We start from the raw sequence: 230,686 nt of genomic DNA on the forward strand, positions 1-230,686 counted from the left end.
GTTACGCATGATATTACAGTGAAGGTGTCCGAGAGATTGCAAAAATGGATATTGAGATGCTACTATAGGGATGTAAGAAAGATCAGAAGAAGACTGACATTCAAAAATGTAGAACCAATCATGCTTAAAGTGGAGAATGGATTGTTCAATTCCTTATTTGAGGATCAGAATTATTATAACAGTAAAGAAGAACTGTTGGCCGATCTAATGGAAGCAAGAAAAGGGTTGATTGAGTTTCATGAAGGTTTGTTTTTAGAGCAATTGGATGAATTTATTCTCAAGGTGAAGATTTTTGGCTTCCATTTTGCCAATATGGATGTGCGTCAGGACAGTAGGAAGCATGATGGTTTATGGGATGAAATTCTTGAAATACAACTTGGTAAAGAGGGAATGGAGACCTATAATAAATTGAGTGAGGAGGAGAAAGTCCAATTTTTGTTGGAATTTGAGACTCTTCCAGGGGTTTCCGATTTGAAAGATGAATTTCATCAGGAAATGCTCAAGAGTTTTGATGCCATACAGTCTGTCCAAAAAAATAACGGTGAAGACGGACTTCACCGCTACATCATTTCCAATTGTCAATCTGCCCTCCATGTTTTGGAAGTATTCCAACTGGCTAAACTTAGGCTTGGAAAAAAACAAGCCGCTTTACCCTTAGATATAGTTCCTTTGTTTGAAACCATTGATGATCTGGCAGAAGCGCCAAAAATTATGGAGAAGCTTTATCAAAATCCAGAATACATCAAACATTTGAAGGATAGAAAATTCAAACAGACCATCATGTTGGGATTTTCAGATGGCACAAAAGACGGGGGATATATACGTGCCAACTGGTCCATTTTAAGAGCCAAAGAAGAATTGACAAAAATTTCCAGAAAGTATGAGGTTAGTGTTGTATTCTTTGACGGTAGGGGTGGGCCACCTGCCAGAGGAGGTGGGAATATGCACAATTTCTATGCTTCCCATGGTCCCCAAGTGGAAAACAGAGAGATTCAGATCACCATTCAAGGTCAAACAATTTCTTCCAATTATGGCAAGCCCGTGTCCTGTAGCTATAACCTGGAGCAATTGTTGTGTGCCGGGATAGAAAATGAACTGTATCCTTCTTCTGAAAAAACATTGAATGCGTATCAGAGGGCTTTGATTGATGAAATGGCGGAAGTTTCCTATCAGTTTTATAAGGATTTTAAAAGCCATCCCCAGTTCCTGCCTTACCTAGAGCATGTGACCCCATTGAAATATTTCGGTCAGGTCAACATTGGTTCAAGGCCTTTGAAAAGGGGTAAGGATTCGGGTTTAAAATTCGAAGATTTAAGGGCGATTCCTTTTGTTGGCTCGTGGGCTCAGATGAAGCAAAACATCCCTGGTTTCTTTGGGGTAGGGGCTGCTTTGGAAGCCTTGAAAAAGGAAGGGAAGTTTGATGCTGCTAAGCAACTTTACAATGATTCACTCTTTTTCAGGTCATTGCTTGGAAATTCCATGCAGTCTTTGGCAAAATCTTTTTATGGAGCCACGGCCTATTTAAAAGACAACCCTCAGTATGCTGACCTTTGGCTTTTGATGTATGGAGAATATGAAAGGACCATCCGATTGTTGTTGGAGGTATCAGGAATGGATACCCTACTTCAAGATAATCCAACTTCCAAAGAATCCATCGCCATCAGGGAAAAGATAGTCCTACCGGTAATTACAATTCAGCAATATGCCATTCAGACCATGTTGGAGAAAGGAGTGGACGATCCAGTATTGCAAAAACTGATTTTAAGAACCATGTTCGGTATAGTGAATGCTGCTAGGAATGCGGCATAGCTTCCTTTAATTTGTTTAAGAAAAAGTAATAATGGATTGAGGTGTTTCCAAATGGTGGTTTTTGGAAACACCTCAGTTTTTTTGGAATTAAGCCAAAGTTTGTTTTTTAATCTTCATCATGAAAATCAGGAATTGGTAGATGTAATACTTCGTAGACACCTTTAAGGTTGTCATAGGAATCTGCAAGAACAATCAAAGTGTCTCCTCCTAAAATTTCTGTTGTACCATTTGGGGTTAGGTACTTATCTAATCTCTTCAACATGGCAATGATGGCATTTTTGGGAAATCCCAACTCAAGGATTTTTTTGCCTACAATAGGGTTATTTTCAGGGATTTGTATTTCCACCATGGCTGTTTTAGGACCTTCACGTAAAAATGTATCCAGGGGAGAGCGGGGCTTTACTTTTTCAGGTAAGGAAACTTTTAGCAAATCAGCCACCTTTGTTAAGGTTGTTCCTTGAATCAAAACGGAGGTAACTGAAATGAAAAACACAATATTGAAAATCAAGGGTGCTTTTTCAATACCAGCAATTAAAGGATAAGTTGCAAATACAATGGGAACAGCTCCACGAAGTCCAACCCAAGAGATATACCATCTCCTTCGATTTTTCATTTTGAAAGGTATTAGAGAAAGAAAAACCCCCAAAGGTCTTGCTACAAAAATCAGAAAAAGAGATGCCGCCAAACCAATTCCTGCCAAAGGGATTACTTCATTTGGATTGACCAGCAATCCTAAAGTTAGGAACAAAACTATCTGCATCAACCAAGCCAATCCATCATATAATTTCAATATTGTTTTTTTATGGATAAAATCCTGATTTCCAAGGTATACTGCACAAAGATATACAGCAAGGAAACCATTTCCACCTAAAAAATCAGTGAAAGAAAATGTGATGAACATCAAAGAAATCAGCAAGACAGGATAAAGTCCTTCAAAACCCAAATTGATTTTATTGATGGCCAATTTGCTTAACCATCCAAAAGCAAGACCAAGGGCAGCACCCAAAATCATTTGTTGGAAAAATAATGCCAACAGGGAAAAAAATGACATATCAGGATTAGTCACCAATCCTAAAAAAGCTATTGTCAGCACATAAGCCATTGGATCATTACTTCCACTTTCAAGTTCCAGCGTTGACCTTAATTTGTATTTTAGGGCAAGACTTTTGGATCGGAGGATTGAAAAAACAGCAGCGGCATCTGTAGATGAAACAATAGCTCCTAGCAATAAGGATTCAAAAATTGTGAATTCAGAAATGGCCCAAAAAAAGACTCCCAATGAAATAGCGGTAATCAAAACACCCAATGTAGACAAGACAATCCCTTGACCTAAGACAGGTTTTATTGACTTCCAGTTGGTGTCCAGACCTCCTGAGAAAAGGATGAAATTGAGTGCAACAATCCCGATAAATTGAGCAATGGTAGGGTTGTTAAATTCAATTCCCAATCCATCAGTACCAGCAAGCATTCCTATTCCCAGAAATAGTATGAGGGTAGGAACTCCAAACCTATAAGAGGTTTTTCCAGCCAAAATACTCAGGAAAAGTAAAATTGAGCCAACAAAAAGAATATTTTCTATCGTTAAGTTCATAGATTCAGGTTCTTATTGTCATGTTGATAAAAGTATATTCCATATCCATTTTGCCTGAGTAGATTATTGACTAATTCTTTCTTTTGAAATTAGGTGTTCAAAATTTTTAATGGGACACCATTTTAAGGAGTTTTTTTTCCGACAACTAAAATCTCTATTGTTTGAAACCTATGCAAATTATATTTTTCATCAATATTTTTATATCTTGTTTTCATGGTTAGTTCAAAGACAAAAAAGCAGATTATTTATGTACTACTGGATTTTTCAGAGTATTCAAAGACCGAATTGCTGTTTGCCAAATCTTGGATTGAAAACCGTGAATTTGAGATTAGAGCTCTTCATCAATTTGATTTTATTTATCCGACATTATTAAATAATGATTTGAGATTAAAAATTGCTTATGACCAAAAAAGGGTAATATGGAATAAATGGTTTCAATTGAAAAATGAAATATTTCCTGAGGAAATTAAGGTACAATTTGAAATTTTGGACTATTCTCTTGTTGAATATCTCTCATCAGCTGCCCAAAATGAGACATTTTATTTGATTATGGGATTGAAAGGTGGTGGGAAAATGAAACAGATATTCATTGGAAGTATGGTCAATGAAGTAATAAAAAAACTTAATTTGGTCACTTTTGCATTACCTAAAAAATTGGAAAACTTTAACCCACGGAAAATTACAATAACTGTCCATCCGGAGTTTTCCTTTAATTTAAAGGCTTTGGAAGAGGTATTGGTAAATGCTCCGAAATCTGTGGATTCCATTAAATGGGTAAGTATTGCAAGAGAGGAGGACAACCCTGAAGACCTTTCAGATTATCTTGATTATTTAATAAAAAAGGTAGACACCAGCCTTCACCAAGAGTTTTTTGTTTTTTCTGGAGAGGATACTTTTGTTCAGGTTAAAGCATTTTTTCATTCCCATAATGACAATATCCTATTGGTTCAAAAAGGTGGAAGAACTTTCAAGGACAAGCTTTTTAGAAAATTTCTCATTAATGAATTGGTTTATGACGGGTCAATTCCCTTAATTATTTTGCCTATATGAGTTTGTTTTACAGTTTACTTAATAATCCCTTTCTTGAATTTTCTGTCATCCTTTTTTTGGCAGCACTTTTTGGAGGAATTGGTCAATTGTTAAAACAACCCCTGATTGTCATGTTTATTTTTTTGGGGATTTTCGTAGGACCCTCATTCTTGAACATCGTACACTCTAAAGATAATATACATTTATTAGCAGAGATAGGAATTGCAATTTTATTGTTTATAGTAGGGTTGAAGTTGGACCTGCGTTTAATAAAATCTACTGGGAAAATCGCATTGATGACGGGTTTGGGGCAAGTTCTTTTCACTTCACTATTCGGTTTTTTTATTGGAATAAGCCTTGGGTTTTCCAGTTTAGAAAGTTTTTATATTTCTGTAGCCCTTACTTTTTCAAGCACCATTATTATTGTAAAATTGCTTTCAGATAAAAAGGAAATTGATTCACTGCATGGCCAAATAGCTATTGGATTTCTTATTGTACAGGATTTGGTGGTGATTTTGGTCATGATTGTTTTGTCCACTTTAGGAAGGACAGGGGAATCCTCCCTTCTCGTAGAAATAGGATTGACAGTGTTATACAGTGTTTTGTTTGTAGGTGTAACAATAATATCAATGAGATATTTTATTCCACATGTTACCCCTTTTTTAGCAAAATCAACAGAATTGTTAACCTTATTCTCCATTGCTTGGGCAGTTACTCTTGCCGTTGTAAGTGACCTGATTGGATTCAGTGGTGAAGTAGGTTCATTTCTAGCAGGTGTCACACTTGCTTCATCCCCATTTAAAGATGTTATTGGTAGTAGATTGATTAGTCTTAGAGATTTTTTGCTACTTTTCTTTTTTGTTAATCTTGGAGCAAATCTGAATTTAGCTGTAATTAGCTCCCAAATTCCATCTGCAATTATTTTTTCATTATTCGTCTTAATTGGAAATCCCATTATTGTTTTGGTCATTATGGGATTAATGGGTTATCGCAAAAGGACTTCATTTTTTGCAGGATTAACTGTAGCGCAAATCAGTGAATTTTCCTTAATATTTGCGGGGTTAGGCCTTTATCTTGGCCACATTGATGAAGAAATTTTAGGGTTGATAACTTTGGTGGGCTTAATTACAATTGCACTATCAACTTATATGATTTTATATTCAAATTCACTCTATGGTTTTCTTTCCCCAGTTTTAAGGATATTTGAAAAAAGTGGATTAAAAGATGAGGAAAATATCATAAAAAATTCGTTGAATGGAATTAACATTTTAATTATAGGATTGGGAAGATTTGGAAATGAGATAATAAAAAAAATTGAAGACAACCCTGACCTTAATTATTTTGGTGTGGATTTTGATCCAAGTGTGGTTAAAAAATTTAGAGAATCAGGGAAAAATGTAATTTTTGGAGATTTAGAGGATCCTGATATTTTCAATTTAATTCCATTAAACAGCGTAGGGTATGTGATTAATACTGTTCCAAATTCAGAGTTGGCAGAGCACATGGTAATAAGGTTAAGAAGATTGGGGTATAGCGGAAAGATATATTTGACCGCCCTCAATAAAAAGGATCAAAAAAAACTTGAGGAATTAGGTGCTGACAGGGTATTGGTAACATATCAGCTTGCCGCTTCGAATTTCTTTAATGAATATTTAAATCCACAGATACAGAAAAAATAAAGGATTGCGATTATGGGGAAATTAGTATCATTTTTTCATAAAACTAAAAAGTATTGGGAATCTGATGTTTCATTCAGTTCACTTTTAATCATGCTAATGCTAATTGTTTTTGTATTGCCCATTTTGATTGATAATGAAAAGGACAATTCTCTTTTTTTAAATTATATGTTCATTGCCCTTTTTTTTATAGGTATTTTTTCAGCTAGGGAAAAAGGATTTGTTATAGCCTCCATGATAATGCTTACTTTACATTTGGCTTTGAGAGCTATCCGATTTGGGGACAATCCGTACGAGTTTTACACTATCGAGCGGATAGTAATTATTCTAAATCTTGTCTTGTTTATAATTATCAACATTAGATTGCTTTTTAGAGATCAGGAAGTAAATGCCTATCGAATAATTGGAGCAATTAATGTTTATTTATCAGTAGCCTTGGTAGGGGCTTTTGGATTTGAACTGATCCAATTGTTTGAAGGTTCCTCCATTCAGGGTAACATAACATTCGTAGGCCATGACCAGGATTACAAAGAGTTTATTTATTTTAGTCTGACCAGTATCAGTACGGTAGGATTTGGTGATGTGTATCCGGTGAATATGGAGGCAAAAATGCTTTCAACCTTTTTGTCTGCAATTGGGATAATTTACCCAGCAGTAGTCATCTCAAAACTCATTTCTTTTTCAAGTTCAAAAACTCAAAAAGACCTTTGAGATTGCAAGACTGCCCTCAAAGATCTTTTTGACTTGTACTAAGTAACTTTTTAATTCAAAGTATATTCCACCACAATTTCTGTGTTCAGTAACCTAGATATTGGACAGTTTTTTTCTGCGTCTTTGACCAATTCCGCAAATTTATCTTCAGAAATTCCTTCTACTTCTGCTTTCAATACCAATTTTGATTGCTTGATAGTACCTTCTTCAAAAGTAATGATACATTCAGTGGTCAGTTGTTTTGGAGGAAACTCTGCTCCTGTAAGGTTAAAACTGAGTTTCATGGTAAAACATCCTGCATGTGCAGCTGCAATCAGTTCTTCCGGGTTGGTGCCTTTACCGTCTTCAAATCTGGAACTGAAAGAATATTGGGTTTTGTCCAAAACCCCTGTTTCAGTGGAAAGATGTCCTTTTCCTTCTTTTCCTGTTCCTTGCCAAACGGCTGTTGCTTTTCTTTTCATGATAAGATTGTTTTTGATGGTATGAATTTTATAAATTTTTCCTTCCTAAATTTAAGCTTTATCTTGGTTAATGAATGTATGAACCACAGTTAAATATAGTTTGTTTATCGGAATCCCACCAAAAACTGGTAATGGATTTAATGGTGAAGGTTTTTACTCTTGAACAGAAAATTCCTGAAGATTATCTTCCTGTTAGCATCTATCCCCAAAATTCATGGGGTATCATAAGCCAAAATAATTTGATTGCTTTATGTATTGCATGGAAAGAAGAAGAGTTATGGCATTGGGGGAGGTATGCAGTTGATCCGCAATGGAGGGGAAAAGGGCTAGGAAAAAGGCTAGCATTCCGTAGTCTTAATGAAATGTTTGAATCAGGAGTGGAAGAAATCCATATTGATGCAAGGGATATTACTTTAAAATTATTAACTCAATTTGGTGGCAAAGTAATAGGGGAGTCCTTTGATTTTTATGGTCCTGTAACTCCGATGAGACTGCGTGCAAAGGATTTTTTGAATAATACAGCAGAGCAAGGGGAAAAATAAAATTTCCAATTACCAATTACCAATTACCAATATCCAAATTTCAAGTTCCAATCTCAAAATCCGAAAAGTCCCAAGATGCAATAGTGATTTTTGATCTTGCTGAAAGAAGAACTTTTATAACATTTTATGGAAAATCGGGCAAAAAATTATCAGATAAAGAAAGGTGATTCTTATCTGAAGTGAATTGTTTTAAGTATTTTTGGTAAGGGTATTTCTTCCTGAGATTAATTCTAACTTACTCCGCATCTATGGAAAACCAAATTATCCATACTGATCAATTTCAGCTTTCCCAAACGGATTTTGTTATAAGGATTTTGGTTGCAATTGGAATTGGTTTAATAATTGGATTGGAAAGGGAATATTCGGCTAAAAAAGAAGGGGCTGAAAGTTTTGTAGGAATCAGAACCTTGGTTTTTGTGTCTTTATTGGGATTTATGGGGGGCATGATGTATTATTTACTTACCCCAATTGTTTATTTGGTGATCTTTATTGCTGTATTCATTTTGATAGGTATTTCTTATTATGTCACTGCTTCAAAAGGTGATATTGGAACAACAACCGAGTTTTCTGTCCTTCTGGTTTTTATCTTAGGTTCTTTGTCATTTTTAGGGTTTATTGAAATCAGTTTGATGGTAACAGTAGTGACTGTGGTAATCCTTTCCTCAAAGTTCAGACTGCATTCCATTGTAGGCAATATTTCTGTGGAAGAGTTTTACGATTTTATACGATTTGTCGTCATCACGTTATTAATATTTCCTTTTTTACCCAATGAATTTTATGGTCCTTATGATGTTATCAATCCTCGTGAAATTGGCCTAGTTATAATTTTAACCTCAGGTTTGGGATTTGTTGGGTACATTCTGATTAAATTATTAGGTACTCAAAAAGGAATTCTGCTAAGCGGTATTTTAGGAGGATTGGTCTCCAGTACGGCTATCACTTGGGTTTTTTCCAAAAAAAGCAGGGAAAGCCCAGATATAGCCCATCCCTGTGCAACGGCCATTTTGGCAGCTTCATCTATCATGATTATCCGTGTTCTTATTTGGACCTATATTTTTAACCGGGTATTATTCCATGAAATATACATTGCTATCCTGATCATTTTTTTAATAGGTATGGCTGTTACTCTTTATTTTTATTTTAAAGAAAGTAACCAAAAATTAACTACTTCAAATATTCCTTTAGGCAAACCTTTGGACCTTCAGGGAGCTTTTTCATTCGGGGTGATTTTTGCCATAATTTTGTTGGTAGTGAGTTATGCCAATGACCAATTAGGTGATAAGGGGATAATCCTGTCCAGTGGGATTGCAGGACTCACGGATATAGATGCTATTACGATTACCGTATCAAAATTGACCGGGGTTTCCCTCGGTTTACCTTTAGCAGCCAACGCTGTCATTGTGGCAACAATTTCTAATACTTTGGTCAAAATGGGCATTTCCGTTTGGAAGGGTAGTGCTGCATTAAGAAAAGACCTTTACATAGGATATGGAGTTGTTTTAATCAGCTTATTTATTTCCCTTATTTTTTTGAATTAAATAGAGAAGGCTAAATACCTGAATTATTGGTAATTTATCATTTGTAATTGGCCAGTGCTAAAACTTCTAACTTATCATTTCTTATTTTCCATCAAGTCAAAAACTCGGATTTACAATTCTTAGTTTCCAATGTGAGGTACTGATTTTACTTGGCACTATGTCCAAATCCGAAATCCTAAATCAAAAAAAACCACCCCTTGCGAGGTGGTTTTTGGTTGGTTGTTAGTGAGTGATTAAATTCTTAATTCAGGAATTCATCAAAAGTAATGGAAACAAAGTAGGTTGTTCCAACGGTTGGGTTGCCCCAGGCCTGACGGTATCCAGAACTGTTGAATAAGTTTTGTCCTCCAAGTTTGATGATGGACTTGATCTTTTTCACCTTATAGCTCACCTGTGCATCCAAGCTGCTGAAGGCAGGCATCACAGAAAGTTGTTGGGTGCTCACAATTGGTGAAACAAAGGAAGATTGCCAAACAAATTGATCCTGCCATCTCCAGGCCACTGCAAAACCAATGTTTTTGTTATTGATGTTCCTGTTACCGAATGTAAGGTTGGTCCTGTATTCTGGAGTATTGAAGGCAGGCTGGAATCCTTGTAAGTCTTCAATATTTGCCAATTTATTATAAGATACGTTACCACCTAAGGTATATCCTTTGGGAAGTTGGTAATCCAATCCTAATGCCCAACCATATGTTTTAATGATCTCTTTTCTGTTGACAGGCATAGAGAAAATATTTCTTCCTCCAGGTCCCACACCGATTAGGTTAAGCCCTGTGATTGGATTTGGTCCGGCTTCACCTGCAGCAGAAGCATCCTGTACAAGGATCTGACCTCCAATGAAATTCTCAAACCTGTTATAGTAATAATAACCATCAACCAATAGCTTATTGTCAAAAAGTAGCCCTTTGTAACCAAATTCATAGGATTTAACAATCTCAGGTTTGAATTCTGTAAACTCATAAGGTACTAATTTATCCAGATTTTCTTCAGACGCTACAACCGGCACAAGTTGAGGAACCAAAGCCTGAATGGCTGCAGGTGCTTGGTCAGGTGGGATTAAACCTGCTCCAACTTGTTGCAATACTATTGCCGTTGCCCTTGTAATTGCTGTTTGTAACACCCCTGGATCAACATTTGGCTGAAGAAGTCCGGCTACTCCTGCACCGAATTCAGAAACGGTGGATAAAGCATACGGTGGATTTCCAGTGAAATTATACCTTTCTCTGAAAAGTGGTAGACCGCCGATCAACCTTGCCTGAGGAGTCAATAAATCTATATACTGGTCCTGAGTGGTTGGAATCCTAAAGCCTGTCTGGTAAGAAAGTCGGAAGTTATGAATCTTGTTGGCAGTATAAACTGCTGAAACCCTGGGAGACCACTGTCCTTGAAAGTTTTCGTTTTTGTCATAACGTACAGAAGCAGTTAATTTCAGTTTATCCTGAATTAATTTTTTACTGCCTTGTGCATACCCACCATATTCCCTGATGTTGAATTCATTGCCATCATCATCCAGTGCAAATAGGGTTCCTTCAGAATTCAATTGGTAATTTCTGTAATTAGCTCCCACTACAAAATCAGCAAATTTGATGTCTTTGAAAGTGTAAGAGCCCTCTAGGTGATATAAATTGGTCTTATCAACAAACAAGGCACCTACACCTTGGGCATTACCAGGAATAGGCCTGGATCTCACATCTTGTAGTGCTTGGTTGAATTGGGGAGAACCCGGTAAATATCTTCCCTGATCTGCAAATGCTCTGGCTGCAGTATGGGCTGTATTTTCATCCGCTCCCTGTGATCTGGCACCCACAAATGCCCCCACATATTCTCCAAACCACTGTTGACTGGTTTTCCAAGCCTCATTGATACCTTGGGCAGCAATTCCTACAGCGTATGAATCCCCTGATCTCTCCTGTGTAGTATAGGCTCTCAAAAACCAATTGGCACCTCTTAATTCAGCTTTATATTGTCCAATATTGAAGCCTGTGATGGAATATCTGTCTGCTCCTGTATAAACGGTTGTACCTGCACCATAATTCCCCTGGAAAATGGCTTCCACCCTGTCATTGATTCTCCAGTGTAAAGCGGCATTTAATTTCAAGGATTCTGTATTGTAATCAGCCAAATCCCTTTCCATATAACCTGTTCTTGAAACGAATGTGCTAGGAACAAGAGGAAGGGCAGCTGAAGGAAGTAAACCTGCACCGACCAAGGAATTGGCGACACTTTGCATATTCACATTGGTTTCATCACCATAGGTGTTTACCCCATTATATCCAGGGTTATTTTGCCTGTTACCTCCTTCAATGGAAGACCCATTCAATAGGGATTGGTCCCTGAAATCATTGGCCTGCCAATCGTCCGCCCTGATATAGTTTACATTTACTTTCAATGCAACTTTATCGCTGAAAGCAGTGGCATAACGGGCAGCAAAATCATAAAATCCAGTGGTTGGGTTTGTTCTTTGTCCTTCATCCATGATACCCGTCTTTACCTGAGCAGAAAAACCTTGGTATTGGAATGGATTTTTGGAATTCATCAACAAGATGCCGTTGATGGCATTTGGCCCATACAAAGCAGAAGCTGCACCTGGAAGCAATTCCAGGTATTCCAAATCCAGTTCAGAAATACCTGCAATGTTACCAACCGAGAAATTCAGACCTGGGGCCTGATTGTCCATACCGTCAATCAACTGGACGGTTCTTACGTTACCATTGGCATTGAAGCCTCTGGTATTGAAAGATTTAAAGGTGAGGGATTGGGTACTCATTTCGACACCCTTCATGTTGTTTAGGGCATCGTAAAAACTGGGTTGGGGAGCCTCCCTGATAGAGATGATATCCATCCTTTCAATGGTCACAGGAGATTCCAGGACACTCTCCTCAACTCTTGAGGCAGACACAACAATTTCCTGCCCCAATATGGAGGCTTCTTTCAAGATTACCTGAAGGTTAGAAACATTGGATTCATTGATAGTGATTTCCTGTGTGGTAAATCCTATCATTGAAAATACCAAGGTTAGAGGAGGAGCTTGATTCACCCTTAAGGTGAAATTACCATCCAGGTCTGTGATGGTTCCAACTACTCTTCCTTTGACCACAATATTCACCCCAACAAGGGTTTCTTTGGTAGATTCTTCCGTTACCTTACCGGAAATGGTAGTGGTCTGGGCAAAAACCTGCGTGGAACCAAAGGAAACTAAGACAAACAACAATAAGATTGCAAGTCTTGTGCATTTAGTAAATTTTTGCATAAGCTATAGTGGGTTAATTGTTTTTTCTTTAAAATGCCAAGCATTACTATGTTAATAATTGTGAAAATTAGAATAAAATCCCAATTATCTACAAAAATGTAAAAAAAATATTTTGTCAAAATCAAATCAAAAAATTGGCGCAAAAGGAAACCCGCTCAAATTCAATGAAAAACATCCTTAATTAAATAATTTCAAGCTATTAGTAAAGTTTTGATTACATGGATTCTACCAAAATCCATGTAATCAATTAGAAGCACTCATTAATGGATTTAACCTTAAATAATACCCTACCACTAAAGAAGTTGTCACTCTTTATTTTTGGGCTTTTTTGTTTTCCTCATTCACATGCTTCACCAAACGGTCACAAAGGTCTTTGATTTCTTCTGCCATGTATTCATCACCGGTACTGTTGAGAATGGACTGTCCCATACCTCCCAAAATATCAATGTAGAATCTTTTCATTTCAACAACTGACATATCTTCGGTCCATAGGTCAATTCTCAGAGTGCTATGGTTTAAATTATCCCATACATTCAGGCTAATACTTTTGGTAGTCTCCATGCCACCGTCTTCTTTATCCGTTGCATCCCATTGAATGTTTTTGGGAAGGTTCTTTTCGTCTAGCTGGACAAGGAATTTTATTTCTGAATTTTTCATTATTGATTTGATGATTTCGTTGCAAAACTAGTTAAAATAAATTTTTGTCCATTTTTGTTCCCATAATGATTTGCTTTATTTCTATTTTTAACCATGCATTGGACAATTTCATTTGATATACCTGAAGGAGGATCGAAAATCAATTATAAATCTTCTGTTTTTTCCATTGGTTCCTGTTTTTCTACCACAATGGGGGAAAAATTGGCTGAAAGGAAGTTTACGATTTTAAATAACCCTTTTGGTACCTTGTTCAATCCTCTTTCAATTGCGCAAGTTATGGAGGATTCAATATTAGAAATGCCGGTGAATACCGATTTGGTATTGGTCAGGGACAGTCTCTACCTACATTTTGGAATGCATTCGGATATAGTGGCATATTCTCAGGATTCCTTGGAAAGACTCATCCAGAAAAAGCAGCGATTGACAAAGCAGCTTTTGGAAAAAGCCAGCCATATTTTGATCACTTTTGGGACGGCTTGGGTATATGAGTATGGAAATGCCGGTCAAGTTGTAGCCAATTGCCATAAGCAGCCTGCAGGGCTATTTGAAAAAAGATTATTACACCAAGAAGAAATACTTAAAGCTTACAGTTCATTTTTTAAAATATTAAGCCAATTCAATAAAAAGGCCAAGGTGTTGATTACCGTAAGTCCTGTGAGACATATTAAGGATGGAATTTCTGAAAATCAATTGAGTAAATCCATTTTACGGTTAGCAGCCCATGAACTTTCGGAAACTTATGGATTTGTGGATTATTTTCCCAGTTACGAAATAATGATGGATGAATTAAGGGATTACAGATTTTATAAAGAAGATATGATTCATCCGAGTGCACAAGCGGAGGAATATATTTGGGAAAGGTTTAAGCAAACCTGGATTGACCCGAAATGTTTTACGCTGATCCAGGAATTCGAGGCTATCAAAAGAGATTTAAACCATAGACCCTTCAATCCTGATAGTCCTGCCCATATCAAATTTTTGGATGGTCTACAAAAAAAACTGGATAGATATAGCAAGGATTTTGATTTTTCAAAAGAGATAGATGCCCTAAGAAAACAGGTACACCACAGGGGAAAGTGAGAGTTGCATAATTTATAAAAGCAAACTTATAAGGCCAAAAACCAGACCCATCCCCATTCCTATGGCCAATTCCTGCAGTGAATGTCTTCCTAATATTAACCTGGACCAAGAGGTTCCCAATGCCAGGATAAAAAACATCATTGCAATCCATAAGGAAAGACTGATAAGGCTTATACTGATATAAAAGGAAATCCCGGCATGTAAGGAGGCTTTGGTTTTAAGGTTTATAAAAGCCATGATCAGCATCATGACTAAAAAATTCAGGGTATTGACTGTCACCGACCAAGGAAATCCGAATAGGTAGAAGATAATCATCAAAAGGATAAATAAGGAAATGGCAAATGGATAGAAACCTTTGCGTTGCTTTTGATCTGATACATCAAAGTTAGAATATTCTCCTTTTCTTAGTTTTTTGAGATTATGGATGATAATGGGTAGGGGAATGAACCCCACAGTTAGAAGGCTGACCTTCCATGCAGTTTCGTTGCTTAAATTTTCAAAGCTCATTAATACCACATATACAGTCCCTATTAGCAGGGGGTGTCCCAAAAAAGATAATAATTTAGCCAGGCTCATTTGGTAACTTCTCAATAAGGTAAAATTTAAATAATTATTCATTGTTTTTTGTCATTAAAAATAGTCCTATGTACCCCTGTTTTACGTATATAATAATGAAAGGACAGAAGACGAAAGCAGCAAAGTCAATGATCCTAAAGGTTGTTTGTGGGATTTTTTTAACTGCTTAAGGTGGCTATTTAAATAGCCACCTTTTTCGAAATTTCAACAGCCAGCAATTTATATCCCAGGTCGGAAGGATGGATACCATCTTCTGAGAAATATTCAGGCGGATAGCTTTCCTCGATATTTTCAAATTCCAATTCCGGTATTTTTTTCTCTAAATTCCTTAATTCTTTGGTCAGAATTCGTCTATGCCAACCAAGAAAAAACCGGATAATCTTTGGCAGTGATGGAAATTGATGAACAGGTGGTATAGGGAAGAGAATTATTTCCCCAACTCCTGGGACTTCTCTTATGAACAGCACAAATTCCAGTATATGCTTGTTGAATTTTCCTGGAGGAGTAAATTTAAAGCAGTCATTGGCCCCTACCATTAACACAGCAGTATTTATTTTATTAGGGATATCAGGTTTTCCGTGTAATAGTAATCTTTTCAGATTTTCTGCTCTAAGGCCATTTTTTCCCAGGTTATACACGGAATGTTTTTTTTTCAATTGATTAAATACATGGTGTGAAATGGTATGACTGGGGGAACTTGCACCTACGCCAGCTACGGTTGACTCCCCAAGGATAAGAATAGATGATTCCTCAATATCACTTTTGAAAACCAAAAAATTGGAATAGGCTGTAAGTTTTGAGATTTTGTTCCTTACCTTTTTACCCTGGTCATATAGAACTGGAAGAATGGGCAGTAATGAAAGCAATTCTAAAAAATAAAACAATCTGTTCCACATATTGGATTTTTTTGATTTGGATTTTAAAAAAAACAAAGGGGATGAAAATTCAACCCCCTGATTTTTTTGCTTTGTACCCTTCCTGGGTCAGTATTTGCACAATTTTATCCCGATGGTCACCCTGAACGAGAATTTCTCCATCTTTGGCACTTCCTCCAACCCCACATTTATTTTTGAGAAACTTTCCCAGCTCTTTGAGGTCATCTTCTGTCCCAATAAAGCCCTCAATTAAAGTTACCTGTTTGCCTCCCCTTGATTTTTTGTCCAGCAATACCTTTAGGTTTTGTTGCTGTGGAGGTAGGGTTAGGATTTCAAAATCTTCTTCTGTATGATAATCAAAGTCCTGACTGGTAGAATAAACTACTCCATCCCGCTTTTTCCAGTCATTATTCTTTTTTTTACCCATGTTATTTTTTCGATTTCATGGTCCATACAGGTCTTTTGGCGGCATTTACTACGTCTTCTGCAATACTTCCGCTCAACAAATGGAGGAATCCTGTGCGGCCATGTGTGGACATAGCAATCATGTCAGCGTTGATATCATCTGCATATTCCAAAATGCCATCTTCTTCCGAAGAACTGTTATAGACCATCATGGAAGTAGGTTTTATTTCAAAATCCTCAATAAAATTGTTGATTTTTTCCATAGAAGTCCGAGTGCTTTCAAACATACTTGGCGTATTGATTTTGACCAAATGTAATTCCGCATCAATTGTTTCTATGGCAGTTTTTAATCTTTTGACTACATCTCCTGGAACTTCATTGAAATCACTTGCGAAGACCACTTTTTTGATGTCATCCGGTGTCACAGATCCTTTAATGGTAATTACAGGACAGGCAGCATTTCTTACCACTTTTTCTGTATTGCTTCCAATGAGCACCTCTTCCAGACCGGAAGAACCTTTACTGCCCATGACCACAAGGTCTGCTTTTATGTCAACTATTTCTTTTGCAATTCCGGCAAATGGATTGCCAAATGCCATTTTGGATTCAAATTTAAAATCCGAGTCTTTAAATGCTTCCTCAAATTCCTTCATTTGCTGCTTTCTTTTTTCAATGAGTTCTATCATAAAAATCTGGGTACCCTCATTACTAAAAGCCCCAGCTTCTCCGAATGAATTAAAACTCTGTGGTGTAGGCAACTCAATGACATGGAAAAGTTTCAATTTGTTTTTTGTTTTCTTTGCAAGTCCTTTTGCAAATTCAAAGGCATACTCTGATTCTTTTGAAAAATCATAAGGTACAAGAATGGTTTTCATATCTTCGGGTTTTGATTGATGTTGGAAAATACAAAAAATCCATCAATCCGAATAAAAACCACCATAAATAATCAAAAAAATAAAAGTCCTATACCAAACAAAATCACCCACATTAAAGTGGATATGGCCATTTTTTTTAGATAAGGATCCAATTCATGGGCTTCCTTTTTTATTTGAACGGATTTGCCAATGAAAATCATCAAGGGTAAAGTAAGAAATGCCAACATACTTCCTTCAGCCTCATTTGTCAAGGCAAATAGCAGTAGGGAGATATTTCCGGCTAAGAGCAAAATCCAGTTATAAAGAATGGCTTTGTTCCTTCCAATCCTGACCGGGATAGATTTTTTGCCTGCTTTTTTGTCGGATTCAATGTCCCTTATATTATTGATATTTAGGACTGCAGTACTGAAGCATCCCAAGGATATGGCTGGCCAAAAAACCTCAACAGATAAATCCATACTATGAAGAAAATAAGTTCCGGCAACACCAAGGAGACCAAAAAACAGAAAAACGGATATGTCGCCAAGCCCCATATATCCATAGGGATTTTTACCTGAAGTATAGGTTATAGCTGCCCAAATGGCCAGAATCCCAAAGCCAAGAAATAAGAAGAAAAGCTTCCAATCCTGTAAAGAAAAGTACAACAAAGAGAGCCCGGAAAATAAGGATAAGGCAGAAAGAATAACAATTGCCCTTTTCATTTCTGAAAGCTCAATCATTCCGGATTGTACAGCCCTGACAGGCCCCTTCCTATCTTCGCTGTCTGCGCCATGTATACTGTCACCATAATCATTGGATAGGTTGGAAAGTACCTGTAAAAAAATAGTCGTCAAAGCCGCCAAAATAAAGACATGCCACCTAAAATTATTGCTGTTGGCAGCAAGAAGGGATCCCATTAAAATGCTGGATAAGGCCAATGGTAAGGTTCTTAACCTGACGGCATGTAACCATGCCTGTTTTTTGTTGGAAATGGTGACGTCCACAGCTCAATTTTTGCAATAAAACTAACAAAAAAACCTGACTCCCTAAGGAGTGCAGGTCTGATTCAAAGTAAGGAGGAATTAGGCGTTAACCAATTTCAAAATTTCCTCATCCATTGGTTTAACCGATGAAGGGAAAAATTTCACCAATTCTCCTTTTTCATTGATAAAGTATTTACAGAAATTCCAGGAAGGTTCTTTATCATTCCAGCCGTTCAAATCTTTGTCAGATAACCATCTGTATAAGGGATCTTTGTCTGCTCCCTTAACTGAGATTTTGTCCATCATGGTGAAAGTTACCCCATAATTTTCAGAGCAAAACTGTTTGATTTCCTTATTGGTTCCTGGTTCTTGCCCACCGAAATTATTCGCCGGGAATCCAATAATGACTACTTTCTCTCCATGGGTTTCGTGTAACTTTTGCAGATCTTCATATTGGGGGGTATAGCCACATTTAGAAGCCACATTTACCAACAAGAGTTTCTTTCCCTTATATTGGGAAAAATCCACTTCGTTACCATTGATGTCTTTCATTTTAAAATCATAGATTGACTTTTGCATGATCAGTTGATCTAAGGAAGTGATGTTTTGAGGGTTTTGTTTTTGTACGCTTGAGGTACATGCAAATGCGATGACCGCAAGCACAAATAATAGTTTTTTCATATTACATTCTATCTGGGACTTTTATACCTAACAACTGCATTCCTCTTTTGATTGTTTTGGCGGTTAAAGAGGAAAGTGCAATTCTAAACGATTGTACTTTAATGTTTCTCTCATTGAAGATAGGCAATTCAGCATAAAATCTATTGTATTCTTTTGCCAAATCAAACATATATTGAGCAATGACTGAAGGGGAATATTCTTCTGCAGCAGTATGGATTTTTTTCTCAAATTCGTTGAGAATAACAATCAGTTCTCTTTCTGCATCTTCCAGATTTTCCAGACCCTCCAAGGCATCTGAACCGTAATTGATGTCAATCTGATCCGCCTTCCTTAAAATGGAGGCAATCCTGGCATGGGAATACTGAATAAAAGGGCCTGTATTTCCCTGAAATTCTATGGATTCCTGTGGATTGAAGAGCATTCTCTTTTTTGGATCAACTTTCAGCAGGAAATACTTTAATGCCCCCATGCCCAAAATCTCATATAATTCCTCAGCCTGTTCAGGGGTGAATCCATCAATTTTCCCCAATTCTTTGGTGTGGGAAGCAGCAGTTTCTATCATTTCCTGCATAAGGTCATCGGCATCAACGACTGTGCCTTCCCTGGATTTCATTTTTCCTGATGGAAGGTCGACCATACCGTAAGAAAGGTGGTAAAGGCCATCCCCATAGGGTCTTCCAAGTTTTCTCATGATTTTAAACAGCACATCGAAATGATAATCCTGTTCGTTTCCTACCACATAAACTGATTTATCAAACCTGAAATCCTCGTACTTAAGTTCGCAGGTTCCCATATCCTGAGTAATATAAACAGAGGTGCCATCTGCCCTTAGTACCAATTTTTCATCCAGACCCTCCTCACTTAGATCAACCCACACAGAACCATTTTCTTTTTTGAAGAATACGCCTTTTTCAAGACCCTCTTCCACAATATTTTTACCTAAAAGATAAGTGTCAGACTCATAATAGAACTTGTCAAAATCAACCCCCATTTTTTTATAAGTCACATTAAATCCATCGTAAACCCATGAATTCATAGTTTTCCAAAGGTCTACCACTTCCTTTTCCCCAGCTTCCCACAAGCGCAACATTTCCTGGGCTTCCAACATAAGGGGAGCGTTTTTCTTGGCATCTTCTTCACTTTGGCCCTTTTCGATCAATTCCTGGGTTTGCTTTTTGTACTCTTTGTCAAAAATTACATAGTATTTTCCTGCCAGATGATCACCTTTTATGCCAGAAGAATCAGGAGTTTCACCGTTCCCAAAGTGTTTATATGCCACCATGGACTTACAGATATGGATTCCTCTATCATTGACAAGGTTGGCTTTAATTACCTCATATCCATTCGCCTTGAGGATTTCAGAGACCGAAAAACCGAGAAAATTGTTTCTCAAATGGCCCAAATGAAGCGGCTTATTGGTGTTAGGACTGGAGTATTCCACCATTACCTTTTTTCCATTGGAAGGGAACTGGCCAATTTGAGGTTTGGTGTAAAGATTTTTGAATACACCCAGCCAGGAAGTTTCATTTACAGAAATATTCAAAAATCCTTTGACCACATTGTACCCCTCAACCGATTTACAGTTGGATTGAAGGAATTCCCCTAATTTAGTACCTGATGCTTCAGGGTTGAGTTTGGTAACTTTCAAAAAGGGAAAAACCACAAAAGTATAGGTGCCTTCAAATTCTTTCCTTGTAGGCTGGAGAGAAAGTTCATTGATCCCAATTTCATGATCAAAGAGTTCTTTGAAAGCTTGTTGTAGGGTTGATATTATTTGTTCTTCAAGATTCATTCTATATTAACTCAGCTTAGGGTACAAAGATTTTAAAATTTTCATTCAAACCGCCAAGAGCGCAATGTTTTTTTGACCCCAATTTCAATTTTCTACTATTGATCCTGGAATAATACAGGATCTATCAATTATTTCCTGATTTCTGATCTTTGTATCCTTTGCGGTTAATCTTTTTAAACCGCCTAATGTAAAGTTAAATAAACCTTTTTAAGCTTAAGAATTGGAAAATTATTGACAGACGCATGCCTGATTTGTTTTTTTTGAGGCTAATTGATTTTCTGTTAAAAATTGTCCACTAAAGATTTGGTAGTGGCTTCAAGAATATCGAAAGCATTTTCAGCCATTAAGTTTTCAGTATCTAAAGTGGGGTTAACTTCAACAATTTCCCAACAGCATACCCTTTTATCCTTTATTAGTTCCTCATTCAGTGCCAGCGCTTCTTCTACTGTAAGTCCATTCGGAACAGGTGTACCCGTTCCCACAGATATGGAGGAATCCAAACTATCTACATCGAAAGAAATGTATATTTGGTCACAATCCTTCAACATCTCAAGCGCCATTTCCGCCACTTTTCCCACTCCAAGCTTCCGGACTTCTTCAGTGGTAAAATTTTTTATTCCATGTTTTTTCATTAAATAATTTTCAGGTTCTTCTGTATCCCTAACCGAAATAAACACAATATCCTCGGCCTTGATTTTTGGGGAATCTCCTCCTATTTTTTTTATTTTTTCCCAATATTGTTTGGTTTCTTCAGAAGGATCATTGACCTGGCACTCAAAATTGTCGGTTTGTATGCACATGGCAAGTGGCATGCCATGCATATTTCCGGAAGGGGTTGTGTAGGGGGTATGTAAATCAGCATGGGCATCAATCCAGATGACACCAAGGCGTTTTTCCGGGTCAGCTGCTTTAATTCCCATGATGGTTCCTGCTGCGGTTGAATGATCCCCTGCCAGTACTATGGGGAATAATTTTTCTAATCTCAATGACTCAATGGTGCTGTAAACGTTTTTCAGCACCTGGTAAACGCCATCTATATATTTGGCATGGGGATGCTTATTACCTTTCCAAAGGAAATTATTTGCATCCTGTACATTTATAGGGTCAAATTTGGTAAAAAAGTCAGACGTTTTATCCAGGCTGGCAATTTTTAAGGCATCAATTCCTAAGCTTGCCCCTCTGGTGCCTGCAGCAATTTCCGAGCGTACTTCCACTAACTTAATGTTTCTCATTGTCGGATTGGGTTTATTTTAATTCAGCTCTAAAGTGGCGCAAAAGTAGCTATTTGAAGCCCAACAAACAAGTTGAAAGAAATGGCTAAGAATTCCCAATGACCAATTACTAATTAGAAATATTCAAAACAAAAAGTGCAGAACTTAAATTCTGAGACTCAGTGCTTGATTTAAATTTAATGCATTTTGCTTTTTAATGATCAAGTGTCCTTATATGAGAGGGTATGGGAGAGAGGAGATTTTTATTTTTTAGAATAAAGAAATCACAAAAACACCTGATGTAAAAATTTTGCATTTTTAATTACATTGGATAAAAAATGAGGTGCTTTTTAACAAGACCTGAAAAAATCCATTAATTAAACTTCGAGCACTTGAAAATCAAAGATAAGATAGGGTGGAAGACGGCTGCCAGTTTGGTGATTGCAAACATGGTAGGTACTGGAGTATTCACAAGTTTAGGTTTTCAGGTAGCAGAAAGCCAAAATACTTGGAGTATTATTTTGTTATGGTCAATTGGAGGTGTAATGGCTCTGATCGGGGCATTTATATATGCGGAATTGGGTACCCACTTCAAAAAATCAGGCGGGGATTACATATTTCTTTCAAGAACAATTCATCCTTTGGCAGGCTATCTATATGCATGGATATCACTTACGGTTGGTTTTTCTGCACCTATCGCTATTGCTGCAATGGCTATGGTACAATATTGGGAGCCTTTAATTGGATATAAAAACAGTCTGACTCTTGGGGTCAGTTCCATTCTTTTGATGAGTATGGTCCATTCCATTTCTGTTTCTCAATCAGGATTTGCCCAAAATATCCTGACCACCATTAAATTATTATTTATTTTATCTTTGATAATTATCGGAACAGCCTATGCATCTGCCTTAGCAGTAAGCAGTTATGATTTTGGATCCTCTTGGACAAGAGAAATTATTTCACCTGGTTTTGCTGTATCCATGATTTTTGTTTTTTATGCCTATACAGGATGGAATTCAGCTGCATACATAGTGGAAGAGATTGAGAAGCCAAGGAAAAACCTTCCCAAGGCACTCATTTCTGCCACATTTCTGGTAATGGTTCTTTACATATTCATTCAACTCGTCATGCTCAAACATGCCAGTATTGAGCAGTTATCAGGTAAAGTACAGGTAGCCACGCTGGCTTTTGGGAATTTATTTGGCAATCAAGGAGTATTTTGGGTAAGTCTATTTATAGGTATACAGTTAATAGCGACCATCAGTGGATATACCTGGGTTGGTCCAAGAATCACCAATGCGATGGCTAAGGAGTTTAGGTTTTGGCGTCCTTTGGCTATTACAAATCAAAGTGGAGTTCCTGTTAGAGCAATTTGGTTCAATACAGGTATCAGTTTGATTCTTATGTTTTCAGGTTCCTTTGAGGCGGTGCTTTTGTATGCCGGATTTGTATTGCAACTCATGGGTACTTTGACCATTTCCGCCTCATTGGCCTTGAAAAAAGCAGAGGGTTTCCGTAGTCCCTTTAAACCATGGCTACAGATAATTTATATCATATTTAGCATATGGATTATGGTATTTATGTTATACGACAGACCTATGGAAAGCCTTTTTGGACTCGGGATCATTTTTATAGGTTTTATTGTATTTTTGTTTGATAAGAAAATTACTGAATAGTAGCTTATGATTGCTTCCAAATTACCCCATGTGGGGACGACTATATTTACTATCATGTCAAAAATGGCATCAGATTACAATGCCATCAACCTTTCCCAGGGTTATCCGGGATTTGATTGTTATCCTTATTTACGGGATTTGGTCAGTGAATATATGCGTAGAGGTTTCAATCAATATGCTCCTATGAGCGGAGTTCCGATATTGAAAGCAAGGATTGCTGAAAAAACCAAGCAAGTCTATGGTGTTCAATTTGAAGCGGAATCGGAGGTTACCGTTGTTTCCGGTGCAACTGAGGCCCTTTTTTCTGCGGTGACAGCTGTAGTAAGGAAAGGAGATGAAGTGATTTTGCTTGAACCAGCCTATGACAGCTATGCTCCTGCTGTAGAATTAAATGGAGGCATACCGGTCTATGTTCCCCTAAAGCTTCCTGATTTTTCTGTAGATTGGGAAAAGGTCAAAGTAGCCATAACAGAAAAAACAAGGTTGATCATGATCAACAGTCCCCATAATCCCTGTGGATATGTTTGGACCCAAAATGATCTGGAAATACTTGCCGAATTGATAAAAGATAAGGAAATTTTCATCATAAGTGACGAGGTTTATGAGCATATTACCTTTGATGGAAGAAAACACCTTCCTCTTTTTTCCCATGAATTATTGAAAAGTAGAACATTTGCCTGTGGTTCTTTCGGAAAGACTTTCCATATTACAGGATGGAAAATTGGTTATTGTCTTGCTCCAAAGGAATTAACAACAGAATTTAGGAAAATCCACCAATTTGTTACTTTCAGTACGTCTACACCTATGCAATACGCTTTAGCTGATTTTTTGGAAGATCCTAGCAGGTATATGTATTTAAATGAATTTTACGAAAGGAAAAGGGATTTATTTTGTGAAGGTTTGAAAGAAACAGCTTTTTCATTCACACCAGCCCAGGGTAGCTTTTTTCAATTGGTGTCCTACAGTCATTTGACCAATGAAAGTGATTTCGATCTTGCAATAAGAATTACCAAAGAAAATGGGGTGGCCAGTATTCCTGTCTCTGTGTTTTATCATAATAAATTAGACCACAAATTATTAAGATTCTGCTTCGCCAAAGATGATGAGGTTTTGGAAAAGGGTCTGGAATTATTGGCTAAAGTCAAATTTTGAAGAATTATTTTAGGTTTGCCGTCAATACTACTAGGGAATGGGCTTTTACTTTGTAAATAAGAGATCCATAGGGTTTGGCTTCATTGAAAGGGCATATGTCTTCAGGTGATGGCAAGCTAGTGTCCAACCATTTCTTCCATTTGATTATTTGATAATCCAAAGTTTGGGGAAGGTCGAAATCCAGGTCATGATGGTATGCATTCACCATATAATGCATGGCAATTTTACTGTTAAATGCAATTGTAGTTACAGCTATGGAAAGCGAATCAGCGCTCCAGTTTGGTTTGTTTTCCTTTACCCCATGCCAGATTATTCTTGATTGCTTTAAAAGATCAATGAGACTGATGCTAAATTGTTCCTGTGGCGTTGTTGTGGTCACTGTTCTTCTTTGAATCAGTAATTGGACAAATCTGTAAACATCATGGTTCTTGATAGTCAAATCCCAATCAAACCAGGTCAGTTCATTATCCTGACAATAAGCATTGTTATTCCCCATTTGGGAATGGCAGACTTCATCACCCATTAAAATCATTGGAACTCCTACGGAAAGAATATTGATGGCATGGAAGTTTTTTACCTGTCTCCTTCTGATTGAAAGGATAGTTTCATCATCTGTTGGTCCCTCCACACCACAATTCCAGCTATAATTTTCATTATTACCATCCTTGTTAAATTCTTTATTGGCAAGATTATGCTTGACATTATAGGAGACAAGATCATGGAGAGTAAAACCATCATGGCAGGTAACAAAATTTATACTTTGTTCAGGACCCCGGTTTCGATGGGCATAAATATCCGGACTTCCGATTAGTCGGGTAACAAAATCACCTAATTTCCCTTTATCTCCCTTTAGGAAACTTCTGATATCATCACGGAATCTACCATTCCACTCCTTCCAGCTGTCCCCAGTAAAACTCCCAACCTGATAAAGCCCTGCTGCATCCCAGGCTTCAGCAATAAGTTTGGTCCCGGCAAGGATTGGGTCAGATTCAATATCCCATAAAATCGGAGGATTCTCAATGGGGTTTCCTCTTTCATCCCGAGATAGAATTGAGGCAAGATCAAACCTGAAACCATCCACATGCATGTCCCTGACCCAAAAATGGAGACTGGATATAATCATCCTTCTGACGATAGATTGGTTGGCATTCATCGTATTACCCGTTCCCGAATAATTCTTGTATTTGGATTTATCGTCTTCTAAAAAGTAATAAATACTGTTGTCAATTCCTCGAAAGGTATAGGTTGGTCCTTTATCATCATTTTCTGAAGAATGATTAAATACTACATCTAGTATAATTTCTATTCCAGCTTTATGGAAAGCTTTCACCATATCCCTGAAATCATCCAATACCTGTAAGGGATTATCAGGATTACTGCTATACCCCTGATGGGGTGCAAAAAAAGAAATAGGGCTATAACCCCAATAATTAGTAAGCCCTTCCGGAGCATCCTGTTCATCGAATTGAAAAACCGGGAGAAATTCTACAGCTGTAATTCCAAGTGCGAGTAAATAGGGTATTTTTTCAATCAATCCCAAAAATGTCCCCCTCTTATTTGGATCAATACCAGAATTTGGTCTTTTGGTGAAACCTCCAACATGCATTTCATAAATTACTGTTCTTGAAAAAGGCCTTTTTGGTGGTAGCACATGTTCCCAATCATAAATGGATAGGTCAGCCAATACGCTTTTCAAGGAAGGAAGTTCAACATGACCGAATTTACTAAAGGCTTTTCGGTTGTATTTTTGTGGAATGCTTACTGCTTTTGCATACGGATCCAAAATGATTTTATGGGGATCAAATCTATGTCCTTTTTCAGGTTCATAAGGGCCATGGATTCTGTAAGCATACAATTGGCCAGGGTCTATGCCTTTGATGCAAATATGCCAATAATGATAGGTCTTGTTTTTATTTTTGGTTAATTGAAAGGTTACCTCAGGTTCTATATCATCTTTGTGATTAAAAAGGAGTAATTCTACAGCTGTTGCATGTTTAGAAAACAAACAGAAATTCACCCCATCTTCAGTGAAACTGGTGCCTATAGGAAAACTGACTCCTGATGAGATATTGTAAACCTTTTCTTCCGCTTGCATAATGGATTGATAATCTAAATAGCAAAAATATTTTGACGGGTGTTAAAATATGTTTCCAATATTGGATAATATTTACTTAAAGTACAACAGATTGAAATGAATAAAATGAATGATTATTTGATTAATCTTAAAACAATGAAGAAATGGTTAATAGGGTATATGGGTAAAAACAATTTAATGATTGAAAAAAAAAAACTCCATAAAAACCTATAAAAATTATAGGGTAATTAGGATAATAAAATTTCTTTCTTTATGTTTGGACATTCATTTAATTATTTTCAATTATGTCATTACCTGCAGCAATTTCCAGATTTCAATCCAATGAAGAATTTTCCTTTTGGAAGGTTTCAAAAAAAGATTCGTTAACAGGCAATATCATTGATCCTGTGCAAATATTGGAAAGTTGCGGAATGGTGGAGCTTGTAGGGACCGCATCTTTTGATTTTCCAAATTTTCCAGAGGCAAATAAATCCTTTAATTTGATAAATTTTAAGCTGACAAATGGATTTACCGAATTGAAGGGTTTGCTGAATGGCCTGATAAGTATTGGAAAGCCAATTGGAGTAATGGCAGAATTTGAAAAAGAGCGTGGGATTTATTCGTTAAAATATTATAAAGCAGATGAACCCACTGTAAATGCTTATTTGAAAAAGATTTTTAGAATTGTTTCGGAAGAAATAAGATTTAAGCTTATTCTTAGGAAACTCATTGAAAACCAAAAGGCATTTGCCAAAGAAGAGCAATTATTAAAGGCTGAGCTTTTCGCATAAGGTCAAGTATATTCAATATTTGGTGAATTGAGGGAATTTCCATTTGGATTTTCCCTTTTTTCGTTTGAATTCCCAATATTTAAAGCAAGTTTTGTACTTGGTTTTCATGCTTTAATCCAACTATTAAAAATGAACAAATACATCGATCTCATCCAACAAACATTTGATTTTCCTACCAAAGAGTTTCATGTAGAAAACAACGAACTTCATTTCAATGGTGTTAACCTTATGGAGATCATCAAAACTTATGGTACGCCCTTAAAATTGACTTATTTACCCAAGATTTCTGAAAACATACAAAATGCCAAAACTTACTTTGGCAATGCCATTGAAAAGCATGATTACAAAGGGAAATATACTTACTGTTATTGTACCAAGTCCTCTCATTTCAGTTTTGTGTTGGATGAGGCATTGAAGAATGATATCCATATTGAAACTTCCTCTACATTTGACATTCCTCTGGTCAGAAGTCTTTATGAAAAAGGCAAAATCACCAAACAGACCTACATAGTTTGCAACGGATTTAAAAGGCAATTGTATAAGCAATACATTACCGAGCTTTTGAATGATGGCTTTGTGAATTGTATACCTATTCTGGATAATTTAGGAGAGGTAGATTATTACCTTGAGCATGTGAAAGTTCCTTTTCAGGTAGGAATTAGAATTGCTGCAGATGAGGAACCAAAATTCGGATTTTATACCTCCAGACTAGGGGTGCGTTACAATGACATTATAAGCTTATATGAAGAAAAAATAAAGGATAACCCAAAAGTTTCCTTGAAGATGTTGCATTTTTTCCTCAATTCCGGAATTAGGGATACCGCCTATTATTGGTCAGAATTGACCAGGTTTATCCAAAAATATGTAGATCTGAAAAAAATAGCTCCGACTCTTGACTCTATGGATATTGGAGGGGGCTGGCCTATTAAGTACAACGTGTTTTTTGATTATGACTACCAGTATATGGCAGAGCAAATAGTCAAAAATATTAAATGGATGTGCGCAAAAAACCATACAGATGAGCCTAATATTTTTACTGAGTTTGGAAGCTACACGGTAGGTGAAAGTGGCGCGGTATTATATTCCATCTTAGATGAGAAACTTCAGAATGATAAAGAACTTTGGTATATGATCGACGGAAGTTTTATCACACAGTTGCCGGACAGTTGGGGATTGAACCAAAAATACATCATGTTGGCGGTTAACAATTGGGAAGAAGAATACCACAATATCAATTTGGGAGGTCTTACCTGTGACAGTATGGATTATTATAATTCCGAAGCCCATCAGTTCAATATCTACCTTCCCAAAATTCTGGAAGGGAGAAAGCAATATATTGGGTTTTTCCATACAGGTGCTTATCAGGAATCTTTAGGGGGGTATGGAGGGATACAGCATTGTCTTATTCCGGCACCTAAGCATGTGATAATAGATAGGGATAAAGACGGAAGCATCAAACACTGGTTGTTTGCTCCTGAGCAAAACAGTGAAAGTATGTTAAAAGTCCTTGGTTATTAATGATTTAATAAGCGTGTTTCTAAAAAACACGCTTATTTTTTGAACTATTTTTCTTTTGATTTGGTATTACTTTTGTGACTTTTGTCACAGAATCCTAATATCCATGAAAATCCTCCTTGCTCTTACATTTTCTTTCCTGCTGAATTTAGGTCCTACAAATGGGATAAAAATCATCTATAAATCTGATGTACCTCAGGATAGATCAAAAATGATTTATTACAAAAAAAAGGGACATGATTATTTTGAAAGGGCTGATGGAATTCTTAAAGAAGTTGAAAAAGATATTGTTCACTACGCTCAGGGAAAGGATGCGGATTTAATTGAAGTTTACATATTGGAAAAGGCGAACGGGGAAATTCCAACAGAGTCTCAGGAAGGTAAAATCGGTTATGTTGAGATTTTGTTTTCCATAATGAAGAATTAAAGATATTAAAAAAGTACAATAAAATTTCTTAATAAAAGCTGTAATAATCAGTATTTTAATTATGTTTTATAGATTTATTTTTAATGATAAAGAAATTAAATTTTGTTTATTTTACAAAAAAGTAATTTTGTAAGCTAATAATGGTACTTTGGCCTGGTATTTGGTGAGCTTATGAAAAATAGATTAAAATCATTTATAAATATAAACAAACCACTATTTACCAAAAGGATAAAATTGAAATTTTGTCTATGAAACATTTACTCCTTTTAATTTTATTTGTCATTTCACCTCTAATTCTTTTTTCCCAAGAGGTTTATAAAGGGAATTACCAATTTAATGGGTTATCCGGAAGTGGAAATTTTGAATTTGTAAAAGGGGAGGGCAACACGATTATCAAACAAGGAGAATTTAGATTCTTAAGAAAAGAAAGAGATCCTCAGGACAAGACAGTATTGTATAAGACAGAGATTTTTGGTCTTTATGAAGAGGATAAGAAATCAGGAATTTGGGAATATCAGGATGAAAAGCATGAAGTCACTTTGAATGATATTGATGCTTTCAAATTAATTTATGATATCAATAGTCAGCAAATAAAGTTAAAGGCAAATTACAAAAGTGGAGTACCTGATGGGAGGTGGGTTTTTGAAGAAAATGAATTCCGTGAAGGGAAGTTATTTAAGAAAGCCGAGGCTGAGGATTTTTTGTTTAGAAACGGAGATATTCAGGGAAAATTTCAATACAAAACCTTTGTTGGAGATAAGACTCATTTCATTAGAGGTGAGCTCAATAAAGAGGGCTTTATGAATGGAGAATGGACTTTTGTATACCAAAAGGATGGGAAATTGGTGAGTGAAGTTCGAAATTATGAAAATGGGTTTTTATTGGGAGTCATAAAAAGGGATCTGGTATCAGATGAATTATTGGAAGAAGTCGTTTTTTTCCAAACCATTAAAAAACTGAAGCTGCTCAATAGTAATGAGAATAAAGGGTTCCGTGAATCCGATGAAAAATTCGGCATTTTGTTCAATGACGGATTTCTTTCAGGCTCTGAGCATTTCAGGGTGCAGGAAGACGGCAATAAGTTTATTACTGAATTTTTAACTAATGTTTTAAGATATGATGATCAGTATGTGTCCCAAAATGGAGAGCTGGTGGATTATCCCTTACATACTAAAAAATTTGTTTTTGAACTAAGTAGATCCCAACAAAGGATAGTGGAGGATCTACCTTCGAAATTTGATAAACTACAAACTACTATAAGGGATTATTCAGAGCGAAATGCTTTGAATTTGAACAAACAAAAATCAGATACGCTCTCTTTTGCTTATGCTTTTTTCCAATTTCAGGTGAAGAAGTTGGATGAATTTACTGAAATTATAAATCTTCTTCGGACCAAAGAAATTCAGTACTACGATATTCAAAATCTAATTGAAGAAGGGTTGCCGTTTTTGACTGAAAGGGATAATGTCAATTACATTTTCGAAAACAGGCAAATTCAAAAACAGCTGGAGTACAAAGTTGGGGATGTCTCTTCGGATTTTTATGAAGCCTTGTCATCTTATATTGATCAGGTAGAACAAAAGACTTCAGAGTTAAAAGCCTATGTAGATAAATCACTGTCCAGGATTGAAAGAGATGAGGATCTCCGCAACATCCAAAATCAGATTCAATCCAAAAAAGATGATTTGGAACAAAAGTATTATCCCTCTCATGACTTTGATGAATTGACAAATAATTTGATTAAAGCTGTATATGATAATATTCTGGTTGAAGGCTTCAATAATTTGAATGAGCGCTATGCGAAGGAAGAGAATTTTGGTGGAAAGAAAGAAATTGCCAGAGTGATGTTGGACCTGTTAGATGAGATGGAAAATCAGTTCAGACCCATAATAGATCTCAGCAAAAAAGTCAATCAAATGGATGGACTTTATATGGAGGAAGTATTCAATCCATTTACCTATACGCGATATGATCAAAGGGCAAAAAACAGATTGTATGAGAGTGGAGAAAAGGTTTTGACCCATTATTTGGATGGCATCAAAGGGGAGAAAGAATATACTGAGATCAAGGTTTGGCTCAATAAAACTTCCAAACTGTTTGAAAGAATGGGAGAGTTACGGGAAGCAGATACCAGAAATTTGGAAAGAAAGATAAATAGGAGATTATCTGTAAGTAAGATTGAATCATTGTTGGAATTATAATCAAAATCGAATGAATTTAATTGTTAGGTTAGGATTGATCGGGATTGGTTTCTTTATATTTTTTATTTTTAATCCTGTATATTCTCAAGAAGAAATTTTTGTTCCGACAGAGAAAACCAACCTTCCGGCGACTACTGAGTTATGGAATGGGCTTTACCTGAAATTGAGGATGACGGAGAAATGGTGGTGGTATCAGGAAACCCATTACAGAAGGAAAAACAGCTTGGATAACAGGTCGGATTTTGTGGGAAGAATGGGTCAGATCTACAACCGATTCGGATTTACTTATTTATTTACAGATAATTTTGAGGTCACTTTTGGACCAACTCTAGTATGGAACTTTACCCCAGAGCCCGGAAATCCCGAATATCTGGATTCTGTACTTGAACCCAGGTTTTGGCACCAATGGTTACTGACCCAAGGGGTTGGAAGTGTTAAAATCCTACACCAATTCCGTTTTGAACATAGGTTCAAGAGAAGCAATGAAGTTGGGGCTGAATATTTGTTTACAAATCGTTGGCGGTATAAAATCACAGCCTACATTCCATTAAACAAACCTAAAATGGAGAATAAAACATTTTTTATAGCTCCTTCCAATGAATTTTTCTTTCAGTCAGGAAAACATGTATGGAATATTTTCGAAGAAAACCGATTGTATACCGCTATAGGATATACTTATAATAATTACATGTTTTTTGGAGGGCATATGTGGACTTATGGTCCAACTGATACCCCAGGAACTTACCGCAATAGGCATATTATACGTTTGAATGTCATGTATACATTTGATTTCAGACCAAATAGGCGTCCCATAACAAGAGATTTTGCCTTCTAGGGATTAATTAAGATTAAAAAATGAAGAAAATAATCATAGTTGTTTTTATTTTAATTTTTTCACATTCTGTTAAAGCCCAATACAAAGGGCAGTGGAGAGCTATCCATGCTTATGAAATGACATCCGGTAAGGGATTCTTCGGCATGACATTAGAGGGGGAGTATTTTCCATTAAATTATTTCTCCCTTACCTCTGCAGTAAGTTTTTATATTCCTGCAACCGGAAATGCCAGAGGATTTGATATCAATGCAAGGTATTACCTTACTGAAAAGGCTAGGCAGTGGTATGCACTTTTAGGTTATGGTCATTATACTAGAATTTACGAATTTAATCCAAAGGGTTCTGTAAAGTATGATTCCATCAACTTGGGAGTAGGTGGAATGATCAAACTCATCGATGAAATTGGTTTGAACCCTGAAGTTAGGTATCAACCTATCGGAAGGGACGAGTTTATTTTTAAACTTGGGGTGGTTTATTTTATTAATTAAAGTTGCCAATCTTGGAAAAGTCAATCGTGGAAGTTGCCAAATTGTAAACTCCAAAGATTAGAATCAATTTTTTGTATTTTGCTCAACATGGTCGATTACTTCACCATCCAAGGTTAAATAACTTCCCATACAATCCGCTGTCATACAGCTGTGAATGGGAAGGATTCCTAAGACATCACCCACTTTCACCCGGGCAAGGAGTTCATCGGAGGCCTTGATGATGCCATGTTCCTGGGAAATACTTTTCAAATAGGATCTCTGTAAAGGGATTGTCCAGCCATTTTCTCCCAGATATACCACTTCCCCGAAGTTCTTTGAACCATCAGGTTCGGTGAGAACATCTTTAGCCAAATGCACCCCGCCCCCGTGTACCAAAATTTCTTTCCTATCTTTTTTGATGTCTACAACAGGAACTGCCAAAGCCACTGCCACGTCTTCCATAGAACAGCTCCCTAGATTCACCTGCATTATATCATAGAACACAAAATTTCCCGGGCCCATTTCATCAATATCCCCAAAGTCTTCCATGACCGAACAGCCCGGCGTGTCACCAGTTCTGGTAACCAGTCCAGGATATTCTGTCCGGTATTTATTTTTTAACATAGAAAGGGCAGCTTTGGTCTGTTCATATACGGCCTTTTTGTCCGGTTCATAGTAGGTATGCCCTGCATGCAGGTAAAATCCTTTAAATATTAATTTATCAGAAGATTTGGCAGCCCGCATAATTGCCTCCATCAAACCAAAATCGGTAACTTCCACGCCGGTTCTTCCGTATCCTGCATCAATTTCAATAAAAAATCCCACGGGATACTCCAGCTCTTTGGCCAATTTTTCTGTAACCTCCACATTGATCAATTGAACTGAAAGGGATTGATTTTTTGCGAGTTCATTTAGTTTTTTGGTTTCAAGGGGATTGAAAGGAAAGGCAATATGGATATTTTCCCATCCATGTCCGCAAAAGTATTCCGCCATCTTGATCGAAGAAACAGTGATTTCAGTGATCCCATATTCTTTTGCCCATTTGCCCACCTGATGGGATTGGGCTGTTTTGAAGTGAGGGACCAATTTCATTTGGTGCCTTTTAGCTTTTTCTGCCATTTTTTGAAGGTTATGACGGCAGATTTTTTCATCAAGAAGTAATGTTGGGGAGGTTATTTGGTTAAGATAAGACATGGCATTGAGTTAAATTTTAAAAATGAAAATTATGAATAAAGATAGACTTCCCCAAAGCAAATATGTAGATGGAGGATTTTGCATGGGAATAACAAGGATGGTTATTGCTTTTAAAAACACGAATTACTCATCACCTCATTCAACCAATCAAATAGTTTGAGCAATTTCAAAAAAGTCAATAAAAGAATTGTATGTGTTTTTTCTCTATATTTCAATTTCATTGCAAAAACCTGAAATTAACCTATGAAAACTATTGAAAGATCCCTTCAATTCAGTTTGATGGCCGGACTCTGTCTAACCATTTTTTGGTCCTGCAAGAAATCCCCTTCCGAACCCATTGATTTAAGAATCAAACAGATGGATCATGTGGAAGTTAAGAGCATGGCAGCTGAAATTGAATCTTCCATGAACCCTACCTTAAAGGAAGGTCTGAACATGTCCATATGGGCTGTGGATTCATTGATTGTGGATCCAATTTCTATTCATATGAGTGACGATGGGACCCTTTATTATACCAGTTCAGGAAGATTGGGAAAAGTAGAGTTTGATATTCGGGGTCACCAGGATTGGGAGATTGAATCTATTTCTCTCCAATCGATAGAGGATAAGAGGGCATTTTTAAGGAAAGAGCTTTCACCTGAAAGAAGTGATGAGAATATTTGGCTCAAGGATTACAATGGTGACGGTTCCCATGATTGGAAGGATATGCTTGAAATCAAGGAGAGTATTTATAGGGTAAAAGATACCAATGGAGATGGATTGGCAGATTGGTCGCAGAAAATGATTGAGGATTTTCATGAAGAGGTAACTGATATTGCTGCTGCGGTAACAGAGTATGAGGGGGACGTCTTTGTTGGCGTAGGGCCAGACTTTTGGAGATTAAAAGATAGCAATGGGGATGGGATCATAGACGAAAAACAATCCCTTTCCCATGGCTATGGCATTCACATAGGTTTTGGTGCACATGGCATGTCTGGAGCCAGAATCGGTCCTGATGGAAGGATGTACTGGGCCATCGGGGATATCGGGTTCAATGGAGTTGATCAAGATGGGAACCAATGGAAATACCCCAATAGGGGAGTAGTGGTCAGAGCTAATCCTGATGGATCTGATTTTGAGGTGTTTGCAATGGGAGTGAGGAATACGCATGAATTTATTTTTGATGATTACAATAACCTGATATCAGTGGATAATGATGGCGATCATCGGGGAGAAAGTGAACGTTTGGTGTATTTGGTCAATGGTTCGGATACAGGATGGAGAATCAACTGGCAATTTGGCAAATACCGTGATCCGGATAACAATACTTACAAGGTTTGGATGGATGAAAATATGTACAAACCAAGACATGAAGGTCAGGCAGCCTATATTACTCCTTGCATTATTAACTATGTGAATGGTCCGACTGGAATGTTATACAACCCTGGAACTGCATTGAGTCCCCGTTGGAAAAATACATTTTTTGTAGTTGAATTTGTAGGTAGCCCGGCAAGATCCGGTATACATGCCTTTAAGTTGAAGCCACAGGGGGCCACTTTTGAGTTACAGGAAACTGAAATGATTCAAAGTGCGATGTTACCCACCGGAATTACCTTTGGCCCTGATGGTGCCCTATATGCCGCTGACTGGATCAATGGATGGGGTAACAAAAATTACGGAAGGATTTGGAAAATTGATGATGAGGAAGGGACAAATTGGGAAGCAAGAAAAGAAACACAAAGATTGATATCCCTTGACTTTAGTAAAATGTCCGTTGGAGATCTGGAAGGACACCTGTTCAATGAAGATCAGCGGATTAGAAGGAAAGCACAATTTGAGTTGGCAAAGCGGGGAAGACAAGGAGCGGAGGTTTTTGAAAAAGTGATGAACCAAAGAGAAAACCAGTTGGCAAGGATCCATGCCATCGTTGGTATGAGTCAGATTGCCCGGATGACAGATAAACAGCAAGCCAAGAAAATTATGCCTTTGTTAAAGGACAGTGATCCTGAGATACGTGCCCAGGCTGCAAAGTGGTTGGGAGACATCAAATTTACCGAAGCAGGATCTTCCATGTTGGCTTTATTAGTGGATGAATATCCAAGAGCAAGGTTCTTTGGAGCAGAGGCCATTGGCAGGATGGATTACAAGCCAGGATTTAATTCCTTGGTGGATTTGCTTGAAAATAATAATGATGAGGATGCCTATATCAGGCATGCGGCTTCATTGGCACTTGCCCGATTGAATGAACCGGAAAAATTGGTGGCATTGTCCAATCATTATAATAATGCAGTCCGATTGGGGGCAGTATTGGCATTGAGAAGACTGGAGTATCCTGGTATCAAAGCATTTCTTTTAGACCAGAATGAATATATCGTAACAGAAGCTGCCAGAGCAATCAACGATGATTTTTCCATTGAAGGAGCTTTGCCAGAATTGGGTAATTTATTGTTGTCTACCAAATTCACCAACGAGCCTCTCATTAGGAGGGCCATCAATGCCAATTTAAGGGTGGGTACCGATCAGGCCATGCAAAACCTGATTTCTTATATGTTAAAATCGGATGCGCCATTGGCAATGAGACAGGAAGCCATTGAGGCTTTGGGAACTTGGGCCAAACCTTCAGTTTTGGATAGGGTAGATGGGAGGTATAGGGGTGAGATAACCCGTGATGGCACTTTGGTGAAAACTGCTGCCGGAGATGCATTAATTGAGCTGCTGTCATCCAATCAAATGCCTTTAAAATTGGGAGCTATCAAAGCCATAGGAAAATTGGGTATAATTGAAACCGAAGAAAGATTGCTGGCTATGCTAAGTGGGGGTAATCCTTCTGAAGTGAAAACTGCAGCTTTACAATCTTTGGCCAAGATGCAATCCAATAAAACCCCACAGGCTATAGAAAAAGCAATTGCTGATTCGGATAAAACTGTAAGGGTAGCAGGTCTGAATCTGATGGATCAATTGGTAATGGATAATTCTCTGAAAGTCAAATTGTTGATTGATGTTATTGGAAAAAGGACTACAGAGGAAAAGCAGGCTGCCTTGAATGCATTAGGAAAAGTTCCCGCGGAGTTTTCCAAATCTGGCTTTAGCCTTTTGTTTGAACAAATGGGGAAAGGGCAATTGAATCCGGAAATACTTTTGGAATTGGGTGAGGCAGTTGAGAAAAGTGGAGATAACGAAATATCGGCATTGTATCAACAGGCATCAGATAAGCTATGGAAAGGGGATGTTTTGGCTTCTTATCAAAGCAGTTTGAACGGTGGGGATATCAATGATGGAAGAAGGATTTTTTTCCAATCCCAGACAGGTCAATGTATGCGTTGCCATGCCTATGATGACATGGGTGGCAATGTGGGACCTGCCATGAACGGGATTGCCAATAGACTGAGCAGACAGGAAATATTGGAGTCTTTGATTGATCCAAGTAAGCGAATAGCCCCAGGCTATGGTATAGTAACTTTGGAGTTGAAAAATGAAAGGAAGGTCATAGGAATCCTGGCAGAGGAAAATTCCCAAACCTTACTGATCAAAAGGGGCGCTGAGCCTGATACCTTGATCAATAAATCTGATGTTTTGGAAAGAAAAACAGCCCCCTCCAGCATGCCTGATATGAAGAATTTACTGAGTCGAAGGGAAATCAGAGACTTGGTAGCTTATTTGGCTACATTGAAGGAGAATTTCTGATGAAGCGATTGAGCATTATTTTATTGATCACGATCATAATTATGGGAGTCCTCAGTGTCGGTTTGGTTCTGGGTGGAAGGTTTTTGCTTCATGATAAGGGAATTCCATTAAGAGAGCAATTGATTGAAGAAGAATCTCCTCAGAAAATCATGACTTTTTTTGCGCATCCTGATGATGAAATTGCTGTGGGTGGGTCATTACTAGCAGCGAGAAAAGCAGGGCATAAAATAATCTTGATATGCCTTACTAAAGGAGAAGCAGGTCCAACAGGAGGTTTGGTGGAAAGGGAAAACCTTGGGGAAGCCAGGGCTTTGGAATTAGGAATGGTTGCTGAGATTTTGGATGCAGAGCAATTGGAATTATTTGATTTCCCGGATAGTGGATTAAGTGGTGTTTCTTTAGATACAATAAAAAATCTTGCTTTGGATATGATCCAAAAGCATCAGCCTGATTATATCATCAGTTATGACAGCCAGGTGGGATTGTATGGACACCCTGACCATAGAAGCGTATCCCTTGCCATGGAGGAACTATTTCAAGAGAAGTTTGGGAATACTGGATTTCCTGTTAAAAAGCTATTTCAGGTTACCTTGTCACCCAAACAGATTAAAATAGCATTACAACTGGCCCCCGGATTCCAGAAGAATTACCCGGTTGAAGGCCCAGGTTTACCATTTCCGGACTTTGCCGTCAAAACAACTCCTTACTTTTTCACTCTTGAAAATATGATGGATGCTCATGCAAGCCAACAAGAGGTATTTAGGAATTTATTACCTTATAGGGAGGAAATTCCTACTGTGATCTATTCAAGGATTTTTGACAGAGAATATTTCAGTGAAGTAAAGGTGTTCAAAAATTAAAAACCCATTACACTAAAATTAATATACTTAAAGTACCTTTAAAAAAACACAATTTACTCAATTACCAAAGGTAGAACTTATAATACACCTGCAACTGAACGGCAATGTCTGCATTAACTGCTTTTTGTTGCTTACCATTTCCTTCCATATTCCCAAATGGACTGATTAGTAATGACCCCTCAATTCCAAGATCATTATAAGTATCCGGTATTCTAAAAAAACTTCCAACTCTTAAAGGGAAGTAGACATGGGTATCGGAATCCTTGTATTCAATGTCAATATAATTGTCACCTTCATAAACCCTTTTTTTATCTGTCCGCATGGAGTGAAAAACTCCGACTCCCAATCCTGAATAAAATTTAAATGCAGTAGCGACAAAACCTCTTCGGTCTGGATTAAATATGTAATAAGGCATGACATCAGCAAAAAATAAGTTTCCTTTAAATGCATGTGGATATCCGTCTTCAGCAATTCTTTTGATTAGATTATCATCATAATAATCACCACTATTGATCATTTGCCATCCCAGGGTAGCTTTGATATCTATGAAATCATTGAAACTGGTAATATATTCCCCACTAACTACTGGTAATATTTTGAATTTGAATTCGCTATGTATACCTGTATTGTCCCCATATAAAAAAGAGGGACCTAAGCCCACACTGATCCTGTCCCCCCTTTCACCCCCGCGGTTATACTGACCGAAAGATGTAATTGAGATAAAAAAGAACAATATTCCTATTACCAGGGTCTTATTCATGAACGTATTATAAATCGGGTTGCAATTTACCAATAAAAACATAAGTTAAAAAACAAACTTTGGTGAAGTTAGTTTCATTTTAATAATAAAATCTTGTGCTTTTTTTTAAAAATAAGCTGTTACTTGAAATAGATTTGTTTTGGTGAATGGTGCTAATTTACAAATTCTGTTTTTTATCCTGATTAGTAATTTTATTTTTTTTCAATCTTTTGAAATTTTGATCTAGATAGAATTTAGAATTTTTTGGCAAAAATCGCAGTATTGAAACTGATCCGAATGAATATATTTATTTCTTTAATATGATTGAAAGCTTCCTTATTTGATCAATTTTAGACCTTCCAATGCCGATGCATCATCTGGATTATTCATCAATACTTTCTGAAATAGAACTTTGGATTCTCTTGTCTTTTGCAGGTTTAATTTGTTCCAGGCCAATAATATCAATCCATCATAATCAAAAGGAAAAAGGTTAACTACTTTTTCAAGATAGGGATCTGCTTTCTCGAAATTTCCTCTGTTATAATAAATAAGGCCCAATCTATAATTGACCAAGGTATTTTGAGGATCAATCTGAAGGATTTTTTGATAGATTTCTTCTATTTCGTTCCATTTCCCCTGTACAGATAATGGAAGTACCAGTCCCAATTTGGGTTCAATTGCATATGGTTTAAGGGAAACCGCTTTGCTATAATAATCCAATGATTCAGGGATTTGTCCAGCCAGGTAAGTTAGCCATCCCAACCTAAGGTTAATTTCATAAGCATCCGCCTGGTAAACTTCTTTTAAAGAGGCTATTGCTCCTTTATAATTCTCGCTTTTTTCTAAAGCATAGCTTTGCTTGAAAGCATCAATGATTTTGTCCTGAGCTAAAGTGCTGATGCCCAAAAAACCACTGAGTAATAGGGTTAATATGATGATTTTGGGGGAAGTTTTATCCCCAACCCAACTCGTTAATGTTGATTTCATGATATTTAAATTTTAGAATGTCCATGAGATAATGCCTGTGATAGCTTGTGATTTATAAGATTGAAGGTTGAAACTTTCGCCCCCTAGTACGGGGAAAAACTCGCTTTCGTTTTGGAAAAGAGAATAGTCAATCGTGAGTTTTAATTTTCCATTTGGAAGAAGCAATAATCTCCCGCCAAGTCTTTGCCTAATGTTGTCCATCCGGTTAAACACCATCAGACCGTCATTCATGAAAAAATTATTCATGTTACCAAATGTTCCATATCCTTCTATCCAAAGCCAAAGGGTTGTTTTAAGACCGATTTGTTGGTCTAAAATAATATTTAGGATGCTATTACCTTGTCCAAATTCCTGTTGATGAAAAGAAATGGTGGAATAGGTATAGAAATTAAGATTACCGAAAGGATAAAGGATTACCTTTGCGTCTATTTGGTTTTGGATGAAATTTCCAAGAGAACCCCTGTAATAAGATGCTCCAAAGGTAACTTTGTTGAACCTTTTATATATAGATAGAAATCCATTGATGTCATTTTCTCCCATATTGGTAGTTACCGTGGTCTCTACTGGAGGACCAGGCGGACCTGAAATGATTGTTTCGGATACGGGAAAAAGCCTTCTGATAAAATGAATACCTCCCAACAAGGTCAAACCTTTATCAAGAAGCATATTACCGGCAAGATAATATTGGTGTAAAGTTGATGTGTAGTTTTTGTCCAAATTCGGTTCACCCTCAGATTGACTGTATGCCAAATGATTGACCTGTAAATAAGAATATCCTTGGTAAAGGTTAAACTTTGAAGAAAAATCCAAACCCAATCCCACATAATAGTAAGTGCTATTATCTGGGATAAATTGGCTTCCATTAACTTCTGATGGGATATCTGCTTTAAAATTCTCTATAATCGAGGGGTCGGCCTGGGAAATATAATTGTATGCAAAATCTAAATTGGAAAGTAATTGAATGTTTTCTGTACCAGTTTTCCTTTTCAAATAAAGGTCAAATTCTGACGCAACAAGCTTTGCCTCTGAAGACCTGCCCGAAAACAAATAAGCATAATAAAGATATTCCAATAGGTAGGCTTCGGAATTATTCATAGACCTGGCTATTTCAAATTGGCGGATAGCTTCATGGTAATTTGCTTTTTCAAAGAAGGCTATCCCCATTCTAACCCTTAAGTAATAATAATCTATTTCATTTCGTATGGCTTTGTTTCCAACCTGGATCAGTTCAGTCCATGATTTTTTCAGGTAAAGCTGATAGGTCAAAGAATCAACCTGAGGGAGACTTTGTTGGGCATTTACATGGCCAAATGCCAAAACATAAAACAAAACAAAGGTTAAAGTCAGTTGGCGATACATTTGGCAATAGTTTGGGTGTGTTGATCTTGGAATTGGAAATATTGAAGTCCGCTTGCATCGATTTGGAAATTGAAAATGTAAGATTCCATTTCCTTTCCAAATGCCTTTTTTAATAATTTCCCTTCTAGTTTGATGGGCTGAAATCCAAGTTCTCTGGATTTTTCCGGATAGGATAATACATATTCTCCTTTTAGGAATCTATAGAAAGGTGCTACTAGGTCCTGAATGAATATCCTACTTGGATGGAAAATCATATTAATTGCAATGCTGTCTTTGAGTTGTAGCCCATGTGAAAAACCAAAACTAATTTTATATGCAGCTAGGAAGAATTTGTAAAGTAGGGATTGTCTGTTTCCGGTGAAATGGATGAAATGCATGGTCCCATCGTCCAATTTGAAAAAGGCTTTTCCTTTGGTTTTTTGGCATAACAGGTAAGTATTGAGCCAATAGTCCCTTTTGACTTCCCAAACTATCTTTTCTCCATTTTCAGTTTCCCATTTAATTTGATTACCGATGACAAATGAAAATGCTTTTTTAAGTTGATGGTTTGGCGTCAAGCTGGAGACCAATGCATCAAGCGAGGGAGTGCCTACAGCTTCCAGACTCTCTTTTCCCTGAAATCTCATCCAAAAATCTGAAATGGGGTAATCGATGGTTTTCGAACCAATAAACGGAGTAGCCTGAAGTTGAAAATGGAGATGGGGAAATGCTGAATTCCCTGAATTTCCTACCTTTCCAATAATATCTCCTTTCGAAATCTTATCACCAATTTTAGGGAGTATGGATCCTTTCTTTAAATGACTGAGTTTACTATAAAGGAATTCCGAGTGTTTGATTACAATGGAATTCCCCCAATTTTTTTCCAAGTTCCTGGTTCCAATGGTATTATCTTCAATGTCCTCTACCAATGTTTCCACTATACCATCTGCAGGAGCCAATACATTTTTGTCAAAACAGTAATAATCTGAGGCAAAATCTCCCTCATTTCGGAAGGTCTTTCCCTGTTCATCTTTGATTTCAAAGTCCCAAGCATGTTTCCAGTCATCCTTATGGGTATAGGCCCCATTATGGCCTTGGGTCACGGACCATTCTCCATAAAAAGGGAGATAAATTGGGATAGGACTTTCTTTTCCAAACCGTTCCTGGTAATTGATAAAATTGTAGAGGTTTTTTTCAGGGGATTGCTGTTGCCAAAAAATAGTACTCAGACCGATTCTATTGTCAATCCTAAATTTCAATCCATACAAATACAATAAGACAATGACATTAAAAGGAAAAGCATGTATCGGTAAAAAAAACAGGTTAAATACCTGTTGAAGAGAGATCCCCACAACTGCAGTAATGGGAATAATAAAAAGAAGACTTAGGTAAGTGCTTTTATTGGGGATAATAAAATATCCTCCCAAAGCAATCGCGATCAATATATAATTGAAGCCTATATAGCTATATGAAACTTCCGTAAACGGTACGCCCAATAACTGATAAAAAAAATAGGCGATATAAAAGCCGAAAATGGAAAGAAAAAAGCCGATCCTGGAATAAATCAGCAATCCAATTGAAGCCAATATTCCGGAAAAGATATTTTGTTGGAAAAGTATAGCTCCCAAAGAAAGCAAATAGGCTTTTATCGAGGTATGTAAAGGGATTTGATTCCACCATTCGTACATGTTGACCAAAAATTTACCACCCAGAAGGTAAAGATCATTCAAAATATACACGCCTCTTTCACTTAAACCCAAAGCCTCAAATTGCCGTGAGGCCAGCCTTAAAATCCAAATGACCAATATAAAAGGAATGCTCAGGAAAGGCAGTCCATATTTCCCCAAAATACCTTCAAATGCAAGGGCTACAAAAACTGTAAGCATGCCGGAAATTATTACCAGACCGAGCAAAAGTGGGCCTGTTTGGAAATAAATAGATAATCCAATGCCAACCAACAAAGAATTGAATCCATAATATCCTTGACGTACATTGAATTCATGTAGGCCAAGGAAATACCCGGTAAACAGGGCAGTACTAACCGCAATCAACCCATGGATTCCCACATTAAAATCCACAAATGTCAAGGCCAATAAGATGATGCCAAACCATTTGTTATTGGAAAAGAATACTTGTGCGTAACTGTTGAAAAGGGCTTCGGGAAACCATGCTAATTTTTTCATGGTCAACTTTGGGGTTTTACAATTCAAATTTTTCCAGGTGTGGAGGCATCAGTTCCTGAGAATTGATGGTTTCAAGTGTTTCTGATTTTCTGATCAAATGGGCTTTGCCCTGGCTATCCAACAATACCACATTGGGTCTCATGCTGATAAATTGTAGCCATTGGGTATTGTTGTAGGCACCCACCCGCCGGATGACATAATGATCTCCTTTTTTCAGTAGGGGGAACATCACATTGCCCCTGATGACATCAATATTCATACAAAGTGGGCCATAGATAGTGGTGTCCTCGGATTGTTCAGAAACCGGTTCAACCGGTCTGATGTCATGGTCATACCAAAAGGCAGTGAAAAGAACATTGACACCTGCATCAATGATGGTGGCTCTTCGGCCATCTGCCAATCTTTTATTGGCTATGACTGTACCCGCCAAATATCCAGCTTCATCAATCAATGCCCTTCCATTTTCCAAAATCAGCAGTGGGAGCTGATCAGGTTTGATTTCACTGCTCATCAATGCTGAGGTAATAGCATCTGCGTAATCATCAAATGAAGGGGTGGTGTCTGTACCCGGATAATAAGCGCCTCTCAAGGTATTCTTAGAAGCAAAACCTCCTCCCAGGTCAAGATATTGAAGGGCATGGCCATATTTTTTTTCAATTCTTACTGCCAATTCTGCCAATTTGGATGCTGCTATTTTATAGGCTTCGGTGGTCATGATATAGGTACCGATATGGGTATGAAGTCCCAAGAGATCTAGTTTTTTACTCGCCATGATCCGGTTAAGGGCGTCCCATGCTTCCCCATTTTCATAATTAAATCCAAATCGGTCCCATTGGGGATAAATACCTGTATTCATGTTTACCCTAATGGCCACCTTGGGCCTTATTTCTGTTTCTTTGGTGAGTGAAATGATTTCATACAACTCATCAAAGTGATCAATATGGATGAGAGAACCATTGTTGATGGCTTTTAATAGGTCTTTTCTGCTTTTGTCGGGTCCATTGAACACGATCAAGTCACCGGGAACACCATTTGCCAAAGCCTTATCATATTCAAATCCTGAGACCACCTCCGCCCAGGCACCTTCCTGATGGAATATATTGCATACTGCACTGAGGTAATTTGTTTTGTAGGACCAGGCAAATTGTACTTTTGGATATCTTGAACTGAATGCTCTATGGGCTGCTTTGAAGGTTTTACGGATGGTAGGTTCAGAAATGACAAATAAGGGGGATCCGGAGGATTCCAACAATGACTTGATCGAAACCCCGTCAATATAGCTGATAGGCTCCAACTTGTGGGACATGCCATACTTACTGGGAAGACCTGCATTAATTCGTTGTATGATGGGCCTTTCAAAGGTTAATTTGGTCATGGCTAATTTTTTTGTGGTTTAAAGTTCTCCTTTCGTAGAGAGTTGTTCGAATTCTTTTAAATCACAGATCATGTCATAGGAATACCTGATAAACATTTTCCCTACCTCATAATGAGTGAAAGGTTTTACTTCCATTCCCATTGCGAGTAATACCAAAGCCTCGGGTAGGTTTTGTCCTGCGGCGACAGCGAGGTAAACCCAAGCAGGAAGTCTGGGATTGATTTCTATCATATAGAGGTCATTGTCAGAAGTCCGGATAAGTTCCAGTTCCATGCCACCTCTCCATTTGGTTTGGGAAATGATCTTATGGGTTAAATCCAGCATAACAGGGTCTTCCAAAGTGATTCCTCCCCAGCCTTTTCCTTTGTCTGTAATATAAGTTTTGCGCATGGGCACAGCCCCGAAGGTATTGCCTCTCCCATCCCCAAGGGCTACAACATTGACTTCTGTACCCCGGACGAATTCCTGGATGACGATAGGCAATCCCCATTTGGCTGCGATTTTATTAAAGTAAATTCCCACTTGCTCGAAATCATAAGCAATGTAGGCGTCGTAAAATTTACCTTTCACTACCACAGGATAGTCAAATTTATCTTCGATTTTCCTGAAATCCATGATGCTACCAATAGGTTCGCTGTAAGGTACTTTGACCCCATATTTTTTTCCGTATTGTGGAAGATTAGATTTATGCCTTTCTTCAAATTGCTGAAGGGTAGGAAGGAAGGTCCTGATGCCCATGTCATCAAGGATTTTTTCCGACTTCATAAAAGTGAATAATTCCGAATCAAAGTTTGGGATCAATACATTGATATGTTCTTTTTCCTGGATATACCTTATTCTGTCCAGCAATGGTTCCACACCATCTGAAGGGTAGGGGACCTTGTAGGTCTTGTCTACGAGTTCATGCATGTAAGGTCCCGGTTCCAAATTATCATAAGCCAATCCAATGATTCTGGCATCGATTTTTTTGGAATCTTTTATTCCCCTGATCACTGGGATTCCTGGCCCGGGACTGTCGATATTGTTGAGTCCCGATAAAGCAATATTTAGCTTAATCTTCTCCATTGGGTTCTGTCAGCCTCAATTGCTTGAGGGTAGCTGTAAAGTCATAAAAGTACCTTTCAAAAGATTCTTCATCCACCTCATATTTTTCCAACATTTCGTGTAGGATTTCCTGAAAGTTTTTTCCTGATTTGATCAATTGCACAATTTCCAGACCGGTGGGATTAAGGGAATAAGAATCACCTGTACCTGGGTCAAATACAAATCCGGAATCACTAATGGCTATATTTTTCTTGATTTTTTGCATGACAAAGGGTTTTATAAGTGTACTCATCCAAAATTGAAGCTAGTGAAATCCAGATTAAATTTTTATGACTTTTGTCACTTGATGGAATAAACATGGGTTTAAAAAAATATGGTTATCTGATTTTTATTAACCATTATTTGCAACCCTTGTAAATTGGGAATGAAGGACGATTAACTTGCCTTTAGGTGATTGGCCTTATACTGAGGGTATTGGTATTGAATTATTAAAAAAGCATTTAATTTAATCAAGGAATGGCAAAATTGAGTAAAACCATCTATATAATCATAAAACCAAATTTGATTAAATGTTGTATTTTTGAGGGATGAAAAAAGCTAAATCAAAAAATGATTAAAAAGAAGCTTACCAAGGGAGAAAGAACCAGGGAGTCTATACTCAATGAAGCAAGAAGGGTATTTAATGAAGAAGGATTTTTTTTAACACTGAGTGCCATATCAAAAAAAATTGGAATAACCTCAGGGGGTATTACGAACCACTTTCCAACCAAAGAACACCTGATTGTTGGATTGGCTGAGCAATATGAATTGGAGATTGAACAGTTGACTTCCACTCTGGATTATGGTTCTGGCCTTGATTTTAAAAAAATTGTTACTTTTTATGGAAGAATTATGGACATACAGTTCAAGCACCGTTCGGTGATTCTTTATTTTTCAGCAGCTCATCAATCACAAACCGTATTATTTAGTCAGGTTACCAAAACTTGGGTTTATCGTCAGAGCAGATTGGAACTGATGGCAAATGCTTTTGTAAAAGCCGGACTTGTAGACAGTAATATTTTAGACCCTCAAGAATTTCCGATTTTTAGGTTTCAATGGATTAATCTTTTCACCACCTGGCTCGTTTCTTACTCTCTTTATGATTCAGGCAAAGAATATGAAGAAATGAAACCCATCTACCTATCCGGAATTTTAAGGGTTTTTGACAAATACCTGACTGAAAAGGGAAGAGCACAAATGTCAGCGATCCACCTGACCTAGAAAGTTTCAGGTATCCAATTGATTTTTTTTGATGAGGTCTAAAATTCCCTCTCCATAATTTCGTATGATTCCGGTCATCTTAAAATTAGACACAGTTAAGGGACTAATTTTGGTAAGGGGTACGATGACTATTTCACCTGTAGTGAAAGAAGGGGCTTCAGGTATCATCAAAGTAGCCCATTTGGAATTATTTTCTACTAAGAAGCATACCCTTAAAATTCCATCTTCCTTAAGCAAGCAGGGTTTTAGAATTTTATCCTCATTACTAGAAGGTGTTTTAATCAATGCCTGGTAAAATTTATATCCTGGAATATAAAAAAGTAGCCTATTTTCGAAATTGATTAAATATTTTTTAAATACATGTAACCGCAGCGCTATTCCTACCAGAAACACAAACAAAATCAAAATAACAATCCCTAATGCATCTGAAAAATCTGAATATCCAGACCAAGTTCCTAGTTTTTTAATAACCGAAGCCAAGATATTGGTAAATAATGTTAAAATTTTCCATGCCAAAAAAGCAACCAAGAGAAGTGGAAGTAAAAATGAGACTCCTACCCAAAAAGTTTTGAAAAATTCAAGAGATCCTTTTTTCAGCATATTTTTACCGGAATAATGTTACTATTTAATAATTCAATCTGAGGTTGTTAACAATCAATGTACTATTGACTCCACCCTCAAAATTAGCCCCCTCTGCACTGGAAGCTAATACGAAGCTGAGATGAGTCACCTCCGCATTGGCATCGGCGAAAAGCCCATTGGCCGGGAACCAATGTGCAGGAGAACCTGGAGGTAAAGTTCCATAAGTCAAAGGGATGGTGATTTCCTTCGGTTCATTGACTGTATCCTCACTTCTAAACCATGCTGTTGCGACCCGGCGGACGATATTTCCTTCCCTGTTTTCTAGCAGCATGTATATGTCGGCTTGGTCTGTTTTGGTCAAAATCTGGCCCGAACCGTTTTTATAAACGGCTCCTGGAGAATAAGTATAGCTGATTGTGAAGCTTTTTGGACGCGCAGTAAAGGGGGTTCCAAACTTGGCAGAGTTCAAGGGATTGGCAAAATCGAGAACAAAATCCCCGGTAAACATTGATCCGGCCGCCATACCTTGTTTAACCAATTGGGCCAAGGGACCCAAATCCCGGGTAATCAGTTTGGCACCAAAGTCCCCTGTCCCGATTTCGGTTTTCTCCACATTGGCCTGACCCAAAGTGACCACACCTGGATTGCCTGAAGCCCAAATAGTATTTTCATCTTTGCCTGGCTCAAGGTAGTTTTTGCCCGTTGGGGTATGCCAATCATCAAATCCTGAGTTTTCGAGCTGGGGTGTTTCTGGTTCTTTTTCAATAATGACCCGGTAATTGACCGATGAACCGTCTTCTGCAGTAACCTGATAAAACACTGGTTGTCTGAAATCCATCAAATCCCCTTTGCCTGGGGCGATGCTGGCATAGGAACTGAGGCTGATCGAATCTGCAAACAATCTCGAAATATCGACTTTTGCACCCACTGTAATTCGGATTTGGAGGCTGTCGTTTTGGATAATCGTATTGCCGACCTGTCCAGGTACCGTAAAGTACAGGATTTGTTTCAAAGAGGATTTGCCGAAATGATGTTCATCCAGGCAGGAGAACGTCAGCAACATGATGCCAAAGACAAGTCCAAGGGAAGAGAGGTTTTTGGTTTTTTTCATAGATATACTGAGAATCCGAGGGATAATTCAAACAGGTTGATCTTTAAGCTGAGGTCATTTGAGACCACTTTGGAGTCAGGCAGGTTGGTGGCGGTTCCCCGTGTGACAGAGTTGCTGAGTCCAAAGGCACCGACATTGACCTCAAAGCCAAAGTTGCGCTGTACAAATACCAACATCCCGGGGCGCATTTCCAGTCCGTAATAGACAGAATTGGAAAATGTGCGCGTGAGGATTTGGTTAGTGGTGACTTCTTTTACCTGACTGCCGTATCCGATTTGGATTTCGGTAGGGACGATGATATAAAACCTGTTGCTCGTTCCCAAAGGGATAAAATTCTTAATGTAAGGACGGAAGGCCATTTGTCGCTCGGCAAGCCAAACGTCCGAGATGGTGCCATCGCTTGCTTGTTGGGTACTAATTTCCTTGGTGCTTCCATACAAAAGGCCAAGTCCTATACCCAAGTTGTCCTTGATCGCATAGCCTGGATCGAGCCGTATTGAGAATGAGCGACGGTCATCATTGAGATAGGTAGCGAATAGCTGTCGGTCGTTTTCTGCCCGTTTTTGGGAGGCAGAGAGACTCAAGCTGCTGAACCAGGTACCTTTGGTGATAGACACCCCGTCAGACTCGGATTTTGATTGTTGGGAAAATAGGGGATGGGCTGCAAATACCAGTAGGCAGAGCCACAAAACCCTCATCAGCATGTTCATATTTTTTGGATGGATTGAGAAAACTCCCTTTTCCAGCTATGCCAATACTTGGGAGAGACTGGATTATTTCTTGTTTTCGAAAAGCGATTTTTTGGTCTCGAAGTCAACGACGGCAGCGACGATTCCGGCAACAATCCCTGCGATAACGGATGCAATAGGCAGACTGACTTCCACTTCCCCTGCAAAGCGTTGTAGTAGGATTGCAAATATGACCACGAGACCAAAGGCGTAGACACTGTGCTTCAGTGCTTTTACAAAGAAAGTCGGGAAGTAAGAGGGTTTGTTTTCCATTTTGGTTTGGAAAAACGCGATGGAGGTCAGGATAAATGCCAAGGAAATAGCCAAGGGTACCGCCCCTGAAAACACGGTATGGGTAGTAGAAGAAATCTGATCTTGGGTTAAGAGTACCGTGGGATGGGTCTTGTCCAAGGTAAACCAGTTGATGATGCCGTTGATAACTGCATTGACGAAGCCGTTGATAGCGGCTCCTTTTTTGATTTCGTTGAGTGTCATGGTGTCGATTGGAATTGAGATTAGTAAAACATAAAGAAGGACGCCTGGAAGCTCAGCCAATCGTAGACATCTGATTCAAAACTGCTCTTGATGGCAGGGCCGGGGCTTGCCCAGGAAAACAGTCCTAGGAATAGATAGTTTCCCTTAAGGAAATAACGGTAGGTCATTGTGAATTCATGGCCGTAATTTTTTTCGGTCAGGTTCGCGATCGGAGTGAGTGAGCCAAGATTGCTGTAGGAATCCGCCTGTAGGAAAAAGTAGTCGAAACTCAGGTCCATGTTCTTTTTCAGGTATCCTTTGACCTCCACCCGGTGGGTTATCAAGTTGCCGTCGCCTATGATTTTCCGGAAATTGATCCCCTGTACCCAGTTGCCGAGGCCACCTGTTTGAAGTGCGTCGAATCTTTCAAACCTTGAAGTATTTGGGTCATCTCCCTTCATGAAGGCATATCTGTAATAGAAAGAAGGGCTGAACTTCCAGGCTTTTTTGAGAAGACCGCCCCCCAGATACCAGGCGTTTGAAACCATATCTGCGTTGTTGTGCCATTGATAGGCCAATTCCGACTTTATAAAGAGGCCTTTCCCGGCGATATTGTTGATCCACACCTTTGGATTGAGGGTTTGTAGGCCCTCTAAGGGGATTCTTTCGTTTGGCGTCGCATAGGAGGACTTGGAGGACTGAATGGCAATGTGGTGCAGACCGAGGTCGAGGTGTTTATTGTCGTTGAAAAGAACACCCCCTCCGAGATAGCGTGTGTTGGCTTGCCTTTCTTTAAACAATTCCTGCGGTTCCAGGAAAAAGGCAGAGAAGTTGAACTTTTTCCAATGGACCTTTCCCCAAGCGGTCATTTGGTAGGCCGTTCGGGAATTCAAGTACAGGCTTCCCCTTTCTCCTGCATTGGCAGATCCTGAAAAACGTGAGAAAAGAAAGCCGTCATTGAGTTGGAAAAATTGCCGACCTGCAGAGAGGTCAATTGAAAGATTCCTGTTTTTTCCGATCTGTGGGATTAAAACGCCAGCGTACAGACGTTCAAACGCGCCGTAGATTGCCATGTCTTCAGAATAAATATCACTTGTATTCCTTGCCGATATCAGGAAAGAGGCAGCTCCGTATGGAAATATTTTGGATTTTCCTATTTGGGTAATGCCTCCGATACCCGGCTCCAAAAATGTTTCTCCCCAAAACCTTGGGCCCTGTACGGCGGCATTGTCAGCGACTGGATTTCCTTGGGTAAATTCAGGGCCTTTGGAAAAAAAGGCATTTTGATCATGATAGAATCCGAAAGCACCATTAAGAATCAGGGTGAGCTTGCTTCGGTCAGTCTCCAACAGTACTGGAAACTTGGTCTCTTTTTTGCCAGGGATGGATTCCTTTGTTTCCCCGGGATCCAGAAACGCAGCATAAATGACAAGCACGACGGGCCCAGAGATTTCAGGTGTGTAGACTTTGTAATTGGCGGACTTGATTTGGGGCTGACGGAGAAAGGCGCTGATCGCTAAATCAGCTGTCATTTCCCTAAAGACGCCTCCCGGTTGAATTTTGAAATTATCATACAGTGCCTTTAGTTCGAGAGAGTCAGCAAGGTATTGCTTTCCCTCTTTTTCCAACAAAATCACTACGGAGCGTATCGGAGAGCCTTCGACTGTGTTTGGCACGACTTCGACACCAAAAATCTGATTAACTTGGGCGACAGCTTCGGGGGGGGTAGAGAACAGGACTACCAAAAGGAGAAAAACCCAGTAAATGTTCCTCATAGGCGAATAACAAAAAACAGTGAAGATACCAAGAAGCATCCCACCGTTTTTTGCTTGTTTAGTCTTTTTTAGTTGGCATTTTACTTTTGTAAGATCCACCACCATCGATTCTTAGGTCAATTCCGGTTATCCATTGGGCGGCATCACTCATCAAAAACATCATCCCATAAGCAATCTCTATGGGAGCACCTCTTCGCTTCATCACAAACATGTCCGAAAGGGCTTTGAGCATTTCAGGAGTATATCCTGCTGCTAAAGTGCTGTCCCCATTGTCCACTGATCCGATAAGCACAGTATTGAACCTGACGCTTGGGCCGGAAACCACCGCCATACTGCGGACCATATTCATCAAGCCAGCTTTTGCGGTGCTGTATTCAATAAATTCAGGAGAAGGAGAGACCCCCACCATTGAGCCTGAAAATACCACAGAGGCATTGGGTTCTTTTTCCAGATAAGGCATGCAGAGTTTGGTCAGATTATAAGAACCTACTGTATTCAGTAAATAGGATTTTACCATTTTTTCTGAATCTGACCCCCAAATAGGCGTATTGGCACCCCAACCGACATTATTGATCAATCCTGATATTTTCCCGAATTGGTCTACAGTTGCTTTTACCAGATTTTCCAGGTCTGCCTCGTTGGTAGCATCTGTTTTGATTCCTAATGTCTTTTTGCCTGATTCTTTTTCAATTTCGGCAGCTACCTTGATGGCGCCTTCCCCATTGAGATCTGAGATGACGACATTGGCACCCAAGGAAGCAAAAAGGTGACCTGCGGTACTGCCGATAGCTCCCGCAGCACCTGTGATGATGATTACTTTTCCTTCAAAGGAAAAAAGTTTTTCTATGGCTGTCATAATGGTTTATTTTTTTCGCTATGTATCAATCTAAAGTTTGAACTCCCCCTCCATTTGCAAAAATGACCTGACCACTGATCCATTCGGAAACCGGGGCTGCGAAATAAAGTACTGCTCCTGCTATATCCTCGACTTCCCCTAAACGCTTGATTGGGGTATGTGCCAGCATTTTGGCCTCTATTTCCGGCGTCAGGACTGAGGCCAATGCAGCTGTTTTTGTAGCTCCCGGACCGACGGCATTGACACGGATGCCATCCACTCCATAATCCATGGCAAGGTTGGCGGTCATGTGGTTCATGGCTGCTTTGGAAGAAGCATAGGCGCTCATATTGGGGCTTTTGTTTATGCTTGCCATCGAGGTGATGTTGATGATTGAGCCATACCCACCTTCTTTCATGAGCGGGGCGCAAAGTTGGGAGAGCCTCCATGCGGAATACACATTGAGTTTAAATCTCCATGCAAAGTCATCAACTGAGATTTTGTAAGGGCTTTCGCGGCCTCCACCACCACCACCGGCATTGTTGACCAGAATATGGACACCGCCCAATTCAGCCTTGGTTCTTTCCACTAAATTGACCAGGTGATCATCTTCAGTTACATTGGATTCTACAGCAATGGCTTTGCCACCCATGGCAATTATTTCATCTGTTGCGGATTGGGCATCTGCCAATTTAAGATCGCTTACAGCTACTGAAGCACCTGCTTTTGAAAGCATGATAGCACAGGCTTTTCCGATTCCATTGCCTCCTCCGGTGACAATGGCCACCTTATCTTTAAGGCTGAATAATTGATTGATTTCCATTTTGAATAAATTTTGATATTTCAATTATTGTTTTGAATGTTTTTGGATTTCACTAGGTTCAAACATTCATTCTTCTTCATTTGTAAGCACCGAGGATAGAATGAATAACAAATCGTATGGCTTTTTCTGGTCGATTTTTAGCAATCCAACTAAATTTTTTAATGCTTCTTTTTGCATCCAAATTTAATTTTTTTTCTAAAAATAAAAAAATTATTTTTTTTAAAAATAAATAATTTAACTGAGACATTAGATGGAGAGATTTATTTTTCAAAAGAATTTTTGATTTTTTTAAATTAACACAAATGCAATTCAGATAAATAAAAAATAAGTTTGTTGGGTTTTAAGAAGATATATGAAGATAAAGGCTTTAACCACCAACTCATGAAATTGTATTTAGCTATTATTTTTGCTAATTTGTTTTCATGAAATCTGAAAAACCCACTTCAGAAAGTGGTGTCAATCAAGTGGATTTCTTAGAGGAACTATTAGTTTTTCAGGAGCTGATATTGACGCTGACCACTGAATTTATTCATATTCAACCTGAAGCGTTTGAACATGCCATTGCAAAAATATTGAGGACTGTAGGAGAAGAAATAGGTGTGGATAGAGTCTATATTTTTATAAGAGAAGAACAGAATCAGTATTTAGTTAATACTTATGAGTGGTGCAGGGAGAATGTTAGCCCTCAGATTAAAAATCTTCAGCATATTCCTTTCGAACTTTATCAGCCTATAAGAGATCTTATTCAAAAAGAAGGTTATGCCAATATTTATGATATTTCTGTCTTTAGTGATAATAGGGAATTATTTAAACATTTTTATAATCAAGATATAAAATCTTTTTTAATGCTTCCACTTTTTGGAGGTGGCTCCAAGATCGGATTGATTGGTTTTGATTCGGTTTTTAAGAAGCAAGTCTTTTTAGAAAAGGAAATTTCCTTATTAAAAGTACTTTCAAATGTTATTGGTAATGCCATTGTAAAAAATGAGCAGGAGATGAAGATTATGCAAAGTGAAGCTGAATTTTCAAATCTATTCGAATCCATGTCCCAAGGGGTAATCTATCAGGATAACTCAGGTACAATTATTAAAGTCAATAGTCAGGTAACCCGCTTATTGGGATTGTCAATTCATCAACTTAACGGATTGGAAGAAATACCCCGACAATGGAAAGTTATTAAGTCAGATGGCTCGGTATTTCCGGATCAAGAATTTCCTCCAACTTTGGTGCTTTCTACTGGAAAACCCCAAATCAATGTCGAAATGGGAATTTATCGTCCAGACCTTAAGGATTATGTATGGATCTTGGTCAATTCAGTACCGGAGTTTTCAGATGATATCAAAAAGTCAATAAGGGTTTTGACAACAATTACTGACATTACTGATAAAAAGAAGGAACAGGAAATTACCAGAGCAAGTGAATATAAATTCAGAAAATTGGTAGAAAATCTTCCAGGTGCAGCTTATTTGGGTAAGTTTGATGGGAATTATTCCAATGATTATATCAGTGATAAGGTTTTTGATATATTGGGCTATACTCCCAGTGAGATTTTGGTGGATAATCCGTCATTTGAAAGGTTGTATCACCCCGCTGATTATCTTGAAGCAAGAAGGCAACTTAAAGAAGCCATTAATAACAGAAAACCTTATCAGCTTACCTATAGGATGCGTCATAAAAACGGGCATTGGGTAAACATTGAAGAGTTTGGAGAAGGAGTTTTTGAAAATGGTGAACTTTTATATCTGATTGGTTTTTTTGTGGACATTTCCAATCGGAGGAAAAATGAGGAGCAGATTTTCTTGCATAGCAAACTCCAAGATCTTCTGATGAAAATCTCCTCTACCTATATTTCTGTAAACCCTGAATTATTTGATGATGCAATCAATAACTCTTTGGCTGAATTGGGAAGGTTTATTCAAGCAGATAGGTTTTATATATTCAATTACGATTTTGAGAATTTGACTTGTTCCAACACCCATGAGTGGTGTGAGGAAGGGGTGGAGCCACAGATAAAAATATTGCAGGATGTACCTTTGGATGAAATACCAGATTGGGTGAATACGCATAAAAATGGTGAAACCTTGATTGTGTATGATGTAGATGGTCTTGAAGATGATAGCTTTTTAAAAAGTGTCTTGGAGCCTCAGGGGATTAAAAGTCTAATTACAATTCCCCTTATGGATGATGATAAATGTATTGGTTTCATTGGTTTGGATTTTGTTAAAAATAAACACCAATATTCTTCCTTGGAAGAAGACTTGTTAAAGGTTTTTGCTGAGATGTTGGCAAGTGTGAAAAAGAAGTTTAAAGTCTCTAATGAACTGATGGAAAAACAACAGTTTTTAGCGGATATCATTGAAAACAACGAATCTTTATTATATGTCAAAAATTTAAAAGGAGAATACCTCCTGGTAAATAAAAAATGGGAAAAGACTACAGGAGTTAAAAGGGCTAAAGCACTTGGTAGAAATGATAGGGAAATTTTTTCGTTAAAAAACGAAAAAAATGTCAGAGTCATTGAAGAAAATGATGAGTTGGTTTCCAAAAGAGGAAAAGTTCTTTACAAAGAGGAGGAGTTATTTATTCAAGGTGAAAGGAAATTTTATGAATCCATTAAATTTCCTTTTAAAGATAAAGAAGGAAATGCAGTAGGTGTTGCGGGAATCAGTACAGAAGTCACCAACAGAAAAATTGCTGAGCTTAGTCTGAAAGAGAGTGAGGAGAGATTTAAAACTATTTTTGAAAAAAATGCATCCCCAATGTATTTGTTCAATCCCATTTCCAAGCGTTTTGTTGATGTCAACCAGGCAGCCGAATCTTATTATGGTTATCCCAAAGAAAAATTTCTAACTCTGAAATTGGAAGATATTAATGTTTCCGAGACTGATCTTAACGCCAAGATCAAATTAGTCAGGAAGACAAAAAGGCAAAGATATGAGTTTAAAAATAGGTTGTCGGATGGAACTATCCGGGATGTAGAGGTTTTTACAAGCGTTCTTATTATTGGAGGAACAGAACTTATTCATTCCATAGTACATGATATCACAGAGAGGAATGACTACCTGAAAACTGTTGAAAATCAAAATAGAATTTTTCAGGAGATTGCCTGGGAACAATCCCATGTAGTGAGGGCTCCTTTAGCAAGAATGATGGGATTATTTGCAATGATTGATGAGAAAGACTTGGATACGAATGAGAGAAAATTCCTAAGAAAAGAAATTTTGAATTCTGCCAATGAAATTGATGAGATCATTAAACAGATATCCATTAAAACAGGAAATCTTAATTTTCATGAATCCATTCATACAAGTTTTATAAAAAATAAAGGCAATAAGCATACTGAAACCGAATTGCTATTAATAGACGATGACTTGGTCGTACAAATGGTTCACAAGAAAATGATCACAAGAAATGGGCTTCATGAAAATCCCAAAGTTTTCATATCTGCTAATTCCGCTCTTTCTTATATAAAGGAAAAAGATTTACCTAATTTCGGATTTATAGTACTCTTAGACATCAATATGCCGGAAATGAACGGTTGGGAGTTTTTGGATGAGTTATCCAAAATTGATTTGCTTTCCCATATTGAAGTAATTATGCTTACATCTTCTGTAGATCAATCAGACAGGATCAGGGCCCAACAGAATCCTTTTGTGGTAGATTATTTAACGAAGCCTTTGAATTCTGATACGCTGGAAATTTTGAGAAAAAAGATTATGCTGAATTGAATTAACGAAAAGTTTTGTAAAAATCTTTTTAAGAATCTGCTTACAAAAATGGGAATTCTGATGATATCAGCGATTAAACTGACTAATCTTTCATAAATAGATATTGTGATCTTGGTTTAAAATTGGGGTATTTATGAGGAATTGCAAATTTCAATAATCTGTCAACTCGATTGATTCTCAAGAGGAGCTTGGATAATTAAAAAGACAGTTTAAAATTCACTAAAGAATGGGTAGGGTTTGGATTTAGGCCTGGAATATTTGTTCTTCCAGCCATCTGCTTATTGACAAAGTAATTTTCAGGAGTCACTTTTAAAGTATAATCAAACTTCCTATCCTTCCCAAGTTTTCCTGATAGGCTTTGGTTGGCAAGGTTTTCTTGTTTAAATCTTTGAAAAAGAATCTGTTGGGCACCCAAACCTAGCAAAGTAGGTACAGCAATCCATACAGTCGGATTTTGGGATTCCGCAATGGCCACTATTCCAAGGCCAATCAGGGCAGCTCCTGCAGAGGAAAACAATATTGTACTTCCCTGTTTATTGGTAAGGTTGACACCCTTTACGGAACGTTGACCAAGCCAGGTTCCCAGTACTGTACCGGCCATCGGAATCAGTAATGCTGCACCTCCGACATCATCATTTCGCAGGATTTCTGTCATCACCGCAAGGCCAATACCTGTGGAAGTTACCGTCAATGAGGTAATATTGTCCACATCACCTCTGGTATAGGGGTATTTCTGGGAAACCTTATTGCCAACAATCAAGCCTCCGATTCCTCCCACCAGGAAACCTGCTCCAAAAACATGTGAATTTTCAACCCTCAGGGCCCCTAAAGTACCTCCGGCAAGCCAAGGGCCTATAAATCCATATAAACGCAACATTTCGATGTGTCCTTCTGAAAACCGTTTTTTCTTCTGTGTCTGAAATCCAACTTCTCCTAAGGCAATACTGCCCAAAGTTCCTAAGCCCAAAGCCAGCTTCCAGGTATTATCTCCTTCTCCCCCAAACATCAATCCTGCAGCAGCACCATAACCATAACCAAGCAGCTTTCCGGTATTGCTGGCCCTTAGTACAGACCTGTCAATATCCTCATACTTTTTAGGGTTCATAATTGGGCCTAAAGCCCAAAGTCCACCTGTGATCAGTGGGATACCCAAAGCTGCCGCATTATCTATTTCTGCAATTGCTGCAATACTGACCCCGTATATAATACCGTAACCGATATTAATAGCCCTATCCCGGCCTCTCCATTCGAATTCCTGCGCGATAGGTCCAGCCAAATGAACAGTCTTCAGAAGTTCACGGTCCCACTGTTCTTTCATTTGTTGATACTTTGCTTTTTCAACTTCAGAAAGTCTTTGGTAATAGTTGTTTAAATATTCCTCAAAGTCTGTAAGGTAAGAGGCTTCATCTTCAGTCAAGGGATCCCCAACCAGTTGTTTTTGTTTAATTTCCCGGTAAATGGGTTTATTAGATTCTTCCCAATATCCCCTCGCCGTGTAAAGACCTTGAGCATGACTGACAAATGATAATGTAAACACTGCAAAAAATAAAACTGGCACAAAACTGCTTAAAAAATTTTTCATAGTGGTTTTAAAGTAAGTTTAGTTCAAATATATAATTCCAACAAAGGAAATGCTAATAATTATAAATATTACTTGAATATCAATGATTTATTTTTCAATAACACCTTTTTGTCAGGTTAATTTCATTAGAATTTCAAGATGAATTCCTGAAGGTTTGCACTTCTTTCCAGTTGGAGTTTTTTTCTTAACCGGTACCTGGCAATTTCCACCCCCCGAGGACTTATATTCATCAAGTATGCGATTTCCTTTGTAGATAGGTTCATTCTCAAATAAGCTGTCAATTTGATTTCTTGGGGACTTAAACTAGGATGTACTTTTTTAAACCTGTCCATGAAATCCCCATGTACTTGATCAAAGTGGATCTCAAACTGATGCCAGTCATCATCTTCTGCGATGTTTTTATCTATGCTTTGGACAACTTTTTGGAGCTCATTTTTGACCTCCTGGTTTTTGCTTTTCTTGATAATCTGGGACAAATGGGATTTTGTTTGATCGATAAAGCCGTTTTTGTTCAACAAGTGCATAGTGGCAGAGGCCAACTCCTTATTTTTATTATGGATTTCAGCTTCTAATTTTTCAGTTTTCAGTTTTTTCAATTCCTTTTGTGAGTTTTTGAGATCGTTGGATTTTTGTTCCAATTCTTTCCTTTGCTCTGCTGTAATTGCCTGTGTCTTTTTCTGGTATAGTTTATCAACCCTCTTGAATGTGATAAACGTGATCAGAATAAACACCAACAGGTAAATAAACCAGGCAATTTTTGTTCTGTACCAAGGGGGCAAAACAGTAAATGTGAAGGGAATTGCTTCAGAAATCTGACCATATAGATCTTTGCTTTGTAGGTAAAAAGTGTAATTTCCTTCGCTCAAATTGGTATACGCTTTATCTCTTTTGTATGTCCATTCTCCTAATTCTTTTTCCAGTCCTTCCAACCAAAACCTGAATTGGGTAGTGTTTTCATTGTTGGGAATACTATTGGTAAATTCAAAACGTATATCCGCTTGGTCAAATTGGAGTTTTAGACCCTTGTCTTTACTTCCTGTTCCGAATTTTTGTTCCATCAACTCAGTGTGCTTACCAAGGGCCAAAAGAGAATCTCCCGGCTTGGTCAAATAAACGGCTTTAATAAATGCAGGATAGGAAGGAGGCATTACTTTATTGATGTCAAGTTTGTACCAAATGAATCCTTCATTGGCAGCAAATAACACCTCATTAGACCTAAGCAGTGACACATTCTGAAGGTCATCATTCAACAGTGGGATAATTTTGTTGAAAATCTGATGGTTTTTTTGATAAGAGCCATCTGCTTGTTTTTCCAATACCCCCACTTCCTTGTTTCCGATGTAAAAAATATTACCGATAGGATCTTCTACCAAGCTGGTAATCAGGAAATCATTTTCAAAATAGGGATTTAAAATCTGATCTTTTTCAAATCTGTCTGATGATTGGTTGTAAACGTAAATTCCATATTCTGTTGTAAAGACTACTCTACCACCAATTTTCCACACAGAATTTAATAAATTAGTAGGCAAACCTTCTTTATTCCCGTAAAACTTGGAACTTACCTCAGTAAGATCCTTAGAAAGGAATAATTTATAAACCCCTTTGTAGCCATGAGACATCCATATGTTTCCAATTTCATCTTGTTGGATTAATCTGGAAGATTCTTCAAAACCTTTTAATTTTCTGATGAATCTGTATTTTCCTTCCTTTGCTTCGAATAATGCTAAACCATTATATGTGCCTGCTATGAGTAGATCAGGATTTTCTTTTAAAGGAAGGAAACACCAGATTCCTTTTACCCCCGATAGGGGCTCAGCGATGTTGTTGTTTATTAAAAAAGCACCTTCATTATGGCCCAATAGGAGATTTTTTTCAATAAGCCCAAAACTATAAGCCTGACCTTCGGAATTTAAAATTTTGCCTGAGTTTTCACCATTTCCAGATACTTTGATGACCTCTACATTAGTACCTAGGTATATTTCATCCTGATAGAGCTTTGCGGTATAACCAGTGCCGAATACGCCTTTTTGTGGACCTATTAACCTGAATGGCAAGCTTAGCTCGAGAAGGGTAATTCCATTGTTATGTCCTATCCATAAATTTCCTCCTCTGTCCTCGAAAATTGAAATAACAGTGTTGTTCTGTAATCCCTTTTCCAGATCCATATGGAGTTCAAGGCTTCCATTTTCTTTGAGTATATAAATACCATTATATTGTGTGCCGATTGCAATATTTCCGTTTCTAAGTCGAATAGCCTTATTGACTTTACTTAATTTTGGAAGAGAAGAAGGGTTCCATGGAGAAAGGTTTTGGGTAGATAAAAGGAAAACCTCACCTTTTTCTGTGAAGATTTGTAATGCGCCTAAGGTACTTTCAAGCACCCCGCTAATTAATTCGGTTTTTAGGCTGGGTTCATTTGAGATCAAAACAGCTTCATTTTTTTCGAGTTTCATTAAACCACTTTCAGAATCTTGGAAATAGAGTTGGTTATTACTCATATGGAAGCTTATAAAATCCCCCACACTTTCAACCATGCTTATTAAAGAGCCATTTTGATCGAAAATAAAAATGTTTTTGAAAGTGCAGAATATATGTTTTCCATTAATTTTAAAGACTTTCCAAACCTCCTCCACATTTTGGTATTTCAAAGGAAGCTGAGGAATCCATGAAATGAATTCAAGTTTTCCGATGTCATTTGGCCTAAAATAGCCCAACTGACCCTGACCCGCAACGTAAATCCTCCCATTATTCTCAATAAGCAAGTCACGGATCTTAGTACTGTTAGGAAGGGCATACCTATCCCATGAAGTTCCATCATATTCCAAAAGGCCAAAATTATTGGCTACGTAAATTAGGCCATTTTTATCTTGACCAATAGAGAAATTCTGAATGCCCCCACTGTATTCTTTGCTTGAATAATATTTTGAAAAAGGAATTCCCAATTCCTGGGCTTGGATTTGTATAGTGAGGATAAAGAAGGGAATTATCTGCAATATTTTTTTCATCGGAAAATTTAGCGATGGATTGGACTGAAATTTACAAAAATCATTTGATGTATTAATAAACTCCTCTGATGAAATCCAAGTTTGAATTAAAATGGCTCCTTTTTCAATCCAAAATATAGTTATTTTAGATTATTGATGAGTTTTTGTGAAATGTCAACTATTGTGTTGATGTAATATTGATGTAATACTTTTTTTTGTTTGATGAAATTAGTTTTCGTGATTGTGCGAGTATTATAAATCCAAAATACATGAAAAAAATATTTACATTACTAATTATGCTGTGCATTCATTTTTCATTGATTGCGCAGACAGGTTCCATCAGGGGCCAGGTATTAGACGATAGGGGTGACCCTATTCCGGGTGCCAGTATTTTGAAGGTTGGCACGACCTCTGGTACAGTGACCGATTTGGACGGTTATTTTACAATTTCGGTAAGTCCAGGTGATCAGTTAAGGGTCAGCTTTGTAGGTTATCAGACCAGTATAATTACCGTAGGGTCAGAATCGTCAATTGTGGTGAACTTGGTGTCTGAAATAACCTCTTTAGGGGAAGTGATTGTGGTAGGTTACGGTACTGCCACCAAAAAAGAATTAACAGGTGCCGTTTCACAGGTTAAGGGGGATGATGTTGCCAGAATGAATATGCCTAGGGTTGATCAGGCCTTACAAGGTAAGCTTTCCGGAGTCACGATCACTACCAATTCCGGTGCTCCAGGAGCAACTTCGAATATCAGAATCAGGGGCTTGGGTACTTTTGGAAATAATAATCCATTGATCTTAGTAGATGGGGTCATTTTTGATGCTGCAGGACTTAATTCTCTCAATCCCAATGATATTGAATCTATCAATGTTCTTAAAGACGGTACTGCCGGTATCTATGGTGTAAGGGCAGCCAATGGGGTCATTATTATTGAGACGAAAAAGGGAAGTCTAAACAGCAAGGCATCGGTTGAGCTAAGTGGATATTACGGTGTCCAGGAAACTGCCCGGAAGCTTAATCTTTTGAATGCCAGAGAATACGCAATTCTGAAAAATGAATCTTTTGCTGCAGGAGGAATGGAACCCCCATTTAATAACGTTAATTTAGGTTCGGGAACCGATTGGCAAAATGAGGTATTCGAAACGGCTCCTATTCAGGAATATAACCTAACCGTGACAGGTGGTTCGGAGAAAACCTCGTATTCCATTGGTGGTTCATATTTTGGGCAACAAGGAATTGTCGGTGGACCTAAGTCCAATTTTGAAAGATACAATGCCAGGTTGAATTTTGTAACTGAACTTGCTCCTAAAGTAAAGCTGACAAGTGTTTTTCTCTATACCCATGAACAGGCAAGTGGTATTGCTCAGGGAGGCATAGGCTCAGTATTGTTCAATACCATCAATGCATACCCAACAGAACCGGTTTTTGTAGGTGATCGTTTCTCCTATCTTGAGAATGTTGCTGATATAATCAACCCTCTTGCTCAAATTGAAAATACTTTCAACGAAACCTTCGTGAACAAGATTGTTGGAAAAGAGGAAATAACATACAACATCAATCAACATTTTAGTCTTAATGGTAGGGCGGGCTATAATTTTGCTTTGGTAGATGGAAAGTCCTTTTCCCCATTGGCATGGTTTGGGCCTGGAAAGTTTGCTAACACAGCAAGAAATGAAAATTTGGATCCTGTTTTGGTAGATGTCGGAGGCACATTGATCGAAAGAGGAGCTTCAGTATTTGAGAACAGGGATTCATTCTTGGATTATAACTTGGAGACATTCTTAAATTATGAAAGAAGATTTCAGGATATCCATAGGGTTAAAGGAACATTGGGATTAAGTTATTTCGGCAACCGAAATTTGGGTCTCAATGGAACAGCATTTAATATTCCAAATAATGATCCTGCATTTGCCGATATCTCTGCTAACCAGGCACCAGGAGGATTTTTGAATCAGACAGGTTCATTTCAAACGAGACAAAGGTTGGTTTCATCTTTTATTAGAGGGGAATATGAGCTCAAGGGGAGGTACATGTTTTCTGCGATTTTACGAAGGGATGGATCTACCAATTTCGGACCCAATAACAGGATTGGTTACTTTCCCTCCGTTTCAGCTGGGTGGGTGATTTCAGATGAGGACTTTTTTGGATCCAATGCAGTGGATTTCATGAAGTTAAGAGCAAGTTTTGGGGTTTCAGGTAATGACCAAATCGGATTGTTCAGGTATAGAGGTTTGATGAATGGCTTGGCTAGATATGTTTTCAATGACTTCATTGTCAATGGAGCAGCTATTGGTGCCACAAGTAATCCGGATCTCAAGTGGGAAACAACATTACAAACCAATATTGGTTTGGATTTCACCCTTTTCAGAGCAATTGATTTTACTGCCAATTACTTTATTAAGGATACCAGAGACCTTCTTTTTCAGCCAGCAGTTTCTGCTTTGCTAGGTTCCTATGGACCAGGTGGTTCCCCTCCAGTTATCAATGCAGGCAACGTGACCAATCAGGGCATTGAATTAGAAATTGGATACGGCACATCTAAGCCTCAAGGAGTAAATTTTAGGGTAGACTATAATTTTACTTACTTAAAAAATAGGGTTACGAAAGTGCCTGAAGGTCTTGATTTCATTCCTGGTGCTGCTTTTAGTGTTGGAGGAAACGTAGCGACCAGATTCCAGGAAGGATTTCCAATTGGTTACTTTATAGGTTTCCAGACAGATGGTATCTGGCAAAGCCAGGAAGAAATTGCTTCCAGTCCATTCGTTCAACCTGATGCAAGGCCTGGTGATCTAAGGTTTGTAGATGCCAATGGAGACGGTATTATCAATTTCAGTGATGATTCCGATCGAACCTTTATAGGTTCACCCATCCCCGATTTTATCATGGGGCTCAACCTTAGTGTAGATTATAAGGGCTTTGATTTTTCTGCAAATGTGTATGCAGCAATTGGTCAGGAAATAATTAGAAACTATGAGAGACAGCAGCCATTTGCCAATCAGCTGGCATATAATGTTAACCGCTGGACGGGACCAGGTACCTCCAATGACATACCAAGATTGACCACAGGACAGACAAGAAACACTGTTTTTTCAGATTTCTTTGTGGAAGATGGGTCCTTTGTGAGGCTTAGAAATGTTCAATTGGGCTATACCCTTCCTGAACAGATTTCCGGAAAGATAGGAATCAGGGCTATGCGTTTTTATGTAGCCGCCAATAACCTGATTACTTTGACAAAGTATATGGGCTTTGATCCTGATGTGGGATCTGGTAATCCACTTTTTGCAGGTGTGGACAATGGGATTTTCCCGCAGGCAAGAGTAATCATGGGTGGTTTGAACTTTAGATTTTAAAAAACATGAAAAAGCTATATATCATCATTTTGGCCTTAACCATGTCCTTGGTCTCTTGTGACCAATGGTTGGATATTGAACCTGAGTATGCTCAGGATGCCGAAAATTTCTTCAATACAGAGGAGGATTTTCAAAGGGCTGTCATCGGGGTTTATGATTTGATGCAGACAAATTATTTACAGATATGGATTGGGGAAATTGCTTCAGATAATTCTATAGCAGGAGGGGAGAGTGTCAATGATACCCAAGGGTTGCATGAAATTGACAACATGGTTCACGGAGGTGTAAATAATGAATTACGCGATGTGATGCGTTTCAATTATTCAGGAATTGCAAGAGCAAACTTCATTTTTGAAAACCAGGATAAATTGGATTTTCCTGCTAAAGAAAGGCTTTTGGCAGAAGTTTCATTTATTCGGGCCTATTTTTACTTTACCCTTGTCAACTATTTTGGCGACATGCCACTTATAGTGGACAGGAGAATTTCCATTAATGAAGTTACACAGGTGGAACGCACCCCTAAAGAACAGATTTATGCTCAAATTGAACAGGATTTGGATAGGGCAATTGAGGTGCTTCCTTGGACAAATCCGGAAGTGGGGAGAATTACCAAAGGAGCTGCTATGGCTTTGAAAGGAAAAGTTTTGCTATACCAGCAGAAATTTTCTGAAGCTGCACAGGTTCTGGATGAATTGATCACTACCAACCAGGCCGGATATGCTTTGTTCACAGACATGAACAACATGTGGCTTGCCATCAACCAAAACACAAGCGAGGATGTATTTACCATTCAGCACTCTGGCCTGCAAGGTGGAGATTATGGTTGTTTGGTTTGTTTGCAAGGTAATCCTGCCCCGGGTTTCCATGCCATTAGAAATTATGTTGGCCCTCTTTATGGAGATGGCAACAGCTACAATTTACCAACACAAAACCTTTATGATTTCTTTGGTAATGATCCGCGAAGGGAAGTAACCATTTTGGATTTAGAAGCTTTTATAGCCGCTCAACCAAATCCATCTGATATTTCTTTCGCCATTGGGGGAGGCGGGCATACCGGTTATTACAATAATAAATATATCAAAAGGAACGATGAAAGAGGTTTGCCTGATGATGATTTGACAAGTCCTCTCAACTACAGAGCTATCCGTTTTGCCGATGTGCTGTTAATGGCTGCTGAAGCTTTTGCGCAGACAGGGAATGATTCCAGGGCAAGAACCGAGTTGAACAAAGTAAGACAAAGAGCCGGAGTTCCTGATATCACCAGTTCCGGTACCCAGTTGTTGGAGGATATCTATTCCGAAAGGAGATTAGAGCTTTCAGGTGAGGGTTATAGATTTTGGGATTTGGTCAGGACCGGAAAAGCAGCAGAAGCTATTTCCGGGTTTCAGGTTGGGAAGCATGAGTTGTTCCCTATTCCTCAGGTAGAGATTGATTTGGCAGGTGGAAGATGGTCACAGAACCCAGGTTATTAATTCAAACAAAATGAAAAGAATATTCAAATTAACAGCATTCTTATTACCTGTCCTTTTTATGTGGGCATGTATAGAAGATTATAGATTAGATGCTGAACCTCCTACAGTTCAGGAGGCAGGCTTTAGCTTTATTCCAACTGACGAAAGTGACAATATCCTGCAATTCACAGCAGATAATGATTTTTTCTTGATGGTTTGGGATTTAGGAAATGGTGTAAAAGCGGAGGGAAGAAAAGTCACAGGTTTTTACCCATTAGCAGGTACATATACAGTTTCTCTAACAGTTTATAGTAAAGGAGGAAGTGCAACATTTACTGAAGATATAGTTATTGAAAACACAGATCCAACCTTGTTGGATAGACCTCTTTTCAATTTACTGACAGGAGGTATTGATGCGGTTGACGGTAAAACCTGGGTGATTGATTCAGCTAGAGTAGGCCATTTTGGTGTAGGTCCCAACCCTTCACAGAATGGAGATTTTCCGGAATGGTACCAGGCACAGCCAAATGAGAAAAGAGGAAGTGGAATGTATACTGATGAGTATACTTTTAAGCTACGTGATTTCTATTTTGGATGGGAAACCAATGGATTAGTTTATCTCAATGCAGCTCAGGGAGCCAACTTTCCAGGTGCTTTTGATCCAGGAGTGGGAGATTTATCAGCTCCGTTTGTTTCTCCTGGTGGATTAAACTGGAATATTGTAGAAGAAGAGGGACAGCATCCGGTTTTAAGTGTAACTTCTCCAAGCTTTTTAGGGTATTTTGCCGGAGGCAGATCCTATCAGATTATTCATTTAGAGGAAAATGAAATGTTTCTTCGGTTTGTTGACCAAGCTAATAATGATCTTGCCTGGTATATTCGGTTGATTCCTGCAGGATTTGCACCACCGGTTGACCCGGGACCAGAGCCGGAAAATCCAGACGTCAGTTTCTCTTTGAATGATTTGGTAGGAAATGGTCAGAAAACATGGAAATTGAAACCTGCAGCTGGTGCTTTTGGAGTAGGTCCAGCGCCGGGAAGTGATGCTTTCTTTCCAAATGGAAATGATATTTCGGGCGATAGACCTTGTTTATTCAATGACCTCTATGCATTTAATGAAAATGGTACTTATACCTATGATGCTCAAGGAGATATATTTGGAGAATTCTATATGGGCGTGGCTTCAGAAGGATGTCAACCTGAGTCCAATCTTGTGGGTACTCCAGGGGCTGCCTGGGCTTCAGGCCAACACCAGTTTACCTTTACACCGGGTACCCCAACTGAATTTCCGAAAATTACAGTTACCGGAACAGGTGCATTTATTGTGCTTCCGAAAGCCTTTAATGGGGGAGAGTACCAACAAGGTCCTCCTAGGGAAAATGAATCTGTAACTTACAATGTCATAGGATATGATGCTTCCACAGGAGAGCTTAACTTATCTCTTGATATCTCTGGAGACGGAGGAGTGTTCTGGAATTTCACCTTGATTCCTACCGAAGGAAATGGAGAAGTATCAGATGGCTCTTTTAGCTTACAGGACCTAACCAATAACGGTACTCAGGCATGGAAATTAAAGCCTGGAGCTGGGGCATTTGGAGTAGGCCCCGCACCTGGTAGCGATTCTTTTTTCCCAAATGGCAATGATATCTCAGGAGACCGTCCATGTCTTTTCAATGACCTATTTATTTTCAGCCAAAATGGTGATTTTGAATATGATGCTCAGGGAGATATTTTTGGAGAGTTTTATATGGGAGTGGCCTCTGAAGGCTGTCAACCTGAATCCAATCTGACTGGAACTCCAGGTGCTGCATGGGCTTCAGGAAATCATCAATTTAGTTTCCAGCCAGCGAGTGGCAATTCGAAACCTAAAATTACCGTGACGGGAACGGGCGCATTTATTGTGCTTCCAAAAGCCTTCAATGGCGGTGAGTATCAACAAGGTCCTCCTAGGGATAATGAATCCGTAACCTATGAGGTTTTTGGTTATGACCCGGAAACTAAGGAATTGACTTTGGTTTTGGATATCACAAATGATGGAGGGGTTTGGTGGACATTTGTCCTGATTCCAGCCAGTTAATATGATTTTGATGATGATAAAAATTAAATATATAGTCTTACTTCTTCTTGCTGCATGGATGAGTAATGCATGCAAGCAAGAAGAAGTAGATGAAAAAGTTCAACTTCCCACTAATTTACAAGTGGCGGTTTCCCAAACAGACAGAGGCTTGGTGACAGTGGTTTTTTCTGCTCAAAATGCCAACTTCTTTCGGGTGGGTTTTGGAGTGGATGGCAAGGTTCCGGAATTGGTGCAAGGTAATCAGGCCAGTTTTACATACAGGCAAGCCGGCCGGTACACTATAACTGTTCAGGCCCATGTGACGGAAAATGATTTTATCAAAGAGGAAAGGGAAGTAACCATTTCAGAGGCTGTTTTCGGATTGAAAATTCCTGAGTCCGGTTTTGAAAGCCCCATGACTTACGAAGGGTATAACCTGGTTTGGAATGATGAGTTCGATGGGAATCAACTTAGTCAGGATTGGGTCCATGAACTGGGAGATGGTTGTCCAAATCTTTGCGGTTGGGGAAATAATGAGCTTCAATGGTATAGGAGGGAGAATATCAAAGTTGAAAATGGACTTCTGATAATTCAAGCGAAACAGGAAAGTGCTGGAGGAAGAAATTATACATCTTCCAGAATCAAAACTCAGGGAAGAAAATCATTTAAATTCGGAAGAGTGGATATCAGAGCAGCACTACCAAAAGGACAGGGGATATGGCCAGCTCTTTGGATGCTTGGAGACAATATTGATCAGGTAGGATGGCCCAGGTGCGGTGAAATTGACATCATGGAAATGGTGGGCGGTAATTCCAATGGTAGAGACAATACAGTTCATGGAACAGTCCATTGGGACAATAATGGCACATATGCCAACTTTGGAGGCTCAGTCACACTGGATCAGGGTATTTTCAATGATAATTTCCATGTGTTCTCGATTATCTGGGATGAGGAAAAAATTGTGTGGCTTTTGGACAATACACCTTACCATGAAATTGATATCAGGCCAACAGGGCTAGATGAATTTAGGGAATCCTTTTTCTTTTTATTCAATATAGCAGTCGGTGGTAACTGGCCGGGAAGCCCTGATGGGACCACTTATTTTCCACAACAGATGGTCGTGGATTATGTGAGGGTTTTTCAAAAAGAATAACAACCTATTAAACCTTATAAAAAGTAAGGCTGTCCCTATTAATGGGACAGCCTTACTTTTTATAAAGGATTAACTATCCGGAAAAAACTCATCTGGTAAAATCTCAGAGTTTTCTTTTGATTAATGAGCAAGAATCGTTTGGTAGGAATAAAAAAGGCCCGGAATCCCGGGCTTTTTTGTTTACTTTTAATCTTAATTATTTACTAATTCTTTTTGTTTGAGACTCCAATCTTCCCAGCCACCAGAGTAGTTTTGAATGTTATCAAAACCATTGGCTTTAAGGATCGAGTAAGCAATAGCAGCTCTTGCACCACTTTGACAATGGATAATGACCGGTTCCTTTTTGGAGATTTTATCCAGATTTTGAGGAAGTTTTCCTACAAAGAGATTGTCAGCTCCTTCAATATGGCCTTTTTTGTATTCGGCTACACCTCTAACGTCTACCACCTGAACATTTCCTTCTGCCAATTTTGCTTCCACTTCAGTTTTGTCAATAGGAGAATATGATTCAAGATTTCCTTTTTCAAACTCCACCAATTGGGTAGGAGTGATATATCCGTATAAGTTGTCCAAACCTATTCTCATCAATTTTCTGGTCAGATCTTCCACTTGGTTTTCTTCAGCGATCAAAACAAATTTTTCTTCATAATTTAAATACCAACCCATCCAGGTAGAGAAGGAGTTATTGTTAGTAATGTTGTAAGTACCTCTAAGATAACCTTCTGCATATTCCTGCCAAGGCCTGGTGTCAATAATTTTAAGTCCATCTGCTTTTACTTTCTCAAAATCAGTTTTGGAAAGATTCTGAACTTTAGGCACTTCAGTCAATAACTTTCTGTCCACCTTGTTCAGTTTCTTCATCATGGCGAAGTACTTGGGGGGTTCTGGTTGATCAGCCAACAGTTCTTTAGTGAATGCAGCTTTGTCATTCAATAACTGAAGGGCCCAGTTTCTGATTTTTTCATAACCCACGGTGGTCATAGGTACGGCACCAAGGGCTTTGCCACAGGCGGAACCTGCACCGTGTCCAGGCCAAACCTGAATATAATCTCCTAATTTGCTGAATTCATGAAGGGAGTCATACATCTGGGCAGCGCCAATATCCTGAGTACCTTTGATGCCTGCTGCCTGCTCTAACAGGTCTGGTCTTCCCACATCCCCAACGAAAACAAAGTCTCCGGTAAATAACATCACAGGCTCTTTCGTAGCAGGTTTGTCCGTTAATAGGAAACTGACACTTTCTGGGGTATGCCCTGGAGTATGGATTACTTCAAAAGTCAGGTTACCCATTTTAATGACATCTCCTCCTTTGATTTTATTGTGAGGAAATTCATATTTCCAGTTTTCATCCCCTTCATCAGAAAGGTACATTTCTGCCCCTGTCAATGCCGCCAATTCTCTTGAACCACTCAGGAAATCCGCATGGATATGGGTTTCCAAAATATGAGTAATTTTCATGTTATTGGCTTTGGCAATATTGAGGTAGGTATCTACATCTCTTTTAGGGTCGATAACGGCAGCTACTCCACCTGCCTGACATCCGATTACATAACTGGCTTGGGCCAAACTTTTGTCATAAACTAATTCGAAGAACATATACTATTTCTGTTTTGATTTTTTCGTTTTATTTGAAATTATGTGACAAAAATCAGTATTTTCTCTTATTGGTTCTGTGAGATTTGTTACGTTCCCTTATTTTTTCTATTAACTGAACTAATCCATTTTCTTTCCTTCATTCCGGGCAAGATTTCTTTGGTAATGTGCATCAAAGCCAAAGTATTTACAGCTATGGTTTTATGGATGTGTTCAGGGGCAATTTCCCAAAAATAGCCACCTTGAATGATGCCGGCATTGTTGAATAATAGAATATCAATTTCAAAATCGATCTAACGAATATGGTCCAATGCTTCTTTGATTTGATTCCAATAAGATACATCAATTTTTATCGTTTTGACATTCCTTAAACGACTAAATTCCTTAGTTGTACAGGTCAAGGATTCTTCATTAATATCCCAAATCATTAACTCCTTTGCTCCTTTTTTCAGGACAATTTCTCCCATCAGCTTTCCTATGCCAGATGCACTCCTGTTATCAAGATGTTTTTACCTTTTATTTTGATCATTTTTAAACGTTTTTTAATGATTCGACAATTCAAAGTACTCAAATGGGAATCTTTAATTCAGGACGTTAATTCAATAAAATTTACAAAACTTTATTGGTTTTTTGATGGAATGACTAAAAAAAAATACCTTAAGCCCTTAAGATGGAAGCGCCAATAGAAAACCTTATCCAAGAAATAAAATCCTGCCGTATTTGTGAAGCTTACTTGCCTTTAGGCCCTAAGCCAGTATTTACAGCAGGTGAGAAAAGCAAGATATTAGTTGTTGGTCAGGCTCCTGGTACCAAAGTGCATGCTACAGGGATACCCTGGAATGATCTGAGCGGAAAGGAACTGCGTAGGTGGCTGGGAGTTGACCGTGAATTATTTTACAATACCGAGATCTTTTCAATTGTCCCCATGGGTTTTTGTTATCCGGGTAGGGGAAAAGGAGGGGATCTTCCCCCAAGACCTGAATGCGCACCGACCTGGCATGCATCTTTATTAGGTCATATGCCTCAAATTGAATTGACACTTTTGATAGGTCAATATGCGCATGCCTATTATCTGGGTAAAAATAGAAAAAGAACTTTGACCCAAACAGTTCATTGTTTTGAAGAATACCTTCCAAAATTTTTCCCATTGGTACACCCTTCACCTAGGAATAAGTTCTGGCACAAAAGGAATCCTTGGTTCGAAGACAGAGTTTTGCCTGTTTTAAGGGCTAAGGTAAGGGAGGTATTGGACGGAAGGTAGCTATAAAAAAGTAGAAGCGAGAGACTCGAATTTTGGATTTGGGAGGGTGGATTTTGAAAATAATGAAAATGATGAAATAAGAATGAAGTATGAAAAAACAGAACATAAGTGATCTAAAAACGAACTGAGTACCTGGAGGAAAGGCAGGATTAAACCATTTAAACTTTGTCAAGTAATTTCAGGGCGTGACATTTGAATTTCAGAAGGTGGAGAAAATGAGGAGGAATGTGTTGCGATTTATTATTTGGAAACTTTTCCACTTTGGGGCATCTTTACTCTTCAACATAACAATCTTTATTTCAGATTATGACCAATAATGACATCCTGCGCAGCCTGAGATACACTTTTGATTTCAGTGATGATAAAATGATAACACTCTTTGGTTTGGGGGGGAAGGTTGTTACTAGGTCTGAAGTAAGCGATTGGCTGAAAAGAGAAGAAGACCTTGATTTTAAAGGTATTTATGATAAAGATTTGGCCCATTTTCTAAATGGTCTGATCATTTTCAGAAGAGGAAGGAGGGAAGGTGATCAACCTGTAGCTGAAAAAACCCTTTCCAACAATATGATTTTGCGTAAACTGAAAATAGCTTTGGATATGAAGGATGAAGAAATTCTTGAAGTCCTTCGCACTATGAATATCCAAATTAGTAAACATGAATTGAGTGCATTTTTCCGTAAACCTACCCAAAGTCAGTACCGTCTTCTCAAAGACCAGATCCTAAGAAATTTCCTGCGAGGACTTCAGATAAAATTTAGACCAGAGTGATATTTTAAAGAACATCCCTTGTAGAACATCCTGTTTTTTAAAATTGATTTAATTCTTTTTTAGGATAGGTAGAGGATTACTTATCTAATTAAAGAAGAAAGGATATATTCTAACCTGATTAATTGAAATTTGAATCACTTTGGATTCACCAATGGTTATTTATCTCTAGAAGTTCGATTCAAACCACTTTTTAATTTTTTAAGATGAAGAATTTATGCTGAAAATTTTTCAAATTAGCCCAATGCACCCCTTACTCCAATCTTATTTTCAGGAACGGACTTCCATCAGTATGGAAGAACTAGATTCCATTTCACCATATTTTATGGAGAAAAATTGTAAAAAAAATGAGTATTTATTGAGGGAAGGAGAGGTATGTAAATACAATTACTTTGTGGTTTCAGGTTGCCTGAGACTTTTTTCAGTCAATAAACAGGGAATAGAAAATACACGATATTTTGCATTTGAAGGAAAATTTGGGACTTCATTCACAAGCCTGATTACCAAAGAACCTTCTTTTGAATATATACAATGCCTCGAGAATTCCAAAGTCCTTTATATCCAAAGAGATGATTTTTATTTTTTGGTAGAGACAGTACCTGCTGTTAACAAGATCTATAGAAACATTATGGAATCGGCCTATATTACCACGCAGAAAAGAATTTATGACTTGCAGGGATCCGACAGCCTGGATAGAATCAATTGGTTATTAAAAAATTACCCTCAAATATTAAACAGGCTTTCTAACAAGATAGTGGCAAGTTATTTAGGAATTACCCCCTATACTTTAAGCAGACTTAAAGCTAGGCTCAAATAAGTGATTCATTGACTTAAGGCAATATTTTTTCCTTTTTAATTTCTGAGTTTTGCATGGTAATAACCTGCAAAAACTATGGAAATCCTGACTAAAATAAATTTTGGTTGTAGAATTACGCTACTTTTTACAATGATTTGTATTGGGGCGGTTCAAATTACCCTAGCACAGGAGTCCCGTCCTGTAGTTCCTACACCTGTTGAGTTTATGGCTGGCCATGAACGACTATATTTTCAGATGGTGGTCAAGAAAAAATTTTCACCTGAAAGTAAATTCGGTTTTTTGAGTGTTTCTGCATTATCTGCAAGCTATGATAATGAAATGGATGAGTTGGATATTGCTGTACCCATACTATTCAATTACAATTTTTACAAGGATTTTAGTTTTGTTTCAGGATTATCTGTTAATAATGCAGTTGGAATTTCTCCTGTTGTAGGTGCACAACATTCCTATTCCAATAAGGAATGGGTAGCTGTATCCATCCTCAACTATTTTCTCAATGGTACCAATAAAGTAGAATTTTTCGGTATTTATGAATACAAACCCCAACTTGGACCCAAATTAAATTTATACACCAGATTGCAGCTTTTATATATTTATGGGCTTAATGCTGATCAACATACAAGAAGTTACCTCCAACTCAGAGTCGGGTTGAAACAAAATGCTTTAAGTTATGGAATTGGGGCCAATTTAGATCAATACGGACCTGAAAAACAATTCAAACCCAATTATGGTATATTTGTTGGCTGGGCTTTTTAAAACTGACCAAAATCATATTTTTGAATAAGGGTTTCATTCTTTTTTCTTACAATTAGCGGATAACTTTGTCCACTTAGGAAAGATATTAAAATATCCTGTTTTTAAAGATTGAAATTAGAATGATAGATTTACCCCACCATATCCATATCCCGGTCATGGGATTAGGTTTCACCGTTGATTCACCATTAAAAGTAGCGAAGTTTGGAATTTCATCCGTAGTTTCCATTATGGATGACCACCTTTTGGAGGACATGAGGAGGTTATATAGCCGTAAACTTTCCATCCCTTATCAATTCATTGATTTAAAAGCAGAGGATTATCGTGCTAAACGGATTACCGCATACCTGAACCTTCTCCATAAGGTAGTTCAAAAGCAAGTTGAAGACCTCAAGGCTGAGGAATTTGGTGAAGGAGGGAATATTGACCGATATTTCGAACTATTGCCATTCTCCCACCCTTTGAGTTCTTTATACCGGGAAATGTTGCATGCAGAAGGGGAGGTAAAAGTTAAACTACAGGGGGCTTTAAGAAAAGCCATTGTCCCTGGAAAAATTGATGTCAATATCATGACCAAAGTGGACAAGATCAATTTTGACAAAGAAGGAAATGAACTCCCCAGGGAATATTCAGATGCCCTTTCCTCATTGAGAGGGTTTGCAGTCAGTGAGGTAGAAGGATCTGTGGTATTTTCTGCAGGAATGAATCCAGCATTGTTCAGTTATACGGAACAGTTTGCTGATTTTTTTCCCGATGAAAACGGAAAAATCAAAAAAGGAATCATTCTAAAAGTTTCCGATTACCGCTCCGCTCTCATTCAGGGAAGGTTTTTGGCCAAAAAAGGACTTTGGGTATCTGAGTTCAGAATTGAATCCGGATTAAACTGTGGAGGACACGCTTTTGCAACAGAGGGTTTGCTTATTGGACCTATATTGGAGGAATTCAAACATAACAGAGAAACATTAAAACAAACGCTTTGGACAAGCTGTCAACAAGCCCTGCAGGAAAAGGGAGCACATCTTTTACCAGGGGACCTGAAGACTAAAATTACATATCAGGGCGGTATTGGTAATGCCGATGAAAACCGTTTCCTTATGGAATATTATGAACTTGATGGTACCGGTTGGGGAAGCCCTTTTCTGTTAGTTCCTGAAGCCACCAGTGTGGATGATGACACCTTACAAAGATTGATCAATGCGAGGAAATCAGATTTCTATCTGAGTCAAGCTTCTCCACTTGGAATCCCATTTAATAACCTACGGACCAGTAGTGGAGAGGAACAAAGAAAGTCTAGGATTGCCAAAAACAGGCCAGGGAGTCCCTGTTATAAAAAATTCCTGGCATTTAGTACCGATTTTTCCACAAAGCCGATTTGCACCGCATCCAGGGAATACCAGCATCTAAAAATAAAACAATTTCAAGCAGGAGAAACCAATGAAAAGGATCTGGATCTGGTGCTTGAAAAAGATTGCCTTTGCGAAGGTTTAAGTGCCCCGGCGATATTGAAATCGGGAGAAACTCCAAAGAGGAATTTGAGGGCAGTGACCATCTGCCCGGGGCCAAATCTGGCATATTTCAAGGGGATATTCAGTCTCAAGGAAATGATGGATCATATTTATGGCAAAATTAATTTAAACCTTGACCCGGAAAGACCACATGTTTTTGTCAAGGAGTTACAGTTGTACGTTCAACATCTTAAATCAGAAATTGAAAAATCCTTTCCTGAAAAAACAGCCAAATTTGATTCCTATGTGGAAAGATTTAAAAACAATCTGAATGAGGGGATTCAATATTACAACCAATTGGCTGAAAACTTTGCAAATGATACGGAAGAAATCCTCTTAAAATTCAAAAGCCAGCTACAGGAAATCAATGAAGAAATTAATGGTTTGGTGCCTAAGCTCTCTTCTTAAATGAAGGATGGAATAGAGGGATTTTGGTTTTTTTATATTGAAAAAAATTAAAATAAGGGCAAAAATAATAAAGGATATATTTGTCCGATAATAAATTAATCCTATATTTGAAGTAGAAATCAGAGGGAATTGTAAAGTTCCCTTTCTTTTCAAAATAATAAAAGATAAAAAACCCCTTTATTAAATTCTTTTCGAATAATGAGAATTTTTAAAGGATTCAAATTTAAATCGGGGAGAAGTAAACTATAAAAAACGAGTTATGAAAGTCCTTCAGCCTATCTATCTCTTTCCATTAGTTATAGCTTCTTTGATTCTTGGAATTGCAGGAGGATGGATAAGGTTGGGTTATTTGGAATATAATGTTACAGGTTCAGCTGCCAATCATGGCCTACTCATGGTAGGAGGTTTTTTGGGGACCTTGATTTCTCTGGAGCGCGCCATGGTCATGAAGCATAAGGCCTGGTTATTGGTTCCTATGTTAAGCGGCATGTCCATCCCTGTTCTTTTATTTTTAGGAAAACCTGTTTTGGGAAATGGTTTGTTATTTTCAGCGAGTGTAGGTTTGATCGCTATCATGTATTTGCAATCAGTCCGACACCAGGAAATTTACCAATTTATCATGAGTGTAGGAGCCATATCTTGGATGTTGGGTAATTTTATGATTTTATATACGGATTTTATAGCCTCTGCAGTTCCTTGGTGGGTTGGCTTTATTTTGTTTACTATAGTTGGAGAGCGATTGGAGTTAAGTAAATTTTTGCCAACCCCAAAAATTGCAAAAAATGCACTGATTTGGCTTTTGGCTTTGTTTTTTTTGGGAATGTGGACTCCGTTTCACGGAATTGGAAATTGGTTGATGGGTACATCTGTCATTTTTATTTCCTTTTGGTTGCTTCACTATGATATGGCCAAAATAGCCTCAAAAAAGGAAAATCAATTTAAATATATAGGGATAGGTCTTAGAGTGGGGTATGTATGGCTTACCTTACATGGAATAATTTTATGTTTTATGGAGAATCATCCTCTATATTATGATCTATTTGTGCATACATTTTTCCTTGGATTTACCTTTTCCATGATTTGGGCCCATGCACCCATTATATTGCCGATGGTTTTAAATATCAAGCATAACCCATATCACCCCATACTTTGGATAGGTTGGGCAGTTTTCCAAATAAGTCTATTGGGTAGGGTACTGAGCAGTATAGTATTTAATCCCGATTTGAGGTTATGGTTTGGAGTCATTAATGGTTGGACAATTCTCCTCATGTTTGGTTTGATGGTGATCATCATAATTCATAAAATCAAAAGGGATTATTCCCTAAAAAGAAAATCTTCCGTTCAGGAATTTGTGTGAACTAAGTCACAAAGAAACATAAGGAAATTATAATATTTGCCGCTGGTTTATGCCTAAATGGATCCTAAATATCACCCTTTCTATGATCATCCTTTTGAATGGAATGAGTTATTCTCTTATTCAATTGGATTTTAGCATACACAGGGAGCGGATAGCGGAGCTTTTTTGTGTGAATCAGGAAAAACCAGAACTCTCCTGTAATGGGCAATGTGAATTAAACCGAAGGTTGAATAATGCCCAAGATCAAGAGGAGAATAAAAAGACTTTTGTTCAGGAAGAAATATCACTGGTATATATACTTCCGGAAAAATCAAATTCACCTTTAAGGATTTGGTTTCAGTTTCATCCTAAGTTTGGGGTTATGGATGAATTGGATTTTATATTCATTAATTCTTCCGAATTTTTTCATCCTCCCTGTATTTAATTCTTTCCTGTTTCCAATGTATTGATTTCCAATTAGAAATGCATGTACCGATTTTCCTTGGATTGAACCACATTGACATTTTTAAACAAATGACTTCTGCTGCCGGGAGTCCAGAGGGATTCTACATCCCAATCCAATAAAAATTAAAGCATATCAATTATGAAAATCAAAACTGATTACCTGAAAAATATTGGTTTGGTAATGCTCTTGTCTGTTTTGACTTTGAACGTTACCCTTGCCCAAAATGGCCGTTCCTTTCAGATTTTAGATCAGGCTACCAAAGATCCCATTATTGGTCTAATGTACCATTATGCAGAGCAAAAGGGTGTCTCGGATGACAATGGTTACTTATATCTTACCTATATATCCGGTGAGTCCTTACATCTCAGCCATATCAATTATGGAAAATGGGTCATTGATGAAAAAGAATTACTTGAGGTATTTGAAAAAGGAAAACTTTTCAGAAGAGAAAGCATTGTTAATTTACAGCCTGTTTCAGTTATTTCCCTTAAAATAACAGAGGACAAAGACCAAAAAATCCATATATCAGAGCAGGAGAGACTCCACCATGATGCCGGTGCCATATTGAATCTCAATCCAGTGGTGGCATCCATCCGAAAAAGCGGTGCTTTCGCCTTCGATCCGGTTATGAGGGGTTTTAAATATGAGCAGCTCAATATCGTCATTGACGGCCTTCAGTCAGCCAATGCAGCATGCCCGAACCGAATGGATCCTCCCACTTCTCAAATCGCACTTAACCGGATTAAACAAATTGAAATCCTCAAAGGTCCCCATGCACTACGATATGGAATCGGTTTGGGAGGAACCATCAATTTTTTACAGGAAGACCCGAGATTTTCAATAGAAAGAGGATTTTATGGCAGATATTCTACCATGTATGAATCCAATGGAAAGGTATTTAGAAATGAGGGCAGGATAGGGTTTACCGGAGAAAACCATGATATTGGAATAATGGGATCCTATTCAACCGGCTCCGATTATGTGGACGGTAATGGGAATATAGTTCCTGCAAATTTCAAGAGGGGTACCTTAGGTATGTATGGGGATTTCCATATTTCAAATTCAGACTTATTGCAGATTACCGTTAACAGAAATTTTGCAAGAGATGTGGATTTCCCTACTCTGGCAATGGATTTGCGATCTGATGATACTTGGATGGGATCTGTCCGCCATACAAGAAGTTTTCAAGGACGTTCTCTGCAAAGTTGGACTACTTCTGGTTATTTTACCCTCGTGGATCATTTAATGGATAATGGATTAAAAGCGCTTAATCCGCGGATGATGAATGCCCGGACACCAGCTAATACCCAAAATTTGGGAGCAAGAACTGAAGGTTTCTGGCATTATGGAAAGTCCAAATTGTATGCAGGTCTGGATTTTAAGACTGAAGCTGCACAGGGAATTAGAGAAAGAGAGTTTTTGATGGGACCAAATGCAGGAAAAACTTTTTATGACAATGCCTGGCAGGACTCAAGAATCAATAAAACAGGTGCCTTTACCTCTTATCATGTGCCTGTAGGTCCTTATTTGTTCAGTTTGGCAGGAAGGTTGGAAATCAACCATGCCATTGCGCATGATCCAGCTGAAGAATTTTCTAATGTTAATACAGGGAATGAAATAACCCAGTTAAATCCGGGGATATCTGCTGGTCTAAAACGTAATTTGGGTGAGGATTTCAGCGTGGGATTTTGGCTGGCCAGGGTAAGTAGAAGCGGAAGTATTACGGAACGTTATATCAATTATTTCCCTGTTGGGGTTGATCCATATGAAATGTTGGGAAATCCTGATTTGAATCCAGAAACAAATAATCAGATGGATTTGGTCTTGAGCTATAACAGGTCCAAAATTTCAGTAGAGCTAAATTTATTTGCAGCTTACCTTACCAATAACATCACAGCTGAAAAAACAGAACTTACTCCAAGATTGCCAACTAGTCCGGGTGTAAGACAGTTTGTAAATATTGATCAAGCGTTAAAAACAGGTTTCGAAACTTCCTTCAATCACTTAATAGGATATGGCTTCCGACAACAGTTGATGTTTGCTTATACTTATGGCCAAAATCTGGTACTTTCCGAGGCATTACCGGAAATTGCACCTTTTGACTTAAGATATGCGATAATTGGCAGTCATTTCAATAACAGATTGAATACTGCAATAAGATTAAGACATGTATCGGCCCAGAACAGGATTTCTGAAAGCTTTGGAGAAACGGTCAGCCAAAAATTCACCTTGATTGATATAGATGCCAGTTATGATATTACTTCATTTATGGCCGCAAAAGTCGGCGTACAGAACCTATTTGACCAAGCTTATTATGAACATTTAAATAGGCCAATTGGCATCAATAGGGTGCCAATGTATGCACCAGGGAGAAACTTCTTTTTTATGCTCAATTTTAAGTTTTGATCTTTCATGAAGAATTAAAAAAAACCGATTCAGAGATTGAGCCGGTTTTTTTAATTTTTAAAAATTCCATTTAAAAGCTGCTGCTATTTGGGATCCCGCCTGGGCAAAAATAGAATCTGAAGCTCCGATAAAAAACTGGCCAATAAGCAAAACATCGATATGTTTGATCAAATCCCCTCTGAGGCTTGGACTGATGAAAACGGTGTTTTCGCTGGGATAATAAAAACTTGCGAGACTTACATTTAAGATGGGGTTGATGGGGTAGGAGCCTTGCAGGAAAATCGAGTGGTCTGTAAATGAAAGGTTATCCGCCTGCAAGGGAATGTTCAAAAGCAGTGGATTTTGTTCCACACCTTCTCTCTGTTGGTTATAAAGATACTCCAGTACTAAAAATGTTCCGTTAGGAAGCATATGGTCAAAGGAAATAGCCGTGACAATATTGGATTTTTCTCTTCCCTCCATAGGATTTAAGTCAGTAAAATAGCTGATTTCTCCCTTGAATCCGGTTTCCTTGATACTCCCAGCCCATCCCAAACCTCCGGTCCATCTATCCTGAAAATATCCGGAAATAAACTGTATATCATACCCTTTTTGGTTAAATGAATATAAAAATGCTGCGACCGTTTCCTCTTTGGTTTTCCCCGGTGCTACGGCAAATTCCAGCCTTTTCATTTCTCCTAAAAAATACTCAAAGCGGACCGCATCTGTTCCTGGTCTCTCTTCATAATCAAAATCGAAGAAGGAATAGGTGTTGAATAGATCATTTGGGTTGGAAACCAGGTTGATGCCCCAATTGATCCTTTGTCTTCCGAATCTTACCTGCCACTTTTCTGATTTGTATTCTGCATAAATCCTGTCAATGACACTATGCAAAATATAATTATCACCACTCCACAGTACCTTGGTTAAATCCCAATAACCAAAATCTTCCTCCAAGAAATCTTTGAAATTGGGGAATTGCTTCAATATATTTCCATAAAAAAACCTCGTCCTCAAGCTTGCATTGGCCGTCCATTTACTGCTTAAATTTGCTTTGAAGTTTAACCTGTTATGTAGTAATTGATCGAAACTTGGTTTTTCCAACAGATCACTGGTTCTAATAGAAGGAAGGTATTTAATATACCCGTTAAGGTGAAGCTGGGGAAATTTTTCTTTTCCGATTTCGGGAATAGTATCCTGAAAACCGTCAATTAAGTCAGTTTTTCTATTTTCGTTTAAATCGGAATTCGTTTTATTATTGTTTGATGGGGCCAGGTTAGATTTTAAGGAATCCTGCATTCCCAAAAGGGGAATGCTAACCCAAAACAAGGCGAGAGAAAAGTAAAAAATAAGGATGCTTTTCTGGGGGAATTTAACCCTCTTTTTTAAGGTCTTCATACAGTGCACCGTCTACAAGAGTGACAACCCTCCTTGCTCTTTCAATAACCCTTTGGTCATGGGTGCTGAAAATAAAGGTCATACTTTCATCTTTATTCAACCTGGCCATGATATCCAATAAATTCATGGCCGACTTGGTGTCAAGGTTGGCGGTTGGTTCATCCGCCAACACATATTTTGGTCTTGAAGCCAAAGCCCTGGCTACGGCTACTCTTTGTTGTTGTCCCCCGGAAAGTTCTGAAGGACGGCTGTTTAATTTATCGGACAATCCTACTTCCTCCAGTACATGAATGGCCCTTTTTCTGATCTCATCCTTATCCCTGTTCTGTAGTTCCATGATAAGGCTCACATTTTCAAGAGCAGTCAAGACAGGGATCAGGTTGTAAGATTGAAAAACAAAACCGATGTGGTGTAACCTGAAATCGATGATCTGATTTTTCTTTAAGGTGGAAATATCTGTTCCATCAACCAGCACACTGCCTCTACTGGGAACATCCAGGCCACCTATCATATTCAACAAAGTTGTCTTTCCCGAACCTGAGGGTCCGACGATGGTAGTGAATTCGCCCACTTCGAAATCCAAAGTCAAATCCTTCAAGGCATATACCGGAATAGTGTCTTCGTTGTAAATTTTATAAAGGTTTTTGGTCTGAATGATAGGCATAGTAACAGGGTTATTTTCTAATGGCTTCGGCTGGATTTAATTGAACTGCCCTAAGGGCAGGAATAATTGCGGAAAGGATAGAAGTGGCAAATACCAATAACAGGGTAATGATGATATCTTCTGTTGCTAATTTCGGATAGGTGACTGCCTCATATCCAAATTCTGCCAGGGCATCTGCAAATCTGGAAAAATCCAGCCCCTTTGTTTCAAAGGCTTTTATCAGGAGGATTCCCAAACATATCCCAATAATTCCCCCAATGATAGCGATAAAGAGAGTCTCCATCATGATCATGGCAGCAATTTTGGCCTTTTGCATTCCTAATGCCATCAACATTCCCAATTCCTGAATCCTTTCAAAAACAGCCATTAACATGGTGTTTAAAATACCAAAAGCCAAACCCAAAAGGATAATAATCATGAATATATACATGATAAATCCTCCTTGTTCAACTAATATCCTTAATTCCGGCGAAAGGGTTTCCCAGCTTCTAACTTCTGAATTTGGTAATTTTAAATCCAGTTCCTTAGCTACTTCTGCTGCTTTGGTATGATCAGTAATTAAAATGGCCACTTGATGGAAGGCATCCTTGTTGCCCAGTAATTGTTGGAGATCTTCCCTTTTTACCATTACATTGACATCATCAAAGTTGGAATTAGAGGTTCTGAATAGTCCACTGACCCTAAATGCAGCTGATGTTATATTCCCTTCAAGATCCTGAAAGGTCAATACCAATCTTCCCCCAATTTTAACCCGGAGCTTTTTTGCAAGTCTTTGAGAAATTACCACAGGGTTTTTAATGCTGTCAGCGAGGTAGGTTCCATCAGTGATATTTTCAGGAAATCTGCTTATTCTAGATTCTTCTTTTTTATCCAGACCCAAAATTTTAACTCCTGAAGAATAGTAGCCGGAAGCAATCATTCCATGGCTGATGGTCCTAAAAGCATAGCCTTTAAGGGTGGAAATCGTATCCAAACTTGGTTTAATCAGTGTTAAGTCTTGGATAATCAATGAATTTTCCTGTTCACTTAGATACTTATTTTGGTGTATCTGTATATGGGCCAATTGATTTTGAACCAAGCCCTCAAAGCGTTGCATAATCATTCCTTCCATTAAGCCAAACATGATTAGACCTGCTGCGATGCCCAAAGTGATAGCCAACATCAGGGCCAGACTTCGGGTTTTGTTCCGCCAAACATTTTTCCATGATAATAAAAGTAGCGTCTTCATCTTCTCAGGTTTTTTAGGATCTGAAAAGTAAAACTGCTCCAAACTGGATAGGCTGTAATAATGAGGGACAAGATAAGCATGACAATCCCTTGCATTAAAAAAATGGAAGGAGCCAATGAAAATGGCAAGAAAGGCTCCATGCCATATTCTTTGACAAGATCAGAAAGCCCACCTTTTAAAGGAATGGGGTTGAAGTAGAAATAAAGTAAGACGGGGAACCCTATGAACAGTCCAGCAAATACTCCTAAAAAGCTGATAATTATCGTTTCGAAAAAACACTGAAGGGCAAGAATATGCCTTTTCATGCCTAAACTGACCAATATGGCAAATTCCTTTTGTCTCTCCAGCGTCATGGTAAGGATGGTTCCAAAAATACCAAAAGCAATGACAACATAAAGGATAAACTGCATCACCCAACCTGAAACCGTATCAAATGCCAAAGCCTTTACCAAATCAGGTTGAAGTTCTTCCCAATGTAGGATTGTCAATCCGGTTCCCTCAAGGTATTTTTCAAAATTCCTTTTAATTTCTTTGGACACTTTATCATTTTCGGCCATAATTAACCAATTACTTCTATTTTGTTCCAGTGAGAATAACCAGGCAGCCTCTTCCACATGCATATATATCATTTGGTTATCAATGAATTCCATAGGATGGGAGACCAAACCCATTACGGGATATTTTGCAGCTGCCTGCATGCCCTGAAACCCTTGGCCTATGATGACCAAAGTGTCTTTCAGGCTCAAGGACAGTCGTTTTGCCAGACCAGTTCCAATAAAAACTCCTTTATCTTCCAAACTTGATGGGTTTCCTTCACTGACAAATTTCAAAAATCCATTCATTTTATTTTCCAGTTCAGGAATAATTCCGGTGACCATGGCACCACGTGTATCCATTTCCCCTGCGGCCAAGACAAATGACTCTATTCTGGGAATGGCATAGGCATCTTCTCCTAATGAATTATATAATTTTTGCTGTAAATCATCAGAAAGGTCAAAACTGAAGTCCAAAGAAGGGGTCTCCTGATAGGCTGTATCCTGGATCTGAAGGTAGCCGGTCCCGAACCTTAAGGTGTTAGCTATCATTTGTCCGTGAGAACCGTCATTCATAGATTCCATTACCAAGGCAAGCACTACGGCAAACATAACCGACGCTGCGGTAATAAAAGTCCTTCTTTTATTTCTCCAAAGGTTTCGCCAAGCCAACTTAAAAACCAAAGAAATATTCATTACTTCAGATCTTTCATACTTTGAACGGTAAAGAAATTATCTTCCAGTGGTCTGTTAAAAAGCACAATGTTATACTTCAAAATTGTTTTTTGACCTGGTTTGTCTGCAGGCACCATTTCCAACAGTGTGGGGATTTCCCTGTCGTCCATTTTTTTAATTTCGGAGGCCTTGATGGTGCTTACCAAGGAACCGTATTCGTCATAATTTTCAACTTTCAATTCGACAAATGAATCTTTGGTTATCCAGACCAATATCTTACCAAAAACCACAGCCGCTTCCGGTTTGGGAATCATTTGAATTAAGTAACAATCAAAGTCATTGAATTTTTCAGTTCTGAGAATACTATGTTCATAATCATCAATCACTGAACTTTCTTTTACTAAGTCGTCATTTGTAAAATCAGAACCCATCCAGGATTGTGACATCATGGACGGTGGTAATTTTATTGTACGCTCGATTGTCGGAACCCAATTCCAGATTTCTTTTTGCCTTTTGAGGAATGAGGTTCCTTTATCCCTTGCAGGTGATGTGATAAGAATCATTGAATAATCCTTTCCCTTACCCCAGCTTTTGATACCAATGGTACGGGTAAACCTTGGTCTTACTATTTCCATTTCCATATCCACCTGAATGGTTTCCCCTCTCATTTTTTTGTCCATTTTTTCAACAATTTCTTTTGCTGACTGGGAATATGCAGATAGGGTATAAAAAATGAAAAGAAATGTGAAATGGATAAGAAAAAAGGTTTTCATTTTTTGAATAAATATTTTTTATAGAGCAGGAACTATATAACAGAAATATACCAAATTGTTAATTAAAATTAATCATTCTGTTATAAAGTAATATTAAAAGATTGGGTATTTGTTCCATATTGAACATAAAAGCAATTCTCGATGGAATGGGATTATTCGAACCAATTTTTTTGGAACAATTAATCCGGCTATCAGCAAGTTTGGCTAATAAGATTTCAAAAATCTTTCTTTTTGAATATTCTCATGGCCATGCCCATAGGCCATACCATCCAAATGAGCATCATGAAAGAGGATAGAAGGATTCCTTTTGCGGATCCGAAAAACTGTTGAAAAAATGCTCCGGTATAACCCATTAAAGCTGAAATATCTAACTGCATCAACATGATGACCCTGCCGAGGTCCACAGGGTTCAGAAAAACAAGACCTAGGGTGGTTTTTTCCAAGGGGTAATCCGCCAGACTATATATCAGGTAAAGGACAAATCCATCATAAACAAGGGAAAAATAAATCCAGAAAGAAAGGCTGATCCCGATAGCTTTGGCTTTATCTCTGGTCAATACAGAAGCCAAAAATGCCAATCCGGCAAAGATGATGCTTAAACTGATTCCTATGCCCAACAAAGTTAGCACAGTCATATCAGCACCCCAAAGGATCATTGGCGCCCCAAAACCAATGATAATGGCCATACTTAAGACAAACATGACTGCTAAAATCTGGCTTAAAAATACATCTCTTCTTTTAACAGGCTGGGCAAGCATAAGCTCAGTAAATTCCAGATTATTGAAAAAATGGGTGGTGGCGAAGATGGCAGAAATGAGGGGGACGATCATCAACATGATATTCAATAAACTCAGAGAGACCTTACTCATATCTTCAGAAACCTGGTAAATGGAAACTGCCACCAAAATCATAAACAGGGTATAAAGCAGGGCAAACCTTGACTTCACAATATCATACAGGGAATATTTTAATAGCTTAAGCATGGGTCAATACCGATTTATTAGTGTTTTTTTTTAAACTCCACTCCATCAATTTGGCGATGGCGGTCGAGAAATTGCTTTCTCCTGTAATTTCTTTCAAGCTTGAAATGGTATCATTGAAAAAGATCTCCCCTTCATGAATATAAAGGGCATGATCCGTCAGTTCTTCCAATTCACTGAGGATATGTGAGGTTATAAGTATTAATTTACCTGCATCCCGTTCTTTTTTGATTTTATTTTTCAAAATCTCTGTTGCCATGGGGTCAAGACCCGCAGTAGGTTCATCCAAAATCAAAATTTTTGCTCTAAACATAAAAGCCAAGGATGCGCTGACCTTTTGCCGGGTACCGCCGCTGAGGGTATGCATGGGTTTGTCAAGCATTTTATCCAGTCCAAAAGCCTCAATCAATTCCAGATCATAATTTTTGACCTCTGGGCGCATATCCTGCATCATGGAGAATAGCTGACCTATTTTGATATTATCAGGGTACCTGCCGATCTGGGGCATATAACCTATATTTGAACGGTAGGAAAAACGGCCTTTGATGGATTGTCCCTGGACATATACCTCACCGGAATTTGGGATCACCATTCCTAAAATGATCTTAATCAAGGTGGTTTTTCCAGAACCATTTGGTCCCATCAGCGCATAGCTTTTACCTGACTCAAATTCCAGGTTGAAGTCTTTCAATACCTCCAATTTGCCGAACTTTTTATGAATTTGCCGTACTGAAATCATAGGGTTTCATTTTAGGGGTGTTGTCAATCATATTTTCAGGAGTTATGGAAGGAATGACTTTTTCCATCCTGTCCAAAAGGGTGACCAGGAAACTTCTCCATAGAATAACTGCGGAAGGAATCTTCTCCACTATCACACTGAAGAGATTGATGGGACGGTAGGGTATATCTCCTGTTTTGTCTTTATTCAGGTCATAGCCTTCATATTTATCCCAATAATTGCTTTGAAGTGTATTCAACACCAAACTCCCATTGGTGCTGATATCAAATGTATTGGCAAAGAAGTTATTGGCTTCAAATGTATTTTGGTCACAGCTTGCCATGAGTTTCAAAGCCCATCCATTGGTAGTAAAAGTGTTGTTCTTGAACAGTGTTCTACTGCTTCCTTCCATATAAATTCCAATGGTGTTTTTTCGAAAAATATTACCGATCACTTCACTGTCAGTGATATCTTTTAGTAAGATTCCATAGGCGCTTGCCCCTTCATTTTCCTCGAAAATATTTTCTTTCATCAAGACATTTTTGGTATACATGACCGCTACGCCAGCTCCATTGTGCTTAAATGTATTTTGGATATAACTGTTGTCGTGGGAGAACATAAAATGAAGGCCATACCTTTTATTCCCCTCGATGAGGTTCTTTTGGCTAATGGTATTGGTTACAAATTCGAGGTAAATCCCGTCTCTGTGCCCTTTTACAAAATTATTTTCGATCATGGAATCCTTACATTTCCATAAATGGATCCCATTTCCGGTCTGATATTCTCTTTCGGCTTCTGATACCAATCGGTTGTTTCGGATGATCAAATTGGAAGAATTGGAGAAATGAAGTCCAAAAAATGTATTGTCTAAAATTAAATCTTCCACGGTACAGTTTTTGGAATCAAAAAATTTGATACCTGCTGAATCATCCATATTGGATTTACCGGTATTGATGATCTTAAGCCCTTTGAAGTGTATGTTTTCTCCGGCTATCAGAAAGATATTACCCTGATCCTGACCATCTACTATTGGATAAGATTCTCCCAGTATTGTTAAAGATTTTCTAATGACAATATCATGCTCTTGATAGGTCCCGGAAGCCAACAAAATAGTGTCTCCATCAAAAGCCTTATCCACGGCGGCCTGAATGGATTTCCCAGGCGTCAACCGGATGGTTTTGGCATTGATTGAAAAAGTTAAAAAAAACAATAGAATTAAGCTTATATTAATTTTCATAGTCTTTAGTAAATAATTGAACTATAAACTTCCAAGGATCAATAGAATAAATTACTATTTAGAGAAAGGTACCAAGAACCAAGTACTATGTACCAAGTACAACTTTTAATCCTTTCTTCCAATTCCATCATCCCACATACCACACCCCACATACCACATCCCACCTCATTTAAACTGTGTCACCAATTCACCCCAGGCAAGATAAACCCCTCCATGTTTAGATTTATATGATTTTAAGGTCTCATAGTCAGAAAATGCTACAATACTACTTGCCATGGGGGTTTTGAATTGATCGGATTTCAGATAAAATGAAATCGTTGCATCGGAAAGCATTTCAGGTTTATCATAATCAATAATAAGGATATGTTTGAATTCCTGATCTTTTCCTTCATCGGATTCAATGAAAGACATCAAACAGTTGACATCATCAAAAATAAAGACCTTACCTTTTTGGGTGACCACTTCGGCTCCATATTTAGGATCCATCAATTTCATTTTGCAGTGGTAGCAGACATCCTCCCCAAATTTAATCGGTCTGGGGTCTGCACTGCATCCAAATAGAAACCCTATGATGATAATATAGATTAGCTGTGATTTCATAGTTTATTGAATTTTATTATTCTTTAATATCTAAACATTCCTCATTCCAACTCTTTATTCTCAATTCTCCAATCCTCACTCTTCACTATTCAATCCTCACTTTTTATTCCTCGCTCTTCATTCATAATTCTTCATTCTTCACTCTTCATTCTCCATTCTCCACTCTCCACTCCTTATTCTTCACTTTTTCCTCCACTCGATAACAGAGGCCAAACCTGCCAATATTGCGGATACACCCAAAATCCATCCTCCTATATCAGGGCCTGAATAAGCCAGAAAATTGAGTAATTCCTTATATCCTATCAATGGGGGCTGGTATGCCATTCCGGGGACTTTGATAGCCGCTGTAGGATCCAAGTTATGACCGTAATCGTAGCCCCATAAGTACATATCTACCAATACTCCTATGCCTAAAAGGGCGATCAATCCAAAGAAAGTGTAAACGGCCCATTTTTTTGCGATAATGGCTGTTAGGATTCCAAATGCTATGATGAAACCAAAAACGTAAATAAGGTAAGTGAATTCTGGAAACATCTCCACTCCTATATGTTTCATTCCAATGTAATGATTGACACCATTGATGATATCTACATCACCACTCAGTTTATCAATCCAGATCTTCATATTCAAACCTTCCGGATATTGGGGAGCCCAAAGGCTGATTTGCCAAAGAGGGGTAAAATAGGCTGAAATCATCAGCAAGGAGGCAATCAAAACCAGGATTCTATTTAAAATGCTAACTTTTTTCATTTTTTCTGTGAAATAACCGCCAGCATATGAGCTGGCGGTATTGGGTTTTAAAGCAACTATTCAGCTTCTCCGGTTGAATATTTTAATGGAATACTGCTTCCTGCAGGTGAAACTCTGATGTAACCTTGCATTTCCTGGTGCAAAGCAGAACAGAAATCTGTACAATAGAATGGGAATACACCGACTCTATCCGGTACCCATTTGAGGGTAGATGTTTCTCCAGGCATGACAAGCAATTCTGCAGTATTGGCTCCTTTGACTGCAAAACCATGAGGAACATCCCAATCCTGTTCCAGATTGGTCACATGGAAGTAAACTTCATCACCTACGCGGACACCTTCAATATTGTCAGGTCTGAAATTGGAACGTATAGTAGTCATGTACACATGAACCTTATTGCCTTCTCTTTCCACTCTGGCATTGGCTACACCCTTCAATGCCCTTGGGTGGTTGTTTTCTTCCAATTTGTAAAATTTCACCTGTTTGTCTTTGACTAAGCTGGCCGGAAAAGCCTCTGCATAGTGGGGCTCACCAATAGTTGGAAAGTCAAGCAACAACTGCATTTTTTCTCCCGAGATATCATAAAGTTGGGCAGAATGTGCCAGTTCAGGACCTGTAGGAAGATACCTGTCTTTGGTAATCTTGTTATAGGCCACCATATATTTTCCATGTGGATTACCTGTTGGTCCACCCGGAATCATCAAGTGACCCACAGAGTAATATGTCGGTACCCTGTCTATTACCTGAAGTGTTTCGATGTTCCATTTTACTACTTCTGAAGATACAAACATGGAAGTGTAGGCATTTCCTTTTCCATCAAACTCCGTATGTAAGGGGCCCAATCCTGGTTTTTGAACTTCTCCATGAAGCACTGATTCATATCTTAATACCGGCATTCCATCAATATTTCCCTCAAAATCCTGACTTTCGATAGCTGCAAGCATTTTTGTAAATGAGAATACCGGAATAATAGCGGCTAATTTACCACTACCGATGATGTATTCACCGGTTGGGTCAGTATCTGTTCCATGAGGGGATTTAGGACAAGGGATGAAATAAATGATGTCCTTTAGTTCCCTAGGATCTAGAGAAAGTACTCCTTCTTTGATGGTGGAAGTGGCCGTATGGGTCGATTCATCCCATACATTATGGGCATACTTGGCGGGCACCTTTTTGCCTTTTCCAGCCTGGATATATTCTTCTGCTTTTTTCCAATTGACAGCCATAATGAAATCCTTATCCTTTTGTGAAGCATTTACTTCTAAAAGGGTATGTGCCATTTCAGTATTATAGGTAGAGAAGAAAAACCAACCATGGGATTTTTTCTTTCCAGCTCTTGCCAAGTCAAAATTGAAAGGTGGGGCTTCCAACTGGAAGGCGATATCCATATGACCATGTTCTTTATCCACACTTATAAAAGAAATGGTACCCTTGAAATTGTCCTTATAAGTACTTATCGCAACATCACTGTTATCTCCAGTAGGTACGGAAAACCTTGTTCCTGCTACCACATATTCAGTATTTTCTGTAATGAAAGGAGAGGAGTGGTTACCTCCTGAATTTGGTATCTCAATGATCTCTACGGTTTTAAATGAAGTCAGATCTACCCTAGCTATCCTAGGCGTATTATTGGCATTACCAAATGCCCATCTTGCGTCATGTTCTGCATTGGTAGTGGAAATGGCAATGTGATGCAAATCATCCCAAGGAACAAATCCGTGGGAGGTATTCAACATGGGTTTTGATTCCTCAGAAAATCCATAGCCGTTTTCAGGGTGTACTGAGAAAACAGGCAATATTTTAAAAACCCTTCCTGATGGAAGACCCACCACTGACATTTGACCGTTGAACCCGCCGGAAATGATATTATAAAATTCGTCATGTTGTCCTGGCGGTACATATACTTTACTGGCTGCATCTCCCGAAATAGCCGTCTGTGCTCCTTTGGGTTTACATCCATAGGCAAGAGCCATAGCAACTGCGGCCCCTGCCAAAATCCATAATCTTGTTTTCATATTTATTGGGGTTTAAATTGGATTATTTTACAGCTGCATCACTGCTGCCGGTTTTTTCAAGGTCATTTTTTCTCATGAACTCCAGTATATCCCTGGAATCACCAATAGAAATATTCTGATTGGGCATACGGGTAAGACATTCTTCCAATAATGCCTGGGCAACAGGATCTTCTTCCAGCATAACATCCACGTTAGTGATCATATTCATGATCCATTCAGGGCGTCTTCTGTTGGTAATTCCTTGGAAACCAGGGCCAACAATACGTTTATCGTTGAGTTGATGACAAGCGGTACATTTCATGTCCACTATGGCCTTTCCCTTATTTGCCATAGTTTCATCTATTCCGGCGGATATATCTACGGTCTTGATTTCACCAATACCCTTAGGGTCTGCTGTTTTTTCTGTATTACTACTGGGTGGAGTATAAGTACCTTCGGATTCATTTCCTCCACCTCCGCAGCTGGCCAGGAGGAATACTCCCACTCCCCATGACAGGATTGTTGAACTTTTCATATGTTGATTGGATGTTTGATGTATTTGATTTGATTTATAAATTTTTGAAGTTTTAAAAGATTGATGGAAACAAGTCAATTGAATGATGACCAAGGCAATTGGAAATAAAAGAGAAGCGATAAAGACTATCAGGTAATAGTGTGGCATGAAACCAAACTCAGTCCAAAGCATTAAGCCTTGGGTGAAAATCAGTACTTCTGATGAAATGAATCCCAATACCAGAATGAACCAGGATTTTTTTGACCACTGATTCCTAGGAAGCCAACCCTGTAATTGCATCACAGCACCTAAATTGAGGGTAAGAGTTCCCAACATCACGAGGTGGATAAATCCTACTACAAATAGTCGGATAGTGATGGAAATGTGGGCTATTTCAGGTACAACAAGTAATGCCATTACCAAAGCTTTGGCAATTAGACTAAGTATACCCACATACAATAATCTTTCCTCCCAACCTGAAGGGAATTTCATTCCTGGGAAAATAGCCTGGATAATTGGTTTCATTATCCAGAAATAGGCTATTGATTGTAGGATGACGCCAATAGAATTTGTAGGTATAAGTAAAGAAATGGGAGTGCTCCAGGAAACGCTTAAAGCGTAGGTCATCAGCACAGAAAGGTGTAGGATCCATTCCTGATAGGGAAGGAGATGTATATTTTTACCTTTGTTGAAAAGGAAATGCATCAATATCCCAAAAACTGAATAGGTAAACCAGCCACTGAGTTGGAGGTGCAGAAACCACTGCACACTCATGTAGTATAATGGATGGTTTTTGCCCAGAATGGCTCCTACAGGTCCAATGGCCAATAAACCCAGGGTAGATAGTAGCATCCAATAAATACTGAACCTGACCATTCTTGCCCAGGAATGCTGTCCTTGTGATCTTAAATCCTTTAGAATTTGACCAGCAAAATAGTAACTGGAAAAAAGCTGAATGCTGCTGAAGAAAATGCTAATTGTTCCATATCCCTGAACAGGAAAACTGAACATCATACCTAATCCTGCCGCCACATTTAGGAAAAGCATCCATTTGTAGATTGAAATTCTTTTTGGGTCTATACAAAAATTGAAAACATAGTATCCCATTATCAACATATATCCCCATCCCAATAAAGCCAAGTGGGAATGTGCATGAAGCAAATGTTTGTATGTAAAAATTGGAACTTCCCCAACGAAGAAATACCGCATCAATACACCAAAGATGCTTGCCGCAAAAAAGAAGAAAAAAGCCCACTTCATCCAGGATTGGGATAATTTGATTATGGGATTCTTTCCCTTAAAATATGGCTTGATATGGGATGAAATATTGTCCATTGTTTTAAGGATTCATGGCTGAAAACATAGCTTTTGCTTTCGGAAAGAGGATGTTGTTTTCCAAGTGGATATGGGTGTGCAGGTCATTCTCAAACTCCTTGAGCATTGCAAATGCCACCCGGTATGTCTGGCATCCGTCAACAGGAGGTGTGTATTCCTGGCTGAGTTCTGAGATAATGCGGAATCTTTCCCCTTCCGTATCATGTTCCTCTTCCATCATAGCGATCGGGTTATCGATATGGCCAAAATGAGGAAGTGACAAGGTGAAATGACTCTTATATGACTCCTCCATTGCTTTGATATAAGGGAAGAGTATGAACTCCTCCTTTTTCATATGCGCTGTGAGTGCATCTGCTGCATCAAAGAAAAGCTGCCTGATTTCGAAAAGCTCAGGATGCCTTTGACCGTGGACTGTTTCAAGTTTTTGAAGATAGGCTTTCAGTACGGGAATGGTATTTTCTACATAACTGTGATGGGTCTTGATGATATGGTCTATAAGCGTTGTCATTCCCAAGTCTTTATAATGGACTTCCTCCGGAACCAATAAAGCTTGATTTAAATCCTGTTGGATTTGTTCCAAATTGACGCCTTTGGAAGCACAGGCTGATGCAAGGCTTATCCCCCCTTTACAGCAGAAGTCAATACCGTATTTGGTAAATACCTGAGCAGTTTTGAAATTTTCAGCCACTATTTTCCCCACTTTTTTATTTGACAGTTCCTGTATCATGATAAATTAATATTTAAAGATCTTAATATCCTTTATGTAATTATATTTTTAGAAAACTCACTCCTATTGTTACTCTTTCTGCAACATCTTTTAAACTTGAGGTCATCAGCATTCCTGTCAGATGGTCTCTTACCGCTTTGAACTTATGGTGAACAGGACAGGGGTGGTCTTCTGAACATTTTTCAAGTCCTAAAGCACACCCTGTAAATATCATATCTCCGTCTATCGCATGTACTATTTCTGAAAGAACGATATGTTGGGATTCCCGCTGTAAGTAAAATCCGCCATTAGGTCCTTTTACAGAATGTAATAAATCTGATTTGACCAATTCCTGTAAGATTTTCGCAGTAAATGCCTCTGGAGAATTGATCGCCTTGGATATATCCTTTAAACCGGCACGTTCCTGTCCCGAAGGAAGACTTGCCACATATATCATGGCATTTATAGCGTATTTGCAGGCTTTGGAAAACATCTTCTGTTTTATTACAGGACAAATATATCCTTTTTATTATAAAGGACAAAAATATCCTTTAATATTTTTCAAGATTATTTTCAATCCGAAAAATGAATTTTGTCATAATTTCTAAAATATGGGTAGGAGAGGTAGTTAACTTTTCAGAAAGCAGCTCAAAGTCGCTTAAAACAACAGAAACTATAATTTTGAACCTGACCACCGGGAGTGATGTGGTCTATGTTTAAGGCTTTGATTTTTTTAAAATAGGGAAGAAAAGTTGATTCGAGTTCATTTATGGAGTAACGTCTCACCGGAAGTCCACTGCATTTGTCTGGACCTTTTTCAGAAAATGTACCAATGATCAAATATCCTCCTGGGATAATTCCTTTTACTGCATTTTCAACATATTTTTCAATCTCCTCTTTTTTTAGAAGAAAATGGAAAGCTGCCCGATCATGCCAAAGTTTAAAGCCAATATTGATTTTAAATTCAAGAATGTCACTGACAATCCAATTAATTTTCTTGGCATTTTCCCCCAATCTGTATTTTGCCTTTTCAATGGCAGAGGAAGAAATGTCCAACACATAAATATTTCCAAAGCCCCTATCCAAAAGATGGTCAACTAGATAACTCTCTCCCGCTCCCACATCAATTATTTTTGCATTTTTAGGTACAGAAAGGATATCGATAAATTCAAGGGAAACATCAGGTCGGCTTTGAAACCATCCTACCTCATGAAATTCTTTGGTTTGGTAAATGTTTTCCCAATGGCCCTTTTTATCAGTTTGATTCATGGTGATTCTTTCTTGAAGACCTTTTTAAGTTAGGGGAATTAATAATCTCTACTAAATATAAGGATAAAGGGATAAGATTATCTTTCTTTTTAATGTTAATACATATAAATTACGCCTGATTTTGAAATTAAATCATCTTAAAAAGAGTTGCTTATGTTCTCGAAAGCCTGTCAGTATGGAATCCGATCTGTTATTTATATTTGGAAACAAAGCCTACATGGGAATAAGGTTGGAGCAAAGGAAATATCAGAACATGTGGATGCTCCTGAAGCGTTTACTGCAAAAATCCTCCAGGATTTGGTCAGAAAAAAAATCATTGGGTCTTTGAAAGGTCCTACAGGGGGTTTTTATGTGGGCAAAGAACATGAGATATACACTTTAAAAGACCTAGTGATCGCCATTGATGGAGATCAGATGTTTACCGGTTGTAGTCTTGGACTTAACCAATGCTCTGAATCAAATCCTTGTCCGCTGCACAGTGAAATTGTTATAGTAAGAAAGCAAGTTGTTCAAATGCTAACCAAAAAAAGCCTCAAACAACTCGCTGAAGAAGTAGAAAGCGGTGAAACTGTTTTGGCGAGGTTTACCTGATTCCTCATTTATCCTTTCTCTAACCGCCTTTCCCCAAATTTTCACTTTTTTACCTCTAATTTTTTACAATTACAACTCTTCCTTTTCTTTCCTTTATCTTCATCCTTTATCCTTCATCTTCATCCTTCCCTATCATCCTTTCTCATACTCCGATCTCCTGAATTCAAACTTCCAACTTTATTCCAAGACAATCATTGAATTGATGGAACCCAATCAGTCATTTTGCATTACAATAATTTATATATTTCATTAAAAATATAAATAAAAATTAATAATCGATCTTCTACATCTTTGTGTTTGAACAGTTATAATTTAAGTAATCATGGAAGTAAAAGAAAAACTGGAAGTAAGCTTAATCAATGGCCAATTCGAGCCCAATGAAGCTCTGGATATTTTACAGAATTTAATTAGTCAAAAAGTTAATTTTCATTTGGTAAAAAACTTTAATTCAGAAGTACGTTTTGGTGTTCAGTCTGTTAAATCATTAGATAGAATTAAGGCACTCAAAGAAGCTAACCTTGAAATTCTTGAAATTATTCAAAAAGCTACCAAAGAAGGTCATCAGCTTTCAGTGAAGGCAAATATTCAGATTGAATTTGTATAAAGGGAACTTACGGATTGAAATTATTTTTTATCCCTGATTTTTTGTTTGAAAATTTCTAAAAGCATGACTTTTATCATAAAGGATAAATTTATCCTTTATTATCTTGCCTGAAATTTCAAACCCAAGACAATTATGAAATCTAAATTGTATTCCCTATCACTGCTTATAGCCATAATATTTATTTCAGGCTGTGGGAGTTCAGAAAACCAAAACCAAGGAGCAGAAAGTACAACCGCTGTACAATCTGTTGGCCAATCAGGAGTTAAGGATGATGTTTCCAATCCAAACATCGTACAAATTGCAGTAGGTTCTGAGGACCACAGCACTTTAGTCGCAGCCTTGAAAGCTGCCGACTATGTAGATGCGCTTACCAATGTGGGTCCATTTACCGTATTTGCCCCAACAAATGCCGCTTTTGATGCTTTGCCTACAGGAACCCTTGAAACCTTGACCAAGAAGGAAAATCAAAGACAACTAAGGGATATTCTGGAGTACCATGTACTTCTGGGTGTTTATAAACCTGAAGATTTTGTCAATGGCAGAAAAATGGGTACTGCTGATGGCAGATCAGTGGAAATTGAAGTTGCGAAAGATGGAGCTGTTTTGGTTAATGGGGGTAAAATCATCGGGACTGTTCAGGCTTCCAATGGTATTATCCATGTAATTGATAAAGTTTTAGTACCAAATTGATAAGGTTTAAATCGAAGGTTGTTGGTTTCAACTTGTAAAAGCATAAGATGATGTCTTATGCTTTTTTAATTTTAATACTTGGCGTTTGAGGTTTGAAGTTTGGAATTTGAAGTTTGGATTTTATTAATTGGTAATTGAAAATTTTTAATTTGTAATTTTCAAACCTCTTCTTCCGGCCTAAAGCGGATATTGTTTGGGTAGGGTAAGGCATGAAGCAACTCACCTTTTTTCAATTTGTTTTGGATGCTCATCCAATAATCGGGATTGAAAAGATCTTTATGGTAATCAAAAAAGTATTCCTTGACATCTTTTCTTCCGATCATGAACTTTTTGAAATCTTCAGGGAAAACATCATTTGAAGCAATCTCATACCATGGTGAGGAGGCATAAATCTCTTCATAGCTCTGGGGCTTTGGCTTCCACCTAAAATTCATATCTGTCAAAAATTCAATTTCATCATAATCGTAAAAGACCACCCTTTTTTGCCTTGTTACTCCAAAATTTTTCGTCATCATGTCACCAGGAAAAATATTGGCTTTTGCTAATTGCAAAATAGCATTGCCATATTCTTCAACTGTTTGTTTTGCATCCTCCAGATTACAGGTTTCCAAATAAATATTTAAAGGAATCATCTTTCTTTCGGTATATACATGCCTGATTATCAATTCATTATTATTGAATTCCAATAGTGAATTGACTGTATTGCGAAGTTCTGTCAATAATTGGGGATGAATCCGGTTTAATGGTAAATGAAATTCTTCGAATTCGTGGGTATCTGCCATTCTACCGACCCTGTCATGAAGTCCGACGATTTTGTATTTATCCCTAACTTCTTGCCTAGTCATAGTTTTGGGAGGGTCAAAATAATCTTTGATCATTTTGAAGACAATATTGTAGGAGGGGAGGGTAAATACAGTCATTACCATACCTTTTATACCTTCAGCTATTTCAAATTGATCCTGACTGTTTTCCAAGTGGCTGAGAAAATCCCTGTAAAATTCAGTTTTCCCGTGCTTATTGAAACCTATGGCATTATAAAGTTCATGGATTTGCTTATGACTGATTACTGAATTGAGGAAGGCCACCATTTGGGAAGGAATTTCTGTTTCTACCATGAAATATGACCTAGTGAAGCTGAACATATGCGCCATGATTTTGGGGTCAAAAATCAAGGTGTCCACATAAACCCCTTTCGGACTGTGCAGAAAAGGAATGATAAATGGCATCCATTTTCCACCAATAAAAGTTCTCCCTATAAGATAAGCAGCTTTATTTCTATAGAAAACACTCCTGAGCACTTGGGTAATGGTACTTTCATCTGCCCTGTATCTTTTTAGAATCACCTCTCTTATTGCTTTTACCAGGAATTGGATATCAGCTTCTTTGTTAAGGTAAGGAGCCTCAAAGTCAAAATCAGCAATAATACTTCTGATAATTTTTTGTAATCCCCATTCATAAGGGTAAGTATGGTATAGTGGTTCATAGGACCTTACCTCGCAGGAATTGAAGCCTTCATGAACATACATCAAAGATTCATTTATGGCTAAGCCAGGATATAATTTCCGGATAACTGAATTAAAAAAAGTTTCTACAAGTTCAATATCTTTTCTTCCTGAAATAGCATTTGAATAGTTTTTTTTCACTTCCATCCAAAAAACAGAATCCCCTAAATATTCATTGATTATTTGTTCCAAGCGTAGCTTTGTGGCATTGACCTCATCTTTATACAGTCTTAACCTTAGGCGGTGGTTATTTTGCATACCACTCCAATCCCTTTTCCGGAAAAATCCCGGAGCTTTTCGGGTGAGTTCCTGGAAACTTTTAATATAGTTGTCGTAACCTGTTAAAACTTGCTCTACGGTAAGATGAATCAAGTCCTTTTCCATTAAAAATTATACATTCTATTTTCTGGTAATTGATTACCTAAAGATAATGATCCTGTAAAAAAATATTCCAAAATGGAATTTGGTTCTTAAAAAAGCCAATTCAAAAAAGTTAAAAAAAATTCTATTTCTTATAATCCCTTCATTTTCAAGGTTATATTTTTAGGTATGTCTAAATTTGCATTTTAAATATAGTTAAGAATAATTTATACTGGATTTTATAAGTTTAAATCAAGACTGTTTTTTCGAAGAACATTTAAGCTTTTCAAACAAAATAAAATTTTCGCAATCGATTGTTTGGACAATAAAAAAACATTTTTTACCTTTCCTGCATGTTATTCAATCATTGAATATCTACAATAGGTTTAATAGGTTTGAGAGATAAAAAAGGCTGGTACAATGTACTGGCCTTTTTTGATTTTTACTGTTTTTATGTTTGATTAGTGTTCTTTTTCAAAACAAAATGAGCAGGGTTCAATCCTTTTTGTCAAAATCCTTTTACAGCATGGTCATGCTGCTGCTTTTTTTTACCTGTACTTCAAAGGAAGAAAGTTCCGAGGAGGTTTCTGACTCTGAATCCGAAGTCGCAGTCCAGGAAAGAATGATGGTGGAAACAGGTGTACAAAAACTCGGTTCTTGGGTCCAATTCTGGAAAAGTATTGAACCAGGATTTAATCCTGCAGCATTTAATTTTGAAAGGAATGAAATCTTTGAAGAGTTGGAATGGCCGGAAGAAAATTATATCGTTTCTGAAAGTCCTTTTTTTCCTTATTTATTAGCCAATCCGGAGGGTGGAGGTTTTGTGGATATTTACAGTTATAAAGTATTTGTGCCTACAGAAGGAAAACCTGGATTTCAACCTGATTCAGAGGTCATTTATTTTAAATCCAATGGAATGCGGGAGAGGCTTCTTTTCATAGGACCTTCCGGTGGTTTTGAAGATGCGGTCTGGGTTAGTCCGACCCATTTACTGGTGGCAGGTTTTTTTGAAGAGGAGGATGGAATTACCCCAAAACTTTGGCTCATTGATACGGTCAATAAGAAGTATTCTATTTTTAAGAATCCGCTTCACTCGACTATTTACCAGAAAGAGGGGTATTTAAAGCAAAAACTCAGGAATCTGGAATTTTAATGGATTTTGAAAAGGTAATCTATAATTTAGGCCTGGCCTTAAAGGAACCTTTACCAGGAAGACAGGGTCAGATTACCATGGCTCCTTTACCAGTGGATGAGCAAAGGTTTGTTGAAAATATCCGTTCAGACCATAAAAAAGGAGCTGTTTTAATGCTTTTTTACCCAGATAAAAATAATCACGCGTTTGTTCCTTTTATTAAAAGGCCGACTTATCCTGGAGTTCACAGTGGTCAGATTGCATTTCCGGGAGGGAAAATGGAAGAATACGATAGGGATCTGTCTGAGACAGCCTTAAGGGAGACGGAAGAAGAAATAGGTGTCCAGGCCTCGAAAGTAGAACTTATCGGTAAATTGTCTGACCTTTACATACCACCCAGCAATTTTATGGTTTCCCCTTATATAGGTTTCACTTTTGAAAAACCTGAATTTAAACCTGATCCTGAAGAAGTTCTTAGAATCATTAATTGTCCCATGAAACTTATTCTGGACAAATCCATTAGAAAAAAAGGTATGATTAGGGGAAGTACTGGGGTAAGTCTTAATGCACCTTATTTTGATATCGAGTCAGAAATGGTTTGGGGAGCCACCGCCATGATGTTGGGAGAATTTACCTACCTTTGGGAAAAGATGGGTTTTTGATTTTTTGGGCAATTATACTATTGTTGTAAAAAAGAACAATCCATGCAAGAAAATAGTCCTTTGATTGGCAATGATGCGGTGGTTTTTGGGATTTTGATGACCATCCTTGCTTTGGTTTTTGCAACTTCTTCAAGTAACAGTCCTTTCTGGAAAAGATTTTACCGAATCGTTCCCTCTATTTTATTGTGTTACTTTATACCTGCGGTACTGAATTCTTTTGGGATAATCTCAGGGGAGACTTCCAAATTGTACAACGTAGCATCCAGGTTTTTGCTTCCCGCTTCTCTGGTACTATTGACAATTAGTATTGATTTTAAAGGTATTCTCAAACTTGGACCCAAAGCTTTGATCATGTTTTTATCGGGTTCATTGGGTATAATTTTAGGAGGACCTTTGGCCCTAATGGTGGTTTCTTTTATTTCACCTGGAATTCTTGGAGGTGTGGGGCCTGATGAAATATGGAGAGGCCTGGCCACTATTGCTGGTAGCTGGATCGGAGGTGGGGCCAATCAGACGGCAATGCTTGAAGTTTTTGGTGCAAGTCCTGCACTCTTTTCCCAAATGATTGCCGTTGATGTTTTGGTGGCCAATTTATGGATGGCAGTTTTATTATATTGGGCAGCCAAACCGGGAAAAATTGATAAACTTTTTAAAGCAGACAGTTCTGCAATTTTTGAACTGCAGGAAAAAGTGGAAAAATACAGGGAGAGTATTATTAAGGTTCCAACCTTGGGGGATACCATGAAAATCTTTGGAATAGGTTTTGCCCTTACCGGATTATCACATTGGATTGCCGATATGGTTGCCCCCTATATCCAAAATAATTATCCTCAATTGAGCCAGTATTCATTGGATTCAACTTTCTTTTGGATTGTGGTGGTGGCCACAACAGGCGGATTGCTTTTATCCTTTACAAAAGCAAGAGAATTGGAAGGAGCCGGTGCTTCCAGGTTGGGTTCTGTACTCTTGTATGTCTTGGTTGCGACAATAGGCATGCAGATGGATTTGATGGCAGTTTTGGATAATCCCATTTTCTTTCTCATCGGTATTTTTTGGATGATTTTCCATATCATGATTATGCTCTTGATTGCTTATTTGATCAAAGCTCCTTTTTTCTTTGTGGCCGTAGGGTCTCAGGCAAATGTAGGTGGTGCCGCGTCTGCCCCAATTGTGGCCTCAGCTTTTAATCCTTCCCTTGCACCTGTTGGAGTTCTGATGGCGGTATTGGGCTATGCGGTGGGTACTTATGGAGCATATCTTTGTGGACTGTTGCTCCAGATTGTCCATAATATGTGAAGTCCTTTTGATTGTATCTGAAACCAATTTTGATTGAAGAAAGCGCTTTTCTTTTTCGGTGAAAATGTGGAGATTAGGATTAAGCTTTGAATACTGCTGAACCGAGTCATAGGTTCAGTGGTTATTATTTATGTTAAACTTTAATCAATAAGCTATGCGTCAGAATCTGGAAAATAAAACTGCCCTAATCACAGGGGGATCAAAGGGGATTGGTTATGGAATTGCAGCGGCTTTGGTTGCTGAAGGGATGAACGTGGCAATAACAAGCCGTTCCAAATCTGCTGCAGAATCTGCTTCAGAAATGCTCAATAAAATCGGAAAAGGAAAGGCCTTTGGAATTGAGGCAGATGTCCGTGATTTTACTTCACAGGAAGCTGCTGTCCAACAGGTGATTGAAAAATGGGGAAAGCTGGATCTGTTAGTGGCCAATGCAGGAATTGGGCATTTTGCGCCCATTGAGAACCTAAGCCTTGCCCAATGGCATGAGACTATCGACACCAACCTTACAGGAGTGTTTTACAGTATTAAAGCAGGATTTGATGCCTTAAAAGAATCCAAAGGGTATTTCATTACCATCTCCAGCTTGGCAGGAACCAATTTCTTCGCCCAGGGATCAGCTTATAATGCCAGCAAATTTGGGGTGACGGGTTTCACACAAGCGGTGATGTTGGATGTCAGGCAACATGGTATCAGGTGCACCACGATCATGCCAGGATCCGTATCCACCTACTTCAACAACCATGAACCCAATGAAAAAGACGCCTGGAAAATACAGATTGAGGATTTAGGTCAAATGGTAGTGGATCTGATGCAGATGCATCCTAGAACACTTCCAAGCAAAATCGAAGTCAGGCCAAGCATTCCGGGGTAATCCTTTACATTTCACGATCAGTTTTTTCAAATCCGTAACCTGTCTCGGTTACGGATTTTTTGTTTTTAAATTTGATGATTTCTTAACGATCACTTCATCGATTAGAAGATTAAAATTTTTCTATCCTTTTCATACATTTAAACTAATATTGGAAATTGAAATGTTACCCATTTGAGGATCTGTCTTTAATGGATTTCCGTTTTCAATGCGACCTGCAAATTTTCTTTCTAAATCGGGAAATCCTGGTATTGTCAAGGCATAGTCATACCAGCCAAAACTTTTTTCGGTATCAAGTGTCATGGCATGTTTTTTTAATGGCTCAATCTGAAAAAGTTGTTTTGCTTTGCCATAAGCTTGGTCCTGTAATTCAAACTTCAAGACTTTGTTTTTTTCCAGGTTTTTAATTTCAAGAATTAGCTGAGGGTTAGTTTTGTTCCTAATATCATAAAAAACCACTATTTCCATTAAAGGCTCTTCATTTGTTCCTTTGAAGCTTCTGAAAAAACCATTTGGGCCATAAGCATCCAATTGGTATTTATTGTTTTCAAAATTTTGAACCGGCCAAGAGAAATCCATTTCAGAACCTGCTTCCAGTGCAAAGGACCAGGATTTCATTGGTAACCATTTTTCATCTTCAAAATATTTTCCCGAAGAATATACCTGAAATGGTACTCCTGCTGTTTTTTTGCCAAAAAAACCTTGTTTATTCTGGAATTTGAGTTGGATTGTTCCCTTGGATGGATTAAGTAATCCATCAATATAAATCTCGTAAGGGAGAGGGGAGGAGTTCCGAATTCCTGGTTCCTGTTTGGGGAGTATTTTTGATTTGTTTCCTTTCATTTTGATATCATTGATCTCTTCTTCCCCCAATGCCGCAAAATTATCGGGCAGTGACTTGAAGCTGGCCTGATGGATCATACCCATAAATTCTCTTTGCTGTACTGGTTGAGGAAATTCAATTTTTTCACCATGGTAGGGTCTGAATACTGAGGTAAGATCTCCGCAAATAGTTCTCCGCCACGTGCTGATATTTTCTTCTTTGATTTTTTTACCTGTTTTATGTTCCAGAAAATGTTCCAAAAACATAATGGTAGAAGTAAGGTCACAAACCTCAGAATTGACCCAACCACCTCTTGTCCAAGGAGAAGCTATGATCAAGGGTACTCTATACCCTAAACCAATCGGGCTTTGTCTTGCATTTTCAGGTTTCATTCCCGGTTTGGACAATTCTTCTTCCATGCTTACGAATTCGTCCTTTGGATCAATACCTTGACTGACTTTTCCTGTTTTGTCATCATTTGGATTTGGGGCAACAAAAGGAGGGATATGATCAAAATACCCGTCATTTTCATCATAATTGAGGATAAAAATAGTTTTTTTCCATATTTCGGGATCTTCCGTGAGAATATTCATGACTTCAGAAACATACCAGGCACCATACCATGGGGCAGAGGGATGGTCTGAAAACATCTGTGGCGCAACAAGCCAGGAAATCGTAGGGAGCTGCTTGTTCTTGACATCTTTTCTGAACTGATGTAAGATATCACCCTTTGGTATTTTTGTTTTGAATGATTCACCATCTTTTTCGTATTCCATCCATTCTGTGGAATGAAAATCAGGGTCTTCCTCGTTGATGGCAAATGCTTTGAGGTGAAGGTTCCTTTCTTTTTCTGAAAGGTTCCAAAAATTATCAGGATGAAAGGTGGCAAGTTGTTCTTTGGTGCTTTTAAGTTTGGCTTTCAATTCTTCCAATTCTTTTTCCAGACCTTCCGCAGGCTCAGAGTGCATTATTTTAAGCAAACCTTCAATCTCACTTATTAATTCTTTTTCAAGCTTTTGAAGGTAAGGGTAATGGCTTTTTGCAAATCTGACATGGTATTGTTTGAACCATTCAAGGTTATTGTCTGTGAAATTGGCCAAAAGGGATTCATCTTCACCATTCAGATCTGAAGCTAGGCTGATTTCATTTTGATATACTTTCCAGGATATCCCGTTTTCTTCCAACCTTTCAGGATAGGTTTTCCAATCCACCTCTTTGGAATAGGTGGCTTCTGAATTTCTGACCACAGGAACCCCTTCCGCTGTCCTGCTTTTTCCTGTCCAAAAATACATTCTGTTGGTCGTGGTGCCGGTCAATGCGGAACAAAAATGCTGGTCACAAACCGTAAATGCATCTGCCAAAGCATAGTAAAAGGGGATATCCTTCCTGGTATAATATCCCATGGTCAAGGGTACATGCTCGAATTCTTTGGTCCCAGGTCTTTTGGCTTCAATCCAACCATCATAATTTCCATTATTTCTCGCATCTACCTGGTTTTCCCAGGAATGGGGAATATCTTTCATCCATGTTGCCTTGGTGTTTTGAATATCCAAATGGAAAGGCTTATGGGTATTACCCATCCTATCCTGTTGTAACCAGACAGGGAGTCCGTTCGGGAGTTTTATAGCCCTCGGATCATTAAAGCCTCTCACGCCCTGTAAGGATCCCAGAGCATGGTCAAATGAACGGTTTTCCTGCATCAGGAAGACCACATGTTCTGCATCATAAAAGGTACTGCCCTTCTCTGGACTAATGGCCATCGCTTTTTGAATAGCTTGTGGAATTCCGCCCCATAATGCCATTCCTCCAGAGAATATACTAGCTTGTTTGAGAAACTCTCTTCGATTTGTTTTCATTGGTTTTGGGTCAATACTCTACCTAACTTGTAAATACCGGATAGACAGAATCTCATGAGTTTGAATTTTTTTTTTATTGCCGTATAAAGTTTAATTAATTTAACTAAAAATGCGATAGGATCTAGTAATTCTGTTATGGAATTTAAGGTTATCTATAACAGTTTTTTAATCAACTTTTTCAAATTCATTAATCTGAGTATTCGTAATCTTACACATAGCCAAATATTATATTCTACAGGTGATGAATTGTGACAAGCTAATTTTTAGTCACTTTTTTTCTTGAAAAAAAGTAACCAAAAAAGTCAAGACGGCGGAATCCTATCCTCGCGCAAGGCCAAGGCCGGCCTGTCTGCCGTGACCATCCAGGCAGGCCCGGTCCGCCGTCATCCTCCCCGCCCCAACCCGAAAACTTGAATAAAAATTTGAGATTCTTTTAGAACAAGCTTACGTGTAAAATTGCGGAGAGTCAGTTTCATTAAATACTGTTCTATATATTATTTCTAAAAGAAAATAATTTATTGATAAGATATTTTTCAATTTCTAAAAATTTTACTTTGGTAAAAATCGGGTTTAGTAGTAAATTGTTTCGCACCTGAAGTGACTAGTATAATAAACCCAAAGCATATATGAAAAAATTGACTTATTTGTTTTTTGCGTTTTTCTTTTTTTCATCTATTTCCTCAGCCAAGGATTTAACCTTGGTTAAAAACCTGAAATCGGATTTTAAGATCATTATTCCAGAAAACGCGGAGATTCAGGAAATCCAGGCAGGCAAAATTCTTCAGGATTACCTATATAGGATTTCTGGATTTATGATTCCTTTAGCGCATGATAATGAACCACCCGGTAACTATGAGATTTTGATTGGAAATGTAAGGCGTCCTGAATCCGGTTTGGTTCCTTATGAAAAACTAGGGCAGGATGGTTTATATATAAAAAATACAGGAAGCAAATTGATTATCACAGGGGGGCCAAAGAAGGGGGTGATTTATGGAGTATATGCGTTTTTGGAGAAATACCTGGACTGTAGGAAATATTCATCTTCAGTGGAAATAGTACCGAAGAAAAAAACAATTAAAATTGGTGAAATTGAGGATGTGGATTTACCTGCATTTTCATTCAGGGAAGTTTTTTATCATGATGTATATGATCCTTCTTATATGGATTGGCACAAATTACATTCACATGGGGAAAGAGGGACAGCTCCTTCGGAGTGGGGATTTTGGGTACATACTTTCCATAACCTTTTGGATCCAAAAGAATATGGGGAGAGCAATCCTGAATATTTCAGTTTTTATGATGGAAGACGTCATCCTGGTCTGATTCCTTCCTGGGATGGGAAAAGTGTGCAGCCGGAGGCACAACTTTGCCTGTCCAATCCGGAAGTGCTGGAGATTGTCACCAAAAACCTTAAAGCTGCGATAGAAAAAAGGCCTCAGGCAAGGTATTGGTCAGTGAGTCAAAATGACAATGTGAATTATTGCCGCTGTGAACATTGTGCAGCCCTTGATGCGGAGTTTGCGGCATTTGCTCCTGAAGAAAAAATGTATGCCACACATGGCAGCCTTTATCCCGCTTTGGGAATGGGATCTCTTTTAACTTTTATCAATAAAGTGGCAGAGCGATTTCCGGATAAAATCATTTCTACCTTGGCATATCAATATACACGCGTGCCGCCTAAAGGCATTGTGCCCCGAGATAATGTCAATATCATGCTTTGCAGTATTGAAAGCACCAGAAATGAGCCAATGGAAACAGGTGATGTGGATTTTAGCAAAGATCTGGAAGGTTGGGGAAAAATCACTGACAATATTCTTGTTTGGGACTATACCATTCAGTTTTCCAACTTGGTTTCTCCTTTTCCCAATCTGAGGACCTTGCAGCCAAATGTGCAGTTCTTGAAGAAGAATAGAGTTAGTGCAGTTTTCGAGCAGGGAAATATTCAGAGTGGAGGGGAGTTTGCTGAGCTTAGGGCTTATCTTCTTGCCAAATTACTTTGGAATCCTGATATCGATGTAAAAAGGGAAATGGATGGTTTTCTGAAAGAATTTTATGGAAATGCTGCTCCTTATATTCAACAATACATCGATTTGATCCATGATAACAATCAGGGTTTTACAGGAAGGAAGATGTCAATTTTCGGCGGTCCCCAAAAGGAAAAGGATAGTTTCCTGACACCTGAACTCATACGTTCCTACAATGTCATTTTCGATAGGGCAGAGAAATCTGTCAAAAAAGATCCTGAATTGTTAAGCAGGGTAAAATCCGCCCGCTTACCTGTTCAATATGCCATGTTGGAAATTACAAAGGAGGAACAGGCAAGCAATTGGGTTAATTTTGGACCTATAGCACCAGAAAAACTCAAATTACCTTTTGAAGTCAGCCAGCTACTCTATGATTTTATCTACCATTGTATGCAGACCAAGGTCAGTAGATTATCCGAGTGGCATACAACTCCCGTGGAATATTTAGAGAAGTATCCCATTTTGGTAGCAAGGTAAATAAGTGTTTAGAAGAATTATTGGGAAGCCGTCCAAATCAAAATTGGTTCAATAGAATTCTATAGTTTTGCTTTGAATAAACCTGGGGTCGTTGACTTGGATGGAATTCCATTTTTTTAATTTTACTTTATAATTCCGGTTACCAGAACAAAGGAGTTATACTTTCTTAGTGTATCATTTAAATTAAAAAGTTAACAATAATTTGGTTAAAACCTTTCAAATAAACCCTTGTTTTAAAAATTGGGTCCCAAGTTGTTGTAATACTTGATTTTTTCATTGAGCTTTTTATAGTCTAATTTTCCCTTGACTTCTTTAAGGTGTTCAATTATTGCAAGGGATTTATTAAGCCTGGAATTTGAGTTTTTTACTTTGGTAACCAAATAAACCAGGCTCCTTTGTTTGCCTTTTGTCAATGTGTGGAAATATTGGTTGCCAAGGTTATCCTGGTCCAACAATACCTGTAATTCTTCCGGCATTTCATGTCCATATTCAGAATGGTCTTTTTCAATGCTGATGGTGAGTGTTTCCCCTTCTTGGATTTTCAGTTTTTCCAGAAGGGATTTATTGATCAAAACAAACCAATAGTCCTTCGTTTTCATCAAGGCAGCCGGGTAGGGAGGGAGGTCATTCAATTGACAGATTATTCTTTTATTATCCCCCTCTATAAACTCAATGGCGATTTCATCAGGAATAGGGGTATGGTACTGCCACAAACTGCTATGAAAGTTTTCAAGGTTGGATTTGAAAGTTGTTTTTTTACCCATTTCCATTCACACTGTTTTTTCTTTTTTGGAGGGTATTGAAATATCAAGTTAACTATAGATGACGCTCAATCTATGGAATTTGTTTTCCAGAGTCCCCTTTTATTATCTCTCGCCTCCCTTTGCAAGGAAACAAAGAGCTCTGCATATTTGACATTTGGAGGAACTGTCATCACGCTCGCATATCCATTTTTGACTAAATAAGCATTAAGGAACGTTCCATCTTCCAGAAATACATAGGCCAAAGTTCTTTTGTACCTATCGTATCTGCTGACATCGAATTCAAGTCTGACCCTTTTCCCCAATAGAATTCGTTCAATATTGGCAGAAGCCTCTTTGCCATAATGCCCGATTTCTTTTTTGCCAGTTTTCCTAGCTTCTGGTGCATCAATTCCAATTAACCTGATTTTTTCTTCCTGCCCTGCAATATTCTTCACCCAGAAAGTATCTCCATCAACGAATTTGGTTATTTCCAACCATTCTTTTTCTTGAATTTGCGAAAATGAAAAATTAAAAAGGAGTGTTATTAGCAAACCCACAATAAGGGGTCGAATTAAAGGGGAGTGCATATTTGAATTAATTTTTGTTTTAAATATAACCGATGAGGTATGCAAACCAAAGATGGAATCTTTCAATTGGACTCTTTTAAATTAGTTTGTTGAAAAATAACTTTTAGAGATTAAACAGTATCTCTAGTAAATTAAAACGATTTAGCAACTAATTATTTTTTTTCAGAATTTTGTTTTTTTTTAAAAAATTAAATTTTATTTTTAGTTCTGTCTGATTGATTTGTGCTAAGTAAAATAATTCTTCTTATCTCAAAAGTTTTGTTATCAGTGATATTTAAGGTTAATTATTTTGTTAGGTATTAATTTTTCAGCGTCCAGCACTAGGTACCGTAAAGCCGGTTTGTTGAATTCAATTAATTAATAAGCCTTTAACAATTAAAAAACTCCATGAAAAATGTAAAACCTTTACTAACTGTACTGGTGGTATTTATGGCCTTCTCATTTCAGGTCGTAGCCCAAACAGTAACAGGAAAAGTCAGTAGCAGTACTGACGGAATGTCCCTTCCGGGGGTCTCAGTAATTATCAAAGGTACCTCAACCGGGGTTGCAACAGACATTGATGGCAATTACACCATTAATGTAACTGGACCCTCAGCGGTATTGGTATTTTCCTACATTGGGTATACAACCCAGGAAATTACCGTTGGTAATCGGTCAGTAATCAATGTTGACATGATTGAGGATGCCTCAGAATTGGGTGAATTTGTTGTCACTGCCTTAGGTATTGAAAGGAATGTAAAAGCATTACAGTATTCCATTACCAAGGTTAATGGTGAGGAATTTGTTCAAGCCAGGGAAAACAACATTGCCAATCAGCTTGCTGGTAGGGTTGCTGGTGTTAACGTAACCAATGTGGCTTCAGGTCCGGCAGGCTCCTCAAGGGTAATTATCAGGGGAAATACTTCCTTGATGGGTAATAACCAACCTTTATATGTGGTGGACGGTATTCCTATTGACAACACCAACTTTGGCCAGGCAGGTGTATGGGGTGGATCCGATGGGGGTGATGGTATGACCAGTATCAACCCTGATGATATAGAATCCATGTCAGTATTAAAAGGTGCGGGAGCTGCAGCGTTATATGGTGCCAGAGCTGCAAATGGTGTAATTTTGATCACAACGAAGAGAGGTTCAACGCGAAAAGGTATAGGAGTTGAATTCAATTCGAATGTGGTATTTGAGCAGATCAATGATCAAACTGACCTTCAGAGAACCTTTGGTGCCGGAAGGTTTCAGGGAGATTTAGTCAATGGAGCGGCCGTCAGACCCACCACAGTAAGACAAGGTTATGACTGGGGTACACAGGCTTGGGGAGAAAGATTGGGATCTGGTACCTCGATGCATTTTGATGGGGTAGAAAGACCTTATGTATATGCGGGTGATAACTGGAAAAGGTTTTATGAAACCGGAACAGCATTTACCAATACAATTGCCTTGACAGGTGGAGGAGAAAATCAAACCTTTAGATTTACTATGACAGATCTGAGGAGTACCTCTGTTGTTCCAAATGCCGGTTTTGACCGTTTGAATTTATCTTTGGCCTCAAATGGTAAATTCGGCAAAAAACTGACATTTGATGCCAAGGTGATGTATTCCAGGGAAGATACTAAAAATAGACCTAGGTTATCTGATTCACCAGGTAATGCATTCCAATCCATCTATGCACTTCCACCAAACGTTAATGTAGAATGGGGTAGAGGAAATCCAGATAAATTAGGTACGATTCCTGCAAATACAGACCCTGCACTTTTGAGTACCTGGGGCTTTGCTGTAGGGGAAGAATATTTAATGGTCAATAACCCTTGGGGACAAAACCCATATTTCTCTACTTATCAATTATCAATAAATGATATCCGAAATAGGATTATTACTTCGGGATCTTTGAGGTATGATATTACCGACCATCTTTACATTTCAGGTAGAGCGGGATTGGATTGGTTTAATAGAAGAGGTACTACTTTAACTCCCCAGGGTACAGGGTATAACAGGGGAGGTGATATGAGTGAGAGTTCCAGAAACGTGAGTGAAGTCAACCTCGAAGCCATTATGGGTTACAACCGTACCTTTGGAAATTATGGTGTCAATGTTTTTGTTGGGGCCAATAGAATGAGAAGGCAGGATGAAACCATTTCTGCTAATGGACAACGTTTTAATGTGCCTTTTTTCCATGCCATCAATAATACAGTTACCAGAAACTTTGGTTATGGATTTTCCGAATGGGGAATCAATTCTGTTTTTGCATCGGGTGAATTCAGTTATAAAAACATTGTGTTTTTAACTGCCACAGCCAGGACAGACTGGTTCTCAGTATTGGATCCTGAAAACAATAATATTACCTATCCTTCCATTGGTTCCAGTTTTGTCTTCACCGATGCCATGAAGAATTTACCTAGTTGGTTAAGTTTTGGTAAAATCAGGGCATCTTGGGCTCAGGTAGGAAATTCAACGGTTGGACCATACCAGATCGCCAATGTTTATTCACTATTGGGAGCTCCGGCCATTAATTTCCAAGGCCAGCAAGTTGCCATGGCCACATTTGCCACCGCGCAGGGAAATGCAGGTACTATACCAAACCGATTCTTAAAGCCATTGCTTTCAACTGAAACCGAGTTTGGTTTTGATGTGAGATTTTTGGAGAACAAGTTAGGGTTGGATTTTACTTATTATTCACAGAGAAGTACCAATGATCAATTGAATGCCGGGGTGTCCAGGTCTTCTGGTTTTGGTTCAACCTTGGTTAATTTAGGAGAAATGCAGAACCGTGGAATTGAAGCCTTGATTTCTGCGACACCGGTTTCAAAAGGTGCCTTTAAATGGGATGTGTCCTTGAATATAGCAAGAAATAGAAATAAGGTAATTTCACTGATCGAAGGAAATGACATTTTAAATGTGGAAGAACCCAGGACAAGGACTGTATTTATCCAGCATAGGACAGGTTATCCTTTTGGTGTCATAGCAGGATGGGTACAAAAACGTGATCCTAATGGCAATTTGGTCTTTGAAGCTAATGGAGCCCCGGTTCAGTCAAGTCAAATGGAAGTTATCGGAAATGGTATACCTGATTGGACAGGTGGATTAAACAACAGTTTCTCATACAAAGGATTTAATTTATCCTTCCTGATTGATTTCAGATTGGGAGGAGACTTATATTCAGGAACCAACCTCCGTTTGACACAATGGGGCTTGCATAAGCAAAGTCTTCAGGGAAGATTGGGTGAAGAACCTTTGTCTGTATCAGGAGTAGTTCAAACAGGTACAGATGGAAGCGGTAATCCAATTTATGAGCCATTCAGTAAAACGCTAACCCCAGGAGAGGCCAACAATTACTGGAATCAGATGGGCAATAGGGTTCAAGATCATTTCATTTATGATGGATCATTTGCGAAACTGCGCCAACTTACTTTCGGGTATAGCTTCCCAAGGAGAATAATTGACCGAACACCGTTTAATTCCCTTAGCCTTTCCTTCGTAGGAAGGAACCTTGCTATTCTTTGGAAGAATGTTGAAAACATCGATCCGGAATCTGCATACTCCTCAGGAAATGGACAAGGACTTGACTATTTCGGAATGCCGCAGACCAGGACATATGGATTTAACCTGAATGCTACTTTCTAACTCTTTAAGAAATTCGTATGAAAATTATAAATAAAACGATCATTTATTTGCTGATCTTGGCTATACCCATGATCGCATGTGATACTGATGAACTGCATGATTTGAACATCAATCCGCAGGCAGTTAACCAAGTAGATTTGAATTTCATATTTACTGCAGCCCAGTTAGGTTCTGCATCAGGTGGATCTGCTGGTGATAATCGATATATCGACTGGAGAACAAATATAGGAATGACTGCCTATTTGATCCAACAATTGGCTAATGCCGGAGGGGGAATAGCTCCAGGTGATAAATACACGGAAAATTTCGAATCCAATAACGCGCCTTTCGAATTTTGGTATGGAGACGCCTTAAAAAACATTTCCGAAGTACTCCGTCAAACCGGTCCCGGCGGCTATGACGAAGGAAATAAAGTCAATTTGAGAAATGCCGCAAGGATTTTACGTGTTCTAAATTTCCATAGATTGACAGACTTCTATGGCAATATTCCTTATTTTGAAGCCCTTCAAGGGATGGATGGTTTGTATTTTCCAAAATATGATAATCAATCTGATATCTATCCTCACCTCCTGAAGGAATTGGAGGAAGCATCCGCTGCCATAAGTCCTTCAAATCCTGATGAAGGGTTTGCTAGGGCAGATATTATTTTCAATGGGGATATTGCTAAATGGAAACGTTTTGGATATTCCCTAATGCTCAGATTGGCTATGAGGGTATCCAATGTTGCCCCTGCTCTTGCGAATGAGTATGTCACCAAGGCTATTGCAGGTGGGGTCATGCAGAGCAATGCAGACAATGCATGGGTTCCTATGTCTGAAGGGCCAAGCCTTTGGACCAATCAAAATGGGATTTCTAGAGCCTTTTATCCAGGCGATGGTGGCCAGCCAAGTTTTTTGAGTAAAACCTTGGTTGATTGGTTGAAAGCAGGTGCTACCACAGCTGATGAGGTGGATCCACGTTTGATGATTATCAGCGGTGGTATAGCTGATTGGTCTGCTGTGGCCTGGACGCCGATCAACACTAACCCTTTGGAGCAAAAAGGGATGCCTAATGGTTTTGATGCAGCAGGTTTGGACGAACTTGAAGGAGGTCCGGTTGACCAGACCTCAACTTACTCAAGAATCAATTACCTTATGCTACAAAGAGATGCACCTTATATCTTAATGAACTTTGCAGAATCTGCGTTTTTACAGGCAGAAGCTTTGGAACGCGGTATAGGATCAGGTATCACCGGTACTGCTAAGGATCATTATGAAGCCGGTGTGAAAGGTGCCATGCAAATGTTTACACCTTTTGATCCTTCCTTGACAGTTTCTGATGCCCAAGTGGCTTCTTATCTAACCCGTCATCCTTATGGAGTTGAAAAGCCTGCATTAGAAATGATTGGAGAACAATTATGGGTAAGCAAGTTCTTTAACTGGTGGGAAGCTTGGTCAGATTGGAGAAGAACTGGATACCCGGTTTTGGTTCCAACAGACCATCCTGCAAGTGTTACAGATGGTCAGATCATGAGAAGACTGAGGTATCCTGCTGCTGAAGTAGCCACAAACCAGAATTTTCAAGCTGGGGCAACGCTGCCGGATATATTCACCACAAGAGTTTGGTGGGATGTGGCAAGATAATATTTCTTGAATTCAATATTCTTTAAAACCCGGAATGACAATTCCGGGTTTTTTTATTTGTAGTTTTTAAAAATTCCATCTCCATTACTTCCCATGTATGCTCCCCAAAGGATATCTTTTTTAATTTTTACAGATGTATCAATTCTTTTGGCCCTCATACCCAGAAATGAAAGGATATCAGAATGGCTGAAATACTGAAAATGAACGATATCCAGATATCCATCGCTGTCGAGATCACCAATCCATGGGGTTGAAAAAATATTTTTCATTGATTGGCTTTGGTCAATAGGCCATATTTTTTGATTTTTAAAATCAATCGCCAATAGTTTATTTTCAATTGGAAAAGAAGATTGATCTGTTATTTTTCGATCGCAATCATATTCATTGATGCTGATCAGAACTTCATCTATTCCATCATGGTTGAGATCATAAGAGACGGGGGAAGAAAAACCTGCACAACCAAGGGAATCCAGATACTCAATATTGCCGTCTTTCCCACTGACCATTACCTGTAATAATCCTGTATTTTCAGGCCATATCCCTTTACTTACAAAAGTGAAGAAATCAGGTATATTATCCTTATTAAAATATCCAACTGCAAAACTGTTGGAGCATTCTGTTCCTTCAATTTTATTTTTCCAAAGCAATTCATGGGTGCTTCCATCAATAGCAAAAAGAGTACTTGAATGTGAAATTGCAATAATATCCAGGATTCCATCCAAATTGATATCGGCCAGGACCGGTGGAGAAATAAAACCATGTCCTGATTCTGAAGCAATTACTTTTGATTGTTTTAATTTCTGACTTTTTAAATCTTCTAAGTTTCCCAAGTAAAGATTTCCACTTAAGGTTTCGCCCCCTGAGCCGAATAGGATAAAAGTTTCTTTACGGTTGGGAATGGAAAATGCCAAGGGAGACATATAAGATTCTTTGCCATCCGGCATCGTGTCTGATGCCAGGATATTTCCAGTGCGGGAATCAATCAGCATGAGAACGCCAGGGTACCGGTTTTCCTCTTCAAATGGTTTTGCTTCCGCATTTCCTCCATTCACTGTTAAAATATCAGCAATTCCATCTCCATTTTGATCAGGTATCCAAACTGAATTATTGAAATTGAATTTGGCATATTGAAGAATAGGATGGTCTTCAAAAGAATAAGCATACTTCCAAAGAAGTTTTCCTGAGCGTCCATCCAAGGCACTAAGCTGAGGAGTTCTCCCTCCAATAATAACATCCTGAATATTATCCTGATTTATGTCAACAAATGTAGCTGAACCATAGACCTGGTCCTCAGCTTCATGCTGCCAAAGTATTTCTCCGTTGAGCCCATTTAGGGCAAGAATACCCTGATCACTAGGCTGGAATTCATTTTTTCCAGCGCCAATGACAATATCCAAGACCCCATCACCATTAAGATCGGTAGTTCTTGGAGAAGATTGGGATCCAATGACCGGAAAATCCACTGTCCATTTCACTTCACTTTTTTTGGTATTGCATGAAATTTGTAAATGAAAAAAAATAGCCCAAAATGTAAAAAAAATCAATCTTTTGGATTTTAGAAATGCAGACCTTGATGCCATTTTGAATAAAGCAATATGTTTCAATACTAAAGATAAATTGTTTATCAGAAATTCTTTTTAACTAGGTGTAGAAATGATGATATCATTAAAATTAAAATGCAAGGATGATCAAATTCATTGCATTTTTATGACTCAGGGATTAAATTTAATTTTATTACTCAAACCTGTTGCTAACTTTGAATTTATACCCAACAATTAATAAGCTATGAAGTTTACTGCTCCTCTTGTATTGATTTTTTTACTCTTTTTTCATTTGGGTGATGTTTTTGACCATGCAGATAAAGCTGAAAAACCATTATTTGAACTTGTTGCCCCAAATAAATCCGGTATCAAGTTTCAGAACAAGCTAACTGAAGATAAATCAAACAATGTTCTTAGGTATGAATATTTTTATAATGGTGGGGGAGTGGCTATTGGAGATGTCAATAATGATGGGCTAGATGATCTTTATTTTACCGGGAATATGGTTCCTAATAAGCTTTATTTAAACCTTGGAAATTTTAAATTCAAAGATATCACAAAGGAAGCAGGCGTAGCAGGCAAAGATTCATGGACTACTGGTGTTACAATGGCTGATGTCAATGGAGATGGTTGGTTGGATATTTATGTCTGCTATTCCGGAAGGGGCAATCTGGAGTCCATGAAAAACCAGCTTTTTGTCAATCAAAAAGATGGTACATTTAAAGAAGAGGCTGAATTATATGGAATTGCAGACTATTCAAACAGCATTCAAGCTATTTTTTTTGATTTTGATCTTGATGGGGACCTGGATATGTATCTATTGAACCACAATACCAATGTGATCAATGAAATTGAATTTGACAAAGCGAGAATGGACCGGAATCCATTGGCAGGTGATAAACTTTACAGGAATGATGCAGGAAAGTTCATTGATGTGAGCAAATCTGCCGGCATTATGGGGAATTCCATGGGTTTTGGATTGGGAGTTGCAGTTTCAGATATAAATGGGGACGGTTATCCCGATATCCATGTTTCCAATGATTACATAGAGCCTGATTATCTTTATATCAATAATGGGAATGGTACGTTTACTGAATCTCTGACCAGTTATTTACAGCACATATCCTATTTCTCGATGGGCTCGGATATTAGCGATATCAACAATGATGGATTACCTGACATCTTTACTTTGGATATGCTTCCCGAAGATAATAAAAGGCAAAAATTACTCTATGGTCCTGAAAATTATGAGCAATATGCGTTGATGGTCATGAAAGGTTTTTACCACCAGAATATGCGTAATATGCTCCATCTCAATAATGGAAATGGCACCTTCAGTGAAATAGGACAATTGGCTGGAATTTCAAACACAGATTGGAGTTGGGCTTCATTTTTTACAGACTTTGATAATGATGGATGGAAAGATTTATTTATCAGTAATGGGTATTACAGAGATTATACCAATAGGGATTTCCTAAAATTCAGAGGGGATTATTATTTTAATCAGGCAAGGGAAAAATTACCTGCGGACACGCTCTTCCTGGTCACCAGTATGTCTTCAACTCCTGTGCAGAATTATATTTTCAAGAATAATGGTAATCTCACTTTTTCCAATAAAAATAAAGACTGGGGAATTTCAGGACCTAATTTTTCAAATGGGGCTGCTTACGCTGATTTGGATAATGATGGCAATCTTGATTTTGTTGTAAACAATATTGATGGACCTGCATCAGTTTATCGAAATACGCTTGGCAATTCAGGAACCAATAATTACCTGCAGATTGATCTCAAAGGACAAGGAAAAAACAGTTTTGGCTATGGTACAAAACTAACGCTCTATTCTGAAAATAAGCTCCAGTTTTATGAACAACAACCTACAAGAGGATTTCAGTCTTCTATGACCCATAGGGCTCATTTTGGATTGGGTAAATCTGAAAAAATTGACTCTCTTATTGTAGTTTGGCCAGATGGAAAAACGGAATCTTTATATGATTTAGCTGCAAACAGTTTAATTACCATAAATCAAAGTAATGCAAGTTTGCCAATTGAAAATGTGAAATCGGAGGAAGATGGATTATTTATTCGCATCAAATCTCCTATTGCCAATGAACATGTGGAGTATGGATATAATGATTTCAAAAGACAGCCTTTATTGATCCACATGCTATCCACCTGTGGTCCTACGATTACTTCAGCAGATATCAATAAAAATGGTTTTACAGATGTCTTTGTGGGTGGCACATTTGGCTCTCCCGGCAAGATGTTTTTGCAGGTTTCAAACGGTCAGTTTATTCATTCCCAAGGTCTTGATCTTTCATTGGACAAGGGCTATACGGATGCAGACGCTGTTTTTTTTGATGCAAATGGAGATAGTCTTCCCGACCTTTATTTGGCCAGTGGGGGGTACCATGACTACAAAAAAGATGATTTTAGATTGAAAGACAGATTGTATATCAATCAGGGAGGTGGAAATTTTAAAAAAGATCCAGAAGCTTTGCCCAATATTTATTCAAGTGCTTCTTGTGTCGAAGTGACAGATTTTGATGGGGATGGCCACTTAGACCTTTTCGTAGGTGGGAGGGTAGTTCCGGGTGAATACCCCTCAAGTCCAAAAAGTATATTGTTCAAAAATAAAGGAAATGGAAAGTTTGAAGATGTGATCAGTACTTATATTCCTGAGCTTGAGTATGGAGGAATGGTCACAGATGCAGTTTGGACAGACATGAATGGAGATGGATTTTCCGATTTGATTGTAGTAGGAGAATTCATGCCAATTAAGGTATTTTTGAACCAAGAGGGGAAGAAATTCATAGATGCCACATTAAATTATTTCGAGGACCCTATTCAAGGGCTTTGGTCATCTATTTCAAAGGGGGATTTTGATGGGGATGGGGATATGGATTTTATTCTTGGCAATTTTGGATTGAATTCCCAGCTGAAGGCCAGTAATTTAGAACCCATAAAATTATACTATGATGATTTTGATGGTAATGGATCTGTTGACCCAATTTTGACATATTTCATTCAGGGTAAAGCTTATCCTTTTGCCAGTAGAGATGAATTACTGGATCAGATGTATGGCATGCGCAGTAAATTCACAAATTATGGGGCATATGCAGATGCCAAGCTTGAGGATATTTTAACTTCCGAACAAATTAAGAAATCAAAAATGTTAGAGGTAAATGAATTAAGATCTTTTTACCTCGAAAACAGAGGTGGAAAATTGATTCCCAAACCTTTACCAATAGAGGCGCAGTTCGCACCTGTTTACGCCATTCATGTAGGTGATTTCGATAGGGATGGGCATTTAGATATGATCTTAGCAGGAAACCAAAATTCCAGCCGGTTGAGAATCGGGGTAATGGATTCAAATTTTGGACAGTTGTTTAAAGGTGATGGTAAGGGAAATTTCCAATACATGAATCAACAAAAATCAGGATTCAATTTTATGGGAGATGTGAAATCAATGGAGCAAGTTAAAATTGGAAATATCGAGGTTCTTCTTGTAGGTATCAACAACCAAAATCTGGAAAGTTATTATTTGAATAATTTGGGAGAAAAAGAAACTGAGAATTAAATCATGCTTCTTCTCTGTTTATTTCCTTTATTTATTTATCCCTTAAAAAAGGAACAAAGCGGACGCTGCTGATAAATCGTGTTCTGAATTTACCTTTTACCTTTTCACCTAAAATCAGCTCTTGGACTTTGCCTTCCTCGCCAACAGGTATGATCATTCTTCCCCCTTCTGCCAACTGATCAATTAAAGGTTGAGGGATTGTTTCTGGAGCTGCTGTAACGATGATGGCATCAAAGGGGGCTTTATCCGGCCAACCTTGATAACCATCTCCAATCCTTACCTGAATATTCTCATAACCCAGGGATTGCAGATCACGTTCAGCCCTTAATCCCAAAGCCTCAAAAATTTCAATGGTATACACTTCTTTTACAATCTCTGCCAATACTGCTGCCTGGTAGCCGGAACCTGTTCCTATTTCCAAGACTTTCATGTTTTTATCCGGTTTGATCAGTTCAGTCATCAAGGCCACGATGTAAGGCTGAGAAATAGTCTGTCCTTCTCCAATAGGAAGAGGCATGTCTGAATAAGCATATTCTCTTATTTTTTCAGGTACCAGCAAATGTCTAGGGACTTTTCGCATAGCCTCCAAAACTGATTCGTCTTTAATTCCTCTGGCTTCTATTTGAGATTCAACCATCTTCTCCCTTTTTGATTTATATGGGTCAGTTTGCCAGAGAAATAAAATCAAAAATATCCAGATGATTTTCATTGGGACCATCATTAACGATATTTAATTTAGGAATTTTAAATGGATTTAAAAATCTCTTTAAAGGTGAAAATTCACTGCTTCAAAGTTTATAGGTGATTTCTATTCTATTGCCATCTGGATCAAGGGTTTCGAATTCATAATATCCATCTCCGGTAGTTCTAGGTCCTCTTAAAATTTCAAATCCTGCATCTTTTAACTCAATGGCCTTTTGCTCGACTTCTTTTTTGCTACTTACCCCGAATGCCAGGTGAATCAGACCCAGATGCTGTTTTTCTTTGGTATCATTGGAATTTTGAGGAATCCCTTCCATTTGCATAATTTCCAACCTGGCACCGCCTTTAAAAGTCAAAAAATAACTCTTAAATCCAGTTTTTGGATTATTGTACAATTGGTTGGGAATTCCTCCAAAGTGAGTCTGGTAATAGGCTTTCATTGATTCAAGATTATCCGTCCAAAGGGCTACATGTTCTAAAGTCATGGTCTTTACCTTCATTGGTTATTTTATAGGCTTTAAGATCCAACCAAAAAACAAGCCATGCAACAATTTAAAGTAATTATTGCTCTCCATAGGGGATAAGAATGAGCCCATTTCTTATGCATACATCAAATTCGGTTTTTTGGCATATTGCCTTAAATTGATCATTTTTTGAAGCTGTGTTCTTGCCCGGCTCAACTGGGATTTGGAAGTGTTTTCGCTGATCTGAAGCTTTTTTGCAATTTCCTGATGGGAATATCCTTCAATGGCATACAGATTAAAAACAGTTCTGTATCCAGTAGGTAGATTGTCGATCAATTTCATCAGGTCTTCCACAGCCAGTTCATCCGAAGGCTGACTGGAGACCGGTGCCGGAAGAACCCCATCCAATCCAATTTCCTTATAAAGATTCTTCTCTTTTTCAAGATACATCAGACATTCATTGACCATGATTCTTCTTATCCAGCCTCCAAAACTTCCGGTACCTTTGAATTGATGGATACGGTCAAATACTTTCATGAAACCTACGATCATGACATCTTCTGCAGCAGCGCTTTCCTTTACATAACGCAGGCAAAGGGCATACATTTTTTGGGAATAAAATTCATAAACAGCTTTTTGAACCAAGGGATCATGGTCCTGACAGCCTTGAATAAATTCGGCATCCGTTAAAGTTTTAATAATTTTCATTGTGGTTTATGGTTTGTTGGTTTAATAGTTTCCATATAAAGGACATTACAAATCTCATTATCTTGGAAGACTCTGGAAATCACATAAATGTGTGAAATATGTGGTTTTTAATTTGACGGCAGGGTAGGATGTTATTACCTGAAAAAGGTTAAAAGAGAAATAGCAAAAGGCAGAAAAAAGTAAGGAATATTAAATTCAGTATTCCAAATGAATATTTAAAGATCGAAATTTGAAATGGATTTTTTCCGAAATTCAAACAATACGGTCCCTGAATGCTTTTGCTACCGCCTCTGATTTGGAATTTACATGAAGCTTTTCATAGATTTTTTTGATATGGCTTCTGACAGTATCCATGGCGATAAACATTTCCGATGCGATCATTTTATAAGAATAGCCTTTCACCAAAAGTTGCAGTACTTGTTTTTCCCTTTCCGAAAGGTTGTAGTCATTATCTGCGGGCATATTTATCTGGGAAAACATTTTGAGTACCTGTGCAGCTACTGATGAGGTCATGGGTGCACCTCCGGTGGCAGCCTCCTGAATATATTCTAATAATTTGACAGGAGGGGTTTTCTTTAAAATATACCCATTGGCACCGTTTTGAAGGGCTTCAAAAATATTCTTGTTATCATCAAAAACCGTCAGCATCAAAATGCTGACCTCTGTATTGAACTGTCGTACAATTTTCAATCCCTCAATTCCATTTACACCTGGCATATCTATATCCATGAGGATTACATCGGGTTTATAGGAACCCACTTCAAATGCGATATTTGAACAGTTTTTAAATGCTCCCAATACCTGAAAACCTTCACTTCCATCAATTAGCATAGTCAGACCTTCTCTTAGCTGTGGATTGTCTTCATAGATTAGTACTTTTATCATAGCACACGCATTTTATGTTAATAATACAAAGGAATAGACTTAATCTTTGAATTTCAATCACATAAAAAGGGGGTAAGTAAGGAAGTGGGAAGTGGGAAGTCGGAAGCCGAAGTGGGAAGAAATTCAGGAAGTGACGGGGGATGTTTGGATTTTTGTAATTTGGATTTTGTAATTTGTAATTTTAATCCTCTTCTTCTGCAACAATATCCATTGACTCTTCTGCCCAGTCAATGATTGACTGTCTTTGGTTTTCATCAAGTTTGGAGGATGGGTGCATCAAAAGGTATATTTGCATAGGCATTTCTCCTTCTTTAACTGCAATGGCGATATCATCCAACAAACTCAGTTTTTTCATCATATCATAATTTTCCCATTCAGAAAAATTAAGTTCTTCTCTTCCTTCCCTGATATCTTTGGCTACCAACCAGGAGGATGGCGCAATATGGGAATACCAAGGAAATACAGATTCATTGCTATGACAGTCATAACATGACTTTTTTAACAAAGCAGCCACGTCTTGGTTGACGAGGCCACTTTGAATAATATCTCCTGGATTATTGGCTTTTACTTCAGGCAATTCACTAGGAACTAACTGTATGCCTAGGAAGACCAATAAAAGCAAGCCCAGGATGTAATACCGTTTTTTCATTATTTGGATTTCTTTTTACCGGCACTCCATTCCAATAAAGTTGCTAATTCTGCTTCAGTTAATTTACCTTCTGGTTTATTTTCAAGGTATTTGGCAGGAGGCATATCCCCATTTTCCAACACCTCAGTTATTTTGCCCATGGTAGCCAATTGTTTGGATTTTTTGGTTGCTTCAAAAGCATCCCAATCCAATTTAGATTTACCTTTTTCATTTTTGGATTCTGCATTGTGACATCCATAGCATTTTTGATCTACAACAGCCTTTACATTTGCAGGCATTTCAGGCGCCATAGTATGTTCTAAAATTTCTGCTTCAGCACCTGATTTTATGGTAGCCTGAAAGAAAAGTAGCCCAAGTAAGGCCAATGTTGGAAATAGGAAGAGTTTTTTCATAGTGCAAGAATTAGGTTTGTTACTGAAATTTCCACATTATTTTTTGATTACGCAAACCTAATATCAGCAAAAGACTAAGTTTTATTAATATCTTCCTCTTGCAATGAGATTTTTTTAAGGGTAAAGAAATTTAAATCCTGATATCTAAAATCACCTCTGTTCCTTCACCTTTTTCGGAAGTGATTTTCAAGGTTGCCCCCATGTTTTCTGATCTTTTCTGCATATTGCTAAGTCCATTTCCATTATCGGCCTTTGCCAAATCGAATCCTGCTCCGTAGTCTCTTACACGCATATGAAGGTGTTTTTTCTTGATGGAAAAATGAATAAATGCCCTGCTTGATTTAGAATATTTCACCAGGTTATTGATGGCCTCTTTGAAAATTAAGAACAGGTCACGACGTGTATCCATAGGTAATTTAACCCCGTAAACATTTTCTTCAACTTCAAACCTGAAGTCTATATCCCTGGCATCCATGGCATTGGTGGAGAATTCTCTCATTCTGGCAATCACTTTCTCCATGCTGTCGTTTTGGGGTTTGATATTCCAAACAATGTCATCCATCGCTTCCATCATGCGTTGACTGTTATCAGATATTTTGGAGATATACTGACTGGTCTTTACAGGATCAGAGTTCAGTTTGGTTTTGGCCATGGTGCTCAAAATATTGATGGTGCTTAAAGTGGATCCCATATCATCGTGAAGGTCTCTTGCTACCCTGTTTCTCACTTTTACTACTGCCAATATTCTATTGATATGTAGCCTGTACATGACACCCAGAATAAATACTAAAGAAAGACCTATTAAAATTCTAAACCACCAGGTTTCATAAAATGGAGGCAAAATTCTGAAATAGAAGGATCCGATTGGAGAAGAAACCCCCTCCTCATTTTCACTCCTGAATTCCAGGGAATATTTTCCAGGGGGCAACAAAGAATAGACCGCCATATTGGTGAATCCACTCAGCTGCCATTCAGTATCTATGTCGGATAATCTGTGGAAATATTTAAGTTTATCCTGATTGGTGTAATTCAAAGTGCTGAAGAAAAAAGTGAAGGCATTCTGGTCATAGGAAAATGTCCTTTTTTTGTCTGTATTCAAAGAATCCACAAACAGAAAATGATCAAACAGTTTGATATTGGTCAAAGTAGGCCTGTCCGGTTTGATGGAACTGTTGAATTGACTGGGATTAAAACTGAAGAGGGAACTATAACCTGTAAAAATCATCCTATTGTCCGAGGTCAAAAGACCACCATGACCATCTCTTTCTATAAGTCCAAACCCGTCTTTTTTTCCATAATGAGTAAAAGAATTCTGGAAATAATTGTATCTACATATTCCTATAGGAGTATATATCCATAGAAATCCATCCTGATCTGCTTGCATATGAAGGATATCATTGCTGATCATCCCTTCCGAATACGATAAAATCCTGTTTTCTCCTGTATTGGCATTATAAGCATTCAAAAGGTCATATCCAAAGAAGAATATACTATCGTTCAGCTGTGTGATTTTTTCCTGTTTATTGGAAGAAAGAATTTTGTCATCAAGATGACGGATAGTTTCCCCTGATTTTCTGTCCAGTATATACACGCCATTATCGGAAGTGCAAACCCATACCCGGTCATTTTTGTCCACAAGGTGTGCAAATGAAAATCCGTTAAATTCCCTTACCAATTCGAAAGATTCATTTTCCAATGGTTTTCCGGCATTGTACCTGATCAGATCCCCGCGTTGGGTTGTAAACCAGATGTTTCCTTCCTCATCTTGGGAAATACTTCTGATTGTGGAATTCCTGAATATGGGGAATTTATAATTTCCCATTTTCTTTGTTTCCGGATCAATAACCTGCAATACACCCATTTGGGCACCGACCCAAACTAAACCCGAATTTCTTTCCTGGAGTATGCACCAGGGTTGCCTGTATTCCTTTGATTCAGGAAGAGCAGCTGAATAGCTTGGGCTTTTGATTTCATATAAATCCTGATCTAAAAAAAACAAACCTTTACCCCAGCTTGCTATCCAATATTCCCTATTGGAACTGTCTCTCATTTTTATTTCTGCGATAGACAAAAAAAGGTGTTTGGGTTCTTTTTCACGGAAAAAACGATAAAGAATGTCAGGAGAGTAATTGCTGTAATGGTAAATTCCTTCATCAGAGGCAAGCCAAATTCCACCCTCTTTATCTTCAAACATATGATAAATTTGAGAAAAGGGCATGAATTCATTTCTGATAAAATCAAAGTAGGGATTCCCTTCTATATTTTGGAAGAGATAATTGACACCATAATAAAATCTATCATAGCTTCGTGTTTCAAAAAAACCTATTACTTCACGATATTCTCCTTCGGGATTAAAAGTCAGTGCACCTAAATTTTTAAGATATTTTCCAGAATTCTCATCAAAAGCCAAAAATTTCTGATTTGGGTTCCAATAAACCATCCAATGTACCCTTTTGCTGTCAATATGATAGTCAAAAACTATCTTGACATCTTCATGGTCAAGATTGGGCAAATGAAGGGGGTTATTTCCTTTTGAGTAGGATTTTTTTTCTCTTGGATCATATACTGCCATTCCCTGTTGGCAGCCTACCCAATAAAATCCAGTCTTTTTATCTTCAAAAATGGTATTGGGTTGATAACCATCGGGTAAAGAAACCGGCACATTGTGGTCAGTAAAATTTTTCTTAATTGGGTCATAAACAAGAAGTTTATTCCTCCTGAGAAGGACAAAAATATTCCCTTTACTGTCCATCCATAGTTTTTCACCATGATACCTTACTTCACTTTTTTCAAATGGGACTTCTTGAAAGCTCATGTTGGAGGGATTGTAAATACCGTAGTGGTCCCCGTACCTGATCCACATTTGCCCTTGGGTGTCTTCCAATATTTGTCTGACCGGCTGCGCAGGTAATTTTACCGGATTTTCAATAGTAAATGAAAGAAAATACTTTCCATCAAAGCGTTGCAAGCCATTAGAGCTTCCTACCCACATATAACCTCTTTTATCCTGCCAGACAGTATACACGTTGTTGGAAGCCAGGCCATCATCCACAGTAATTCTATTGAAAAAACGGTTTGGATTGGCCTTTGATAGAAAAACCAACAAAAAAAAGAGAGAGAAAGTAATTATTGACCTCATTTTACTAGGTAAAAATACAAAGTGAATATCGTTTTTCTTCCAAAAAACACCTTAAATCACATCTATATGTGATGAAAACTTCCTGTTAACTGAGCAACTAAAGAAGAATAGAATCCATCTTTTTAAAGAATACAAATCTAAAATATGAAAAAGTTAATTTTATTCTATCTATCAATTATCATCGTGCTGTCCTTAAATGGTTGCCATGAAGAAATAAGTTTTCCAATAATTGAATCCATAACTGCCATAGCAGGTGAAGACCAAGAAGTATGGCTTAATTCTGAGGTACTATTGTATGGATCTTCGGAAGGAGCCACTGACCCTGTTGAATTTTATTGGTCTTTCAGATCAAAGCCTGAAGAAAGCACAACAGAAATTGTAAATCCCCACCAAGCAGATGCAAGTTTCAATCCAGATAAAGTTGGAGAATATATTCTGGAACTGAAAGCATCTAAAGGTGAATTATTCGATCTGGATGAATTAAAAGTAATTGTTCATTTTAAGGATAATGAAGGGCCCAATGAACCAGGAAACGGAAATTCACTTTTTTCGGACATTGATCAAGATTTGGTTTTGGAAGATGTGCATGAGGATCCTGCCATTCCAGATTACATAGTAAGTGCCGAAATAGCTGTCAATGCCAAATTAACAATTAAACCCGGGGTGGTCATTCAATTTGAAGAAAACACAGGCCTTAAAATCAACCCTTTAGGATCTATCAATGCGAAAGGAACAATCAACAACAGGATTTTTTTTACAGGAAAAGAAAAAATTAAAGGATTTTGGAAAGGGATTTTAATTTATAGCAATTCAGAAGAAAATGTGCTTGAAAATGTTTCCATTAGTTTTGGCGGAAGTGAAAGTTTTCAGGAAATGCCATTTATTAAAGGAAATTTGATTTTACAAGGTGATCAGATTTCTGCATCAGCCATTAACCTTAAAAACAGCACGATCTCAGAAAGTGGGGGGTATGGTTTATATTTGGCAGGGAAATCTTATTTTAATGTCTTTGAAAATAATAATTTTTCCAATAACCTCCTTGCAGCCGCCTATGTGCCTGCCGGACAACTGCACAAACTGAACTTTCATTCCAGATTCAATGATAATAACGGTTTCAATGGAATTGAAACCGGTGGTGAACTTGATCATTATGAAGCTATACAATGGACAGCCTTTAATGACAGATCAGCTTACTTGGTATCATCGGACTTGATCATAAAATCAGGATTGAAAATCATGGAAGGAGCCATTTTTGAAATGATTGCTAATAAAATGATTCAGATAGAAGGGAATGGATATTTGGACGCAACTGGTTCTGAAGTAAATAGGGTTGTTTTTACTGCCCGTGACAAAACACTCAATGGTTTTTGGAAAGGAATACATTTTAATAGTCTTTCTTTAAATAACAAACTGATAAGGACTGAAGTATCTTATGCAGGTTCCACGAAATTTTCAGGTTTTGATAAAAAAGGTAATGTATTGGTCAGTGGCAGGTTGCTTACCAGAGACTCCAGATTCCATCATGGGCTGGGATATGGGGTTGTTGCCCAGCAGCCCAATTTGATAAATAGTGATGTAGCCACTTCCAATATTTTTTCTGACTTTTCAGAGGGTTTTGCTTACCCGGAAGTCTTAAACAATCCGGAACCACCTTCAATTGTAGGTGATTGGGTGGACTGGTGGAGTTTAAATGAAGAATATTACACTGTGGATACAAAGCTATATGATAAAACCAATAATATTTGGTTTAAAGGTGGAGCAGATCCATGGAATATGACCGCTCAACAAGGCTTTGGGTTAAAGGTTTCAGAATCAGGTAAGTTTATTTGGACAATTGCGGAGAGGCATCATTTTGATCCTGGTTGTATTTCCTATTCTGCTGAATTCATTACAGGAACAATTCAAGTGACAAATTCCCTCCTGACTTTTTCTCAGGACTTTTGGAAAAGCAAATTCGAAAACAGTTGTGCCCCCGATCAGAATGTGGATGAGCAAATTACTCCCGGAAATATTCCTATTAAGTATGAAATCAACAGGGTATTCAATCCTAATTCAGGAAAGGTATTTTGGGAGTTGAAATTTACAAATCCCGACAATTCAACTTTCTCCTATTTTAGGCTTTGATCAAATTTCTCCTGGTTCCCCAATTATGGGATCAGGAGAAATTAACTTCCAATGATAGGATTTAAACCTTCAACTTTGACAATGAGAAATCACTAAATTGAATTGACTTATGAATACCAAATGCAGGTGCGTGAAGGAGGGTTAATAACCTACCTGCTGAAAAGCTCCAGCAATGGACAGAATGAACAGGTTTTCTTTTCCTATTCAAGATAGGTTCAATAAATGGTAAAAGCAGGTTTCTTCAGGAGAAAGTATCTATAATTTGAAATCGAATTTTCATGATGGTTATATCTACTTTAAAAATTAAGCATGTAAGGAACAATGAAAAAATAACCTTATATCCATCAATAATCAGAAAGGGAGACAAAGTATTTCTTATTGACTGTGGTTATGAAGAATCTTTTGAAGAATTCTTCATTGCACTAAAAAACGAAGGACTTTGTATAGACCAAATAAATGGAATTTTCATTTCCCATGATGATATAGATCATTTGGGAGGTCTAAAAAAGTTTAAAGAAAAAAATAAATCCATTCAGATTTTTTGTGGGGTATTGGAAGAAAATTCAATAAGTGGCAAAATAAAATCTGAAAGATTAATACAAGCAGAAAATCTTTTAGACTCCATGCCAGATATCAGCAAAAGTTGGGCTTTGGATTTTATTCAATCATTGAAAGACATTAAAAGATTTGAGGTTGATAAAACATTTGAGGATGGCGAGGTATTTGAAAATGATATCATCATCATTCACACACCAGGTCACACTAGAGGACATATTTCTTTTTTTATACCGGAACAAAAAACTCTAATTGCCAATGATGCATTGGTTCTGGAGAATGGAGAGTTTGGTTTAGCAAACCCCTCCTTCACATTGGATTTACAAAATGCCATTAATTCAATTCATAAACTGAAAGAACTCAAACCTCAAAAGGTAATTTGTTACCATGGCGGTATACTTGAAATGGACATTGATTCAAAACTGGATAAGTTAATTTCTCAATATTTATGACTATTAAATATTTTGTAATAACCTTAGAAATAATACATTGAAAATGAGAAAAGTAATATTATACATAGCCTGCAGTTTAGATGGGTTCATTGCCATGCCAGGAGATGACCTGTCATTTTTGGACAAGGTAGCCAAAGAAGGTGAGGATTATGGTTATAATGAATTTACGGAAGCTGTCGATACCGTGATTTTAGGTAGAAGAACCTATGAATGGGTGATGTCCAAAGTTCTGGAATTCCCCCATGCAAGCAAAGAAACATATGTGATCACCAGAGAAATAAGGGAACGTATCGGAAATATTCATTTTTATTCAGATGACCTTGAATCTTTGGTCAACAGGCTTAAAAGGAAAGAAGGGAAAGACATTTTTGTGGATGGCGGCTCAGAAGTAGTAAGAATGATGCTGCAGGTTAAGCTGATCGATGAAATGATAATTTCAATAATTCCTGTATTGCTTGGAGAAGGTATCCCACTGTTTGCCAAAGGTATTCCATATCAGGACCTTAAACTCCTAAGTTCAAAAAGCTTTGATACAGGATTGGTGCAATTACATTATGAAGTATTAAATGAATAGAAACTTGGAAATCAAATAGAAAAACAAAAAAATAAAATTTAGACATGAAAAGAATTTATTTTTATTTGCTGACCCCTTTAATTCTCTGTGGAATAATAAGTAACTCTGTTTTTGCTGAGGTTGAAACCTGCAATTGTCTGGACGAATTTGAATTTCTAAAAAGCTATATTGAAAGAAATCATGCTGCTTACAGGGACAATGTAAATGACAAAAACCTTGAAGAATATGGGGATTTCGTTGAGAATTTGAAAAAAGAGATCCAAAATGACCCAATTACCGATCATTGTATTGTTTATTTAAAAAGGTTTCTTTCTTTTTTTAAAGATAACCATACCCAAATCAATGATAGGGGGTATCAGGTGGATGAAAATAATGAAGAGGCTTTGAAGCAATTTTTTGCATCTTCCAGATTTCAGCAAAGGGAAAGGATTGAACTGGATATTCCAGCAATTGAAGCCTATTTGAATTCCGGAAATGCGGACATTGTAGAAGGGATTTACGAGACGCAAGATGGGGCCTATAGCGTGGCAGTCCTTCAAAATCAAACTGATTTTAGGGATTATTATGGGGTTATTTTAAATTCTAAAACCAGATTATGGGAACCTGGTCAGATTAAATTTGAACTTAAAGCATTGGGCGAAAACCGTTTTCAAGGGTATTTCTATTATAAATTTTATAATCTTAATTCCGAACAAGTGAATTTAGAGGGTAATGTGTTGGGCTCATGGATTAAAAAGGGGGCAGTTTCTCAGGAAAACCCAACACTTTCGTCCGGGCTGGAGCGAGATCAAAAACTTTTTGAATTCAAGAGATTGAAAGATGATATTGGTTATCTATCACTTAAGACTTTTGAAGGTTATTTTAAGAACCAGCTGGATTCGCTCATCATTGCTCACGAACAAGATCTTGGAAGAATTTCCAAATTGATCATCGATGTCAGAGGTAATGGTGGAGGCAGCGATGCCTTATTGGCACCTTTTATTCCTATGTTTTATACTGACACGCTGAAAACTGAATTGCCTCAATTATATGCTACAAAGGATAACTTAAAAACGTACTCTGATTTCTATGATCAAATAAAAAATGATTCTCTCCAATATGGTAAAAGTACAATGGATTATTTGAAGAAATTGATTCAAAAAATGGAAGTAGCCGGTGAAGGGGAATTTGTCAATATGTTTGATTCTATTGAGGAATTGGGAGAATCTATGGAGATCAATTTCGGATCGCAACAATTTGTTTTTATCAATGCAATGAGTGAGGATAAGCGATACCGTCTCACTTATTACCATCAGGATAAACCACTTCCTATTAAACCTGGAAAAATTGTGATCCTGATGGATAGGGGCTGTGCCAGTACCTGTGAAAATTTAATTTTGCTAGCCCGGCAAAGTGAAAAAGTAATTACATTAGGGCTAAACTCAGGTGGATATAAAGGATATGGGAATGTTTTTCCTGTCCAAACTCCCATGGGATATCAGCTTGGGATGAGTACAACCCGTTATGAAAAAGATAGCCAATACGAATTTATTGGAATTCCTCCTATGGTAAGAGCGGAAGGGAATGAAGATTGGATTGAAAGAGCGATAGAAATTTTAGATTCAAAATAATTTTTAAAATATAAACATTGAAGCAGATTAGACCTGTCAGGTTTTAAAACCTGTCAGGTCTTTCGCTTTTTTGACACTCAGAGATTTTGAAAAATTCAATTTTCCTTTTTCTTTGGATGAAGATCTTGGTATGCTTTCAGCTGATATTTGGCTTGAATTACATGTCTTTGGTTGTGTACTAATAGAAATTCAATAGCATCACAAGGTCTTAATAATACCAAAGAAGAAATGGAGCTGGAGATACTTCCCTTATTAAGGTCCTTGCCTCTTGCTTTTAAGAGAATTTCCTGAATTTCCTCAAGGTAATCGATGAATTCAGCCACAATTTGATATGGAGCAGCATTCTGAACGTTGGGATAATGCTTTTTTATGGCCTTGAATTTTTTTCCATTTTCAACTGGTTTCATCATATTGATGAAATAAGAACCAATCCAACTTAGTCTGATTGATGAGGTATCTTTTTCTGATTTTGAGGACTCCAATACTTTTTTGATTCGTGGTAAATAAAATGCAGCATAGCTATTGAGATGATCAAGGCATGCAGTTATAGACCAATTTCCGGAATCAGAAAAAATCAAAGCTTCCTCCGCAAGATTTTGAAAAATTTTGGTGGAAGTTTCCAATTGTTCTTCCACCAAAGTTTCCATTTTTTCTATCCAGTTCTCTTTATTCTGCAAATTCATAAATCAATTCTTTATTTTTTTCTAAAATTTTATGGGCTGAAAACAGGCCAATTGCAATTAGAAACATAATTGATTCAATAACTAACCATTGGTTTCCAAATGTACCCAAGGTTCCTTCAGAAAAGATGGTAATAATTCTCGAGAGCGCATAAAAGCCCCATAACATCCCTAAAAAGCCCAATCCCTGGATTGGGCTTTTAATTGAGAGGTAGATGAGTGTACAAACGATAGTAAGACCCACTCCACCGTAAATTCCTCTAATTGAGCTGAACGCGTCTGTGTTGGTAAGCTGAACCTGAACCAGATCCATGACAGATTGGGGTGAAAGAAAGGCCATTAGACTCACCGAGAGTAATGCCAATCCAGAAAACAAAATGAATACTCTGGAAAGCACGGTTAAGATTTTGATAGTTTTCATAATATATTTTGGTTTAGATTATATCACAAAATTGGCCTGTAGTAAGAAGTTTATTTTTGGTTTTTACCAAGATTTTTTCACTTTGATCGATTTTTTACAGCAAAAGAAAAAGAATCGGCAAAACTTAAAATTAGGTCAATTTAATTTTGGATTAAATATATTAAAATATTGTAAATCAAAGTTTTATACTATTTATTAATTTGCTAAAGTTAGTAGGGTCTATACCTATGTAATTTGCAAGATACTTATGAGGGATCATTTGTAAGATATGCGGGCTTCTATTCAAAAGCTTTCTGAATTTTTCCTCTGAACTGAAAGTCTGTAATTCCACCTGTCTTTCCAACACACCTGCCAATGCTCCTGTAATTCCTATTTTGATAAATTTTGCTATACCGGCATGTTTTAAAGAAAGTTTTTCAAGATCATCGTGATGGGCTCTAAGGAATTTTGAAGGAGTTAAAGCTTCATAGGCGAATTTTGAAGGAGTTCTCAGAATGAATGAATCCAGTATTCCCCCAAATGAATGTGGGTAGGTAAAGATCAAGGTGGCTTCTTTTTCCTGGTCTTCATAAAAAATCCGTTGGAGACCTTCAGTAATAAAGTAAAGGTTGTCTTCTCTTTTGCCTACAGGGGATAAACATTCCTTTCTTTTACAGGAGAATGGCTTCCAGATTTGGTGAAAATCCTGCCATTCCTCCTCAGACAAAGGTGAAATATTGTTGGTGATTACTTTTAATATTTCTTTCATCCTTATGATTCATGTTAAATATTACAATATGTTTTAATAATGATGATGAAAAAAGTTACAGTGTGGTTGCCTTTAATGCTTCAACTAAAATTAAACGATTTACTATTTGTAGACCAAATTCAAATCGGGCTTTTAAATTCTATTTTTGAATTGGTTGGGATGTGTTTTGTTTTGAAATCCGATTCGGGATAAAAATTTGACACTTCGGTAATTCGATTTGATTCTTAAGATGTATGACAGTGGATAATCCACTGATTTTATTGAAATTTATCCCAAATTGAATTATGGACCGCTTAAATGACAAATGGCTTAGATTAATAGGCGTCCCATTGACAGGGATGCTCTCCAACCTGGTGTTTTTTGATGCTCAAAATGAGGCAGCGGAAATCAGCAGGATTACTGCCATGGCTTTAAGTGTAGGAGAAAGTTTGCTGCTTTGGGAAACCAATCGGTTGGGAATTTTGCTTTCCAGAAGGAAGTTTCCAACTATAAAGGCCACAACAGCCAGAATTTCAACCCAGGTCATTTGGTTTATGGTGATGACTGTTACCACAAGATTTCTTTTGTCCTATTATTATGATTCAACCCAATTTTGGGGTTATGCTTTATCCTCTAGGGCTTATGTTTTTAATATAGTTGTTCCTTTTTTCTTCATCATACCCATAGCATCCATATATGAAGCCATGTATTTTTATAGGCAATGGTATAGATCTCATTTTGAAGGAGAAAAACTGAAGAAAGAACATTTACAGAGCCAGCTGCTTTCTCTGAAATCTCAACTCAACCCCCATTTTTTATTTAATAGCTTGAGTACCTTATCCTCTTTGATACCCGAAAATCCTGTTTTGGCAGAAAAATTCACAGATGAATTGGCGGATACTTACAGGTATGTTTTAAAGACCCAGGATCAGGTTTTATCTCCTTTGAAAGAAGAGTTGAATTTTATAAAGACCTATTTTAATCTCTTGGAAACTCGCTTTGGGAAAGGAATCAGGTTGGAGATACAGGTATATCCCCAATATGAAAACCATTATATTCCCTCATTAACTTTACAGCTATTGGTTGAAAATGCAGTAAAGCATAATGCAGTTTCGGACAAGACTCCTCTGGTAATAAAAATATTCACAGATGAAATGGGTAATTTGTTTGTGAAAAATAATCTAAATAAAAAGTTGAATATGGTAGCTTCCCCTCAAATGGGCCTGAGAAATATCATTTCCAAATATAAATTGCTCAATCAGCCTGAAGTGATCATCAATCATTCTGAGGAATCATTTCAGGTCCAATTGGCATTAATTTCTTCCCAAGAGATGACAAAAATGAAGTTGTCCGATGTAATCTAGAATTGTTGTATAATGGATGTATTGATCGTAGAAGATGAAAAACATAATGCCAGTAAGCTGAAAAGAAAACTTCAGCTTTTGAATAGGGAAATTGAAGTTTTGGGGGTTACTGAAACTATTGAAGAGACGGTCAATTGGTTGAAATACCATGGAGAGCCTGATCTGATTTTTTTGGATATTGAATTATCCGATGGTCAGTCATTTGAAATATTTCAAAGAATTAAAGTGAATTGCCCGATTATATTCACCACTGCATATGATGAGTTTGCCCTTAAGGCATTCGAGTTAAACAGTATTGACTATTTGCTAAAACCAATCAAAGAAGAAGATCTGTCAAGGGCCTTTGATAAGCTTGACCATATGAGGCATGCCTTAGGAGCAAAATCCGGAAACAATATAGTTGGCATAGAGAAACTGTTGGAAGACCTCAAATTGAATGTGGCAAACAGTCAACCAAAACGTGAACGGTTTTTGAGTAAAATGGGCCAAAGGCTGGTTTCTGTAGATATCCATGATATTGCTTACTTCTTTTCGAGAAATAAGATATCCCATATCAGGACCAAATCGGGAAAAGATTTTGTGGTGGATTATAATATGGATGAGATCCAGCAAATGCTGGATAATAAACGGTTTTTTAGATTGAACAGGCAGGTGATTTCCTCCATTGATTCAATAGAAAAAACCAATTTTTATTTTAATAATAAATTGAAAATCAACCTGGTTCCTGCATTTGAAGATGAGGTTTTAGTGAGTAGGGAACGGGCATCAGATTATAAAAAGTGGATGGGTGAATAATTTCCAGTTTGGAAATTTAACGTTTCGGTTTACTTTCCTTCCATTTGGGTAGGAAGCACCTTTTAAAAGATGTGGATTAACTCCAAATTTGATCCACTAAACCACTATAATTATGAAAAAGAAACTGCTTTTAATTTTGGCAACTTTCGGGTTTGTTTTTGGGCTATCAGCTCAGCAATTGACCCCCGATCAAATGATTTCCGATCTTACTGTCTTCAAAGAAGCTTTGGAGGCCAAACATCCGGAAATGTACAGATACACTTCAAAGGAAGAGTATGAACTGCTGTTTGAACTGGTAAAAAAGGGGATGAATCATGAAATGACCGTAAGGGAATTCTACCTATCTATGGCCCCGTTGGTTTCTGCGCTCCACTGCGGACACACTAAATGGATTTTAGCAGGGAAGGATATGTATTATCAATTTTATGAGGATAACCTTTTCCCTTTAAAACTGTATTTTGATATGGATCAGGCCTTTGTTCTGGGGCATTTTGCTGGGAAGGAAGTCCCCATATCTGCAGAATTGATTTCTATTAACGACCGACCAATAGGTGAGATTATTGATCTGATCAAGCAGAATTCATCTTTTGGAGATGGATTTTCCGAAGGTGGAAAATATTACCAGCTTAACCATTACTTTCCAGCGCTTTATTCTACAAATTTTGGAATCGCAGAAGAGTATGTTGTTGAAATAAAAATCGACGGAGAAATACAAAAATTAAGTTTTTCGGGAATCAGTCTGAACCAGATAAAAACAGATTCTCCGGAAAATCAAGGAGATGAAGGACCTTTTCAATTTGAGATTAAGGAAAGGAATGTAGCATGGCTGGATATTGATAGGTTCTTTGCTTATCCATCAGAACCTGATTTCAAGAAATTTCTAAAAAATTCCTTTACCCAAATCAATGAAAATCCGGTGGATGACCTGGTTATTGATTTAAGGGGAAATGAAGGAGGAAATGAGAACTGGGGTATTGAATTGTATAAATATATAGCAAAGGAGCCATTCAGATATTATGAAAGAATTTCTGTTAAGCAAAAACAGAAAGTTGATTTTGAATCCAAGACCTCTACCTTATTCAAGTTGGCTACTTTGTTCAATAAAAATGGAAAATACGGAAAAGAGTTTACCGTTCAAAAAGGATTGAAAAAGCAAAAACCTTATAAAATTGCTTATGGGGGTAGGGTGTATTTATTGTTGGATGGTCAGAGTTTTTCCGTCACTACCGAATTTGCTTCACGTGCCAAATCAGATGGCAGAGTTACAATTATAGGTTCTGAAACCGCAGGAGGTTATGCCATGAATACCAGCGGATTTTTCAGTATAGTAACCCTGCCCAATTCAAAAATTGATTTAGGAATTCCTTTGTTGGGATTTCATATGGAAAATTTGACAGATGTGAATCCAATGGATAGGGGAATTCTTCCTGATTATCCAGTTGAAGTCACGGTTCAGGATATTATTGGCAAAACCGATCCTATTATGGATTTTTCATTGGAGTTGATCAAAAAACCTAAGTTTATCATTTCACAACCAGCACTTTAAGCAAACCCTTTTTATGAAAAATATCTTATTGATCTGCACAGTTTTTCTGTGCCTTGGAAGGGGTATGTCCATTGCACAGGAGTCAAAAAGTCATGGAGCTGAAGCCAGCCTGGGTATAACAAGAGGAACCAACAAGTTACACGATTGGCAAGCCTCACCGATGCAATATTTCACGAATTCAAACGGGCTAAAAGGAGATTATAGAAGAATTACCCCTAGGAATCTATGGTATTTTGGTTTTGAGGCCGGAATGGGAGAAATGATTGCCCCAGCCCTTGGAAAAAGGCAATTCAGATTTGAAGAAGGGGGAGAACCTTTCTATTTGGTTCCTACCTTATATCAGGGGATGCTATTTGCGCAATACCTGAGAAAGGTTTCAACCCATTCCAAAAACACCAGTTATTTGGGCTTAAAAATCAGCGATTCATTCTTTTATGCAGATGGCTTGGCTATGAATATTTGGACCATGAACCTTTTGGAGTTCTCATCCAATTACACCTTCATCAGGAAATTTGGGGAAAGGCATCAAATAGAGGGCAATATTTCAATCCCCTTGGTAGCTTCTGTAGCTAGGATGCCCTTCAGTAATGTGGTTTCACAGCCTGACAAATCCCAAAGCAGGGCTTTTCTGGAAGGAGCTGAATGGGAATTCTTGGGGAAATATGTTCACCCGGAAATCGGAATTGCCTATCAATATGCTTTGTCCAAAAGGAATTCCATCAGGTTTACTTATCGGTACCAATGGCTGAGCTATGATCAACCCCGATCCATCAAGATGAGCGACCATCAAATCGGGTTGGCTTATGTCTATAAGTTTCAATTTTCTAAATAGTATCCGTTCACAATTTTAAAGTTTGAAGAAATGAAAAATATGAATAATAAAAGTTCATTGCGGTTTCTCCTTTTGGGCGTTCTAATGATGATTTTGACAATAATAAGTTCATGCAATGACCTTATGTTGGGAGAGGAACCTCAAAACACACCTGTGGAGAATTTTGAGGTTTTATGGAACGAGTTTGACAGGATGTATGCCTTATTTGAAGTTAAAAACCTGGATTGGAATCAGATTTATCTGGAATACAAACCCAGGGTAAATGATAATATGTCATCTGATGAATTATTTGATCTAGTATCAGAAATGTTGGCAGAACTTAATGATGGACATGTATGGATGGTTAAACCGGATCCCGGTTTTCGAAGATTTGATAGTGGCCCGGTTTACCCAAAGGGCGATTTTGATCTTGATTTGGTCAGAAATAAATTGTCTGAAGAACATATCATAGGAAACAGTGTAGAACCTGATGTGATTTACGGGAAATTCGATGGAGAAATAGGATATATATATATTGAAAATCTGGGTATGAATCCGGGTTTTTATTATGATGCCTTAAAGACCATCATCCCATACATGACCAATACAAAAGGTTTGATCTTTGATGCCAGAGGGATAGAAGGAGGCTATGACAGGTCTTCCCAAGAGGTAGCGGGATTTTTTACAAAAGAATCCAAATTGTATATGCGTACAAAATTCAAAAATGGTCCAGGTCATGATAATTTTGGACATCCCATAGAGTGGAGGACTACTCCCAATATGGATATCAGTTACAATAAACCGGTGAAAGTATTGACCAACAGACAAACTGGTAGTGCCGGAGAGACCTTTGTGTTGGCCATGAAGACTATTGAGCATGTGAAAGTTTTAGGAGATTCAACTTATGGAGCCTTTTCAGACAATCCAAAAAGAGAACTGCCAAATGGTTGGATATATGCCATCAGCACTGGAGATTTTAGGGACGCAAACGGAATCAGTTATGAAGGGAAGGGAATTCCTCCCCATGAGCTGATTCAGAATACCATAGCTGAAGTCCAATCCGGATTGGATAAAGTCTTGGAAAAAGCAATCGAAGAATTGAAGGAAAATTAAAAAATCATTAACTGAATTTTTGGAACAGGATGTTGAAAAATATCCTGTTCTTTTATTTTTAATAAGTTGATGGAAAAGCAACCTTGTTTTGGTTTTTTAAATCATTCGGTAATTAAGCTCCTAATTGATGTCAATAATTATCTTGTACTATATATGAAAAAGAGACTTGAAAATAAAATTACATTGGTAACCGGTGCGGCAAGAGGAATTTGATCCATTATGCAACTTTTCAAAAAGGAAGTGTATCTACTTAATTGAGACATCACTTTAGATCAAATTAGATGGCAGGGATAAATAAATTATTACTTTTAGGCGCAACAGGTAGAACAGGTAGAGAAGTTCTTGATTTGGCCTTAAGTAAAGGGTATCGTGTCAATGTGTTGGTAAGAGATAGAAAAAAGGTTCATCATAAACATGTAAACCTTTTGGTATTTGAAGGAGATACCAGAATCCCCAAAGACCTACATCCATCTATGGATGGATGTCAGGCAGTGATTTCTTGCCTGAATATCTCCAGGACTTCAGATTTTCCTTGGGCCCCTTTAAGAACACCGGAAAATTTTTTATCCCTGACCATGAAAAACCTCATTGGGGCCTGCCATGATAAGGATGTAAAAAGATTGGTTTTTACCTCTGCATGGGGAGTAGGGGAAAGCGTAAATACGCTTCCGGCCTGGTTTTCATGGTTAATTGATAACAGTAACATTGCTCCAGCTTACCTGGAACATGAAAGGCAGGAATCTATGGTCAGAAACTCCGGGCTGGACTGGACCATTGTTCGGCCTGTTGGTTTGGTCAATTCAAAAAAAAGAAAACCGGTTAAGGTGATATTAAATAATCATGAAAGGCCATCTTTAACGATAAGCAGAAAAGATACCGCAGGATTTTTATTGGATTCTTTGGAAAATAGGAAATTGATACACCACATTCCATTAATCTGCTCCTAAAATGAAAAAAATTAACTTTCTCTTTTTGCTCTTTTTTATCCTCTTGTTGCTGACCAAAGCATATGGAACTATTTTGGAGGATGGTATCAGTTTTATTAGAGTAATTGGATGGTTTGATTTTGTTTGGTTGGGCCTTGGCTGGGTTTTTGCAAATTTTCAAGGAAAAGCCGGACTTCCGCAAATTCTCGGAAATGAGAGAGAAAGAAAAAAGTGGATAATTCCCTTTGCAACTGGGATGGCTTTTGCCTTTTTGGATGTTTTGGTAATTGAAGGACTATTGAGAAATGAACCCCATACCACCTTACCACCTTATACCCAGCCTTTTCCATATTCCCTTTTTCTCTTTTTTGTTGGCGGCCTTTACATGGAAATTGTTTATAAGCTGATTCCTTTGACTCTTTTTCTTTTGATTATTGAAAAATATGTCATTTCAAGGTTGAAAAATCATTTAATCTTGGTGGTTGTTTTCCTGCTTTCAATTTGGGAACCATTGGAACAAATGCCTTCTGAACCGAAGTTGTTTATTGTGTACAGTTTGGTTTCCGGTTTTACTTTCAATTTCATCCAACTTTATTTTTTCAGGAAATGGGGATGGATTTTCTCTCTCATCTGCAGGTTGGGATTATATTTGATTTGGCATGTTCTACTTGGAGTTTGGATTGAATATTTTGTGATTAAATAATAGTATAGGCTTATTTTTCAAAACCTTCAGACTGCCAGATTTGAAGAATTCCGTTTTGGTTATATATGATCATGGCTTCGAGGTCAGGGTTTACATTGATCATTTTCTGGGATTCTTCTAAACTCAGAATCATGCAAATTGTAGCCATAGCATCAGCCTGGATGCAAGAGGGTGCTTTGATGCTGGTGGAAAGGATGCCATTGCTTATTGGATATCCTGTTCGTGGATCAATTAAATGTGAATGTTTGTTTCCTTTATCATCCACATAAAATTTGTCCAGACTTCCGGAACTTGAATAGGCAGTATTTTTAAGATTGACTCTTTTTTCAAGTAGGTTATTCCCTTTTAAATCTTTTGGAATATTTGTAAAGAAATTATGGAAGTTTTGATTATTTGGTTTACCTGATGATACCCCATCCAATCCAAATTCCATTTGAAAATTGACAACACCTCTATTTTTAAAGTATTCGCTTAATAGGTCAATAAGATGACCTTTGTCCAAATAATTCAGATCCAACATAGTTCCTGGTATTCTGGAACTGATACGTCCTGGGGTGATTTCAATGTTGCCAGGATCACACAAGGCCTTCAAAGAATCAACCCTTTCAACTGTCATTTCTTTTTTATTGGAAAATTCATTTCCCCAGGCCGTTATCAATGGTAATATACTATGGCTTACTACACCTCCTGAAATCTCATAGTAATGTAAAGATTCTTTCAGAAGCCCATATAAGTGCGGGGAAAAGTTTTCCGCTTTTCCATACTTGTTAAACTGGGAGATATCAGAATCAGGAATGTTTATATTTACAGCACGGTCAAAATCATTGATCAGTGAGTCCAATTCCCTTTCGAGGCTTGGATCTCCTTGATACGAAATAGAATAAAAAACGCCCAATGCCTTTCCTTCTAAAAAAACAAAGGGTTCTTTTTCCGCTTTATATTCAGACCAAAGGATTCCTGCAGCAATTAGGACAGTAATGCTTAAGGGGATAAATAGTTGTTTTGTCAACTTCATATTAATTCTCCCAGAAATATTCATTTACTCCTTGACCGCAGGATTCGGTGTAGTAGTAAATATGTCTTCCAAAATCCCTGAATTTAGGTTTTTTGATTGACATTAAATCAGGACAATCTGTAAACAATTGATGAAAACTTTTCCGATAACTACCCTTTTTTACTTTAAATGTAGAAGAGCCTTCTTTAGAAACTAAATAAACACGCTGCATTTCCCCTGTTAAGGTAATAGTCCCCTTTCTGAGAGGAGTCGTTTTTCTCGCATTTACTGCATGAAAAACCTCTATTTTATCGTCAAAATGGGGGTTGAGAAGTTGAAGAAGTAATTCTTTGCCACCGTTTAATTGTGCATTTCTGAACACAACATAATCATTCTGTTTGATGGCACTTCTATCAGTTTTTATCATCGCCTTTATGGAGGCAGAACTTTCATTTAGATATTGTGCTTTAACCATTTCATTGGAAAAAATACCCAACTCAAAGATTTCAATGGCTTTGAATTCATGTTTAATGCCGGAATCGTCCATGAGCTTTACTTTATTTATTCCTCTACCACTTGTTGAATTTAAAAGCTGACCTGAAATTTTATCTCCATTTTTTAAAATGAGGTAAACTTCCCGGGATAAGGGCATTTCCTCCAAAGGTGGTAAGAGGGCTTGAGCTTTTGCCTGAATAAGACTTAAAAGCCATAGCACGATAAGGATCAATAATATTCTGTTCATGGCTGCTTTTTTTGGGTAGATGGATTCGGGACAGTTGAAGTTGCATAAGGAGGTCTGCACAGTTAACTGAATCACATCATTATGTGATTTTTAATAGTAAATGCAACTATTTATTTTATTGAATCATCAGTATGCTATAAAAATTTCAAAATCAATAACCAACTAATTATTTACAACTATGAAAAATTCTATTTTTAAAACCGTCTTTTTTTTCATGTTCCTCCTGGGTATTGGAGCATGTAATTCAGAAGAATCTCTTCCACCGGTAAATCCCTTTATCGGGGAATGGCAAGCTGCAGATGATCAATTTCTTATTCTTACTGTTGATGGCGAAGAAAAAACTTTGGCTGAATTTGGAGTTCAAATTTTAAAAACAAATCCAATTTCGGCTGAAACAACAGCTGCAGATTATTTACGCCATACGATTATGGGGCCTATTGATATTTATGAACCTGAAATTTTAATAGCTCCCCAAGAGTTATTTTCTGCAACCGTTGCAGGGGAAAGAGTAGCTGGAATCTGGAAATTACAGAATGCCGGCTCTGTCTTACATTTTAATTCTCTGGATCTAAGAGAAAATGGTTACTTTTATAATGTTAAAAGATTGTCTGGCAATGAGTTAGATCTGGAATGGTCATGGGAGATGAGTTATATTGGGGAGAATTCAGGAGTGTATGACGTCCATTTAGTGATTAAGCTCAAAAAATAGCTGGCCAAGAAACTCAGAAATTTCCGTTCAAAGCCTTTGTCAACACAGGATATTAGGTGTTAGACCAAATTAATAGGGAATTCTGAATAAAGAGGACTAATTATGGGAAAAAAAATTAATGTTATCGCAATTGGTTTTTTATGTGGTGTATTTTCCTGTCAAAAACCAATTCAAGAATTTGTAACTGAAAGCGATCCCTTTCAAGAGGCTATGAGCCTTTGTTTTGTGCCAGCTGGTATGAAATGGGATTTTACCGAAGGCAAAGCTCCTTTATTGGAAGGAATGGATCTTTTGGATTTTCCGGTTTCGACCGAAAGTTCTGAAGCCAGGAAATATTTCAGTCAAGGGCTTTTATTGGCATATGCTTTCAATCATGCTGAAGCAGAACGCTCATTTCAATATGCAGCATCTTTGGATCCTGATTTTGCTATGGCTTATTGGGGTCAGGCCTATGTTTTGGGCCCCAATTATAATGCAGGGATGGAACCTGAACATTACCGATTGGCTTTTGAGGCCATTCAAAAAGCCAAATCCAAACTGAACCAAGTTTCAGAAAAAGAAGCTGCGTTTATCATGGCTATGGACAAGCGGTATGTGGCAGAACCAAGAGAAGACCGGTCTGAATTGGACCTTGCTTATGCCCAGGCTATGTCCAAAGTCTGGGAGAAATACTCAGATGATGCAGATGCGGGCACATTGTATGCAGAGGCATTGATGGATCTACAGCCCTGGGACCTATGGGACAAAGAAGGTAATCCAAAGGGTAATACTCCCATTATACTTGATGTTTTAGAATCGGTATTGGAAAGCCATCCTGAGCACCCTGGAGCACACCACCTTTATATCCATGCAGTAGAAGGGTCAAAAAATCCTGAAAGGGGCTTGAATTCCGCAAGAAAATTTGACAAAGGCTTGACACCAATGGCAGGCCATTTGGTCCATATGCCCTCCCATATTTATATCAGGACAGGGAATTACCATGAAGGTACACTTTCTAATCTCAGGGCTGCCAAAGTCGACAGCCTATATATTCAGACCTGTGAAGCTCAAGGAACTTATCCCTTGGCTTATTTTCCGCACAATTATCATTTTATGGCGGGAACTGCCATTTTGGAAGGCAGCAGTAAATGGGCTGTTTTTGCTGCGGACAGGCTTTACGAACATTTGGAACTTGGTTTGATGGAGGAGGAGGGGCTGGAAGTGATTCAGCATTTTTCTACTATTCCCTATTTTGTCAGGGTGAAATTTGGTCTTTGGGATGAGCTTTTGAATTTATCTTTATGGGAAAAAGGAACGGATTATCAGGAAGGAATCAGGCATTATGCTATGGGTATGGCCTATCTTGGGAAAGGAGATTTGAATTCGGCTAAAAAAGAGCTTCAATCATTACAGAAAATATCCAACCTAGATTACCTGGGAGAAAAAACAATTTGGGGTATCAATTCGCTTCAATCCATACTTAAAATTGCTGCATTGATTCTCGAAGGTGAATGGCTTGCAAGTAACCATAATTTTGGTGAAGCCATTCAGAAGCTTTCTGAAGCTTCAAGTCTTGAAGATCAATTGTTGTATAACGAACCACCTGATTGGTTTTTGTCCACGCGACACCATTTAGGAGCTGTTCTTTTAGAAGCGGGGAAATACCAGGAAGCTGAGTCAGTCTTCAGAAAAGACTTAGAAGAATACCCAAATAATGGTTGGGCATACTATGGTTTGATGTTGGCATTGGAGAAATCCGGAAATTCAAATGAACTCGAAAAAGTGGACAAGTTATTTTCATCTGCTTGGAGTACAGCTGATATCAAGCTTACTTCTTCAAGGATAAAATAGAGGAAAAAGTGATCTACTTTTTTGCACCTAAAATAATTGTACAAAAAAAGGGATTGGAAATGGATCATGATTTCCAATCCCAAACTACAATACTCCATTCCATTGGTATTGGGTCAGTAAATCGGTGAATTTCCTTGAATCCTACCCTTTTATGGGCCTGTAAAGAGCGTATATTATTTGTGGCTATTTCAGTAATGACGAAATCAAATTTGTCTGAATGGGTTTCTTTATATTTTTGATATAGGTGGTCAAATACACCCATGCCTCTGAAATCCTTTCCAACACAGACCTGACCGACTACGAGGTAATTATATGCAGAAACCTTTTTTCCCTTAAAATCCAGTTGATCAAACTGATCAAACATAGGTATCAATACAGGTACATCCTCCTTTGAAACCATCGTCATGGCCAATACATAGGCAGCTATCTTTTCTCCTTCTTTGGCGATAATATGAGGGGCAAATCCGTTCATTTTCCGGATATCTTCCAACTTGTGTAGGACCGTCACAAAACCCTGATCTAAGGATTCAAGGGAGTGGAGATGGTTTTCTTTTTGTAACTGAAGGATTCCGTGGAAGTCCTCTTCAGTTTCTGCGGTTTGGTAGGTTAGAGTTTTCATAAAAATTGGAAAAGTTTCCAAATGTAAGGTATTTGAATAAAAAAATATGGCTGATGTATTCTTTTACCCAAACTCCAAAGTAAACACAGTTTGTTTTCCAGGGGCGGATTCTACCTCAAGGCTTCCCTTATGCAGGTTCATGATCTGCCTGGAAATGGCCAGTCCAATTCCACTTCCGGATTTCTTAGTGGTAAAGAAGGGGACAAAAATCCTTTCCAGGGCCTCCGGGACAATTCCTTCACCATGGTCAATTACCTGTATAAAAGGATGGGAGTGGCTATCCATTCCTCCTTTTAAGATGATATTTCGGTTAGTAGCCTTATCCATTGCCTCCTTTGCGTTTTTGACCAAATTGATGAGAATCATCTGAATTAGGTCCTGATCAGCGAGAATTTCCAGGTCCAAGGGATGAAGTTCACATACCAGGTTAATATTGGCTTTTCCTAAATCTTCTTTCAAAAGTACGCGGATGTTCTCAAATAAGGGTTTAACTGCAAATACCTTCAGATCAGGCTGCGGAATATTGGTGTAATCGCGGTAAGCATTGACAAAGTCCACCAATCCTGCACTTCTTTTTGAAATGGTTTCCAGTCCTTCAGAAAGATCCAAATAGCTTTCTTGATCAATTACAAGTGTTCCGTTGTCTTCTTCAATGATATCTTCTTCTAAAATTACACCCAAAGAACTGGCAAGGCTGGCGATAGGTGTCATCGAATTCATGATTTCATGGCGGAGGACTTTGGTCAGGTTTTGCCAGGCCTGCAATTCATTTTTCTGTAATTCACTTTTGATGTTTTGGAAGGAGATCAACGTCCAGCTTTGACCTTCCATTTTAAAAGAGGCGGACTGCACATTCAGGTGGAGGTCCGAATTGATCTTGATGGAGAAAGATCCGCCTGGTTTTAACTGAAGGACATTTTTCAAAAGATCTACCGATAATTTCCCAAGATCATGGATATCTTTGAACTGTGGAATTTGGAGTAATTGCTTAGCCGCTCCATTGATCACCCCGATTTTTCCTTTGCTGTCAAATGAAATGATACCTGTATTAATATGTTGGATCATGATCTGAAGGAAAAGCATTTGTTCTTCCTTTTCTGCCCTGGTTTTTTTAAAAGCTTCAATGACTTCGTTGAAAGACATGTTCATTTCCCGGAAGGACTTTCCCAGCGTACTGTCTTTGGTAAAGGAAGAGGAAAAATCAGAATACCTAATGGATTCTAAAAATCTGGTGATTTTCCTGTTGGTAGTAGTGGCATAAGAAACCAGATTGATGATCAGGATGATCATAATTACTGAAAAGAGAATTCCCTGAATCAAAGATTCCCCTTTAAAATAGAAATAAATGCCAATGTAGGCTACAGCCACCATCAGTAAAACCCTGATAGTAATACCGATTGCAAAGGTTTTAAAGCCCATATCTTTCCAGTCTTCTGTATAGGGAGGAGCGGGTCAGCCCCAATTCTTCTGCGGCCCGGGTTATATGGCCGTTATGCTTTTGAAGGGCCTTCCGTATCAGAATTTTTTCTACATCTTCAATATTCAGATGATCCAAAGAAACCATTTCCTCCTGTTTTTCAGGGGCCATTTGTTTTTGCATAAAAAGATCCTCCGGCTGAAGGACACTATGGGTGGTCATAATTACGGCCCTTTCAATGCTATGCTGCAATTCCCTGATATTACCGGGCCAGTGGTACTTCTGCATTCTTTTGATCAATGCTTCTCCTGCTTTCCTAATATCTTTGTTGTACTTTTTAGCATACATGGCAATAAAATGATCCGCCAATAGCGGAATATCTTCCAGCCTTTCTCTCAAGGGAGGTAGGGTAATTTCTATGGTATTGATTCTGTATAACAAATCCTGCCTAAAGGAATTTTCATACACCATGTTGTGGATAGGCATATTGGTTGCAGAAATCAATCGGATGTTAACCGGGATTGGTTTATTGGCACCTACTCTTGTGACTTCCCTGTTTTGTAGGGCTGCCAGCAATTTGGCCTGCAAAGCCAATGGTAAATTTCCTATTTCATCTAAAAATAAAGTCCCTTTATTGGCCTGCTCAAACCTTCCTGCTCTGTCTTCCTTGGCATCTGTAAAGGAACCTTTTTTATGCCCAAAAAGCTCACTCTCAAAAAGGGTAGTGGTTATTGATCCTAAATCTACACTGACAAATGCTTCCCGATATCTTTTTGAATTCCTATGTATAGCTCTGGCAATCAGTTCTTTTCCTGTTCCATTTTCACCTAAAATTAAAATGTTGGCATCGGTTCCTGCCACCCTTTCTATAGTTTCGAAGACCTTGGTCATGGCCGGACTTTGTCCTATGATATCCTTGAATTTGCTGTCTATATCCTGATAAATCTGTTGCTGCTGGTGTTTCAGTTCGTTCACTTCCAGTTTGGACTGACGCAACTGCAAGGCAGCATTCAAGGTTGCCAGTAGTTTTTCATTCTCCCATGGTTTAAGTACAAAATCAGTAGCCCCCTCTTTAATGGCCTTTACTGCTGTATTCACATCCCCATAAGCTGTAATCAGGACCACTACAGCAGAAGAATCCAGTTCCAAGATACGGTCCAGCCAATAAAACCCTTCCTGACCGCTACTGACATCTTTGGTGAAATTCATATCCAACATGATTACATCATACTGTTCATTGACCATTAATATGGGCAACAGACCTGGGTTGGTTTCTGTATCTACTTGTGCAAAATGCCTTTTCAAAAATATTTTGGCCGCTTTTAAAAGATCCTCATTGTCATCGACAATCAGAATTTTTCCTGTTTTTTGTTCTTTCATAGGTGTAGACTTATGATATTACACATAGAATTCAAGATTTATAGTCCATATTTCAAAATCAAAGCAGTTATTCTTTATTGTGTCATGTTATAAAATTGCCCGACACTTTTTTTATTTTTTATAATTCAGTTCAACCCTGCCTCGCATGCATGCACATTGTGGTTATGTCATGGTACCAATTTCCTAAATCAGACTTCATCCTTCCCACTTAAGACATTACATCATCCAACACCCCACATCCATCATTCTACATCATATTGCCAAAACCTGTACCGAAATGATACAAACGGACAATCTTTTTACAAAAACAGGGATTTGATTGAAATTAAGCCTTTTTTTAAAATGAAGATAATGACTTATAGGGATTTTATTTTGTGCTCTTACTCCTGATTTTGGTCGCTGGCGGACAATTTTGTTCGATATTTTTTCCTATAATTTATGGATTGTGCCAAATCAGGCATTTTTAAAGGGTTTTATGGATGGCATATATTTGGCAAACAAGGATGTGACGAACAATTAAGATTGTCTTTTAAAAAGATTGAAAATGTCAGTAATGGATAGAAAGATCGAGAAAAAGAAATGGACGCCCAAGTTCATAGGAATGATTGTAGGAAGCGCACTACTTGTAGGCTTTATTATATATCAATTGATTTTTGCGGATTCCAGGTCCTCCATGAATGTGAATATGGAAAGGATTACAATTGCCACTGTAAAAGAGGGCGAATTTACAGATTATATTCCTGTAAGTGGAACAATTGAACCTGGAGAGGTATTTTTTCTTGATGCTCTTGAGGGCGGAAATATCCAGAAGATTGTACGCGAATCAGGTGCCTTCGTCAAGGCAGGGGACACTATTTTGATTCTTTCAAATTCCAAACTGCAATTGGAAGTGATGGAAAGGGAATCTGGACTATATTTTCAGTTAAACAATTTAAGGCAGGTACGTTTGCAATTGGATCAGAATGACCTGAACCAACAAGGGCAACTGGCAGAAATAGATTATCAAATTAGTTTACTAAAGCCGCAGTATGAAAGATTCAAAGAGCTTCATGAAAAGAAACTGGTTTCCGATAGGGAATATGAAGAAGTAAGGGAGCAGTATGAATACAATGTAAAAAGAAGAAAACTGACATATGAAGCTTATAGGAACGATTCCATGTCCAGGGTTTTGCAAAAAAGACAGTTGGCAGACTCTGAAAGGAGAATGAATCAATCTCTAAACGGTGTGGGACATATCCTGGACAATTTGGCTGTGAGAGCCCCTATTACCGGTCAACTTTCGACAGAGCAGATTGAAATCGGTCAATCCATCAGTGCCGGTCAAAGATACGGACAGATCGATATTTTGGATAAATTCAAAGTAAGGGTTCCTATAGATGAACTTTACCTGCCAAGAGTAAATACTGGATTGAAGGGTACTTTTTCTTTCTCAGGAGGCACCCATGAAGTGGAGATTGGTAAAATATATCCTACCGTTACAGCGGGAAGGTTCGAAGTGGACATGTTTTTCACAGAAGAGGCACCATCTGGCCTGAGAAGAGGTCAGACTGTAAGAATCAGATTGGAACTGGGAGAGAGTGAGCAGGCTGTGCTTTTGCCAACGGGAGGATTTTATAAAGATACAGGTGGTAACTGGGTATTTGTGGTTAACCAAGAAGCGGGAAAAGCAGAGAAGAGAAATATCCGTCTGGGAAGAAAAAATCCGGAATTCTATGAAGTAATTGAAGGACTACAACCTGGCGACAAAGTCATCGTGAGCGGTTATGAGAACTTCGGTAAAAACGAGGTGTTGAATTTGAAGTGAGACTTTAGATTCAAGAATTAAGATACAAGATACAAGACTCAAGAATCTAGAATCGAGAATCAAAACCTGCTTTCTGTCAGTCAGGAACAAGAAATAAGAAAGAGAAGTGATGGAAGAAAAAATATGGATGATGTTGTCTATAACCACGAAGTGACTGCCTGCCGGCGAGGCAGGGTTAAACCTTGAATACCCCGTATGAAATGCGGGGATGGGGATTGGAAAATCTGATATGGTATTTTCAACCCTAACGGGGTTGAATTAAAAAAATAGATAAAAGTATCAAGTTAAATTAGGAAGTGATAAAAATACAATAAGACAGGCAATCTGAGATTAAGAATTAAGATAGTCTTATATCTTGAATCTTATATCTTCAATCTAAAAAACAAAAAATAAATCCCATGGAAAACATTATCAAAACAACCAACCTAAAAAAACTTTACACCACAGAAGAGGTGGAAACCACTGCTCTGGATGATATCAAGATCGAAATCAAAAAGGGAGAATTTGTTGCCATCATGGGGCCTTCGGGCTGTGGTAAATCCACCTTGTTAAATATTATCGGTTTGCTGGACAATCCTGATGCTGGTGAATATTATTTTATAGGGCAGGAAGTGGCCAAATTTTCTGAAAGACAAAGATCGCAACTGAGGAAAGGTAATATAGGTTTTGTATTTCAGAGCTTTAACCTCATAGACGAACTTACTGTATTTGAAAATGTTGAACTGCCTTTATTATATCTGAAAACTCCGGCTGATGAGCGCAAAAAAAGGGTAGAAGAAGTACTGACCCGAATGAACATTATGCATAGAAAGGACCATTTTCCTCAGCAGCTTTCCGGAGGTCAGCAACAAAGGGTTGCCATAGCCAGGGCCATCGTTGCCAAACCTTCCGTGATCCTTGCTGATGAACCTACAGGTAACCTGGATTCCGCCAATGGAGAGGAAGTAATGAGACTTTTGGAGGAGCTGAATAACGAAGGCACTACTATTGTCATGGTAACCCACTCTCCACATGATGCCAATTATGCCCATCGCATCATCAACTTGTTTGATGGTAAGGTAGTAACCGAGAACATCAGGGAGCAGTTTCATATTTGAAATAACTGAGAGATGTCCGATGACAGATGACCGATGATGACATGCCACATCAGTCATCTGTCTCTTTCCAACTTTATTTTTTTTAACTAACCAATTCCTATCGCCATGCTAACCAACTACCTTAAAATCGCCATCAGAAGTTTCAAAAAGCATAAGTTGACCTTTTCAATCAACTTATTGGGACTCACTATGGGATTGACTACTATGATTCTGATCATGATGTGGGTTAAGGATGAATTGGGAATTAACAGATACCATGAACTTGGAGATAGAATTTATACTGTTTTAACCAACCATGATAATTCTACAGGCATTGTTACTATAGCAATTACTCCGGCCGAGATGGCAGAAGCCATGAGGACCGAGCTTTCCCAAGTAGAAAAAGCTGCTGGCTATTCTCCATTTATTGAAGATGTTTCTTTTGATAATGAGGGCGAAATCCATATTTCAGATGGTTTATTCGTGGACCAGGAATACTTGGATATGTTTAGCATTGAATTTTTGGAAGGGGATAAAAATAAAGCCTTAAATGACCTGAATTCGCTGGTTATTTCAGAATCAACTGCATTAAAAATATTTGGTTCAACCAAAGGAGTAGTGGGGAAAACACTGAAATGGTCAGTATTTGAATTTGGAAATGATGTCATGGTAAGCGGGGTGTATAAAGATTTTGGAGAAAAGGATGTGGTTAAACCTCAGTTTCTATTGGCCTTCCCATATTTTAAAAAAATGCTCGGTGATGGTGCTCATTGGGATAATTTTAATGCAGGAACATTTTTGTTGTTAAAAGAAGGGACCGATATAGAGGCTTTTAATTCACAGATAAAAGACTTCATAAAAACCAAAAAAGCAGAAAGTAACGTAACTCCTTTTATTCAGGGGTTTGAGGATACTTATTTATATGGAGTTTATGAAAATGGTAAGGTAGTAGGGGGAAGGATCAATTATGTTTGGATTTTTTCTGGCATAGCCTTATTTATTTTAATGATTGCCTGTATCAACTTTATGAACCTGACTACTGCGAGGACCATGAAAAGGGTCAAAGAAATTGGGGTCAAAAAATCCATGGGCGCCAGTAGAAGGATTTTGTTCGGTCAATTTATGGTAGAAACTTTTTTGCTAACTTTTTTTGCATTGCTTGCAGCACTGGTTTTGGCTTCCTTACTTCAGCCCATTTTCAATCAAATATCGATGAAGGAACTGAGATTGGAATTTGATTTAACTTTGATTCTGTTTTTGGTTTCGGTTTGGATACTTACAGGACTGATGTCGGGGATTTATCCAGCTGTCTATCTATCACAATTAAGACCTATACAAATTCTTAAAAGCAATGTCAAAGGTAGTTATGGAGAACTTTTGGCAAGAAAGGGATTGGTGGTTTTCCAGTTTTCGGTTTCTCTTCTTTTGATAATTGGAATTTTGGTAATTGGGAGGCAGATGTCATTTATTCAAAACCAAAATCTAGGTTATAAACAATCCAATTTGCTTCAGATCAGTTCTTCCTCACTTTCGGTTTCCCAATTAAAACTGTTTTTAGAACAGGCAAAAACATTGCCGGGTGTTGAAAATGCATCTAGTTTATCCCATCCACTGATCGGCTTGATGAGTTCTACCATAGGGTTGACCTGGGAAGGTAAAAACCCTGATGAACAGGTGAAATTTGAAAATATCACAGTCAATATGGATTTGATTGAAACCATGGGATTCCAGATTCTAGAGGGGAGATCATTTTCAAGAGAATTCGGAGATGAAAAGAACAAGATCATCCTCAACGAAGAAGCCCTTACTGTGATTGGATTGGAAGAGCCAATAGGTGCCACTGTCAATCTTTGGGGAAAGGATATGGAAGTAATTGGGGTATTGAAAAATTTTCATTTTGAGTCCCTGAAAGAAAAGGTGAAACCAGCCTTTTTAAAGTATGATGATTCATTTATGCAAAAAATAATTCTTCGTATTGATGGTGATAGGCAATTAGAAACTATTGCTTCTGTTTCAGAACTATTTGAGAATCTTTTCTTTCAAAGTATGGATTACAGCTTCATGGATGATGATTTTCAGACACTTTATGTTCAGGAAGAACGAGTTTCAAAACTTGCCAAGTATTTTGGGTCCGTTGCTATATTTCTTTCTTGTTTGGGTTTATTTGGATTGGCAGCATTTACTGTAGAAAACCGCAAAAAAGAAATTGGGGTAAGAAAAGTCCTTGGAGCATCCATAAAATCCATCCTCTATCTGATTGTCAAAGACTTTGTCTTATTGGTAATGGTTTCGATTTTGGTGATGATTCCTTTGGCATGGTATCTATCCAACTACTGGTTGCAACAGTATGCCTATAAAATCAACCTCAGTTGGTGGATTTTTGCCGGAGCTGCTGCAATAATACTGCTAATTGCATTGCTTACTGTCATTTTTCAGGCCTTCAAGGCGGCAACAAATAACCCTATCAATTCGATCGTATCTGAGTAGAAAAACCTAAAAAAGAAATTTTGAAATGATTCTGCCCACAACATAATTATAAACCACTATGTATTCCAACTACTTCAAAATAGCACTTAGAAGCTTCAGTAAGCACAAACTTACCTTCTTCATTAACTTATTTGGTTTGGCATTGGGTCTTTGGGCCACCATTTCCATTGGCATCTGGGTAAAGAGTGAACTGAACATGAACCGGTCTTTTGCTGAAATTGATCAGGTGTACCGGATTATGGAACACCAGCGGTACGGTTCGGATATTTTTACAACAACTTCCACTCCTGGAGTATTGGCACCGGTCTTAAAGGAGGAATTTCCAGAGGTAGAGCGCTCCGCCTGTTATTCCTGGAATGAACCGGCATTGTTTGTTTTGGAAGATAGAAGAATCAATCTTGATGGATTTTATGCTGAGCCGGATTACCTACATATAATGCAATATGAGTTTTTGCACGGGGAAAGGGATTTGGCTTTGACAGAAATAAACCATGTGGTATTGACCAAGGAGGCAGCAATTAAGCTTTTTGGAAAAACAGATGTGATAGGAGAAACCGTTTTGTTGAAGGAAACTGATGGGGAAGAACTCTTCAAGGTAATGGGGGTAGTCAATATAAATGCCCAAGATGTCAGTGGGACTTTTGAATATATTCTCCCTTTCAAATTCATGTTTGACAAACCTTATAATGGATGGCTGAAACATTGGGGGAACAATGGCCCGAGCACCATAGTAAAATTAAATAAGAGTGCAAATGGGAAGGAATTTTCTGAAAAAATTGTGGATTTTATTGCAGAGAGAAATGAAGGCAGCAATGTGAAATTGTTTGCTTATCCCCAAAAGGATCTTTACCTCTATGGTAAATTTACTGATGGTCTACAACAGGGGGGAAGGATAGAATATGTCAAGTTGTTTTCAGTTATTGGGCTTTTTGTCCTTTTGATTGCCTGCATCAATTTTATGAACCTTTCCACTGCCAAATCACAAAAAAGATCCAAAGAAGTAGGGGTTAGAAAAGTGGTAGGCGCAGAAAAAAAAGAGCTGGTTTACCAGTTTTTAACCGAGTCTTTATTGATTTCAATTATTGCAGGACTCATAGCTCTGGTTTTGGTGGAATTAACGCTTCCCATATTAAATAACCTGACCAATAAAGTCATGACTTTACCCTATGGAGATTGGGTTTTCTGGGGACAATTGTTTGCTGTTCTGATTGTTACCGGAATTGTAGCAGGAAGTTATCCGGCATTTTACCTTTCAGCCACAAAAGTGGTTTCTGTATTCCGCAATTTCACAAAATCGGGTAAAGGTGTGGTGGTTGCCAGAAAGGGATTGGTTTTATTTCAATTTGTTTTGGCCACCATGCTCATTCTTGCCACTATTGTAGTTTACAAACAGATCAATTATGCCTTGAATAAGGACCTTGGATACAATAAAGACCAATTGCTTATGATTCAGTTGGAGGGAAAACTGTTTCATAATTTTGATATTTATCGTGGGGAATTGGAAAAATTGCCCGAAGTGCAATCCGTTACCCGATCAACCCATTCCTTCTTGGGAAGAAATTCCAACACGGGGAGTATTTCTTGGGAAGGGAAAGACCCTGATTTCAATGCGCTTTTTGAAATCATGAGAGTGGATTATGGCTTCATTGAGACTATGGGATTGAAACTTATTCAAGGAGAGGATTTTTCAGTTGATAGGGTTACAGATTCTATTGGAAAGGCTATCATCAATCGCAGAGCTTATGAACTCATCACTCAGGATAATCAAAATGCAACCAGCTTCAGTTGGGACGATGAAATCCAAATATTAGGAGTAGTAGAGGATTTCCATTTCCAGAGTTTCCACCAGGGTATGGAGCCAGCCATTATTTACCTTGACCCGACTTTTGCCTCTAAGGCTTTTATCAAAGTCTCACCTGAGAATATAAGAGAAACCTTAGCGGAAATCCAAAAGGTGACTGAATCTTTTGAACCCTTATTCCCATTCCAATATAGTTTTATGGATGAAAATTATTCCAGGTTGTATGACGAAGATGTCCGTACCCGGGAATTGGCCAAATATTTCAGCATCCTGACCATCTTGATTTCCTGTTTGGGGCTCTTTGGTTTATCTGCCCATATAGCAGAACAAAAAACCAAAGAAATCGGAATCAGAAAAGTTCTCGGCGCTTCTACCATGTCTATACTTCATGTTATTAATAGGGAATTCATTTTGGTTGTATCATTATCTATTCTGATCGGTTCCGGAATTGCTTATTGGCTAATGCAGGATTGGTTATCAGGATATGCCTACAGGATTGAATTTGAATGGTGGTTTATACCTTTGGCTGCCTTTGTTATACTCTCTATTGCTTATTTGACAGTAAGTTTGCAGGCTTTGAAGGCAGCAAATATCAATCCTTCAAGTACGTTGAAGAGTGAGTAATTATCCTATTTGATAAAATAGGCAGAATTAAGGGGGGGAGATGGTGTAATTTACCTTCTGCTTTTGCCTTTTCTTTATATCTCAATATTTAATTAAATTCAGATATGGAAAAGGGCGATAGCAAAAATTTGGTCAAAGAGCCTGATCTGAGTTATGGTAATTATACTTATGCTGATTACCTGACCTGGGAGATGGAAGAAATGGTAGAGCTTATCAAAGGAAAAGTCTTTAAAAAGGCTGCAGCAGCTCCAAGAAGAATCCACCAATGGTTGACAGGTAATTTATATACTGAAATGAATTTGTTTTTGAAAGGCAAACAATGTCAGGCCTATATTGCCCCTTTTGATGTTAGACTTCCGATCAATTCAAAGAAAGACGATAAAATTTCCACTGTTGTCCAGCCTGACATCTGTGTGGTTTGCGATATGGATAAGCTGGATGATAGAGGTTGTATCGGTGCCCCGGACTTGGTGGTGGAAGTACTTTCCCCTGGCAACAAGCAGGTTGAACTCCAGCACAAATACCAGGTCTATGAAGAATCAGGAGTAAAGGAATATTGGCTGGTGGACCCTGAAGGACAGACACTTTTGATCTATACTTTGATCCATGGCAGATACCAAGCCTCCCGATTGATGACCACTGGGGATATCGTAAAATCATCAGTCATTTTGGGATTTGAGTTGGATTTAGAGGTGTTTTTTGCTGAAATCAAGTGAAATACTCCCAAAGGGATGGAAATTCTCAGGGATTATTTCCACTCTATACACTCCATATCGTTCAATTCAGGACCGCCGCCCCGATTGGCACTGCCGGCAGCAACATAAATTTTACCTTTCCAATATATTACCCCTGTACCATGTCTGCCTTGGTTTAGATCGGGCAGGCGTGACCAGGTTTCATCTCGTATATCCAAAACCTCCACTTCTGAATGGGAAGGAACCTGAGTGGCACTTTCACCATTGATGACCAATAAATAGGGGTCTTTCCCAATACTGGAAGTCCCCCCTCTTGGGGTAGGTAATCCTGTCTTTACCGTAGACCAGGTATAGTTGTTGAAATCAAAATAGTCTACTTCAGAAATAGTCAGTTCCAGCACCTTTCCGATTTCAGCATGTGAAGTTCTGCCACCGGCCACATAGGCCCGGTCTCCAACCATAGAGGCTGAAAAATGATCTCTTGGCCTAGGTGCATCCGGAAGGATTTTCCATTCCCCTGTTTTTGGGTCAAATTCATCGAACCAAGGCACAAATCCATTCCAATGACCATCTACGATACCACAGACCATATAAATTTTGTCTCCTCGGGTAAACACACCAGCAGACCCTCTACGTCTGTTCTCAGGGATTTCCGGACCCTTTCTCCAGGTGTTGTCCGCAGGGTTGAAAATCAAAAACTCAGGTATTGGGGTTTCATGGGGATAAGGACCTGTAAAGGCCCCTATGACATAAATTTCATGGTTATAGGAAATGGCCTGAAAATGGTGAAACTCCATGGGACTGTCTGCCAGCACAGTCCAGGTATTCGTTTCAGGATCGTAAACTTCTATAGGCCTTGTTCCCCGTCCTCCCAAGGCATAGAATTTTCCGTCACACTCTACCAGTGAATTTTCATGCCTGGGCACGGCATCATTAGAGGCTTTCAACTTTTTCCAATTGGCTCCGATAGTCTGGGCAAATGAAACTGAAGAAACTAGCATGAGTATAGAAAAAAGACAGGATTTAAGCATGATTGAATGGAAAATAAGTTGATTAATAAAATTAAAGTTTTTTGACATCATTGGCAAAATGAAATCAGGATGATGGTTATTTTTATTTTTTAATTCGAAGTTGTAAGTCTCTGGAAATCAAGAACTGGTTAAATATCGGTATTTCCTCATTGATCAGTTTTTTATATTGTACCTGTATATCATCCAGTTGTTTTCTGAAAAGGGTATACACCTCTACCTGCTGATTGGTGGGCTTGAAATCTGCCCCAAAACCTCCCACATCACTTGCCAAAGCACTGACTCTACCATAGAGTTTCATTGGGCTCCTGAATGCGTCTTCACGGGCTCCGGTCAAATTAATATCAAAAAGTTCTCCCTCTACTTTTAATATTTTGGACTCAAGTTCCTTGATTTTGGACTCCAATTCTTTATCCTCCTTTAATACTATCAGTTCTTCAAGTTCTTTTCGGATTTCTTCAATTTCATTAATAGTGGTAACCACTTCATCCATGGCCTGATTGAGTTTTAAAGAGAATGCCACTTGCTTTTCTATATCTTCAATAGTGCCTGCTGAATTGGGGTCTTTCAGTACATTGATTAGTTGATTGCTTGTTTTTCCATCTGCTGTGATTCTGATTTCATATTCTCCAGGAACTACTCTAGGCCCAAACTGACCTCTGTAAAGATCCAGATCCCATGTAACCAATGGCCTAAATTCCCTACCTTCCAACTTTACCCAAGGTTTATCAGGAGGTGCTACCAATAACTTGGGTTCAAGGGTAGGCTCATACCTCAGGTCCCACCAAACCCTATTAACTCCTGCATCTTTCTTACCGGAAATAGTTCTGATTATCGTTCCGTCTTTTTTGAGAATTTCTATTTTAACCTGGTTTGCAGGTGACTTCAGGTAATAATTGACATCCATCCCGTAAGTTGGATTGCTGCCTGTTGTCATGGTCCTTCCTTCTGTTTTAATTCCTTGGACTTCATGAAATCTATAAGCGGGTCTTTGGTTGAAGAGATGAAGGTCCTTAGAAAGTATTGCTTCATCCAATTCCTGGATAGGGGTAATGTCATCCAGGATATAGAATCCTCTTCCATAAGTTCCTATGACCATATCCCTAAAATCTTCCTGAATGGTGAGCCAATAAATTGGAGCAGGAGGAAGGTTATTTCTTAACCTAAACCAAGTTTTGCCATCATCTTTTGAAATATAAAGACCTTTGTCTGTACCCGCATAAAGCAATCCGGGAACAATTGGATCTTCTCTGGTTACATGAACAAAAGAGGATTCAGACCTTTCGATACCTGCAGAAATTTTCACCCATGTTTTTCCATAATCATTTGTTTTATAAATATGGGGGTCAAAATCTCCCAGTTGATGTGCATCAACCGTGACGTAAGCTGCACCGGCTTTATGTCGGGAAGGTTCTATACTGGAGATGGTTCCAAGTTCCGGTTTGCCTGGCATATTATCGGTAACATTAACCCAATTTTTACCTCCATCACGAGTTACATGAACCAAACCATCATTGGAGCCTACCCAGATCAAACCATCTTCCAAATGGGATTCTGCAATGGCAAAAAGGACTGAAGCATCAAAAGTCATGAGATTATCAACTGCGATACCTCCTGAGGACTGTTGATGGGATTTATCATTTCTTGTCAGGTCCGGGCTTATGATTTTCCAACTTTGACCGTAATCTTCTGTCATATGGACAAATTGGCTTCCTACATAAACCCTTTTATGAAAATGTGGACTTATAAAAATAGGGAAGGACCAATGCCATCTATATTTAAGGTCTTTTGGTGCCCAACCATAACCTGCCTCAGGCCAAACCCTAACATCCCTCGCATGACCTGTTTTTAAGTCATAAACCTGAAGTCCACCATCATAACACCCTGACCAAACGATGTTGTTGTCAACAGGGTCAGGAATAGCCCAGCCACTTTCGCATCCCCCCACTGCGTGCCAAAGACCTAAGGGAATACTCCCTTGTCTACTGTTGCTTGGACCTCGGTAAGAATAACCATCCTGCCTGTTGCCATAAACATTATAGGGTACCTGATTATCCGTCCAAACATGGTACATTTGTGCATTTGGGAAAACAAACTGCTTATAACTCTGTTGCTTATTCCAAGTCATTCCCATACCGCCATCATGTGCCACTAATATCCTATTTGCATTTAAAGGATCAATCCAAATATCATGATTGTCTCCTCCTGCTCTATATCCTGCCTGAGCCAGGGTTTTTCCTCCATCTTTTGAAGTGCTGAATTTGACAGAGGCAAAATAGATTTCATCAGGATCGTCTGTGGACACCCTAAGCCTGGTGTAATAAGGAGCCCGTTCATTGATTGTATGGTTAATCATGGTCAATTCCCATGAATCACCTCCATCAGTAGATTTCCAAAGCTGTGGGCTGTCCATTTCAAAGAGGGCATACACCACATCAGGATTGCTGAAGGATAAGGCAACGGAGGATTTACCAACAGGATTTTTATCCCCACCCGGCAAGCCTTTGTTTTTCATGGGCTCCCAGGTTTTTCCACCATCCAAAGTTCTATAAATACCCCCTCCAGGCCCTCCACTGTTCAGACCCCATGTTTTGATGTCAACAGACCAAAATGCCGCAAAAATAACGTCCGGATTCTTTGGGTTCATGGCAAGATCCACGGCTCCCGTTCCTTCGTCCACAAACAGGACATTTTCCCAAGTTTTTCCACCATCAATGGTTTTATACACCCCTCTTTCTTTCTGAGGCCCGTAGGTATGACCAAGTCCAGCAACATATACTACGTCATCATTTCTGGGATCAATTGCTATTTGTCCTATTCTGGCTGTTTCCTTGAGTCCCATATGCTCAAAGGATTTTCCGGAATCAGTTGATTTATAAATGCCATTTCCCATAGCATGGGCTGGTCTGATGAGAAAAGTCTCTCCGGTTCCAACCCATAAATGATCAGGATTACTTGGAGCCAAAGCCAATGCAGAAACTGAAGATATGTCCTGTTCATCAAAAATTGAGTTCCAGGTTCCTCCTCCATCTTCCGTCTTAAACAATCCTCCGGACGCCATACCAACATACATGACCAGATTATTTCCAGGTTCCCCGCAAACGGCAATCGTCCGGTTACCATCAGGGCCAATGAACCTAAAATCCAGTTGTTTAAAATGAGATTCATGGACTTTTTGTTGAGCATGGAGGGTATTGGAATAAACCAATAAGAAACTCAGGAGAAAATAGAAGTATTGCATGGTATAAGTAGGAACTGTGTTTCAACTAGGATTCTTGGAATTGTATTTTGGCATTAAAAGAAGTATAAAATTGTTTGATTTATTTGGGTTCGTCAGCAATTGTGTTTAGTCATCGTATTTCGATCTACTAACCGCACCTCTTAAAAGAATTACATCAAAAATCCATTTTCTACAGGAAAGGGTTCAGGAATATTGTCATCATTTATCATTTCCCTAAGGTCTATTTCAATGGATCGTGTTATGGATGATATGGGTACGTCATTATAATTTCCCTCAAAGGGATTTTCAGAGTAATCACCGATTCTTTCCATGAGAAAGAAAATCCAGATAATCAAACCAGAAAGGGGGATCGTCATCCAGATCCAGAGTTCAGTCGAAGTAATGAAAATATCCAACAGACCAAAAGGGATCAAAGCGCAGAAAAAATAGGTAATCCATAGGGCTACAGATGCATATTGCCTTGGTAATGGGAAATTTTTTATGCGTTCAGCCATTCCCTGATCATCATAAAGTTTGCTTATGATCTGATGAAGCCAAACATGTTTATATTCACTGATGATGCCTTCTGCATGTAACTTTTTGATTTCTTCAGCTTGTTTTTTGAGAATTTGGGAAGGAATATTGGATTTGGTTTTATATTGTTCCAACTCTCCTGCATTTAAATAGACCAATAGTTCTTTATCCAGACCATTTTGTAAAATTTCATAATAGGTCGGAACGAAAACCAAGTTTTTAGGACCAAAATTATGTTCCCATGATTTTCTTTTTCGAAGCGCATATCTTAAGGAAATTATCCATGCGAGATGCCTGTAAATAAGATCTTTTTTTAATTGATCATAAGACTCTCCTTCTTTTTCATTCAATAAGGTAAGGATTGCAGTGGCAAAAGTCCTGCTGTCATTAACAATAGCTCCCCATATTTTTCTGGCTTCCCATGTTCTATCGTATGAACTGTTGTTTTTGAATCCGAGATAAAATGCCACTGCAATACCGATAACACTGAGGGGTTCCCATGGCAAGGTAAACCCTATTCCGGTTATTTTATAAATAAAAATTATTATTGAAGAATAGAATAATCCGTATAAAAATGACTTTTTGGACCATTTGAATGTCATCCAAAGACCATAATTTCTTTTTACATACATCTCATGAAATCCTGTTTAAATTGTGAAGTGAATAAAATTAATTATTTCATTAATATTTTCAATTTAACACATACAGCAGAATTATTCTGCAATTGGGAAGAAATTATTAGCTGGAATATTTTTTAAAACTGACCGCCTGCGCACAAAATTGTCCGAGTTAGTAAGAATCTGAAATTAAAACATGGCAATTTTAGAAAAACAGGCCATTTTTCAGTGGCATAACTCTTGGCATTTGGGAATATGTTGAGCAGGATGAGAAAATGGAAATCACTTGTTTTAAGGATTGAGAACAGGAAACTTATTTACAGAAAAATTGATGGTAATTAAGGAATAATTCATTTTTTAAAAACTGGTTCATATTGTGATTTTGAATTTCCTCATAGTAAACTCAGCAAAAGATTGAAATTATTCATCTTCAAAAAAATTTGAGAAATATGTGGAAAAATTATTTCAAAATTGGTCTTCGAAACCTGATTAAGAATAAGGCCTATACTTCAATCAATCTTTTTGGACTTACAGTAGGTGTAGCTGCGTCCATCCTTCTGTTTTTTTATATACAGCATCAATTGAGTGTAGACAAATTCCATGAATACAAAGATTCCGTATTCAGGGTATTGAGGACATTTAAAGACGGGGAGGAAGTAAAGCTTTCCCCTTCTTTACCATTGGCACTAAAACCTGTTTTGGAATCCAACTTTGCAGGGGAAATGGTATATACCAATATTCTTCCCAATAATTTTTTAGTCAAAACCGAAGAGGGGGATGGTTTTAGGCAGGAGGTGACTATGGTCAGTCCTGCATTTTTTGAGATGTTTACTTTTAGGATGCTTCAAGGAACTTATCCAAAAAATTCTGAGGGAAGGTCCGAAGTGGTATTGGCGGAGGAGACAGCAAAGAGGTATTTCGGTGAATCTGACCCTATTGGTAAAGACTTATTAATCCGCTTGGCAGAAGATTTTATCACATTTAAGGTGATCGGAATTATTGAAAATAAGCCCAGAAATTCCAGTTTGGGCTATGAAGTGCTCATTTTGGATGACAATGTGGATGTACTTTATACCCCACAGCAGATTGAACATTGGCATATGGCCTTTGGGGATGCTTACCTGATGGTAAAGGAAAAAACAAATTCCGGGGACTTTGAATCCGTTATGACCGCTTATATGCAAAGGCTTTTCAGTGATAGGGAAGATCCCATTGATTATAATTTTTCCCTCCAGCCATTAGAAGACATTTACCTGAACACAGAAATCGGCCCTGGTTCAGCCGCCAATTTAAATCCCAAAATACTTTGGGTATTGAGCGGGATTGGGGTATTGATCATTTTGATTGCCTGTATCAATTTTACCACTATGTCCATAGGTAACTCAGCCAGCCGTGCCCGTGAAGTGGGGGTTAGAAAAACAATGGGAGCTGACAAGTCCCAACTCTTTGGGCAATTTATGTCTGAATCTGTTATTTTAACTTTGGCTGCTTTGGTCTTGGGGGGTGTATTAGCCACTTTGTTGCTTCCGGTTTTCAATCAATGGATGGCAACAGAAATGCTTATTAATTTTTCGTGGGAACAAATTGGAGTAATTGTGGGACTTGGAATCGTGATAGCCCTGTTGGCTGGTTCATATCCTTCTATTTTCCTTGCTTCGTTTTTACCCATTCAAGTTCTTAAATCCAATTTGAACCTGAAATTCGGGAAGCAAAACCTAAGGATGACTTTACTTGGATTCCAGTTTTTTATTTCAATTTTTCTGATCACCTGCACGATTATCATGCACAGGCAAATGAGAACTATTGAGGACCATGAATTGGGTATACATCATCAATCCATAGTACAGGTAAATGTCCCTCCTCCGGCTTCACATGGTCTGGCTGATTTTATCAACAAAGGATTTGATTATGGACAAACTTTTAAAAATGAGCTTCTCAAATTTCCTGAGGTTGAAAAAGTGTCCATTGCCACTGGTATATATGGGGATAATTCCTGGTTTCAGGCTGGATATGAGACTCCAGAAGATCAAGAAATCAATTTCAGCATCAATATAGTGGACGAGGATTTTGTAGAGGTATTTGGTTTGGAAATAATAGAGGGAAGGAATTTTTCCGCCAATATCCTTTCAGATAAAAAGGGTGGGTTTTTATTGAACGAATCTATGAAAAATGCCTTAGGCTGGAATTCAGTGTTGGACAATAGCATGGAGAGCAAAAGAGGATTTCCAGATAACAGAGCAGTTGGATTGTTAAAAGACTTCCACTTTGAAAGTTTGTACAAACCAATTACCCCAGGAATTTTGGTGTTAAGTCATGAAAACATCTTTAGTGGTCTTCATAGTTTGATGATGAGCGATGACCTTACCCCCAAAATATTTGTAAAAGTCCAGACAAGTGAATTACAGGAAACAATTGGAAAAATGGAGGACACCTGGAGAGGGTTGTACGGCAGCGATCCATTTGACTACAGTTTCTTAGACGATACTATTGCAAGGCAGTATGCGAAAGATCAAAGCCTTCGGTCGTTGGTGACAGCTTCATCATTGATAGCCATAATCATAGCAGGCATGGGACTTTTTGCCATGGCTTCTTTGGCAATTAGTACCAGGATTAAAGAAATCGGAATCCGAAAGGTATTAGGAGCAAGTGCAATGGAAATTTCTATACTGTTTAATAAGGAATTTCTGAAAATTACAATAATTGGGATATTGATGGCCTTACCCTTGAGTTATTTCCTGATGAAGGAATGGCTTAACGAATTTGCAGTGCGGACACAATTGGGAGCAGGAACCTTTCTCTTTGCTACTGCACTGGGACTGACATTTTCCATTCTGATAGTGAGTTTGCAGACCATAAATGCTTCCGGGATGAATCCGGTGAATAATCTTAAGAGCGATTGATTATATTAAAAAGCGAGTCAATAGATGCGAGAGACTAGAATGGAAAGCTTAGATGTGGTAAGTCGGATATCAGAAGGAGGATTTTGGAAATTTGGGATTATAGAAAAAAGAAAAAAAGGACAAGTATAAAGGGCTAAGGCATGTTTGCCATAGGGGGCAAGTCATAAAAACGAAAAACATAAACATTCAAAATTCATGCTTAGAAATTACCTCACCATTGCTTGGAGATCTCTGAAGAACAATAAGGGATTTTCCTTTATCAATATTTCCGGATTGGCTGTTGGAATGGCAGGGGCAATTCTGATCATGTTATGGATACACTATGAAAGGAGTTTTGATCAATTTCACGATAAAGTGGATAGGCTTTATGAGGTTTGGAATCAGACAGATTTCAATGGTGAATTGAGGTCATGGAGTTATACACCAAAACCCCTTGGACCAATTTTGGGAAGTGAGTATCCAGAAGTCGCAGCCTTCACGCGCTATCAATATCCATACAACATGCTGGTCGCATACGGAGATCAAAAGCTCATGGAAGAATTAACGGTTTTGGATCCCGGGTTTTTCACCATGTTTGATTTTCCTTTGATAAAAGGCGACCCTTCTAATGTTTTTTCAAGACCAGAATCCTTAGTTCTGACCGAAGATGCTGCAAAAAGGCTTTTTGGTGAGGAAGATCCCCTCGGAAAAGTAGTACTTTTTGATAACCAGGTATCGCTTGTAGTTTCGGGTGTTTTGGCAAATTTTCCAGCAAACACAGATTTTAAATTTGATATAGCTGTTCCCTGGGCGCTTTATAAGCAGCTGGGCTATGAAGATGATTTTTGGGGAAACAATTCGGTTAAGACATATATAGAACTTCAACCGGAAGTCAGTCTTGAAACCGCGAGTGCTAACCTTAAAGGAGTGACGAAAAAATATTCCGAAGAGGAAAATGACCTTATCCTACATCCGGTTTCCAAAATGCATCTATATGACCATTATGAAAACGGTGTCTTAGCTGAAGGCAAAATGCAATTGGTCAGACAGTTTTTTTGGATAGCTGTTCTCATTTTAATAATTGCCTGCATCAATTTCATGAACCTTAGCACTGCCCGTAGTGAAAAGAGGGCCAAAGAAGTCGGAATCCGTAAACTTTCCGGCGCTGGCAGGGAAAAATTGATTTTTCAGTTTATCGGTGAATCGATGATCGTTGCCATCATAGCTTCCGCTTTTGCACTAGTCTTTGTAGAATTCCTGATGCCTTATTTCAACAACCTTATGGGAACCTCTTTTGTCCTTCCCTTTGGAAATCCGATATTTTGGCTTTTGTTGTTTGGGTTTATTTTTCTTACCGGACTGACTGCAGGTTCCTATCCTGCGTTTTTTCTTTCTGCTTTTGTTCCTGCCAAAGTACTCAAAGGTAAGATTAGCTCACCTAGGTCTGCATTTTCGCTAAGAAAGATTTTGGTTGTTACCCAATTTACTTTTGCAGTGATACTGATTGCGGCCACATTGGTAATCAAGTCCCAAATTGATCATGGACAAAACCGCAACGCAGGCTACGATAGGGAACAGTTAGTTTACTACATTTTGACCGAAGATCTTTCCAGGAATTATGAAACTTTCCGGAATGAATTGCTTTCTTCAGGAGCAGCTTTAGCCCTTTCTCGGACCATGTCACCCATGTCCTCCACTTGGAGCAATACTTGGGGGATGTCCTGGCAAGGGAAAGATCCCAACCAAACCATCACTGTGGAAAGATTCAGTTCAGATGCTGATTTAATCCAAACCGCAGGACTTCGGTTGGTTGAAGGAAGGGATATTGACATATTCCATCACGTCTCTGATTCTAATGCCGTGCTCCTCAACCAAACTGCGGTTGAAGTGATGGGTTTTGAAGAAGCTATTGGCCAATTGATTCAGGACAATGGGAAGGATTGGAATGTGGTGGGAGTGGTGGAGGATTTCATTCTCAATTCCCCCTTTACAAAAGTCAATCCCTTAGTGATATTTGGACCTGATAGTTGGTATAATGTGCTGCATGTACGTCTCAATCCGGTAAATGCCGTGGGGGACAACCTTGCCACTCTGGAAACCATATTCAAGAAATTCAATCCTAGCTTTCCATATCAATACACATTTGTGGACCATGAATATGCTGCAAAATTTCAGAGCGAAGAACGGGTCGGTATGCTTACACTTTGGTTTTCAGGCCTGGCTATTTTCATTTCCTGTTTGGGACTGTTTGGCTTGGCAGCATTTATGGCCGAACAGAGGATGAAGGAAATCAGTGTTAGAAAAGTATTGGGAGCCTCTTCTTCCCGTGTAGTAGCTTTGCTGACAACAGATTTTGTCAAATTGGTGGTGATTTCATTGATCATTGCATTACCTGTTTCCTGGTATTTTATGAATGAATGGCTACAGGATTTCAGCTACCGGATTGAACTGGATGTTTGGATTTTCCTGGGCGTTGCCTTTATCACTTTAACAATAGCGGTTATCACCGTAAGTTCCCAAGCCCTGAAGGCAGCTTGGTCCAATCCGGTAGATGCCTTGAAAGGGGAGTAGCAGCGGGAATTGAGAGTGAAGAATGATGAATTTAGAGTGAAGAATTAAGAATTTCGGATTTCGGAAATCGGATTTCGGAAGTACGTTTTAAACGATTAGAAACATTGAACAGTCTCCATTTGGATCCTTTGCTTATTGATATTAATGTAAAAAGAAACTTAGAATCAATGATAACCTGACAACTTAGACAACAACGACAACCCAATAACTCTTGCCACTACAGCCCAGAAATATTCAACCAATCACTATAATCCTACAATCCCATGACTCACATCGCTATACCCATCCCAACAGGTTCCGGAAAACAGGAAATCAACATTGAAGTGACCATCAACAACCAAAAGCAGTCTCTCCATTATAAGGTGGAACTGTTTTACTGGGACGATTGCCAAAACCCCAATGGGCACAGGGCGGATTGTATTTCAGAAATGTTGGCTCATCATGACCCAAAATGGGCGCTTTATTGCATAGGTGCTCCAACAGATAAGTTTGTTCCTATCACCTTTGTAGAAAGAAAAAGGGGAATAAGTTAAAATATTTCAATTTTGAGAACTTAATACCCAATCAACATGAGCTAAAGAGACATGATCCATAACCAGTTCAAAATCGCAATAAGGAACCTTCTGAAGCAAAAACTTTATGCTTCCATCAACATCTTAGGATTGGCAGTCGGGATTGCTAGTTGTATTTTGATTGTACTTTTTATCCAACATGAGTTTTCTTATGATAAATTTTTTAAGGATTACCAAAGAATTTACAGGATGTCCTTGGAGCGTATATACCCCAATCATTCTACCTATTATGCCATAGTACCTCATTCCTTTGGCAAAGTAGCCAAAGCATCTTTTGAGGAAATTGAGGATTTTACTGTTTCCTCAAGGTTTCCTAATGTAGAATTGACTTATGAAAATGAAAGGGGGGAAGAAATCAGATTTGATGAAGAAATGATATTGGCAGGAGACAGTTTATTTTTCAGGGTTTTTGATTTCAAAATTCTAAATGGAAAGACCGAAAATCTTCTCTCACTTGCCAATGAAATGGTAGTTACCCAAGAATTTGCGCAAAGGTTCTTTGGCGATATAGATCCCATAGGTAAAGTTTTAAAAATTGGTGAAAACTTGGAATTTATAGTATCAGCGGTCATGCAGGATGTTCCAGAAAACTCACACTTTAAATTCAGTGCTGTAATATCCAACCTTGGCCTTCCTTTTTTGCAGCAGGAAAATTTCACTTCTTTTTCTGCCTATACTTTTTTTAAGCTTAGAGAAGGTGTGGATCCGGTTTCATTGGAAGCCAAAATTCCACAATTGGTGGATACTTATGCCGCAGGACAGATTGAAAGGGAATTGGGAAAGTCATGGGCAGATTATAAAAATGCAGGAAATGGCTATCGTTATTTTTTACAACCGATTTCTGAAATCCATTTGTATCCCAGCTTTATAGAAGCACAATTGAAACCGGGAGGTAATATCACTTCTGTCTATATTTTAATTGCTGTCGCAATTTTGATTTTGGGGATAGCCAGCATTAATTTCATGAACCTTTCCATAGCCCGTTCTTCAGAAAGGGCAAAAGAAGTTGGAATCAGGAAGGTGTTAGGTTCCTTTCGGACTCAGTTGATTGGCCAATTCCTTATTGAGGCAATAATTCTCAGTGGAATTGGGGTTTTCCTTGCTTTGGCAATTGCACAAATTGTATTGCCTTATTTCAATGACCTAACTGAAAGACATATTACTTTTCCTTTTTCTGTTGCCACTATAGGTGTGTTTTTGTTAATCGTCATTATTGTAGGTTTTTTAGCAGGGATGTATCCTGCATTGGTTCTTTCCTCCTTTAAACCCACTGAGGTGATGAAGGGAAAATTTGTAAGTAGCCAAAAGGGGCAATGGATCAGAAATGGCTTGGTGGTATTCCAGTTCTGGATATCCATAATCCTGATCATTGGGACTTTTGTGATCCGGAATCAAATGCATTATTTGCAATCAGTGTCTCTTGGATTTGATAAAGAGCATGTACTCATGGTAGAAAGAGGTTTCAGTTATGGACCCCAAAAAATTAAAACATTTGTAGAAGAAATCAGGAAATTTCCGGAGGTAGAAAACGCAAGCTATACCTTTGCCGCTCCAGGGGAGGAGTCCTCTTTCTTTGGTGTAATGTATCAGCCTGAAGGTGCGTCTGAGTTATTAACTGCCAAATCCATGGTAATTGCTGATGGGGCTATGGAGACTTTGGGACTGGAATTAATAGCAGGGAGGGGATTTGAGGAATCCACCCAGGATTCTTTATACTTGATTTTGAATGAAACCGCCACCAGATTGCTTGAAATAAATGATCCCATAGGGGTTAAGCTTTCGGAAGTTCAAGATGGACCCGATGGTCCTGTTACCATTTCGAGAACTGTAATTGGTGTAGTAAAAGACTTTAATTTTATATCACTTAGAGATGAAATCACCCCTTTGGTTCTCCAGAATGTTGAAAGTTTTGGACAGGAAGTAGGAGGGCAATATGTGCTTGCCAGAATCAAACCCAACGAAACCCAAGCTGCGATCAACGCGATTGAAGCTAAATGGAAGGAAATTGATCCAAGCCAGGAATTTAAATTTTCCTTTTTGGATGAGAGGTTGAACAATTTATATGAGCAGGAAAAGCAAACAGGCAGGATTTTTTCAATCTTTTCGGTTTTGGCAATTTTCGTTTCTTGTATTGGTTTGTTTGCTCTTTCAGCCTACATTACAAGTCTACGGACCAAAGAAATCGGAGTCAGGAAAGTTTTGGGAGCTTCAGTGGGAGGTGTAGTTCTCATGTTGAGTAAGGACTTCAGTAAAATGGTGCTGATTGCCTTTGTATTTGCAGCACCTGTGGCTTGGTGGGTAATGGAAAAATGGTGGCTTCAGAGTTTTGCATACAGGGTCAATGTAAGTTTATGGGCGATTTTGGTTTCAGGTGTTTTGGTGTTTTTACTTGCTTGGTTGACTGTTAGTTACCAGTCATATAAAGCGGCCAGCATCAATCCAGTAAATAGTTTAAAAAGTTAGTTTTCGGACTGTTTTTTATGGGCAAAGGTGAATCAACCGCTTATAAATTGAGGACTGTAAGTTATTATCTAAGTCTTCTATTTATTAGTTTTGATAACAACTCCAGCTATTAGTCACATGAAACATTCCATCTTAGCCGCAGCGTTATCCCTGCTTCCCTATTTGGGTACTTCTCAAACCAATGGGTTCCATACTGCCTTTGTAGAGAATTTTTCAGATTCCGCTTTAACCTACTTTAGATATGGTTCTACCGGAACCAAGACCGAATTTAAGTACAAGGTCGGTGTTAGTTCTCAAACAGAGGAAGGTTCTAAAATTCTTTCCTTCAAATTAGATCCAGAGGAAAGTGCTGGCGCAGGTCGGGGTCCGGAAATTATCTCCAAGGACTTTACCCATTTTGGTTCTTATGCTGCCCGGCTGAAAGTTCCGGATGTAAGGGATATTCAGCCAAATGTTGGCGCTGTGGTAGGATATTTTACCTATCATGTGGACAGCATTCCCGGTCTAAGTGAGATTGATTTTGAATGGCTGCTAGCTGATCCGACTGTCATATATGTCGGCACTTGGACTGGCCATGGCGGAGAACTGAAAAGGGTAGGGAGGACCATCAATATGGCCGAAGGAATTATCTATGAAACCAGCTATAGGGAAAATCACACAGGAGAAAGGACCGCTTTGACCGGAATGCAGAATCAGCCGGAAGCCATTGAGGCCATTTCCGACTATGATGCTTCGAAAGGGTTTTATACCTATGGTTTTGATTGGTATCCCGACCGTATTCTGTGGTGGATGATTCATCCCAAAAGCGGTGAAAAAATAGTCTTGTGGGATTATAAAGGAACTACCAATGGAATTCCACAACACAGGAGCCGTTACCGGATGAACTTTTGGCACACGAAAGATTGGTCAGTTGAAACAAACCCTTATTCTATAGAAAAACCACTACATCCCTACGAATTGGAAGTGGATTGGATGTCCTATGAACCATTTACATTGGTTCAAAATAATTGATCATTCCATAATGATGTTCCATTATCCATTAAGCCATCATCAAGTTGGGAAATCAGAAATTTATTTGATATTAGAATTCAATTCCGCCTAAAAATCAAATTATTTCGGATTAAATTGAGGAAAAATTGACCTTATGATCTTATCAATTATTTTATTATTGATTGGTTTTGTAATCCTTATCGTTGGGGCTGACAAATTAGTGGATGCGGCATCAGGGTTGGCTAATAATTTTGGCATTCCCAATATTGTTATCGGGCTCACTATAGTGGCATTCGGGACTTCTGCACCGGAAATGGTGGTGAATGTTTTTGCTTCCCTCAACGGTTCATCCGGGATGGTGATGGGCAATGTCCTGGGTAGCAATATATTTAATGTATTGGGAATTTTGGGTGTTTCTTCTTTGGTTTATCCTCTCACCGTCAAGTCCAACACAACTTGGATCGAAATTCCCTTGAGTTTATTATCCGCAGTTTTGGTACTTATTTTAGCGAATGACCTAATTTTAAATGCTGCAACAGACAATATTATTTCATTAGGTGATGGGCTGGTGTTATTGTTGTTTTTCTGTGTTTTTCTGGTTTATAACATAACAGTTTCCAAGCAGGTAGGTGCTGAAGCGGATAAAGTTGAAATTCATAAATATTCCACAGGGAAATCATTGTTTTGGATAGCTCTCGGATTAGGAGGTTTAATCATTGGAGGCAAATTAATTGTAGACAATGCAGTGGCTTTGGCGATTGAATTTGGGTTATCGGAGAGGATTATTGGTTTGACTATCGTATCCATTGGAACCTCCTTACCTGAGTTGGCCACCTCCTTGGCAGCAGTAAGAAAGAAGAAAGTGGATATCGCCATAGGTAATGTGGTGGGATCCAATATTTTTAATGCTTTCTTTATATTGGGGGTATCTTCTACCATTCTTCCGGTAAATATCATTCCAGCGAATTTCAATGATATTTGGATGAATATCCTTGCTTCATTCTTATTGTTTGTTTTCTTGTTTACAGGTAAGGGAAGAAGGCTTGAAAGATGGGAGGGAGGAATACTCTTAGGTTTGTATATTGCTTATTTGTTCGTTTTGACGATGGGCTGGTAGCGTTTTGGAAATACCTTTTTAGTTCTTATTTATTAAGAAATTAGGTAAAAGAATTATCGTGATTAATTGGTTTCTAATTTTTCTCAAAGGTTAAATAGGAAATATCACCATCGCCTCCACTTACATCTTTAAGGTCCATTTTTGTGGGGCTTTGGGTTATTATCTCCCAGTCTTCATTGAGTTCTTCAAATTTCGGAACATTTCCAAAATTCAGATCAAGTTTGGTTTTACCACTATCCTTGCGGATAATCCAGGTGCCTGAAATCACATTAGATCCTGAGCTTGCCTTTACAACTCCTGCATCCTGGAAATCAAATGAGTATCCAGTAAAGTAATTGGTATTATCCTGGTTGTCTTCATTGAAATTTGTAATTATCCAGGTTCCATCTTTTAAAATTGGGGCGGAATTGTCGGGGGAGCTGTTTGAATTATCATCGCATGACAAGATTGTGGAAGTCATGATCAAACATATAGTAACCAATACTAAATTCAATTTTTTCATATGGATTTTCAATGTTTAAGGATTGCTTTATTCCAACCCTTAAGGTATGTATTATTGGTTATTTAAAAAGTGATGCATGTCATGTTTTCCTTTCATTTGTAAGCATTTGGTCCCATAGGTTTATTGGAAATCAATAGTATTCAATAGGGACCCCTAAGCGATTCTGAGATATTCTTTATATTTCTAAACATTCATATTGACCTGACTCAATTCATTTTGACTTGTTCCAATAAATCCTAAGGTTGTTTGTAGACCTCCCTGCTGCAATCATATCCAATTTGCCATCACCGTCCAGATCGGCCATCTGAAGGTCCTCACAGGATATGCCGTTTTTATCAATCCATAATTCACTGGTTTGGGTAAAATCCTTGTTTTCCGAATAGTACATTTTGATTCCCATTTCTCCTGAATCATTTTTGGCACGCCATCCTACAATCAACTGAGACATGCCCTGATTCAAAAAATCAGCAATGAGTATTCCATGCCCTTCTTTTATCTTATCATCCAATTGAAATCTGGAAAGATTTTCTTTGGTGAATTGGTTATTTGAAGAAAGGTAAACCGTAACCATATTTCCATGAATCGGTTCGATACCACCCAACATCCATCTTTCAGGACTTATTTGTCCCATTCTCAATTCACCAAAACTATGGCCCTTAACCAGCCATTCTCCTTTGGAACTTGGCTGCCATTGGTTATTTTGGAAAGTAAACACTTTAATTCCTTCTTTTCCGCCGATCAGTACCGATTCGCCTTCATTATTGCCAAAATCAGCTATTTCAAGATTATGGGTCATATGCATGTCGGTTGGGATAATCTGATGCTTCCATTCCCCTGTCCAGTCTTTATGAGGTTTGTAGGCAATTATATTTACCCCTTTACCTTCACCGCCTTTGTTTCCAATTCCATGAAGTGGAACCATAACAAGGTGATATTCTCCGTTTGATGTTTTTGCCCATCGCATGCGGTGAACGGTGGGTTCATGATATAATTGAACAGCTTTCCATTTCTGGGTAGGGTCCTCAGGCCGGACTAAATAATGAACAGTTCCTGATTTTTCCTTATCTGAAGTTTCTCCGGGATTCCATTGAGCTCCCACGACGATTTCCACTTTTCCATCCCCATTGATGTCTCTTGCTGCAATGCAGACATTGTCGTATTCGCTTAGATTTTCTATCATGACAAAGCGTTTCCAGTCCCCGTTACGGTACCATACAAATTCCTTTTTATCTGCCAAAAGAATATCCGGTTTGCCATCTCCGTCTACATCTCCGATGACAATGCCATAACCTATGGCCACATTGTTATCAATTTCCTGTATGTCAAATTGGGGTTCGCTGGAATACAAAGAAAAAATAAAAGGCCATAAAGTGAGTAAGTAGTTCATCTGCTGGAATTTGGGTTATAGGTAAATATAATCTAATTCCCACAGAGGTACAAAGACCATATAGGTTCATAAATTGAATTCATAGTGTTTCTTTGTCGGCTTTGCGGGATAAAATTATTTCCCACATAGACCCGAAGGCTCACAAAGAGAATTTTCTTGGTGTTTTTTAGTCAGTTTTGTGGGAAAATTATCTCAGACGCAATTCCCAATTTTTCCTGCTAAATGTCACAAAATACAAAATGGAATTATAGTATTCCTACTCTTGCTAGCTTTTGAACATTTATAAAAAATTTATTAAAGAGCCTATCCTTACTTAATTTTTTATATTTTTAACTTTTTCAAAATCCAATCTATGAAAAGAAGAAATTTTCTGACAGGTTTGGCCTTGGGCTCCGGAGCCTTGGCAATGCATCCATTTCAAACGCTAAGAGCAGAGAATCATCCCTTTGGTCAACTGCATATTTCTGAAAACAGGAAGGTCTACAAAGCTGATATTATAATAGCAGGTGGAGGATTGGGGGGAATTGCAGCTGCTTTGGCTGCTTTGAGAAACGGGCTCTCCGTGGTTATGACCGAAGAAACGGACTGGATAGGTGGACAGATTACGCAGCAGGGAGTTCCACCTGACGAACATCCATGGATTGAAACCCATGGCGCACCGGAATCATACAGGGCATTCCGAACAGAAGTCAGAAACTATTATAGGAACAATTATCCATTGACCGCTGAGGCGGCTTCCAATGAATATTTAAATCCAGGGAACGGCTCTGTTTCCCGACTTTGCCATGAACCCAAGGTAGCTTTGGCTGTGCTACAAGCATTTTTGGCTCCTTATGAGAGTATGGGAAAATTGGTTTTGTTGATCGATCATAAAATCACATCTGCTGAAGTAAAAGGAAATAAAGTACAATCCCTGAATGCTAAATCCCTTCCATCTGGATCAAATATCCAACTCATTGCGCCTTATTTTGTGGATGCCACTGAATTGGGAGATTTATTGCCCCTGACCAAAACAGAATATGTGACTGGTACCGAATCAAAATCCGAAACAGGGGAATTACATGCTCCCACAGTAGGTGATCCGGAAAACAACCAATCTTTCACGGTTTGTTTTGCCATGGATTATGTCAAAGGGGAGGATTGGACTATCTCCAAACCTGAGCAATATGATTTTTGGAAAAACTATGTGCCTGAACTCAGGAATACATGGCCGGGTCCGATGTTGGGATTGCATTATTCCAATCCCCAGACCTTGGAACCCAAAAATCTAGGTTTTCATCCAGAAGGATTGCCAACTGGGGATATGTTGAACCTATGGCTTTACAGAAGAATTTTGGATAAAGGTAATTTCAAGCCAGGTATTTATCCAGGTGATATTAGTCTGGTCAATTGGCCACAGAATGACTATATCCCAGGAAATATAGTGGATGTCAGCGAGGAAGAATTTCAAAGGCATTTCCATGGGGGGAAACAATTGAGTTTGTCCTTGTTATATTGGTTGCAGACAGAGGCACTCAGACCTGACGGAGGAAAGGGGTGGAAGGGACTCCGCCTCAGAAATGATGTGATGGGTACTGAAGATGGTTTGGCCAAATATCCATATGTGAGAGAATCGAGGAGGATAAAGGCAGTGTTTACTGTTTTAGAGGAACATGTAGGAAAAGAACAACGCTCTCTGGTTTCCGGTCTTTCGGGAGATTCCCTTAAAGCTGCTGAATTTTATGATAGTGTGGGTATTGGTTATTATCATATTGACCTTCATCCGAGTTCCAACGGAGATAATTACATTGATTTTCCATCCTTACCTTTTCAAATCCCTTTGGGTGCCCTTATTCCTCAAAGGATGGAAAATTTAATCCCTGCAAATAAAAATATTGGGACAACCCATATTACAAATGGTTGTTATAGACTGCACCCGGTGGAATGGAGTATTGGGGAAGCTGTAGGTATGCTGATCTCTTTTGCAATGGACAAAAATATTAGTCCAAAAACGGTAAGGGAGGACAGGGTACTTTTAAAAGAATTTCAAGAGAGGCTGAGAAGTCAAGGGGTAGAGACGGAGTGGAAAGGTTGAGAAGTTGTAATTTCCAATTATCAATTATCAATAACCAATTACCAATTGTCAAGCTCCAAAGCCCAAAATCCAAGTTCAAAATTTGAAGGATTTATTATCTATGTATTAAGAATATCGATTTGCAGATAAAGGAGGTTTTTCGTGCTGCTGCCATTGAAAGATCACCTTGATCCCTACCACAATAACAGGATCAGGGTCTCATCACTGGAACTGGAATGACAAATTGCTATTTCTAGCGGCGATAGCTGGGACTTCGCTGCGCCCGTTGCATGAAACCATTTGTCATTTGATGAGCTGTAAATAGTAAATTTTACAATCTCAACATGACGAGACCTTAATTTTAATTTAGGAATTATTTTTTTGGACCTTCGAAATCCTACTTCCTAAATCTGAATCCAAACTTCAACTCTTAAACCTAAAACACTTTTGATTAATTTGGAATTCATGTGTTTTTAAAATAATTAAACGTTGATTAAAAATTAATCAACGTTTAATTAATAGGTTTTTGTTATTCCATTTAATCATTTTTCAGATAATCCACAGGATTACTTGCGGCTGTTTTGAAGGACTGATAACTAACGGTCAACCAGGCAATAACTATGGAAATCATTCCTGCACCCAATATCATCAGGATATCAATATCTATTCTGTAGGCAAAATTCTGGAGCCAATATTGGTTCATGACATAATAACTCAGTGGCCCTGCAATAATGAAAGAAACAAGAACCAAAATGGTGAAATCTTTACTTAAAATAGTTACCAGATTGGCCAATGAGGCGCCTAAAGCCTTTCTTATACTTATTTCTTTGGAGCGTTGTTCGGTAGTATAAGCTGCAAGGCCAAATAATCCCAAACAGGCAATGCTGATGGCCAGGATGGTAAATACCAGAATAATATTTCCCATTTTTTGTTCAGCATGGAATAGGGCATCAAAATTGGAATCAATAAAGGAATACTCAAATGCATTTCCATTGGAGTGTTTTTTCCAGATGCTTTCCAGTAATGCAATTTTTTCAGCCACATTGCCAGGAGTCAGTTTGATAGCCATTTCATAATTGGGTTCTGAACTAAGTGACATGATCAAAGGTCTTACTGAATGATGTAGGGATTCAAAATTAAAATCTTTGATCACTCCAATGACAGTTTTTTCTACCGGTTCATCATTATTTCCCCAAAATCCGCTGATCCGTTGTCCTCCATCCAATTGTGTCCAACCCATTTGTCTAAAGGCTGTTTCATTCAGGATAACAGCTGAGGAATCAGAGATGAAATCCCTTGAAAAGAACCTTCCCTGTGCCATGGTATATCCCATGGCATCCAGATGCTCATGGTCTACGAAGTAAAGGTTACAAAGAAAATCCTGTTGCGTATCGGTAGTTTTGAATACAGAATTCCAGTCAATATTAGGGGGAAGGGAGTTGGCAAAACTTGCAGATCCAAATTCTGCGTATTGCATAACTTCGTCCTTAAATGCTTTGGCATTTTGTCCCAATGACATGGTATGCAGCAGATTGATGACATTTTCTTTTTCAAAGCCCAAATTCTTGTCCTGCATATATTTCAATTGCTTATAGACTACCATGCTGCTGATGATCAGACAAATGGAAACTAAAAATTGGAAAATGACTAACCCATTCCTAAAAGATGATCTTTTAGCAGCATTTCTTACTTTTCCTTTCAATACACTGGCAGGATTAAATGATGTCAGATAAAACGCGGGGTAGGAACCAGCCACAATTCCGATCAAAATCGCAAACACAATCAGACCCAATGGGACCAATGGATTAAGGAAAATCCATAAGTCAAGGCTTTTTCCGGAAAGATTGTTGAAAGGTCTGAGCAAGATCAAGATGAGAAAAGTGGCAATCACTGTGGAAATCAAACTATAAAGAACTGATTCAGATAAAAATTGGCCTACAAGTTTTGAACGGATAGCACCAACAGTCTTACGTACGCCCACTTCTTTTGCCCGGTTGGCTGACCGTGCTGTGGAAAGATTCATAAAATTGATACAGGCTATGAAAATGATAAAAAGGGCTACTGCTCCAAAAATATAGAGGTACTGAATATTTCCTGTGGGTTTAATTTCTTCCTGAAGGTTTGATTTGAGGTGAATATCCAACATGGGCTGCATGAAAAAACCAGCGCTATTCCCAGCGGCTTTAAATTGTTCCATGGAAATACCGAGAAACTTTTCTATTTCTGCACCAAAATATTTGGTAATAAATATATCCAATGCCTCCTGAACTTTTTTTGGATCAGCCCCAGGATGTATTTTGAAGTAAGTGTAGAGGTTATTACTTGACCATTGTTCATTTTTCATATAATCCCAACTGTCCCCGGAAAGTATCATATCAAATGAGATATGGGAATTATGCGGAGGGTCTGCGACCACCGCGGTGATCTCGGTGGCCTTCTTTTCAGAGCCACGCAATATAATTTTGCCTAATGGATTTTCTTCCCCAAAGTATTTTTTTGCTCCTGTTTCGGTAATAACCAATTTATCAGGCCCAACAAGGGCCGATTTCGGATCTCCCTGAACTATTTCATAACTGAAAAAATCGAAGAAATTGGGATCAGCAAGCAACATCCTGTCTTCCGTAAAAGTTTTTTCCTCAAATTGGAAAGGCATCGTTCTAAAAAGTCCAAATCTGACAGCATCAGCTACCTCAGGTACCTCATCTTTCAGCGCTTGGGCCATAGGAGCTGGTGAAAGGGCAATCAAAAATTCATTGTCCTGCAGTTTTCCCTGCATATTGACCCGGTATATGTATTCCCCGTCTTTTTGGAATTTGTCATAACTGAGTTCGTCAATGATATAAATGCTGATCAGAATACTGGCTGCAATTCCAAGACTCAATCCCAAAATATTGATGGCGGTATAGCCCTTTTGTCGGACCATGATACGCCAGGCAGTAAGAAAATAGTTTTTGAGCATAGTGGTTTGTGTTGGGTTTTCTAAGCTTATTCAATACCAGTGCCAGTCGTGTAAAAGCTTTAAAACAAAGAAATCAAGCCTATTATATTTTTTGAATGGCCATTATTGGACAAAAAACGATCATTGGCGGACAGAATTAAGAAGTGTGACTTCGGATTTTGGATTTCGGAATTCGGCAGTGTGATTTCGGAAATTTTAGATTATTTTTAACTATGAAAGCATTTTATCTAGTCAAAAACGGACCGGCAAATGAAGCCTTTGAACTTCGGGAAATCTTTTTGCCTGATCCTGGAGAAGACGAAGTATTGATAAAAACAGAGGCATTTGGGCTTAATTTTGCCGATGTAATGGCCCGGCTTGGTCTTTACAGGGAATGTCCTCCCTTACCAACAGTTATTGGTTATGAGGCAGTGGGTATAATTGAAAAGATTGGCTCAGAGGTTAAAAATGTGAAGGTAGGAGATAGGGTGATTGCTTTCAGTAGATTTGGAGGATATGCCAGTCATGTGCTTACCCCTCAACTCGCTGTTGTACCTGTTGATTCTAATATTCCTTCAGGAGTTGCTCTTGCCCTCGCCGTCCAATACAGTACAGCTTGGTATGCTTTGGAAGAATGCATGAATTTACATCCAGGTGACAGGGTCCTGGTCCACGCGGCGGCTGGTGGGGTGGGTACAGCACTGATACAATTGGCCAAAAGGAGAGGTTGTATTATCGCAGGTACAGCGAGCAGCCATAAGATGGATTATTTGACCAAACAAGGAGTGGAATTCCCCATTGATTACAGAAAAAAAGATTTTGAACAGGAATTGATCAATTCGGGTTGGGCTGGGAAAGTGGATGCCATTTTTGATCCGATAGGAGGGGTTTCAGTCAGAAAAGGCATGAACTTACTGGGAGGAGGGGGAAAAATGTTGGTCTTTGGGGGAAGCAGTATGTCAGATGCCAATAATCTGTTTCAAAAATTAAAGATAGCAGCTGGTTTTGGAATCTGGTCTCCAATAGTATTGATGAAACGCTCCATTTCCCTAATTGGGGTCAATATGTTGCGGATTTCTGAAAGTAAACCGGAGCTTTTGCACCATTGTATGGTCCAAGTAGTGGACCTCTATAACAAAGGAGAATTGGAGCCGGTTGTCGGAATGGAATTCAGTACAAAGGACTTAGCTGAAGCGCATTCTTTTTTGGAGTCCAGACAGTCAACGGGAAAGGTAATTGTTCATTGGGATTTGAATTAAGAACGGAAATGGATGAGAAGAAAAAGCTGTTTTGGGTCAAAATTCTCCATACAGTGATTTGGCTTTTTTTCAATGTGGTGATTTTTTATTTATTGTATGCAGTGGTTGTCAATAAAATAGATAAGTGGGTCTGGATATGTTTGGGATTAATTGTAATGGAAGGGATTATATTGCTGATTTTCAAAGCAATATGCCCTGTTACTTTAATTGCAAGAAAATACTCTAATTCCGAGGCCCACAATTTTGATATATTTCTTCCTGAGTGGCTTGCCAAACACAACAAAACCATTTATACATCCATTGTTTTGTTTGCGGTATTGATATTAATTTATCAAAAGATTTGGAATAACTAAGAAATGCTTATTTGGATATTTTCTCAAAAACCAAAAAGTGCTGGATATTCATAAATTGACCGTTTTGGACCAAACGGAATCCATTAGTTTCCAGTTCTTTTGTAGCTTGCTCTACAGTCATTTTGTGTAGTCTTTTGATGGGCACGTTTTGATCTTCTCCTCGGTATTCAATCAATAAAAGTTTTCCATCCGGTTTCAGGGATTTTCTGATGTCTTGAAGCATTTCTTGTGGAAATAGCAATTCATGATAGACATCTACCATAATAGCAAGGTCAATGGTGTTTTCGGGAAGATTAGGAGATTGCTCATTGCCTTGGACAGTGAGCACATTTGTAAAGTTAAGTTCTTTGCTTTTTTCTTGAAGATATTGAATGGCGGAATTCTGGATTTCTACCGCATATACCAAGCCTTGAGGAACTTTTTTGGCGATTCTGAAGGTATAATATCCCGAACCTGCCCCAATATCTGCGACTACACTTTGTTTGTTGATGGGTAAGTTTTTGATGGCCAGTTCAGTATTTTCCTCCTGAGGCCTGGTGGCCCTTTCCAGCCAGCTCATTCCCATAAAATTCATCACCTGTGAAATCTCCCTCCCCATATATACCTTACCTGTCCCATCTCTGTCAGGAGTTTTGTATGTATAGGGTTCTTCAAGATTAATTTCTTTTTGGTTCACCTGTGCCAAACAGGCTGCGCTGAACATGCTAAGGAAAAAAACAAAGGAGGTAAATTTCATGTCCTATTCAATTCTAAATCTCTTTCAATTAATATAATCAAAAAATCGATTGAAGGTTCAGCTTTTCATTTAAATTAAATGGTAAGCAGGTACAATTCATTGGGCGATATCGAACAATACCTGTTCGATTTCAAAGGATTTGAAATACCTTATACCTCATTTTGCGCCAAAAAAGGCCATTTTTAATTTTGGTACAGTACTTGGAACAATTGATGCAAGACGGTTTTAAAGGTAAACTGTCCTTTAAATGAACATTAGACCAACTCCATAACGACCACAAACATTTAACCAAGAATCCAATTTTCTGGAACTATTCAAAAAAAGGAATTGGTATTCATTTTTGCCGAAACAGGTTTACTGCCTCATAAACCACAACGTTCTTTTCCAGAGGTATTTTAGTTTAGTTGATAAACAGCGTAAAGCCCCGATCCTGTTGGGGCTTTCGTTTTTTGGAAGGCCTTACTATTTAAAATGTCTGTAAAGTGTTCAGAAAAAACGGAATAAGGAATTCTATTAGGCCTATTGAACAAATTTAATTTGACAAGTAATAACTGTACCTTTATTTTCCATATCTAAATTCAATTCAGGTTGTCTTCTCTTCAACACTATATTCAAGAATATTTTGGCGTCCTAAAACAGGAGGACCTAAGGAAAGTCTGCGAAATGTTCAAAGAAGAAAATCTACTGAAGGGTGATTTCTTTCTTAGGCAGGGACAAACAGCAAATCAGATGAGTTTTATCAAATCAGGCCTGATCCGAATTTTTACCGATGAAGATGGAAAGGAAATCACACAATGGATTTCCAGCCCAGGTTATTTTGTGACAGAAATATCGAGTTTTATGTTTGGAGGTAGTTCCCGCTGGAATATGCAGGCACTTACCGATGTGGAACTATTCACCATAAGCAAAACGGACTATCAAAATATTATCAAAATGGTGCCTCAATGGCATGAGTTGGAAAAACTGTTTATTATTAAATGCTTTGCCATCTTGGAAAACCGCATTTACAACCATCTTTCCAAATCTGCAGAAGAGCGATACCATGACTTTTTCGCCCAAAACCCAGCCCTGTTCAACCAAGTTCCGCTTCAATACATCGCTTCAATGCTTGGGATGACCCCTGAAACCTTCAGTAGAATACGAAACAAACAGCTTTCCTGAATTCTTGATTTATATCAAGAGAAGCTACTGGACAAGCCCCTACCTTTGGGTCAGAATCAATTTATAAACAAAATAGTATGACCATGAAAAAGGAAATCAAAACCCATATACAAGTCAATGCTTCCCCAAAAAAGGTATGGGAAGTGTTAACCGATTTTGAGAATCATTCCAAATGGAATCCGTTTGTCCGTTCCATAAAAGGAGAAGTAAAAGAAGGAAACAAGATCAAAGTTGAGCTAGGACCTGAAGGCACCAAGCCTATGACTTTTAAACCAAAAGTATTGGTATTCAAAGAGGCTCGAGAATTCCGTTGGTTGGGTCACTTACTTTTCCCAGGTATTTTCGATGGAGAACACAGCTTCGAACTTCTGGAAAATGTGGATGGCAGCACCACTTTCATCCATGGAGAGCGATTCAATGGAATCCTTGTAGGTTTGATGGCCAAGAAGTTGGATACAGAAATCAAACAAGGCTTTGAGGCAATGAATGAGGCCCTTAAAAAGCAAGTTGAGGAATACGCTTTTACCACTTAATTTTTTTTATGCCACGGATACACGAATATTCACGAATTAAGATAATTGCAATTCTTTACCTGTATGGTGCATACTGGTTTAAGGCAAATTATTTCCCCAAAAAATGTAAAGCCCATAATTATTTCAATATTTTTTTGCCACTAATTCACGAATGGACACGAATATTAGTGCTCATTAGTGTATTCGTGGCAATAGAAATTCTTAGGGATTGGTGTGACATAACTGGTTTATTTTGTCCGCTGACGGTCAAAACTGTACGCATATTTTTAGGGGGACATTTGTAACTTCCTCAAAAACAGCTTTTTTTCCATGTTTTCCTTATGGCACAATCATAGATAACTTTTTAACGTCCTTTGACAGGATTCTGCCCTTTGAAAGTTAAACCAACATTTTAAACTGACAACCACTATTAAGAAAGCCATGTGGAAAAATTACTTTACCGTTTCCTTTAGAAACCTCAAAAAGCGGAAGCTTTATACTGGGATCAATATTATTGGTCTTACCGTGGCCATTGTAAGTTTTTTGGCCATTGCCATGTACACCTATCATGAACTCAGTTATGACAAGATGTACACCGATCATGAGAGAATTTATAAATTCAATCAGGAATTCTCCGCATCAGGTGAAACCCAGTTGGTGTCCACTACACCTTCCAGTCTTGCTCCAACTTTGATGGAGGAAATTTCAGAAGTTGAATTGGCTACCCTTGTTTTCGATTTGAGTATTTTTTCTACAGTAGTTGTCGATAATGAGGGTGATTTACAAGAAGAGTCCAAATTTGCCTTTGCGGATGAAAACTTCTTTAAAGTATTTGATTTTCCCTTGCTTTTTGGGAATCCCGATCAGGTACTATCTGAGCCCAATCAATTGGTTATTCCTGTATCCACGGCTTCAAGGTATTTTGGAAATCCAAATTCAGCGATTGGAAAAATCCTGAAAGTTGATGGGGCAGAATACACAATTTCCGGAGTGATGGAAGATTTTCCAAGCAACAGTCATTTGAATTTTGATTTTTTGGCTTCCTTCAAAACCCATCGTCACGGAAAAAACCCGGAATGGTCACCATCCAATTACCTGACCTATGCCAAATTCCAAAAAGATGCAGATTTGGCCCTTGTTTCTTCCAAGCTAGATCAAATGATGGATAAATACCTTGGTGAAGAAATGAAATCTTATGGATTTACCTCGAGCATCCTGTTTCAGCCTGTTTCCAGTATTCACTTGGGAGGTAATGTTCTTAGAGCGGTCAAACCTACTTCCAACATCAAGTATCTGTATATTTTTGGAGCGGTAGCTTTGCTCCTTATCCTTATTGGAATCTTCAATTATGTCAATTTGGCTACAGCAGAGGCCACTGAGAGAAATAAAGAAGTAGGGTTGCGCAAGGTTTTGGGTGCAGAAAGGTCCCAGCTATTTGGCCAGTTTATTTCCGAATCATTCATTCTTACCCTCTTTGCCATAGTCTTTAGTATTTTCGCAATTTTCCTCCTTGGCCCCCAATTTGAACAAATTTCTGGAGTTCCTTTAAATTTGGAACTTTTGGTATCTCCCGTAGGTCTCCTGTTTTTACTGATTATTTTGGTCATTGTTGGATTTACATCAGGGATTTATCCTGCCCTTATCCTCTCCGGAATGGCACCTTTGAAAGCTTTGGGTAATCAATTAAATGTAGCTAGAGGAGCATGGTTGAGGAAGGGACTTGTAGTATTTCAGTTTTTTGTTTCCATTGGTTTGTTGATGGCGACGCTTATTGTAAAAAACCAGTTGGATTATATGCGTGAGGTCAATCTTGGCTATGAAAGGGAAGAGGTGCTGGCCTTGAGTCTTCATCACAACATGAAGCCATCATATGAATCTTTTAAGAATGAATTGCTCAGAACCGGAATTGCCCAATCAGTAACCATGGCAGCAGATATGCCGGTTTACATCAAAGCTGGATATACCATTTTCCCAGGAGGGGATAATGACAAGGAATTTATGATTACCGGATACTCCGTTGATCATGAATTGGTCAAGACAATCGGATTGAAGATGGTTGCAGGCCAGGATTTTTCTGACACTGATATTTCAAGGGAACAAGCATATGAAGAAGAAGTTGAATTTCCGGTATTATTGAATGAAGCAGCAGTAAAAGAGTTGGGTTGGAAAAATGAGGAAGCCGTAGGAAAAAAGGTGAACACAGGAGGGAGTTTGTCTTACATTAAGGGTGTTGTAGGTGATTTTTATTTTAATTCCCTTCATCACCAGGTGAGTCCATTGGTGATCTTCCTGGATCCGCCACAAGCAAATGTGATTATGGCCAAACTTCCAAAAGGAAACCCAGGAGAATACTTGGTTGCATTGGAGGAAATCTGGAAAGGTATCTTTCCTTCCAGGCCTTTTGTATACAAATTTGTGGACGAGGAATATGCCCGGATGTACAGCTCAGAAGAAAGGATTGGAAGTATATTCAGCCTTTTTTCAGGGATAGCCATTTTTATAGCCTGTATGGGTCTATTTGGATTAGTTTCTTATGTGGCTTTGAGGAGGACTAGGGAGATTTCTATCAGAAAGGTTCTTGGTGCCAATTCGCTGGATGTCCTAAAGGTCTTATCTGCAGATTTCTTCTTGTTACTTGCCATTTCGGCACTATTGGCAGTTGGATTCGGATATTGGTTTGCCCAAGAATGGCAGCAGGAATTTGCCTATAAAAGTTCTGTTTCTGCAAGTGTTTATCTGATATCCATCATGACCGTTGCATTGATTGCCCTATTGACAATTGCATATAGAACCTTTAAAGTTTATCATTTGAATCCGGCAAAGACCTTGAAGGATGAATAAGGGGAGAATGTCGGATTTCGGAAGTGGGATTTCGACAAAAAACAACGGACCTCTATAATACTTGAGGATTTCAATTTTGAACTTGACAACCATGAAAACCACGATAACAAATACCACAACAATAACAATTGCAAATTCAACCAAAATCATATACCATGCTATCTAACTACCTTAAAATATTTCTTCGAAATCTGAAAAAGAATCCCGCATATATTCTCATCAATATTTTGGGATTGGCAGTAGGGATGGCTGCCAGTTTATTGATTCTGATGTTTGTCCACCATGAACTGAGTTATGAGGATTTTCATGAAAAAAAGGATAGAATATATAGGGTTTCCCGAGCTTTTATGAACCAGGAAGGGGAAGTAAACCTCCATCTTGGCCATGCTGCACCTCCTTTTGGGCCTTTATTGAAATCTGATTTTTCCAAGGAAATTGAGGAATCTGTAAGATTGATGAACATCAATATTTTGATAAAAAACGGGTCGGATGTATTTGAGGAGGAGAGGTTCTTTTTTGCAGATCCGGAAGTTTTCAATGTTTTTTCATGGGAAGTGTTGAAAGGAAATCCTCAAACCGCTTTATCGAGTCCCGATGGTCTGGTATTGACAGAAGAAATGGCCAGAAAATACTTTGGCCAAACAGATGTTTTAGGAAAATCCCTTGAAGTTATGGTTGGAAGTGTTCGTTTTGATGTTCAGGTGACCGGAGTTATGAAGAATATTCCTGATAATTCCCACCTTCAACCTGATTTTTTGGCCTCTATGGAACCGGTGATCAATTTTTATGGTGGCTATGAGTCCATGATGAGGAATTATGGAAGCAATAATTTTTCGACCTACCTTCTGCTAAATGATGGAATAAAGCCAGGTGAATTGGAAAAGCAGATTCCCTCTTTTCTGGACAGGCATATTTCAGAAAGTTCCAGTGGGGTAAAAGCCTCAACTTGGACCAAATTGCAATTCTGGCCTTTGTCATCCATTCATTTGCACTCCAACCTAGATTCAGAGGTTCAGCCTAACAGTAGCATAGAATATGTCTATATCTACAGTGCTATTGCCATTTTTATCCTTTTGATTGCCTGCGTCAACTTCATGAATCTGGCAACCGCAAGATCGGCCAAAAGAGCCATGGAAGTAGGGTTAAGAAAAGTAATGGGGGCGGATAAATCAGTACTCATCAGGCAGTTTATGGGAGAAACCATCATGATGACACTTTTTGGTCTATTGATCGCTCTTTTACTGGTATTTTTAACCATACCCTCATTCAGCGATTTTACCAATAAGGACTTAAATATGGAAATGCTTGCCCAAGGTAGGTATATTATCATGATTTTGGGCATGGTACTATTGGTTGGATTGGTAGCAGGTAGCTATCCTTCTTTGTTCCTTTCTGGATTTCAGCCAGTAAAGGTTTTGAAAGGCACCTACAAAATCGGCTCAATTCATGAGAAATTCCGCTCCATGTTGGTGGTAGGGCAGTTTGCAATTTCCATCATGTTAATTGTAGCAGTACTTGTAGTGCTCAACCAATTGGATTATATGAAAAACAAGGACTTGGGATTTGACAAGGAATCCTTGGTAATCCTTCCAAGCTATACTGAACTGACTGATAATTATGAAATTCTTAGGGAAAGGTATCTTTCCCATCCGGGAATAACTGAAATGGCCCTGGGAAGCCGTGTCCCTTCAGGAAGGTTACTGGATTCACAGGGGGCCCAGGCAGAAGTGAGAGGAGAACTTACCTCCTTGGATGTTAGAATTTCAGATGTGCACGTTAGTCATACCTTTTTCAAGACTTTCGGAATTGAATTTGCTTCAGGAAGGGATTTTGATTATCGCTTAGCATCTGATTCTCTGCAGGCCTTTATTCTAAATGAATCTGCAGTCCGGGCCATTGGTTGGGCGAATCCTGAGGAAGCCATTGATAAGCAGTTTACCTATGGTAACCGCCGAGGTTATGTGGTCGGGGTTACGAAAGATTTCCATTTCGAATCCCTGCATCAGCCCATCAGTCCCATGGTCTTTTTAATACCGGATGAAAGATTTAATTCTGTGGCTTTCAAAATCAAGGAAGACCAGAAAGAAGAAGTTTTGGCTTATCTCAAAGAGGAATGGCAAGCTCTAAGACCAGACTTTCCTTTCAATTATTATACAGTGGAAGATAGGTTTGCCCAACAATATGAAGCAGAAGAGAAGGTAGGTGCGGTTTTTGGTTTTTTTGCAGGTTTGGCTATTTTGATTTCTATTTTAGGGCTTTTTGGTTTGTCTGCCTATGCCACTGAGCAACGCGTCAAAGAAATAGGAATCCGAAAAGTGATGGGAGCTAGTGTAGGAAGTATTCTGCTTTTGTTGGGAAAGGATTTTCTTAAGTTGGTGCTTTTTGGATTTTTGATAGCTGTTCCTATTGCATGGTTTGGGATGAGCAAGTGGCTCGAAAATTTTGCCTATAGTATATCTGTTTCCTGGCTAATTTTCATTTTGGCAGGATTATCCGCAATGCTCGTGGCCGCTTTGACAGTCAGTTCGCAGACCATTAGAGCTGCCCTGATCAATCCGGTGGATTCGATGAAGGTGGAGTAGGAATAAGCGAGAAAACAGAGAGAGGGGGAGTTTAGAGACTAGAATCCAGAGACAAGAAACAAGAAACAAGAAACAAGACATAAGAATTAAGACTTAAGAATGAATAAGCTTGGACAAGTAAGTGAAAAAACCACGAATTGCTTGACTTTGGTGAACCTTTTATCAAAAGGACATTAAGATTAAAAGAGGAATGCCATAGGCATGACCGAATTATTAACCTTGCAATTTATTGCCAGACACTGAGATGGGAGCCTGGCTTAAAGTGCCGTAGGTAAGGACGATTTGCATGTATCAGTTCTTTTTTGAAGAAAACTTAGAGCCTTTTCCAAATCATCAACAATTATGTTGTAAGCATGCTGCTATTTTCCTCATGAAGAAGAACTAGAATCAGTTGTGGAGTCTCTAAATGATTTTTTGACGGGGAATCTTGGTAGAGAATTGACGGATGGGTAGGGCTGCCAGGCCAATTGCCAGACAAACTAAAAACCAAAAAACCGGATCATACCTGTCATAGAGCAACCTGTATATGGCAGTAAATGAAAACAATATTAGCCCTGTAATTTCCCAAATAGGCTCATTGACCAATTGGTTTTTGGCAGTGGATGTGGGAGGTAGATTGACAAGGATTTTAAGTTCATCCCAATGCCATAACAAAAGACCGATATTGGCCAACAACATCATTCCCGTAATGCCTGGAGTGTAATTAAAGTCCATTGAAATAGTGATGATAAATACATTAAGAATAATGGGGAAGTTAATCACTGCACCAAGTTTCGCATAGCGCTGTGTCATCAGTAAAAAACCGGCTATCAATTGTCCCCAGCCCAGAAATTGCCAATAAATTCCAGTTTGGTACATGGTTTCAAAAAAATGCATAGCAGTTCCAAATGGTGCGTCCTCATGGCTGACTGTCGTGAATCTTTTTCCCTTGATTTTGATGATACTTGCAAATACAAATCCTCCTCCCAACATCATCCGGGTATAAACAACCAAAAGCTGGGTCCAAAAATTTAATCGGATTTGTTTCATAGGTTAATGATAATTGGAAACTTAAAAAGTTACAAATAATTTTAGAATTCATGTTAAATATGATTTAATGTCCTATCATAAAAAAAGTTTGCGGAGAACTTTGATGATGTCTAAAACCTGAATTAATACTTAATATGTTTTCCCAAATTCGATAAAAAGCTAACCCAATGAAAAGCCATTTTTTATTCAATTTTCAATATATTTAACCCCCAATGTAAAATGGTTGAAGATGAAGGAACTTCTATCCTCATAGTTTATATTTAGAATGTATCCCAATGCTAGATACTTCATTAGATTCAACAAATTTTTATTTTTTAGTAGCCGTTATACAAGGGGTTTTACTTTCTATTTTAATAATTTTTCAAAAGTCTTTTAACAAACCTAATCTTTTCTTCGGCCTACTGATCTTATTATTTTCATTTTCTCTGCTTCACATGATGTTAGAGGATTCAATTCCAGGCTTTAATGCCCAATTCCCAATTCCAATGGATTTTACCCTTGCTTTCGGGCCGCTCGCCTATCACCACATTCTTCAAGTAAAAAATCCATTACGGGAACTCAAGAAAATGGACCTAATGCACTTTTTTCCCTCTATATTAATTGACGGGATTTTCTTTTTCATTTCCCGCTCTTACTTAGGGAATAATCCCAAATGGGCAAATGAACATACCAATTTAATTCTGACCATTGCAACAATAATAATAGCGATTGGGGTCATTCAATTGACTCTTTACACTTATTTGATTTACAAGGAATTCAATGATACCAAACAAGTATTAAGAGAATTTACAAAAGTCCAAAGGTGGTTGACCTATCTGTTAATATCCTGGTGTATCCTCATAGTTTTTTTAGTCATAACTGTCTCGGTAGTGTTGATTTATATAGAAGAATTTGATAATTATAACCATTTGGTATATAAGCCATTGTGTGCCATAATTGGTTTACTTATCTACATTTTAGGCTATTCGTATCTTGTGAAGTATAGCTCAATAATTAGGAGTTATATGGATAAAGTGAAAAAATTTAATTTCACTAATGAAGAGTTAGAAGAAAAGAAAAAATTGGTATTAATAGCTATAGAACAGGATGAGCTTTTTAAAGATCCTCAAATCACTCTAGCCAAGCTGGCAGGCCACCTAGGCTGGCCAATTTATATCCTTTCAAGCATGTTAAACGAAGTGCTAAAAACCAATTTCAATGATTTGATCAACAAGTATAGAATTGATCGTTTTAAGCAACTCATTAGTTCTCCAGATGTTAAGAAATACTCCATTGCAGGTTTAGGTCTTGAAGTAGGGTTTAGTTCTAAGGCATCATTTTACCGTGCTTTCAAAAAAGAAACAGGTATCACCCCAACAGAATATATTAATTCGAAGGATTAAAGGTCTCAAATAGCAATTTGAGACCTCTTCAATTTGACATGAATAGCACCCCTTCCTACTTTCGGTCGTTGATTTTGTATGATCTCATTCATGTCATCCCAATCAATAAGTATTAGTTTCATCAAGTAAACGAAAAACCAGAAATGAGAATAATTTATCTTTTAACTTTTTTATATCTTATATCTTTTACAGCATCAAGTCAACATGCTTTTAAAAAAGAGGAAGTGCTGGAAGATTTGCATTATTTGCGGAAGTCTTTAAGAGATGCACATTATAATTTATATACTTACATAACCGAAAAAGCTTTTAATAGAAATTTTGAAGAAATAAAATCCTCAATTTCTAAGGACAGTCTCTCTATGCTTGAGATTACTTCTTTATTCCAAGCTGTGATTTCTGAGGCCAATAATGGGCATTCAGAAATCCCTTTTCCAAGTGCAGTCTACGCTGATTATGCTTATTCAGGCGGAACGCTTTTTCCTTTAGAAATAGCATTTGAAGATGGTAAAGCACTTATCCGTAAAAACTGGTCAAATAATGATTCTTTAGAAATTGGCTCCGAAATAATTAGTATTAATAAACTAACCATAAATGAGGTGCTACAGAAAATATATCCATTGGTATCAGCGGAAAGAAGATACTTTAAATTAGCTAAAATAGAGCTTTTTTCATTTCCTAGGCTCTATTGGCAGGCATTTGGTGAGCAGGAAAACTTTGAAATTGAAATTAAGAAGGACAATAAAAATCAAAAATTCCAAATCAAATCCATACCTCTCATTGAGGACTTTGAAATGAAAAGAAATGAAATATTTTCAGAAAAAAGGGAATTCCGGTTTTTCAATCAATCTGCTTACATAAGACCTGGGAATTTTAGTGGGGATGAACAAAAATTCAGGAGTTTCATAGATTCCTCATTTGTTGAAATTATCAGAAGGAATCCCCCTAACCTGATCATTGACCTTAGAAATAACCTTGGTGGAGACGATTCTTTTAGTGATTATCTGGTTTCATACATTGCTGACCAACCTTTTAAATGGAATTCTGAATTTACTCTCAGAACTAGTTCAATTTTAAAAGCTCATGTCCGGGAAAATTATGACATTACCAATCCATTTTGGCAAAGTGTTTTAATGCATGAAAACGGCAGCATTTATGCTTTTGAATTTGACAAATATAATCCTCAACCAATAGATAAAAGATATTCAGGTAAAGTTTATGTCTTGGTGAACAGACAATCTCATTCACAATCAGCAGTAACAGCCGCTCAAATTCAGGATTATAAATTTGCTACTATAGTAGGCGAAGAGACCGGTGATTTTCCAAGTTTATATGCCAGTCAATACAATTTTAAGTTGCCTCAGACTGGTATAGAAGTTAAAATTGCTAAAGGCTATATAGTACGTGTGAATGGCAGTAAAAAAGCTGAAGGAGTAATACCTGATATTTACATAAAAGACCATCTTTTAGATGAAGAAGATGAAATATTGGATGGTTTATTAAAACACATTAATATAAAGGATTAAGAATAATAATTAAATGACAACAATAGTCCTGCATACTTTCCTAGCGTTTTTGCCTATTCAGTTTTTTCCCAATCCCGTTCTGTGCCAGTGGAATAAATCTCAATAGCAAAAGAAAAAAGATTAAAAATATCCGTATGGTTAACAAATTGGAAAGAAATTTAATACCCCCATGAAGCGTTGACTTCAAACTCCAAGATCATGAAAATTAAAAACGCGTCTCCAAATAACGTTTTACGGGACATTGTAAAAGAATATTATTTCATTCATTTAGATGCAAAAAGTAAAACTAAGCAAATACCAATTATTGATGACTGTAGTTACGACCTCATATTTTTCAAAGAGGCAAAAGCAATCTTTGTTTGTGATACCATTCCAAAGAATATTTTAATTAATGAAAAGATTTTTACTATCCATAACCTTAAACCTCCTTTCAAAATAAGATTTGATAAAACCCTGACCTTTTTTACAATTAAATTACAACCTTGGGTAAATGGTTATTTTTTTTCCCATTTAATGGGCAGAGGTATTATAAACTTAGAATCCTTGGATGAGAAACTATTGGAGTTTTATAGAGATGTATTTAAGAAAGAGAATATTGAAAAAATATTTATGATAGCTGATGAATTAATGCTTCATAAAAATTTTGATTTATCTAATTCTATGGTATTGGTCAAATCAATTTGTCAATATATAGAAGAAAAAAAAGGGATTATAACTGTTAATGAACTAGGCGAACATTTTAATAAATCCAGACAATATTTAAATAAGATCTTTAAAAGAGAAGTGCTGTATAGTCTGAAATATTTTATTACTGCAAGTAGAATATTGAGTTTGGTTAAATATAAATCAAAGAACAGCGATATATCATTGACTACAATTTGCTATGAATATGGCTATTTTGACCAACCGCATTTTATAGCCGATTTTAAAAAAGTTTGTGGAGTAACACCAACCCAGTTTTTCAATAATTTACCTGAATTTTTGCTTAGGCATTGATGTTGTTTCCATTTTTACAATTAGTCCAATAATTCAATTTTTAATTTTGTAAAAAAAACAACAATGAAATTCCAGTCAATAATCATTTTTGCCATCTCCTGTATTACTCTTGTCTCCTGTAAAAATGAAGATACAAAGAGTACTCAAACCTCAATTCCTGGTTCTATAGATCAATATATGACTGCTTTAACCAAGCTTAAGCAATTCAATGGGGTACTATTAATTGAAGACAGTTTAGGAAACGCTTTCTCGAAAGCATATAATATTGAAGATGGAAATGTACCAAGTTTACCAGTAACAGTAGAACATCAATTTGACCTACGCTCAATAGCTAAATTGCTAGCAAAAGCATCTTTAATAAAATTAGAGCATGAGGGAAAAATACATTTTGATCAAAAATTGTCAGAATTCTTCCCTGATTTCCCAAGGGGAGATGAAATTACTATAGACCAACTTATGCATCACAAGTCGGGCCTGGGAAGAGAGTTATCCAATTACGAGGGCCCTAATGCTCAATTATCTCCTAATGAGATAATAGAATTGATCCATCAGGAGAAGTTGGAATTTGAACCAGGCCAGGATTCCAGATATTCGAATTTGGGATTCCAATTGTTATATAAAATAGTAGGCGACTTAAGTGGTGGTACATATGCAGATTACCTTAGAAATAATTTCTTTGACCCTCTTGGTATGGATAATTCAGGTAGCCACTATTTAGACCCGAAAGCCCGTCTTGATAACTATGCATATGGTCATTTTTTATATGATATGGATAGCGTTCAAAAAGTGGGGAAAGATGATTCTGATATGCAACAAGGCCATACTTTTTCAACTGTTAATGACATGAAAAAATTTCTTGATTTTATCGGCAGCAACAAAATTTACGAGGAGCTTATTGAAGATGATGCCATCTCTCATGCAGGTGGAAGCAAAGGTAAAAGGGCGTGGGTTTATTCTGATCAGAAAAAAAATTACAAAATTATATTTCTGGCCAACTACGATAACATCCCATTTTCTAATCTCACAAAAGATTTAAGGGATATGATGGAAGGGAAAGAAGTAGAAATACCAGTAGAGGTAAAAAGGCAAGCGGTTGAAGTTGCAGCATCAATTTTGAAAAATTATACTGGTACCTATGACTTTGTTGATGCTGGACATATATTGATAAGCATTAAGTTTGAGGATGGAGGTTTGAACGCTTATCAAAAAGGAGAATTAGCAGGTGCATTGATTCCTGAAAATGATTCTACATTCTTTTGGGATGCCAAAAGCAAAGAATCTTTTATTTTCACCACTGACGAGGAAGGGAATCAAAAAGCTTTAATGGACTTCCAGGGAGTGAGATGGGATGGGGTTTTAATAAAATAGCAATTACCACAAAAAATATATTTATGAAGGCGTTAAGATTTTTATTTATTCTTCTGGGATTATCTATGGGTAGCTGTCAATCCCAAAAAGATAGACCCCAAAAAGAATATGAATTAATTTCGGAAGATGGTGAAAATAGGATTGAAAAATTTGATTCCACCGATTTAGACTTAGCCATTGAACTAAAGAAAATGGCTGAAATCGACCAAATAGCAGCATATATCCCGCAAGGTAAGTACAAGGAATTGACAAGTGAACAATGGATTGCCTTCAAGGACAGTGTGTTTTCTACACACCAAGTGCGCCTAAAAGAAATTTTTGACAAATACGGATTTGTTGGCTTTGACTTAGCTGGAGAGGAAGGTTCAAGCAACTTTTGGTTAATGGTTCAACATTCTGACCACGATCCGGAATTTCAAAAAGTAGTGTTGGAAAAAATGAAAATTGAAGTAGACAAAGGTAATGCTGACTCCAGAAATTATGCATTGCTTTTTGACCGGGTTCAATTGAATACCGGTCAAGCACAAATTTATGGAACCCAAGTGGACTATAATATGGAAATTTGCCAGGCATTTCCCAAAAATCTTGCTGATAGCGTGAATGTAAACAAAAGAAGAAAGGAAATGGGACTTCAACCATTGGAGGAATATTTAAACGATATGACGCTTATGAACTTCGAGATGAATAAAGAATTTTATGCAAAAAAAGGTATCATGGCGCCCAAATTATATAAAACTAATTGATATAGGTCAATCAGGGATACTATTTCATTTTTGTCCTTTTAAGAACAAAAATGTTCACATTAATTTGATATTAAATCTGATTTCAAGCCCTTTTTGGACAATATTCAGTAATTTATACTTGGCATGGCAATTGGCAAGGAATCGTTCACGAGGCATGGTGATTTCCCCTATTTCTAAATACAAAAACCTGTGGAATCTCTTTTGATTTAAAAACCTCCTTATTTAATTTTTCGTGGAATTGATTAATATTTCGTAATACCTAAATAAGAAATGGAAGAATATATAAAGTGCTTTGGTTGTGGTTCAAATTCACTGAACATTGAAGGAGAGACCCACGATTATTTATTATCTTCACCTGGTTGTTGGATAATGTTCTGCGAAGTGATGGATAGAGAATACTCAGATTTTACCTATGCCAAAGCTCATCACTTTACTGTAGATGCCTACACCTCACAGCACGTGGGTATTAAAGACGATAAAAGAGCTATTAATTCTATCAATATTCATTTGGCCTCTCTATATATGATATTTGAACGGGATTTACATGTTGCCGATGCTGCATCGTTCAAAATGAACTTTTCGCAATATTTCAAAGGTAGTGAATTGTTAAAATGGCTTGAACCTCCAGCAACATTTGGAGAATTAACCATTTATGAATTATGGGATAACAACAAACCAGAATTACATTATAATTTAGCGGAAAAATGGGCAAAATCAGTTTGGGAATCATGGAAGCATCAGCATGACCATATTGGAAAATTGGTCAATGATTTTTTAAACAATCAATAATCTAAATAGCAAAAAATGTCTATAACCAAAGAATCTGAACTTGAGGGAATGAAAAAGATAAGTGACGTTGTTGCTTACACCTTGAAGGAAATGAAAAACTTCGCCCGACCTGGTATGTCTACAAAGCAGCTTGACGATTTTGGAGCAAGTATTCTTAAGGATTTTGGAGCAGATTCTGCGCCGTTCAAAACATATAAGTTTCCGGGCTGGACCTGTATCAGTGTTGACAATGAATTTTGTCACGGTATACCTTCATCAAAGAAAATTTTAAAGGAAGGGGACCTGGTAAATATAGACGTTTCCGCAGAATTAAATGGATTTTGGTCAGATAATGGAGCATCTTTTGTTCTTGGTACTGATCATAATGGGCATCAAAAACTTGTCAATGCATCAAAAGAAATTCTCCATAAAGCAATTAATAACATTAGGGGAGGGGTTAAAATTTCGGATCTTGGACATATCATTGAAACAGAAGCCAAAAAGCGGGGATATAAGGTTATTAAAAACCTTACCGGGCATGGAATCGGCAGAAGTCTCCACGAAGAACCTTCCGAAATCGCAAACTTTAGGGACAGATTGAACCAAATGAGATTTAAGAAAAACAGTGTGGTGGCAATTGAGACTTTTATATCAACCCGATCAAATTATGCGGTTACTTTAAATGATGGCTGGACAATGGTAGGCGATAAAGGTGGTTTTATGGCCCAACATGAGCATACCATAATTGTTACCGACCAAAAACCTATTGTTCTAACTGAAAAAAATGAGATTTGGGATTGAGAAATTGAGCAAAATGAATCAAAAAAATTGTCAGAATAAACGGGTCAAGAGCTTTTGGAAGAGGCAAGAAGCAGAGATTCTTTCAATACCCAATACTTTCCTGATTTGAGGTACATATTATAGGTTTTTTAATTTTTTTTCGCTTTATTAAACACTTAGGAAATTTATAGGAATTAACCCCGTATTTCACATAGTTTTTTAACTGTCAGATGAGTTGTTAAATACCTAATCAATAAAAATGTAATTGCACCAAAATATTTGACCATGGCTGATCCGATTAAGTTATTGTTGAACGATATCAAACTATCCCGAACCCATATTATCGAGCTTATTAAGGACATAGACAAAGATGGAGGTTCATTAAAATTAAGTAAAGATCATTGGAATATTCAAGAAATTATAGAACACCTAGTATTGGCTGAAAGAGGAGGATTTGATCTAATTTTTACAGCTGCTGAAAATTTTAGAAATGGCACTCCTATTTGGTCAGGGCCTAGTGAGAATACCGGACAAACCATTGAAGAAATAATACATAGAACATGGAAGGAAAAAGAAACGGCACCCCCTTCTGCAACCCCTCAAGGAAAATGGAGTCTTGGGGTTTGGACTTCTCACTTCAAAAATTGTGACGACCTTTTATTGAATTTAATACCTGTTCTTAAAGATTTACCATTGGAGGAGGTCATTTACCCTCATTTTCTTTGCGGTCCGCTTAATGCCATTCAAAGATTAGAGTTTATAAGATTCCATATTGATAGACATTTTCACCAGATTTCAAATCTTAAAAAAGACTTGGGGATTTAATTGGGGAAGGCTCGGGTAGGGAATTTTCCAGGTCTATCACAGTCTCCTATCCTTAACACAAAACCAGTTCATTTTTTTATAAAAAGATAAATATTGATTTCTTTGTGTTTGACTCGACGAAAAAAGTTGCTTTAAAAATTTGACTGTTTTTCTGATTTGTTATAAAAACAGGACCTGCGTTAAACCTTTGTCTTTTATTTAATACTTTGAACTAATATTAATTTGGAAACTTACCATGTTTTAAATGGAGATTGTTTAACTGGCCAGTTAAAAGAAATCAGAATTGACCAGAATTTTATTGTTTGTAGGGAATGCTTGATGGAAGGGGACTTGGCTGCCGATAACCTTTCAGATTTTTTTAAAATAAGGGCGAAATTTATCAAGGAAACCTTCAATACTTCAGAGGATTTTTATTATTCCAAGACAGCAGGTGAATTTGAGAAATTAGTGGCTATTCCAGATGACTCAAAAGTTTGTCTTTGGTTTGGTAATGATCTATTTTGTCAGGTAAATATGTGGTTTGTGATTTCTTTGTTTGCAGACAGATCTAATATTCAGGTATATAGAATTTTTCCAGCCAATATTGATTCTTATGGTACTTGTAAGGGATTTGCAGTATCCAATGCTGAAATGCTTGAACAATCTTATGCTTCAAGAGAAATTTTTAGACCCGAAGACATGGAGCTGGGAAAAAATCTGTGGACGGCTTTTAAACATGGGGACTTCATCAAATTAAAGGAATTGTCAAAGGTGTCTTCAAACTGTTTTCAACACTTGGACAAAGTCTGTCAGGCCCATATGGACAGATTTCCAAAAGATAACTCCTTGGGAAGGCCTGAAAAAATTGTAAAAGAAATCCTTGAGACAAAATCAACCAATTTTCAAGACGTTTTCATGGAATTTTCAAATAGGGAAGGCATTTATGGATTGGGGGATTTACAGCTTAAAGTCATTTACGATAAAGAAATTAAGAACTTGCAAAAATAAGGTATTTTCAATTTTAAAATGACGAAATATTTATTATCAGCCTTTTTTATACTTATGTTTTGCATAGGTTCATATGCGCAACAGGCCATAAATAAAGATAGTCTGTATATCATTCAGGACAGTGTACTTATCCCTACGAGAGCAGGAATAGCTATTTCAGCGGTTATTGTCCGGAAAAAAACTAACCAACAACCTTTGCCTGCCATTCTTTTTTATACCACTTATCATCAGGGAGTAGGAGATGCCATCTTTGGAAAAAGGTCTGCGGACCGGGATTATGTGGGAATTGTAGCTTATGCCCGAGGTATTAAAACTGATTTGAAATATTATGCACCCTTTGAAAACGAGGCTACAGACGTTCATGACATTATTGACTGGATAAGTAAACAGCCATGGTGTAATGGAAGTGTGGGAATGTTCAGCGGAAGTTATACTGGCTATTCTCAATGGGCAACTGTAAAAAATACACATCCAGCATTAAAAACCATTGTTCCTCAGGTAGCGGTTATGCCCGGGTATGATTTTCCAATGGAAAACAATGTTCCCTTATCCCATATTTTGAGTTGGAGCAATGACAACATTTATAAAAATAAACCCTTATCGAGGGACTTGCAATTTGACTATTATAATGAAGGAATAGCATATAATAAATTGGATAGTGCAGCAGGTCTTCAAAATCCAATTTTCCAGAAGTGGTTGTCTCATCCTGCTTATGACGATTATTGGCAATCTATGGTTCCTACGCCGGAAGAGTATGCCGAGATCAATATTCCTGTTTTGACCACAACCGGCTATTTCGATGGATCCCAAATCGGAGCACTTCAATATTTCAAACTCCACAACAAATACAATAAAAATACAGCGCATTATTTGGTCATTGGACCCTATGACCATTGGGGCGGACAACGTCAGCCTGCGAAAAACTTAATGGGATATGAGATAGATAGTGTTGCCAATATCAATATGATGGATTTGGCATATCAATGGCTTGATTATATTTTAAAAGAGAAAACAAAACCTGATATCTTGAAAGACAAGGTAAACTTCCAGGTAATGGGTACCAATGAGTGGAAGCATGCAGCTACATTGCAGACAATTAATAATGATACTTTAACTCTTTATTTGGATCATCAAACATTGACTGATCAAAAGCCAAAAACAAAAAGATTTGAAAAACAAACGATAGATTTTAAGGACAGGGATAGCCAAAACAATTATTACACACCTGAAATTATCTTCGACTCTCTGGATGCAAGTAATGGTTTGGTTTTTACTTCTAAGCCTATTGAAAATGAGTTTATTATAAGTGGTTCTTTTACAGGGAATCTTTTGGTGGGCACCAACAAAAAGGACATGGATATTTCCATGGCATTTTACGAGTTAATGCCGGACGGAAGATATTTTTTTCTAACCCGTTATGTGGGAAGAGCAAGCTTCGCCAAAGACAACACGAAGCGTCAGCTACTACGTCCGAATAAAAAAGAAAATATTTCTTTCGACAATACGCGGTTTGTCAGTAAGAAAATAAGCAAAGGAAGTTGTTTAGTCATTTTGCTCAACATCAACAAACATCCCTTTGAGATTATCAACTATGGTTCCGGAAAAGATCCCGCACAGGAAACCATAAAGGATGCCGGTAAACCAATGGTAATCAAATGGTTTAATAGTAGTTTTATTGAAATCCCGGTATGGACAGATCAATATTTATAGAAACCGATAGAACATTCATGCGGAATCTGACAATAGAGGATGCGATTGACTTTTATCATCTTAATCTTGACCCAGAGGTTTTGAAATTTACGGGTGATAGACCCTTTGTAAACTTTCAAGCTGCAAAAGACTTTCTTTCAAACTATGATCAATACGAAAAATATGGTATAGGACGCCTTGCTGTAATAAATAAAGAAACACTAAAATTCATGGGTTGGTGTGGATTAAAATTCAGATCGGAAGAAGATGACTATGATATTGGGTTTAGGTTTTTCAAGGAATATTGGAAAAGAGGTTTTGCAACAGAAACAGCTAAAAGCTGCTTGGATTTCGGTTTTAAAGTATTAAGGCTTGAAAGAATTATTGGGCGGGCAATGAAAGAAAATATCGCCTCCATCAAAGTTCTCGAAAAAATTGGTATGACTTTTTGTGGAGCATTTGATTTTGAAGGGCAGCAAGGAGTTAAATATGAAATATTTAATTCTTCCTTAATAAAAGATAGTTATGAAAAGTAACTATAGATTTTACTTATAATAATTTATCTGGAATTTGATTCATTCCCTTTTTTCCTCAGCTATGAAGGAATTTGGGTAGATATAGTTACTTTCATATTTCACTTTCAAATGAATTCATATATTCCGTCCGCATCCGAACAAAATTGTTCGCCTCTTTTTAATTCCTCCAGATCAAAACAAGGATTTCAATAAAAATTAGGCATTTTCCTTTGGCATAGGTCTTGAACCATAGAAGTAGATTTTTGATCCTGGAACTTTAAAAAATAGTTTTATGCTGAAAAACTACTTCATCATCGCTATAAGGAACATCAGGAGAAACAAACTCCGAACGCTAGTTCATGTGCTTGGGCTATCTCTTGGTATTGCTATTTGTCTGCTTATTTTCAATGTGGTCATGCATGCTTACAGCTTTGACAGGTTTCATGCGGATGCCGATAGGATTTTCAGGATTAATACCTTAGAGGAGTGGGAGGAAGGTAACATCTTTCAAACTTCCGGTACCAACGGTCCATTGGGAGAGGTAATAGACGAAGAACTTTCCATGATTGAACAAAAAGGAAGGTTATATTCTCTTTTCCAGGTAATGGTAGCAATACCTGAGCAAAATAAGGTAATAGGAAGAAGTGATAAAGTTGCCTTTGCCAATCCTGGATTTTTTGAGATTTTCCAAAGGAATTGGTTGGCAGGAAACCCTCAAACAGCACTTTTGGAACCCAACTCAGCAGTTATTACTGAAAATAGTTTGGAAAAATATTTCCCTGGATTGGAAGCCAATGAAATCCTTGGGAAGGAAATCCTCTGGGTTGATGCTTCAGACTCCATTTATGCCCAGGTAAAGGGTGTAGTAGCTGATTATTCAAAAAACACGGATTTTATCTTTACGGACTTTATTTCTTTCAGCACGATTGCCAAAAATGAAAAAGAAGAATGGTATGGCTTACATAGTTGGAACAATTTAAATACCTCCAATCAGCTTTTTGTGAAAATTACGGAAAATTCAGGAAAAGCAAATTTGGATAAAGGACTGTCCACGTTGGCAAAAAAGTATTTTAATGATTCGGAAAGTCATCCTGAATATGTTGGAGAAGAACTTTCAGAAATTCATTTCAGCGAAAATTACGATGATACGACGATTTCAAAAACTTTGTTGAATGGACTGGTTTATATTGGTTTCATAATTTTGCTGTTAGCCTGTCTGAATTTTATCAATTTGGAAACTGCTTTGGCCATAAATAAATCTAAGGAAGTAGGTATCCGAAAAACCCTTGGCAGTAATCGCGGTCAATTGATATTTCAATTCTTGAGTGAAACTTTTGTATTGGTACTTTTGGCATCAGGGGTTTCGATTTTTATTGCTGATTTGATCAAAACATATTTTGCGGGTTATCTCCCTGCAAATTTCGAAGCCTCTTTCCTAAGTCCTCTGAGCTTGTTTTTCCTGGCATCCAATGCCATATTGGTAACTTTGGTATCCGGGCTGTATCCAGGATTTGTATTGGCCAATTACAATCCACAGCGGGCACTCAAAGGTGAGCTGCATCATGAACATGGTTTTTCTTTTGGGGTTTTTCTAAGGAAAAACCTGGCAGTTTTACAGTTTACGGCTTCCATTACTTTTATTATCATGGTTTTGGTGTTGACCAGCCAATTGAAGTATATCAGTTCTCAGCCTTTGGGCTTTGAAAAAGAAGCAGTTATGTACACAAATCTTCCATTTATGGGAGAAAGAGACCAAAGAGAGTTGTTGGCAGATAGAATCCGAAATGAAAGCTTCGTGCAAGGAGTGAGTCTGAGTAATAATTTGGTTTCTTCTAACTCCATTTGGACTTCTGATGCCTATGTGATGGTGGATTCGGTGGAGCAGCAATTAAATGTACATGTGATGAATGTGGATTCTGCATTTGTGTCTGTCAACGGGATTCCTTTGCTGGCCGGTAGAACAGCGAATAATGTAGGGAATGAAATTTTGGTCAACCGTAATTTTCTTAAAGCCATGGGGGCAACAGACCCTCAGGAGTTGATTGGGCTGAGCATTAACTTCAGAGCGGAACAGAATACCATAGTTGGGGTAGTGGAAAACTTCAATGCAAGGAATTTGAAGGAAGAAATTATGCCTATGGTGCTCATATACCAACCCGACTATTACTACCTGCTTACAGCAAAAATATCTTCCCAACAAAATCTGGCTTTTGCCAAACAGAGACTGGAATCCATTGTACAGGAAGTGTTCCCCTATGAAGCTTCGGGGTTTAATTTTATGGATGAGGTTTTGGAAGGTTTCTATGAGGAAGACAGAAAAATCCAAGGTGTACTTGGATTTGCAGCAGGTGTTGCCATCCTGATTTCTATTTTGGGATTATTCGGTTTATCCTCATTTACTATTGCCCAAAGGACGAAAGAAGTCAGCATCCGAAAGGTCTTGGGAGCAAGTATACTTCAGGTGGTTGCACTGGTCAGCAAGCAATATGTTTGGCTGGTATTGATTTCTTTTACTTTGGCATCATATCCAGCCTATTACTTCAGCAATAAATGGCTGCAGGAATATGCCTACAGGATTGATATGCCCTATCTGTTATACTTTGCTGTAGGTGCCGGGGTGCTTTTATTGGCCCTTTTGGTAGTAGGATTTCACTCTCTTGGAGTTGCCAGAACCAATCCGGCAAAAGTGCTGAAAAGTGAATAGTCCCTCGACCTTTGAGGTTTTTATTAACCTTGAAGGTCTTGGTCTTAAAAAGGAGATGCTAGAAGCGAGAGATTAGAAACAAGAAACAAGATGCAAGATACAAGAACCAAGGCAGGAGAAATGAGAGAAAAGTAACAAGAAAGGAGATACTTGAGTCGTGAATCTAAGGTAGATTTAACCCTGAAGGGGTTAAACCTTGAATTGCCCCGAGTGGAACTCGGGAATTTAGGAATATAGATTGATGCATCAACCCTGAAGGGGTTGAATTAATAAAGCAAATATAGTTTAGCCCATAAACAATATAATAGCTCAATTAACCCAGACTAAATACCATTTACCACGCGTCCATCTTGGCTGATTTTAATTGGTACATTGTACTAATACCAAACTCTTTAATTCATAACAAAACCCAATCATATGCTAAAAAACATCCTCAAAATCGCCATAAGAAGCTTCTGGAAAACAAAGAGTATTTCCATCATCAATGTCTTGGGTTTGTCTTTGGGTATTGCACTTTGTTTGATCATTGCGCTTTTTGTACGAAACGAACTGAGTTATGACAAGCACTTTCCCAATGCGGAGAGGATTTACCGGGTAACTTCTGATATTGTTTTTGGCGGTAATGCCATGAAAATGACCTATGCCCCTGCGCCAATGGCGGATGCTTTAGTTGAAGAGATCCCTGAAGTGGAAGCAGCAGTACATTTTAGAAATCAGGGTTCTTTTTTGATCAAGAGGTTTGAGGAAAATATCAAAGAGAATAAAGTCATTTTTGCGGGTAAAGATTTTTTGAAGGTGTTTAACATCCCTTTGATACAGGGAAATAGCAAGGGTGCATTGGATGAACCCAATACCATGTTGATCAGTCAGACTTTAGCTGAAAAGTTCTTTAAAGGGGAGAATGCGGTTGGGCAAAGTTTGGTTTTGGATAACAAGACTGATTATAAGATCACAGGGGTATATGAGGATATTCCGGAAAACAGCCATTTTGATTTTCATGTTTTGCTTGCTGCAGAAGGCCTACCCGAAGCAAAATCCCCAAATTGGCTGGGCAATAATTTTCAGACCTATTTATTGGTAAACCCCAGTGCGGACGTTAGGGAAATGGAGCAAAAAATTACTGCCATGACAGAAAAGCACATCAGCCCTGTACTTAAGCAGGTTTTGGGAGAGGATTTTACTTTGGAAACCTTCAGGGAAAGCGGGAATAAGTTGGAATATGCCTTACAGCCTCTACTGGATATCCATTTGCACTCTGATCTTCAAGGGGAGTTCAAGGCAAATTTTTCCATCACTTATGTATATCTATTTGTTGCAATAGCAGTATTTATCCTTCTGATTGCCTGCATCAACTTTATGAATCTTGCTACTGCCAAATCCTCTAACCGTGCCAAGGAGGTAGGAGTGAGAAAAAGTATGGGATCGGATCGCAAGGATCTGTTTTTTCAGTTTATGACAGAGACTTTCCTGATGAGCTTGATTTCTTTTTCTTTGGCAATTTTTATTGCTTCTATATTACTGCCTTTCTTTAATGACTTGGCAGGTAGAAATTTAAAGCTACCATTGGATGGGATCGGTTTTTATATTAGCCTACTTTTGGGTTCAATCCTTGTAGGTTTTACGGCAGGCATTTATCCGGCATTTTTCCTTTCAGGATTTAAGCCTGTTAATGTATTGAAAGGGGATGTGTCCAGTGGCATGAAAAGTGCTAAAGTAAGAAGTTCCTTGGTGGTCTTTCAATTTTCAATATCGATTATTCTGATTTTCTGTACGATAGTGCTGTTTTCCCAGATGAATTTTATACAGAATAAAAACCTGGGATTCAATAAGGAGCAAATTATCATGGTACATGATTTATATGCCTTAGGAGATCAAAAGCAATCCTTTAAGCAGCAAATTTTAGGTAGTTCCCTGATCGAAAAAGGAACCTTGAGTGGTTACTTGCCGGTTTCCGGCACCAATAGGGCTGATAATCCTTGGTGGGTTTTGGGAAGGGACATTCAGGATCAGGAAAATCTGGTATCGATTCAAAATTGGCGGGTGGATTTTGATTATATCAACACCTTGGGGATGACAATTATCCAAGGAAGGGATTTCTCCATGGATTTTCCATCCGACTCATCCGGTGTCATTATCAATGAGTCAGCTTTAAGAAATTTTAATTTCGAAGGAGATCCGATAGGGCAGAAAATCTCTACTTTTTCAGGGAATAATATTTCAGGCCTGGATACAGAGAATTTGGAGGTCAGAACAGTGATCGGAGTAGTAGAGAATTTTCATTTTGAATCCCTAAAGGAAAACATCGGAGCTGTATTGATGTACCTGGACCCTAACCCGACAGGAATTGCTTCCTTTAAGTTCAGGGCGCAGGATGTACAGGAAGTATTGCAATTGGTGGAAACGAAATGGAAAGAATTGGCTCCTGGGCAGCCTTTCACCTATGAATTTTTGGATGAGCGGTTTGCATCCATGTATGCTTCAGAAACCAGGATAGGAAAGGTTTTTGCAGCATTTACCGGATTTGCGATTTTTATTGCCTGTATGGGATTGTTTGCCCTGACTGCCTTTACAGCTGAACAGCGTAAGAAGGAAATCGGAATCAGAAAGGCTTTAGGAGCCTCCGTAAGTTCTTTGGTGTTACTCCTGTCAAAAGAGTTTACCAAGTTGGTTTTGATTGCCTTTTTAATAGGTGCACCATTGGCCTGGTGGGGAATGAAATCCTGGTTAGAAAACTATCAATATAAGATTGATTTAGGTTTTGGAATATTTTTTCTGGTGGCTGTTGTAGTGCTATTGATATCCTGGTCAGTTATGGGGCTACAATCTTTTAGAGCAGCTAATTCAAATCCTATTGATTCATTAAAAAGCGAATAAATGTGAATCTTAGATCATGATTGGATTTTCGTCCGCCAGCGAACAATGTTGTTCGGAACAAAATACAATAGTTTATTCAAAAAGGCCTCAAAACATCGTTTTGGGGCCTTTTTTATGGCATGGGAATGGGATAGATACAAATGATTAATAATTAATTACCAATTAACAATTACCAATTACCAATTACCAATTACCAATGATCAAAAAAAATTGAACCAATTGAATTTCTAATGATACAACTTACCAATATTGACAAATTTATAGAATCCCGGTTTCAACGGATATTTATATTAAAAGGAATTGACCTGACCATCGAACAGGGAGAGTTTTTGACTTTAATGGGACCTTCCGGAGTCGGAAAATCCACCTTGTTGAATATTATTGGTCTATTGGATGAAGACTATGAAGGTCAATATGTTTTTGATGGAAAGTCTATCAATGGCATGAAGGATAAGCAAAAATCCAATCTCCATAAATCAGAGTTTGGCTATATTTTTCAGGCCTACCATTTAATAGACGAGCTGACAGTTTATGAAAACATAGAAACCCCACTTTTGTACCGGAATGTTTCTTCATCTGAAAGGAAAAGTATCATAGCAGATTTATTGGATCGGTTCAAGATGGTTGCCAAAAAGGACCTTTTCCCTGAACAGTTGTCAGGCGGACAGCAGCAATTGGTGGGAATTGCCCGGGCTATTGCGGGAAAGCCAAGGGTTTTGTTGGCAGACGAGCCTACCGGTAACCTACACTCTGCCCAGGCAAAGGAAATCATGGAGGTATTTAAAGAACTTCATAAGGAAGGCACCACTATTATCCAGGCAACCCATTCCAGAGAAAATGCAGATTATGGAACCCGATTAATTGAAATGTTGGACGGAAAAATTGATAGAGATATTACCATTTGATATGAAAAAATTACTGATTACCAGTTTGATATTAGGTGCGTTTATTGGAGAAATAAAGGCTCAGGATACTTTGAGAATTAATTTTAGGGAGGCTGTACAGATCGGTTTAAACCATAACCTTACCTATCAATCCTTGCAAAATCAACAAGAAGTGCTTAAGATAGAAAAAAAGGCAGCTGTTTTGGGTCACCTTCCCAGTCTCAACCTGAGCAACAATACCTTTAGGCAAATTGGACAACAATTTCAGCAGGTGGAAGGTGAACTGATAGTTACCACTGAAGCCAACAATATCATTACGGCCAATTTAAACACCAACATGCCCATCTTTAATGGCGCCAGAAGAATCAATACCACAAGAGCAACCCATTATTTTGAGGAAGCAGGTAAATATGGATTGGAAAGGGCAGCTCAGGATGTGATGTTCAATGTGGCACAGCAATATCTCCAGGTATTATTGGATCAGGAATTGTACCGTATTGCATTGGAAAACCTTGAAAACCAGAAAAAACAATTGGAGCAGATTGAAGGATTTGTTCAGGCCGGTTTAAGGACCCTTTCTGATCAATATAACCAACAATCAGAAGTGGCCAGGCTGGAAACAGTAGCTTTGAATGCCAAGATCCAATGGGAAACAGACGCTTGGGTCCTCGCTGAAACACTTCAATTAGAACCGAATGTATTGCCTGTCGTTGAACCGGTCAGCATAGTACCAATGGAAAGTGAGTATTTTAATATGCCATTGGATGAATTATTTGATTTGGCACTTCAGCGAAGGAAAGATTTCCAGCAACAACAGCTTATGGAGAATGGGAATAAAAGAATGTTGGCAGCCAGCAAAGCGGCATATTATCCCCAGATCAATGCTTTCTTCAATTACAATACCTTCTATACTTCTTTTGATGAAAGGAGTATCAATGCCCAGTTGTGGCAGATTTTCCCTCAGCAATCACTTGGCTTTTCCCTTAACATCCCAATTTTCAATAATTTCAACAACAAAGCCAATGTGGTCAGAAGTAAGGTTCAGTTCCATAACCAGCAATTGGAAAGAATGGCATTGGAAAGAAGGATAGGTCAGGAAATAAAGTTATCCTATGAAAATTATAAAGCAGCGATCAAAAGAGAAGAGGCCACCAAGGTACAGTTGACGGCAGCAGTGGAAGCCCAATCTGCCATTTCGGAAAGGTTTAGGCTCGGTGTCAGTAACTTTGTGGATCTTTCCCAGGCCAATCAACAATTGGTCACTGCCCAGTCGGATTATGCCCAAGCCTTATATACCCTCTTTTTTCAAGAGATCATATTGAGGTATGCATTGGGTGTATTGGAAGTAGGAGAGCAAACAGCAGAATGAAAAAGGAATTTAAATAGACTTTAATATGTCGAAAAAGGCCAGGTGCTTCGCCTGGCCTTTTGATTTTTATTCTTCTGAAGAATTCAAATTGTATACGTACAACTTGGTATTTCCTGAGGTCATAGTTTCAAGGTTTTCCGAATCATTTTTAGCCGTATAGGTTATTGCCAGGCAACCTGAAGCATTTGTTGAAGTTACGTCATAGTCAAAACTTGCAATGGTTTCTTCTCCTAACCTTAACTCAAAGGAATTGATACCATCTTCCAAGCTCAATTCAGACATTTCCATGGAGGAGAGAAAATGAATATCTTCTGATGTTTTTTTAATTTCAAATTCAACCTCTGATTCCTCTTCTTCTTCTATAGCAAAGAGCTTCATGGATTCTATGTCAAATTCTTCTTCATCCAGAATTAGGTTTTCTTCTTCATCTTGAAGCACCATTTGAAAGGCTGCTAAATTTTGATCCGTGCAAGGAATTTTATCATCTTCATTATTACAGCTTGATAGTTGTGTAATCATTCCAATCGCGCAAACAGTAGGCACTAGTTTTCTAAAATTGATTTTCATAGTTTTTAAAATTATTTGAGTTTTTTAGTATTGAGCGCTCAGCCACCAATACGTTGGGGTTTTGAGTTTCGCGACAGCTTTTGATCTAAAATTTTCAGAATTTGAGGTTTTGGACTGAAAATCAGATTAAAAAAATGTTGGCTCTTTGATTTTTTCTCCTTCCAAAAAAATAATAATTGAAGGCTCTACCAATTCTTTTTTTTTACATGCACCTGAAAAGGTACCGATTTATAAACCCGAACATTTGATCAGAGCGGTGAAATTATGTTTGTGGTGTAAATGAAAATTTAAACCAATTCAATTTAAACCACAAAATGATGAAAAAATTAATAATGGGCTTAGGGATTCTATTCCTGGCCTTAGAAACTTTTGCGCAGAACCTTGAAAACAAAATGGATTCCCTTGCAGCAAGCCTGACTGGGGATGGTTTGCCTGGTTTTGTTATTGGTGTTACCAAAGGAAATGAGGTGATTTTCCAAAAGACTTATGGTCAAATGAATCTTGACTACCAGATGCCCATTTCCAACCAAACAACTTTTAACCTGGCCTCAGTTTCCAAACATATCACTGCATTTGCAATTTTGAAGTTAGAAGAAGAAGGAAAAATCAATTTGGATGCAAAGATCCAGGATTACATTCCGGAATTACCTGACTACGGAAAGGAAATCAAAGTCAGACATTTGATATATCATACAAGTGGTTTGGGCTCCACGGATAACATCCGTCTATTTGCCGGGATTTCTTTGGAACAGCCTTGGACGGCTGAAGATGAGCTTGAACTTATTAAGAGCTACAGGATTCTTAACTTCAATCCAGGAGATGAGTTTTTGTATTCTAATGCTGGCTATGCCTTATTGGCCAAAATCATTGAAAATGTAAGTGGTCAAGCCTATGATGATTATATTGAAAATGAACTTTTTATTCCTTTAGGAATGAACAATTCCTTTGCTTATACCAGACCTGGGAAAACAATTCCGAACAGAGGGGTTGGTTACAAAAAAGCAGCTAATGGTGTGGAAAGAACGCTTACCGAGTCTGAGTCTGTTGCAGGTGGCACAAATATCTACATGAGCTTGGAGGATATGTTGATCTGGGGGAGGCATTATTTTCACCCTAGTTTGTTTTCATCCAACATTAGACCAAGATTGGAATCTTCACCTGCCAAACTAGCAGATGGTTCTGATTTAAAATACTCATATGGATTAAGTCTGGTCGACTATAAAGGAATTCGACTTGTAAGCCATTCCGGCGGAACCATGGGATTCTCTGCCTATTTTACCTGGTATCCAGAACACAACATGTTTGTAGCGGTGGCAGCCAATAATCAAAATATAAGTACTGCCACCATTTCCAGATTGGTGACAGAAACTTTGCTCTCTGAGTATTTTGTTGAAGTGCCTGAGACAGAAAATGAAGATCTAGATCTCCCTGTAGACCAATTGAGGAAATTTGAGGGAGAGTTTAAAATGGAAGATGGAATGGTACTGACTTTTAAGGAAAAGGAAGGTAAACTATTCCTTTTAATTCCTGATGCACCTGAATTTGAGTTGTTTGCCTCCTCGCCATTAAAGTTTTACCTGAAAGCATTTGAAGCACAAACAGAATTTTTGATTGGAAGCAATGGGGAAGTAAATGAATTGGTCTGGTACCAAGGTGGTAAAAGTTTTCCGGGTAAGAAAGATGATGGGACTATGCCCGTTCCTGGTCCTGACAAAGACGAATTATTGGGGAATTACTTCAGTGCTGATCTGAATGCAGGGTATCAAATAACTTTAAATAATGATTTACCAATTTTGGTAATGCCCCAGACTTTGAAGTATTACTTGGGATTGGAAAACCTTCCTTTGGAACATATAAATGGAGATAGGTTCAAAGTTGAAAAGCTAGGGGAGATTTACTTCACAAGAGATATCCGAAATAAGATCAACGGATTTGTAATCAAAGATGTGGGGAGATTGAGAAATATACCGTTTTCCAAAATCAATTAATTTTCACCCTAAATGTCAGTACCTTGATTTTTGAGGTACTGACAAATTTTATTTTAAGTAGTTATCAAGTTTCAAATCATTCTCCGACAAGAGTAGCGTAGCGATTTATGACCAGTTCATTTAGTCTAATTGCCCAAAAAAAAGGAATCTTTTCCCGAAAAACCATGATCAAAGATAATCATGGGGTTAAAGGTGTCCTTAATTTGCCCTTTTTAGAAAATTCAGGGACTTATAAAGGGAAAAGTATATTTCAAATCAATTGTGTCAATGCCTGGGGGAATTCATTTAGAATCTTTAGGGATGGGAAATCAATAGGTTATATACAGATGCATGTTTTCCGTAATCTTGCTCAAATCAACTTGGTTGAAGAAGGTCCATATATTTTTTCAACCAAAGGTCTCTTTGGAATAGATTGGGCAGTAAGAAAAGGATTGGAATCTGTTGATAAGGATGGGCAGAAGATTCATTTTCACCAAATGGATGAGGAACTCCAAGAAACATTAATGGTTTGCGGACTTTATTTAGCAGAAAAAATCAGAAGGGATTTTCTGTTTTTTGTGCCGGCCATCTTAATACTCTGGACAGTGTTTTTCTTGCTTGTTTAATTATACATCTGACATAATATTTACAAAGGATTGAAAAGAATAGGGCCAAATAAGTACAGAGGACAGCTTTTGCATATAAGAAATTCCTAGCTGTTCATATAGCAAGGCTTTTAGTTGGGAATTCTGACAAATAAAAGGTTCAGATTTATAAATCTGAACATTACAGCTAATCCAGAAGGTAATTTTGAAAGAAAAAAACTATGAAAAAGCTAATCTTAACTTTCTTAACCCTTTTTCTTTTGTTAGCCCCTAGGCTCTGGGCATCTGAAATGGACACCATTCCCTTGACCTTTGAAAGTGAGGGTCATACCTTAAAAGGCAGGCTTTTGCTTCCCAAGAATCGTACAGGTAAGGTGCCTGTTATCTTATTTTTTGTAGGGTCAGGAGGTAACAGTTCTTATGCTACCGATTACAGGAATTTCCTTCAGTTTTTTCTGAAATCTCCACTGGAAAATGAGCCTGTCTCTTTTTTGTTTTTTGACAAACGGGGAGTAGGAGAGTCTGAAGGAAAATGGCAAAATACTGATTTTTTGCAAAGGGCATTAGATGGAAAAAATGCAGCCCTCCACATCAAAGACCATCCAGATATCGATGCAGAAAGAATATATGTGGTAGGCCACAGTCAGGGAGGCTGGATTGTTCAGATATGCCTGTCCGAATATCCTGAACTTTTTGCTGGAGGTATCAGTATGGCAGGACCCACTTTCGATGTCAAAAAACAACTGATCAATGATTATCAAAGTGCCTTTATTTGCAATAAAGACTTGGCTCCCGAAAAAGCATTGAAAAAGGCCAAAAGAAGAGTGAACAGAGACCTGACCATTATTTCACTTTTTCCTTTACAGGAAAACTGGAAACAATTGAAAGTAATCAGGAAGTTTGACCCTAAAGAGTATCTATTGAATGTCAAAAAACCTCTTTTGTTGCTTTTTGCTGAAAACGACAGGTTGGTCAACCCTGAATGGAGTTTGGAACATTTAAGAGAGCTTTACCCAAACGGATTTCCTGATAATTTTACCTATCACATTGCAGCAGGAGAAAATCATAGTTTTAAAACATCGCCTTTTTGTTTTAAAGGTGCCTGGAGTGATTTGAAATTTTCTGAGAATACCAGAGATGTGATGGCCGATTGGATTAAAAATGAGATAGGGAATGTCCAAGAAGCTGGGATTAGATCGAAAACTGCAAATTAAAGCCTATCAAAACTCAAATGGGATTTAATTTGACTTAATTAGAAATTCTATATTTCAGCCGGAAATATTATTCATCCTTAATGGAATTTCTGATAACCTATTTTGTGCTTTTTTGATGAATTAATATTTACTTTCCATGAAATAAAACCAAATTTATATGAATGGTTTCAAATTATATATGATTCTCTTAGGTGCTAAACCTTTGGGTAGAAATACTGAGCAACATGATGTGTTTTTTGGAATAGCAAGGGAATTAAAAGACCTGGCATCAGATATCAGGGATTTTTGGCCAAATGCCCGAAAAAGTTTACACATTGATGCTTGGAGAGAAGTAAATTATGTAAATGGATACCAAATAAAAATCCTGCCAAAACAAACCGAAGGGCATATCCATGATGACCGAAATAAGAACAAACTTTTTTTTATCAATCTTGGAGGTTATAAAATAGGGGAGTTTGAAGAATTTCATTACAAAATGTTAACTGTAGACATAAATAAAGCGAAGGCCATCTCTCAGGCCAAGCAAACAGCATTTTATAAGCATATCGGCTTCAAGGGAGCTCCTTCCCATATAGATGATAAATATGGAGTAGATGTGGATGATCTTTGTGAGGTACAGGAAATCCTAAATGAAAAGTTTAAAGCCAAATATTGCATATCAATTTCTCGAAGTGCAAGCCCTGAGGAAGATGAGCTTCATCTTGGCTATCTACTTTTAAATAAATTATAAATTTATATCGTGACCATTCATTTTTTAATTTGTGAAGAATTTAAATTAAACCCATATTCAATTATTCCTAAATCTTTACCAAGGTGTTATTCCCAAGAAAGTTTGGAATAGCTGTTGAATTTAGTTGTGATAAAGATAAAACTGGCGAGGAATCAAAATAAACAATTAAATCTATTTTTGTTTATGATTTTAACCCTATATCCTTTATATTCAAAGCAATGCATATTCGGATAAATGTTAAACCAAGAACCAAATGGATCTGGAGAACTTCCAGTTATTTTTAAAGAGTGACATGGCCCAAACTCTCATTAACCTAGGGGCAATTCAAGGCGTAATTTTATCCGTTATTATTTGGAATTATCCTCAACAGCATAAAATTGCCAACCGAATTCTAAGTCTATTTTTATTATCCTTGGTTTACTTGTATGTAGGTCCCCAGGTTTTAGAACTTGTAGATTCACCTTTCCAAAGGCTTTATTTTGGTTTTAGGATGGTGACACCCATATTATTGATTTTATATATTCAAAGTCTTTATAAGAAGGTTCCTGATAAGAAGTTCTCCCTTCTATTTTTTTTGATCCCTATAGATATACTCGTTATCTACCTTAGTTTGAAGCTCAGGTCAAATGGGATTATCAGTTCTTTGCAATGGGTAATTATCAACCAAAGTTGGTTTATCATCATTTTCCTATTCTATCTCAAATTAATATTCAAACAATTCAACAATTATAAAACCAAAGTGCTTCAGAACTTATCCAGCACTCATCAAGTCGGATTAAGATGGGTAAGTCAATTATTTTTCGGATTCCTGTTTATTGTAAGTTTTGATTTTTTGCTGAGCGTGATTTCTTCCAGATCTGGTAGCCTTGATTCAAATACTGCCAGTATTTTAAGCATACTTGCCTTCACAATGTTTATGTATTTCATTACAATCAAAGGAAAATTGTCTCCCCAGATTTATCAGCTTAGAAATCTGGAAGATTCCCCTATAACGGATAATAAACCGAGCCATGTGGAGGATGTAGGGCATCTAAAAGTGGTTTCCGAAAAAGTGATCAACTTGATGGAGACTGAAAAATTTTTTCGTGAAGAAGGGGTAACCGTGAAAGATGTTGCCGATAAAATTGAAGAACAACCTTATATAGTATCTCAGGCGATAAATTCATGCTTGGGGAAGAATTTTTTCGAGTTGGTCAATGGCTATCGGGTTGAAGAATCCAAAAACCTGATGATGGATGAAAAGTTAAACCATCTTTCCATGATTGGAATTGCATTCGAAGCAGGATTCAGTTCAAAGACTGCATTCAATACTGCTTTTAAGAAGCATACAGGTATGACCCCAAGCCAATTTAAAAAAGAGGCGTTATTTTGAATTTAATTCTTTCCAGGAATTACTGAAAACACAATTTTGAAATAGTAAAGTTAAAGCTGGAGACGTTTTCTTTTTCAAAACATCACCATATTACTCCATCCATAGTATTCTTTTCTTAAAAAACGTAAGGAAGAGTCATTTCATATTTGGGCAAATAAATGTTTTCTGAAGGTGGATGGTTCAGCTTTTCAAACCCGAACTTTTTCATTTTGGGGTTTAATGCAATTACATCATGGTCTACTTGACTATTACAGCAATTCATTCTTCACATTTTTCTTTTGATTCTCAATAATCAAAAACACCACTATTGTAACGGTTTCGCACTTTTTATCTAACTGCTTGAAAATTAATGGGGTATAAATTCTTTCCACTTTTTAAAAAAATGGGTTCCACTTTTTTAAATGGAACTTTTTAAATGGTTCAGCAACCCAATTTTGAAGGGAATTCCAATCGGGACTCAAAGAAATTTCAAGTACGATTAAACTAAAATATCTATCATTTAAAAAAAACCACAATGAGAAAAACCACATTAATTTTCCTTTTACTTTTTCTGAGTGTGGGCCTTTTGGAGGCTCAACAGGAAAAAATGACCCTAAGCGGGTATGTTCGGGATGCTTCGACAGGAGAGGAACTTCTTGGAGCAACAGTCCTGATCAAAGGCACCTTGGAAGGGGCTGTTACAAATCTTTATGGATTTTACTCCATTTCCCTGAATCCGGGTAATTATACGGTTGCGATAAGCTATATGGGATTTGAATCCAAAATAATTGACATTGAATTGCAATCCGATCTTAATCTGTCCTTTGAATTGATGCCAACTAATCTTTCACTGGAAATGGTTGAAGTTTCGGCAATCGCCAAAGACGAAAAAATCCTGGAAATCGGAAGTGGAATTGAAAGGGTATCCATGGAACAAATGAAAAAGATGCCCAAATTGTTGGGTGAGGTTGATCTGATCAGGAACATTCAACTTCTCCCGGGAATTTCCACAGTTGGAGAAGGGACTTCAGGTTTTAATGTCAGGGGAGGAGGAGCAGATGAAAACCTGATTTTGCTTGATGAAGCTACGGTATTCAATGCTGCGCATGTGATGGGCTTTTTCTCTATATTCAATTCTGATGCCATCAAGGATGTCAAAATTTATAAAGGAGGATTACCGGCACAGTATGGCGGAAGGTTGTCTTCTGTACTGGATGTTAGGCAATTGGAAGGAAACTCCAAAAAGTTAAATGTTAAAGGAGGAATCGGTCTATTAAGCAGTAGGTTGACGGTGGAAGGTCCTATCCAAAAAGATAAAACATCATTTTTGCTGGCAGGCAGACGCTCCTATATGGATGTCTTCACCAGACTTTCCGGTGATGAAGAACTTAAAAACAACAACCTTTATTTCTATGATTTCAATGCCAAAATCAATCATAAATTTTCTGATAAAGACAGGGTTTTTCTTTCCTATTATTCCGGAAACGATGTGATGAGATTAGGGGATCTGTTCAGTAGCAGTTGGGGAAACAATACTATGACCTTTAGGTGGAATCATATATTCAATCCCAAATTATTTACCAATATTACAGTTACAAACAGTAAATATTTTTACCATCTTATCGGAAGCCACGGCCCGGATGCATGGGATTGGAAATCCAGCATTCTTAACCAAAATTTCAAAGTTGATGCAGCCTATTTTATGAACCCCAACAGGACCATTGATTTTGGTCTGCAATCAAATATGCAGGATTATGTGCCGGGGACAATTATCCCAACCAGTGATGATTCTGCGGTAAACTCACTTGAAATGGCAAAAGAATACGCCATAGAATCAGGGGTCTATGTATCATGGAATGAAAAAATAAATGATCAGTGGAAATTTGAACTTGGGCTCAGGTATGTGGATTTCAGAAGACTTGGTGGAACCCAATATATTTACGAGAATGGTATCAAAGAAAGGGATGCGATTATTGATACGCTCCAATTTTCAAGATTTCAAAGTATGGCCAGCTACAATGGAATTGAACCCAGATTGAATCTGAGCTTCAATCCAAATAAAGAAACTGCCATTAAGGCAAGCTTCCATAGGGCCAATCAATTTGTGCACCTGATTTCCAATACAAATTCCCCTTCCCCAATTGATGTTTGGAAGCCATCCAATGCATATTTGAAACCAGCTCAGGTGGACCAAATTTCCTTAGGATTGGTGCGGGGAATCCAAAACAATAATTTTGAACTTGTTTTGGAGGGTTATTTCAAAAATTACAATAGGGTGCTGGAGTTTAAAGATGGTGCAAGCCTAACATTCAATGAAACCTTGGAGACAGAAGTACTGGAAGGTATAGGTCGTGCCTATGGACTGGAAGCCTCTATAGAAAAAAAGGAAGGAAGGTTTACAGGCCGGGTCAGTTATACACTTTCTAGATCTGAAAGGAAGGTAGCTGGAATCAATCAAGGTGAGTGGTATAGGGCTAATTTTGACAAACCTCATGACCTAAGTATTTACGGTTTGTACCAGCTCAATAAAAAGTGGGACTTCTCTGCCAATTTTGTCCTGGCATCAGGAAGGCCATTTACCCAACCGATAGGAAAGTACGAATGGGATGGAATGGTCCTGCCCGTGATGGGAGAAAGGAACGCACAAAGGATTCCTACTTATCATAGACTGGATATTGCTGCCAACCTTAATCCCGAAGGCAAGAGAGGGTCTTGGAGTTTTGGTCTTTACAATGTCTATGCCCGCAGAAATGCCTACTCGATCTTTTTTAGACAACAGGAATCTTCACCTCAGACCGAAGCTGTAAGACTTTCGATTCTTGGATCAGTAATACCAAGTGTAACCTATAACTTTAAATTTTAAACCAAATGAAGTCACTTAAAAATATATTATTAAGTATTTCCATGCTATTAATGTTCTCCTGCATGGATACTATAGAATTGGATGTAAAATCCTATGAACCCATGGTGGTGGTAGATGGAGAAATCAATAATAAGGATGATTTGCAGTCCCTAAGACTGTCAATTACCCAACCCTACTTTCAGTCCAGCCAAAAAATCATAATTGAAAATGCTGTGATTGATTTATATGAAGATGAAGTACTTATTGGGACCTACGGCTATATCCAGGACGGAGAGTATCTATTGAGCCATAAAGGTAAAGTCGGATCAGATTACAAACTTGAAATAAAATTGCCTGAAATGCCTGAACATCCAGGTTTTAGTAGCAAGATCATTTCAAGTAAATCTGAGAAACTGGAACCCGTTTCAGAAATCACAGGAATCAGCTATGAATACAAGCCGGAAAGTTTGGTATTTGAAGAAGGATATTACCTTTTCATAGATACTTATGATCCAAAAGGAAAAGGAAACAACTACCGGTGGAAAGTTAAAGTAAACGGAGAATTCTCAAATGACCCCCGGCAGATTATGGTGGTGGAAGATAGCAGGCTAGATGGAAATCTTATTACAGGACTTGATTTAACCTATGAACCTTTCCAGGAAGGTGATGAAATAGTTGTTTACCAACAATCTATCAGCAATATGTTTTACCAGTATTTATTTGATATCTATATGCAGGCATTGACTCAGGAGAGTTTTTTCGATTCACCTGCTTTTAATCCCAAATCAAATCTTATTGCTGATATTCCAGTTGTTGGCTATTTCAATGCAAGTGCTTACCAGGTGGCTGAAATAACCATTGGTAAATAGAGGATGCTTATATCAGTTTATTTTATATTTCCTCTGGTGGCAAAGGATTGCACACCAGAGGATTTTTTTTAAAACAAGAACCTCCAAGTCAAATGAATCGGTCTGATAGATTCTACATTCTTTGCTGAAATAGGAGAATTGAATTGGTAGGTCAACCCAAAAGTTGAGGCATTGAGGATTTCGAGTTTTTTGAAGTAATTTCCCTTAAACCCAAGCATCAATTCTGCCTGAAGATTAAATGGTCTTGCTACTTTTGATAAATTAATGGATTGATTTTGATTATTTTCCCGAAAGGAAAATGTGGTGCTCAGGTTATAACCACCTCGCAATCCTGTCTGAAGAAAAATATTGCTTGTCTGTTTACCGCTATTTTCTTTAAAATAGATCCTGACCTGGGCTGAGAGGTTCAGGCTGTTTTGGAATACCCTAGTATATTTTACCCCATCAGGAGCCTGGATAAAGGCTTGGTTATTCTCTTCCAATACAGGAAAGAAATCCAGATTATAAGTCAATCTTTCCAATTCCAACCCGGTAACAAAAGAAACTCTTTTGTTGAATGGCAATTCTTTCATCAGGCCTATCTGTACATTGCCATGTCCGTCCTGATAGAAGTTGTCCGGCACTCCCCCTAAGAAACTCACCCCGGCCCCGAAACTGAAGTAAGTTTGGGATTTGTAAGGTTTTTTGGAAATGGAATTCTCATTTTGTGCCGCAAGATGATGGCCTAGAAAGAAAAATTGAATAATCAATAGGACTTTTTTAAAGGTAATCTTTTCCATTTTGTAACTGTTTGTTTGACAGCTACAAAGGTGGGGCTAGACATGGAGCCAAAAATTGACCTATGTTAAGAAGATATCTAACGCGCTTCAAAAAGCTTTTTTCTTATTCTGCTCAGAGATTCTGGTTTGATATTAAGGTAGGATGCCAGGTACTTTAAGGGCACTTGCTCTAAATATATTGGGTATTTCTCCATTAATCTAAGGTACCTTTCCTGGGCAGAATCTGTAATCAGTGAAATTTCCCTTTGTTCTCTCCATATATAATACTGTTCCACAGCAGTCCTGCCAAACTTATTGCTTTCAGGGTAGTGTTGGTAAAGCTGCTGCAAAAAGTCATAATGTATGGAAGCTAATATGCAATCTTCCAAAGCTTGGATGAAAAAGTGGGATGGCTCCTGTAGGATAAAACTGGAATAGGAGCAGTTGAACTCATGCTGAAAAGAAAAGTCGAAAGATTTCTCTTCTCCTTTGACCATGACATAGTGCCTGGTGCAGCCGGTTAAAACAATCGAAAGAAAGCGCTCTGTTTCTCCTTCATTTAATATAAAATCTCCCTTTTGGTATTTCCTGATCTTGAAACCTTGCTTGAAGACCTCCCATTGTTCATCAGTTAAGGGGAGGTAGTCATACAATAAAGTCCTTGCTGCATTCAGGTGCTGTTGGTATTCCTTTTCAGAAAGGGCTCTATCCATGAAGGGTCTGATTTTAGTTTGACTCTCAAGTTAAGGATTAACTTAACATAGGTCAATTTTTGGGGGTAATAGGCCTATTACCTTTGTTAAACAAATCAAACTAAAAAAATGAAAATTCAATTTAAGTTCGGAAACCTAAAGGGGCTATATGTGTTCGCTTACTTTTTGCTATTTGGAGGAATATTGAGACTATTCTCCGGTCTGTATGATTTTTTTAAAGTTCAGTCAAAGTTAGATCTGTTGGAAAAGTTTGACTTTTTGATACAAAATGCACTTTTATTTGGCTTCAACGGATTGATCCTTTTCTTAATCCTAAAATGGACAGCCGAAAACCTAAAAGAGAAACAATTTGAATTAAGTTTGAAATAATAATCACAAATCAAAAAATTAATTGAAATTCACTCTTAAAGTATCCTTCTGAGAATTTCATTTCAGAAATACTTTGTGGCCAATCAGATTTTGAATCTGACTGGCCACAAACGGGATTCCTATTCAATTGAAATATTCTCTGTGGCATGTTTTAATTCCAGAAGGTTTTTCTCCATTCCAATTTTCAGATTTTCCTGAAAGCTGGATTTGAGAATATTGGCAATGGGTCCCTGAAGGCTTTCTTCCACGTAAACGGTTACAAAATTTTCACTTTCTTCTATGGTCCAATTGTAGATTGCCTGAACCCCTACAATTTCACCGGTCCAACCAAAGTACATTTGGGGAACGATTGTATGGATTCTTGATTTGAACTTCAATGCTCCAACTTTCCAGTTGAACATGGTGCCTTCCTGAATGGGGCCTTGGAATTCAACTGATGAAACTTCAGTCTGCCATTCAGGCCAATTGTTTAATTGGGTTAATACTTTCCAAACTTCTTTGTTGGAAGCTTGGATGTCAATTTTAGCTTTTGCTAGTACAGGAGCATTTGGATTTACCTCCACATTAAATGCTGACTTTGACTGTGATTCTGATAAGTAATGTTGGAATTTTCTAGATTTAAAATGGAAGAAAGTAATAAGACTTGCAATGATTGTAACTAGGATTATGGTGATAATTAACTTGATTTTCATGTGTTTACCAGATTGAGTTTAGATTATTAAAAGGAATCGGTCTGATGTGCTTTCGGAAAAGGTATTTAAAAAAGTGTTTTGAAAGAGTAGCCTATCCCTTTGATATGGGTAACTTTAATGCAACTTCAGTATTTTTTGTAACAAACACTCCCTGTTTTTTTACGTTATGATGTCCCTACTTACTAAACTGTTTGTTTCGATTGTTTTGATAAGCTGACAACTTTGATTTCTACATCTGACCTTGAATGTTTCTTTTTTAAGCCGAAAAGTGGTCTGATAAACTTCCACCTGCGTATGCCGAATTCATACAGGAGAAGGGAAATTCCAAAGGTTCCAAAAACCATTAGAGTAAATTTAGAAAATAATCCCCAATCTAAATTCATTAAGTAATACCCTAAAGTTATTGTTACTTTTTGGTGTAAAATATAAAATGGATACACTGCCTCATTGGAATAAGATAGGAATGCATTTCTACGGTTTAAATAAACTGCTGAAAATCCAAATATGGTCATAATCCAAGACCAGGTATTGAACGCCCTTACCAAAGACTCTAAATAATAAATTAATGGAGATCGTTCAAATAATAGCCAAATTAGTAGCAAAACACTAAATCCTAAAATACCACATAGTAGGTAAATTTTACGATGTTGGATTACTGTCTTCCAAAAGGTCTCCTTTATTGAAATCAAAATAAAACCTATGAAAAATAGGGTTATATAGTTTATAAGATTAAACCAATCTCCCACCAAGGCGTGGGTAGAAGGAAAATATGGAGCCAGAAAAGAGTTATACATGAATAAAGGAAGGACTAACCAAAATAATCCAAAGCGGGAGGAGGCAAGTCTTTCAATTATTTTAAGAAATCGGTTTTCTTCATGGTTTCTTAAATACATGAAAAGTGGAAACAAAATCAAAGAGAATAATAACAGATATGGTAAGAACCAAAGGTGGTGCCATGACAGATTCCCTTGTGGATAACTTCCAAGGAATGCTTTTGAAGGCCAAAATTCAAAGTAATTTCCTGTAAATTCCAAGGTGCTAAGTCGTTCAAAATATACCTGTGGAGGGACAATGATTATCATCCCAATCAAAAGAGGTAAAAAGAGCCTCCATATCCGTTCTTTAATAAAGTATAATCCAGTTTTTTTAGATAAGGCATAGTAGGTGCCCATTCCTGAGATAACAAAAAGAATTGATAATCTCCACTGGTTCACAAAAAGCATAGGCCACCTTAAATTGGGATATATTACATTATTTTTGAGATGGTAATCCCATGGAACGAAGAACATACCAACATGATAAAATATTAAGATGCTAAATACAATTACCCTAAGCCAATCCAAATCATGTCTGCGCATTTTTTTAATGTTTATTGAAAGGATAAAATTACCCTTTTTGAAAAGAGTGATAGTCCGACTTTGTGAACCTGAACTCCTTCCATTGTTTAATTTCACTACTTTTTGATTTCCTTGACTTTGCCTCAATTCATTCTCAGCTTTTTCTAAGTTTTAAGAATAAGTAAAAGTGTTTTCATTTCCTGTGGCAAGCTTTATTTGTTTAAATAAATGAAAATGAATAGGTTAATTTTTTATAGTCGAAAAAAGAAGTCCGCCATTCTCAATAGAATTTTTAAAAACAAAAACTTCAATTCAAGTGTACAGGCCTGATGGATTCAACATTCTTTGCCGAAAAAGAAGAATTGAATTGGAAGGAAAAACAAAAAGTAAAGTCATTAAAAGATATCCAGTTTTGAAAACTGAATCTTTTCCATTTTTACTTCAAATCCTTTGTCAGGATTTTGTGGAAGCAAACACTGTTCTCTATACCCGCATATTGACCGTAATTTGGGATGTTGTCGTAACCTGATTTTTTATACAACCCAATGGCTTCGGGCTGCATTAAACCGGTTTCCAAAATTGCGGAGGAATATCCCAATTCTATAGCCCATTGTTCCAAAGAATGTAGGATTAATCCAGCAATTCCCTTATTTCTATAGTTCTCTAGAACATACATTCTTTTAATCTCAACTTTGTCCTTCTCATATTCTTTAAATGCACCGCATCCCATTGGAATTTGTCCGACATAAGCAATAACCACATGATTGATTTTATCCAATTTGTTATACTGAGCATAAAACGAGTGGTCAGCCCCATCTCTGATGGCTAAATCTATATCCAATAGCTTCACAAGGCTCAGGAAATCAAGATTTGAGCTATTTGATCGCTGAATTTTGATGTTTTGAATAGGAGTCATTCTTTTGCAATATTAAAGCAAATAAATTGAAATAAGCTATTGATTTTCTAAGCGATATGTCAAAAGGGGACCTTTAGGTTTTTTCGATAAGTTTAAATTAATAAGGTGAAATCTTCCCAAAAGCAAAAAAACCGGAGCCATATTTTGGATCCGGTGCGATCATTGATCATGCTGCTTTAGGTAACCTGCTTTGAAGTTTTTTGGAAAGAATGTCACAAATATCTTCTAATTCTTTTATGCCGAATTCACTCTGAAGCATTTTGAGGTGTATTTCTTTAATCTCGAGAGGAGCGGTAACAAAGAGAGCTGTAAACGCTGCCAGCAAACTGTGCTTTTTAACCATAGAATCAGGCTTTTCTCCAGTCCAAATACTTTTCAAGGCTTCTCCTGGATTATCCATAGCTGCTTCAATGGTGTATTTAATTGATTTTACTTTTTGAATATGGTAGTTCATATCTGATGATTCAAATTGAAATTTCATGATTTTAATAGATTAATGATTAACAAGGTCTTAGTTGCTTTTCTTCTTTTGATTTGTGGGAACCCAAATCCATATGTTTCTGGGTACACATCTTCAGTTCAGATGAAAGAGTGATTTGGATTAATCCAATCTGCTTCGTTCTTCAATACTTCCGCTTCGTTGGTTTACTGAGAAGGACTGTCCTTTGGAGAACCTGTACCGGAAGGTGAAATTGACTCCCTGTTGGCCAAAGTACTGGCTAAATCTGGTGTCCACATTGGCAAATTGCATCTCTCCTCTAAGCTTTTGGGACCTGAATAGGTCTCTACCTGTCAGGGAAACGTTAAACTTGTCATTCTTCCAAGACTTGGAAATTCCGGCATCCATGTAGAAGAATCCTGAGAACCTAAAGGCCCCTTGTACCTGTGGCCCCACATACATACCCATAAGCTCTAATTTAAAATTGCCGGGTAGTGTAATATTGTGCTGGGTTCTTGCTATCACGGAGAAGGCCGAATTTTCTAACATTTCATCTCCAATTTGGGAATTGAAAGAATTATAGTAGGCCTGAAACATGTTGTTTGTTGACCACCATGGGGTGATTTCTACTGGAACCATCAACCTTGCGGATAAATTATGCATGTTGTCCAGGTTTTTTAACTGAAGGGTAGTTACCCTTGTGGCATCATCCTGAATGGCGATTACCTGAATGATATCTGTGGTATAGGTATAGCCTAAAGTAAACTGGTAGGCATTTTTCCAAACCTGGGTCATTTCTGCCGTATGTGCATACATTGGCGTCAGGTTAGGATTTCCTTGTTCTTGTGTCAGGTCATCCAAGTAGAATATTGCCGGGTTCAAAAACCTATAGTTTGGCCGGGTTAATCTGCGGTTGATATTATAGTTGATTTGATAATTATCATTGACTTTCTGCCCAATAAATACTGATGGGAACCAATCCAGGTAATTTGAAGTATTCACTTCGCCGGTCACCAACTGCTTACCTGTGAGAGAAGTATATTCTGCTCTCAGACCTGCCTGAAGATTTACTTTTTTACTCAGGCTTCCACCGTAGTTGATATAAGCTGCCCATACATTCTCGTCATATCTGAAGTTGTTGAGGTAGGTGATAGGTTCTACATTTTCATCTCCAAAAGTCCTATCTATAGTCAAATCATTTTGGGATTTGACCCAACTTCCTTTTATTCCTGTTTCTATTCTAGAACCATTTTGTAAAGGCAGATATAGATCTGCTTTGGTTGTCAATATGGAATAGTACATGTCATTGTTCATGTCCAATACATTGGAGCTGCTGATCCCATCAATTCCCGTTGTGTATAAATTGGACAGCTCGTTTTGGTTATTGGCACCCATGATGGAATAATCCAGATCAGCCGTCAGTTTTGTGCCAAGGGTATCCAATAAACCTATATAATGGAGGTTGGCAAAAACCCGGTCAGTTATTTGATTCCCTTCGTTGCTGGTTTTTAAGAAATCATTGTTTTGTTGTCCGCTAATTTGGATATCAGCCATGGCATCCACTTCATCGCTTTGGTTGAGGTAGTTGATTTGGAGGTTGCCACCTATGCTGTGTTTGTCATTGATGTCATAATCCAAAGAAGCCGTCGCAAACATACTTTCCTGGATCCTTTCGGTATTTGCCTCTTGGTCCAAGGAGGAATTACCTTCAGGGTTTGAAAAATTCCTTTGGGTTTGTAGATTGATCAAATTCCCTTGGTTATTGTAATTTAGGTTCAGACTGCTTCTCCATTTCCCACTTTTGTGGTTGATTGAAGCATTGGCAAGGCTATTGGGTAGGCCATTGTAACCTCCACCGATTTGCATGCTTCCATGAGTTCCATTCAGGTTACTTTTTTTCAATCTAATATTGATTACCCCGCCGGCCCCTTCAGCATCATATTTAGCTGATGGATTGGCGATTACCTCAATGCTCTTAATGTTGTCTGCAGGCATGCCAGTCAGGTAGGAGGCTAAATCCTCTGGGCTCATATAGGTCTGTTTGTCATCGATCATGACTAGGACACCACTTTTTCCATTGAGTTGGATGCGGTTATCATTGTCTATGAAAACCCCTGGAGACCTGCCAATTACCTGAAGGGCATTACTTCCTTCTGCCATAGCGGAACCTTCTACATTAACGACGGTTTTATCTTCGAAGATTGTAATTTCAGGCCTTGCTGCCCTAACTGTTACCTCATTTAATGTGGAAATTTCCTCTTCAAGCAAAATGGTACCCAAATTTTTTTGGGAGGAATTAACTACCTTCTCATAGCTTTCAAACCCTATGGCTGAAACTTTAAAGATGACTTCTTTAAATTCGGCTGTAGTTAACAGTTCAAACCTACCGTCAAAATCTGTCACAGCACCCACTATTATTTCCCTGCTTTCTGGATGAAGCAAGACCACATTGGCAAATGGAAGGGGTTCCCCTTGGTTGTCATTTACCCTTCCCCAGTACTTTTCATTTTCATATGAAAAGTTTCCTTCCAGGCCTTTACTTCCAGCTATAGCCTGCGCTATGCCCATCACAGAAATAAAAAGCCAAATGATAGTTTTTGTGTTCATGGTGTTTTTCATTTGATGCAAAACTAAGGCAGGCCTATCAGGTGGGTGTTCCAATTGGGGAATCCGAACTTATGGGCTTCCGTAAAGGTGTTCGGATTTATAAATCAGTACTTGGGAGATAAAAAATGCAGGAAAAATAGGCTGGTAGACTTGGAAAATGGGGCTTGCCTTTTTTTGAAGCAGAAAAATATCGTGGCTTTATTTACAGCTTTGGATAATCAGTGAGATTAGTTCTTTTTCATCGTCCCAAAGTTGGGTATGGGTATAGGGCCATGCAGTGTAAACTACCACTAGGTTTTTTCCTGGTGCCATCAGTACAAATTGCCCACCATGTCCCAAGGCAGCAAATGCCTTCCATTCGGGATATATCCAAAAATAGTAGCCATAGGGTCGGTTATTATGTCCGGAGATGGCCTGGATTGAACTGGCTTCCTCCAAGTACTCAGGGGAAATGATTTGTTGATTGTCCCAGATTCCATTTTGAAGTACCAATTGACCGATTTTGCCCAAATCCCTTGGTTTGAGAAATAAACTGAATGCTCCATAAGTGATCCCATCTCTGGAAGATTCCCATTTCCAATCTTTGATGCCCAATGGTTCAAAAAGAAGTTTTTTAGCAAAGGATGCTGTCGGTTGCATGGCAAGCGTTTCAATAGCTTTAGAGACCAAATGGGGTGCCCCATCATTGTAATTCAAAAAAGTGCCGGGAGCATGTATAAGGTCCTTTGACAATATCCATTGAATAGAATTATTTTTTTCCTGATAAAGCTGAAGGGTATGTTTACCGTTGTCAAAATCCAATCCTGCCTGCATGCTCAATGCATCTCTTAAGCTTATCTGTTTTTTGTCTATTTGGTCATCAAACAATTCAGGAAACAATTCATGGAGTTTGATTTCAAGGTTGTCAAGTAAACCTTTTTCCATAGCCACTCCCACCATTAATGAGGTGATGGATTTGGTACAGGATTGAATATTGGAAATTTTATGTAAATCATTCGGATCATTGGGATAGGCCTCAGCCACCAATTTTCCATTTTTAAATACCAAAAGGCTTCTCGCCATTACATACCTGTC

Annotated in this window: 180 protein-coding genes (2 of these 180 running past the window's edge); 95 read left to right on the plus strand and 85 right to left on the minus strand. The window is 38.0% G+C overall.

Features of this window, described 5'->3' with window-relative positions:
• Window positions 1-1,809: the 3' portion of a phosphoenolpyruvate carboxylase gene (locus tag ACFSKV_RS04030; RefSeq protein ID WP_380800568.1), read on the plus strand. Its footprint begins 747 nt before the window's first position; only the last 1,809 of its 2,556 coding nucleotides appear in the window; the start codon falls outside the window, past its left edge; the stop codon is at window positions 1,807-1,809.
• Window positions 1,810-1,915: 106 nt separating this feature from the next.
• Here ACFSKV_RS04030 and ACFSKV_RS04035 read toward each other — a convergent pair whose 3' ends face one another.
• The gene (locus tag ACFSKV_RS04035) at window positions 1,916-3,400 is read right to left on the minus strand and encodes a potassium/proton antiporter (RefSeq protein ID WP_380800569.1); all 1,485 of its coding nucleotides are present in this window, start codon (window positions 3,398-3,400) and stop codon (window positions 1,916-1,918) included.
• Between the two features lie 213 nt (window positions 3,401-3,613).
• On the opposite strand from ACFSKV_RS04035, the gene ACFSKV_RS04040 reads away from it, so the two are divergent.
• The 3 genes from ACFSKV_RS04040 (at window position 3,614) to ACFSKV_RS04050 (ending at window position 6,816) form a co-directional block, all read left to right on the plus strand.
• Window positions 3,614-4,450 carry a universal stress protein gene (locus ACFSKV_RS04040; RefSeq protein ID WP_380800571.1) on the plus strand — a complete coding sequence of 279 codons (837 nt, stop codon included), beginning with the start codon at window positions 3,614-3,616 and terminating at the stop codon, window positions 4,448-4,450.
• A 110-nt stretch (window positions 4,451-4,560) separates the two neighbouring features.
• Window positions 4,561-6,108 (plus strand): cation:proton antiporter, encoded by a 1,548-nt coding sequence (locus tag ACFSKV_RS04045; RefSeq protein ID WP_380801377.1) that lies wholly within the window; start codon window positions 4,561-4,563, stop codon window positions 6,106-6,108.
• Window positions 6,109-6,198: 90 nt separating this feature from the next.
• On the plus strand, window positions 6,199-6,816 hold the full coding sequence (locus ACFSKV_RS04050; protein ID WP_380800572.1) for a potassium channel family protein: 618 nt from the start codon (window positions 6,199-6,201) through the stop codon (window positions 6,814-6,816).
• A gap of 50 nt (window positions 6,817-6,866) precedes the next feature.
• Here ACFSKV_RS04050 and ACFSKV_RS04055 read toward each other — a convergent pair whose 3' ends face one another.
• Window positions 6,867-7,277: an OsmC family protein gene (locus ACFSKV_RS04055; RefSeq protein WP_380800574.1), complete on the minus strand. Its 411-nt coding sequence runs from the start codon at window positions 7,275-7,277 to the stop codon at window positions 6,867-6,869.
• A gap of 131 nt (window positions 7,278-7,408) precedes the next feature.
• Here ACFSKV_RS04055 and ACFSKV_RS04060 point away from each other — a divergent pair, with 131 nt between their 5' ends.
• Window positions 7,409-7,819, plus strand: coding sequence for a GNAT family N-acetyltransferase (locus ACFSKV_RS04060; RefSeq protein ID WP_380800576.1), 411 nt, complete (start codon window positions 7,409-7,411; stop codon window positions 7,817-7,819).
• A gap of 248 nt (window positions 7,820-8,067) precedes the next feature.
• Window positions 8,068-9,357 carry an MgtC/SapB family protein gene (locus tag ACFSKV_RS04065; protein ID WP_380800577.1) on the plus strand — a complete coding sequence of 430 codons (1,290 nt, stop codon included), beginning with the start codon at window positions 8,068-8,070 and terminating at the stop codon, window positions 9,355-9,357.
• 241 nt (window positions 9,358-9,598) lie between these two features.
• Here ACFSKV_RS04065 and ACFSKV_RS04070 read toward each other — a convergent pair whose 3' ends face one another.
• Window positions 9,599-12,607 carry a TonB-dependent receptor gene (locus ACFSKV_RS04070; RefSeq protein ID WP_380800579.1) on the minus strand — a complete coding sequence of 1,003 codons (3,009 nt, stop codon included), beginning with the start codon at window positions 12,605-12,607 and terminating at the stop codon, window positions 9,599-9,601.
• Between the two features lie 312 nt (window positions 12,608-12,919).
• Complete coding sequence (gene gldC, locus ACFSKV_RS04075) at window positions 12,920-13,264, minus strand: gliding motility protein GldC (RefSeq protein ID WP_380800580.1); 345 nt, start codon at window positions 13,262-13,264, stop codon at window positions 12,920-12,922.
• 93 nt (window positions 13,265-13,357) lie between these two features.
• Here gldC and ACFSKV_RS04080 point away from each other — a divergent pair, with 93 nt between their 5' ends.
• Window positions 13,358-14,344 carry a GSCFA domain-containing protein gene (locus tag ACFSKV_RS04080; RefSeq protein ID WP_380800581.1) on the plus strand — a complete coding sequence of 329 codons (987 nt, stop codon included), beginning with the start codon at window positions 13,358-13,360 and terminating at the stop codon, window positions 14,342-14,344.
• A gap of 12 nt (window positions 14,345-14,356) precedes the next feature.
• On the opposite strand, the gene ACFSKV_RS04085 is transcribed toward ACFSKV_RS04080, so the two are convergent.
• From ACFSKV_RS04085 to rocF, 8 genes are all read right to left on the minus strand, one after another.
• A complete protein-coding gene (locus tag ACFSKV_RS04085; protein ID WP_380800582.1) occupies window positions 14,357-14,962 on the minus strand; it encodes a hypothetical protein in 606 nt (201 codons plus the stop codon).
• A 137-nt stretch (window positions 14,963-15,099) separates the two neighbouring features.
• A complete protein-coding gene (locus tag ACFSKV_RS04090; RefSeq protein ID WP_380800583.1) occupies window positions 15,100-15,816 on the minus strand; it encodes an SGNH/GDSL hydrolase family protein in 717 nt (238 codons plus the stop codon).
• 49 nt (window positions 15,817-15,865) lie between these two features.
• Window positions 15,866-16,222 carry a translation initiation factor gene (locus tag ACFSKV_RS04095; RefSeq protein ID WP_380800585.1) on the minus strand — a complete coding sequence of 119 codons (357 nt, stop codon included), beginning with the start codon at window positions 16,220-16,222 and terminating at the stop codon, window positions 15,866-15,868.
• A gap of 1 nt (window position 16,223) precedes the next feature.
• The gene (locus tag ACFSKV_RS04100; RefSeq protein WP_380800587.1) at window positions 16,224-17,075 is read right to left on the minus strand and encodes a universal stress protein; all 852 of its coding nucleotides are present in this window, start codon (window positions 17,073-17,075) and stop codon (window positions 16,224-16,226) included.
• Between the two features lie 71 nt (window positions 17,076-17,146).
• The gene (locus tag ACFSKV_RS04105) at window positions 17,147-18,058 is read right to left on the minus strand and encodes a 1,4-dihydroxy-2-naphthoate polyprenyltransferase (RefSeq protein ID WP_380800588.1); all 912 of its coding nucleotides are present in this window, start codon (window positions 18,056-18,058) and stop codon (window positions 17,147-17,149) included.
• A 78-nt stretch (window positions 18,059-18,136) separates the two neighbouring features.
• Window positions 18,137-18,718, minus strand: a complete 582-nt coding sequence (locus ACFSKV_RS04110) for a glutathione peroxidase (protein WP_380800589.1) — start codon at window positions 18,716-18,718, stop codon at window positions 18,137-18,139.
• A 1-nt stretch (window position 18,719) separates the two neighbouring features.
• Complete coding sequence (gene argS, locus ACFSKV_RS04115; protein WP_380800590.1) at window positions 18,720-20,510, minus strand: arginine--tRNA ligase; 1,791 nt, start codon at window positions 20,508-20,510, stop codon at window positions 18,720-18,722.
• A 281-nt stretch (window positions 20,511-20,791) separates the two neighbouring features.
• Window positions 20,792-21,742, minus strand: a complete 951-nt coding sequence (gene rocF, locus ACFSKV_RS04120) for an arginase (protein ID WP_380800591.1) — start codon at window positions 21,740-21,742, stop codon at window positions 20,792-20,794.
• Between the two features lie 371 nt (window positions 21,743-22,113).
• Between rocF and ACFSKV_RS04125 the strand changes: the two genes are divergently transcribed.
• A complete protein-coding gene (locus ACFSKV_RS04125; protein ID WP_380800592.1) occupies window positions 22,114-23,397 on the plus strand; it encodes an APC family permease in 1,284 nt (427 codons plus the stop codon).
• A gap of 6 nt (window positions 23,398-23,403) precedes the next feature.
• Window positions 23,404-24,549 (plus strand): methionine aminotransferase, encoded by a 1,146-nt coding sequence (locus ACFSKV_RS04130; protein WP_380800593.1) that lies wholly within the window; start codon window positions 23,404-23,406, stop codon window positions 24,547-24,549.
• A 4-nt stretch (window positions 24,550-24,553) separates the two neighbouring features.
• Here ACFSKV_RS04130 and glgX read toward each other — a convergent pair whose 3' ends face one another.
• Window positions 24,554-26,644 carry a glycogen debranching protein GlgX gene (glgX, locus tag ACFSKV_RS04135; RefSeq protein ID WP_380800594.1) on the minus strand — a complete coding sequence of 697 codons (2,091 nt, stop codon included), beginning with the start codon at window positions 26,642-26,644 and terminating at the stop codon, window positions 24,554-24,556.
• A 284-nt stretch (window positions 26,645-26,928) separates the two neighbouring features.
• On the opposite strand from glgX, the gene ACFSKV_RS04140 reads away from it, so the two are divergent.
• The 6 genes from ACFSKV_RS04140 (at window position 26,929) to ACFSKV_RS04165 (ending at window position 32,880) form a co-directional block, all read left to right on the plus strand.
• Window positions 26,929-27,414 carry a hypothetical protein gene (locus ACFSKV_RS04140; RefSeq protein ID WP_380800595.1) on the plus strand — a complete coding sequence of 162 codons (486 nt, stop codon included), beginning with the start codon at window positions 26,929-26,931 and terminating at the stop codon, window positions 27,412-27,414.
• A 129-nt stretch (window positions 27,415-27,543) separates the two neighbouring features.
• Window positions 27,544-28,932: an arginine decarboxylase gene (locus ACFSKV_RS04145; protein WP_380800596.1), complete on the plus strand. Its 1,389-nt coding sequence runs from the start codon at window positions 27,544-27,546 to the stop codon at window positions 28,930-28,932.
• 103 nt (window positions 28,933-29,035) lie between these two features.
• On the plus strand, window positions 29,036-29,356 hold the full coding sequence (locus ACFSKV_RS04150; RefSeq protein ID WP_380800597.1) for a hypothetical protein: 321 nt from the start codon (window positions 29,036-29,038) through the stop codon (window positions 29,354-29,356).
• Window positions 29,357-29,604: 248 nt separating this feature from the next.
• Window positions 29,605-31,557 (plus strand): hypothetical protein, encoded by a 1,953-nt coding sequence (locus ACFSKV_RS04155; RefSeq protein ID WP_380800598.1) that lies wholly within the window; start codon window positions 29,605-29,607, stop codon window positions 31,555-31,557.
• Window positions 31,558-31,567: 10 nt separating this feature from the next.
• Window positions 31,568-32,392, plus strand: coding sequence for a DUF2490 domain-containing protein (locus ACFSKV_RS04160; RefSeq protein ID WP_380800599.1), 825 nt, complete (start codon window positions 31,568-31,570; stop codon window positions 32,390-32,392).
• 20 nt (window positions 32,393-32,412) lie between these two features.
• Window positions 32,413-32,880 (plus strand): hypothetical protein, encoded by a 468-nt coding sequence (locus ACFSKV_RS04165; RefSeq protein ID WP_380800600.1) that lies wholly within the window; start codon window positions 32,413-32,415, stop codon window positions 32,878-32,880.
• Between the two features lie 63 nt (window positions 32,881-32,943).
• Here the strand turns inward: ACFSKV_RS04165 and ACFSKV_RS04170 are convergent, their stop codons facing one another.
• Window positions 32,944-34,053, minus strand: a complete 1,110-nt coding sequence (locus tag ACFSKV_RS04170; protein WP_380800601.1) for an alanine racemase — start codon at window positions 34,051-34,053, stop codon at window positions 32,944-32,946.
• 243 nt (window positions 34,054-34,296) lie between these two features.
• Here ACFSKV_RS04170 and ACFSKV_RS04175 point away from each other — a divergent pair, with 243 nt between their 5' ends.
• Together ACFSKV_RS04175 and ACFSKV_RS04180 are read left to right on the plus strand one after the other, a co-directional pair.
• A complete protein-coding gene (locus tag ACFSKV_RS04175) occupies window positions 34,297-37,716 on the plus strand; it encodes a DUF7133 domain-containing protein (RefSeq protein WP_380800602.1) in 3,420 nt (1,139 codons plus the stop codon).
• Between the two features lie 41 nt (window positions 37,717-37,757).
• Complete coding sequence (locus tag ACFSKV_RS04180) at window positions 37,758-38,576, plus strand: PIG-L deacetylase family protein (RefSeq protein ID WP_380800603.1); 819 nt, start codon at window positions 37,758-37,760, stop codon at window positions 38,574-38,576.
• Window positions 38,577-38,637: 61 nt separating this feature from the next.
• Here ACFSKV_RS04180 and ACFSKV_RS04185 read toward each other — a convergent pair whose 3' ends face one another.
• From ACFSKV_RS04185 to ACFSKV_RS04215, 7 genes are all read right to left on the minus strand, one after another.
• Complete coding sequence (locus tag ACFSKV_RS04185) at window positions 38,638-39,336, minus strand: hypothetical protein (RefSeq protein WP_380800604.1); 699 nt, start codon at window positions 39,334-39,336, stop codon at window positions 38,638-38,640.
• A 315-nt stretch (window positions 39,337-39,651) separates the two neighbouring features.
• Complete coding sequence (locus ACFSKV_RS04190; protein ID WP_380800605.1) at window positions 39,652-40,302, minus strand: tetratricopeptide repeat protein; 651 nt, start codon at window positions 40,300-40,302, stop codon at window positions 39,652-39,654.
• 12 nt (window positions 40,303-40,314) lie between these two features.
• The gene (locus ACFSKV_RS04195; protein ID WP_380800606.1) at window positions 40,315-41,661 is read right to left on the minus strand and encodes a hypothetical protein; all 1,347 of its coding nucleotides are present in this window, start codon (window positions 41,659-41,661) and stop codon (window positions 40,315-40,317) included.
• The gene (locus ACFSKV_RS04200; protein WP_380800607.1) at window positions 41,646-43,823 is read right to left on the minus strand and encodes an urea transporter; all 2,178 of its coding nucleotides are present in this window, start codon (window positions 43,821-43,823) and stop codon (window positions 41,646-41,648) included. The genes ACFSKV_RS04195 and ACFSKV_RS04200 overlap by 16 nt, the downstream gene beginning before the upstream one ends.
• A gap of 16 nt (window positions 43,824-43,839) precedes the next feature.
• The gene (locus tag ACFSKV_RS04205) at window positions 43,840-45,198 is read right to left on the minus strand and encodes a type III PLP-dependent enzyme domain-containing protein (RefSeq protein ID WP_380800608.1); all 1,359 of its coding nucleotides are present in this window, start codon (window positions 45,196-45,198) and stop codon (window positions 43,840-43,842) included.
• Between the two features lie 18 nt (window positions 45,199-45,216).
• Window positions 45,217-46,263: an ATP-grasp domain-containing protein gene (locus tag ACFSKV_RS04210; RefSeq protein WP_380800609.1), complete on the minus strand. Its 1,047-nt coding sequence runs from the start codon at window positions 46,261-46,263 to the stop codon at window positions 45,217-45,219.
• The gene (locus tag ACFSKV_RS04215; RefSeq protein WP_380800611.1) at window positions 46,250-46,507 is read right to left on the minus strand and encodes an HPr-rel-A system PqqD family peptide chaperone; all 258 of its coding nucleotides are present in this window, start codon (window positions 46,505-46,507) and stop codon (window positions 46,250-46,252) included. Before ACFSKV_RS04215 ends, ACFSKV_RS04210 begins: the two co-directional genes overlap by 14 nt.
• A gap of 344 nt (window positions 46,508-46,851) precedes the next feature.
• Here ACFSKV_RS04215 and ACFSKV_RS04220 point away from each other — a divergent pair, with 344 nt between their 5' ends.
• Entirely contained in the window at window positions 46,852-47,502 is a 651-nt protein-coding gene (locus ACFSKV_RS04220) for a TetR/AcrR family transcriptional regulator (protein WP_380800612.1), read from the plus strand.
• Window positions 47,503-47,508: 6 nt separating this feature from the next.
• Here the strand turns inward: ACFSKV_RS04220 and ACFSKV_RS04225 are convergent, their stop codons facing one another.
• The 8 genes from ACFSKV_RS04225 to ACFSKV_RS04260 all read right to left on the minus strand — a co-directional run bounded on the left by ACFSKV_RS04225 (window position 47,509) and on the right by ACFSKV_RS04260 (window position 54,077).
• Window positions 47,509-48,102 (minus strand): DUF502 domain-containing protein, encoded by a 594-nt coding sequence (locus ACFSKV_RS04225; RefSeq protein WP_380800613.1) that lies wholly within the window; start codon window positions 48,100-48,102, stop codon window positions 47,509-47,511.
• 25 nt (window positions 48,103-48,127) lie between these two features.
• Window positions 48,128-49,195 (minus strand): PCMD domain-containing protein, encoded by a 1,068-nt coding sequence (locus ACFSKV_RS04230; RefSeq protein ID WP_380800614.1) that lies wholly within the window; start codon window positions 49,193-49,195, stop codon window positions 48,128-48,130.
• On the minus strand, window positions 49,192-49,905 hold the full coding sequence (locus ACFSKV_RS04235; RefSeq protein WP_380800615.1) for a hypothetical protein: 714 nt from the start codon (window positions 49,903-49,905) through the stop codon (window positions 49,192-49,194). Before ACFSKV_RS04235 ends, ACFSKV_RS04230 begins: the two co-directional genes overlap by 4 nt.
• A gap of 63 nt (window positions 49,906-49,968) precedes the next feature.
• A complete protein-coding gene (locus tag ACFSKV_RS04240) occupies window positions 49,969-50,418 on the minus strand; it encodes a hypothetical protein (protein WP_380800616.1) in 450 nt (149 codons plus the stop codon).
• A gap of 20 nt (window positions 50,419-50,438) precedes the next feature.
• On the minus strand, window positions 50,439-52,172 hold the full coding sequence (locus ACFSKV_RS04245; protein WP_380800617.1) for an alginate export family protein: 1,734 nt from the start codon (window positions 52,170-52,172) through the stop codon (window positions 50,439-50,441).
• A gap of 58 nt (window positions 52,173-52,230) precedes the next feature.
• On the minus strand, window positions 52,231-53,028 hold the full coding sequence (locus ACFSKV_RS04250) for an SDR family NAD(P)-dependent oxidoreductase (protein WP_380800619.1): 798 nt from the start codon (window positions 53,026-53,028) through the stop codon (window positions 52,231-52,233).
• Between the two features lie 25 nt (window positions 53,029-53,053).
• Window positions 53,054-53,830, minus strand: a complete 777-nt coding sequence (locus ACFSKV_RS04255) for a glucose 1-dehydrogenase (protein ID WP_380800620.1) — start codon at window positions 53,828-53,830, stop codon at window positions 53,054-53,056.
• A 76-nt stretch (window positions 53,831-53,906) separates the two neighbouring features.
• Window positions 53,907-54,077 carry a hypothetical protein gene (locus ACFSKV_RS04260; RefSeq protein WP_380800621.1) on the minus strand — a complete coding sequence of 57 codons (171 nt, stop codon included), beginning with the start codon at window positions 54,075-54,077 and terminating at the stop codon, window positions 53,907-53,909.
• Window positions 54,078-54,252: 175 nt separating this feature from the next.
• Between ACFSKV_RS04260 and ACFSKV_RS04265 the strand changes: the two genes are divergently transcribed.
• Entirely contained in the window at window positions 54,253-57,558 is a 3,306-nt protein-coding gene (locus ACFSKV_RS04265; RefSeq protein WP_380800622.1) for a PAS domain S-box protein, read from the plus strand.
• Window positions 57,559-57,754: 196 nt separating this feature from the next.
• Here ACFSKV_RS04265 and ACFSKV_RS04270 read toward each other — a convergent pair whose 3' ends face one another.
• Window positions 57,755-59,140, minus strand: coding sequence for a hypothetical protein (locus ACFSKV_RS04270; RefSeq protein ID WP_380800623.1), 1,386 nt, complete (start codon window positions 59,138-59,140; stop codon window positions 57,755-57,757).
• A gap of 125 nt (window positions 59,141-59,265) precedes the next feature.
• Window positions 59,266-62,145, minus strand: coding sequence for a helix-turn-helix and ligand-binding sensor domain-containing protein (locus ACFSKV_RS04275; protein ID WP_380800624.1), 2,880 nt, complete (start codon window positions 62,143-62,145; stop codon window positions 59,266-59,268).
• Window positions 62,146-62,393: 248 nt separating this feature from the next.
• Here ACFSKV_RS04275 and ACFSKV_RS04280 point away from each other — a divergent pair, with 248 nt between their 5' ends.
• The 4 genes from ACFSKV_RS04280 to ACFSKV_RS04295 are packed head-to-tail and all read left to right on the plus strand — an operon-like array spanning window position 62,394 to window position 70,134.
• Window positions 62,394-65,474, plus strand: a complete 3,081-nt coding sequence (locus ACFSKV_RS04280; RefSeq protein WP_380800625.1) for a SusC/RagA family TonB-linked outer membrane protein — start codon at window positions 62,394-62,396, stop codon at window positions 65,472-65,474.
• Window positions 65,475-65,479: 5 nt separating this feature from the next.
• On the plus strand, window positions 65,480-66,946 hold the full coding sequence (locus tag ACFSKV_RS04285; protein WP_380800626.1) for a RagB/SusD family nutrient uptake outer membrane protein: 1,467 nt from the start codon (window positions 65,480-65,482) through the stop codon (window positions 66,944-66,946).
• A gap of 10 nt (window positions 66,947-66,956) precedes the next feature.
• The gene (locus ACFSKV_RS04290) at window positions 66,957-69,002 is read left to right on the plus strand and encodes a PKD domain-containing protein (protein WP_380800627.1); all 2,046 of its coding nucleotides are present in this window, start codon (window positions 66,957-66,959) and stop codon (window positions 69,000-69,002) included.
• A 10-nt stretch (window positions 69,003-69,012) separates the two neighbouring features.
• Window positions 69,013-70,134, plus strand: a complete 1,122-nt coding sequence (locus ACFSKV_RS04295) for a glycoside hydrolase family 16 protein (RefSeq protein WP_380800628.1) — start codon at window positions 69,013-69,015, stop codon at window positions 70,132-70,134.
• 192 nt (window positions 70,135-70,326) lie between these two features.
• Here the strand turns inward: ACFSKV_RS04295 and ACFSKV_RS04300 are convergent, their stop codons facing one another.
• Window positions 70,327-71,730 carry an MBL fold metallo-hydrolase gene (locus ACFSKV_RS04300; protein ID WP_380800630.1) on the minus strand — a complete coding sequence of 468 codons (1,404 nt, stop codon included), beginning with the start codon at window positions 71,728-71,730 and terminating at the stop codon, window positions 70,327-70,329.
• Window positions 71,731-71,816: 86 nt separating this feature from the next.
• Complete coding sequence (locus ACFSKV_RS04305) at window positions 71,817-72,020, minus strand: SDR family NAD(P)-dependent oxidoreductase (RefSeq protein ID WP_380801378.1); 204 nt, start codon at window positions 72,018-72,020, stop codon at window positions 71,817-71,819.
• Between the two features lie 377 nt (window positions 72,021-72,397).
• Between ACFSKV_RS04305 and ACFSKV_RS04310 the strand changes: the two genes are divergently transcribed.
• The 8 genes from ACFSKV_RS04310 (at window position 72,398) to ACFSKV_RS04345 (ending at window position 81,444) form a co-directional block, all read left to right on the plus strand.
• Window positions 72,398-72,988, plus strand: coding sequence for a uracil-DNA glycosylase family protein (locus tag ACFSKV_RS04310; RefSeq protein WP_380800631.1), 591 nt, complete (start codon window positions 72,398-72,400; stop codon window positions 72,986-72,988).
• A gap of 306 nt (window positions 72,989-73,294) precedes the next feature.
• The gene (locus ACFSKV_RS04315; protein WP_380800632.1) at window positions 73,295-73,756 is read left to right on the plus strand and encodes a YehS family protein; all 462 of its coding nucleotides are present in this window, start codon (window positions 73,295-73,297) and stop codon (window positions 73,754-73,756) included.
• Window positions 73,757-73,997: 241 nt separating this feature from the next.
• Window positions 73,998-74,570: a Crp/Fnr family transcriptional regulator gene (locus ACFSKV_RS04320; RefSeq protein WP_380800633.1), complete on the plus strand. Its 573-nt coding sequence runs from the start codon at window positions 73,998-74,000 to the stop codon at window positions 74,568-74,570.
• A 75-nt stretch (window positions 74,571-74,645) separates the two neighbouring features.
• Window positions 74,646-75,326 carry a hypothetical protein gene (locus ACFSKV_RS04325; RefSeq protein WP_380800634.1) on the plus strand — a complete coding sequence of 227 codons (681 nt, stop codon included), beginning with the start codon at window positions 74,646-74,648 and terminating at the stop codon, window positions 75,324-75,326.
• A 119-nt stretch (window positions 75,327-75,445) separates the two neighbouring features.
• Window positions 75,446-77,236 (plus strand): hypothetical protein, encoded by a 1,791-nt coding sequence (locus ACFSKV_RS04330; protein WP_380800635.1) that lies wholly within the window; start codon window positions 75,446-75,448, stop codon window positions 77,234-77,236.
• A 259-nt stretch (window positions 77,237-77,495) separates the two neighbouring features.
• Window positions 77,496-78,593: a hypothetical protein gene (locus tag ACFSKV_RS04335; RefSeq protein WP_380800636.1), complete on the plus strand. Its 1,098-nt coding sequence runs from the start codon at window positions 77,496-77,498 to the stop codon at window positions 78,591-78,593.
• Between the two features lie 82 nt (window positions 78,594-78,675).
• Window positions 78,676-79,017 (plus strand): hypothetical protein, encoded by a 342-nt coding sequence (locus ACFSKV_RS04340; protein WP_380800638.1) that lies wholly within the window; start codon window positions 78,676-78,678, stop codon window positions 79,015-79,017.
• Window positions 79,018-79,176: 159 nt separating this feature from the next.
• The gene (locus ACFSKV_RS04345) at window positions 79,177-81,444 is read left to right on the plus strand and encodes a TonB-dependent receptor domain-containing protein (protein ID WP_380800640.1); all 2,268 of its coding nucleotides are present in this window, start codon (window positions 79,177-79,179) and stop codon (window positions 81,442-81,444) included.
• 57 nt (window positions 81,445-81,501) lie between these two features.
• On the opposite strand, the gene ACFSKV_RS04350 is transcribed toward ACFSKV_RS04345, so the two are convergent.
• From ACFSKV_RS04350 to ACFSKV_RS04420, 15 genes are all read right to left on the minus strand, one after another.
• Complete coding sequence (locus ACFSKV_RS04350; RefSeq protein WP_380800643.1) at window positions 81,502-82,821, minus strand: hypothetical protein; 1,320 nt, start codon at window positions 82,819-82,821, stop codon at window positions 81,502-81,504.
• A complete protein-coding gene (locus tag ACFSKV_RS04355) occupies window positions 82,796-83,485 on the minus strand; it encodes an ABC transporter ATP-binding protein (RefSeq protein ID WP_380800645.1) in 690 nt (229 codons plus the stop codon). Before ACFSKV_RS04355 ends, ACFSKV_RS04350 begins: the two co-directional genes overlap by 26 nt.
• A 10-nt stretch (window positions 83,486-83,495) precedes the next feature.
• Window positions 83,496-84,713, minus strand: coding sequence for an ABC transporter permease (locus ACFSKV_RS04360; RefSeq protein ID WP_380800646.1), 1,218 nt, complete (start codon window positions 84,711-84,713; stop codon window positions 83,496-83,498).
• On the minus strand, window positions 84,710-85,942 hold the full coding sequence (locus ACFSKV_RS04365; RefSeq protein ID WP_380800647.1) for an ABC transporter permease: 1,233 nt from the start codon (window positions 85,940-85,942) through the stop codon (window positions 84,710-84,712). The genes ACFSKV_RS04360 and ACFSKV_RS04365 overlap by 4 nt, the downstream gene beginning before the upstream one ends.
• Complete coding sequence (locus tag ACFSKV_RS04370) at window positions 85,942-86,694, minus strand: outer membrane lipoprotein-sorting protein (RefSeq protein WP_380800649.1); 753 nt, start codon at window positions 86,692-86,694, stop codon at window positions 85,942-85,944. The genes ACFSKV_RS04365 and ACFSKV_RS04370 overlap by 1 nt, the downstream gene beginning before the upstream one ends.
• Window positions 86,695-86,909: 215 nt before the next feature.
• A complete protein-coding gene (locus tag ACFSKV_RS04375) occupies window positions 86,910-87,677 on the minus strand; it encodes an ABC transporter permease subunit (protein WP_380800650.1) in 768 nt (255 codons plus the stop codon).
• A complete protein-coding gene (locus tag ACFSKV_RS04380) occupies window positions 87,670-88,413 on the minus strand; it encodes an ABC transporter ATP-binding protein (RefSeq protein ID WP_380800651.1) in 744 nt (247 codons plus the stop codon). Before ACFSKV_RS04380 ends, ACFSKV_RS04375 begins: the two co-directional genes overlap by 8 nt.
• Complete coding sequence (locus ACFSKV_RS04385; RefSeq protein WP_380800652.1) at window positions 88,388-89,629, minus strand: nitrous oxide reductase family maturation protein NosD; 1,242 nt, start codon at window positions 89,627-89,629, stop codon at window positions 88,388-88,390. Before ACFSKV_RS04385 ends, ACFSKV_RS04380 begins: the two co-directional genes overlap by 26 nt.
• A 165-nt stretch (window positions 89,630-89,794) precedes the next feature.
• Window positions 89,795-90,229: a nitrous oxide reductase accessory protein NosL gene (locus tag ACFSKV_RS04390; RefSeq protein WP_380800653.1), complete on the minus strand. Its 435-nt coding sequence runs from the start codon at window positions 90,227-90,229 to the stop codon at window positions 89,795-89,797.
• A 180-nt stretch (window positions 90,230-90,409) separates the two neighbouring features.
• On the minus strand, window positions 90,410-90,979 hold the full coding sequence (locus ACFSKV_RS04395; protein ID WP_380800655.1) for a hypothetical protein: 570 nt from the start codon (window positions 90,977-90,979) through the stop codon (window positions 90,410-90,412).
• 56 nt (window positions 90,980-91,035) lie between these two features.
• Window positions 91,036-92,994, minus strand: coding sequence for a Sec-dependent nitrous-oxide reductase (gene nosZ / locus ACFSKV_RS04400; RefSeq protein ID WP_380800657.1), 1,959 nt, complete (start codon window positions 92,992-92,994; stop codon window positions 91,036-91,038).
• A gap of 22 nt (window positions 92,995-93,016) precedes the next feature.
• Window positions 93,017-94,822 (minus strand): c-type cytochrome, encoded by a 1,806-nt coding sequence (locus ACFSKV_RS04405; RefSeq protein WP_380800658.1) that lies wholly within the window; start codon window positions 94,820-94,822, stop codon window positions 93,017-93,019.
• Between the two features lie 4 nt (window positions 94,823-94,826).
• Window positions 94,827-95,549, minus strand: a complete 723-nt coding sequence (gene ric, locus ACFSKV_RS04410) for an iron-sulfur cluster repair di-iron protein (RefSeq protein ID WP_380800660.1) — start codon at window positions 95,547-95,549, stop codon at window positions 94,827-94,829.
• Between the two features lie 40 nt (window positions 95,550-95,589).
• Window positions 95,590-96,021, minus strand: coding sequence for an RrF2 family transcriptional regulator (locus tag ACFSKV_RS04415; protein ID WP_380800661.1), 432 nt, complete (start codon window positions 96,019-96,021; stop codon window positions 95,590-95,592).
• 155 nt (window positions 96,022-96,176) lie between these two features.
• A complete protein-coding gene (locus ACFSKV_RS04420) occupies window positions 96,177-96,797 on the minus strand; it encodes a class I SAM-dependent methyltransferase (protein WP_380800662.1) in 621 nt (206 codons plus the stop codon).
• A 153-nt stretch (window positions 96,798-96,950) separates the two neighbouring features.
• Here ACFSKV_RS04420 and ACFSKV_RS04425 point away from each other — a divergent pair, with 153 nt between their 5' ends.
• From ACFSKV_RS04425 to ACFSKV_RS04435, 3 genes are all read left to right on the plus strand, one after another.
• Entirely contained in the window at window positions 96,951-97,388 is a 438-nt protein-coding gene (locus tag ACFSKV_RS04425) for an RrF2 family transcriptional regulator (protein ID WP_380800663.1), read from the plus strand.
• A gap of 322 nt (window positions 97,389-97,710) precedes the next feature.
• Window positions 97,711-97,992 carry a hypothetical protein gene (locus ACFSKV_RS04430; RefSeq protein WP_380800665.1) on the plus strand — a complete coding sequence of 94 codons (282 nt, stop codon included), beginning with the start codon at window positions 97,711-97,713 and terminating at the stop codon, window positions 97,990-97,992.
• Between the two features lie 132 nt (window positions 97,993-98,124).
• Window positions 98,125-98,682: a fasciclin domain-containing protein gene (locus ACFSKV_RS04435; RefSeq protein ID WP_380800666.1), complete on the plus strand. Its 558-nt coding sequence runs from the start codon at window positions 98,125-98,127 to the stop codon at window positions 98,680-98,682.
• Between the two features lie 158 nt (window positions 98,683-98,840).
• On the opposite strand, the gene aceK is transcribed toward ACFSKV_RS04435, so the two are convergent.
• Window positions 98,841-100,568, minus strand: a complete 1,728-nt coding sequence (gene aceK / locus ACFSKV_RS04440) for a bifunctional isocitrate dehydrogenase kinase/phosphatase (RefSeq protein ID WP_380800667.1) — start codon at window positions 100,566-100,568, stop codon at window positions 98,841-98,843.
• A 460-nt stretch (window positions 100,569-101,028) separates the two neighbouring features.
• On the opposite strand from aceK, the gene ACFSKV_RS04445 reads away from it, so the two are divergent.
• The 4 genes from ACFSKV_RS04445 to ACFSKV_RS04460 all read left to right on the plus strand — a co-directional run bounded on the left by ACFSKV_RS04445 (window position 101,029) and on the right by ACFSKV_RS04460 (window position 104,505).
• The gene (locus ACFSKV_RS04445; RefSeq protein ID WP_380800669.1) at window positions 101,029-101,697 is read left to right on the plus strand and encodes a bifunctional isocitrate dehydrogenase kinase/phosphatase; all 669 of its coding nucleotides are present in this window, start codon (window positions 101,029-101,031) and stop codon (window positions 101,695-101,697) included.
• Complete coding sequence (locus ACFSKV_RS04450) at window positions 101,697-102,338, plus strand: NUDIX hydrolase (protein WP_380800670.1); 642 nt, start codon at window positions 101,697-101,699, stop codon at window positions 102,336-102,338. The genes ACFSKV_RS04445 and ACFSKV_RS04450 overlap by 1 nt, the downstream gene beginning before the upstream one ends.
• A 42-nt stretch (window positions 102,339-102,380) precedes the next feature.
• Window positions 102,381-103,634: a DUF819 family protein gene (locus ACFSKV_RS04455; protein ID WP_380800671.1), complete on the plus strand. Its 1,254-nt coding sequence runs from the start codon at window positions 102,381-102,383 to the stop codon at window positions 103,632-103,634.
• A gap of 154 nt (window positions 103,635-103,788) precedes the next feature.
• Window positions 103,789-104,505, plus strand: a complete 717-nt coding sequence (locus ACFSKV_RS04460; protein WP_380800672.1) for an SDR family oxidoreductase — start codon at window positions 103,789-103,791, stop codon at window positions 104,503-104,505.
• Window positions 104,506-104,634: 129 nt separating this feature from the next.
• Here ACFSKV_RS04460 and ACFSKV_RS04465 read toward each other — a convergent pair whose 3' ends face one another.
• A complete protein-coding gene (locus tag ACFSKV_RS04465) occupies window positions 104,635-107,181 on the minus strand; it encodes a phosphocholine-specific phospholipase C (protein ID WP_380800673.1) in 2,547 nt (848 codons plus the stop codon).
• Window positions 107,182-107,807: 626 nt separating this feature from the next.
• On the opposite strand from ACFSKV_RS04465, the gene ACFSKV_RS04470 reads away from it, so the two are divergent.
• A complete protein-coding gene (locus ACFSKV_RS04470; protein WP_380800674.1) occupies window positions 107,808-109,682 on the plus strand; it encodes a DUF4838 domain-containing protein in 1,875 nt (624 codons plus the stop codon).
• A gap of 233 nt (window positions 109,683-109,915) precedes the next feature.
• Here ACFSKV_RS04470 and ACFSKV_RS04475 read toward each other — a convergent pair whose 3' ends face one another.
• A complete protein-coding gene (locus tag ACFSKV_RS04475) occupies window positions 109,916-110,446 on the minus strand; it encodes a YdeI/OmpD-associated family protein (RefSeq protein ID WP_380800675.1) in 531 nt (176 codons plus the stop codon).
• A gap of 65 nt (window positions 110,447-110,511) precedes the next feature.
• Window positions 110,512-110,919: a thermonuclease family protein gene (locus ACFSKV_RS04480; protein WP_380800676.1), complete on the minus strand. Its 408-nt coding sequence runs from the start codon at window positions 110,917-110,919 to the stop codon at window positions 110,512-110,514.
• 480 nt (window positions 110,920-111,399) lie between these two features.
• Between ACFSKV_RS04480 and ACFSKV_RS04485 the strand changes: the two genes are divergently transcribed.
• Together ACFSKV_RS04485 and ACFSKV_RS04490 are read left to right on the plus strand one after the other, a co-directional pair.
• Complete coding sequence (locus tag ACFSKV_RS04485; RefSeq protein ID WP_380800677.1) at window positions 111,400-114,627, plus strand: SusC/RagA family TonB-linked outer membrane protein; 3,228 nt, start codon at window positions 111,400-111,402, stop codon at window positions 114,625-114,627.
• A gap of 17 nt (window positions 114,628-114,644) precedes the next feature.
• The gene (locus ACFSKV_RS04490; RefSeq protein ID WP_380800678.1) at window positions 114,645-116,249 is read left to right on the plus strand and encodes a SusD/RagB family nutrient-binding outer membrane lipoprotein; all 1,605 of its coding nucleotides are present in this window, start codon (window positions 114,645-114,647) and stop codon (window positions 116,247-116,249) included.
• Between the two features lie 53 nt (window positions 116,250-116,302).
• Here ACFSKV_RS04490 and ACFSKV_RS04495 read toward each other — a convergent pair whose 3' ends face one another.
• Window positions 116,303-117,724: an outer membrane protein assembly factor BamB family protein gene (locus tag ACFSKV_RS04495; RefSeq protein ID WP_380800679.1), complete on the minus strand. Its 1,422-nt coding sequence runs from the start codon at window positions 117,722-117,724 to the stop codon at window positions 116,303-116,305.
• 310 nt (window positions 117,725-118,034) lie between these two features.
• Between ACFSKV_RS04495 and ACFSKV_RS04500 the strand changes: the two genes are divergently transcribed.
• Entirely contained in the window at window positions 118,035-121,367 is a 3,333-nt protein-coding gene (locus ACFSKV_RS04500; protein ID WP_380800680.1) for a VCBS repeat-containing protein, read from the plus strand.
• Between the two features lie 31 nt (window positions 121,368-121,398).
• Here the strand turns inward: ACFSKV_RS04500 and ACFSKV_RS04505 are convergent, their stop codons facing one another.
• From ACFSKV_RS04505 to ACFSKV_RS04535, 7 genes are all read right to left on the minus strand, one after another.
• Window positions 121,399-122,088, minus strand: a complete 690-nt coding sequence (locus ACFSKV_RS04505; protein WP_380800682.1) for a protein-L-isoaspartate(D-aspartate) O-methyltransferase — start codon at window positions 122,086-122,088, stop codon at window positions 121,399-121,401.
• Window positions 122,089-122,155: 67 nt separating this feature from the next.
• Window positions 122,156-122,569 carry a VOC family protein gene (locus ACFSKV_RS04510; protein WP_380800683.1) on the minus strand — a complete coding sequence of 138 codons (414 nt, stop codon included), beginning with the start codon at window positions 122,567-122,569 and terminating at the stop codon, window positions 122,156-122,158.
• A gap of 99 nt (window positions 122,570-122,668) precedes the next feature.
• Window positions 122,669-123,241, minus strand: a complete 573-nt coding sequence (locus tag ACFSKV_RS04515) for an RNA polymerase sigma factor (protein ID WP_380800684.1) — start codon at window positions 123,239-123,241, stop codon at window positions 122,669-122,671.
• 252 nt (window positions 123,242-123,493) lie between these two features.
• Window positions 123,494-124,126 carry a response regulator gene (locus tag ACFSKV_RS04520; RefSeq protein WP_380800686.1) on the minus strand — a complete coding sequence of 211 codons (633 nt, stop codon included), beginning with the start codon at window positions 124,124-124,126 and terminating at the stop codon, window positions 123,494-123,496.
• A gap of 181 nt (window positions 124,127-124,307) precedes the next feature.
• Window positions 124,308-124,775, minus strand: a complete 468-nt coding sequence (locus ACFSKV_RS04525) for a heme-binding domain-containing protein (protein WP_380800687.1) — start codon at window positions 124,773-124,775, stop codon at window positions 124,308-124,310.
• Window positions 124,775-125,167: a heme-binding domain-containing protein gene (locus ACFSKV_RS04530; RefSeq protein WP_380800688.1), complete on the minus strand. Its 393-nt coding sequence runs from the start codon at window positions 125,165-125,167 to the stop codon at window positions 124,775-124,777. Before ACFSKV_RS04530 ends, ACFSKV_RS04525 begins: the two co-directional genes overlap by 1 nt.
• Before the next feature lie 130 nt (window positions 125,168-125,297).
• Window positions 125,298-128,306, minus strand: coding sequence for a ligand-binding sensor domain-containing protein (locus tag ACFSKV_RS04535; RefSeq protein WP_380800690.1), 3,009 nt, complete (start codon window positions 128,304-128,306; stop codon window positions 125,298-125,300).
• A gap of 144 nt (window positions 128,307-128,450) precedes the next feature.
• Between ACFSKV_RS04535 and ACFSKV_RS04540 the strand changes: the two genes are divergently transcribed.
• The 4 genes from ACFSKV_RS04540 (at window position 128,451) to ACFSKV_RS04555 (ending at window position 133,621) form a co-directional block, all read left to right on the plus strand.
• Entirely contained in the window at window positions 128,451-130,430 is a 1,980-nt protein-coding gene (locus tag ACFSKV_RS04540) for a hypothetical protein (protein ID WP_380800691.1), read from the plus strand.
• 278 nt (window positions 130,431-130,708) lie between these two features.
• Window positions 130,709-131,437 (plus strand): MBL fold metallo-hydrolase, encoded by a 729-nt coding sequence (locus ACFSKV_RS04545; protein WP_380800692.1) that lies wholly within the window; start codon window positions 130,709-130,711, stop codon window positions 131,435-131,437.
• Window positions 131,438-131,480: 43 nt separating this feature from the next.
• A complete protein-coding gene (locus tag ACFSKV_RS04550) occupies window positions 131,481-132,011 on the plus strand; it encodes a dihydrofolate reductase family protein (protein WP_380800693.1) in 531 nt (176 codons plus the stop codon).
• Between the two features lie 44 nt (window positions 132,012-132,055).
• Entirely contained in the window at window positions 132,056-133,621 is a 1,566-nt protein-coding gene (locus ACFSKV_RS04555) for a S41 family peptidase (protein WP_380800695.1), read from the plus strand.
• Window positions 133,622-133,716: 95 nt separating this feature from the next.
• On the opposite strand, the gene ACFSKV_RS04560 is transcribed toward ACFSKV_RS04555, so the two are convergent.
• The 3 genes from ACFSKV_RS04560 to ACFSKV_RS04570 form a co-directional block, all read right to left on the minus strand.
• The gene (locus ACFSKV_RS04560) at window positions 133,717-134,304 is read right to left on the minus strand and encodes a DinB family protein (RefSeq protein WP_380800696.1); all 588 of its coding nucleotides are present in this window, start codon (window positions 134,302-134,304) and stop codon (window positions 133,717-133,719) included.
• Window positions 134,288-134,722, minus strand: coding sequence for a DUF4345 domain-containing protein (locus tag ACFSKV_RS04565; RefSeq protein ID WP_380800697.1), 435 nt, complete (start codon window positions 134,720-134,722; stop codon window positions 134,288-134,290). The genes ACFSKV_RS04560 and ACFSKV_RS04565 overlap by 17 nt, the downstream gene beginning before the upstream one ends.
• Before the next feature lie 175 nt (window positions 134,723-134,897).
• Window positions 134,898-135,470 carry a Crp/Fnr family transcriptional regulator gene (locus ACFSKV_RS04570; protein WP_380800698.1) on the minus strand — a complete coding sequence of 191 codons (573 nt, stop codon included), beginning with the start codon at window positions 135,468-135,470 and terminating at the stop codon, window positions 134,898-134,900.
• A 284-nt stretch (window positions 135,471-135,754) separates the two neighbouring features.
• Between ACFSKV_RS04570 and ACFSKV_RS04575 the strand changes: the two genes are divergently transcribed.
• The 7 genes from ACFSKV_RS04575 to ACFSKV_RS04605 all read left to right on the plus strand — a co-directional run bounded on the left by ACFSKV_RS04575 (window position 135,755) and on the right by ACFSKV_RS04605 (window position 142,707).
• A complete protein-coding gene (locus ACFSKV_RS04575) occupies window positions 135,755-136,813 on the plus strand; it encodes a sensor histidine kinase (RefSeq protein WP_380800699.1) in 1,059 nt (352 codons plus the stop codon).
• A 12-nt stretch (window positions 136,814-136,825) separates the two neighbouring features.
• Complete coding sequence (locus ACFSKV_RS04580; protein ID WP_380800700.1) at window positions 136,826-137,608, plus strand: LytR/AlgR family response regulator transcription factor; 783 nt, start codon at window positions 136,826-136,828, stop codon at window positions 137,606-137,608.
• Window positions 137,609-137,720: 112 nt separating this feature from the next.
• Window positions 137,721-139,154, plus strand: coding sequence for a S41 family peptidase (locus tag ACFSKV_RS04585; protein WP_380800701.1), 1,434 nt, complete (start codon window positions 137,721-137,723; stop codon window positions 139,152-139,154).
• A 13-nt stretch (window positions 139,155-139,167) separates the two neighbouring features.
• Window positions 139,168-139,986, plus strand: a complete 819-nt coding sequence (locus ACFSKV_RS04590) for a hypothetical protein (RefSeq protein WP_380800702.1) — start codon at window positions 139,168-139,170, stop codon at window positions 139,984-139,986.
• A gap of 39 nt (window positions 139,987-140,025) precedes the next feature.
• A complete protein-coding gene (locus tag ACFSKV_RS04595; RefSeq protein WP_380800703.1) occupies window positions 140,026-141,078 on the plus strand; it encodes a S41 family peptidase in 1,053 nt (350 codons plus the stop codon).
• A gap of 281 nt (window positions 141,079-141,359) precedes the next feature.
• The gene (locus ACFSKV_RS04600) at window positions 141,360-142,025 is read left to right on the plus strand and encodes an NAD(P)-dependent oxidoreductase (RefSeq protein WP_380800704.1); all 666 of its coding nucleotides are present in this window, start codon (window positions 141,360-141,362) and stop codon (window positions 142,023-142,025) included.
• 1 nt (window position 142,026) lies between these two features.
• Window positions 142,027-142,707, plus strand: a complete 681-nt coding sequence (locus ACFSKV_RS04605; protein ID WP_380800705.1) for a hypothetical protein — start codon at window positions 142,027-142,029, stop codon at window positions 142,705-142,707.
• Between the two features lie 10 nt (window positions 142,708-142,717).
• Here the strand turns inward: ACFSKV_RS04605 and ACFSKV_RS04610 are convergent, their stop codons facing one another.
• The gene (locus tag ACFSKV_RS04610; protein WP_380800707.1) at window positions 142,718-143,722 is read right to left on the minus strand and encodes an FAD:protein FMN transferase; all 1,005 of its coding nucleotides are present in this window, start codon (window positions 143,720-143,722) and stop codon (window positions 142,718-142,720) included.
• A 1-nt stretch (window position 143,723) separates the two neighbouring features.
• The gene (locus tag ACFSKV_RS04615) at window positions 143,724-144,443 is read right to left on the minus strand and encodes a hypothetical protein (RefSeq protein ID WP_380800708.1); all 720 of its coding nucleotides are present in this window, start codon (window positions 144,441-144,443) and stop codon (window positions 143,724-143,726) included.
• 178 nt (window positions 144,444-144,621) lie between these two features.
• Between ACFSKV_RS04615 and ACFSKV_RS04620 the strand changes: the two genes are divergently transcribed.
• Together ACFSKV_RS04620 and ACFSKV_RS04625 are read left to right on the plus strand one after the other, a co-directional pair.
• Window positions 144,622-145,152 (plus strand): hypothetical protein, encoded by a 531-nt coding sequence (locus ACFSKV_RS04620; RefSeq protein WP_380800709.1) that lies wholly within the window; start codon window positions 144,622-144,624, stop codon window positions 145,150-145,152.
• 102 nt (window positions 145,153-145,254) lie between these two features.
• Complete coding sequence (locus tag ACFSKV_RS04625) at window positions 145,255-146,982, plus strand: hypothetical protein (RefSeq protein WP_380800710.1); 1,728 nt, start codon at window positions 145,255-145,257, stop codon at window positions 146,980-146,982.
• Window positions 146,983-147,046: 64 nt separating this feature from the next.
• Here the strand turns inward: ACFSKV_RS04625 and ACFSKV_RS04630 are convergent, their stop codons facing one another.
• From ACFSKV_RS04630 to ACFSKV_RS04640, 3 genes are all read right to left on the minus strand, one after another.
• Window positions 147,047-147,601, minus strand: coding sequence for a GNAT family N-acetyltransferase (locus ACFSKV_RS04630; RefSeq protein WP_380800711.1), 555 nt, complete (start codon window positions 147,599-147,601; stop codon window positions 147,047-147,049).
• A 63-nt stretch (window positions 147,602-147,664) separates the two neighbouring features.
• Complete coding sequence (locus tag ACFSKV_RS04635; RefSeq protein WP_380800713.1) at window positions 147,665-149,020, minus strand: sensor histidine kinase; 1,356 nt, start codon at window positions 149,018-149,020, stop codon at window positions 147,665-147,667.
• The gene (locus ACFSKV_RS04640; RefSeq protein WP_380800714.1) at window positions 149,010-150,398 is read right to left on the minus strand and encodes a sigma-54-dependent transcriptional regulator; all 1,389 of its coding nucleotides are present in this window, start codon (window positions 150,396-150,398) and stop codon (window positions 149,010-149,012) included. The genes ACFSKV_RS04635 and ACFSKV_RS04640 overlap by 11 nt, the downstream gene beginning before the upstream one ends.
• Window positions 150,399-150,951: 553 nt before the next feature.
• On the opposite strand from ACFSKV_RS04640, the gene ACFSKV_RS04645 reads away from it, so the two are divergent.
• The 5 genes from ACFSKV_RS04645 (at window position 150,952) to ACFSKV_RS04665 (ending at window position 158,906) form a co-directional block, all read left to right on the plus strand.
• Complete coding sequence (locus tag ACFSKV_RS04645; RefSeq protein ID WP_380800715.1) at window positions 150,952-152,202, plus strand: efflux RND transporter periplasmic adaptor subunit; 1,251 nt, start codon at window positions 150,952-150,954, stop codon at window positions 152,200-152,202.
• A gap of 398 nt (window positions 152,203-152,600) precedes the next feature.
• A complete protein-coding gene (locus tag ACFSKV_RS04650; RefSeq protein ID WP_380800717.1) occupies window positions 152,601-153,299 on the plus strand; it encodes an ABC transporter ATP-binding protein in 699 nt (232 codons plus the stop codon).
• 105 nt (window positions 153,300-153,404) lie between these two features.
• Window positions 153,405-155,765 (plus strand): ABC transporter permease, encoded by a 2,361-nt coding sequence (locus ACFSKV_RS04655; RefSeq protein WP_380800718.1) that lies wholly within the window; start codon window positions 153,405-153,407, stop codon window positions 155,763-155,765.
• Between the two features lie 58 nt (window positions 155,766-155,823).
• Complete coding sequence (locus ACFSKV_RS04660; protein ID WP_380800719.1) at window positions 155,824-158,190, plus strand: ABC transporter permease; 2,367 nt, start codon at window positions 155,824-155,826, stop codon at window positions 158,188-158,190.
• A gap of 104 nt (window positions 158,191-158,294) precedes the next feature.
• Window positions 158,295-158,906, plus strand: coding sequence for a Uma2 family endonuclease (locus ACFSKV_RS04665; protein ID WP_380800720.1), 612 nt, complete (start codon window positions 158,295-158,297; stop codon window positions 158,904-158,906).
• A gap of 32 nt (window positions 158,907-158,938) precedes the next feature.
• Here the strand turns inward: ACFSKV_RS04665 and ACFSKV_RS04670 are convergent, their stop codons facing one another.
• The 3 genes from ACFSKV_RS04670 to ACFSKV_RS04680 all read right to left on the minus strand — a co-directional run bounded on the left by ACFSKV_RS04670 (window position 158,939) and on the right by ACFSKV_RS04680 (window position 164,299).
• Window positions 158,939-159,916 (minus strand): Kelch repeat-containing protein, encoded by a 978-nt coding sequence (locus ACFSKV_RS04670; protein ID WP_380800721.1) that lies wholly within the window; start codon window positions 159,914-159,916, stop codon window positions 158,939-158,941.
• Window positions 159,917-159,998: 82 nt separating this feature from the next.
• Window positions 159,999-163,154 (minus strand): VPS10 domain-containing protein, encoded by a 3,156-nt coding sequence (locus ACFSKV_RS04675; protein ID WP_380800722.1) that lies wholly within the window; start codon window positions 163,152-163,154, stop codon window positions 159,999-160,001.
• A gap of 149 nt (window positions 163,155-163,303) precedes the next feature.
• Window positions 163,304-164,299: a bestrophin family protein gene (locus tag ACFSKV_RS04680; protein WP_380800723.1), complete on the minus strand. Its 996-nt coding sequence runs from the start codon at window positions 164,297-164,299 to the stop codon at window positions 163,304-163,306.
• 434 nt (window positions 164,300-164,733) lie between these two features.
• On the opposite strand from ACFSKV_RS04680, the gene ACFSKV_RS04685 reads away from it, so the two are divergent.
• From ACFSKV_RS04685 to ACFSKV_RS04710, 6 genes are all read left to right on the plus strand, one after another.
• Entirely contained in the window at window positions 164,734-167,184 is a 2,451-nt protein-coding gene (locus tag ACFSKV_RS04685) for an ABC transporter permease (protein ID WP_380800724.1), read from the plus strand.
• Window positions 167,185-167,379: 195 nt separating this feature from the next.
• Entirely contained in the window at window positions 167,380-169,734 is a 2,355-nt protein-coding gene (locus ACFSKV_RS04690; RefSeq protein WP_380800725.1) for an ABC transporter permease, read from the plus strand.
• A 263-nt stretch (window positions 169,735-169,997) separates the two neighbouring features.
• The gene (locus ACFSKV_RS04695; RefSeq protein WP_380800726.1) at window positions 169,998-170,267 is read left to right on the plus strand and encodes a hypothetical protein; all 270 of its coding nucleotides are present in this window, start codon (window positions 169,998-170,000) and stop codon (window positions 170,265-170,267) included.
• A gap of 51 nt (window positions 170,268-170,318) precedes the next feature.
• Window positions 170,319-172,769, plus strand: a complete 2,451-nt coding sequence (locus ACFSKV_RS04700; protein WP_380800728.1) for an ABC transporter permease — start codon at window positions 170,319-170,321, stop codon at window positions 172,767-172,769.
• 117 nt (window positions 172,770-172,886) lie between these two features.
• Window positions 172,887-173,780, plus strand: coding sequence for a glycoside hydrolase family 16 protein (locus ACFSKV_RS04705; RefSeq protein WP_380800729.1), 894 nt, complete (start codon window positions 172,887-172,889; stop codon window positions 173,778-173,780).
• 133 nt (window positions 173,781-173,913) lie between these two features.
• Window positions 173,914-174,876, plus strand: coding sequence for a calcium/sodium antiporter (locus ACFSKV_RS04710; protein ID WP_380800730.1), 963 nt, complete (start codon window positions 173,914-173,916; stop codon window positions 174,874-174,876).
• A 73-nt stretch (window positions 174,877-174,949) separates the two neighbouring features.
• Here ACFSKV_RS04710 and ACFSKV_RS04715 read toward each other — a convergent pair whose 3' ends face one another.
• Window positions 174,950-175,378 (minus strand): hypothetical protein, encoded by a 429-nt coding sequence (locus ACFSKV_RS04715; protein WP_380800731.1) that lies wholly within the window; start codon window positions 175,376-175,378, stop codon window positions 174,950-174,952.
• A 211-nt stretch (window positions 175,379-175,589) separates the two neighbouring features.
• Complete coding sequence (locus ACFSKV_RS04720) at window positions 175,590-176,765, minus strand: FG-GAP-like repeat-containing protein (protein ID WP_380800732.1); 1,176 nt, start codon at window positions 176,763-176,765, stop codon at window positions 175,590-175,592.
• Between the two features lie 352 nt (window positions 176,766-177,117).
• Here ACFSKV_RS04720 and ACFSKV_RS04725 point away from each other — a divergent pair, with 352 nt between their 5' ends.
• Entirely contained in the window at window positions 177,118-178,839 is a 1,722-nt protein-coding gene (locus ACFSKV_RS04725) for an FAD-dependent oxidoreductase (protein WP_380800733.1), read from the plus strand.
• Between the two features lie 517 nt (window positions 178,840-179,356).
• On the opposite strand, the gene ACFSKV_RS04730 is transcribed toward ACFSKV_RS04725, so the two are convergent.
• A complete protein-coding gene (locus ACFSKV_RS04730; protein WP_380800734.1) occupies window positions 179,357-181,777 on the minus strand; it encodes an ABC transporter permease in 2,421 nt (806 codons plus the stop codon).
• Window positions 181,778-181,989: 212 nt separating this feature from the next.
• Between ACFSKV_RS04730 and ACFSKV_RS04735 the strand changes: the two genes are divergently transcribed.
• Window positions 181,990-183,015, plus strand: coding sequence for a quinone oxidoreductase family protein (locus ACFSKV_RS04735; protein WP_380800735.1), 1,026 nt, complete (start codon window positions 181,990-181,992; stop codon window positions 183,013-183,015).
• Window positions 183,016-183,023: 8 nt separating this feature from the next.
• Window positions 183,024-183,368, plus strand: a complete 345-nt coding sequence (locus tag ACFSKV_RS04740) for a hypothetical protein (protein ID WP_380800736.1) — start codon at window positions 183,024-183,026, stop codon at window positions 183,366-183,368.
• A 7-nt stretch (window positions 183,369-183,375) separates the two neighbouring features.
• Here ACFSKV_RS04740 and ACFSKV_RS04745 read toward each other — a convergent pair whose 3' ends face one another.
• On the minus strand, window positions 183,376-184,104 hold the full coding sequence (locus tag ACFSKV_RS04745) for a class I SAM-dependent methyltransferase (RefSeq protein WP_380800737.1): 729 nt from the start codon (window positions 184,102-184,104) through the stop codon (window positions 183,376-183,378).
• Between the two features lie 588 nt (window positions 184,105-184,692).
• Between ACFSKV_RS04745 and ACFSKV_RS04750 the strand changes: the two genes are divergently transcribed.
• The 4 genes from ACFSKV_RS04750 to ACFSKV_RS04765 all read left to right on the plus strand — a co-directional run bounded on the left by ACFSKV_RS04750 (window position 184,693) and on the right by ACFSKV_RS04765 (window position 191,200).
• Entirely contained in the window at window positions 184,693-185,265 is a 573-nt protein-coding gene (locus ACFSKV_RS04750; protein WP_380800738.1) for a Crp/Fnr family transcriptional regulator, read from the plus strand.
• 83 nt (window positions 185,266-185,348) lie between these two features.
• The gene (locus ACFSKV_RS04755) at window positions 185,349-185,798 is read left to right on the plus strand and encodes an SRPBCC family protein (protein ID WP_380800739.1); all 450 of its coding nucleotides are present in this window, start codon (window positions 185,349-185,351) and stop codon (window positions 185,796-185,798) included.
• Between the two features lie 420 nt (window positions 185,799-186,218).
• Window positions 186,219-188,618 (plus strand): FtsX-like permease family protein, encoded by a 2,400-nt coding sequence (locus tag ACFSKV_RS04760; RefSeq protein WP_380800740.1) that lies wholly within the window; start codon window positions 186,219-186,221, stop codon window positions 188,616-188,618.
• Window positions 188,619-188,773: 155 nt separating this feature from the next.
• Window positions 188,774-191,200 carry an ABC transporter permease gene (locus ACFSKV_RS04765; RefSeq protein WP_380800741.1) on the plus strand — a complete coding sequence of 809 codons (2,427 nt, stop codon included), beginning with the start codon at window positions 188,774-188,776 and terminating at the stop codon, window positions 191,198-191,200.
• A gap of 402 nt (window positions 191,201-191,602) precedes the next feature.
• On the opposite strand, the gene ACFSKV_RS04770 is transcribed toward ACFSKV_RS04765, so the two are convergent.
• The gene (locus ACFSKV_RS04770; protein WP_380800743.1) at window positions 191,603-192,229 is read right to left on the minus strand and encodes a hypothetical protein; all 627 of its coding nucleotides are present in this window, start codon (window positions 192,227-192,229) and stop codon (window positions 191,603-191,605) included.
• Between the two features lie 1,004 nt (window positions 192,230-193,233).
• On the opposite strand from ACFSKV_RS04770, the gene ACFSKV_RS04775 reads away from it, so the two are divergent.
• The 15 genes from ACFSKV_RS04775 (at window position 193,234) to ACFSKV_RS04845 (ending at window position 211,636) form a co-directional block, all read left to right on the plus strand.
• Window positions 193,234-193,611 (plus strand): helix-turn-helix domain-containing protein, encoded by a 378-nt coding sequence (locus ACFSKV_RS04775; protein WP_380800744.1) that lies wholly within the window; start codon window positions 193,234-193,236, stop codon window positions 193,609-193,611.
• A gap of 143 nt (window positions 193,612-193,754) precedes the next feature.
• Window positions 193,755-195,134: a S41 family peptidase gene (locus ACFSKV_RS04780; protein ID WP_380800746.1), complete on the plus strand. Its 1,380-nt coding sequence runs from the start codon at window positions 193,755-193,757 to the stop codon at window positions 195,132-195,134.
• A 198-nt stretch (window positions 195,135-195,332) separates the two neighbouring features.
• Window positions 195,333-196,130 carry a helix-turn-helix transcriptional regulator gene (locus tag ACFSKV_RS04785; protein ID WP_380800747.1) on the plus strand — a complete coding sequence of 266 codons (798 nt, stop codon included), beginning with the start codon at window positions 195,333-195,335 and terminating at the stop codon, window positions 196,128-196,130.
• 63 nt (window positions 196,131-196,193) lie between these two features.
• The gene (locus ACFSKV_RS04790) at window positions 196,194-197,498 is read left to right on the plus strand and encodes a serine hydrolase domain-containing protein (protein ID WP_380800748.1); all 1,305 of its coding nucleotides are present in this window, start codon (window positions 196,194-196,196) and stop codon (window positions 197,496-197,498) included.
• Window positions 197,499-197,521: 23 nt separating this feature from the next.
• Window positions 197,522-198,241: a DUF6624 domain-containing protein gene (locus tag ACFSKV_RS04795; protein WP_380800749.1), complete on the plus strand. Its 720-nt coding sequence runs from the start codon at window positions 197,522-197,524 to the stop codon at window positions 198,239-198,241.
• A gap of 270 nt (window positions 198,242-198,511) precedes the next feature.
• Window positions 198,512-199,030, plus strand: a complete 519-nt coding sequence (locus ACFSKV_RS04800) for a DUF5946 family protein (RefSeq protein WP_380800750.1) — start codon at window positions 198,512-198,514, stop codon at window positions 199,028-199,030.
• Between the two features lie 15 nt (window positions 199,031-199,045).
• Complete coding sequence (gene map / locus ACFSKV_RS04805; RefSeq protein WP_380800751.1) at window positions 199,046-199,810, plus strand: type I methionyl aminopeptidase; 765 nt, start codon at window positions 199,046-199,048, stop codon at window positions 199,808-199,810.
• A gap of 264 nt (window positions 199,811-200,074) precedes the next feature.
• On the plus strand, window positions 200,075-200,614 hold the full coding sequence (locus tag ACFSKV_RS04810) for a DinB family protein (RefSeq protein WP_380800752.1): 540 nt from the start codon (window positions 200,075-200,077) through the stop codon (window positions 200,612-200,614).
• Between the two features lie 222 nt (window positions 200,615-200,836).
• Window positions 200,837-201,601 (plus strand): DUF1835 domain-containing protein, encoded by a 765-nt coding sequence (locus tag ACFSKV_RS04815; RefSeq protein WP_380800754.1) that lies wholly within the window; start codon window positions 200,837-200,839, stop codon window positions 201,599-201,601.
• 18 nt (window positions 201,602-201,619) lie between these two features.
• The gene (locus ACFSKV_RS04820) at window positions 201,620-203,311 is read left to right on the plus strand and encodes a CocE/NonD family hydrolase (protein WP_380800755.1); all 1,692 of its coding nucleotides are present in this window, start codon (window positions 201,620-201,622) and stop codon (window positions 203,309-203,311) included.
• 17 nt (window positions 203,312-203,328) lie between these two features.
• Window positions 203,329-203,826: a GNAT family N-acetyltransferase gene (locus ACFSKV_RS04825; protein ID WP_380801379.1), complete on the plus strand. Its 498-nt coding sequence runs from the start codon at window positions 203,329-203,331 to the stop codon at window positions 203,824-203,826.
• A 271-nt stretch (window positions 203,827-204,097) separates the two neighbouring features.
• Window positions 204,098-206,509: an ABC transporter permease gene (locus tag ACFSKV_RS04830; protein ID WP_380800756.1), complete on the plus strand. Its 2,412-nt coding sequence runs from the start codon at window positions 204,098-204,100 to the stop codon at window positions 206,507-206,509.
• Window positions 206,510-206,926: 417 nt separating this feature from the next.
• Window positions 206,927-209,383 (plus strand): ABC transporter permease, encoded by a 2,457-nt coding sequence (locus ACFSKV_RS04835; RefSeq protein ID WP_380800757.1) that lies wholly within the window; start codon window positions 206,927-206,929, stop codon window positions 209,381-209,383.
• A gap of 230 nt (window positions 209,384-209,613) precedes the next feature.
• Window positions 209,614-210,288, plus strand: a complete 675-nt coding sequence (locus tag ACFSKV_RS04840; protein WP_380800758.1) for an ABC transporter ATP-binding protein — start codon at window positions 209,614-209,616, stop codon at window positions 210,286-210,288.
• 1 nt (window position 210,289) lies between these two features.
• The gene (locus ACFSKV_RS04845; protein WP_380800759.1) at window positions 210,290-211,636 is read left to right on the plus strand and encodes a TolC family protein; all 1,347 of its coding nucleotides are present in this window, start codon (window positions 210,290-210,292) and stop codon (window positions 211,634-211,636) included.
• Window positions 211,637-211,702: 66 nt separating this feature from the next.
• On the opposite strand, the gene ACFSKV_RS04850 is transcribed toward ACFSKV_RS04845, so the two are convergent.
• Window positions 211,703-212,203 carry a hypothetical protein gene (locus ACFSKV_RS04850; RefSeq protein ID WP_380800761.1) on the minus strand — a complete coding sequence of 167 codons (501 nt, stop codon included), beginning with the start codon at window positions 212,201-212,203 and terminating at the stop codon, window positions 211,703-211,705.
• A gap of 317 nt (window positions 212,204-212,520) precedes the next feature.
• Between ACFSKV_RS04850 and ACFSKV_RS04855 the strand changes: the two genes are divergently transcribed.
• From ACFSKV_RS04855 to ACFSKV_RS04885, 7 genes are all read left to right on the plus strand, one after another.
• Window positions 212,521-214,191, plus strand: a complete 1,671-nt coding sequence (locus ACFSKV_RS04855) for a serine hydrolase (protein WP_380800762.1) — start codon at window positions 212,521-212,523, stop codon at window positions 214,189-214,191.
• A gap of 164 nt (window positions 214,192-214,355) precedes the next feature.
• Entirely contained in the window at window positions 214,356-214,796 is a 441-nt protein-coding gene (locus ACFSKV_RS04860; protein ID WP_380800763.1) for a hypothetical protein, read from the plus strand.
• Between the two features lie 200 nt (window positions 214,797-214,996).
• Window positions 214,997-215,989 carry an alpha/beta hydrolase family protein gene (locus ACFSKV_RS04865; protein WP_380800764.1) on the plus strand — a complete coding sequence of 331 codons (993 nt, stop codon included), beginning with the start codon at window positions 214,997-214,999 and terminating at the stop codon, window positions 215,987-215,989.
• A 157-nt stretch (window positions 215,990-216,146) separates the two neighbouring features.
• A complete protein-coding gene (locus ACFSKV_RS04870; RefSeq protein ID WP_380800765.1) occupies window positions 216,147-216,719 on the plus strand; it encodes a DUF1543 domain-containing protein in 573 nt (190 codons plus the stop codon).
• Window positions 216,720-216,972: 253 nt separating this feature from the next.
• Window positions 216,973-218,091: a helix-turn-helix domain-containing protein gene (locus ACFSKV_RS04875; protein ID WP_380800766.1), complete on the plus strand. Its 1,119-nt coding sequence runs from the start codon at window positions 216,973-216,975 to the stop codon at window positions 218,089-218,091.
• 514 nt (window positions 218,092-218,605) lie between these two features.
• Window positions 218,606-220,933 (plus strand): TonB-dependent receptor, encoded by a 2,328-nt coding sequence (locus ACFSKV_RS04880; RefSeq protein ID WP_380800767.1) that lies wholly within the window; start codon window positions 218,606-218,608, stop codon window positions 220,931-220,933.
• Between the two features lie 5 nt (window positions 220,934-220,938).
• Window positions 220,939-221,781, plus strand: coding sequence for a DUF4249 family protein (locus ACFSKV_RS04885; RefSeq protein ID WP_380800768.1), 843 nt, complete (start codon window positions 220,939-220,941; stop codon window positions 221,779-221,781).
• A gap of 68 nt (window positions 221,782-221,849) precedes the next feature.
• Here the strand turns inward: ACFSKV_RS04885 and ACFSKV_RS04890 are convergent, their stop codons facing one another.
• The 8 genes from ACFSKV_RS04890 to ACFSKV_RS04925 form a co-directional block, all read right to left on the minus strand.
• Window positions 221,850-222,560, minus strand: a complete 711-nt coding sequence (locus tag ACFSKV_RS04890) for an outer membrane beta-barrel protein (RefSeq protein ID WP_380800769.1) — start codon at window positions 222,558-222,560, stop codon at window positions 221,850-221,852.
• A gap of 77 nt (window positions 222,561-222,637) precedes the next feature.
• A complete protein-coding gene (locus ACFSKV_RS04895; protein WP_380800770.1) occupies window positions 222,638-223,252 on the minus strand; it encodes a Crp/Fnr family transcriptional regulator in 615 nt (204 codons plus the stop codon).
• Window positions 223,253-223,740: 488 nt separating this feature from the next.
• Complete coding sequence (locus tag ACFSKV_RS04900) at window positions 223,741-224,313, minus strand: SRPBCC family protein (RefSeq protein ID WP_380800771.1); 573 nt, start codon at window positions 224,311-224,313, stop codon at window positions 223,741-223,743.
• A 182-nt stretch (window positions 224,314-224,495) separates the two neighbouring features.
• Entirely contained in the window at window positions 224,496-225,671 is a 1,176-nt protein-coding gene (locus ACFSKV_RS04905; protein WP_380800772.1) for an acyltransferase family protein, read from the minus strand.
• A gap of 415 nt (window positions 225,672-226,086) precedes the next feature.
• Window positions 226,087-226,566, minus strand: coding sequence for a GNAT family N-acetyltransferase (locus ACFSKV_RS04910; RefSeq protein ID WP_380800773.1), 480 nt, complete (start codon window positions 226,564-226,566; stop codon window positions 226,087-226,089).
• Between the two features lie 166 nt (window positions 226,567-226,732).
• Window positions 226,733-227,047, minus strand: coding sequence for a hypothetical protein (locus ACFSKV_RS04915; RefSeq protein ID WP_380800774.1), 315 nt, complete (start codon window positions 227,045-227,047; stop codon window positions 226,733-226,735).
• A gap of 120 nt (window positions 227,048-227,167) precedes the next feature.
• A complete protein-coding gene (locus ACFSKV_RS04920; protein WP_380800775.1) occupies window positions 227,168-229,612 on the minus strand; it encodes a TonB-dependent receptor in 2,445 nt (814 codons plus the stop codon).
• A 198-nt stretch (window positions 229,613-229,810) separates the two neighbouring features.
• A protein-coding gene (locus ACFSKV_RS04925) for a serine hydrolase domain-containing protein (RefSeq protein WP_380800776.1) crosses the window boundary here: on the minus strand, window positions 229,811-230,686 show its 3' portion. 189 nt of this gene lie beyond the right edge of the window; only the last 876 of its 1,065 coding nucleotides appear in the window; its start codon lies beyond the right edge, outside the window — the gene reads right to left on this strand; its stop codon occupies window positions 229,811-229,813.

It is taken from the genome of Shivajiella indica, assembly GCF_042683085.1.
Classification (GTDB): Bacteria; Bacteroidota; Bacteroidia; order Cytophagales; family Cyclobacteriaceae; genus Shivajiella; species Shivajiella indica.

Excerpts from the sequence above, each read along its gene's own strand:
- map (WP_380800751.1), top strand. The coding sequence starts at position 199,046 with ATGTCTATAACCAAAGAATCTGAACTTGAGGGAATGAAAAAGATAAGT.
- ACFSKV_RS04780 (WP_380800746.1), top strand. The coding sequence starts at position 193,755 with ATGAGAATAATTTATCTTTTAACTTTTTTATATCTTATATCTTTTACA.
- ACFSKV_RS04415 (WP_380800661.1), bottom strand. The coding sequence starts at position 96,021 with ATGTTTTCCAAAGCCTGCAAATACGCTATAAATGCCATGATATATGTG.
- ACFSKV_RS04080 (WP_380800581.1), top strand. The coding sequence starts at position 13,358 with ATGCATTGGACAATTTCATTTGATATACCTGAAGGAGGATCGAAAATC.
- ACFSKV_RS04620 (WP_380800709.1), top strand. The coding sequence starts at position 144,622 with ATGAAAAATTCTATTTTTAAAACCGTCTTTTTTTTCATGTTCCTCCTG.
- ACFSKV_RS04820 (WP_380800755.1), top strand. The coding sequence starts at position 201,620 with ATGACGAAATATTTATTATCAGCCTTTTTTATACTTATGTTTTGCATA.
- ACFSKV_RS04615 (WP_380800708.1), bottom strand. The coding sequence starts at position 144,443 with ATGAACAGAATATTATTGATCCTTATCGTGCTATGGCTTTTAAGTCTT.
- ACFSKV_RS04765 (WP_380800741.1), top strand. The coding sequence starts at position 188,774 with ATGCTATCTAACTACCTTAAAATATTTCTTCGAAATCTGAAAAAGAAT.
- ACFSKV_RS04645 (WP_380800715.1), top strand. The coding sequence starts at position 150,952 with ATGGATAGAAAGATCGAGAAAAAGAAATGGACGCCCAAGTTCATAGGA.
- ACFSKV_RS04140 (WP_380800595.1), top strand. The coding sequence starts at position 26,929 with ATGTCATTACCTGCAGCAATTTCCAGATTTCAATCCAATGAAGAATTT.
- ACFSKV_RS04635 (WP_380800713.1), bottom strand. The coding sequence starts at position 149,020 with ATGGGCTTTAAAACCTTTGCAATCGGTATTACTATCAGGGTTTTACTG.
- ACFSKV_RS04295 (WP_380800628.1), top strand. The coding sequence starts at position 69,013 with ATGATGATAAAAATTAAATATATAGTCTTACTTCTTCTTGCTGCATGG.
- ACFSKV_RS04760 (WP_380800740.1), top strand. The coding sequence starts at position 186,219 with ATGTGGAAAAATTACTTTACCGTTTCCTTTAGAAACCTCAAAAAGCGG.
- ACFSKV_RS04500 (WP_380800680.1), top strand. The coding sequence starts at position 118,035 with ATGAAGTTTACTGCTCCTCTTGTATTGATTTTTTTACTCTTTTTTCAT.
- ACFSKV_RS04705 (WP_380800729.1), top strand. The coding sequence starts at position 172,887 with ATGAAACATTCCATCTTAGCCGCAGCGTTATCCCTGCTTCCCTATTTG.
- ACFSKV_RS04345 (WP_380800640.1), top strand. The coding sequence starts at position 79,177 with ATGAAAATCAAAACTGATTACCTGAAAAATATTGGTTTGGTAATGCTC.
- ACFSKV_RS04550 (WP_380800693.1), top strand. The coding sequence starts at position 131,481 with ATGAGAAAAGTAATATTATACATAGCCTGCAGTTTAGATGGGTTCATT.
- ACFSKV_RS04485 (WP_380800677.1), top strand. The coding sequence starts at position 111,400 with ATGAAAAATGTAAAACCTTTACTAACTGTACTGGTGGTATTTATGGCC.
- ACFSKV_RS04465 (WP_380800673.1), bottom strand. The coding sequence starts at position 107,181 with ATGAAAACAAATCGAAGAGAGTTTCTCAAACAAGCTAGTATATTCTCT.
- ric (WP_380800660.1), bottom strand. The coding sequence starts at position 95,549 with ATGATACAGGAACTGTCAAATAAAAAAGTGGGGAAAATAGTGGCTGAA.
- ACFSKV_RS04595 (WP_380800703.1), top strand. The coding sequence starts at position 140,026 with ATGAATAATAAAAGTTCATTGCGGTTTCTCCTTTTGGGCGTTCTAATG.
- ACFSKV_RS04460 (WP_380800672.1), top strand. The coding sequence starts at position 103,789 with ATGCGTCAGAATCTGGAAAATAAAACTGCCCTAATCACAGGGGGATCA.
- ACFSKV_RS04055 (WP_380800574.1), bottom strand. The coding sequence starts at position 7,277 with ATGAAAAGAAAAGCAACAGCCGTTTGGCAAGGAACAGGAAAAGAAGGA.
- ACFSKV_RS04700 (WP_380800728.1), top strand. The coding sequence starts at position 170,319 with ATGATCCATAACCAGTTCAAAATCGCAATAAGGAACCTTCTGAAGCAA.
- ACFSKV_RS04720 (WP_380800732.1), bottom strand. The coding sequence starts at position 176,765 with ATGAACTACTTACTCACTTTATGGCCTTTTATTTTTTCTTTGTATTCC.
- ACFSKV_RS04625 (WP_380800710.1), top strand. The coding sequence starts at position 145,255 with ATGGGAAAAAAAATTAATGTTATCGCAATTGGTTTTTTATGTGGTGTA.
- ACFSKV_RS04455 (WP_380800671.1), top strand. The coding sequence starts at position 102,381 with ATGCAAGAAAATAGTCCTTTGATTGGCAATGATGCGGTGGTTTTTGGG.
- ACFSKV_RS04515 (WP_380800684.1), bottom strand. The coding sequence starts at position 123,241 with ATGAAAATTATTAAAACTTTAACGGATGCCGAATTTATTCAAGGCTGT.
- ACFSKV_RS04665 (WP_380800720.1), top strand. The coding sequence starts at position 158,295 with ATGGAAAAGGGCGATAGCAAAAATTTGGTCAAAGAGCCTGATCTGAGT.
- ACFSKV_RS04270 (WP_380800623.1), bottom strand. The coding sequence starts at position 59,140 with ATGAAAAATTTTTTAAGCAGTTTTGTGCCAGTTTTATTTTTTGCAGTG.
- ACFSKV_RS04905 (WP_380800772.1), bottom strand. The coding sequence starts at position 225,671 with ATGCGCAGACATGATTTGGATTGGCTTAGGGTAATTGTATTTAGCATC.
- ACFSKV_RS04525 (WP_380800687.1), bottom strand. The coding sequence starts at position 124,775 with ATGAAAAAACGGTATTACATCCTGGGCTTGCTTTTATTGGTCTTCCTA.
- ACFSKV_RS04230 (WP_380800614.1), bottom strand. The coding sequence starts at position 49,195 with ATGAAAAAAACCAAAAACCTCTCTTCCCTTGGACTTGTCTTTGGCATC.
- ACFSKV_RS04160 (WP_380800599.1), top strand. The coding sequence starts at position 31,568 with ATGAATTTAATTGTTAGGTTAGGATTGATCGGGATTGGTTTCTTTATA.
- ACFSKV_RS04070 (WP_380800579.1), bottom strand. The coding sequence starts at position 12,607 with ATGCAAAAATTTACTAAATGCACAAGACTTGCAATCTTATTGTTGTTT.
- ACFSKV_RS04490 (WP_380800678.1), top strand. The coding sequence starts at position 114,645 with ATGAAAATTATAAATAAAACGATCATTTATTTGCTGATCTTGGCTATA.
- rocF (WP_380800591.1), bottom strand. The coding sequence starts at position 21,742 with ATGAGAAACATTAAGTTAGTGGAAGTACGCTCGGAAATTGCTGCAGGC.
- ACFSKV_RS04225 (WP_380800613.1), bottom strand. The coding sequence starts at position 48,102 with ATGCTGAAAAAAGGATCTCTTGAATTTTTCAAAACTTTTTGGGTAGGA.
- glgX (WP_380800594.1), bottom strand. The coding sequence starts at position 26,644 with ATGCAAGCGGAAGAAAAGGTTTACAATATCTCATCAGGAGTCAGTTTT.
- ACFSKV_RS04430 (WP_380800665.1), top strand. The coding sequence starts at position 97,711 with ATGGAAGTAAAAGAAAAACTGGAAGTAAGCTTAATCAATGGCCAATTC.
- ACFSKV_RS04380 (WP_380800651.1), bottom strand. The coding sequence starts at position 88,413 with ATGATTTCAGTACGGCAAATTCATAAAAAGTTCGGCAAATTGGAGGTA.
- ACFSKV_RS04420 (WP_380800662.1), bottom strand. The coding sequence starts at position 96,797 with ATGAATCAAACTGATAAAAAGGGCCATTGGGAAAACATTTACCAAACC.
- ACFSKV_RS04825 (WP_380801379.1), top strand. The coding sequence starts at position 203,329 with ATGCGGAATCTGACAATAGAGGATGCGATTGACTTTTATCATCTTAAT.
- ACFSKV_RS04510 (WP_380800683.1), bottom strand. The coding sequence starts at position 122,569 with ATGAAGGTAAAGACCATGACTTTAGAACATGTAGCCCTTTGGACGGAT.
- ACFSKV_RS04390 (WP_380800653.1), bottom strand. The coding sequence starts at position 90,229 with ATGAAATCACAGCTAATCTATATTATCATCATAGGGTTTCTATTTGGA.
- ACFSKV_RS04060 (WP_380800576.1), top strand. The coding sequence starts at position 7,409 with ATGGATTTAATGGTGAAGGTTTTTACTCTTGAACAGAAAATTCCTGAA.
- ACFSKV_RS04800 (WP_380800750.1), top strand. The coding sequence starts at position 198,512 with ATGGAAGAATATATAAAGTGCTTTGGTTGTGGTTCAAATTCACTGAAC.
- ACFSKV_RS04785 (WP_380800747.1), top strand. The coding sequence starts at position 195,333 with ATGAAAATTAAAAACGCGTCTCCAAATAACGTTTTACGGGACATTGTA.
- ACFSKV_RS04350 (WP_380800643.1), bottom strand. The coding sequence starts at position 82,821 with ATGAAGACCTTAAAAAAGAGGGTTAAATTCCCCCAGAAAAGCATCCTT.
- ACFSKV_RS04895 (WP_380800770.1), bottom strand. The coding sequence starts at position 223,252 with ATGGATAGAGCCCTTTCTGAAAAGGAATACCAACAGCACCTGAATGCA.
- ACFSKV_RS04730 (WP_380800734.1), bottom strand. The coding sequence starts at position 181,777 with ATGCTCAAAAACTATTTTCTTACTGCCTGGCGTATCATGGTCCGACAA.
- ACFSKV_RS04685 (WP_380800724.1), top strand. The coding sequence starts at position 164,734 with ATGTGGAAAAATTATTTCAAAATTGGTCTTCGAAACCTGATTAAGAAT.
- ACFSKV_RS04180 (WP_380800603.1), top strand. The coding sequence starts at position 37,758 with ATGGGAGTCCTCAGTGTCGGTTTGGTTCTGGGTGGAAGGTTTTTGCTT.
- ACFSKV_RS04245 (WP_380800617.1), bottom strand. The coding sequence starts at position 52,172 with ATGAGGAACATTTACTGGGTTTTTCTCCTTTTGGTAGTCCTGTTCTCT.
- argS (WP_380800590.1), bottom strand. The coding sequence starts at position 20,510 with ATGAATCTTGAAGAACAAATAATATCAACCCTACAACAAGCTTTCAAA.
- ACFSKV_RS04755 (WP_380800739.1), top strand. The coding sequence starts at position 185,349 with ATGAAAAAGGAAATCAAAACCCATATACAAGTCAATGCTTCCCCAAAA.
- ACFSKV_RS04675 (WP_380800722.1), bottom strand. The coding sequence starts at position 163,154 with ATGCAATACTTCTATTTTCTCCTGAGTTTCTTATTGGTTTATTCCAAT.
- gldC (WP_380800580.1), bottom strand. The coding sequence starts at position 13,264 with ATGAAAAATTCAGAAATAAAATTCCTTGTCCAGCTAGACGAAAAGAAC.
- ACFSKV_RS04840 (WP_380800758.1), top strand. The coding sequence starts at position 209,614 with ATGATACAACTTACCAATATTGACAAATTTATAGAATCCCGGTTTCAA.
- ACFSKV_RS04690 (WP_380800725.1), top strand. The coding sequence starts at position 167,380 with ATGCTTAGAAATTACCTCACCATTGCTTGGAGATCTCTGAAGAACAAT.
- ACFSKV_RS04810 (WP_380800752.1), top strand. The coding sequence starts at position 200,075 with ATGGCTGATCCGATTAAGTTATTGTTGAACGATATCAAACTATCCCGA.
- ACFSKV_RS04300 (WP_380800630.1), bottom strand. The coding sequence starts at position 71,730 with ATGTTCTTCGAATTAGTTTATGACAAAAGTTTGGCCCAAGCCAGTTAT.
- ACFSKV_RS04405 (WP_380800658.1), bottom strand. The coding sequence starts at position 94,822 with ATGGACAATATTTCATCCCATATCAAGCCATATTTTAAGGGAAAGAAT.
- ACFSKV_RS04335 (WP_380800636.1), top strand. The coding sequence starts at position 77,496 with ATGAAAGTCCTTCAGCCTATCTATCTCTTTCCATTAGTTATAGCTTCT.
- ACFSKV_RS04145 (WP_380800596.1), top strand. The coding sequence starts at position 27,544 with ATGAACAAATACATCGATCTCATCCAACAAACATTTGATTTTCCTACC.
- ACFSKV_RS04680 (WP_380800723.1), bottom strand. The coding sequence starts at position 164,299 with ATGTATGTAAAAAGAAATTATGGTCTTTGGATGACATTCAAATGGTCC.
- ACFSKV_RS04085 (WP_380800582.1), bottom strand. The coding sequence starts at position 14,962 with ATGAATAATTATTTAAATTTTACCTTATTGAGAAGTTACCAAATGAGC.
- ACFSKV_RS04370 (WP_380800649.1), bottom strand. The coding sequence starts at position 86,694 with ATGAAAACCTTTTTTCTTATCCATTTCACATTTCTTTTCATTTTTTAT.
- ACFSKV_RS04565 (WP_380800697.1), bottom strand. The coding sequence starts at position 134,722 with ATGAAAACTATCAAAATCTTAACCGTGCTTTCCAGAGTATTCATTTTG.
- ACFSKV_RS04210 (WP_380800609.1), bottom strand. The coding sequence starts at position 46,263 with ATGGAGAAGATTAAGCTAAATATTGCTTTATCGGGACTCAACAATATC.
- ACFSKV_RS04435 (WP_380800666.1), top strand. The coding sequence starts at position 98,125 with ATGAAATCTAAATTGTATTCCCTATCACTGCTTATAGCCATAATATTT.
- ACFSKV_RS04555 (WP_380800695.1), top strand. The coding sequence starts at position 132,056 with ATGAAAAGAATTTATTTTTATTTGCTGACCCCTTTAATTCTCTGTGGA.
- ACFSKV_RS04310 (WP_380800631.1), top strand. The coding sequence starts at position 72,398 with ATGGAAGCGCCAATAGAAAACCTTATCCAAGAAATAAAATCCTGCCGT.
- ACFSKV_RS04170 (WP_380800601.1), bottom strand. The coding sequence starts at position 34,053 with ATGTCTTATCTTAACCAAATAACCTCCCCAACATTACTTCTTGATGAA.
- ACFSKV_RS04900 (WP_380800771.1), bottom strand. The coding sequence starts at position 224,313 with ATGAAAATCAAGTTAATTATCACCATAATCCTAGTTACAATCATTGCA.
- ACFSKV_RS04150 (WP_380800597.1), top strand. The coding sequence starts at position 29,036 with ATGAAAATCCTCCTTGCTCTTACATTTTCTTTCCTGCTGAATTTAGGT.
- ACFSKV_RS04220 (WP_380800612.1), top strand. The coding sequence starts at position 46,852 with ATGATTAAAAAGAAGCTTACCAAGGGAGAAAGAACCAGGGAGTCTATA.
- ACFSKV_RS04260 (WP_380800621.1), bottom strand. The coding sequence starts at position 54,077 with ATGTCTCAGTTAAATTATTTATTTTTAAAAAAAATAATTTTTTTATTT.
- ACFSKV_RS04875 (WP_380800766.1), top strand. The coding sequence starts at position 216,973 with ATGGATCTGGAGAACTTCCAGTTATTTTTAAAGAGTGACATGGCCCAA.
- ACFSKV_RS04385 (WP_380800652.1), bottom strand. The coding sequence starts at position 89,629 with ATGAAAATTAATATAAGCTTAATTCTATTGTTTTTTTTAACTTTTTCA.
- ACFSKV_RS04655 (WP_380800718.1), top strand. The coding sequence starts at position 153,405 with ATGCTAACCAACTACCTTAAAATCGCCATCAGAAGTTTCAAAAAGCAT.
- ACFSKV_RS04090 (WP_380800583.1), bottom strand. The coding sequence starts at position 15,816 with ATGTGGAACAGATTGTTTTATTTTTTAGAATTGCTTTCATTACTGCCC.
- ACFSKV_RS04355 (WP_380800645.1), bottom strand. The coding sequence starts at position 83,485 with ATGCCTATCATTCAGACCAAAAACCTTTATAAAATTTACAACGAAGAC.
- ACFSKV_RS04065 (WP_380800577.1), top strand. The coding sequence starts at position 8,068 with ATGGAAAACCAAATTATCCATACTGATCAATTTCAGCTTTCCCAAACG.
- ACFSKV_RS04605 (WP_380800705.1), top strand. The coding sequence starts at position 142,027 with ATGAAAAAAATTAACTTTCTCTTTTTGCTCTTTTTTATCCTCTTGTTG.
- ACFSKV_RS04175 (WP_380800602.1), top strand. The coding sequence starts at position 34,297 with ATGAAAACTATTGAAAGATCCCTTCAATTCAGTTTGATGGCCGGACTC.
- ACFSKV_RS04670 (WP_380800721.1), bottom strand. The coding sequence starts at position 159,916 with ATGCTTAAATCCTGTCTTTTTTCTATACTCATGCTAGTTTCTTCAGTT.
- ACFSKV_RS04735 (WP_380800735.1), top strand. The coding sequence starts at position 181,990 with ATGAAAGCATTTTATCTAGTCAAAAACGGACCGGCAAATGAAGCCTTT.
- ACFSKV_RS04920 (WP_380800775.1), bottom strand. The coding sequence starts at position 229,612 with ATGAACACAAAAACTATCATTTGGCTTTTTATTTCTGTGATGGGCATA.
- ACFSKV_RS04195 (WP_380800606.1), bottom strand. The coding sequence starts at position 41,661 with ATGTATCGCCAACTGACTTTAACCTTTGTTTTGTTTTATGTTTTGGCA.
- ACFSKV_RS04035 (WP_380800569.1), bottom strand. The coding sequence starts at position 3,400 with ATGAACTTAACGATAGAAAATATTCTTTTTGTTGGCTCAATTTTACTT.
- ACFSKV_RS04450 (WP_380800670.1), top strand. The coding sequence starts at position 101,697 with ATGGATTTTGAAAAGGTAATCTATAATTTAGGCCTGGCCTTAAAGGAA.
- aceK (WP_380800667.1), bottom strand. The coding sequence starts at position 100,568 with ATGGAAAAGGACTTGATTCATCTTACCGTAGAGCAAGTTTTAACAGGT.
- ACFSKV_RS04250 (WP_380800619.1), bottom strand. The coding sequence starts at position 53,028 with ATGACAGCCATAGAAAAACTTTTTTCCTTTGAAGGAAAAGTAATCATC.
- ACFSKV_RS04095 (WP_380800585.1), bottom strand. The coding sequence starts at position 16,222 with ATGGGTAAAAAAAAGAATAATGACTGGAAAAAGCGGGATGGAGTAGTT.
- nosZ (WP_380800657.1), bottom strand. The coding sequence starts at position 92,994 with ATGAAAACAAGATTATGGATTTTGGCAGGGGCCGCAGTTGCTATGGCT.
- ACFSKV_RS04190 (WP_380800605.1), bottom strand. The coding sequence starts at position 40,302 with ATGAAATCAACATTAACGAGTTGGGTTGGGGATAAAACTTCCCCCAAA.
- ACFSKV_RS04855 (WP_380800762.1), top strand. The coding sequence starts at position 212,521 with ATGAAAAAATTAATAATGGGCTTAGGGATTCTATTCCTGGCCTTAGAA.
- ACFSKV_RS04395 (WP_380800655.1), bottom strand. The coding sequence starts at position 90,979 with ATGAAAAAAGTTAGCATTTTAAATAGAATCCTGGTTTTGATTGCCTCC.
- ACFSKV_RS04040 (WP_380800571.1), top strand. The coding sequence starts at position 3,614 with ATGGTTAGTTCAAAGACAAAAAAGCAGATTATTTATGTACTACTGGAT.
- ACFSKV_RS04580 (WP_380800700.1), top strand. The coding sequence starts at position 136,826 with ATGGATGTATTGATCGTAGAAGATGAAAAACATAATGCCAGTAAGCTG.
- ACFSKV_RS04045 (WP_380801377.1), top strand. The coding sequence starts at position 4,561 with ATGTTTATTTTTTTGGGGATTTTCGTAGGACCCTCATTCTTGAACATC.
- ACFSKV_RS04835 (WP_380800757.1), top strand. The coding sequence starts at position 206,927 with ATGCTAAAAAACATCCTCAAAATCGCCATAAGAAGCTTCTGGAAAACA.
- ACFSKV_RS04540 (WP_380800691.1), top strand. The coding sequence starts at position 128,451 with ATGAAAAAGTTAATTTTATTCTATCTATCAATTATCATCGTGCTGTCC.
- ACFSKV_RS04725 (WP_380800733.1), top strand. The coding sequence starts at position 177,118 with ATGAAAAGAAGAAATTTTCTGACAGGTTTGGCCTTGGGCTCCGGAGCC.
- ACFSKV_RS04130 (WP_380800593.1), top strand. The coding sequence starts at position 23,404 with ATGATTGCTTCCAAATTACCCCATGTGGGGACGACTATATTTACTATC.
- ACFSKV_RS04110 (WP_380800589.1), bottom strand. The coding sequence starts at position 18,718 with ATGAAAAAACTATTATTTGTGCTTGCGGTCATCGCATTTGCATGTACC.
- ACFSKV_RS04560 (WP_380800696.1), bottom strand. The coding sequence starts at position 134,304 with ATGAATTTGCAGAATAAAGAGAACTGGATAGAAAAAATGGAAACTTTG.
- ACFSKV_RS04475 (WP_380800675.1), bottom strand. The coding sequence starts at position 110,446 with ATGGGTAAAAAAACAACTTTCAAATCCAACCTTGAAAACTTTCATAGC.
- ACFSKV_RS04360 (WP_380800646.1), bottom strand. The coding sequence starts at position 84,713 with ATGAAGACGCTACTTTTATTATCATGGAAAAATGTTTGGCGGAACAAA.
- ACFSKV_RS04470 (WP_380800674.1), top strand. The coding sequence starts at position 107,808 with ATGAAAAAATTGACTTATTTGTTTTTTGCGTTTTTCTTTTTTTCATCT.
- ACFSKV_RS04710 (WP_380800730.1), top strand. The coding sequence starts at position 173,914 with ATGATCTTATCAATTATTTTATTATTGATTGGTTTTGTAATCCTTATC.
- ACFSKV_RS04585 (WP_380800701.1), top strand. The coding sequence starts at position 137,721 with ATGAAAAAGAAACTGCTTTTAATTTTGGCAACTTTCGGGTTTGTTTTT.
- ACFSKV_RS04910 (WP_380800773.1), bottom strand. The coding sequence starts at position 226,566 with ATGACTCCTATTCAAAACATCAAAATTCAGCGATCAAATAGCTCAAAT.
- ACFSKV_RS04885 (WP_380800768.1), top strand. The coding sequence starts at position 220,939 with ATGAAGTCACTTAAAAATATATTATTAAGTATTTCCATGCTATTAATG.
- ACFSKV_RS04795 (WP_380800749.1), top strand. The coding sequence starts at position 197,522 with ATGAAGGCGTTAAGATTTTTATTTATTCTTCTGGGATTATCTATGGGT.
- ACFSKV_RS04650 (WP_380800717.1), top strand. The coding sequence starts at position 152,601 with ATGGAAAACATTATCAAAACAACCAACCTAAAAAAACTTTACACCACA.
- ACFSKV_RS04365 (WP_380800647.1), bottom strand. The coding sequence starts at position 85,942 with ATGAATATTTCTTTGGTTTTTAAGTTGGCTTGGCGAAACCTTTGGAGA.
- ACFSKV_RS04290 (WP_380800627.1), top strand. The coding sequence starts at position 66,957 with ATGAAAAGAATATTCAAATTAACAGCATTCTTATTACCTGTCCTTTTT.
- ACFSKV_RS04320 (WP_380800633.1), top strand. The coding sequence starts at position 73,998 with ATGCACCCCTTACTCCAATCTTATTTTCAGGAACGGACTTCCATCAGT.
- ACFSKV_RS04425 (WP_380800663.1), top strand. The coding sequence starts at position 96,951 with ATGTTCTCGAAAGCCTGTCAGTATGGAATCCGATCTGTTATTTATATT.
- ACFSKV_RS04445 (WP_380800669.1), top strand. The coding sequence starts at position 101,029 with ATGAGCAGGGTTCAATCCTTTTTGTCAAAATCCTTTTACAGCATGGTC.
- ACFSKV_RS04790 (WP_380800748.1), top strand. The coding sequence starts at position 196,194 with ATGAAATTCCAGTCAATAATCATTTTTGCCATCTCCTGTATTACTCTT.
- ACFSKV_RS04640 (WP_380800714.1), bottom strand. The coding sequence starts at position 150,398 with ATGAAAGAACAAAAAACAGGAAAAATTCTGATTGTCGATGACAATGAG.
- ACFSKV_RS04850 (WP_380800761.1), bottom strand. The coding sequence starts at position 212,203 with ATGAAAATCAATTTTAGAAAACTAGTGCCTACTGTTTGCGCGATTGGA.
- ACFSKV_RS04280 (WP_380800625.1), top strand. The coding sequence starts at position 62,394 with ATGAAAAAAATATTTACATTACTAATTATGCTGTGCATTCATTTTTCA.
- ACFSKV_RS04255 (WP_380800620.1), bottom strand. The coding sequence starts at position 53,830 with ATGGAAATCAATCAATTATTCAGCCTTAAAGATAAGGTGGCCATTGTC.
- ACFSKV_RS04530 (WP_380800688.1), bottom strand. The coding sequence starts at position 125,167 with ATGAAAAAACTCTTCCTATTTCCAACATTGGCCTTACTTGGGCTACTT.
- ACFSKV_RS04315 (WP_380800632.1), top strand. The coding sequence starts at position 73,295 with ATGACCAATAATGACATCCTGCGCAGCCTGAGATACACTTTTGATTTC.
- ACFSKV_RS04880 (WP_380800767.1), top strand. The coding sequence starts at position 218,606 with ATGAGAAAAACCACATTAATTTTCCTTTTACTTTTTCTGAGTGTGGGC.
- ACFSKV_RS04830 (WP_380800756.1), top strand. The coding sequence starts at position 204,098 with ATGCTGAAAAACTACTTCATCATCGCTATAAGGAACATCAGGAGAAAC.
- ACFSKV_RS04200 (WP_380800607.1), bottom strand. The coding sequence starts at position 43,823 with ATGAAAAAATTAGCATGGTTTCCCGAAGCCCTTTTCAACAGTTACGCA.
- ACFSKV_RS04375 (WP_380800650.1), bottom strand. The coding sequence starts at position 87,677 with ATGCTTAAGCTATTAAAATATTCCCTGTATGATATTGTGAAGTCAAGG.
- ACFSKV_RS04740 (WP_380800736.1), top strand. The coding sequence starts at position 183,024 with ATGGATGAGAAGAAAAAGCTGTTTTGGGTCAAAATTCTCCATACAGTG.
- ACFSKV_RS04340 (WP_380800638.1), top strand. The coding sequence starts at position 78,676 with ATGATCATCCTTTTGAATGGAATGAGTTATTCTCTTATTCAATTGGAT.
- ACFSKV_RS04520 (WP_380800686.1), bottom strand. The coding sequence starts at position 124,126 with ATGATAAAAGTACTAATCTATGAAGACAATCCACAGCTAAGAGAAGGT.
- ACFSKV_RS04870 (WP_380800765.1), top strand. The coding sequence starts at position 216,147 with ATGAATGGTTTCAAATTATATATGATTCTCTTAGGTGCTAAACCTTTG.
- ACFSKV_RS04285 (WP_380800626.1), top strand. The coding sequence starts at position 65,480 with ATGAAAAAGCTATATATCATCATTTTGGCCTTAACCATGTCCTTGGTC.
- ACFSKV_RS04545 (WP_380800692.1), top strand. The coding sequence starts at position 130,709 with ATGATGGTTATATCTACTTTAAAAATTAAGCATGTAAGGAACAATGAA.
- ACFSKV_RS04205 (WP_380800608.1), bottom strand. The coding sequence starts at position 45,198 with ATGACCAAATTAACCTTTGAAAGGCCCATCATACAACGAATTAATGCA.
- ACFSKV_RS04155 (WP_380800598.1), top strand. The coding sequence starts at position 29,605 with ATGAAACATTTACTCCTTTTAATTTTATTTGTCATTTCACCTCTAATT.
- ACFSKV_RS04660 (WP_380800719.1), top strand. The coding sequence starts at position 155,824 with ATGTATTCCAACTACTTCAAAATAGCACTTAGAAGCTTCAGTAAGCAC.
- ACFSKV_RS04100 (WP_380800587.1), bottom strand. The coding sequence starts at position 17,075 with ATGAAAACCATTCTTGTACCTTATGATTTTTCAAAAGAATCAGAGTAT.
- ACFSKV_RS04535 (WP_380800690.1), bottom strand. The coding sequence starts at position 128,306 with ATGAGGTCAATAATTACTTTCTCTCTCTTTTTTTTGTTGGTTTTTCTA.
- ACFSKV_RS04890 (WP_380800769.1), bottom strand. The coding sequence starts at position 222,560 with ATGGAAAAGATTACCTTTAAAAAAGTCCTATTGATTATTCAATTTTTC.
- ACFSKV_RS04630 (WP_380800711.1), bottom strand. The coding sequence starts at position 147,601 with ATGAAAACTCTAACCTACCAAACCGCAGAAACTGAAGAGGACTTCCAC.
- ACFSKV_RS04775 (WP_380800744.1), top strand. The coding sequence starts at position 193,234 with ATGGATAAAGTGAAAAAATTTAATTTCACTAATGAAGAGTTAGAAGAA.
- ACFSKV_RS04575 (WP_380800699.1), top strand. The coding sequence starts at position 135,755 with ATGGACCGCTTAAATGACAAATGGCTTAGATTAATAGGCGTCCCATTG.
- ACFSKV_RS04915 (WP_380800774.1), bottom strand. The coding sequence starts at position 227,047 with ATGAAATTTCAATTTGAATCATCAGATATGAACTACCATATTCAAAAA.
- ACFSKV_RS04610 (WP_380800707.1), bottom strand. The coding sequence starts at position 143,722 with ATGAAGTTGACAAAACAACTATTTATCCCCTTAAGCATTACTGTCCTA.
- ACFSKV_RS04325 (WP_380800634.1), top strand. The coding sequence starts at position 74,646 with ATGGAAATCCTGACTAAAATAAATTTTGGTTGTAGAATTACGCTACTT.
- ACFSKV_RS04330 (WP_380800635.1), top strand. The coding sequence starts at position 75,446 with ATGATAGATTTACCCCACCATATCCATATCCCGGTCATGGGATTAGGT.
- ACFSKV_RS04050 (WP_380800572.1), top strand. The coding sequence starts at position 6,199 with ATGCTAATGCTAATTGTTTTTGTATTGCCCATTTTGATTGATAATGAA.
- ACFSKV_RS04600 (WP_380800704.1), top strand. The coding sequence starts at position 141,360 with ATGGCAGGGATAAATAAATTATTACTTTTAGGCGCAACAGGTAGAACA.
- ACFSKV_RS04860 (WP_380800763.1), top strand. The coding sequence starts at position 214,356 with ATGATCAAAGATAATCATGGGGTTAAAGGTGTCCTTAATTTGCCCTTT.
- ACFSKV_RS04275 (WP_380800624.1), bottom strand. The coding sequence starts at position 62,145 with ATGAAAAAAATATTGCAGATAATTCCCTTCTTTATCCTCACTATACAA.
- ACFSKV_RS04505 (WP_380800682.1), bottom strand. The coding sequence starts at position 122,088 with ATGATGGTCCCAATGAAAATCATCTGGATATTTTTGATTTTATTTCTC.
- ACFSKV_RS04265 (WP_380800622.1), top strand. The coding sequence starts at position 54,253 with ATGAAATCTGAAAAACCCACTTCAGAAAGTGGTGTCAATCAAGTGGAT.
- ACFSKV_RS04215 (WP_380800611.1), bottom strand. The coding sequence starts at position 46,507 with ATGCAAAAAATCAAGAAAAATATAGCCATTAGTGATTCCGGATTTGTA.
- ACFSKV_RS04235 (WP_380800615.1), bottom strand. The coding sequence starts at position 49,905 with ATGAACATGCTGATGAGGGTTTTGTGGCTCTGCCTACTGGTATTTGCA.
- ACFSKV_RS04845 (WP_380800759.1), top strand. The coding sequence starts at position 210,290 with ATGAAAAAATTACTGATTACCAGTTTGATATTAGGTGCGTTTATTGGA.
- ACFSKV_RS04745 (WP_380800737.1), bottom strand. The coding sequence starts at position 184,104 with ATGAAATTTACCTCCTTTGTTTTTTTCCTTAGCATGTTCAGCGCAGCC.
- ACFSKV_RS04570 (WP_380800698.1), bottom strand. The coding sequence starts at position 135,470 with ATGAAAGAAATATTAAAAGTAATCACCAACAATATTTCACCTTTGTCT.
- ACFSKV_RS04165 (WP_380800600.1), top strand. The coding sequence starts at position 32,413 with ATGAAGAAAATAATCATAGTTGTTTTTATTTTAATTTTTTCACATTCT.
- ACFSKV_RS04185 (WP_380800604.1), bottom strand. The coding sequence starts at position 39,336 with ATGAATAAGACCCTGGTAATAGGAATATTGTTCTTTTTTATCTCAATT.
- ACFSKV_RS04715 (WP_380800731.1), bottom strand. The coding sequence starts at position 175,378 with ATGAAAAAATTGAATTTAGTATTGGTTACTATATGTTTGATCATGACT.
- ACFSKV_RS04695 (WP_380800726.1), top strand. The coding sequence starts at position 169,998 with ATGACTCACATCGCTATACCCATCCCAACAGGTTCCGGAAAACAGGAA.
- ACFSKV_RS04865 (WP_380800764.1), top strand. The coding sequence starts at position 214,997 with ATGAAAAAGCTAATCTTAACTTTCTTAACCCTTTTTCTTTTGTTAGCC.
- ACFSKV_RS04240 (WP_380800616.1), bottom strand. The coding sequence starts at position 50,418 with ATGACACTCAACGAAATCAAAAAAGGAGCCGCTATCAACGGCTTCGTC.
- ACFSKV_RS04590 (WP_380800702.1), top strand. The coding sequence starts at position 139,168 with ATGAAAAATATCTTATTGATCTGCACAGTTTTTCTGTGCCTTGGAAGG.
- ACFSKV_RS04770 (WP_380800743.1), bottom strand. The coding sequence starts at position 192,229 with ATGAAACAAATCCGATTAAATTTTTGGACCCAGCTTTTGGTTGTTTAT.